Consider the following 230686-nt stretch of genomic DNA (forward strand, 5'->3'; position numbering starts at 1 on the left):
GCGTGCGTTTACTGGCGCAGGAATAAATTAAAAATGCAGCAATTAGCAGTAGGGAATAGGTGTGTAGTTTCTGTTTCATTTTGGGGTGATTAATGCGTATTTGAGCAAAATTATTAAATCTGCTCTACGCTTAAAGTTTTTGTGTAATTGTTAACGTTATTCACTAGTACCTTAATAGTTTACAGTTGGGCATTTAAAATCAACAATTGAGTAAGACAGATTTATTGAATACTGATCTTATTAGAATCTTTGAGGTGTCTAATCAAAAATTTGAACAGTTATGATTAAATTATTTATCTGGCTAGTGCATGCAGTTGCTTTATCAACAATGCCACAATCTACATTAGTAACTACTCGTGAGGGCTATGCGCAAAACGTTTTAAATGAATTAGTGACTGAAGTAGTCTACGAGAGTTCTGGAGATTGTAATAACTTTAAAACGGGGGAAATATCATTAAGATTACCCTAACAAAATTTAAGTATGACCAATTTTTTAAAGGAATTAGGAAAAGCTGTTATAGTAGGAATCGCTATCTATATTGTCTTTTTAATCATTCATCTAGGAGGCGGAAATGCCTTGTTATTTAATAGAACACTAGCTGAAGATTTTGCACAAAGTATGGTGTATTCAGTGGTGTTGTATCTACTTAATATGAGTGTTTTTAAATATTACTATGGTAAAAATTTAAACAATTTGTACTCGTATAAGCATCAAATTAAAGCCATCGCGGCAAGTCTTGTAGTTACTGTTTTTGGTATTTTTTTAATACGTATGTTTCTTAAGTCTGTAACACAGGAAATAGATCTTATAAAATTTGTGCAGGAAGAGTCTTATTCAGGATATTGGATGCCTCTTTTTATCGCGCTTGTCTGTAATTTAATTTTTTACTTTTTCTTTTACTACCGGTATAAAAAAGACCGGCAGGTAAAGGAGCAGAAAATTATTGCCGGTACTGCATCGGCACAGTTTGATGCGTTGAAGAATCAATTAGATCCACATTTTTTGTTTAATAGTCTTAATGTTCTCACCAGTTTAATTGAAGAAAATCCGCAGCAGGCACAAAAGTTTACCACCTCGCTTTCTAAAGTATATCGTTATGTATTAGAACAAAAGAATAAGGAGCTTATTTCGCTTGAAGAAGAACTTGCATTTGCTAAAACCTATATGACCTTGCTTAAGATGCGATACGAAGATAGTATTGTGTTTACTATGCCACAACACGTTATAAATCCTGATGCTAAAGTAGTGCCACTGGCTTTACAGCTGCTACTAGAAAACGCCGTTAAACACAATGTTGTTAGTGACCAGCATAAACTACATATTACTATTAAAGAAGTAGGTAACTATCTCATAGTAAAAAATAATCTTCAGCCTAAAAAAATAATGTCAAAGAGCAGTGGTGTAGGACTTATAAATATTAAACAGCGCTATGCGTTATTGACATCACGAACTGTTCAAATTAACACTACTGAAACAGCGTTTATAATTGAAATACCCACACTCACTCACCAATTAAAACAACCGGTTATGAATACAGAATATTACCTCTCAGAAAAGAAATACGCGATGGCTAAAGAACACGTAGAAAAGTTAAAGGGCTTCTATATAAACTTTGGTCTGTACTGTTTAATTATACCCATATTAATAGTGTTAAACCTATACAGTGGCTCATTTCCCTGGGCTATTTTCCCGGCATTGGGCTGGGGGTTAGGGGTATTCTTTCATGGTGCAGATGTTTTTAACTGGAATTTTCTATTAGGTAAAAGCTGGGAAGACCGAAAAATTAAACAGTTGATGGATCAACAAAAAAGAAAGTAATTACAGTTGAGTCACTTAAAATGACAATCGGGTAATTTGAAATTGAATTGAACCTGAAATCGCAGCAAATTTGTTTCAGTATAAACAATAAAACAAAATAAAATGGAAAATTTTGACAAAGAAAACAGATACTTGCAAGCTAAAGAACAAGTAGCAGAAATCAAGAAATTTTACGGTAGCCTTATGAGTTATGTGCTTGTAATAGGGGCTTTAGCAGCACTTAATTATTATACAAACAATCTTAGGTACCCCTGGTTTCTTTGGGCAGCTTTAGGATGGGGAGTAGGTTTATTGTTTCAAGCAGCTAAAGCATTTAACTGGAACCCTATTGTAAATAAAGATTGGGAAAACCGAAAGATAAGGGAGTTTATGGAGCGTGAAGAAAAGTCACAATCTAATATGGGCCGTTGGGAATAACTGAAAATTAGTATATTATGAAAGATCAAGACAAAACCTATAAAGAAGTTGTAAACCGTGTGAAACAGCTTAAAAATTTATACAATCATATTCCTGTTTATATTATCATATCTGTACTTTATGTTGCTTTTTGTCTGGGTGCTTTTGATGGAGGTAGATTTAGTCAATACATTCCATTTTGGTCACCTGTGTGTATGGTAGTTGGTTATGGTTTAAGTCTTGTAGGCTATTCCATTTACCTCAAACACGGAAGATTCTTTGAATCGTATTATAAACAATGGGAAAATCGTAAAATAGAAGAGTATTTAAAACGTGAAGAAGAGCGTGTTTCTTCTTTAGATCGTTGGGAATAAAGATACAAAACAATTTAAATTATAGAACCATTTTTTAAACTATGAATGTACTCGTCATCGAAGATGAAAAACCCGCAGCACGCCGACTCACGCGAATGCTTGAAGCTTTAGCGTTAAATGTACAGGCACAATTAAATTCTGTAGAGGAAGCAGTAAATTGGTTCTCTTCAAATAAACATCCAGATCTCATTTTTCTAGATATTCAATTAAGTGACGGGTTGTCTTTTGAGATTTTTGATGCTGTAGAAGTTACAAGTGCAATCATATTTACCACGGCTTATGATGAGTATGCTTTACAGGCATTTAAACTCAATAGTATAGATTATCTATTAAAACCTATAGATGATGACGAGCTTGAAGCGGCGGTAACTAAATTCAGAAAACAGAATAAACCAACTCAAGATGTTAAACTTAACTTTGACGATATACGCAAATTATTAGGTGTAAACCCGGTTGAGCGCGAGTATAAAAAACGTTTTACCGTTAAGATAGGGCAACACCTTAAAATGATTACTATTGAAGATGTGGTGTGTTTTTACAGTGAAAATAAAGGTACGTATGCGCGTACGTTCGATAAACGCGATTATCTTCTAGATACTACACTAGAACTCTTAGAAAATGAGCTTGCTCCAGATGTTTTTTTTAGAGTAAGCCGAAAGTATTTTGTAAACGTACAGGCAATACAAGATATCATTAGCTATACCAATTCGCGTTTGCAAATAAAACTTAAATCTGGTGATGATTTAGAAATTATTGTAAGTAGGGAGCGCGTCAAGGATTTTAAACTGTGGATTTCTTAATCTAAGCTGAGAACAGCTACATCTGTGTTATTTACAGCCTGTATTTTTTTGGCGATGGCAAATATACCTTCTAAATCTGTGCGGTTGTCAATGGCTTTTTTTGCATCTTCCAGAATAAGGTTAGCTTCCCTGATGAGGGTTTGATCTACATTTTTAATTACGCTTTCTACCTGCAGTAGAAAGTATAGCGCTGTTAACATTTTATGCAGCATTATCACATCATGTTTACAATATACGCGCAGGGGCACAAAAACAAAATAGATGAGTTCCTCAAAATTTAAAGTACGTAGACTTATAACTGCCTCGTCATTTTCATTACGTATAAAACTATAATCTTCTTTTTTTAAGCGTAATGCAAAGAGTTCCGAAAGGTAATCAACACAGGTAATAGCCGTGCCGGGGTCGTTAATACCAGGGCTCATTGCCTTAATTGCGATTTCTGTTAATTGTTTAAAACCTAAAACATAATTATGAGTTACAATTTCGCTACGTGAAAAACCAAAACAGGACAATACCTGCTCTTTAAAATCATCATTTAGATCTATAGAACAGCGTGCAATTGGGATGTTTTTAAGTATAAATGTCCCCTTAGGTTGCATAATATGTATTTTGCAATCTTTCTCTTTACAAATGTCAAGTAGCGTATCAATGGCTATTGTCTGTAGGTAGCCGGTTTTGTCTATACGTATTTCTTGCCAGTCACTAGTATCAGGAAAATCAGGGTGATTTGATTTATTTGTAGTGTTTTCTATAATCTGATCAAGTCGTGTTTTTGCCTTACTGTAAATATTTTCAACAATACGGTTTACCTGTATGGCTTCAGAAATTGAATGAATAAAATAGATAAACAACGCAAGTGTAAGCATGCTAAGACCAATACCTACCAGTACAGAAAATCCCGGAAGTTGGTATTTATTTTCTGTAGGTTCAATACTTAATAAAATGAGGATACAATAAATAAGCGTGGCTATATAGTACCCTAAAACGTATTGATGTTTTTTATTAGAAATAAGTCCGGGTAAAATACGTGGGGAATAATTGCTCGATGCCTGATTTAAAAGAATCATAACCATAGAGAAACTAAAAACCATAAGAGAGATAATTCCTCCAATGAAGGTACTTAGTAAAGTTCTTGCGGTATCTGCATCATTAATAACGAGGTTAGGAGCATGCTCTATAAGAAATCCTGAAATCCCACGGCTTTCTGCATAAAGCATGATAAAACCGGCAATTAGACCTATAAAAGCGATTACAGAAGGGTAAAACCCTATTTTTCCGGTGAGATTTACAATAAAGAGTTTGATTTTTGTAACAAGTTGACGCATTGAACGAATTTCTAATTTAATTATTTAACCTACAGTCTTATTTGTATTCTCTTAACACCTACAGACACTAAATGTTAGTTTTCATCAGAATCTGAGTCTATTCTATTTTCGTTAAAGGCGCTGGGTAATAACTCAGGAATAAATTTAACAAGCAGTGGTAATAAGATACCACCTCCGGGAAGTATAAAAATTGCCAGAGATGGTAAGCTTTTGCAGATACTTAAGAGTTGTGATTTAACTCTTTTCTTTTCAGCTTTGCTTAAATCTCTAAAAGTTGATTGGCTGAGTAACATAACTAAATCTTTACTTTCTGAAAGCTCCTGTATTAAACGTTTTTTATTTCTAAGAATTAGAATTTTAACGGTTTGACTGGTTTGATTGTAAAAGTGTTTTACGGGATTACTATAGTTGAGGTATGATATTTTCTTTCGGTTTTTAACAATAAATTCATGTATATAGGTTGCCGAAGTATTAATAGTTTCTGTAGGCAGCTCCAGTAATTTACCAAAATTCTTAAGAAAGAGATATTCTGTATAATCTAATTTGGCATCATCCCAAATGGCAAGCGCTGCAAGGTCTAACAAATATCTTCGTTGTGTAAGTTTTGGGAAGTGAACTAAGGGTAAATCTTCAATACTTTGTACTTCTCGCATTAAATTACGCGTGTACCGCAGTGATTTCTCAAATAACTTTAGGAGCAGTTTGTCGTAATGCTCTTTCTCTTCTTTTTGTATTAGCGCGAGCCAAATTGTATTCATAAGCGTTGCCTCTAATTCCTGAGCAAATGCTATGCTGTTCTCTCCTTGATCCAAAAAATAATCAAATGCGATAACGTCAAGAAATAGTAGTGCATTAGTAATTACATTGCTAAAGTTTTTCTGAAGAATAGGCTCATTGGTTTGTATACGCTCTTGTATGATTTTTTCTAATGAAGCGGCATTGGGTTTAGGGTTTATAAAACTGCTGAAATACTGATATTCCTTAGGGTTTATCTGCGAGTAAAAGTCTATCACAGCCGCATAAAAATGGGTATCGTCTCTATTGTGTTTAAAATAGATATAGTATAAACAGTCAAAGAAGTTGAGTTTAGCACGCTCAATTTCCGTCCACTGTAAAGGTTCATTAGTACCATAACTCAGTGTTGTTACAGAAACGCCATAAATAAAGCCGGTTTGTAAAAGTTGACTGTAAAGAACATCAGAATTAGGTTCTGTTGCGTGCAGCAATTTTTTAATTACAGATTGATGTTTTGTAATCCATCCGGGAGATGAGGGATTCATACAATTCTATTTATAAAGTTCAATTTGATTTTGTTTATCTTAAAGTTTTGATAATAAACCACTTAATCATTTTTAATAAGGATGCTTATCCAGGATTTATACCTAGAGCGACTCAACTAAAAAACTTTAACAGTATTATTAGCAGAAAGTTTAGATTCTACAAAACCATACGCTTTTCTTTTACGTAAATGTAGTGAATAAGTTAAGTTGGGCATTTAACTTTTTACTATGTAAAAATCCAGTTTCTCGATTTATCGGGGGTAATATGAAAAAGGAAAGGAAATCAATTGGTTAGTTGATTAGTTTTTTTGGATTTTTTGTTAGTTGGAGAACCACCATGTTTTGGAGAAGGCAGGTGGTTCTTTTTTTATGCCCTGTTTTGAAAGTTTTAAACATAAAAAAATGCCTCTAGTTGTCTAGAGGCATTTTTATTGAATTAACGATGTTTTAAGCATTTGTGCTAACAACCCCTAATGTATAGAGTTGTTCCATCGTAGGTGATTCACTACCACCTGCAGGTTCTAATGTTATCCCAAAGGCCTGTGACTCATTTGGATTATCAAATGTAAACACCTTGTTTTCATTTGCGCTAAAGTCATCTAATAGTCCCATACTCGTAGGAGTTAACGGATCAAGTTTTAAGGACCACACCTGGTAAACCATACCTTCTGGAGGTTCTGGTAATCCCATTGCATCTATATATGCTTTATTCTGAGCTTTATCCCAAAATACATTTACGTAAGCATCTGGGGCAACTTGTTGACCTGCCAAAGGAACCTTAGTCACTTTAGGATCTCTTACTACAGCTAAAATAGTTTTAGTCTGTTGTAATGAATTTTCAGCATCTTGCATCTTAGTCTCCATTATCGCTTTTTGAGCTTCAGCAACTCTCAACTCCTGGCGTAAGTTGTTTGTTCTGTTTAACAGAACAAATATTCCTATTAAGAAGATTAGCGAAGCCGCGACACTTATAAATGAGATAAGCTTAGTACGTTTGCTTGCTGCTGTAGGCTGAAGTTGTATAACTCCACTATGATTTCGCAGTTTTGCTTTTATAGCAGTTAACATTTCTTCAGGATTGTAAGGTGCAGCTGCCGTTGCGAGGCTTTGCAAAGCTCCTTCAATTTCTGAAACTTCACTTTCAACCTCAGGATATTGCATAAGTACCTTTGATACTTCTTCACTTTCTTGTGAAGTCAAAGCCCCGTATACATATAATTCGAGGATTCCAGAATCTATATATTCTTGTATATTCATCTTACTCTACTAATATTTCTCTTAATTTGTTAATGCAAAGTCTGTTACGGGTTTTAATAGTACCTAAAGGCATGTTAAGCTCTTCTGAAGCTTCTTTCTGGGTATAACCTTTAAAAAATAATAGATTAATAACCTTTTTACATTCTTCACCTAATGTCTTAATGTACTTGCTAATTCCTATAGCATCCATCTTGTTTGAAAAGCTATTCTTGCTTTCAATTATATCTACGAAATATTCTTGTGTGAGGTTTTTCTTTTGATTCTTAAATGACTTAGAACGTGTCTTATCTATAGCCGCATTGCGAGCTATGTTGAGAAGCCAGGTAAAAAAACGCCCTTTTTTTGAAGAATAGGAGTCACAATTGTCCCATACTTTAATAAAAACATCTTGTAAAACTTCTTCAGAAGCTTCTGTATCGTGTAAAACACTATTAATTACTCCAAAAATGCTTTGAGAGTAGAGACTATACAAACGCTCAAACGCTTTTTCATCTCTTTGTTGTAATCTCAGTATTAAATCGTCTGGCTGCATAGCTAAATTTAGTTGGTTTAAATGTATTAAATAAAACCTAAAAAAGCAGCCATTTGGCTGCTTTTAGTATTATATATTAAGGCTTGTATTATTCAATGATACCACCGCAGCTCACACGAGCTCCTGCGTCACCACTAGGCTGACTTTTAAAATCATCTGCACCCTGGTGTACAATTAAACCTTTACCTACGATATTTTTCATATTATCTTCACAACCTATGCACCACTCATCTGTAGTCATTGTAATTGTACCGTTTCCATTCTCATCTGCCTGAAAATTACCTATATCTCCTTTGTGATAACCTGCAGCATCACCCCATTTACCGTGTTGCTCTTTAGTAGGGTTCCAGTGACCACCTGCTGAGGTACCATCGTCTGCAGAACAGTCTGCATTTTCGTGAATATGTATTGCGTGCATTCCCGGTTCTAGACCTTCAAAAACAGCTGTCATCGTAACTTTACCATCTTCTTCTTTAAATACAGCAGACCCCTCTGCAGTACTACCACTTTTTGAATCTAATTTTACTGTAATTTTTTTAACTGCTGGTGCTTCTTGTACAGCCTCAGTAGTTTCAGTTGTAGTTACTTCTTCTGTTTCTTTGTCTTTATTGTCGTTCTTACAGGAAGTAAAACCTAAAGCTAAAGCAAGTGAAAAAAGTATTGCGTAATTTTTCATAATGATAATTTTGATTGTTTAGTAGAGTACTAAAGTAAAGGATTGCATAACGCCTACCAAAGAATTATATATAGCTTAACAAAAGTATTAAGAAGATGTTAATTGTTAAGGAATCGCAATACATAAATGATGCGGAGTCATAACCGCCTTGACTGAAGTTTTTTCACCTATAAATTCGCCATCAATTTGAAAAGCTATTGGCTTTTTACACGTTATCTCAGCTTCTTTACACGAGATTACAGTTACAAAATCTGGATTGAGCGCCGCGTCATCATAAAAGGTTTCAATAATTCCTTTGACGCTTAAATTTTTAAAAATTAAAACTTCAAAAATACCGTCATCCATTTTGCCTTTTGGATTAATATTTGCCCCGGTACCAAATTTATTAGCATTGGCGATCGCAACTAAAACACCTTGTTCTTTATAATGTTTACCATTAGCGTAAATTTCAACATCAAAAGGATAATCTGAATTTAAAAGGGTAGGTATAGCTTGTAAAAAATAGCCTAGTTTTCCACGTATTTCAGACTTTTCATAATTTTCTATCAATTTTGCATTAACACCTAAGTCAGCGATGTGCAAACAGGTAATTTTATCAATCTCTATAATATCAAGATTTATATACGTATTACCGAGCGCGATTCTGAGCTGATCTTGTAATTTTTCAGGAATATTAAAATTAGAAGCTAATCCGTTTGCAGAGCCCGAAGGCAGTAAACCTATTTTTAAATCTTTTGTTTTTAAAATTTCGGCCACTTCGCGTATAGTACCGTCACCGCCTGAAATGATTACCCTATCAATTTGATGTAATTCAATAAGTCTATTTATAGCCTCATTATCATCATCACCAGTGGTCTCATAGACTACAGGAGTATTCCCGTTATCGTTAACGTGATTTTTAAAAGCCTCAATTATGGGCTTTTTGTCTGTACCTCCCGCAATGGGATTAATGACAAGGAGAATGGTCTTTTGTGCTTTCATTAAGTAAATTTCGATTTAAAATTAGGTATTTTGAACACCTGAAAACGTTAACAAACTACCAATAGTGAAACTAGATTTACAATTATATAGAGGTTATGTAAATGAAGGTGAACTCATTGTTTTTGGACATGTGTTTAAATCCTGGGCTCCAGATAAATATCAGGTAGATCGTAAAGGTTTTAAACATGCCTTTTCTGTACTTCATATGTTTATAATTTCACCCTTAAAAGATGTTGAAGTACGACTTAAGTTTAAAAACCTTGACATTACAACGTTGACTATGCAGGACGGGTATTTTCGATTTACGGTTCCGTTTACCGATAGTCTGGAAAGTGGCTGGCACAAGTATGAAGTGAGTTGCAAACCCGAAGAAGCAACGTACGGAATTGTAGAGAAAGCAGATTTGCTAAAGCCTTTTGAAAGCGAACTAAGTATTATCTCAGATATAGACGATACTTTTTTGATTTCGCATAGCGGAAACCTATTTAAAAAACTCTATGTGATGCTGGCGCGTAATGTGAATAAAAGAAAAACTTTTGAAGACGTTGTTAAACATTATGACGCTTTAAGTAACAGCGGGCATAAGGCAGAGGGGCAAAGCAATTCTTTTTTTTATGTATCAAGTAGCGAATGGAATTTGTATGATTTTATCGTACAGTTTACAAAATTACAGCGGTTACCTAAAGCTGTAATAAAATTGAAAGATATCAAAACCGGGATCTCAGATTTCTTAACGACCGGAGGCGGAGATCACGATCACAAATTTGTAAAAATAAAGGATATAATTTCGTTTTATCCAAAACAGCAATACGTGCTTTTGGGTGACGACTCACAACAAGATGCATTTATATATGAGCGTATCTGTAAAACCTTTCCTAAGAATATTAAGGCTGTTTATTTAAGACAGACCAGACGCTCTAAAAAAGTAAAAGTACAAGAGGCACTCTCTAAAATGGAACGCCTGCAAGTAGCTACCTGTTATTTTAAAAAAAGTAACCAGGCTATTTCACATTCTAAAGAAGTGGGCATTATCAAAACTTGAAACTCACCAGGTTGTAAAAAAAAAGCCCGGAAGTAACGTGCTTCCGGGCTTTTATATAAATTAATAATCAGGTTAGTTAAACTCAAACGTTTCAATTTCTTTAAAAGGATCAAGTTCTAGCTTTTGCATTTCTGCTTTATAAGTTTTCCAGTCTTCATTAAAAAAGGTATTAACAGCAGCTAAAGCCTGAGTCAATTCTTCTTTTGCCTGAGTAACTAGAATATTTTCAGTCTTAGTTAAGCCGTTAGGCCTGCTTCCTACATAGCCACGAGCCGAATATATACGGTTGAGCACCGTGACTTCTTTATTTCTGGTAATTCCTTGTCTATCATCTTCCTTACCTAAAAATAATGCGATTTGAGCATCTATTTTTTTAGTAATAGCTTTAGAACTGTCAATCTGAACTTTGTATTTGGTTTTATCGAGTTTCTTTAAATCTGATATATAGTTATCTGCTATATTTTTACTTTCAACAAGTTGTTTTACAGCGTCTGCTGAAACCTGAATCATTTCTTCCAGATTCTTTTCAGCAGCATATATTTCATTTATTGCATTCGCCGAAATATCTAAACGAGGGTCACTTTTTACCGTGATGGTTTGACTATTTTCTAAGTCACCATAATTAAGCACCACTTTATAAGTTCCCGGTTTTACCGAAACTCCGCCAGATTCTGATGTACGCTTACGTAGTGTACGCGAAGGTCTGTCGCTGCCTTTCTCATCCATATACCAGCGCATGCTATACGTACCTGCACTATCTGGAGTTTTTGTTTTTAAAGTTCTAATAAGACGCTCACCATCGTAGATAGTTAGTGTGATGCTATCCCACTTTACAGCAGATTCAGAAATCTCTTCATCTTCAATATTCTCTTTTATATCTTCTTTTTTCTTTGCTTCGTCTTTTTTGGGTTTAAAAAAGTATTTTATCTGAGCGCCGCTGCTGCGGTTTTCTCCATTAAAGGTAGCATCTGCACCAAATCTACTTCCCATAGGTTGCTGTGAAGCGTTTTGATAGGCAACAGCAGGAGGGAAGATCTCAAGAGTAGGGGTTTCTGAGCTACTCATTTTAGCGATTAAGTCTTTATTGCTCGCCAGTGCGCGTAAGGGTTTAAGATCATCTAAAACCCAGATAGATCTACCAAAAGTTGCAATGGCAAGATCATCTTCACGCTCCTGAACTACCATATCTTTTACAGGAACAGTAGGGAAGCCGTTTGTCCATTTTTGCCAGTCTGTACCGGCATTCAAACTGATATACAAGCCATCATCTGTACCTAAAAACATTAGATTAGGTTCTTTTTTATCTTCTAATATAGAAAGTGTATAGCTACCTACATCGTCAACATCTACAATACTTTTCCAGGTTTTACCGTAGTCTGTAGTACGATACGCATACGGTTTGTAATCAAATCTTCGGTAATTATTTGCAACGAGCAGCGCCTCACCCTTTTTTGTAGCTGAAGCTTTAATCTGTGCAATCCAGCTGCCTTCTGGCAAGCCTTTTATATTTTTTGAAACATCGGTCCAGTTCTTACCACCATTTGTAGTAAAGAATACCTTACCATCGTCAGAACCGGTCCAGAGCATATCTTTTTCAACAGGAGAAGGCTCAATAACTAGAATTGTTGTGTGATTTTCGGCTCCTGTAGCATCCATAGTTAATCCGCCACTTTCGCTTTGTTTTTGTTTTTCGGGATTATTAGTGGTGAGATCTGGCGATATAACCTCCCAGGTTAATCCTTTATCTGTTGATTTATGTACAAATTGACTGCCAAAGTAAAGTGTGCTGTTGTCAAACGGATCGATATTAATTGCTGCATTCCAGTTAAAGCGTAGTTCTACTTCAGGATTCGGGTGTGTAGGTCGTACTGAATAATTGTTACCTGTAACCCAGTCGTATCTGCTCACAAAACCTTGCTGACTCATAGACCACCCGTATTGTGAATTGTCTCTATCGGGAACTACATCGAAGCCATCACCAAAAGAGATTTCCTGCCAGTAAGCGTTCCGTATTCCCTGATCTTTCCAAACATATGAGGGACCTCTCCAGCTTCCGTTATCCTGCATACCGCCATAAACGTTATAGGGGTATTCATTATCTACAGCAATATGGTAAAATTGACCCACTGGAATATTTTCAGCAAAGCGCCACGTTTTACCACCATCTCGTGTAATATTGAGTCCGCCGTCATTCCCGTCTATCATAAAATCAGGGTTTGTAGGATGTATATACCACGCATGATGATCTGGGTGAACACCATTTTCAACCCCATAGGCAGGCATAAGTTCTTTAAAGCTGGCACCACCATCTTCAGATACATTTATGTAGGTAAAAACGGTATACACTCTATTCTCATTATTAGGGGCGACGTAAATTTCTGCATAATAAAAAGGGCGATCTCCTATTTCATCTGTATTATCATTTACTTTTTTCCAGTTTTCACCACCATCTTCAGAACGGTATAAGGCATTCTTTTTAGATTCAATATATGCATAGACGATATTGGGTTTATTTGCGGCAATTGCAAGTCCCATACGACCTAGATCACCTTCCGGCAGCCCGTTTTTAGAAGTAATCTCTTTCCACGTATCACCACCGTCATAGGTAATATACAGGCCAGACCCGGGACCACCACTATTAAAAAACCAGGGGTCGCGCTTGTGTTGCCACATTGCAGCAATTAATTTATTTGGGTTTGTAGGATCCATTATAAGTTCACCAGCTCCAGTTTTAGAATCTACATAAAGAATTTTCTCCCAGCTTTTACCTCCGTCTTGCGTGCGGTACACACCGCGTTCTTCGTGTTCACCCCAAGGCGATCCTATTGCAGCGGCATAAACCACATCAGGATTTGTTGGGTTGATACGTACTCTATATATATGACGGGTATTTTCTAGCCCCATACATTTCCAGGTTTTACCACCGTCAAGTGTTTTGTAAACTCCAAAACCACCATTTAAACTATTACGGGGATTTCCTTCTCCTGTACCGGCCCAAACTACAGATGGATTAGATTGTTGAATTGCAACAGCGCCGATGGAAGCGGTTGCTTCGTTTTCAAAAACCGGTTTCCAGGTTACGCCGCCCGAGGTTGATTTCCAGATACCACCACTCGCAGCTCCTGCATAAATTATATCTGGGTTTGCAGTAACCGCATCTATTGATGTAATACGGCCACTCATTCCGGCAGGTCCTACGCTACGTAGTTTTATATTTTTGAGTAAATCGAGATTTACTTTTTGGGCAGATATTCCTAGTGACAATGCTAAAAAGGAGAGTAGTAGTGTTTTTTTCATAATTTAAAATAAGATGAATTTTTTTCTAAGTTAAGGAAAACTTAAAAATATTGATCTGATTTGCATTTTTAGGTCATCTTAACATAAAAAAAATACAATTAACAGAAGCTTATAAACCTGAACGTAAAAACTTGAGAAATTCATTATACTTTTGAGCAACTAAAATTTAAAACAACACTTATGAAAAAGATATTTTTAAGTATGGCAGTACTTGCTACTTTAGCTTTTACTTCTTGCAAAGACAATGAAAACAAAGAAGCTGATGAAGCTATGACCGAAGAGCAAATGGCTATGGAGGCTGAGGCAACTACTGAAGAAGAAATGCCAGAGCAACAAACTATCGCTACTATAGCAATGGGCAATGAGAACTTTACAACTCTTGTAACTGCTATACAAGCTGCAGAATTAGGAGAGACTCTAAATGGTGCTGGTCCTTTTACTGTTTTTGCTCCTACTAATGCTGCATTTGATAAATTACCTGCAGGTACATTAGAAGGTTTAACAAAACCTGAAAATAAAGAGAAATTAGCTGGTCTTTTAAAATACCACGTTGTTTCTGGGGAGTATATGGCTGCAGATGTAGTTAAAGCAATTAATGACAATAACGGAAGTTTTGTAATCAAAACTGTACAAGGTGGTGAGTTAACTGCTACTTTAGATGGTGAAAATGTTATTATTACTGACGCTAACGGAAACAAATCAAAAGTAGTTATGGCAGACGTAGATGCTTCAAATGGTGTGATACATGCTATTGATGCAGTTGTGATGCCAAAAATGTAAGACTTTTTATAAGTTCTTTATAAAACCCTTCAGCAATGAAGGGTTTTTTTGTTTTTAGTGTAATCTCGTTTAGTTTTAAACGTCTAAGCTTATTCTAAAATTGGCTAATTTTTAAGTCTAGCTTTTCTATTCTGGGCGTGGTCAAAAGTCTAAAATTCCGTAATTTTAAGTCGCTATGAAAAAACAAAATATACGTAAGGGATTTGTCTTTAAAACTTACGAAGCCCCCGAACAGTCGTTGTTTGATCAACTTTTTGAAATTTTTAAAGAGCTGATAACGCATACCTCGGGAGACTTTGATGAGGCAATGGACTGGCTTAAGGAATTGGATAAGGAATATAAATTAACTAATGAGGACTATACATTAGATGATTTTGTGCAGGAACTTAAAGATAAAGGCTATCTCAAAGAAGAACTAGAACCTGACGGGAAGGGTTCTTTATCAATTACTGCTAAAACAGAGCAGGCAATACGACAACGTGCTTTAGATCAAATTTTCGGTAAGCTTAAACGTGGTGGTTTAGGAAACCATAAAACCAATAGAGTAGGTAGTGGCGATGAGCATACTGGTGAAACCCGGGAATATCGTTTTGGTGATGGTCTTGAACGTGTCTCGATGACCGAAAGTCTCAAAAATGCTCAGATCAATAATGGTATGGGTAATTTTGATTTAACCGAAAGAGATCTTATTGTTGAAGAAACTCAGCATAAAGCGCAAATGAGTACAGTGCTTATGATAGATATCAGTCACAGTATGATTTTGTATGGCGAAGATCGCATTACACCTGCTAAAAAAGTAGCGATGGCTCTCGCCGAATTGATAACAACCCGTTATCCTAAAGATACCATAGATATCATTGTATTTGGTAATGACTCCTGGCCTATTAAAATTAAAGATCTACCGTATTTGCAGGTAGGGCCATACCACACCAATACCGTTGCCGGCTTGCAACTTGCTATGGATATTTTGCGTCGTAAACGTAATACCAATAAGCAGATTTTCATGATAACAGATGGTAAGCCTAGTTGTATACGAGAAGCAGACGGTCGTTATTATAAGAACAGTGTGGGCTTAGATGAATATATAGTAAATAAGTGTTACAGCCAGGCCAGTCAGGCGCGTAAACTTAAAATACCTATAACCACATTTATGATTGCACAAGACCCGTATCTGATGCATTTTGTACGCCAGTTTACTGAAGCTAATCAAGGAAAAGCATTTTACACAGGCCTCAAAGGACTGGGAGAAATGATTTTTGAAGATTATGAAACTAATAGAAAAAAGAAAATACGCTAGAAAAAGAAAATAAAGAAAAGACTATGAGCAAACCAGCTATTAAAACATTAGGTGAGTTAAAAAAAGCAAACTATGCCAGTCGTGGTATTAAAGATGAGCTTCGTCAAAATTTACTTAAAAATATTAAGGAAGGAAAAAACTCTTTTGAAGGTATACATGGTTATGAATATACGGTAATACCAGAATTAGAGCGCGCAATTCTTTCCAAGCACAATATTAATTTATTGGGTTTAAGAGGGCAGGCAAAAACACGTCTTGCACGTTTAATGGTTCAACTGTTGGATGAGTGGGTACCTGTTGTTGAAGGTTCAGAATTAAATGATGATCCGTTTAATCCCTTATCGCGTTATGCTAAAGAATTAATTAGTGAAAAAGGAGACGATACACCAGTAGACTGGCTTCATAGAGATGATCGTTTTGCTGAAAAATTAGCAACTCCAGATGTTACCGTAGCAGATTTAATTGGGGATGTAGATCCTATTAAAGCTGCTAATTTAAAACTGAGTTATGCAGATGACCGCGTGATTCACTTTGGGATGATCCCTCGTGCAAACCGCTGCATTTTTGTTATTAATGAGTTACCAGATTTACAGGCTCGTATTCAGGTAGCCTTGTTTAATATTTTACAGGAAGGAGATATACAGATTCGTGGTTTTAAATTGCGTTTGCCTTTAGATCTTCAGTTTGTATTTACTGCAAATCCTGAAGATTATACAAATAGAGGAAGTATTGTAACCCCTTTAAAAGATCGAATAGGTTCTCAAATTCTTACACATTATCCTGAAACAATAGAAATAGCGCGCACCATAACGCAGCAAGAAGCACGCAGAGATGGTCGTAATGAGGAGCAGATTTATGTGCCTTCACTAGCAAAAGATCTTTTAGAGCAAATAAGCTTTGAGGCTCGTGATAGTGAATATATAGATGTTAAAAGTGGTGTAAGTGCACGCATGAGTATTACCGCTTATGAAAATCTTCTAAGTACTGCAGAACGCAGAGCGTTACTGGCAGGCGAGGAGAACACTACTGTACGTCTGGGAGATTTTATGGGAATGATACCTGCAATCACCGGTAAGGTAGAGTTAGTTTACGAAGGAGAGCAGGAGGGAGCAGCTTCTGTTGCACATACCTTAATAGGAGATGCGATAAAGACTTTATTTATTAGTTATTTCCCCGAAATTAAAAAGCTCGAAAAACAGAATGAAAATAATCCTTATGACCCTATTATAGCGTGGTTTTTTGACCAAACCGATTTTGAATTGCTTGACGATTTAAATGAAGCGGAATATAAAAAGATGCTAGATGATGTTGCGCCTTTGCAAACCCTTATCAATACGTATCAGGCAGATCTTGATAAAAAAGATCAGTACTTTATGAAAGAGTTTATTCTTTGGGCACTGGTAGAGTTTAAGAAATTAAGCAAATACCGTATGTCTGAAGGGATGCGTTTTAAAGATTTATATGGTAGTTATATAAACGGTCTTTAGACTTATGAAAACTTAAAATTAAAAACCCCGCTAAATTTATTTAGCGGGGTTTTTTTATGAGATAATAGAAGTACTTCTGAAATCGAAGACTCAAATGGATTTGTGTATTACTTTAAGATGGTAAACTCACTTCTTCGGTTTACATCCTGTTGAGCATCTGTACAATTCATAGAATTACAATCGTTTATCAAATCGGTTTCTCCATAACCTTTAGCGGTCAAACGACTTTCATTAATACCCTGAGAAATTAAATAGGCTACTGTAGCCTGTGCTCGACGCTCAGACAACTGTAAGTTATAACCATCAGAACCCTTGCTATCTGTATGCGATGCAACTTCAATATTCATATTAGGATATTTTTGCATTACCTCAACGAGTTTATTTAAGATTTTAGCAGCATCAGGACGAATAGTTGCCTTGTCAAAATCAAAAAATATTTTCTCAAGATTTATCTGTGTTGTTTGATTACGTTTATTAAAAACAATTAAACTGTCTGAGTCTGCATATGCAAGCATCTCTAATTTAATAACCGTTTTAGTAAGTGGCGAATATTCAATTTTTACTTCCTTTTCGGTAGGAACATAAAGTTCTTTATTGGCTTTAAATTTATATGAACTGTTAGGGCGAACATCAAATTTGAAGCTTCCATCTTCAGCAGAACGGGTTTTAGTAATGGTACCGGTTTTAGTATTAAACATCGTTACCTCTGCGCTTGGAATAGGCTTTAAGGTAGTCTTATCATCTACATTTCCTAAGACCACATAATCTACGTTAGGATAGATTTCTAAGGCATATAATTTGTCTTTTCCGGTTCGATTAGAAGAGAAAAATCCAGAGCCATAGCCCTCTTTTAAAATAAGAGCAAAATCATCTGCATTTGAATTTATGGATGAGCCCAGATTGAATGCTTCTTGAAAATCACCAGACTCCCAGTCGCTTCGGTAAACATCTAGACCACCCAGACCTTCTACGCGATTACTGGCAAAATACAGGTTGCCCGATTCTGATACAAATGGAAACTGCTCTAATTTATCTGTATTTATCTGAGGCCCTAAATTTACAGGATTGCTTATACTGCCATCGGGATTTATTTCTGCCTTATATATATCAAAATTACCAAAACCACCAGGCATATCACTAGCAAAATATAGTGTGCTGCCATCTGAGCTAAGTGCAGGATGGGTTATTGAATATAACGGGTTATTTATTTCAATAGGTTTTACATTAGACCACTGTGTACCTACCAGCTCTGCACTATAAATTTGTAAAACACCCACTTTACTTTTGTCTATTCTACTTAATTGTGAGCTGGTACGTGTAAAATACATACGTTTACCATCTGCCGTAAATACTGCATTACTCTCGTGCGTATCTGTATTTATTGCTCCCGGAAACAAACCTTCATCAGTTATCGTACTTCCCGAAACTTTAGCATAATACAAATCTAGAAAGGGTTTTCCGGTCCAGGCATAAAGCGGTCGTTCTGCATTACGATTTGAAGCAAATACGATTTGTCTGTCAAAATAAGCGGCTCCAAAATCGTCATAAGCAGAAGCAGCATCTAAAACCGTAGGCATAAAATACTGTGGAAGTTTAAGATCGTTAGCTTCAGTGGTTTCTAATATAGAAATTGCTTCACCTGTATAAGTAGATAACAATTCATTTGCCTTGTCATAATCTTTGTTGCGTTTTGCGGCATCTGCATATCTAAAATAGGTACTTAGGCTTTGATTAGGATTTAGCATCCACGCTTTTTCATAAGTGGCAGAAGCGTTTTGAGCATCTGCAGTGTAATAATAAGCGTCAGCTAATTTTAAGGTAGCTGTAGAATCTAAAGTTTCTTCTGTCTCATAAGCTTGTATTGCTTCGGCGTATGCCTGATTAGCAAAAAGCTTATTGGCCTCTTTTAATGTTTTGCTTTGTGAAAATCCCACTTGAAAAACAATCAGCAGAATACATAGAATGGTATAAGTTTTCATAGTTATAATACTGTAAATTAAAAGAAGCGAGGAGATTTAAGATAAGATGGTAATTTGCTTAACAGGTCAAAATCAAAGAGAACCATAACTTCGTGGCTTCCGTTATTGTACGCTCCTAAATTTGATGTGGTATAATCATAGGCATAGCCTACGCGAACACCTGGTGTTACCTCAAAATTTAGCATTCCGGTTACGGCATCATCAATGCGGTAGCCTATACCTGCCTCAAAACGTTGATAAAAACGCACATTGGCATTAACATCAATACTTACCGGAGCGCCATTTACCCATCTCGCCATAAATGAAGGTTTAATCTGAAAGTCTGAAGACGGTTCAAATACATAACCACCGGTAAAAAAGAAATGTGTGTTTTCACTTCCCAGACGCTGAACGCCATTTTGATCTTCAAGATGTTGAGAAGCTACAAGATTAGGTGCAGAAAGTCCTAAATAATATTTTTCTGAAAAATAATAAGCTCCAATTCCTATTGTAGGATATGTGCGGTTTATATTCTGATCAAAAGAAGGGTCTGTTGCAGGACCACCGCTGCCTAGTTGAAGTCTGCTAAAGTCTGTACTAAAAAACGAAGCTCCGGCTTTAATACCTAAGGCAAGTGTAGCATTTTCCTGTACGGGTAATTTATAAGCAAAATCTGCATTTAAATTAGTTTCCTGTACTACATCGCCTATTTCATCGTGAACAATATTTAAACCCAGCTCTACTTTATCAGAGACGGGTAAATGGCCAAAAAAGCTGGCAGTTGTGGGAGCACCATCTATACTTACCCACTGTGCTCTGTAAATGCCACCTATTTTAGCTTTATTTACAGATGAATAAGCCGGGTTAATCACGCTCATATTATACATATACTGCGTGTATTCTGGGTCTTGTTGTGCAAACATACTTGTGCAAAAAAGGACAAGCACTGCAAAAAACGTGAATTTTGAAGTTGAAGTTTTCATTGAGATCATCCTTTTATCTGTTTAGGTAAACTTTACCTTGTTTAGAATTTGTTTGGCCATTGTTGTAATTGATAATGTAGAAATAGGTACCGTTAGGAAGTGTGTTTCCTCCTAAGCGGTTTTGATTTGCCTGTCCGTTCCAGAAGCCTGAAGAGGCATTACCTTTAAACACGACATTACCGTTACGGTTAAATATCTCAATAGTATAATTTGGGTAAATAATATCTATATTTTTCATTTCAAACAGATCATTTATTCCATCGCCGTTAGGAGAGAAACCATCTGGTATAAATACCGAATCACAACCTGTTAAATCTGCTGTTACAGCTAATCGTTGTGAACTTTCACAACCTGAAGAACTGTTTTGAGCAGCAAGATAGTAGGTTGTATTTGCAGATAAAGCGGTAGTTGAACTTACAAGAGAGCCGCCGGTTGCAGCATCGTAAACTAAGACGTCAAAACTTGAGCTCGCATTCGCTAAAAGATCAGCTACGGTAGGATCGTCGTTTACGCAAAACACATTTCCTGATGCAGTAAGTGATGGGGTAGTAGGATCTTCAAGGGCTATTACAGCAGGATTAGCAGTTACATTTGAAGCACTACACAATGTTGTAAAATTTTGAATATCTATAATTTCTATGGTAGTAACGCCTGCACTTATCAGTACTGAAGAATCTATAGACAAGGTCGCAGCGCCTGCTGTGAAAGGCAATGTAGCAGTTACAGACTGTACTGTGTTAGCTCCACTAAGCGCATAGGTAACTAAATAATCTGCATCTACTAATGCTGAAGCACCGCTTATTAATACAGATACCGGTTCTCCAAAACATACATCAGTACCGGTTACTACAACACCGGTAGCGTCTGGTAAATCGTATATTTCAAAATCATCACTCACAGCTAAAGTACCAGAAGCACAATTTGATGCGCTTGTAACCTGTGTAATATCTATGGTTGTAATCCCTGTTTGTGTTAAAGCAGTAGCTGGTATTTCAAATAATCCGGTTCCGTTAGTTACAGTTACGGTTGCCGAAAGACCTGAGGCTGTGTTCGTGCCAGACAAATCATAAGTTACTGTATACGTGCCATCAGTAAGATCTGCTGCATTTGCAATACTAACTAATCCTGGTTCATTTACACATATATCTGAAGCTGTCACGCTTTCATCAGCAAGTTCTGGAATAGGATTCACCTCAAAAGATGTAGTTAAACTTGTATCGTTAATACAGGTGGACGCTGTGCTTGTAATTGACTTAATAGTCAAAGTAGTTGTTCCTGCATTAGCTAAGGTTAGAGCATCAAGAGATAAAGATGCACTTCCTCCTAGGAATGTGATTGTAGCCGTTTGAGAGAACATATTTGCTCCGGTTAACTCATATTCAATTTCATAAGTACCATCTGTAAGATCTGAATTTGTAAAAAGAATATCTGAGCCTTCTCCTAAACATACCGAAGCTACACTAACTGTTGTATTTGTAAGTGTAGGAACGGGTAAGGTTTCAAAATTTTGAGAAATCGGTAAACCTGTTGCTGCACAGTTTAAAGTAGCAGTAGCTAAACTTAAAATTGTGATTGTATTAGTTCCTGCGTTAGTAAGTGATGTTTCGGCAATTGCTAAGATTGCCACACCAGCAGTAAAGGTCACATTAGCATTGGTCTGTGCCAGCGTATTAGCACCGCTAATTGTATAGCTTAACGTATAACTACCATCCTGAACAGCAGTTGGAGCAACATTTATCGTAAGAGTAGCTTCCTTGTCTTCACAAACATCAACTACCGTAAGTACTGCATTGGTTAGATCTGGTATAGGAGTAATATTAAAGTCGGCTGCTGGCATTGTTAAGTTATCTGCTTCACACGCCGTTAATGAATTTGCAATTGAAGTCAGCGTGAGGTTAGAGTTCCCATTTGCTAAAATTGTTGCAGGTAGTATAAATGATCCTTTACCGTTTGTTACAACAACGCCAGTAGCAGATTGATTTGTAAGTGTAATAGCTCCTGTTAGGTCATATGTGAAATCGTAAGTGCCATCTGTAAGATTTGCAGTCGTAGCTGTGTCTGTAATAGTGACAGTTACTGTTTCGTTTTCGCAGGCATCAGTAACACTAACGCTTAAAGTTTGAGCGTCTGGTTTAGGACTTACTGTAAATGTGGATGTTATTGTAACATCAGAGCTACATCCTGCATAGTTAGTAGCATTTGTTAATGTAATAGTATAGTCATCTGCCGTTAAGAGTGCTGTTGCCGGTAATGTAATTGTAGCTGTACCTCCTAAAACATCTGCTGTCTGTGTATAATTCATCGAGGTTGTAGAATTTGCCAGCGTATAGGTAAAGCTATAGTTTCCATCTATTAATTCGAGTTCTGAAGTACTTCCTGCATCACTTATGGTGAACGTACCATTTTCTTCAAGACATAAAGGTTGATCTACTTCAAGAAGCGCATCAGATAGATCAGGTAATCCCACTATAGTAAGTGTATCTCGAAGATCTCCTAAATACGTGATACATTCTCCAAATGTATTAGGGTCTTTGATAGACTCAATAACGAGTTCAGCAACTCCTACACCTGTGAAAAAACCTGTATTTGCATTAAAAGTACCCACACCATCGGTCATTGTAACAACTACCGTTTCTGTACCCGCATTTGGTGACGGACTTACGCTGTATGTCATTTCGTAATTTCCATTAGGTATATCAGCTATAGCTCCTGTAATGGTAACAATTGGAGTAATAGGTAACGTATCTACGCAAATAACGTCCTCATCTTCCGCAGGAAAACTAAACTCTAATATAGCATTTCTAAAATCTGCTACCTGCTCAATCACGATATTTACAGTAATTTCACTTTCATTACAAATTTGATTTACAGGTTCTACAGTGTAGGTAAAAGAATAGGTGCCTACCCCATAGGTATCGCGTATTCTTTCGATATTTATAAAACTATCTGTAGCACTGGTAATCTCACCGGTTTTATTTTCCGTCCAGAAACCGCCATCATCTTCGTTTATGATTGCAGTTCTTAAATTATAATTTCTGAAACCAGATAGATCATCAGTTTCACAAAATATAGTTTTTACGTTAGGATCTAAATTACCAGAGTCTGGGGCAGGAGATACTTCAAGTCTTACCATACTTGAAATAGGAGAAGGATTAGCAGAACTAGTCTGGCAATCTATTGCTGGTTGATCTGTAATGGTATATCTAAACGTGTAGGTACCTTTCCCAGCTTGTGAAGCATCAAAATTACGTCCTGATAGTGAGTTGCTGGCTGAGGCGACATCATCACCTCTTTCATTACTTACTGCTATAAGAGTCCAGTTTCCTGGCGTAGTTGCTGCAGGGCTACCTCCTGTAAATTGGAACAAGTTGACGCTACTATTGTCATCACAAGCCACAGCATTCATATTGCTTTGTCCCGGAAAGCCCGCTAATGTAAGTGTTACTGTAGCGCTTTCTGAACAATTGGGGTTGGTATAGGTATAAGTAAAAGAACCGCCGCTACTTATTTGCCAGGTATTTAGCTCACCCGTCATTTCGTTTAGACCACCTGTATTGTCGTTATCAGTCCAGGTACCACCCGGAGTTGGTGAACCACCTAGAGCTGCAAATAGGTCTAAAAATTGATTTGTTTCTTTGTTACACGAACTGAGTGTCGCATCCTCACCGGCGCACTGAGCATAGGTTGATGTAGAAAATCCGAAACTAATAAATAGAAAAGACAGCATAATTGCCTTTCCTAAAAAAGTAATTTTTTTATGCATAGAAGTTGGGATAAGTTTTAATAATACAATATTAATCGTTTAATTGCAAATAATCACGATTAAGGTAAAATTATATTAGTAAAACTTTCACACTTAAACTTCTAATTCTGACGGATCTTCTTTATTACCGTTAGGATATAAGGCAAAGCGTTTCATTTTCGCGTCGTGGGTATGCTCAGGTGAAGGCCACGGCCATCCACCAAATTCTGTTTCCTGAAAATTTCTGAAAGCATTTTCGATATCACTTCTTGAATTGCCTACAAAGGGTCCGTGTTTTACGACGTGCTCGTTTATGGGCATTCCTTCAAGTAGTAAAAGTGATGCAGGAACATTTGTATTAGTAAGTGTTAAATCTTGTGAGGCTTCTGCCTGTATCTCGTGCATAACCGGTATGGTAAATTCTTCAGAAATAAGTGTATTACCCTCATAAAAATATAATGAACGGTTAGCGCCTTCTTTTCCCTTAGGAAGTGTAAATGTCGCTTCAGCATCTAATGTTATCAGCCAAATGTTTATTCCGTTTTTAGGATTTGCTGCCCAGGAGTCTGGCGCAGGGTCTAATGCTCTTTGATTCTTATAAGTACCCGCAATAAGGGTTATGCTAATGTTATTGTTATGTTTATCCTTAAGATTAATAACCGGAATATTCTCGTGCCACATCATCCCAAAATAAGGAGCTACACCTTTACTTTTTGCAGGTAAATTCAACCATATTTGAAAAAGCAGCAGGGGATTTTTGTCTTCGGTATTGAGTAGTGGAAACATTTCACTGTGTTGTACACCTTTTCCGGCTGTCATCCACTGTACATCACCATTTCCAAATCTACCGGCAGCGCCTAGCGAATCTGAGTGATCTACAAATCCCTGTTGTGCTATAGTAACTGTTTCAAAACCTACGTGCGGGTGTGCCGGAAATCCCGGTATTTTAGAGCCGTGGTACATCGCCCAGCCATCTTTCTGAACAAAATCCTGACCCAAATTACGACCTGCTAAAGATGCTTCAGGTCCTAAATTACCATTGCCTTTAGGGTAACTATCGTGGTGAAAAGCACAAAAAAGAAATGGATCTTGAGTTTCCCACTGGTTCTGAAGTTGTTTTATTTTAATAATAGCAGCCATAGATTTAATTTCTAAAAGAGTACACTAAGTTAGGTGACCCAACCCGTAACTGAAACATTAAATGTAAGCACTTATTCACAGTCATCTATTAAAGACCAATTCAAAATTTGTAATTTTCAACAATACACAATTTAAAATCTTAAGGGCAGTGAAATTTTTTCAGAAGGAAATACAGTTAAAGCGACGAGCTAGAGGTTTTCATTTAATCACAAATGAGATTACAACTCATTTAGAAGAGTTGAGAACAATAAAAATAGGGCAATTACAGGTATTTATTAAACATACGTCTGCCAGCCTTACTATAAATGAAAATGCAGATCCTACAGTACGGGAAGATTTTGAAAGTCATATGAATAAAATGGTTCCCGAAAATGCACCTTATTATATACACACCTACGAAGGGCCAGATGATATGCCGGCGCACATCAAAGCATCGCTGATGGGAGCTTCGGTGACAATACCCATTACAAACGGAAAATTAAATCTGGGAATCTGGCAGGGTATTTATCTTTGTGAACACCGTAATCACGGTGGCTCACGAAGTGTTGTACTAACATTATTTGGTGACTAGCTGCTCTTTAGCTTCAATTAGCTGGCTTAAAATGTATTCTACGCCACCCTCGTTGTTGCTTTTAGTACTATAATTAGCTGCCTTGGTAATATTAGGATGTGCATTCTGCATAGCATAGCTAAAGTGAGCCAACTCCATCATTTCGATGTCATTATTGTAGTCACCAAAGACCATAGTCTCATCTTTAGAAATATTTAATTTATTCTGAAGGATTTTAAGTGCGCGACCTTTATCTGTATTGAGATGACTTAAATCTAGCCAGTTTTCTCCAGAAACTTTTGCCTTAATTTTATCTTCTAAGTGTCGTACTTCGGGATACGTAGTTGTTTCTGAACCACCAAAACTGTAAACAGCTATCTTAAAGAAATCATCGTCTTCGATTTGCGTTAGGTCCTCTACACGGTCATATTTAAAATAATACTCGTTAAAGATATTTAGGAATTTGTCGTGCTCAGATTCTACATACGCCTGTTTTTTTCCGCATAGAACAATATGTGCATCATCTATTTTACGCATACGACGTATTAAATCGTGAACCGTTTGCGTGTCTATAGTACAAGTATCTGTTACTTCTTCTGCGATTACGGTCATTCCGCCATTTTCTGCGATTATGGTAATCTCATCTTTAATAGGCTCTAACTTGTGAATCATACTGTAGTATTGTCTTCCGCTTGCGGCTACAAATTGTACATTATGCTTTTTAAGTTGTTCAAACTGCTCAAAAAATAAAGAACTCACAGCTCCTTGATCATTAAGGAGTGTACCGTCCATATCTGAGACTACTAATTTTACATGTGATAAATCCATAAGCGCGAAAATAACCCATACTCGCAACCTGACCGAATTTCTAACATTAAGAGTATCTTAAATTCTTAATATGTCTGTTTTTATAGATTGAGAACACGATTAATACTTAGCGCCCTGCGCTATATTTTTACTTGCTTTTTCAATAAAAACACGTAAATCTTCATTTGCATTTTTCAAATCTTCGTTGCGCAAATACATCATATGACCACTGCGATAGCCTTTAAAATCTATACGGTTTGTAAACTTACCATTGAGGTTTATCTGGCTCATAATATACTTGGCGTTAAAATAGGTACAGGCACCGTCATAATAACCTGATTGAACCAAAAGATGCAGATTTGAGTTCATAGCCATTGCTTCGCGTAAATCTGAACCAGAGTGGTTGTTACTACGATCCCAGGGTCTAACGTCGCCAAACATATCATATGTTAGATCTGTTTTAAAATTGAGTTCCTGAGTCATATAATAATTGATTGCCGGCGTAAAACTATGTAGCCAGGAAGTAAGTTCGCTGTTGTAATCTGGAGATGAGCCAGCATCAGCGATATCCAGACCTTTGTATCTGGAGTCAAGACGTCCTATGGTAAATCCTTCCTGATCGCGCAATAAATCTTTCCAGAAATAGTCAAACGGTACAGCAAGATTGTTTTGTTTTACGGTTTTTTGCGATAAACCAGAGTAGAAGGCTGTTTTTTCTATAGCGGTACTGCGTTCTGCTTCGGTAGCATAACCGCCTTTAGCCAGTACCGGAAGCAATTCATTTACAGCATAGGCTTCAACTTCAGGAAGCACTTCTAGTAAATCCTTATTTTGAAGGGCAGGAGGTAGGGCTTTGTGATACCAAGCAGCGGCTGCAAAATAAGGCAGACGGTTTGCAATTTCTACAGGACCTTCAAATTCAAAGCCTATTTCTGTAGGTGATACTAGAATCACACCGTTTAAATACATCCATTTGTTTTGCTGCAATTCCATAGCCAAACCCGAAACACGTGTTGTACCATAACTTTCACCAATTAAAAACTTTGGAGATCTCCAGCGGTTGTGGCGGGTAACAAAAGTATTGACCCAGGTGGCCAAATAACTTATGTCTGCATTTACTCCAAAGAATTGTTTGCGATCTGGCATTTCTCCCTTTTTATTGGGAAGCATTCTGCTGTAACCTGTATTTACCGGGTTTATAAAAACAATATCTGCTACGTCTAAAATCGAATTGGGATTGTCTTTAATTCCATAAGGTTGTACCGGGAATCCTTCATCGGTTATTTTAAGGATTCTTGGGCCGGTATAGGCAATATGCATCCATACCGAAGCAGAACCGGGACCACCATTAAAGCTTATAACCAGTGGGCGTGTCTGGTCATCTTTAATATCTGTTCGTGTGTAGTAGGTATAGTTTAAAGTAGCTACAGGATTTCCTGACTCATCCCAAACCGGCTGAAAACCCAACTCCGCTTTATACGGAATACTTTTACCTTTAATGGTAACATTGTGATTAGATATTATAGTAGTATCTACAGGGACTTTCATTTTTTGGGCAACTGCCGAAAAGCATATGGTTAATGATAAAAGAAGCGTAATTTTTAATTTCATGATACTGTAGTTGTTTGATATGTGAACATTCAGGATTGTATAAATTTAATATTTTGATGCTTTTAGCAAACTGTCTAATTCCCGCCTGTTAAATGATTTTCCGGCTTTTATAACCTCAAAAATATCCTGAGTACTTTTAATATCTTTTAAAGGATTTGCATTTAATAAAAGTAAATCTGCTTGTGCTCCGCTTTGTATTTTCGGAATCGTCTTATTTAAGAATTGAGCTCCGTTTTGAGAAGAAGTTTTAAGTGCTTCAAGCGGACTCAAACCTGCATTTACTAAAGCTTCGAGTTCTTGGTGTAAAGATATACCGGGATAGATATAAGAATTGTAAGCCCCACAGTCTGAACCTGCAAGAAGGCCTACCTTATTTTTATTCAATTCGCCGGTTAGCTTAACAAATGTAGAATCTAATTTTTTCCGCATTCGTACAAATTCTGGTGAGGCGCCTAGTGCACTGTTAATACGACCTTCGTAAGTTTTTTGAACTCCGGAACCTATATAACTTAAATAATCGTCAGACGTATGATCTTGCTCATCAAGGTAACTTAAGGTATGGCCAATATGTAGTGTAGGCACAACGTATACATTACGCTCATTCAGGCTATTAAAAGTTTTAAGAGCAGCAGCATCAGAATAGGTCTTCATAACCTGATCTAAGGAGGTCCAGAAACCTGTTTCACCTTTTTTTACAGCTTCCGTTATGGCTACCTCTTCTCGTGAACACCCTTTTAAAATGTAATACAAGTGTTCTATTGCGTCTATTCCTGCCTCGGTAGTTTCTTCTAGTGTAACCGAATAGGGCATATGCCCACTTGTGATTATGTTTCGACTTTCGGCCTCTTTAATGGTTTGTAAGTAATTTTCCGCGGAAATTTTACTGTCGTAAATTTTTACAAAATCTACATTTAAAGCTTGAAGCGAATCGAGCGCACGGTTAATTTCTTCAAGATTTGAAACTTCTAAAGATCCTGCCCAGGTTGCGCCGGGACCATCTATTTTAGGACCCGAAGTATATATTGTAGGTCCGTTTAAAGAACCGGCAGCCATTGCATTTTGCCACTCGTGTACCGCAGTGGTTAAATCTCCACCGGCATCGCGTACTGTGGTAATTCCGTTTGCCAGGTAGAGGTTTAAAAACTTTTTATTTTCTTCTATTAGACTATCTCCACCGCGAAAATGTACATGATTGTCCCACAAACCCGGCATTAGATATTTACCTGTTCCGTCAATTTGGGTTTTAGCAGCGCTGGTTAGCAAATCTTTAGTGCGTACAATAGAGTGAATGGTATCTGCATTTATAAATACCGATTGTTCATTAAGAATTTCACCGCTTTCTAAATTGAGAATATTCACATTATGAATTACCAAATCAAAAACAGGAGCTTTAGAGGTACAGGAAATTAGAAATAAAGAAGCAGTGAATAGAAGTAGCGATTTATTCATAAATCATATTTTAATTTAAAGCATTCAAAATACGGAGATTCTCTAAATAAATTGGGGTAAACTAAAAAAGAGCCCAAAAGGGCTCTTTTAAATTATATTTTATGGTGTTTTATTTTCCCCACTCTGTGTGAAAAATACCTTCGCGATCTATACGCTCATAGGTGTGCGAACCAAAGTTATCACGCTGCGCCTGAATAAGGTTAAGTGGCAATAAACTTGATGTGTACGCTTCAAAATAATTTAAAGAAGCAGACAATCCCGGAACCGGAATACCACTTAATGCAGCATAAGAAACCGTTGCTCTCACAGAAGTCATAGTCTCTTGTACCTTGGGTACAAATGAAGGTGCTAATAATAAGTTAGGTAATGATTTATCTGAAATATATGCTTCAGAAATCGAGTCTAATAAACCAGATCTAATGATACAACCGGCTCTCCATATTTTTGCGATAACAGACATGTCAAGATCGTACTCATATTCTTTAGATGCATCTGCAAGCTGGTGTAAACCCTGTGCATAAGCAACTATAAAGGAGAAGTACAAAGACTCTTCTGCCATTGCGATTAATTTGTCTTTGTCTATAGCCTGTGGTTCTGGTCTACTGTATAATTTATCGGCAACAATACGTTCTTCTTTTAATGCCGAAATCTCCCTCATACTCACCGCAACATCTATCGTAGGTACAGGTATTCCCAGATCCATCGCGTTTTGTGAGGTCCATTTACCGGTTCCCTTTTGTTTGGCTTTATCAAGAATCATATCTACCAGAGCACCATCACCTAAATCGTCTTTTTGAGCAAAAATTTCGGCAGTAATCTCAACTAAAAACGATTGTAAACGGCCATTATTCCATTTATCAAAAATTTGGTGCAATTCATCATTGCTCAAATTCAAAGCTTTTTTCAGCAGATCATAAATTTCTGAAGTAAGTTGCATCATTCCGTATTCGATACCATTGTGAACCATTTTCACATAATTTCCGGCAGATTTTGGTCCTAAATGCGCAACACAAGGTTCTCCTTTAAATTTTGCTGCAACCGCTTCAAAAATAGGTTTGATGTGGGTATATGCTTCTGCATCACCACCCGGCATTATACTAGGGCCTTTACGAGCTCCTTCTGCGCCACCACTTACACCGGCTCCAAAGAAATTAATGCCCTTTTCTTTTAAATACGCTTCACGACGATCTGTATCTGTAAAAAATGAGTTACCGCCATCTATAATGATATCACCTTTATCTAAGTGAGGAAGTAAGGTTTCTATTACCTGATCTACAATTTTACCTGCAGGAACCAGCAACATAATTTTTCGCGGAGCGGAAAGCGCATTTACAAAAGTGGTAATGTCTGAAGAGGCATCTACCTTAGCCAGATCACCACCTTCTTTTTTGAGTGCATCTACTTTTTCTTGATCTAGATCATAACCGTAAGCCTTAAAATTGTTGTCTGCGACGTTTAAAATAAAGTTACGTCCCATTACACCGAGACCTACAAGGCCAAAATCATAATTTTTATGCTCCATAATAATTAGTTATTGTTCTTTTTAATTTGCACTATAATGTTTTTATAAAGCCTCTTGTGTGCAGATAAGATGCCTTATTTTTGTATTGGTTATTGCCAAAATTAAATGATAACATTGACTTATTACTGCTTTATTCTATAAACTCATGTTATAATTACAGATAACCAATTAAGACTACAAAAATCAATAAAAAACCAATATTCTTTATGAATTCTACATCAAATCAACTGCTGGTCATTTTTGGAGCTTCGGGAGACCTCACAGCTCGTAAATTAATACCTGCATTATATCATTTATATGAAGGCGGGCACTTTCCTGAAAATTTTGTCGTTTTAGGTGCAAGCCGCAGTGATATGAGTGACGAAGAATTTCGTAAAAAAGTTGTTTATGAAAGTCCGTATTTAAAAGAAGAAGTTAAAAAGAAAGATAAGGAGTTCATTAAGAAATTTGCAGACCTGTTGTATTATCAGGATTTAGGCGATGATTATGACTCAGATTATACAGATCTTAAAAAACGTATAGAATCACTTGACAAAGAGTGTGGTACAGACGGCAGTTTTATGTTTTACCTCTCTACACCACCAAGTTTATATGAGCCTATTGCAAAAAATCTTACCGATCAGGGATTAACTAAAGGATCTGGCTCTGATAAAGGCTTTAGACGTATAATAGTAGAAAAACCATTTGGGTATAGCCTAGCAACTGCTCAGGAATTAAATAAAGGTCTTCAGAAGTATTTTAAAGAAAATCAAATTTATCGCATAGATCATTATTTAGGTAAAGAAACAGTACAAAACCTACTGGTAACTCGTTTTTCAAACTCAATATTTGAGCCGTTATGGAACCGTAACTACATTCATCACGTAGAAATTACCAATGCAGAAACGGTAGGAGTAGAGAAGCGTGGTGGTTATTATGACAAATCGGGTGCGCTACGAGATATGTTTCAAAGTCACTTGCTGCAGATTGTTTCATTAATTGTAATGGAGCCGCCTATAAATTCAAATGCTGAAGAAATACGTAATGAGAAAGTAAAGGCTTTAAAGTCTTTACGTATTATGAAGACCGAAAAAGAGCTTTTTGATAACACCATGCGTGGTCAATATGTGGCTTCTAGTATAGATGGTAAACGCGTAAAAGGCTATAGAGAAGAAGAAGGTGTTGATCCTGAATCTAAAACGGAAACCTACGCAGCGATCAAGTTTTTTGTAGATAACTGGAGATGGAAGGATACACCATTTTACGTGCGTACCGCTAAGCAAATGCCTACAAAGGTAACGGAGGTAGTAATTCACTTTAAAACGCCGCATCATCAGGTTTTTAAAGATCAGGATATTAATAATAAAGACAATAAACTCATCATACGCATACAACCAGATGAAGGTATTCTTATCAAATTTGGTGTAAAAGTACCAGGACAGGGCTTTCAGGTAGAGCGTGCAAATATGGATTTTTATTACAGCAGTCTTGCAGATTCTAATATTATGGAAGCCTATGAACGTTTACTACTTGATGCAATGCAAGGTGATGCAACACTATATGCACGTGCAGATGAGGTTGAGGCAGCCTGGGCTTTTGTAGATCCTATTTTAGACTATTGGGCAAATGGCAATGATGTAAATACCTATGGGTACCCTGCAGGAACCTGGGGTCCAAAAAACTCAGATGATCTTATAGAAGATGCTAATGGGTGGCGCAATCCCGGCGAACTGCTTACAGACGAGACCGGATTCTGTCTTATATAAACCGAATTTTAATTAAATATTTCCATACTTATGGACTTACGTATACAAGAAAACAAGCAACGTGTTGCTGAAGATTTTTCAGAATTTTTTAAAGAATTGTGTTCAACCGGGGAAGAGGTGCATATTGCCCTTTCGGGCGGAAGCACTCCCAAAATAGTTTTTGATCAACTAGCATCAGAATTTGGTGCAGATATAGACTGGTCAAAAGTAAATTTATACTGGGGCGATGAACGCTGTGTGCCACCTTCAGATGACGAGAGCAATTATAAAATGACGGTAGAACATCTACTTTCTAAAATCACGATTCCTGAAGCTAATATTTTTAGGATACTAGGGGAAGATGACCCCGAAAAAGAAGCTAAACGCTACACAAATGTATTACGTGATAATTTACCCACTCTAAATGGAATCCCATGTTTTGATCTCGTTATCTTAGGAATGGGTGATGATGGGCACACCGCATCTATTTTTCCGCATCAAATTGAATTGTGGGAAATGCCCGAAAGCTGTAAAGTGGCGACGCATCCCGAGAGTGGACAAAAACGTATTACCATTACCGGAAAAGTCATCAATGCGGCTAAAACTGTTGCTTTTTTAGTAACCGGAGCGAGCAAAAAAGAAAAAGTATCTGCTATTATTAATGAGCGCGAAGATTACAAGAAGTTTCCTGCGAGTCTAGTTGCTCCTAAAAACGGTGAATTGATCTGGTTTTTAGATCAGGACGCGGCAGCAGGTTTGTAACTGTTATGTAAATAGAAAATGCTTCGGAAACTAATCTGTTTCTGTAGTTTGAAATTTTAAAGGATTCCCGGGCTCAATATGTATTAGTACAAAGTTGAGGTTGGGAATTTCTTCTTTTAAATGGTCTTGTAATTTGTGTGCAATAATATGACCGGCGGTTACGCTTATCGTACCATCTACGATAGCGTGTAAATCAAGATGATAATTCATCCCTGCTTTACGTATGTAGGCTTTTTCGGTTTCTAAAACTCCGGGTACCTCGAGCGATTTTACGCGTACCAGTTCTATGACATCATCATATCTGTTTTCATCCATTATTTCGCCCAGGGCGGGTCTAAAGATCAGATATGCGTTGTATAAGATAATGCCAGATGCCAGTAATGCTGCCCAATCGTCTGCAGCTTCAAATCCTTCTCCAAAAATAAGTGCAATACTTATTCCTAAAAATGCCATTACCGAAGTTATTGCATCACTACGGTGATGCCAGGCATCTGCTTTGAGCGACGAACTATTAGTCTCTATACTACGTTTTAAAACAAGCCGAAAAGAGGCTTCTTTCCAAATAATAATAGCTCCTAAAACATAAAGTGTCCAGGATTTTGGAGCGAGGTGCGGAGTTTGAATATTTTCTATGCTTTCGTACGCAATCACTGTGGCAGAAGTCACTAAAAATGCCACTACGAGAAAGGTAATTAAGGGTTCTATTTTACCGTGACCATAAGGATGATTATCATCTGGCGGACGGTCTGCATATTTTAAACCAAAAAGCACTAAAAAAGAAGCAAAAATATCTGCTGTAGATTCGATGGCATCGGCTATTAGTGCATATGAATTACCAAAAATACCGGCAATACCTTTTAATATTGCAAGTATAGTATTTCCTATAATGCTAAAGTAGGTTGCGCTAATAGCTGTTTTTACTTTACTCATAATTTAAGCGCGGTAGGGTTGTGGTTTTAATTTTAAGGAATGCAAAGTTCCCCTTTTTAAAGGTTTTAAAAGAGTTTAGAAGTGTTAAGATTTAGATTAAAAGGCAATAAACTTCTAATGATAGCCAGAAGAACTAAGGTTATTTTTTTAATAGAAAAAGTCTGAAAATACAACGTAGGATGCATTTTCAGACTTCTTGAATTGAGTAGGTTTATCTTTAAATAGTTTCTATAATCTGATCTAAAGCAATTCTAGATTTTGGTTTTTTGCTAGGTTGGTTGGCATCTTCAGGATCTCTATAACCTATTGCAACTGCTACCAGTGTGGTATAATCTGATTGACCTATGATTTTATCGTAGTTCTCAGGTTCTATACCTTCCATAGGAGTCGCATCTATACCCATTTCTGCGCAGGCACTTAATAAAACACCTAATGCTAAATATACCTGCTTTTCAAACCAGGCTTTGGTTTGCGCTTCGGGTTGTGGTTTTATAAATTCTTTATAATAATTAACAGCGCCCTCGGGTAATTCACGTTCAATTTGAGATTCAAAGGCAGCTAAACTATCTATTCTACTTAGTACAATTACCGTATCGCTATCTGTAACTTTGCTAGTATTTATCCAGGATACTTTAGAAAGTTTCTCTTTAGTAGCACGATCAGAAACGAAGGTAAATTTCCAGGGTTGGCTATTAATAGAAGAAGGTGATAAACGTAAAATTTCTTTTAACTCTTCGATCTTCTGACTGTCTATTTTTTTTGATGCATCATATTTTTTTGTAGTGTATCTATGCTGCATCGCTTGTAAAAAACTCATATTTTAAATTTAAAGTGAATCATCTTTAAAGTCGTAAAAGTAGTCATTGCCTTTCCTGAAAGGTTGTTAAGCTTATCTCAAAATCTTTATGACCTTAGCGTATTGATGAGGTTAAATTAAAAATCCCAATATAAAATTGGGATTTTTAAAAATTGGATCGCTTGTTAATTTCTTTGTGGTGGGGTCCAGCGGTTTATAGATTCTTTTTGTAATCCGTCCGGGTATGTGATCAATTCAATAAGACTACCCCAAGGAGCTCTACCATAAACCCCGGCATTATCAGGTCCTTTTTCTATACCACCTAAACCGTGCGGTTGCGATAGTAATTCGCCACCGGCAGTTTTAAAACGTTCTGCAGCATACGTTATATCATCTACGTAAACTGCAAAATGCGTAATGCCAAAATCATTTAACGCAACAGGTTTTTTCTGACTTGTATTTTCAAATTCAAAAAGCTCTAAAGTGGCGCTTTTACCCAGTTGCATGAGTTTCATATGTACCACTTTTGCACCTTGAGGAATACCTAATTGTTTTTCAGTTTCCTCACCTTCCATAGGTTCTTCATCTTTTTGTACCAAGTCATACAATGTTTTAGCATCAAAAGCCTGTTCTAAAAATAGTGAAGCTTCGGTTACATTAGGTACGGTGATTCCAATGTGGTCTATACCGCGTATGCGTGATTTAGTGCTCATAATTTAGGAATTAGTATTCGTTATAATTTCTACTTGATCGCCAATGGTTACCTGTGTATTCTCGTGATCTAAAAAAGTTTTTTCATCAGGAAATACATGATTTTTATAAAAATCTGAATTGAGTGTGTTTTCCAGACCTTCTAAACTATCAAACCAAAGTTCTGCAGTGCCGTCATAATCTTCGACTTCAACAGCACTCGTTTTTTGTTTTATAGGATGGGTTTGTATATAACGGATGCAATGTTTATCTGCTTCCGGGATTTTTCTAAATAATGGGCCGTGTATCTCAATATGGTGTTTTACAAATTCTTCGTGAGTGAGTTTTGGATTTCGTTTCAACAACATGGTCATTTTTATCATGGCTTAATTTTTAAGGTTAAACATTACCCTAAAATTACAAGTGACGCGGCTTGTACTTAATTTATTTAGCTGCTTTAAAAAAAGTTTAACGGGATTGAGATCGCCTGTTAATAAGTCAAAATATCTAGACAAATGAATTTAAAGGAACTAGCTCATTACCTATATTTCTCAGCAGAATATTATAAATGGAGATTGCGTTAATTTTTTAAGAAGCAGATGATTTAAAATTATATTCTATTAGTTAGGAACTGAAATATATCGCTTCATATCCTTATAATTTGACTCTAAATAGGCATTGAAAATAAAAAGTTAGTAACTTTTTGAGTTGAAGTAACTTCTATAATTCCGTTATGTGCTTTTGCTATTTCTGAAGAAATATAAAGACCTAAGCCTAAACCCGATTTGTTGTTAGCAGAATTTGTTGTAAAAAAAGGTTTAAATAAGTTGAGCATTTTAGCTTCAGGAATCTCATCACCCGAATTTGAAACGCGTATAGAAAAGCTGTTATTTATGGCTAGGACATCTACTATAATAGGCTCTTCTGCAGCACCATGTTTAACTGCGTTTCCGAGTAGATTAGAATACAATTGCCCCACGCGATTAATATCACAATTTACATCTTGCTTTAAATCTATATTTAAGGTGATTTTGTGATGTGTATCTATCGTTTTAAGTTCTTTAGTAACCTGATTTAGTGATTTTTTAAGCGCCTGATTATTTGTTATACGATCTAGTCGTATGCCTTCACCCAGATGCCCTTTAGCGAAATCTAATAAATTATCAATGAGACCTTGCATACGATAGGAGGTACTTTTTATAGTACTCGCCTGTCTGTTTGCCATTTCGGGCAGATCCATCTGTAATAAAATATCTGCACACATTCGGGTTGTACCTACAGGATTGCGTAGATCGTGACCTAAAATTGCTATAAATGTTTCCCGTAATTCACCTATATGTTTTTCTTCTTTAAGCTTAATATTTAAGTCATTAATTTCTTCAACCGCATCTAGATGAAAGGAAATAAGCTGTGCATAAAGAGCGAATAAATCTTTAGTTTCTTGATTGTCTATTTTTGCAGGTTCAGGGTCTATGGCGCAGAGCGTACCAAAAAAGCTTCCATTTTTTCTGTAAATGGGATAGGAGATATAGCTTTGAAACCCGTATTTCGCTGGAGTAGGATGATTACAATAGGTGGCATTGCTAACCACTTCATCAATAATAACCGGGTTGTGATGCTGTTTAATCTCGTTGCAAATTGTGGTTTCTAAAACCAACTCATCTCCCGTTTTTAAGCCAAAGTTACATTCGTCTTGTGACACACACGTAATCCATTTCTCATCTGTAACACGTGCTACGGCAGAAAATTTCATTCCTGTAGTACGACAAATGACATTTAATATTGAAGGAATCGCACTAATTTGTGTGATATTAAAAATGTCATTTTGCAAATCTGTACTTAGGTTAGTGTTGATCATAGTTAGCTATAAGTAATAAATATAACGATTAATTTATTTTAAGTCTGTGCTGTATCACCAACCTATCTCTTAAGGAATTACGCATTACGTTTAATACCCTAATTGATTTTTGTGCTTTGTTTCTGCATGTTAATTTTTATAATCGTAACTAAAATAATAAGAATACCTACAGCCTGTAAAATTCCTATGCGTTCATTCAGCATAAAATAGGCACTCAATATAGAAACCGGTATTTCTAATGTTGCCAGTATTCCTGCTAAACCTGCACCTATTTTAGGCACTCCATTATTAAAAAGAATAGGAGGTAAGACAGTACCAAAAAGACCTAATACAACACCCCATTTTATAAGTGCCACAGTATTTAATTCTTCGATAATCTGAATATTCCAAAACAGGAGAATGGCTATAAAACCGCCCAAAACCAGATATTTACTTCGGGTGATATTAGGCAATTCTACCGAAACTTTATTTGTAGCATACATCGTGACAGTATACGAAAGGGCGGCAAGAAAACCGTATCCAAAGCCAACAGCGCTAAAGTTAAAATCACTTTCAAAAATACGTGATGCGAGAACCGTCCCCAGTAATACCACAACTGCTCCTATAAGTTTGGTCCGGTTTACGAGCTGGCGATCTATAAAATACTCAAGTATTATGCTCATCCATACGGTTTGCATAAGAAGAATGATACCTATAGAAACCGGTACATATTGTATCGCTAAATAGTAAAAACAACTGGTTAAACCTAAAGGGGCACCAAAAAGAATTAATTTCAGTTTGGGATATTTAGCCGAATATTTTTGAGATTTCTGCTCTTGGTTTTCTTGTTTTTTAGATAGAAAGAAAGAGATAATGCTCAAAACCACCACTCCAAAAACAAACTGTAGAAAGGTAAGGGCAGCGGTACCAAAACCTGCATTGTTAGCCAGTTTTACTATAGTTGCCAGAACGCCATAGCTTGCTGCTCCTATAGATACAAAGGCTATTCCTTTTAATTTATCCATAAAATGTATTACTGATTATTTCCCGGTAATAGGGGTTAACTTTTTCGAAACGTATTTTGATACGAAATTTTGAGAGGTGATTAAGATTAATCGATATAACTAGTCGTAATTTTTTTTAAACCTTATAAAATAAACAGGATTATTTTAAGCCTTCGGTATAGCTTAAAATTCAATTGTATATCTGAATAATTTAAGAGGGTAAATTTAGAACGAAAATTATAATACCTGTACAGGGATGAGCATTTATTAGCGTGTATTTATAAAAAGAGATAATACCACTTTAGCGATTTGTACTTAAGTATTAAAATATTTAAGGTGCCTATTGCCAAGGTATGGTACAATATTTAGCTTAATAAAATATTATTTAAAAAAATAGTAAACTTAAAAAAATTACATTTGATTCAAATAAATCTATACATGAACTCCATATATAAAAACAGATTACTTATCGCTTTTATGGCTATTATTCCATTTTATTCTATTGCACAGACAATGCAATTTGAACCCTTAAATGCCTATTGGAATTTAGTTGATACGCTTAAGAAAGGAGACTCACTTTCCAAAGAAAAGTGGGATGATTTTTTAGCAATAGAGGCTAACAGAACATATGTAGATAATCAGGGGTTTGATGCAAACTATTTAGAACGGTTTAGAAAGAATTTAGAACTCGTTTATATGCCTAAAAATGATAGTTTATTACAAACATATATTCCGGCTATTGAAAAAGATCCTTCCTCGTATTGGTTTATTTACAAAGTATATGTTTATAAAAAGTATGAGAACGAGTTGAAAGCATTTCAAAAGCAGCTTGAAGATCCTAAGTATATAAATAGAATCTACGAGCAAGCCTTTGAGTGGCTTCCCAGAGATTTACAACGCAAAGAAACTGGCGTAAATTTTTATTTAATAGGAATTGAAAATGATGCAATTGCTGGGGGTGAAGTGGTAATAGCGACGCTGTGGAATTTATACAATCAAGACAAAATAAACCAGGGAAGTACAGCAGGACACGAGATGCACCACATTTTAAGAAATCCTGTAAATTTTGAAAACGTGGCAGAAGCAGATTTGGGGTTACTCTATTTTTTAAATGGAGTGCTTAATGAAGGTTCTGCAGATATGATAGATAAGCCAAAGAATATTCAGTTTGAAGATGAAATACCTGGAGAACTTCAATTTAAAGAATTTGTGCTTTACCAGGCAGATAGTATTATAAAGGTCGTAAACACTAATATTATTGAATTACAAAACTCTAAGGGAGCCTCTTTTAAAACGGAAAGGGACTACCGCAATCTGGTAAAATGGACGAGTGGTCATTGCCCGGGCTATTATATGGCTGATATTATAGTGCGCAACGGTTACAAAAAACAGCTTTTAAAAAATATACAGAACCCGTTTTATTTTATGTATCTCTATAATAAAGCAGCAAAAAAAGATAAATCCAGTCCTGCGTTATTTTCTGAATCATCTATAAAATATATAAAATCTTTAGAAACTAAATACTGGGTAGAACCTCGTGGTAAAGCTTAATCTGAAATAAAAAAAAAACGTTGCAATCTCTTCAATTTGAGAATGCAACGTATTTAAGATAACACTACTTAAAAATTAAAGCTTTTGGTTTGTTAAGTATTAGTTTGAGTAGCTTCAGTAAGAACCTGTTTAAAAACATCTACCGGCTGTGCGCCTGTTAATGCACTTTTACGATCAAAAACAAATGTAGGTACAGAGTTTACACCCAGATTTTTCCAGTAGGCTTGTTTAGTACGCACTTCATATCGCGCTTCTTCACTATCTAATTTGCTTAGCGCATCTTCGGCATTTAAGCCCACGTCAAGTAGTGCTTGTTTTAGAATATCTCGTTTAGAAACATCTTTACGCTCGCTAAAAAATGCTTTAGTCAATTGCATTTTTAACTGCGTTTGCTTACCAAATTCGTGAGCATATTCTAATAAGATATGCGCTTCAAATGTATTTGCCATACGCATCTCTTCAAAATAATCAAAGGTAAAGCCTAACTCTGCACCGGCATCTGCCATACGTTGTTGTGATTCTTCTTGCTGTTCTAAAGTAGAACCGTATTTTTCTGAAATGTGTTCCCTTAGATTTTGCCCTTCTACAGGCATATTAGGATTCAACTCAAAAGGTTGCCATTCTATCTCAATCTGGTCTTCTATTCCCAGTTCTGCAATTGCTTTCTCCAGTCGTTTATAACCTATAGTACACCACGGGCAAACTACATCTGAAACAATATCAATTTTTAATTTATTAGACATATTAAATTTTTAGTACGTACCGTATTAGTCGTTCGAAATTCTAAATATTCAAACAAAGTTTAGCAATTCTATTTTTTAAACAATTCTGGCTTTAAGTCGTTGTTAAATTTAATATTGGTCCAGGTTACGGTAATCCAGGGATCGTTATTAAGTGCAGAATCCCAGGTTGATTTCTTGTATTTGCGATTAACAGGAATTAAAATCCCATCTATATTCTCATACTCAAGTAACATTAGATAGGGTGTTTCAATCACACCAAAATCAACTACAGTAAATAAAAACTGATCTATTAATCCCGTTTCTTTATTGATATAAACCTGGTAAATATCGGTAGGCTTACTTTTAGCAAAGTCGAAACTAATTTTGACAATATCATAAGCTTTATTATTTACTGTCTTTTCGCCCAAATACTCATAGGTTATACCATCATCGAGTAATTTTTGCATCATGGTAAACCAATAAAAATTAGTAGGTCTATTAAATTTTACCCGTTGCAGTTGATCTTCACTCTCTACATATTCGCCATTATGCCTAAGCCAGAAATTAGAGCCATCATAACCTTGTTCAATTAATCCCTCTAATTCGGGTAGCGTTCTCTCGTGTTGCATATACGCTCCATAAGAATACTCTCCATCAAAAACATATTTTTCAGTAGAAATATCTGCTTTGCCGTCTGGTGTTTGATATGTATACGTATATACAACATCTTTTTTGGTTTTTAGCAAATCGTAACTACCAACTTTTTGAACCATATTATATACCAACTCGTGACCATTATTTTGAAATTTTGGTACCGAAGCTGTTTCTTCTTTTTCTTTTCCGTTAAAGCCACAAGAGATAAAGAGCAGCGTTAGAATCCCTGATAGAAATTTAATTTTCATATACTAACTGGTTATGATTAGGGTTATAATTATGCAATTTCACTTAGTTGCACTTGTGGTTTAGCATTAGTAAAATTTGGAAGATCTGCTAAAATTGTTTCAGCATTGGCGCCAAATGAATGCTGAAAACTTTCCATAGATTCAAAAGTAACATTTGCGATTAGTACATATGGCGCTGGTAAATCTGGAGTCGCACCGGCAATACCAAAATTTACATCTGAAGCAACTATTGCTTCACCTATTAGTTCTGCTATTAATTTACTGTGCTGATTTATGTAATAATCTTTATCAAACTTCAAATCTGCACTATTAGGATACATTACAGTTAATTTTATCATTTTTTAAGTTTTAGGTTAATCAGCGGTAATCGTTTTATATATCACTATACGATCACCGTATTTATTTTTAATTTTTTTTAACTATTGAAATCACTCAGACCAGAGATCTATTCTAGTTCTTACAAGCAGTTTTAAACCCTTAAATTTTGAATTATCGTATTTTAAGAAAAATACTAATGACTTTCTACACTAAAACAGAAAGTCATTAGCATCTAAAAAATAGGGCTTAGTGATACGCTTTATTTTTTCCAGGCAAATTTTTCAAAAGGAGCATCTACCGGAGTATTTGCAATGTGATTTGTATAATTACTTATCACCTTTTGAGATAGACCCAGGATTACTTCAAGTACCTGTCGTTCACCATAACCCGCGTCGTAAAATGCTTGAAGTTCTTGTTGTGAAACATTACCCCGATTACGTACCATAGATAATGTAAACGTACGTAATGCTTCTAATTTTGAATTTTCTAACGGAGTCTCATTACGCAAAGATTCTGTAATGCTATCATCTACTTTCATCATATTAGCAATCGCTGTATGCGCAGGAACGCAGTAGTGGCACTCGTGCTCCACATTAATGGTCTGCCATACGACTGTTAGTTCGTCTTTATCAAAAGAAGAATCCATAAATAATTTATGTAGGTTCTGATATCCTTCTAATAATCCCGGAGCACCGGCTAAAACCCCATGTAAACCGGGAATCATACCATTGGTTTTTTGTGATTTTTCTAAAAAAGGTTTGCTGGCTTCGGGAGCAGTTTCTAAATCGTGAATTTTTAAAGTTGTCATTATATTCAATTTTTTATTATTTATTTAATAGCTAAACGTTCGTTTAGTTTTAGTGTAAAAAAAACGTTTAGATGTTTTTAAACGTCATTTCTATATAATCTTTAATTTCTTTATCTGTATTTACTCGCGAAGCGGCAGCAAGCCCGTGTTTTGCAAGAACCAGAAAATTTGCCAATTTGAGCAGTTCATCTTCATTTGTGTAACCACTTATTTTCAATTTTTCAATGAAAAGATCTTTAAGTGAATTCATAAACGTACTCATTAATTCATTTACTATTGGGTCATCACTTTCTGAGAATTCATTATAGGTATTAGTAAGTAAACAACCTTTTTCAGCTTCCTTCTCAGAGCTTATTTCAACAGAATCATAAAAAAACTGTTTGATATCATCAACACCTTGTGTGGCATTTTTAAACTTCTCAAACATCGCTGCCACTCTAGATTTGTAACATTTTAAACTTTCTAAAAAAAGACCGTGTTTGCTTCCAAAGCTTGAATAAATAGAAAATTTATTAATGCCCATTTCTTTCTCAAGCATTTGCATAGACGTATTTTCATAGCCCTTACGCCAAAACAAATTCATTGCCTTGGTAAGCACTTCTTCTTCTATATATTGTTTTTTACGAGCCATTTATTTTAAATCCGATGTAAAACTAACCATTCGTTTAGTTTCGACAAGAATCTTTAACAACAAATTAATTTTTTTGAATTTAAATATAGGAATGAACTTAATTCTCTTTCATTGAGAAAAGATTTAGATTAACAGATTTCCCCAGTAAGACATACCCTTCAATATTGGGGTGTAACCAGTCTTCAGTATAGTTTTTTAATATCTTTTCAGGGTCAGCGGGGTCTCTTAGGATTTTGTCAAAATCTATATAAGCATCAAAATTACCAGGAGTTCTAATCCACTTATTTACATTTTTTCTAACAATTTCGTGAGCTTTAGAATAATGTCCACTGCCTTTAAATGGGGTAATCGTTGCACCATAAATTTTTATGTTTTGAGCACGTGCATCGGTTATAATTTTGTGATACGCTTTTATAATTTCGTCTGCTGAAGCGTTGGAATAAATGTCATTGGTGCCATAAAATACAATTATATATTTTATACCTGTCTGTGCCAGTAAATCGTCTTTATATCTGTCTATGCCAGAGCCTATAAGTGTAGAACCGCCAATACCTAAATTTAATACTCCAATTTTTTTTGTTCGGGAATCATTCAGCAATTGCTGCGAAAAAATATCAGGCCATCTGTTTTGTAAACCTCCCGAAAGTCCATAACCATCTGTAATTGAGTCTCCCAAAATACCAATACAGGCCGAAGGTTCTTGAGTTAAAACATCTATAGCGCTTATATGAAACCAATGCGCAGTTATTGTAGGACTATTAAATGTTCTTAATGAAGTCTGATCACCCGGAAGAATATAAGAGTCTGTACGTGAGGCAACGTGGCTGGTAATACTAGATGATTCATCTAAATTACCATAAAAAGTAGTGATAGCGATATGCATACCCGGCTTTAATGCAAAAGCTACAGGGTCTGAAACTTGAGTGTCAAAAGGAGCTATAGTAATTGCAGTGTTTCCATTAAATTTTAAAGAAGTTAATGTGGTTGAATCAATAGCACTTCCCCCTTGTGAAACAGCAATGCTAACTGCTTGAAGAGTAAGTGATTCAGGACTGGTTTTGTTTGAAAACTTTAAACGTAATGTATCACCACCTATAGATACACGTACCACCTGGCGCAGCGTATTATTAGTTAAATAGGGAGGAGGAGGGGTGTTTGTTGATCCGGCTGCATAAGGTGCACAACTCCAGGTTGCTACCCAATTACCATTTTGACCTAAACCAGAGAAAGTAGTTAATATAGAGACTAATAAAACAAATAGTACTTGTTTACTATATTTTTTGAAATTTAAATAACTTGTCATATTTAATTCTATAATATACTGTCTAAATTATACCAACTACTAATATCGGTTTTTTAATAGTTAGATTTTAATCTTCTAGCATTGAATTATATACATCCTAAGTATTACTCTCCGTAACTATTAGGATTATTCTTTTATTTCCAAACCTATATTAAATACTATTTTACAACCGTAACTTCTAATTCTACTTTTAATGTCTCAAAAAGACTTTTTACTTCTAATACAGTACTTGCCTGTTTAATGTTATGTTCAGTTATCCAATTTTGGAAAACATCAAAACACGTGAATAGCTCTTCAGATGAAGTTGTATAAATATTTAATCTTACAATGTTTTCACACGCATATCCCGCTTCCTTTATAACTCTTTCTAAATTTTCTATGGAGTGAATTAATTGAGCTTTCATGTTAGAAGTGCTTGATTTGCCATTATCATCTATTGCTGTTTGCCCAGAAATATAGAGTGTACCTTCTGGCTTTGTAACTTCGACGGCTTGTGCATAACTTCTTTCGTTTTGCCATTTCCACGGATTGATGATTCGTTTTTCCATTTTTTCTTCTTTTTTCTTTTGTATTAATGTTGAACTAGGAGTTGATACTCTAATTGCAAATATTTGAATACTCGTATTACTTGGGCGTGACCTATGTCACAATAATAAAGAAGTGCAGATATTAAGAAGAAAGTCGGCTAAGTGTCTCACGCGAAACTCCTAAATATGAAGCTAAAAGAGTTTTAGGAACTCGCTGAAATAATAAAGGATATTGGTTGAGAAGTTGTTCATAGCGTTCTTTAGCACTTGATGTTAAAAAAGATAAAATTCTATTTTGTGAAGCTATATGTCCTGAATTAGATTTTTCAAGAAAGAACTGTTTCATTTTGGGTGATTCTGCTGCTAATTTTTGATAATTAGCAAAGCTCAATGAAAATACGGTAGTGTCTTCTATGCACTGTAAGGACATTTTAGCATTAGTTTGCGAGAAATAAGCTGAGAAATCACTTTCCCACCAGTCTTCCATCGCAAAGGAAACAATATGTTGTTTTCCATTTTTGTCATCGTAAACTAATTTCAAAAGCCCGGTAACAATTAAATAACAAAACTTTACCTGATCTCCTTCGTGAATAAGAAAATCATTTTTTTTAAATGTTTCAAATGAGAAATGTGATAGAATATGTGCGAACTCATCATCTCTAAGCAGTATTATATTTTCAATATGTGCTCTTAATTTTTCTTTCATCAAACTAGAATTCTAATTTTTTATCCCACTTGTCAAAGAGATTCCCAATGGTCTAATATAAGAATAGTTGCAGATCAAAAAGTATTAAGGCTTTAGTTATGCACAGACTATTGTTACATTCATTTAATTTAGATTAAGCACTTAAACCGCTATTGTTTTTATCAATTATTGAGTACTGGCTTACTATATTTCGTTTTTCTAATTAAATTCAATTGAAGCTTTTTCTAAATTCTAAGGGCGTCATTGCTGTTTTTTGCTTGAATAATTTGCCAAATGATTGTGGATGTTCAAAACCTAATTTGTAAGCTATTTCATTAACGGAAAGTCCGGTAGTTGATAGTTTTTCCTTTGCCAGTTTTATTATTTTTTCGTGTATAAACGATTGTGTGCTTTTTCCAGTGATTGTTTTTAAAAGTCTTGTCAAATAATTGGGAGACACATTGAGTCTATTAGCTATTCTTTCAACTGTAGGTAAGCCATTACGTTTCAACATTTCATCTCTAAGCAAATCATTTAAAATAAATTCAAATTGATCTAAAATTGTGTGGTTAGCCTTTTTGCGTGTAATAAATTGACGTTGATAAAACCGTTTTGTATATGTTAATAAAAGCTCTAAATGTGAAATAATTACATCTTGACTAAAATTATCAATATTTGAGTTATACTCTTGATAAATATCTTCCATAATCCGAATAAGCATTTTTTCTTCTTTTTCAGAAAGATGCAATGCCTCGTTCAACTGGTAGTCAAAAAAGTCATAGTTTTTAATTTTGTTAGCCAAAGCTGTATTCCATAAAAAATCTGGATGAAAGAGAAGTAACCATCCAGAATGATTCAGTTCGTTGTTTTCAACTTCAATAGCCATTACTTGATTGGGTGCTACAAATGCTAGAACACCTTCATCAAAATCATACTCTTGCTGGCCATATCTCATTTTTCCTTCGTATAAGCGTTTTAATGCGATGCAATAAAAGCCGTGCGTTACATGTATAGAAGTACCAGTTTTATGTTTGATATCCTCAAAATTAATGACGCTCACTAGGGGATGTTGTGGGCTTGCGAGATTATTAATTTTATGGTACTCGTTAATACTATGAATATGAACAATGTGTTTTGACATTTATCATTCTATTTATTGTACAATGTAGCAAATTCATTTGCGAAGTCTAAAAGACTCTCACGACCCATCTCTGAGGGTTTATTGTTTTCATAATTTTCAGTCAGCCTACCATTCTTTAAACTGTGATACATTTCAGTAAATAGACTGGCTATGTGGGTAGGTATTCCATTTTGTTCCATTCCTTTTTTTATGTCTTCGTCTGATACTATTGTCCACTTCAAATCTGGTTTACCCATTGCTTGACCCAATGCCGTTGCAATTTCCTGTCCGGTATGTTCTGAACTTGCAATATATCTAAACAAACTACTTTGATTGTTTTCTAATTCATAAGTTGCTACCTCTGCTATGTCTTTTGGCGAAACAAGTGGAAATTTAGTTGTACCGTAATTGGCTAAAATTTGACCGGTATATTTTATCATATCAATGTAATTATTGAGATTGTAGTAAAAGTAGGTTGGTCTTAATATGGTCAGACTTATTTTCGGTAGTTGTTTGATGATTTCTTCTGAAAAATGCGAACCCAATATTGGTCCTGTTCCATAATTGAGGTGCCCTCCAAAACTACTTAAAAGTACAACTCGGTAAACTCCTGTTGTTTCAATTGCTTTTGCAAAATTTGTACTTGTTTGTCTGTAATATTCTCTGATATCAGGTTGTGTGTAATCCGGTGGATTCATTAAGAAAACAGCATCTGCACCAGAAAAAGCAGCAATTAAAAAATCTAAATCCTGTAAAGAGCCAATTTGGGGTTTACAGTTGATGTTTTCAATTTCCGCCTTTCGTTCTACTGAGTGACTTATAATTGTTACTTCGTGACCTTTTTTAATAAGGTTTTCAGCAAGTGTTTTCCCGATGTTTCCTAATGAACTTGTAAGTGTTATTTTCATTTTATTATATTCATTTGTGAGCAACAAAATTCTAATAACGCTTATGTATTGATGTAGTCAAATTAGGCTTTTCTCAAGCCAAATTTGATAATTTCATTATGTCAAGGAGTTAAACACATCTTTTTTAAATGTCTAGTCAAAAAATACGGCTACAGGTTTAAATTAAGTTACGCCTGATTTTAAGTACCCTATCTGGCTTTAAGATACCCTAAAATTCAGCTCTCCGCCATTGCCTACAACTTCAAAAAATACCTGCAGTTTATTGAAAAACGCGTAAAAGTGGGGCAGGGATGCTCGGCTTGTTTTTAAAGTTCACAATAACGCCAAATCAAGAGTATAAGTCCATTTTAAAGAGACTTCATTCTGCTAATTTACAAACGATATAAAACTAGAAAACCGCTTAAAAGCGGTTTAAATACGTGATATTTTCTAAGAATTAAAGGCTTGTGCAACGGTTAACGGGTTTAGGCACAGTTATTTTAGTTTAAATATTTCTTCTCCAATTTCTTTTTCAATCAATTCATTCGCCAAATAAGTTATTTTAAATTCCTCCGTTTTGATTGAAAATTTTAGATAAGGTCTTTTGGCAAGCCCATAATATTCATTCAAATAGAAATCGTTGTGGTCAGAATATAATTCGGGATTGATTTTCGGACTTTCGGAATTGTAGCAATAATTCAAAGTCACATTTTGATTGTATATGCTAATAGCTTTGAATTCATAACACTCACAATCTAAATTCATTATTTTCTGATTTTTGATTTTCCCTTTACTCAATAATTTAAGAGAGTTTTCTCTTGTGTCCAAAGAGTCAACTTGAGAATTGTTTTTGTTCGTAAAATAGAGTTTAGCTTTTTTCGCAAAATAATATTGTGAATCAGCTCCAAATTCAGCACTATTCAGATGAACTCTACGGAAGTTTCCATTTACAGAGTAATACATTAATAAACTGTCTCCATATTTGTCATTCAATTGTTTTTGAAATCCTTCTGGGGCTAATTCAGTTGTTGTGATTTCGGTTGAGAACTTTATAACCCTCAAAGTTGTTTTGTCCGTTTGAACTACAACTTGTTAAAATCAAAAAAGCTAATATTATTAATCTGTTCATTTGTCTTGTACTGAAATAGGTTGACCAGTTACCGGTTTACTATTTTATTTTTATTGAGTTACTAATATCGGTATTTTTCTGTATTGTCTGTAATTATGATTTTGATTTGAGTGAGTGAGGTTTGGAGTTTTAAATTCCAGGCTGTAGTGCATTCGTTTGGAGTTGTATATTTTAACTGCTTTTTTAACCATTTTCTGAGCTAGTTTAAGATTCACAATTGTTTTACCCAATCCAAATACCTGTTTTAATATTCCGTTTATTCGTTCGGCTACGGCATTCTCATATGAGTCGTATTGCTGAGTCATACTTATGTTAATCTGGTTTAATTCAGCAAAAGAGGTATAAGTAGGATTACAGTATTGCAACCCGCAGTCTGAATGGTGAATGAGCTTTTGATGTGGGTAGTTGCGTTGTGTTAATGCCATTTGCAGGGCATCTATGCAGAGGCTTGTTTTTAAAGTTCACGATGACGTTAAATCAGGAATATAAGTACATTTTAAAGAGACTTCATTCTGCTAATTTACAAACGATATAAAACTAGAAAACCGCCTAAAAGCGGTTTAAATAAGTGATATTTTCTAAGAATTAAAGGCTTGTGCAAGGGTTACCGGTGTTGGGCATTAATACTTTTTTCAGTCCACAAAGGTTTCTTTTATTACTTCTTTGCATTTTTCAATTTCCGATTTTGTTAGACTTTCAAAAACTCGAATTATTCTGGTTTTATCAACTGTGCGAATTTGGTCGATTACAATCATTCCCTTTTTTCCGTTGTGTTTTACTGAAACTCTAGTCGGATATTGTTTCAAGCTAGTTGTCATTGGCGCAAGTACGATTGTATTCAAATATCTATTCATTTCATTTGGCGAAACGATAACACAAGGTCTTGTCTTTTTAATTTCACTTCCAGTTGTTGGGTCAAGGTTTACAAGAACAATTGAATATTGTTTTAAATCCATTCTTCGAGGTTTTCATCATCAAACACATCGTTCATAAGTAACTTGTCGTCTCCGTTTTCATTCATTTTTTTAAATTCTTTTTCCCAATTTTTTCTTGGTGAAGCAACTGGTTTAAGAATAATTTGTCCTTTTTCTAGAATAAGTTCAACTTTGTCCTTGATGTTATACTTTTCCAAAATGGTCTTGCTCAAACGAAGCCCTTTTGAATTTCCGATTTTTATTATTGATGTTTCCATAATTTACTAAATGTTATTACAAAGTAACTACATTTTATTGATATATTAATTGTAGTTCTCAGTTTTTAATGTTTGTCAACGGTCTTGGCTATGATTTCGTTGCTGGAAAATCCGCAGAATTCTTATCGCCATACTTGAAAGATAGTAAACTAGTCTGGAATTTTCGGTAGTAAATTCCGCCGCAATGAATTATAGTCGGTGTTACAAGCTGGCTTTTTTCGGTTCCTTATTTTTTTTTAGTCAGTTTAATGTTCATTTTATTTTGGGATATATCCTTTATAATATAAAAAGTCAAAAAAATTGATGAAATCAGAAACGGTGTACTTGTCCAAAATGCAATTTCGTAAAGCAAGTAATAATTCCAATTTCCAGAAGATAATAAGTAAACTGAAGTCCATAAGAGTATTAATCCAAATAATCAGTTAGATTTTTTGTCCGAATATTTTTAAGAAACAAGCTTATTATTAAAGTGAATTTACCTAAAATTGATAATATTATCACCAAAGATAATCTATCTTCAAATCCACCATTTAAATTAAATTCTATTCCGTTTTTTAGCATTAAAGGAACTGAAATAATTCCGATGACATCAATCATTCCCATAACCCCAATTCCGTGTCCAGCTCCTATTACGATGAAACAATGAATAAGTAAGGTGAAAATGATTAGTTTTTTTATATTCATACAGTTTTTATCAGCTTGCTTGTAACGGTCTAGTATAACCGTCAGTTACGGGTTAATATGCGTTAATTTTCGGTTTAGCACTGACTTTAGCAATTCCGAGTGGATTCGGACGTAGTCGAATCCGCCGTAATTGCGGTTATACATCTTAAGTTTGATTCTCTTTAAATTGATAGTATAAATCAGAAAGAACAAAGAGAAGATTAAGGTTATGTTATACGCTGAAGCGTTAGACTTCGTCAACATTGATAATCCCCTCTCTTTTACTACTTCAACCACGTTCAGTTCTGTGAGGCTCGACCTCGTTTTCAAGTTGTTGTGATTAAGGTAGTATGCTCTTTCATAAAATCAGTTCTTATGAATAAATATAAAGAAACTTTTGGAGTTGATATCAGTAAGGATGTCTTTGATGTTTATGGTAGTGAAAGCAGTCATTCTCAATATAAGAATGATGAGCAGGGTTTTAAATTATTTGTCAAAACACTAGCCTCAGATTCTTTGGTAGTTATGGAAGCTACCGGCTATTACCATTATCGGCTTGCACATTTTCTTTACAAAAAAGATTTTACAGTATCTGTAGTAAACCCATTGTCAGTCAAGCGCTTTATTCAGATGAAACTTTCAAAGATAAAGACAGATAAGAGCGATGCCAAAGCTATTTGTGAGTATGCTTTATTCAACGAGGTTACTGTTTACAATGCCCTTAGTGATGTACAGGCAGAATGCCTACAGCTCTTTAGGTTAATGGATAGTTATTTAAAGAAGCGTACGGCAACTAAAAACAAACTTCACGGGGAAGAAGTGCTGGGCACGCCATCTAAATATGTTTACAGGTCTTTAAAGCGTGATCTTAAACATTTAAATAAAGAAGTGAAAGGTATCGAAGATCGTTTGTTAGAGCTTGTTAAACAAGATCAACAGCAACAACTAACTTTATTAACTAGTATACCTGGTATCGGTATTAAAACGGCCTTATTTTTAGTTGTGATAACAGATGGCTTCTCTAAGTTTGAGAAGGCCTCTCAACTGTGCAGTTATGTAGGGGTCACCCCGACAATACGGGAATCTGGGAGTAGTGTAAGAGGTAGAAGCAGGATCAGTAAGATGGGAAACAAAAAGCTAAGGAACCTATTGTTTTTATGCGCGTTCAATGCATGTAAATACAACCAAGGTAGCAAGGAAATTTATGATCGAATCGTAGCTAAGGGTAAGAGTAAAAAACTGGCATTGATTGCAGTGGCTAATAAATTTTTAAAGCAGGCTTTTGCTATCGCTAAATCAGGATTACCCTACGATGAAAATTATGTTTCTGTTATACATAAAGGATAGCTCCAAGATGAAATAAGTGAAACAGTTAAGATCTGTAGTTACAGATTTTAGCAAAGGATACTTATGTCTCAAATTTAATATAGAAAAGAGTTGTTTTTTACCTCAGTTCTTTGTTACCTGCAGGCTTTTAGTTTTCCCAAGTTTTATTTCCATCTGTTGTTAACGTTCTTTTGTAATTGGTTAAGTTAGCAATGTTGTGAAAATTTTCTTGATTTATTTTAAGTCCATTCAAAAATGTTGAATTATCAATTTCTTGTTTAAAAATATTAGGATTTGGATAGAATTCTTTGGATTCAATTAATTCTAAACCAGAAATGAAATGTGGTAAAATGCCACCTAATATTGAATATTCTCTTTGATATTGATAAGGGTGAATAGAATACGTTGGTAAACCATATTTTAATAAAACATTTTTGTTTGCTCTTATTGGAAACCAACAATGCAATATAATTCTATAATTTTCTCGTTTACCATTAGCAAACATTTCTGCAATTTTATAATCTTTCGTTGTTGATACGAAATGAGATTTTTTTTTATAATTAATTGCAGCAAGTTGATGTAGCATTATTAAATAATAATTTCGAATATTTATTCTTTCTTGATGGTCAGCATTTTCAATTTGTTGAATAAAAATCTTCTTGTTTGCTTTATTCATAAAAAACTCAGTGAATTTTTTATTTCTCTCAAAGAAGAATATAGTATTCTTGTTTTTGCTTTTTAAAGAATCATTATAGTACTTGACTATTTTATTAAAAACATAATCATCAGCTTCTTCAATTCGGAAATTTTCATTATCCGTGTAATATCTTTGAGCTTTCTCACCAACCATAAACAGTCTATCCAATAGAGTCTCAATGTTAGTGTTCATTTCATTAAATTCAACATTTAATCTGTAGCATAGATTTCTGAGAGAATCACCTCGATAAATTGGTTGAATAATTCTTTTTCTAGTTAATTCAATTTGCTTTAATAAAAAATCATTATGTCTTTCTAATTCTATATTTGTCATTATGAGTGGTACAGCTTGCAGGTAACGTTATGTGTATGGGCTGTGGCGTGGACTCGTTACGGAACATTCCAAACCGATATATGCCCGAGGAAAATCCGCAGGATTTTCCAAGTAGGCAAGAACTAGCCATAGCTTATACACGGTGTTACCACCAGTTTTTATTCAGTTTTTCTTCAATCAAATAGTTTTCCGTTGCGGAAATTTCTTTTTTGAATGATAATTTTTCAATTCCGTTACTTTCTTTCATAAACCTTAAAGTTGCATAAAAATCAGAAACTTCCAAGTTAGAATCCAGTTTGATGTCTATAAAATAACTCGCCAATTTTCCTAAACTATCATTTTCTATTTGGTATTCAGCTAATGGTCCATCAGTTATTTTAAATGATTCAGGAATAGGTGTAATCCTCACACTATTTCCGCGAATTTTTATATTATCAATCTTGTGATTTATGTTATATTCTCTAATCGGACGAATCATTGATGAATCGCACAGAAAATGATAATTCTTAACCACTGAACTTTGATTATTTTCTAAAAAGTCAGTTATATTGGTCAATATTATGCTGTCTTTTGTTTTTTCCTTTTCAGATGAAGTGAGTTCTATCTTTACGGACTTAACATCATTTTTACAAGCAACCAATGAAATAAGAAATATTCCAATCATTGAAATCCGTATATTTATTTTAATCCTCAAGAGTTTGTCTTATACTGAAATAGGTTGACCAGTTGTCGGTTTACTATTTTGTTTTTATTGAGTTACTAATATCGGTATTTTTCTGTATTGTCTGTAATTATGATTTTGATTACTGTGAGCAAATTCCGGAGTTCTAAACTCCAGGCTGTAATGCATTCGTTTTGAGTTATAGATTTTGACTGCTTTTTTAACCATTTTCTGAGCTAATTTCAGACTCACAATTGTTTTACCCAATCCAAATTCCTGTTTTAATATTCCGTTTATTCGTTCGGCTACGGCATTCTCATAAGGGTCGTATTGCTGAGTCATACTGATGTTGATTCCGTTTCTCTCTGCGAAGTTAGTATAGGTAGGGTTACAGTATTGCAAACCGCGGTCGGAGTGATGAATTAGCTTTTGGTCTGGATATTCTCGTTGTGCTAAGGCCATTCGTAATGCATCGATGCAAAGACTTGTTTTCATATGATCATCAATTTTATAACCCATTATTTTTTTAGAATAGGCATCTGTTACCAGTGCCAGATATGCATTACCACCATCTGTTTTGATATAGGTGATATCACTTACCCACAGCTGCTCTGCAGCTTGGGGAATGAAGTCTTTAACTAAATTAGGATATTTATAAAAGTGATGTTTAGAGTTTGTTGTGATATGTGCTCTTTTGGTTCTGGGTATGAGCAGTCGATGTCTTCTAAGAAGTGAATAGAAGCGATCTCTGCCCATTTTAATATTCTTTTCAACAAGAGCCGGTTTGATTGATTTATATAGTTTTAAACCGCCTGTTTTGGGCATTTCTTTTCTGACCTGTTCAATAAGATCAAGAATTGCCAGTTCTTGCTTGTTGGACTTTTGATGTGTTGCCAGACGCTTGTAAAAAGCTTGTTTAGATATCCCGAAACATTGATAAACCCATTTCATTTTAAAAGGTCTCTTTTGCGTTTTTCTATCTCTTTGGCCAATGCTTCGGGCAAATGCTTTTTTGCTAGATCAAGTCCTGATAAGTTCTCGAGATTAGCGATGTAATCCCTTTGAAACTCTTTTACAAACTCCAGTTCTTTAATTTTATCTTTTAGCTTTTTGATTTCATCTTGTTTACTCATACCACGTTTCTTTTGTTCTAAGGTACTGTATTTTTTTAGCCAATAGTCAATAGAAGATCTTGAAACGTTGTAGGATTTAGCAGCATAATTAACGGAGATCTGACCATTTTGGATTTGGTCAATGATCATTAGTTTGAGTTCAAAGCTTACTTTTTGATACTGTTTTTTTGGGCAGGGAGGTTTGTTGTCTTTCATCTTGATCCTGAATTAAATGATTGATTTTTAGTCAACCTATTTCAGGAAATGACGGTTTTTCAAATTGGTGGTAACGTTGTTGTATATGGTTTGTTGCGTGGTTTAGTACGTAATTTAGCAAATAAAAACCGAATAGAAAATCCGCGAGGATTTTCGTAAGTAGGCAAGAACTAGCAATTTTTTATATACTGTGTTGGCAACAGTATTTTATTTAAGATATTTTACTTTTTCTCCTTTGGAAATAAATATTAATGCATCAAAATGCTTGAACCAATTGGTTTTATTTTCCTCAAGATTAAACATCCCTTCAAATTCTTTTTCCGAATATGCTGGATTTTCACTAATTAGTTGTTTTGAGTCAACAAAATAATTCTTTTCAGTTGTCGGTAATAAGTGAAGTAAGTTTCCAGTGTCTTTGCTAGATTTCTCTATCCAATTCTCTTTTCTATAAGGCATATGGATTGATGAAATAGCAATATGATATGAAATATTAGGGTTTATATTTACGAATTGTCCTCCCATAGTTTGACTTTTCATAAAATCATATTCGTATTTTGTCATATGTGCATTGGCTAACCAAACAATAAATTTTCTTTCAGGCATTGAATTAACCAAGAAATCCAGGTTTTTTGCCATTTGACTGTCTCTAACTGGTATTCCTTTTTTATTGCTTTTATGAGTTGAATTTATAATAATGTCGCTTTTGTAACTTTGCAAAAATTGAGACCAAAGTTTATCTTTTATTACTGTATCATTTTTTATTAGGTTATCAACCTCATTAATTAGGTATTCTAAATTTGATTTACCAACAATTTCGTTTGCCTTCTTTCTGTTTTTGATATAATTTTCAGTTGTTTCCGTGAATTTTTCATCAAAACTAATAGAATTATTTTTTAGAAATTCAGTCAGTTTATTTTTGAAATTATTCCAAGTATAACCAGAACCCATTTGATTATCAAAACCCCAAATGGTTACATTATGCTCTTTTAAAAATTTAAATAATTCTTTGCATTGAACTGAACGAGACCAGAACGAATATAAATTTGTTTTATCGTGGTCAAAATAAAGTCCGAAAAAATCCGCCTCAAATGCAATGTCTTTATATCCTTTCTCTAATACTAAATATTTTACATATTCAGTTTTCGCTAAAAAATCTGAACCAATATGATGTTCAGATTCTCCCAAAAACACAACTTTTTTATCAGCTAAATTTGCCTTTAAAATGTTTTTAACATCATCGGTTAAAAGATTTTCCATTGAGTTCAATTCGTGAATATTTTCATCGATTTGAGCCAAAATGGGATTTAGACCAAAGACCATTAAAAGTATTACTGTCGTTTTTTTCATATTGTTGCCAACGGTTTGTGTATGTTTAGTTGCGTGGTTAAGCACTTAATTTAGCAAATAAATCACAGATAGAATATTCCGCAGGAATGTTCGTAAGTCGGCAGTGACCAAGCAATTAATTATACACGGTGTTACCACACGTTTTTATTATTCATTTCAGAAAATCAGTCTTTCAATTTAACTTCTGATTGAGAATAGAAAAATCAAAATCAAAAGTGTAATTAAATTCGTTTTGAATTTCACATATTCTTGTTTTCTATTTTTTTTATTATTATTTAAATTAAAAATCCACCAACAATTAAAATCGGCAAATAATTTAAAATTATGTCAACATGCCATAATTCCGAAATTCGACTCGCAGTTGCTCCTTCTCCATAAATTCCCCAAAAAGCAAATATCTCAATCAAAATAAGAAGTAATAGAATTCCGAAAAACAGAACTGACCTAATTCCAATTCAGATATAATTGGTTTTAATTTTAAAAAATTCAGACGTATTCATCCAGAAAAAGTTTCAGTTGTTAAGTTCAAACAGACAATTGCTAAAATTATATGAATTCCAATTAAGTAAAATTTCCATTTCGGTTTTTTAGTCAGAATTAGAGCATAGATTGGAATTTGTACAATCGCAATTATGGTCGGCAAAATTCCAATTCCGTTTTTTGTTAAAATAGCAATCATCATTGTAATTGGATAAACAACTTTTGCAAGCAAATAAGTTCCGTGTCCACCACCCATTGAAAATACGACAATGACTAATAAAATTAATGTTATAAAAATGGTAGTTCCGATTTTCATCAAATGTGTGGTAACGGTCTAGTATAACCGTCAGTTACGGATTAATATGCGTTAATTTTCGGTTTAGCACAGACGTTAGCAATTCCGAGTGGATTCGGACGTAGTCGAATCCGCCGTAATTGCGGTTATACATTGTTGTAGTGCGTTTTTATTTTCCAATTCCGCTGTTATTTATATGTTCCAACAGAGCATTTTCCAGTTCGTCTGATACTTTCCAAAATTTATTGTCCATTTCCTCAATGTAGTCCTCGAATTCGTCTTCATCAAATTTTTCGAATTCCTCTTGTCGAGCATCTGGTCCTTCTGGAATTCCATTTGGCAAATAGGTTTTGTTAAATTCACGTAATTGGTTAGCCACCGAATTAAAATTCAGATATTCCAAATCCTCAATCGTATCGGCATTTTTGTCAGCTCCGTAATTCATATAATGGTCCCATAATCCGCCAGTTGTCAAAGGTTCAACATTAAACCAAACTCGTTGTTCACGAGTAAGTTTTTCATAATTGGAAAATCCAATTTCAACTATTTTTTCCCACGCGTCTTGGGCTTCGTCTCTTGTCATATTTTCGGTTTTCTCAAATGCACTACAACGGTCTAGTATAAGAAAAGTAGGGCAGGTGTATGCGATATTTTTCGGATTAAGCTAAAGCCAAATTTTTAAATTTTGTTAATTATCTTTTCTTGTTTCAATTATACCAAATTTAAAAATTTGGCGACTTTACAAATACACACAAACCTTTCGGTTAAGCACTTTTTGCCCTATTTTTTTTATACATTGTTAGCAACTGGGCTTTATCAGTTGTTTAATAAATATCCGAATTTTTCATTAATCAGCTTTTCACTGACATTTTCTTCTAATATGTTTCCTTTCGTATCAGTTGATATGTACTTCCCGTTCCTTTTTAAGTATACAGTATCTAACTCTTTATTAGTTAAATATGGCCATTCCCATAAAATTTGTTTGTATTGAATCGGATGAATTATTTCGTTTTTCCAATTAATTGTTCCAAAAACACCATTATTCGCTACTTTAATAAGTTTGGAATTATCAACTGAAATTTCATCATATTCTGTCGGTATAACTATTTTTCCATCTCTGCTTATCAACCCTTTTTTTCCATTCTTAGTTACGAAATGTTCATCAGGACCATACTCTACCCAATTGGATATTTCCTCATATTCAATAGGTATAATCACATTTTCTTCAATATCTATTTTCCCAATTAATCCATTTTTTTTAACCAAGAAACCATTATAAGTAGGGTCTATATGTTCATATGAAAAAGAAACTATTTGTTTTCCATTAAAATCAATTATACCATACTTATCTGATTTTTTCGCTATGAAATAATCATCAGAACTAACAGAAATAATTTCTTCAAATTCGAAAGGATATTGAACTTCTCCTTTATGGTCAATTAATCCAAACTTTCCATTTCGCTTAGCGAATGTAATTGGCTTTCCGTCAAATGGTTCAATTTTTTCGTATTCAAAAGGTATTTCCCTTATTCCTTTGTCCGAAACAGTTCCTACCATTCCAGAACTGTTAGTTAAAACGAAATATCTATGGTATGATTCTTTGCCTTTATAACTATCCCATTCAAATTCTTTGATGTCAAAATCGGTTATTGGATTTCCTCTGTTATCTAAAAGCTGTATATTTTTGCCTTTTTTGATTGCGAAAAGGTCAGATTCGTTTGAGTATTCAGTTGGATGTTCGATAAAGTCGTATTTGATTGGTAAAACGACATTCCCAAGTGTATCAATAATTCCATATTTGCCCTTTTTTGATACAATTCCTAAATAATTTCGATAAGGTTCTGCAATATCATAAGTTCCAAAATTCACTACTTCTTTGAAGTCTTTATTTAGATAAGCTACTTTGCCATTTTTTTCTACTCGGCAAAGTCCTCTCTCAAAATAGGTGTAATTTCTATCATCAAAGTAAGATTCAGTTATTTTGTCGTATTCAAATTCGGTCAATTGTTTGCCAGAACAAGAAAAAAATGCCCACTTTCCGTCTTTCATTGCACACACCAATGAGTCGATTTTGTTACTTCTTACTTTTTCAAATTGAATGGGAACAATCTCATTACCACTTTGGTCTATAAAACCATATTTGCCATTTAATTTAGCACGTGCCAATCTACATTTGTAAAAATGGCTTTCGTTTTCGTATTTAAATGGTATTACTACTTTACCTTTTCTATCAATAAAACCGTATTTATCATTTTTCTTCGCAGGCGCAAGTCCGTGAGAGAAAACACTTAAATCGTCATAAATGAAGGGTATTAGGGTATCCTGTTTTATGTTTATGTAACCACTTTTTCCATTTGATTGAGCTAAAATCATACCTTCTTCATCTATCGGATTCAGAAATTTATATTTATTTAGAGGTATAACTGCTTCTCCATTTTGATTTACAAAGCCCCAAGAATTTTCGCCCATCACTCGTTCGAAAGTTTCAAATTCTGAAGTTTTCAATTCGTTCTTATTTGGCTTGCAAGAAATCACAAGCAAAAGAATAATCAATATGTTTATAAATGTTCTCAATGTTTGTCTTGCCTTGTTGCTAACGGTTAGTATATGGCTCGTAGCGTGTAAATTAGCGATAACTATACGGTTAAGCACGAGCCGAATTTTTTAATTTTCTTATTACCTTTTTTCTCAATAAGCCAAATTAAAAAAATTGGCGGACTTCCAAATATGCTCTAACTTCGGTTAAGCAACTAATTAGCTATGAGCTATATACGTTGTTGTAAGCCGTTTTTTCTACGGTTCTTTTTAGAAACTTCTTGTATTCTTTTAGCGTTTCTGCGATTTTTATAGCGTCTATTTTATCATCTTTTTTACCAAGCCAATTATGTTTTTTGACAATTGCCGCAGTCATATATTTCCCGTGTCCAAATCGGTCAGGTCTTTTAACCTTGTCTAAACCTTCTTTCTTTGCGTTCTCTGTAATTAAGTGATAAATTTTGTTCCGTATTTGACTTCTTGTAATGTTTTTGGGCATTTCTAATTCTTCAGGGTCTGTTGATATTTTAAAACATAAATTACCCTGTTCAATTTGTAAATAGACAGGAAATATATCCCAATAGTCCCAATTTAAAACCGCGTTCCAAAATCCGCCGTTTTGATTATTTACATAATGCCAATTAACCAAACCGATTTCTGTTTCTAAAAATTGATAGAAACCTTGCCAATCTGCACCATTCCAATCGCCAATAATCTTATTGGAATATTGATTGTTGGAATGCTCTAATTTTGTAAGCCTTTCTTTAAAATCAGTAAAAATATCATTTTCGATTTCTGTATATTTTTCTAAAATCTTTAAAAAATCTTGTCTTTGAAATATCGAAAAACCTTGTTTTATTACAAAATCCAAATTCCGCATTGATTCGTTTCCAGTTTTTAGATAAACACAAATTGGTTCAATGTATTTTTTTTCTAAACACCAATCAACTGCAATTTGTTTGTAACGTTCTAATTGATTGGAATGAAAAGAACTGAAAGTTTTGTCTTCAATTATTATCAAATATTTCTCGTTTATGGCTGCCCAAACATCAATGTTTTGCCATTGTCTTCCAGCCTCAACATTTACTATTTCTTCATCGAAATTTGGTATTTGAGTTTGTATTAAACTTGTAATAAATTCTTTACCACACTTGTTTAAAGGCGTGTTTGTGTTTTTACATCCAATATCTGAATATTGAAGAAGCCAAGTTAAAAAAGCATCTTGATTTAATTCTTTGGTTGCAATATTGAAAATATTTGGTTTCATAGGATTTATAAGATTTCTACGTCAACACTATCACGTTTAAATAACATTTTTATTCCAGAATGAAAGCGAGGTTCAATATTGTATTTTCTTGCAAATTCTTCAACGAATTTTTTTTCTACAATATTGTTAAATGGTGAGCCACCTGAACCCAAACCTGTAACAGCAACTTCCACATTCATACCATCTGCATATTTCACTCCACCAGCTGAACCATTTCCCTTTATTCTAAATCTGTAAACAGCACTATTACCAGATTGTCTTCGTCTTTCTTTTTGTGGTGTTGAAGTTGTCCTATTCGTTGTATTTGAAGATTTACCACCAAACAATCCAGAAAAAAAGTTTTTCACTTTAATTATGATATAACCTAAAATTCCAAGACCAATTAACCAACCAATTATAGAACTATCTTCTTCTTTTTTTTCTGATTCTTCATTTATAGTACTTATGTATTTGGATGAAACAAAGCCTTGAAAATTCTCTGTCTTAACTTCTGACCAATTTCCAGATTTAGAAATTTCTATAACTTTTTCGTTGAGTTTAACTTGTCCTACAACATCATATTCAGTTCCCGCTCCACTTCTTACATTTAGAAGTTCAGTATTTACGAAAAATTCGGTTTGTGAAAAAGTCTGAAAAGAAATTAATAGAAGAGCAAAAGTAAAAATGTATTTCATAGGTTTCTTGGTTTGGTCAAAATGGCTTACAACGTTTTTGTATATGAGCTGTGGCGCGTCTCGGCACAGACCTCTCCAAATATAAACTATCTTTGGAAAATCCGCAGGATTTTCCAACTGAGGACTGACCAAGCCATAGCTTATATACGGTGTTGTAACACGTTTTTTTTATTTTCTTTTAAGGTATCAGATTTTCTCTCCATTGAGATTATTCGACCATTTTTAATCTCGGTTCTAATTCCGATATTTTTTTTAAAAATTCCGAAATATTTATATTCCTTTTCACAAATTATAACAGTATCAAATTCTTGATTGTAATCTGAAATCTCAACTACACTTAAACTCAATTTTATTTTATTAAGTTCATCCGTTTTCTTTTTTTCAGAGTTTGAGTAAGTCGATTTAATGTATTCACTAATTTTAGTCAAATATCCATTCAAGTTTTCAATTAGGTCATTATATGTTTTTGTATGATTTTCTGAAATTCCTTTTGTTCCAAAAGTTAAATACAAATCAAAAAATCTCCGATTTTCGTCATAAATAATCTCATAAAAATATGCTGAATTAATTAGCATAAAATTCCGCTTTATTTTTTCGGTTGTCAGAGTTTCCAATTTATGATTTTTGTTCAATTATGATTGGTTTTAAATGTGTTACAACGGTTTAGCTAAGCGTAGTGCGGTTGTAAGGAAACTTTTCGTTTCCGTCTTCGCACGAAGCTAAAGCTTTTGGTTTTGCTTTTTCTTTTTTTTGTCCAAAGCTAAATCCCAAAGATTTAGCGACTTAGTAAATATACACAGACCTTAGCTTTAAGCCCTAAAGTCCGCATTACGTTTAGGTTTTGTTGTGGTGTCGTTTTTTTATCCAGTATGTTTTTCGTTTTCCATTGCGGGCGGTGGTGGCAGAAAAGGTACGACCTCCCAAAATGAAATATTTAATTCCACATCAGCCTTTAACTTATCAAACTCCTGAGTTAGTTTACTTAAAAAATCTTCAATTCCGTCCACATTATCTTGCCGTTCCGATTCTATTATTACTAAGTAGCTTTCAGGATTTTTTACAGGATTTGAGTTTCGATAATATGAAAAATCATCTTTTAATTTTGACCTTAGAGAGTCGGTGTCAATTTCTATTGTTGTACTTGCTTTATATGGTTTTCCTCCACGAAATGTAACGTAATGTTTTCCTTCGGGGTCATAAATTAAAGGTTTGCAATTTTCAATTGGATAAATGTTCCTTATCACTTTATTTTTTTTGAAAACCATTTTTGGAAAACTGTCATTACAAGTTATTTCTCTAATCCTGTCAACGAGTAAGCCATAATTTTCAAACTCCGATAATTTTAAAGACACTTTTAAACTATCATTTTCCTTTTTCGGAAATCCATAATCTTTAATCTCATATTTTTGATTACTGCAACTTGCCGATAGAAATAAGATTATGGAATATATGGCAATGTTTAATTTCATTTCTAAAGTTTGTCAAAATGCACCACAACGTGTTTGTGTATGATTTCGTTGCTTGTTTAAGTAACTAAATTAGTAAACTAAAACGAACCAGAGGAAATTCCGAAGGAATTTCCAAGTAGGCAAGAACTAGCAATGAATTATACACGGTGTTGTAGCCAGTTTTTATTCTTTTATTATTTCAACTTTTGGTTTTTTGATTTTTATCTCAGAAATGTCTTTAATTTTATCAATAGTTTCATTTCCATTTTCATCTATTGTTTTTTTTATAAAATTTCCATTTCTATCCTTTTCGATAATCTCTTTTGAACCATTCTTAAAAGTTGTTTCTTTTCTTTTTAAACTACCATCATTTTCAAAAGAGACTGATTCTGAAGTTGGTAAAGAGTTGTTGAATTTCTCAAGCTCTTCAATAGTTTTGAAGTTTAAAGTGTTTTCTGGTTTAAGGGTTTCATCAAAATTCCAATTATCACCTAATAATGAGGTCAATTCTAGTGCAATTCGAGTTTTTTTAATGTCATATTCTTTGTTTTTAGTTTTTGAGAATATTCCTTCAATTTGCTCTTTCGTTAGTTTTTCTCTCGTTTTATCAAATGTAATTTTTAAACTATCATTTTCTTTCAATAAAGTTTTGACAAACTCGGTTGGAATATATTTGACACTATCAAGCACTTTTTGTTGAGAAAAAGAAAAGTCTGAAAATCCTAAAGAAAGAATTATGATAAAAATTATTTTGTTCATTCGTACTTTGTTTTAATTGGCTACAACGGTTGAGCTATGAACAGTACGGGAGCAAACGAGCGATTGCTTTCCGCCACGCATATAGCTAAATCTTATTGTTTTGATTTATCTTTTCTTTTCCAGAGCAAAATCCATAAGATTTTGCGGTCTTCATAAAAATACACAAACCCAGCGAATACCCCCAAAGCCCGTATTGTTTATAGGTTTTGTTGTGCGTAGACTTTTTTCAGTATCCTATTTCAACATTGATGGATGCTCCTCCATTTAATTTTGTCCAGCTACCTAAGCTATTTTCTCTATAATAACCTTTTCCTTTTGTTAATATACCTCCCAAATCCACTATTGTTGGTTTTTTGAAATTTGGTATAAATTCAATTCCTACGAAGAAGTCTTTTGAGATATAAATATCATTTTCATTAAGGTCGATTCGTATCCAATCCGAGTCCGTTTGAGCTGGTAAATCCGCTACAATGTTTTTAAGCACTATCTTTTCGTCAGGCGTATCATCCAAATTTTTATAAAAGTTGATTCTAACTTTTACTCCTTCCACTTCTGACCATTTTCTAATAGCGAAATTTACCGCTTTGACCTTGATTTCTTCATTTGGTATATTAATTCTTTGTGCGGCCTCTACAATATCATTGTTCTTGGAAATAACACGCATTGATAAAAGTCTGCTGTATGATTTAACTCCGATTTTTTTATTTTTCCTTTTTTTACTTGAAACGACAACCTCTGTAAGTTCCCTGGTTTTAGGTTGTAAAGCGATTATCCGATTTGAGAAGTTTTCGGCCAAGATATTTACAGAATAATAGTTTATGTGGCTAATTGTAATACTATCCGACGTAAATTTTTTGGGAATGGTCAGAATGAACTTTCCATTTGGGTCTGTTATTGTTCCTTGATTTTTATTCAAGATTCCAATATTCACAAATTCTATTGGTTTTTGGTTTTCGGCATTAATTATAGTTCCGTTCATTACGATTTCTTGCGAAAATGATTGAAAACTAAATAATTGAATTAAAAGTAAGATGTAAAAATTTAGTTTCATTTTTCAGTTTACGCACAACGGTTCGGTGTATAGTTAGTTGCGTGGTTAGGCAACTAATTTAGCAAATAAATCACAGATAGAATATTCCGCAGGAATGTTCGTAAGTAGGCTTAAAACAAGCAATTAATTATACACGGTGTTGCCATTTCGTTGTTTTTTCAGTTCAAATTATTTCGCTAAATTCCATTTTCCGATTTTCGGCGTTTGAGTAAATTCAGTCAGCTTTTAATTCCGCCAACTTCTTCAATTCAAATTTCGAGTGAGCAATTCCGCAACTTGCTAAATTCCAAATTCAGTTTGGGTTTCAGTTCAGTTTCCGATTCCGAAAATTAGCTAAAAGGCAGACCTTATTTTAAATCACTCTTTTTTTCTTCTATCCCAAATAATTAATAGCATTGAAATTATTACGAGAATACTTGATATCGAATTTTTAAATGGTTCATTTTCATATATATTGTAAGCAATCAAAAGACTTGAAGCTATTATTAAGAAATAGGCTATTTTTTTTGTCATAAATTTCGTTTTTTTCCGTTCAGAGTGCGTTCCGCAATGAATGGCAACGGTCTCGGCTATGAGTAGTTGCGTGGGTTAGCGCTTAACTTTGCAAGTATGCACCAAACTGAAAATCCGCGAGGATTTTCAGAAGTAGGTAATAACATGCAATTACTTATAGCCATTGTTGTAGCACGTTTTTTTAATTCAGAATTTCAGTTAAACTTCTGAAGTTGTCAATTATATAGTTTGGTTTTTGTTTTTCTAATTTTTCCCTTGTGTTGTTGCCATAAGTTACTCCGCACGTATCGACATAAGCCCTTTGTCCCATTTCAATGTCAAAAATTGTATCGCCAACAACTAAGCATTCATTCAATTGATAGTTGTATTTATCGATTATGAGATTTACGATGTCAGGTGATGGTTTTTTATTTTTTGCATCCTCTTCTCCACCTACAAATGAAAAAATATCATAGATGTTTTGCTTTTTGAGAATCTTAATTAATGCAGCTTTTCCTTTACTTGATGCAACAGTTAAATTTATTCCTTTAGAATATAAATCCAACAAGGTTTCTTTTACACCATCAAAAAGAGAAATTGTGTCGATCACAATTTCATTATAATGTTTACGATAAATCAAAGTCGCCTCCTCAATCAATTTTTCGTCAAGTAAAAAGGCTTTTTCGAAGGTAGTTTTCAGAGGTAACCCTATCAAACTTTCTATTAGATTTTCATCAACGTTTTGGAGATTAAAACTATGGGCAACAAATTTCATAGTTTGTATAATGCTTTCTTTTGTGTCGGCTAATGTGCCATCAAAATCTAGAATAAGAGTTTTATATTTCATTCTGGTTTACATTCTTTTCAAATGTGCTACAACGGTTTAGCTAAGCGTAGTGCGGTTGTAAGGAAACTTTTCGTTTCCGTCTTCGCACGAAGCTAAAGCTTTTGGTTTTGCTTTTTCTTTTTTTTGTCCAAAGCTAAATCCCAAAGATTTAGCGACTTAGTAAATATACACAGACCTTAGCTTTAAGCCCTAAAGTCCGCATTAAGTTTAGGTTTTGTTGTGGTGTCGTTTTTTTATCCAGTATGTTTTTCGTTTTCCATTGCGGGCGGTGGTGGCAGAAAAGGTACGACCTCCCAAAATGAAATATTTAATTCCACATCAGCCTTTAACTTATCAAACTCCTGAGTTAGTTTACTTAAAAAATCTTCAATTCCGTCCACATTATCTTGCCGTTCCGATTCTATTATTACTAAGTAGCTTTCAGGATTTTTTACAGGATTTGAGTTTCGATAATATGAAAAATCATCTTTTAATTTTGACCTTAGAGAGTCGGTGTCAATTTCTATTGTTGTACTTGCTTTATATGGTTTTCCTCCACGAAATGTAACGTAATGTTTTCCTTCGGGGTCATAAATTAAAGGTTTGCAATTTTCAATTGGATAAATGTTCCTTATCACTTTATTTTTTTTGAAAACCATTTTTGGAAAACTGTCATTACAAGTTATTTCTCTAATCCTGTCAACGAGTAAGCCATAATTTTCAAACTCCGATAATTTTAAAGACACTTTTAAACTATCATTTTCCTTTTTCGGAAATCCATAATCTTTAATCTCATATTTTTGATTACTGCAACTTGCCGATAGAAATAAGATTATGGAATATATGGCAATGTTTAATTTCATTTCTAAAGTTTGTCAAAATGCACCACAACGTGATTGTATAAGATTAGTGGCGTGTTTATACACTTAATTTAGCAAATAAACACCAAATAGAAAATCCGCAAGGATTTTCGTAAGTAGGCTAGGACTAGCCATTAATTTTATACATTGTTGCCACACGTTTTTTTACGCTAACTCTTTGGAAACTATTTCCGTTTTAATTCCACTTTTATTAATCGACCAAATTTGCAAAGAATCAAATCCGTTTCGTTTTACAATATTGAATTCCTCGTTTAATCCATTAATGAGCTCAATATTTCCGTTTTCGTCAACTTCGTTTCTGAATTCATCTTCGTAATCTATTCCGTAATACGTAGAAATTACTATTTCAAATTGGTCATTTCCTGTTTCATCGGTATAAATTTTTTCAGCTATTCTATTATTAATTTGGTCATTAGAATATTTGTCGCAGAACATTGAATTATATCCGTGATTACAACCATCAAATAATAAAATTTCATTTCCGTTCGTAACGTCAACAGCGAAAATTTTTGGAGGTGCAAAATCAGTACCCATAATTAAATTCTTATAATCTTGATGAAGTTGTCCGTAATATTTTATCTGAAATTTATTTTGACCAAGTTTTGTTTTTAGCTTTCTTCTCCATTCAATAGATTTCAACTTCACAGGATTTGCTATCTGCTCAGTAATGCCCTCAAGATATGTTGGTCCTAAAATTCCGTTATCCGTAGTTGATGAGGAATCTTTTTTTCCTTTATCAAAAATGTCAAATAATCCCATATTTTTTAATTGAGCACGATTTTCTTAAATGTGTGGCAACGGTCTCGGCTATGAGTAGTTGCGTGGGTTAGCGGTTAACTTTGCAAGTACACACCAAACTGAAAATCCGCGAGGATTTTCAGAAGTAGGCGAGAACAAGCAATTACTTATAGCCATTGTTAGGGTGCGTTTTTATATTCAGTTTATTTATTCCAGTTCGATATTTTTCCGATAAATAAATTTCGGTTGTATCATTTCCATTACTCGAACTACTTCCCGAAATGTTTATATGATTTTTTCTTAAAACTAATTCAAGACTATCTGAATTTGTTGTTTTTATTATAATATCTCTTTTTGGGTCAAATTCTAAAGTTCCGTTTCCTTGATAAAATTCAAATTCGTTTCTGAAAGTTTTGAGATATTCTTTATTGCTTTCAGTTAGCCAATCCAAGTCTAAAGTTTCATTTAGTCTACTTACGGCTTGCTCTTTTTTTCCAGCTAAGGTTTCGAGCATTGCGTAGTTGACCAAAGGACTTAAATCCATTTCATCTTTAACTTTTGGATTATCCGTTAATTCAAGAGCTTTTTTATAGTTTTCAATTGCTTGTTCTTTTTGTCCATTAAATTCATAAAGTCCGCCTTTTACTTGGTAGTAATATTCGGTTTCTTTTTGTTCAGCTGGTATTTTTTCTAAAAGTTCGAATGCTTTTTCCAGACTATCTTGCTCAACATAAACTCCAATTAGTTCATATCGGATAAAAGTATTGGATTGGTCAATTTCGATAGCTTTTGAATAATTTCTTTTTGCGTTTTCCAAATCTCCATTCATTCTGTATTCAACTGCTTTTTCGTTTAATTCAGTCACACGTTTTTTGTCCGCTTCCGAAATCGAATTTTTGCAACTACTTACAATGAAAAGCAATAATATGATGTATGTGATTTTTTTCATTTCAAATGCACCCTAACGGTCCCGTATAAAAGCTTTAACGAGTTTCCGGCTTTTTTTGTGTTTTGGTTTTATTAGCGTTGGCAGAAAAAAGCCGAGTTACTTACTTTTCACCAACAGCACTAAAATACTATAATCCTTTAATAAACGAACAACAAAAGCGCCGTTATTGCTTTTATGCATTGTTGTTAAATGTATTATCGGTCTTAGATCGACTAAAACAGAAAAATGATTTTTTTTTTTAGGGTAGCTTTTGCGAACGGCTTAGATACAGTTTTGAAAATCATTTTTTTCATCCGTGACCTTCGCAAAAAAGCGACACTAGGGAAGGAGTAAGACTTGTAAGTTTAATAGAAAGTGAGGTATGAAACTCAATATATTTCGTTCATTAGAGATCTGAACAAATTTTATATTTTACAACGGTCTCGTATAACCGTCAGTTACGGGTTAATATGCGTTAATTTTCGGTTTGGAACAGACGTTAGCAATTCCGAGTGGATTCGGACGTAGTCGAATCCGCCGTAATTGCGGTTATACATTGTTGTGTGCAGTGTTTTTTGTTTTTTCAATAGTTTCACTTTTCCAATTTACAGTTTTTGGATTATGCTTTTCTTTCCATTTGGTTATATAAAAATCAATATTCCGCATATCTTTATGTATGAGTTCAGATAACTTTTTCAGTCTTTTATTAAATCCATTTTTCGTAAAATACTGTCCAATTTTATGTTCAGGTAAAAACAACATATAAAATAAAGGCATACAATTATAAGTATCCGAACGTAATCTCATTTCAGTTTGACTATTAGGCGGCAAATGGAATTTTAACCCGTCAGAGTTTATCAAATCCTCAAGAGAATTAATTTCAGGTGTTAGATTGAAAATGTTTAATCTAATTTGAATCCAATTTTCATTTCTCAGAATATGAGTTTCTATTTCTAATCTGTTCAATGTGTATGAGAAATCATTATGATTTGTTCTTCCATACCAATCTGATTTGAACGGACTTTTTTCAAATCCCTGTTCTTTTAGGGAAAGTATTCCTGTTTCGAGAAATAATTTATTTCTTAAATCCAGATTTTCTTTCGGTTTAGGTTTGTAGAACATATTTTATTTTAATCTCGATTTTTGTTTTTCCACGGTTGCTCCGACATTGCACACAACGGTCTCGGTTAACACAAGTTGCGGGAGTAGGGATGCGAACTTGTCGGTTTAATTATTTTCTTACTTAGGATACTAAAATACACTTTTTAGATAAAACCCGTTATTTGTGATAACCGTTGTTGTGTGTAGCCATCTCAAATTAATTTTCTTACTAAAATTTAATTATAATAAGGAAGTTAAATGATTTCTAATCTATAGTTTTAATAACTTTTGCAGGAGTTCCACCAACAATGCAATTTTCAGGAACATCTTTAGAAACAACGGACCCTGCAGCAACTATTGAATTTTCACCAATTGTTACTCCCGGAAGAATTGTTACGTTCGTTCCTATCCAAGCATTTTGTTTAATATGAATATGTCCAGTTGTTAGGGTTTGTCTATTCTCAATTTGAACTGGGTGACTTTCAGATGTTAGATTAACTCGTGGAGCAATCATTACATTATCATCAATTGTTATTCCTCCTAAATCTAAAAATGAACAAGCGTGATTAATGAAAACATTTTTTCCGATTTTAATATTCTTACCATAATTGGTATAAAATGGAGTGAAAACTGTTGTACTTTCATCAATGAATTTTCCAGTTATTTGACCTAATAATTCTCTGATTTCATTTGAGCTTGATGCGCTATTCAATTTTACTGTGATTTTTTTGGTTTCTTCCACAGCAATTGGAATTTTAGAGTATTCAGGATCGCTAAAAGGAACTTGTTCTCCACATTTTAATCTTTCAAATATATCTTTCTTCAAGGTCATTTTCTTAGTTTGAATTTTTTCTGGTTACACACAACGGTCTTGGTTAACGCAAGAAGCGGGTTTATATACGTCATAAAGTCAGCTAAACTATTTCTTGCTTGAAGACTAAAATAATACTTTTAACTAAATACCAGCTTTTTGTAGGTTAACCGATGTTGTAAACTTTAGCTAATTTCGAATTTGTTCTTTTATTTTTTTAGATTCAAACCAATTTTTTCCGTCAATGTTCAATTGAACCGTATTGAGAAGATATCTTTGAGTTTGCAATTTGTCAGAATTAGCATTATTCATTTGTCGATTCACATCACTTATAAATCCCATTTCTAAATTTTCATCTGCAAAAAGTCGAAAGATAATTTGTTCATCAATCTTAAACTGATGCTTATCAATAATTCCTTTAATTTCATTTGTCACTTTTGAAAAGTCAGTTTTGTCAGATTCCACGAAGATCTGTTTGTCGGAATTTATAAAAACATTAATGTAGAAAGTTGAAATGTCATTAGTACGAGTCTGCGCAAAACTTAGAGTCGTAAGAAACATTGTCAGTGAAATAAGTAATAAGTTCTTTATCATATTTAGATTTTTATTGTTTTTTTTCTTTAACGAATTTTCAGTGCTATTGTTTACAACGTGTTTGTGTATGATTTCGTTGCGTGTTTCAGCAACTAATTTAGCAAATACAAACCGAATAGATAATCCGCAAGGATTTTCGTAAGTAGGCGAGTACTAGCAATGAATTATACACGGTGTTACCTGCTGGCTTTTATTCCGATTTAGATTTTCAGCCACCATTTTATCGTTTTCAATTTGTCCGATTCTATTTCGGTCAGATTTTGAGTTTCAAATTCAGTCAATTTATTTTTTACAGATTCAATTCCGTAATTTTCTTTTATCCAAAAAGGGAATTCCTCAACGCTTTTATTCCAATTTCCAATTGTTGATTTTAAAATCACAAGTAAATCTAAATCAGATTTCGGTTTTAATTTCTCTAATATTTTTCCAGCGTATTTTTGGTCGGTATACTCCGTTTCAGTTCTCTTTTCATATTCAAACACTTTAACAATTCCATCTACTATTATTTCATCAGAAACTTTATTCAGTCCGTCCATAAATTGTCGAATTCTTAAATCTCCAATTTTATCTATTAAGTCAATAGACGAATAAAATTCATTTTGAAAATCATCTGATGTTTTTGGAATGTTCATCGGTTTTTCAGCTTGCAGGTAACTGTCCCGTATAAAAGCTTTAACGGGTTTTCGGCTTTTTATGTGTTTTGGCTTTATTAGCGTTGGCAGAAAAAAGCCGAGTTACTTAACTTTTCACCAACAGCACTAAAATACTAAAATACCTTAATAAACGAACAACAAAAGCGCCGTTATTGCTTTTATGCATTGTTGTTAAATGTATTATCGGTCTTAGATCGACTAAAACAGAAAAATGATTTTTTCCTTTAGGGTTGCTTTTGCGAACTGCTTAGATACAGTTTTGATAATCATTTTTTTCATCCGTGACCTTAGCAAAAATGCAACACTAGGGAAGGAGTAAGACTGGTAAGTTTAATAGAAAGTGAGGTATGAAACTCAATATATTTCGTTCATTATAGATCTGAACAAATTTTATATTTTACAACGGTCCCGTATAAAAGCTTTAACGGGTTTCCGGCTTTTTATGTGTTTTGGCTTTATTAGCGTTGGTAGAAAAAAGCCGAGTTACTTACTTTTCACCAACAGCACTAAAATACTAAAATACCTTAATAAACAAACAACAAAAGCGCCGTTATTGCTTTTATGCATTGTTGTTAAATGTATTATCGGTCTTAGATCGACTAAAACAGAAAAATGATTTTTTCCTTTAGGGTTGCTTTTGCGAACTGCTTAGATACAGTTTTGAAAATCATTTTTTTCATCCGTGACCTTAGCAAAAATGTGACACTTGGGAAGGAGTAAGACTTGTAAGTTTAGTAGAAAGTGAGGTATGAAACTCAATATATTTCGTTCATTATAGATCTAAACAAAATTTATATTTTACAACGGTTTTGTGTATGATTAGTGGCGTGTTTAAGTACCTAATTTAGCAAATAAAAACTGAATAGAAAATCCGCGAGGATTTTCGTAAGTAAGCGAGAACTAGCCATTAATTATACACGGTGTTGCCATACGTTTTTTATCCTTTTTTCATTATCAGCATACTGTACGAATAACGTCCATTCGGCAGTCTGTTTAAAAAGTTCTGAAATTGTTCTTTCAAATCAAATTCTTTGTTGATAATCAAAATCAGTTTTCTTGCTTTTATAACTTCAGCTGGTAATTTTACTTTATTTTGATTGTAATAATAGTCAGATTCTAATTCCCAATAAGATGAAGTATTTATTTCTCCATCTTTAATTGCTTTAAAAAAAGTGGTTGTTCCATCTAATCCGCTAATACAGTTTTCTACTTCGTTGCAGTCTTTTAGATTTCCAAATCCGTTGTTATTTAGTTCCGAAATCAGTTTTTCCACCATAGAATTCGGAATCGCAATTTTTTGAATTATGCTATCTTTTCTAATTTCCTTTCTATTCGTAGTCCAAACCGAATGAGTAAGAGTTCCTTTAAATTCCCCATTTTTGAAATCAATCAATTCTACATTTTGATAATCCTCAATTTCAACACGATAAATTCGGTCGTGTTTTTTTGAGTCAAATTCTGTTAAACCAAATAGTTTTTCAGATTCAGTTTGAGAGAAGCAGAAATTAATTCCAATTCCTAAAAATATTAATATGTAAATCGTTTTTCTCAAATGGATGGCAACGGTCCCGTATAAAAGCTTTAACGGGTTTTCTGCTTTTTGTGTGTTTTGGCTTTATTAGCGTTGGCAGAAAAAAGCCGAGTTACTTACTTTTCACCAACAGCACTAAAATACTAAAATACCTTAATAAACGAACAATAAAAGCGCCGTTATTGCTTTTATGCATTGTTGTTAAATGTATTGTCGGTTTTAGATCGACTAAAACAGAAAAATGATTTTTTCCTTTAGGATAGCTTTTGCGAACTGCTTAGATACAGTTTTGAAAATCATTTTTTTCATCCGTGACCTTAGCAAAAAAGCGACACTAGGGAAGGAGTAAGACTGGTAAGTTAAGTAGAGAATGAGGTATGAAACTCAATATATTTCGTTCATAATAGATCTGAACAAATTTTATATTTTACAACGGTTATGTATAAGAATAGTGCGGTTTTGTATGCGAGGATTTTCCGCAGGAAAATCAGATGTAACAAAAGCGCACGAACTCTCGATTAAGCACTAAACTTCGCATTATTTTTATACGATGTTAGCTGCTGGACTTTATTCCGTTTTCTTTAGTTTAATTATTACAACTCCATCATATTCGTCAGTCGTATATTTTGCTATTTCTTTTTTGTCTTTTATCACATCCAGAGATTCAATTGTGTCAGGATTTATTTTTTCGAGTTCTGCTTGAGTTATTTGTTTATCATTTATTAAGAATAATACTTTACTGTCCGAAATACTTTTCGCAGCTTTCTCTTGAAACGGTTTTGTTTCAATCAATAAAACTCCGTTTAAGCTTTGTTCTCCGTAAATGTCAACCATTTGAGTATTATCCATTGCTACTAAACTAAATTCTAAAATATCAGACTTATAGAAATTTAATTTATCCAATTCGTTGTCTTTTAAAACTCTTTCGTTTACTACAATAACAGGATTTTTTTTCAGTTTTTTTTCTGCGATAGATTTTTCAATAAAATCGGCTATCATAGTTTTATCGGAATTTTCGTCGGCAAGTAAATAATCTTGAGAAAATCCGCTAAATGTTAATAGTCCGATTATGATTAAAAATAAGTTCTTCATTTTGTTTTTATTGCGATTTTTTTTGTCTTGCAGCTAACGGCTCGTATATGAAAAGTAGCGCTGAAAACAAGCTGTTACTTTTCGGATTATACACAAGCCGAATTTCCAATAATGCCCAAGCCATAGTGTTAGCAATGACTTGCGCTATTTTTTATATACATTGTTAGCATTTCGGCTTTATCCCACTTCATTTTCTGTCAGCTTTAATCCAAGTCCATTCGCTAATTCTTTTACATATTCTTTATGTCCTTTATGCAATTCAATATTGTTATAATATTCTTGAATTAATCGACCGCCTTTTTTCTTATCCGTTTGAAAGATTATTAGAGCCACATCAAGTTTAGAAGTCTTGGAAGATCCTTTAATATTTCCCCAATTCACACAAATTTTTTCTCTGGTCTCAAACATATCAAACCAAGATATACCTTTTTCGTTCAGTCCTTCAATTATTTGGTCAGATATAATTTCACTCTCATTGGTGATATCCCACCAATAATCGTCTTCCGAAATCAAGTGTGAAAGTCGTGTTCTAATTTGACAATCATAATCTTGATAAAAGGCTTTTTGTTTTCCTTTCATTTGTATTTCATAAAGCTCTTTTATAATCACGCCCATATTGACAGTGAATTTTCCGTAAAGGCTTTCTCGAATTCCTGGAATCACATAATTCTCTCCAACGGGGAATTGCCCGCTTTGAAAGTTTATTAATTGCCAAACTCCGTTTTCAGTTTGTCTATTAAAAGTTCGACCTCTCTTTTTGAATCCTAAAGGTTTGAGATATTGATGAACTTCTTTTTGAATCTGATTTAAGTATTGAACATTTTTACTTTTTTCCCCCACAGATTTTTCTTCCATCTTTTTTTCAATCGGTTCAGATTTGTTTTTTAAGAAGTCAAATAATCCCATTTTCATTTAAGTTTATGTGTTTTTTCAGCTGAATGCTAACGGTGTTGTGTATGATTAGTTGCGCGGTTAAGCAACTAATTTAGCAAATAAAAATCGAATAGAAAATCCTTGAGGATTTTCATAAGTAGGCTAGAACCTAGCAATTAATTATACACGTTGTTGGCTGTAGTTTTTTTATATTCAGTAAATTTGTATTTTAGAAACGTGGAAGAACAAGGTTACATAGAGTTAAGAGTGACGAATAAGGATAAAACCTTAAGTCCTAAAGACATTGATATTAATGAAGTAAAGGACTTTATATCAGATGTAGAATCGTTCTTGTATCCAAATCGAAAAGAGAAACAAAATCGACCACATATGTCTTATGACATTGAAGAAGGGTCTGCCAAACATAAATTCTTTTTACCAATAACTGCGGTAATATTATTTAATGGATTGACGAGTGAAATCAAAAGCAGGAATAATTTAGATTTTTTAGATTATAAAAGGCAATCTATAATTGATAAATTCCAAAAAAAGGCTGTTAAAGATGGTTATGTAATTGAGTTTAATAATTCGATTGCAAAAGAATCATCTTTAGTTATAGACTATACCACAAATTTCGTAATGATTGCTCCAACTTTTTATGAAAGTGAATTTTATCTTTATGGTGAAATCTATCAAGAAGGTGGGAAAAATCCAAATTTACATATAACTACTAACAAATATGGTAATCTCACAATTGCTGCTACTAAAGAACAGATAATGAATGGTGAGAAAAAAACTTATAAGCCTTACGGAATTAAAGTACGTGGTAAAAAGAGTTTTGAAGATGATAAACTATCTGATTTAGAATTAATTGAATTTATTCAATACAAACCAGTTTTTAATAAATCTCTTTTAGAAAAAGTAATTGAAAAAGCATCTGTTAATTTAAGTAAAATCACAAATGTTGATGCTTGGATTGATGACTTAAAAACAGATGGAATATGAAAGGAATAAGTAGTGTTCTTTTAGATAATTCTTTTTGTATTCGGTTATTGAAATCGGATGATGAGTTCCACCAAAATGCAAAAGATTATTTTGAATATTTTCTGGAAAATGGAATAGAAATGTATCTCTCCACTATTGTAGTTAGTGAATATGCTGTTGGTGATGACCCGGATAATTTACTTTCACTTAATGCATTTAGATTATTAGAATTTGATTATGCAGATGCTAAAACTGCAGGTGGCTTTTTTTTAGAACTCAAAGGAAATGAAACTTTAAGGGAATCCGAGCAAAGAAAAGTTATAATCAACGATATTAAGTTATTCTCTCAAATTCATAACAGGAAAATTGATGCTTATATCACAAAGGATAGGAAATCGTTAGGGAAAATGATTGAGCCTTTGAGAAAATCACATAATTTAAAATTTGAGTTTATTGATTTAACCATTCCTCTTAATGATAAATTAGGAAGATTGTTTTAATCTTATTTAAATTTTATTCTGGTAGTTTTTAGTAAAAAAAAAGCCCTTCGAATGAAGAGCCTTTATATAATTGAATGCCTAACAGGTGGATTAGATTTGTTCATTGTCTTACTTTCTAAATTTTCAATATTTTTTTTCATCATAATTTCCTCCTTTTCTTTTTTTATATTCTCGTTATTAAATATTTCAATATTGTAGCTCGTTACAAGCTGTTTGGTACTTTCGTACGAATGTAGAGTATACATTCCAGTTAATATTAAGTAAAACACTATGACAAAGAACAATTTTATTCTGTTCCAAACCTGCGACCAGAAGTCTGCGAATTTTATAGTTTATAATATACTAAATTAATCTGAATTAAACAAGTTTTTGTTCAGTTATTTTTAAATTAAGTCTTGATTGGAATAATCTACTTTGTTACGAAGTGCGAATCTCAAATTACAGCCAACGTGTTATATCAAAACTAAATATACGCTATATCAGTATAAGTTGCGTGATAACAGTATATTTTCATTGCTTTTAGCAGTTTGCTGTTATGCCTAAAATTATACTTTTTTAATAAATTATTCTTCTGCAGCATAAAAGGTATAAACAATATTGCAAATTCTAGGTTTTAAGGTAGTGATTACTGGAGCACCCTGTTTAATAACAACTATCTTTGCCACAAATTCAGGAAGCACACCTATGTCATTTAAAAAATTAATTGAGCCTTTAAAAGAAACACTTGCACACAAAGGGTTTCAAGAACCTTTGCCCTTGCAAAAAAAAATACTTTCAAAAATTAAAGGAGGTGCCAGTATGTTTGTCATTGCGCCTAAAGGTTCTGGTAAAACAACAAGTATTATTTTAAGTGTCATACAAAACCTAAAGGAGGCTGTCGCAGATGCACCTCGAGCGCTAATTTTTGTAAAAAATAAGCAGGCGGCTCTCGATCTTGAGACAGAATTTTACGCTTACAGACAACAGACAGATTTGCGTGTGTATTGTGCTTATGACGAGAAAAACATAGACGACCAGCGCGATGAGATTTATATGGGTACAGATATCGTTATTGCAACACCTAAGCGATTAAATAAGATATTTTTTCTTAATGGTATAAACCTTAACGAACTTCAAATGTGCATCGTTGATGATGCGCAGTTTTTACTGGGTAAGAGTAGCTTTTCTGATGTTGTACGCACACCCGAAAGTATAGGTAAATGCCAGTACCTTATTTTTTCTGAAAACTTTGACAAACGTTTTGAAAGTTGGCAAGATACTTTTATGGCTAATTCGTTATATATTAAGCAGTAAGAAGTCTTTAATTACTAGACATAGCTATTCCTAAATATCTTTTTTCGGGTATTCTGCTTTACGTATTCCCGGTTTATTTCAGTAAATTTCAGTAAACAGAATTTTATCTTTGCACTATGCAGTCTACAATTCTTTTTATAACCCCACCGTTTACGCAGTTGAATACTGCTTATCCCGCAACGGCCTATCTTAAAGGCTTTTTAGAAGAGCACGGGGTTTCAGTAACGCATTTTGATTTAAGTATAGAGCTCTTTACCTCAATTTTTACCGGTGACTTTCTGCGCGCTATATTTAAGGAAGCTCAAGAATTAGAAAATTTTCAATATCCACAGGTACGTAAATTGATAGACCGCTATATAGCCTGTGTAGATGTGGTTATTGGGTTTCTACAAAAACAGGATCTTGAGACTGCACATAAAATTCTTGATCCTTATTTTTTACCGAAAGGACATCGCTTAATAAACGTAAATACAGCCATAGATTGGGCTCCCGGTGAATTAGGAATTATAGATAAAGCAAAACACTACGGAACGCTTTTTATTGAAGAAATAGGCGATTTTATACAGGCAAACGTAGATGAGTTTTTTGCCTTTACAAAATATGCCGAGCAAATTGCTACTTCAGCCAGTAGTTTTGATCAGCTTGATGAGTTTTTGAGCTACCAGCCTACGCTTATAGAGGAGCAAATGCTAGACCTTTTAGTAGCGCAAATAGAAATTTGTAATCCACTGCTGGTGTGTTTTACCATTCCGTTTCCCGGAAATTTATTTGCCGCACTACGCTGTTCTCAATTTATAAAACAACTCTTTCCGCAAATTAAAGTTGCCTTTGGTGGCGGCTATTGTAATACCGAACTGCGATCTCTTGAAGATCCCAGAATATTTGAATTTATAGATTTTATCGCTTTGGATGATGGCGAAGGGCCACTACTTAAACTTGTAAGGTATCTTGAAGGTACAATAGATACAGATCAGCTTGAGCGTACCTATATTCTTGAAGGGAACACGGTCGTGTATAAGAATAAATTACCCAATACCATTTACCACCATCGCAATTTGCCGGCTCCTGATTATTCGGGATTACCTTTTGAGAAGTATGTTTCTTTTCTAGATGTGGTAAACCCGATGCACCGTATGTGGACAGATGCACGATGGAATAAATTGACAATTTCTCACGGGTGCTACTGGAAACAATGTTCGTTTTGTGATGTGACTTTAGATTATATAGGCAATTACCAGAATACAACTGCTACCAGTTTAGTAGATAAAATCCAAAAAATAGTAAGCGATACCGACATTTCGGGTTTTCACTTTGTAGATGAGGCAGCTCCGCCAAAAATGCTAAGAGCTTTATCTCAAGAACTTATCGCTAGAGGGATTAACATCACCTGGTGGACAAATATCAGGTTTGAAAAAACCTTCGATTATGAGTTGTGCGCATTAATGGCGCAAGCCGGTTGTATAGCAGTAACAGGAGGTCTTGAAGTAGCTTCAGACCGCTTGTTGGCCAAGATGAAAAAAGGTGTTGACATTGCTCAGGTTACCCGGGTAACGCACTATTTTTCGCTAAATAAGATTATGGTGCATGCGTATCTTATGTACGGCTTCCCCACACAAACCGAACAGGAAACCATAGATTCACTTGAGGTAGTACGCCAACTTTTTGAAAGCAATTGTATTCAGTCTGCATTTTGGCATCAGTTTACGACAACGGTACACAGTCCTATAGGTAAAAATCCGCAGGATTTTGGTATAAAGATCACAGGTCCTGTTTTTGAAGGTTTTGCTCAAAATGATTTATATCATGAAGATGTGCAGGGAGCAGATCACCCTAAATACACGACCGGTTTAAACCGTGCCTTAAACAGTTATTTAAACAATACCGGCTTTGATGCAGAATTACAAAGTTGGTTTGATTTTCCGGTGGTCAAAAAGAGTCATCCGGGAGATTTAATTACCGGGTTTTTAAGTGTCGAAGCAGCTTCGTAAACGTTAAGTTTAAAACCGAATTGTTCCGCATAAAATAAAAAACCTAATAGTGCGATACGGCTTTGAGGCCTATTATAGAACCTATAAGCGTGGTGATAAAAAAGATGCGCAGAAAGGTGGCGGGTTCTTTAAAAATGAATATTCCAACCAGTACAGTTCCTACCGCGCCAATACCCGTCCACACCGCATAAGCGGTACCTATAGGCAGTGTTTGAGTAGCTTTTATAAGAAGACCCATACTCAGACAAAGCGCTACTAAAAAGCCTGCATACCAGAAATACATTTCGTTGCCCGAAGTTTCCTTTGCTTTACCTAAACAAAACGCGAAAGCTACTTCAAACAGGCCCGCAATAATTACTAAAATCCAATTCATAAACGTGATGTATAGATTGCAAAGGTCGAGATTGCAAAGTGATTAATTGGGCTATACTAAAAAAAATGCTTTCAAATTTCGCAAGGCGGAAACACAAAAACTTCTCTCTTACGAGCCGGTAAAATAATCATACGTACATTTTGCAATCTCTGCAATGATCTGTTGGTTGGTTTCAGGATCTTCGGAAGAATTACTCACAAATACACTCAGGTAGAAGTAGGTGTTATCGGGTAAGAAAACAATGCCGATATCATTTAAAGCAGCCGTCAAACCGGCTTCCGTTTGCCCACTGCTTCCAGTTTTATGAGCCACTGCAGTAGTTGCGGGCAACAAACCTTTAATACTGCTTTTTCCGGTGGTAGTTTCTTTTAAGGTTTCTAATAAAAACAAATAGCTTTCGGTACTTAATAGGTTTTCGTTTTCGTAAAAGCGTTTTAAAAGTTGGGTTGAAGCTCTAGCAGTCGTCCAGTTCTCAAACTGATTCTCAAATTGAGACTGCATAGTCATTTCGGTATGTATAACGGCGATATCATCTATACCAAGTTGCTGTAAATAGTGCTGAAGAACAGCGGGACCGCCCAGTAGGTCAAACAGTACATCGCAGCCCATATTATCACTCCACGCAACGGTATATTTTAAAATTTCTTGCAACTCCAAAGTCGCCCCATTAGGATATTTTTCACGCAGCGGGCTCCACAAATGTTGATAGTTTTCTATCAGCTCTTTACGTATTTCAATTGGGGTGTTCAATGCAAGTGTTCCGTTATCAACTTCATTTAAGATTGCCAGTGCAAGGTGAAATTTAAACACACTTTGCATCGGCAGATGTTTTTCGCCATTTATAGAAAGGGTGTCTGCTTCACGCATTCCGTGTATAGCCACGCCCACAGTTGCAGATTTGTTAATGATAACAGCTTTCAGTTCATTGCGTAAGTTTTCAATAGATTGCGCTTGGATTGTTGTAGCTATAAAAATGAATAGCATTGATAGTGCCGTTTTGTTACTCATAACATACGCATTAAATAGATTTTCCCGGCTAAATTAAGGAATATAAGTGCATAGTTTAGAACACTTTTTTAATACAAATAGAACTTAATCAATACGTTTTATGAGTTCTCTGGGAACATCTAAAAATTCCTGATAACACCAGCTGTTAGGGCAATCTTCATTTCGTTTTGTATGCTCAGCAATTCTAATGCGTATGGTGGGACCACCGTCATCAATTCCACTAAAAACAGCTCCTTTTTCAAATGTTTTTTCCGTAGTACCTACCACACCGCCTACGGTTACCGTATCTGAATAGCTAGTAATAAAGGCGTAATTGAGTTGCTCATTTTTATCTTCAAGAGCACTACAGGAAATTAGGACGATTCCTAAGACTAAAGTATAAATAAGTTGTTTCATAATCTGATTTACTTATTAGATACCACCAGCGGTAATTAGTTGCGTGCGTCAGGTTAATTTAGGAGATAAGGTAAAATGTAATGATCTAAAATTGATTCGGGTTGTTGCGTTTTTCCGTTTCTGTAATTTCCGGAAGTAATTACAACAACTACTTCAAGCTTCGGAAGTATAAAAATATATTGTCCGCCCGCACCTCTGGCCTCGTAAGTATCTATTTTAGTGGTATTAACGGTGTAGGTATGATGCCACCAGAAGTAGCCATAGCCGTTTTTATCTTCTGTATTTTCTAATACCCGGTAGTTCTGTAACGAGTTTTCTATCCATTTTTTTGAGATGATTTGTGTTCCATTACACCTTCCTTTATTTAGATACAGTTCGCCAAATTTTAGCATATCAAGCGGTGTCAAATACATTCCTCCGCCAAAATAGGGTCTTCCTTTTAAATCGGTTTGTATGATATAGTTTGAGATTCCTAAGGGCTGAAATAAATACCGGTCTATAAACAGTTCAAGAGGTTGAGATACCCTAGAATCAATAGCAACTCCCAGAAGATACGGGTTTGCAGACCCGTAGTTTGCGTGTGTATTGGGAGCGTAAATCATTTGGGCTTCCAGAATACTTTTCGTCCAGTCTGGTGTAGGTTGATACTTATCTTCTACAGCAAGAGATTCTGGGTTGGCATTTAAACCGTAATCTATCGCGTCTAACCCAGAACTCATCGTGAGTAAACTTTGGAGATCTATTTGTGCCTTTAAGGCGTCTTTATAGCTTTGATAGGTTTCTGGTAGAAAATCAAAAATAGATTGGTTTACACTTTTAAATAGTGATTGGTCTTTTGCAATCCCCACAATAGCCGAAGAAATACTTTTAGATGCAGAGCGCATATCGTGCGGAATGCTTGCTGTATAACCTTTAAAATAGGTTTCGTATATACGCTTCCCCTTTTTCGAAATAACTACAGAATGGGTGTTGGGTAAAGAGTCTTTAGCAATCAAAGTTTCCAGTTGCGTAAGCTGAAGCGTATTGGGTAAATCTCCGAAATGTATATCTTTAAAATCGCCAGTTTTCCAGTCTTGTTGAGATTTTGATAACGTCATTACAGTGATTAAATGATCGCCCAGATACATTTCCAATTCGATTTTTTCTGGTAGAAGGGTTCCTTTAAATACCATACCGGTTTTAAAATCAGTAAAAAAAATACGATTGTTTTCTTTGCTGAAGTTAGCACACCAGGTCCCTGTAAATCGATCATCAGCTAAAATGGGGTAGGCTTCATAAGAGTCACCAGAACCGTTTTCTACGCTTAAATAAAAGTCCTGTGCCTTTAGAGAATCTACCATAAGTAGATTCCAGATTCCGGTATAAAAATTAGCATTTGTTTTAATAAGATCAAGATGATAGAGCAGGAGTCCTGATTGTATAAACCCTGAAATCGTCTTTTTATCTTTAGATATATTACCGGTAAACGATAGATTTTCAGCAAGAGGTATGTTTAGAGCTTCGCCGGCTTTAAATTGAAACGATTGCTCTAGAATTCTATGATCATTTACAATTTTAAAAAGCGCTTCTGAAATTGTTTTGTTTTCTATAGAAATAGTTAAGCTGAACGTTTTTGGGTTTGCTATTTTACCTTCCCAGTTACCGGTGTACTGCGCCATATCCTGTGCAAAGAGGTTAACACTAAGTAGTATAAAAAACAAAAAACTAATCTGTTTAAGTCTCATTTTTGATTGATTTAGATGAACGGTAAAAATGAGCTTTTTAAAACTGAAGAAATTGTATAAAATTAGCGTCGGTGCCTATTTTTTAAAAGTTTTGAAGGTGTGGTGTGGTAGATGCGTTTAAAATTTGCAATAAAATGACTTTGATCGTAAAAACCGCAGGTATAGCAAATTTCAGTCATCGATAATTTATTTAATAAAATAAGATTAAACGCCTGATTCACTTTAATTAACCGGATGTAATTGCCCAGACTCGTGCCAAAATATTTACTGAATTCGCGTGATAAGTGCGTAGGATGTATTTGTAATTTATGACTTAAATTCTCTAGAGAATAGATAATTTCTTCCTCAAAAATCAGTTCTTTTAATTGATTTACCCAAACTGGCGTTTTCTGAATTTTAGTATTGGGCTTATACATCAAATCGAATATCGCATGCAGCGTACTTTCAATACCCAATTGAGTATAGCGGTCATTCCATTTTGCTTCTAAATAGATAGCATTCATAGCCATTTTAATCATCGGGTTTTGAATGGCTAAACTTCCTTCAAAATCAGTAGATTCAAACGCCTGATTAGAAAACCAATTTCTATTTAATTCTATATGAAAACCTCTTGTAATATCTTTGGGCTTGATGTTGTAATGCGCATCATCCCAGTTATGAAACAAGAGATGACCTGGTTTTAAGTAGTAGAATTCTTTCTTATTTGCTTCCAATAACTTTCCCTGTAGTAAGTAGGTAAAATACGGATTCTCGTGATAGTGCCAATCAACTTTGTCGTGAATGTATTCGGTATCTGTAACGGTAAATGCATCAAAAATTAATTTTTGATTGTGTTTGCCATAAAATTCTCCCGTTTCTAATTTGCGCACTGTTTTATGGGGTTTTAACGGATTAATTTAAGAGGTAATAACCCGATCAATTTAAATATATAAGCGCAGTCTTGTTCTTATCCAACTAGTTTATACTTTGCAATGCTAAAACCTGTTCAATATGCGTCCAGTGATCTTTTCTCATAGTATATAAAACCCGATTGTAAAATCTCATTTTCCATCTAAAAAAAGGGTTTAAACGCTTACTATAGGCAGCGGTACAGGCGTTATTTAGCCAGGCTTCATCAAAACCCTCCCATACTCCTGTGGGGCTAATCAGGTTTTCTTTTAAAACCGGAAATACCTCATACAGATCAATTTTTTTTAGTGTTGAAATTGATAAATTAGATTCTTTGAAAATTTGAGCTATAGCTTCGTAATCGTAAACTGTCAACTCAGTATCAAGGTAAAATGAAGCAATAGCCCGCCAAAGTTGCTTTCTAATTTCAAGTTTTCGATTAATATTAATTGAATGTATTCTTGAAGATGTCTCTTCCTCTTTTTGAAGAACCGCGTTTTCAAAATCATTTTCTTTAGTTTTCATGCTATTGATGTACTAAAAAACACATTTGGGGTTACGCGTTGTTTATGAGGTATCTAAATTAGTCATTACTATTTAATTATAACCTGTTTAACGATTTAAAAACTAGAGTTAACCTTTATTTTTCTTCTTTTTCAATACACGTCCTCGGGGTTCATTTGCTTCATGCAAAACCACTTCTGAATGTAAAAACTTTGCAGCTTCGGCAGAATCTTTCACCTTAGTAGCACTGCGTTTGAGCATTTCAGATTCAAAATCATTAAGTACCTGATTACGTATCCCGTTTTCCTTCCAGTTTGAAAAAGGACCACATCCTTTATAAATAGCTCTGGCAAGTGCTAAGGCATCTAATAAGGCTTGATTGGCACCTTGCCCTTTAAACGGACTCATAGGATGCGCTGCATCTCCTATAAGCGTGATTTGAGTCTCTTTTTCTAAATCTGTAGGCTTTAGTAATGCCCTATCGTAAACCGGGTAGCCCGAAATTAATGAGGTTTGTGTTGCTTTAATAATCTGCGGAATAGGAGCGTGCCACTGCAATCTGCGACAAGCTTCCTCTTTTAATGCCTGAGGTCCTTTTGCACTTAATAGTTTAGCTTCCTGTTCAGGCAATGGGAAACTGAGTTGCCACATAATCGAGTCTGTGGCATACGGCATCATATAAACGCGTTCGTTTCCGTTTGCGGTTTGAAAAACGGTAGCTGCGTCTAACAAGGGACTTTCAAGATCTCCCAAATCTGCTAAAGGGCAAATTCCTAAAATTACGAGACAGTCCAGATAACGTAAAGGAGTATGTTTTTCACCCAGGAGTAGTTTGCGCACCGAACTGTGTATGCCATCTGCACCCACAATAAGATCTGCTTTATACTTTTTTACTTCGTTATTAAAACTAAAATTTAGGGTTGGTGTATCGCCATCTGTATAATTAATAAACTGATGATTCCACCGTACACAATCTGTACCTTCAAGTTGATTTAGAAGTTGCTCGCGCAGGGCTTGTCTTGCAATGTGAATGTTTGTGCGCTTTGAGAATGTAGGCGCTTCGGTATCTAGCCATTTACGCATTCCCCATTCGCCGATTATAGTACCATCTGTTGTGTGAACGACGTGTCGTGTAGAGACCACGCCTTCTTTTAAATTAAAAAGGCCTAATCCTGCGACTGCTTTACTTGCTTGCTGAAGGGTAAGTGCATAGCCCTGAGAACGCGCATCAAAACCTGTATCACGCTCAAATAAGGTAAAAGGAATACCGCGATGCAAACAGGCCACAGCTAGAGCAACACCGCCTATGCCACCTCCTACAATTGCAATGTGCGGATAGTTATAAGATTCAGGAACGAGTTTTTCTGATACAGTAACTAAACCAGAGCCGGCACAAGATTCACAGGTGTACAGGTGACCTTTAGGAGGAGTAGGAGCAGGACCTTCTCCTTTATTGAATTTATCAAGTGCCTGTGCATAATTAAGACGTACTTTTTTACGAAGTCTGCGCCTTTTTTTGCCTTGTCCTTTGCATTCCTGACAAACTGCATGGTATTTTTTATCCTTTTCTGTGTTCTTCAATTCTTATTGATTAATTCTCATTAGAAGCAATTTAAAAACTAAACTTCGGTTTAAAAATTACATTTTAAAGAGCTAACGAATTTAGCAATTAGAAGTGGAATGGCAGTATCAGGAATTTTATTGAATTTTAGAAAAATTACTTTCTCAATAAATCTGAAGGCTCTGGTTCTGAAACCGATTTTTCTGATTTTGGGGTAGCTTTTAAATCCTGCATTTCTACACGGGTACGCGGTAAACTATGCGGATAATTTTCCTGTATAAAAAGTACTAGTTTTTCACGTACTAACACCCGCAAATCCCAGGAAGTAGGAGAATCTTTTGAGCTCATTAACGCTCTGGTTTCTACCACCTCATTTTTTGTATCGGTTACTTGTAAGACATTAACCTCACCATCCCAGAGGTCTGTATTTTCAAGAATTCTGGTCAATTCATTTCGTAAAGCATCAAACGGTACATTATAATCGGTATAGATAAAAACAGTACCTAAGATGTCTGATGAATTACGCGTCCAGTTTTGAAAAGGTTTTTCAATAAAATAAGTGGTAGGCAATACCAGACGGCGTTTATCCCAGATTTTAACTACAACATAGGTTAAATAAATTTCTTCAATACGCCCCCCTTTCGCCTTCAACGACTACCACATCATCTATACGTATGGGTTGTGTAAATGCAATTTGAATCCCCGCCATTAAGGTACCCAGCGCTTTTTGTGCAGCAAAACCGATGATAATTCCGGCGATTCCCGCTGAGGTTAGAATACTTACACCTATAGCTCTAATGCTGTCAAAACTCATAAGTGCAATACTCACGGCAAACAGTATGATTAGAAAAATAAAAACCCGCTCCAGTACGGTAAACTGCGTATATATTTTACGGGCGTGTACATTATCTGCCACACTCATATCATACTTCGTCAAAATATTCCTTTTAAATGCTTTGATGATAAGAATCAACGCCCAGGTTAGACTTATAATAAAAAGTAGGGTACTGGTGTGAGATAGAATACTGGCTTGAATATATGAGGTAATTTCTTCCCTTACGAGTATAATTCTAAGAATTAAAGCAAGCAGAAATAAGGCTAGCGGAATACGTATGCGTACCGCAAAATTTACGGGTAAAATCGTTCTGGGACTTTTACCAAATTTTTTTAAGATGTAGAAAAGTATACCGAAAGCCACAATTCCCGAAATCAGAATTATAACAAGAAAAAGGGATGTTTTTGAATCTATAAAACTAATCATATAATTTTGTTTAGTGCTCTATCTTTAAATCTAACTGCTTGAATTCAATTTACTTGTTAAGAATTTTAAAAACTTTTAAAGCTTGTAAACTATAACGTTAGTAAATAAGCAGCTAGTTATTGAGTATAGGTAAATCCTAAAAAAAAGCCTGTGATTTTTTAATCACAGGCTTTTGTAAATAAATAAAAAGGTTAAGATTTAATTTGTTGAATATCCCGGATTTTGCTCCAGAACGGCATCTTTATTCAGTTGTATTTCGCGTAGCGGAATAGGTAAAAGTTCGTGAAATTCCTGTAAGCCTTCTATGCGCATAGTCTGGGGCAAAGGTATACTTGGGTCCTGAACATTAAGACGAGTTGCACGTTCCACAAGTGTTTTGGTACGCATCAACGTCATTCTTCTATTTTCTTCGGCAAGTAATTCACGCACACGTTCATCAAGAATAAAATCTAAAGACATATCTCCCGCAACTACCTGTGGGGCGTTTGCACGTGTTCTAAGTATGTTTATCGTTGTAGCAGCGCCTGTTGTGTTATTTTGCATTACTTGTGCTTCAGCCTTTAATAAATACGTTTCACCTAATCGCATTAAGATAAAATCTTTCCACATTCCAAAACCAAATACATCTGCTGGGTCAAAATGTCCCCATTTTAATGTGTAGGGTTGAATTCTTGCAAGGGTATCAATCCCGGTATACGGTACTAATTCTCCGTAAATATCTGCGAAATTAGAGTCAGGATTGTTGTATCTAAAGCGTTTGTGAATACTATATTTTGAATTACGCATATCGCCGTCATCATATAAATCATAGATTACCCAATTATTTAGACGTATACGTGCAACACCTCGACCTCCTAAAGAATCTGCAGGGATCATCCCGTTTACGTTATGATAACCGGCTCCCCAAATACGTCTTTGTTGAGGGTTACCACTAGAACCACCGCGTACATCAGAGGGGTTCTCATTTTCTAACACCCATAAAGCTTCGGTATTGCCTTGCGAACGTCGCTGATTTCCTTTAAAAAACATATCAGAAAATGGATCTCCTTCTTCTGAGGCTTTAACTCCATAACGTTGCGTTACCAGTTGAAAAGCCTGGCTGTTGATGATAATATCTGCCTGATCTTCGGCAAGGTCTGGTTTTCCTGCACGCAGGTAAAATTCTGCAAATAATTGATTGGCGACATACTTGTTTACACGAGCTTCAAATTGAGGAGCATTTGTAGGTGCGCCCAGATTTTGAGTTGCAAACTGTAAATCTGTCTCAATTTGAGTATTAATTTCGGCTAACGTATTCCGTGTATAATCAAAGCGAGCTTCAGTAATAGGCTCAGTAATTAAAGGCACTCCACCAAAAAGTGTAGCCAAATTATTATAAGCATAGGCTCTAAAAAATCGAGCTTCGGCATTAATAGCATCTTTTTGTTCTTGCGTCAATTCTGCAGAAGTAGAACTTTCAACACTTGCTATTATACTATTTGCATTTTCAACCATATTGTACCACAGTTCCCAGCTTTGAAAAGCAGCGTTGTCATCTGTAGTTAACTGGTTGTATTTGTAATAAGGCACTTCAATACCCTGAGGAGCTGTTGGCCAGGTAATGTCTGTTCCTGCTTGCCATACAGACAACCAGCCTTGATCACTACTGCGGGTATAAAAAGTACTCAGCATCTGGTACAAGCCTAATAATTGTGCTTGATAACCCAGTTCATCATTCAAGGTTTCTGGTGTATAGTCAGAACGTATTTCTTCTACCAGAAAATCATCACTACACGAGCTTAACATAAAAATGTTTAAGCTCAAAAGTGCTATAATTATCTTCGATTTATTTTTCATAAAAGGTATCATTTATTTTTATGGAGTATTATAATGAGACGTTAAGTCCCAGTGAAAAGGTGCGTACTACCGGGTAGTTATTTATCCAATCGTCAGATCCTCTGGAGTATTGCGTACTTTCTGGATCCCAACCTTTCCAATCTGTCCAGGTATACAGGTTTCGTCCCGTTGCGTAGATCATTAAGTCACTAAGTCCTAATTTTTCTATTTTTTCTATAGGAAATCTGTAACTAAAGCGGATGTCTTTTAACCTTACAAAACTTGCGTCTTTAGGGTAGCCATAGCGTAATGTATTGCGATAGGTTAGCGAAGGGAACTCATTACTTTGATTTTCTGGAGTCCAGTAACCTACTTCTGTTGGGGTATTTCTACGTGCCAGCTCATCACCATAATTAAGATCTGTATTTCTTTTTAAAACTCCTTGTACGGTTTGTAAGAAAATTGATAAATCAAAGTTCTTATACGAGAATGTATTCGTAAGACCTCCCGTCCATTCAGGAAGAGAAGAGCCTAAATAGGTACGGTCATTTTCTGGATCTATAACACCGTCACCGTTGAGGTCTTCAAATTTAAGATCACCGGGATTTGCATTAAAAGTACCCGTATCTTCACCTTCTTGCCAAACACCTGCTAATTTATAATCGTAAATGGCACCTAATGATTTACCTATAAACCAGCGGCTAGGTATGTCATCTTTACCATCACCATACAGATCTAAGATTTCATTTTTATAGGTTGAAAAGTTTACGTTTGTTTCCCATTTAAAATCACCGGTATTGATATTAGTAGAATTAATACTGAATTCAAATCCTCTGTTTTCTACTGCACCAATGTTTTCAATAATGTTACGGGTACCCGTTAAAGCAGGAATACTTCGGTTAAGTAGTAAATCTTTAGTTTTAGATTTATATACTTCAACAGAACCATTAATGCGGTTGTTCCATAAACCGAAATCTGCACCTAAATTGCCAGAAGTGGTTGTTTCCCATTGTAGGTTAGGATTTCCTAAACCGTCTATAAAAGTACCGGTGTAAGCTTGCCCGCCAAAAGGATAAACCGTTGTTCCTGTTCTGGTTTGTGTTTGATTTATATCCACACCTCGGTTTCCGGTTTTACCGTAGGAGAATCGAAGTTTTAAATTATCTATGGCATCTGCATTTTCCATAAACGATTCTTTGTGAATGTTCCACCCTAAAGCAGCAGATGGGAATACACCATATTTACTCGTATTTGCTCCAAAAGCAGAATACCCGTCACGACGTACCGTGGCAGTAACTAAGTATTTACTGTCATAATTATAGTTTACACGACCCATTTGAGAAACCAGGGTTGAAAGTGTGCTGTAGTTACGATTAGGATCTGCAGATAAAACTTCGGCAGCAGAGATGCGGTTAAATGATAATTGATCATTTACAAAACCTACGCCGGTTAATTCTTCTCTAAAGAAGTCATTAGACTGTGCGCTGTAAAGGGCAGTAAAATCTAGATTGTGTTTACCAAAACTTTTAGCATACTTTAGAATATTTTCTACAATCCATACTTTTTCTTCATCACCACCTATTACAGCAGTCCCACGGTTATCATTTGCCGCTCTACCTTTATAGGTTTTGTATGAATACGGATTGATGGTGTATGATGCATTTACGCGATACGATAAACCTTCTAAAAAGGCAGGAGTAATTTCGGCAAAAACATTCCCAGAAAGGGTGCGCTCGCGTACTTCACGATCTGTGGTTAAACCTAATAATGGGTTTTCATATAACAACTCAGGTAACATAGGGTTTATAATAAGTTGACCATTCTCGTCATAAGGTACAGAGTAGGGGCTCATAGCTGTTGCAAGCAATAAATTTGCACGGCCGCCGTCAAAGTTATTATTAGCAAAAAATGTGTTTAAACCTACTTTTAAATAATCTGTGATTTCAACATCCAGATTAGAACGTAGTGTAAGTTTTTCATAATCATAACCTTTTATAACACCTTGCTGATCTAGGTAGCCACCAGATACAAAATACTTTACTTTCTCACTACCACCGCGTATACTTAAATTGTGTTCCTGAATAATTCCTGATTGTGTTACTTCTTTAAACCAGTCTGTAGTTCTGCCTGCGTCATAGTTTTCTATTTCGCTCTGATTCTCTAAAACTCGATCTTGTGTAGCACCGGGATTGTTCTGACTAAAGAAGTCTGCATACTTTTGTACATATGCATCTGGACCTAAAGGTTTAAGAACGTTAGCAAATTCTTCTACGGCTACATAAGTGCTGTAATTAATAATAGGTTCACCACTCACCCCTCTTTTGGTTTGTATAAGTATTACACCATTTGACCCACGGGTACCATAAATCGCAACAGCAGATGCATCTTTTAAAATCTGAATAGACTTAATATCTCGTGTATTGATGTCATTTAACGTTCCTGTAAAGGGAATCCCGTCAAGAACAATAAACGGACTTGTACTTCCTGTGATAGAATTTACGCCACGTACTTGTATTTCACCACTAGATCCCGGCACAGATGAATTCTGACTAATATTTAAACCGGCAGTAGTACCTTGAATCGCTTGTGTGACGTTAGTTACCGGTAAATTTTCCAGTCGGTCTTCTGGTACAGAAGAAACAGATCCTGTCACATCAGAACGTTTTTGGCTACCATAACCTACGACAACGATTTCGTCTAGAGCGCCAATATTTTCTTCAAGAGCGACATTAATTTCTGATTTTCCATTTACAGGAATTTCCAAAGTTTTCATTCCTACATACGAGAATACTAAAACTGCATTTTCTGAAGAGGTATTCAGCTCATACTTACCGTCAAAATCTGTTGTCGTTCCCGTTGAAGTACCTTTTACTAGAACAGTAACTCCGGGAAGGGGCATACCATCTGCTGCAATAGTAACCGTACCTGTAATTTTTTGCTGTAAACCTTCAGACCCTGTTGTTAAAGCCATCGCGGGATAGCTTAAAACCAACAGCAGACAGAAAATCATTGAAGATTTAAAGCGCGTTAATTTTTGTTTCATAAAGTGAAAAATTAAAAATGAATACTATTAAATTGAAGGTTAAATGTATAAATAACATTTAATATGTGATTCATTTTTTCAGTTTATTTTTTTTACGTTCCTATTTAAGATGACGCCAACAGGTATAACAGATGCGAGGTTTTTATACCGAAATGCTAAAACGTTTTATCTTATTAATTAATTGAGTGATTGATTTGCAGACTAATAGAACTTTCACAAAAAATTTACTATCAAAAGAGAAAATTGAAACTGGATAAATAATATTTTTTCAATATAAATGTAAAAAACACATTTATATTTGTTTATTTTGTTACTTTCCCATTTACTGAAAAATGTAGAATGATTTGAAAAGGTCAAATTTTGAGTCGTGTATACACAGTAATCGATACTAAGTAGTTTTTAGCTTGCTTTAAAATTAAAAGTTGTTTCATTTTATGCCTCATGATTTATTTCTAAGGCCATTTACTAATTAATTTCTTAATATGTTATCATTAAAAATTTCGTTTATCGCACTGGCCAGTTTGGTATTTTCGTGCTCAAACCCTACGGTGCCTGCACAGAAAACAGCGTATTTATTTACTTATTTTACCGGTAATGCAGAAGGTGAGGAGGCCGTGCATTATGGGCTTAGTAGAGATGGTTATAATTTTTATGCCTTAAATGATGACCAACCCATTGTAAGTACACAACGTATTAGCGAGACTGGCGGTGTACGCGACCCTCATATTTTAAGAGGCACAAATGATGCTAACTTCTATATGGTACTTACCGATTTAAAGACCGATAATGGATGGAGCAATACAGGAATCATTCTGGCAAAGTCACCAGATTTAGTAAGCTGGGAAACAACGGTTATCGATCTTGCAAAAACATTTCCCGAGTTTTCAGATATAACCCGCGCCTGGGCTCCACAAACCATTTATGATGAGGCTGCCGGTAAGTATATGATCTATTTTTCAATGCTTCAGCCGGGAAGCTATGACAAGATTTATTATGCCTACATCAATAAAGAGTTCACCGCTTTAGAAGAAGCACCAAAACAGCTTTTTTATAGCCCCGATGAGAAATCGTGTATAGATGGAGATATCATAAGTAAAGATGGTAAGTTCTATTTGTTTTATAAAACGGAAGGGACTGCGACAAAAGGTATCCGCGTTGCGGTATCAGACCGTCTTACCGGCGACTATATCCCTAAAGAAGGCTATGTAGATCAAACCGATAGAGCAGTAGAAGGCTCTAGCGTATTTAAGATGATAAATAGTGACACGTATATATTGTTATATGATATGTATATAGATGGTAAATATCAATTTGCCGAAAGTACAGATTTACTCAACTTTAAGGCGTTGGGAGCAGATAAAATCTCTATGAATTTTCATCCGCGTCACGGGACGATTATTCCCATAACTGAAGAAGAATCTACGCGCTTATTAAAAGCATTTCCTTCTAAAGACTTACCCTTAATTTTAGGAAGCCAGGCAACTGCTGTAAGACAGCAAAATATAGTTGTTGACCCGGTTCAAAAATCTGTATACCTTCCTATACGGGTAGATAGCAGTTTACAAAATTTAGATGCGCAGTTGATTACGTTTCCGGGAGTGACATTAGAAGAAACAGGTGCTCAGGATTTCTCAAAAGGAGCTGTGCCGTATACTGTGTTATTGCCTGATGGCGAAAAAGTAACCTATACCGTTGAAGCGGCTGTTGCTAAAAACCCGGCATTAGATGGCTTTTACGCAGACCCCGAAATTATCTATTCAAATACAGATAAAAAATTTTATCTCTATCCTACCAGTGATGGTTTTGATGGCTGGTCTGGCACCTACTTTAAAACTTTTTCCTCTGAAGATTTAGTACACTGGCAGGATGAAGGTGTTATTCTTGATTTAAAGAAAGATGTATCCTGGGCAGATCGCAATGCTTGGGCACCGTGTATTGCAGAAAAAGAAATCGACGGTAAGCTGAAGTATTTTTATTACTTCTCAGCAGCACAAAACATAGGAGTTGCTGTATCAGATAATCCTGCAGGTCCTTTTACAGATAAGGGTACTGCTTTTATTAGTGAGAAACCGGCGGCAATAAAACGTGGTGGCGGCCAAATTATAGATCCAGATGTTTTTACAGATCCTGTGAGTGGTAAGTGTTATTTTTATTGGGGTAATGGGTATATGGGAGCTGCAGAACTCAATGAGGATATGCTCTCCTTAAAAGAAGAAACAATTGTAGAATTAACTCCAGACGGCACTTATAGAGAAGGTACAGAAGTGTTTTACAGAAACGGAATTTATTACTTCCTGTGGTCAGAAGATGACACTCGTAGTCCAGACTATCGCGTGCGGTATGCAACAGCTAAATCGCCTTTAGGACCTTTAACCATACCAGAATCTAATATGGTGATTAAAAAAGATGAAGCAAACCAAATTTATGGCACAGGGCATAACTCGGTAATCAATGTTCCGGGTACTGATGACTGGTATATTGTTTATCATAGATTTACGCGACCACGCGGCCTGGCAATGGGTGGTGCTGCAGGATTTCACAGAGAGGTTGCAATAGACAAACTTACATTTGCAGAAGACGGCTCTATACTTGAAGTTACCCCAACATTAGAAGGTATTAACCCGGTAAGTGTAGTTAAATAAGTAGTTTATCATTATTCTCAACTGAATTAAAAAAAGCCCTTTACTTCACGTAAAGGGCTTTTTTTATTTAAGTGTAGACGGGGTTTTGCCGTATTTCTCCTTAAAAATTTTTCTAAAATATTTTGCGTCTGCAAAGCCTACTTCAAAAGCAGCCTGAGATACGGTAAAATTCTCTTTTTCGATAAGATGTGCGGCGCGTTCTATTTTTAAATTACGTATGTATTCATTAATATTCTGACCCGTTATAGCTTTTATTTTACGGAATAAAGACGACCTACTCATACCTATTTCTTCAGATACAACTTCTACAGTTTTTATGCCCTGCTGCATATTGTCGTAAACCGCAGTATGAAATTCTTCCAGAAACTTTTTCTCTATCTGTAGAAGTTTTCGGTCTGCATCATCCTGATTTGAGTCTTCATTAGCGTTTTTTGAAAATCCTTCTAATAGTTTTTTACGGGTTGCGATTAAATTTTCAATACGGGCTCTTAAAACCTGCACATTGAAGGGTTTAACCATATAATCATCTGCGCCTTCAGTATAACCCGTTTCAATCATTTCAAAATTACTTTTAGCAGAAAGTAAAATTATAGGTATGTGAGAAGTTTCTTTATTGTTTTTAAGGAAATGACACAAATCAATGCCTGTTTTTACAGGCATCATAATATCGCTTATAATCAAATCTGGTATGTATTTAGTAGCCTGTTGAATTCCTTCCTCGCCATTCTCTGCATGAATTAAATCGTATTTAAAAGCTAATGCACTATCTAGAAACTCAAGTATATCTGGATTGTCATCTATAAGCAGTATGAGTTTACGTGCATTTTCAGTTTGTACCAGCAGATTATTTACGGTAGTTTTTTCAATAGATATATCTGCATCTTTAATGCGTTGCTCAACCGCTTTTTTATTAAATAAGGCATTGGGACTGTTTTCTAAAAAGGCATCAATTAAACGGTCATCTTTAGGTAGGGTGAGTGTAAATGTGCTTCCTATACCTGGATTGCTCGTCACATCCAATTTACCGTTGTGTAACTCTGCAAAACGTTTTGAAAGCGCAAGACCAATGCCGGTACCATCTTTTTTTACAGATGTGTTAGATTGATAATACCATTCAAAAATATGATTTAGATCGTCTGCCCTAATTCCACTTCCAGAATCACTTATACTTAAATATATAGACGTATCATCTTGCGTAAAACTTACCTTGATTTGACCGTCTTTAGTTGTATACTTTATGGCGTTTGAAAGTAAATTATTTATGATGATATGCAATTTTTCGAGATCACAATAAAATTTAATAGGGTTTTGTGGCATCGTGACCGTCAAATTTATGTTCTTCTTCTTCAATAGTGGTTTATACGTAGCGAGCCATTTAGTTATATGTTTTGAAAGATTATACTCATTAAGATTAAGTTTACTCAGACCTTCTTCACTTTTTCTAAACTCAAGCAACTTGTTGATGAATTGTAATAAATTATTTGCATTACGCTTAATCAACTTTAAACTATTGCGCTGTTCTTTCTGTTTGATTTCCTCAAGTAAAGTTTCTAAGGGTGCAAGTATGAGGGTGAGTGGTGTTTTGAGTTCGTGCGAAAAACCCGTATAAAACCGTATGCGTTCTTCGTTTAAGTCCTGTTCTAGCTGGCGTTGCTTTTTTTCAAAGAGCAAGGAGTTTTTGAGTTTGATACGTTCTGAATAATATCTAAGACCTGCAGTAATTAAAATAATAGATGTGATTATATAGAAGATATAGGCAGGTAAAGTTTTCCAAAAGGGTGGGAGAATGGTGATTTTAAATTCTTTATAGTAAGGGGATTCAACATCAGACTCTGCAACTATTTTTAACGTATAATCACCAGGAGGGATGTTGCTGAAATTTATGCGGTTAGAATTTTTTAAACTGGTCCAGAATTCATTATATCCTTCTAGATTGTAGGAGTAATTTACATTGTCTGCAAAAGGAAATTTTAAACTCGTAAAATCTAATGAAAAATTATTTTGATTATGTTTGAGTATCAATTGGTCGCTATATGCAATTGACTCTTTTAAAATTGCGTTCTCATCTTGTGACTCAACAGCTATATCTGTATTGAATATAGACAGGTTTTTTATAATAATGCTATTAGTTGTGCGCTGCACATTTAGTTCTTCAGGTTTAAAAATAGTAAGACCTTTATTACCGCCAAAATACATAAAACCAGAACTGCTTTTTAATGCGGCTCCTATATTATATTCACTCTTCTGTATATTATTAAACGAATTAATATTTTCTAATGTATGATCAATATAATTGTATTTGCTAATTCCTTTATAAGTACCTAACCATAGACTGCTGTCGTCATACATCGCCATGCTGTTGACTGTATTGTTACTTAGACCATCTTTTTCGGTAAGATTTAAAGCTTCAGTATCATCTCTATTAAAATGTATAATACCTCCGTATTTTAATCCTGCAACAATACTGTCATCATGTAATACCCAAATACAGAAAACAACATTATTGGTCATTCCGCCAAGACTTCCATTAAAATAAGAATATGCCTCTTTGGTTTTAGGATTGTATCTCAAAACCCCATTTCCGTATGAAGCCATCCACAGGATTCCATGACGATCCATTTTAATGTCTCGTATATCCATTTTTGGGTAGATTACATCTAATGCTGATACATAGTCAAAGGTATCTTTAGTTGTATTGTATTTATAAAGACCACCGCGGTTTGTACCAGCCCAAATATCATTGTTGAAATCCTGATAAACCACACGTACGTCATTACCGTCCTGAGTGTCTCCCTGCAAATAATAGCTCCATTTTTGTGTAGCTAGATTGTACATATTGAGACCATCTCTGTAAGTTCCTATCCACAGGCGTTGTGCATTATCTCTAAGTGTAGCTTGTACCTGATTTGATTTTAAGCCATTAGCGGTACTATAGACTGAATAGTTAAAATTACCGGTAACAGGATCATAAATATCTATACCTCCACCATCAGTACCTAAATAAATTTTACCGGTAGCGCATTCTGAAATAGCACTTATACGATCATGAGCTAACTTTTGCGAACCTATAAGATCATTTTTAAGCAATTTTACAGGTTCGCCATCAGGATCAACAAAATTTAAACCCGCATTGGTGCCTATCCACATATAGCCTCTATGATCTTTAAAAATGGTATTTATGGTAGCATTGTAAATACTGCTTCCATCTTCTTTAGGCAAATATTTGCGTACAGAAAATCGCAAATCATCCTTAAGTAACAAATTTGGATTTATGATGTTAAGACCACCAGCATACGTACCTATCCAAATTTGACCGTAATTATCTTCTGCCACAGCATGTACCTGATTATTACTAAGCCCGTATTTTGTATTTGTTTCATTAAGACTTACCAAGCGTCCATTAGGCGTTCTTACAGTCAAGCCATTATTAGTACCTATCCATAAATTATTATTGCTATCTACAAAAAGGCAATTGATCCAGTTAGATTTTGTTGTTTCAGTTTCAATAGCAATATGTTCTACCTTGAGGGTATTTAAATTGAGTTTATCTACACCCTTATCAAATGTACCTATCCAGATTATTGAATCTTGTTGGTTAGCAAGACTAGATATTTTTAAGGATGTTAAATGGTGCTCTCCTAGATATACTTCTTTATTAGTTTTATTAAAAATGTGTAAACCTTGATTATAAGCACCTATCACTAAACGAGAGTCTTTTAACTCTACCAGCGAATTTATACTCAGACTTAAGGTAGGGTCTACTTCATTAAATAGTGTTAATTGCTCTTTACGTGGATTATAATTATTTACACCACCATCTGTAGCTATTTTTATAGCGCCAGATTTACTAAGAATCAAATTTTGTATGTAGTTATTGCTTAAGGCAGAATTTTCTTTTCTAAAAATTTTAAACTCATTACCGTCATATTTATTTAAACCATCAGATGTGCCAATCCATAAAAAGCCGAGTGAATCTTCAACGATAGATTTTACAGTATTATTTGACAGGCCTTTTTCGGTATCCAGATTATAAAAGCTAAGACGTCGCTCTAAAGGAAATTGATTCTTCAGATTCTCGGTTTGACCATAGAATGACCAGGAGAGAATGCATGAAAAAAACAGTAAGTATATTTTGTTTATCATAAAAAAGTAAGCAAAATTTGATTTTTCGAATATCTTAATTTTTTCTTAAACTAAAATGTTCTTTATAGTATCAGATCATAAAAAACTATTGATTCTAAAGGGTTTGAACGATTAACCCCCCTAAATTTAGCGATTAACCCCCTATTGTAATGCTTCGATTTATAGAAAATTGTATAAGTAATTAACATTACTTTTTGATTTGACAATTTACGCTCAAATTAAGTGTGTAAATAACACAAAAATCATAATTCTTTAAGATGAAATTAATCGGCTTTTTTCTTTTTCTTATAATGTTCACACAATCGTGTGTATCTCAAAACGCAACTAATAAGCATTTTGAGCCTGGTAAAATTTGGAAAGACACAGACGGTAAACATATAAATGCACATGGCGGTGGTATTTATTTTGAAGATGGTACTTACTACTGGTATGGGGAGCATAAAGACCGAAGCAGCATAGCTCAGGTAGGAGTGCGAGTTTACTCTTCAACAGATCTTTTTAACTGGAAGAATGAAGGGGTAGCTCTTGCGGTAAGTACAGATTTAGATTCAGAAATCACTAAAGGATCTGTAATTGAAAGGCCTAAGGTAGTATATAATAAAAAGACCGGTAAGTATGTAATGTGGTTTCACCTTGAGCTTAAAGATCAAGGATATCATGCGGCACGTACCGGTGTTGCAATTAGTGATTTGCCTACAGGTCCATTTCACTACTTAAAGTCGTATAGACCCAATGCGGGAGTATGGCCATTAAATTTTCCTTTAAAAAACCAAGAGACACAGAAAAATGATGCCAGCCTTGAATGGTGGACACCAGAATGGAGTGCTGCCTTAGTTGAAGGTCTATATGTACGCAGAGATTTTGAAGAAGGGCAAATGTCTCGGGATATGACCATTTTTGTTGATGATGATGATAAGGCTTACCATATTCACTCTTCTGAAGAAAACCAGACGCTTCATATTTCAGAATTAACAGACGATTACCTTGATTTTACTTCTAGATGGGTGCGTATGCAGCCCGGAGGTCAAAATGAAGCACCGGCAGTTTTTAAACAGGATGACACCTATTATATGATTACATCAGGCCTAACCGGTTGGGCACCCAATCCTGCAAGATCCTTTAGCGCAAAATCTATATGGGGGCCTTGGGAATCTCTGGGCAACCCGGCAAAGGGTAAGCGCGCTGAGGTAACCTTTAATTCACAAAGCACTCATGTATTACCGGTTGAAGGTAAAGAGAATACATTTTTATATATGGGTGATCGCTGGAATCCTAAAAATCATATTGACGGCAGATACATCTGGTTACCTATACTAATCAAAGATGAGAAACCCCAAATAAAGTGGATGGATACGTGGAATTTTGCAGACTATAATGCTACGCAACCCTAGATTTAAAAGTAAAATGATTAAAAACTCCTCAATCGATATAGTAAAAGGAGGTTTTCAAATAGAAACAGCTAAACAATTTAAAAACAACAAACTATGATTAAACAAATGAAGGTGCCCATTTTCTTATCAATCAATCTGAATTAAATAAATGAGAGTATTGAACAAAATTACTTTGACGATAATATAAAATTATGATACATACTATTAATAAATTAAAACACCGGTTTTGCTTGCTTCTCGTGGTTTTAGGTAGTCTCACTTCCGGCAGTTTATTTGCTGCAAATACAGAAATTTTAGGAGCTCCTCAAAATGTGGTTACAGGAACCATTTATGACGGTAACGATAAGCAACCTTTAATTGGTGTTACCGTACAGGAGAAAGGTACTAATAATGGTACGGCTACAGATTTTGACGGAAAGTATAGTATACGGGTTGCTAAAGGGGCTACGTTAGTATACTCATTTGTAGGTTTTGTCACAAAAGAAGTTGTGGTGGGTGACCAGCAAACTATAGATATGACTCTTAATTTGAGTCAGGAATCTCTTGAAGAAACCGTTGTTATCGCCTTTAGCGGAAAGCAGAAAAAAACAAATATGGTGACTTCGGTTGTTTCGGTTAATCCAGAACAATTAAAAGGACCTACAAACAACCTTACTAATATGCTTGCCGGTCGTGTTCCCGGTATGATTTCTTATCAACGTTCTGGAGAGCCGGGTGCAGATAATTCAGACTTTTTTATACGTGGTTTGAGTACGTTTGGTTCGGGTAAACGGGACCCTTTAATACTTATAGATGGTATAGAATCTACTTCTACAGATTTAGCGCGTCTTCAACCTGATGATATTGATTCATTTTCAGTCTTAAAAGATGCTGCAGCTGCTTCGGTCTATGGTGCACGAGGAGCAAACGGGGTGGTTTTAATTACTACCAAACGTGGTAAATCTGGTAAGACAAATTTTAGTTTTAGATCACAAACACGGGTTTCTTCAAATACTAAGAACTTTAATTTCGCAGATAATATCACGTATATGAATATGGCTAATGAAGCTGCTCTTACCCGAGATCGCCAGGCCATATTACCATATACACAAACAAAAATAGATAGAACTGCTGCGGGAGATAATCCCCTTTTATATCCTAGTAATAACTGGATAGATCAGATGGTTAAAGATTATACGGTAAATGAAAGTATAAATATTAGTGCAAGCGGTGGTTCTGAAAAGGCACGATACTATGTGGCAGGTACTTATAATATAGATAACGGAATCTTAGATGTAGAGCCTATTAATAACTTTAATAGTAACATTAAACTACGTAACTATTCCATTAGAAGTAACTTAGATATAGAACTTACAGAGACTACAGACTTATCACTTAATGTGTATGGTCAGTTTGATGATTATAATGGTCCGGTAGGTGGTAGAGATCGTTATAATGGTAATCCTGTATCTGGAGGTACTTATGTATTTAATACAGCAGTATGGTCAAACCCGGTTGCGTTTCCTGCAATTTATCCGCAGGAATTAAAGCCGCTTATTGAGCATCCACTATTTGGAGGTGCTCCTTCACAATTAGGGGGAAATACATTGTTATTTAATCCGTATGCAGAGATGGTTAAAGGATATCAAACCAGTAAGGCATCTACGATACAGGCACAAATTCAAATTAAACAAGATCTTGGTTTTATTACTGAAGGATTGAGTTTTAGATCTATGGGCTATATACGACGCTATGCTTTTTATGAAATTCAACGTCAATATAATCCCTTTTACTACTCATCTTCACTTAACCCCATTGATAATTCTATAGATTTAAGTGTACTTAATGATGGTAGTGAAGGCTCTATAGGTCAGACAGGAACCGAGTTTATTGATGTAATAGGTGGTTCTAACCGTCAAAACATCAATTCTAGAATCTATAATGAATCGCAATTAAACTACAACCGCACATTTGCAGAAAAACATACAATTTCTGCCATGCTCCTTAACTTAATTTATAGTACAGAAAATGGAGTAGTAGGTAACGACTTACAAGGTTCATTACCATTTCGTAATCACGGGGTTTCCGGTAGTCTATCTTATTCATTTGATGATAGGTACTTAACATCATTCAGCTTTGGATATAATGGTTCAGAACGATTTGCAAAAGGGCATCGTTATGGCTTTTTCCCATCGGTAGGTTTAGGATGGAGAATATCTAAGGAGAAATTCTTTGAACCTATAAGTGATGCAGTAACAAATTTAAAATTACGCTTAACATATGGTAAAGCTGGTAATGATCAAATAGGTGAAGACCGGGACCGTTTTTTCTATTTATCTAATGTTGATTCAAATAATCCTTTTTATGGGGCAACCTTCGGTCAGGATTTTAACTATGGAAGACCTGGAGTATTAATATCTAGATATCCTAATGAGGAAATAGGTTGGGAAGAATCTGAGCAATATAACCTGGGAATAGATTTAGAACTCTATAAATCCTTAAATCTAACCTTTGATATATTTAAGCAGAAGCGAAGCAATATACTACAAACACGTTCTGAAATAGGATCTGTAATAGGGTTAACGGCTCAACCACAAGCAAATTTTGCAGAGCTTGAAAGTCACGGTTTTGAGGTGGCTTTAGATTATAATAAACAATTTAACAACAACTGGTGGACACAGTTACGTGCCACAATGACTTATGCGACTAATGAGATTACCCAATATGACGAATTAAACTATCCCGATAATTTGAGCTATTTGTCGCGTGTGGGGCAGCACTCAAGTCAAACCTATGGTTATATAGCAGAGCGACTTTTTGTAGATCAAGAAGAGGTAAATAATTCACCTACTCAGTTTGGTGATGTAAATGGCGGTGATATTAAATACCGTGATGTAAACGGTGATGGTCAAATCACACCCCTTGATAAAGTTCCTATTGGTTTACCTACTGTGCCAGAATTTATTTATGGTTTTGGGGGTAGTGTAGGCTATAAGAATTTTGATTTAAGCATGTTTTTTCAGGGTTCTGCACGATCGTCATTTTTCATAAATCCTCAGCGCATAGCTCCATTTGTGGTAGAGGGTCGCTATCAGAACGGATTATTAAATGTAATCGCAGAAGATTATTGGTCTGAAGACAACCGTAACGCCTATGCATTTTGGCCACGTTTGAGTCAAACTCAGGAAACAAATAATATTCAAGAATCTACCTGGTGGTTACGCAACGGGGATTTTTTAAGATTAAAAAATGTTGAATTTGGGTACAAGGCACCAGAAAGCGTTTTAAATGCTTTAAATATAAAATCAATGCGTGTTTATGTTAGTGCATTAAACCTTGCGGTGTGGAGCAGTTTTGATCTTTGGGATCCAGAAATGGGAGGTAATGGTTTAGGTTATCCTATACAATCTGTTTACAATTTTGGTTTACAATTTGACTTTTAAAAAAATAGTTATGAATATGATATTTAATACTAAAAAAAGCAAAAAACGTTTGCATTCGTTAGTGCTTTCGGTAATTGCCTTAATGCTACTGAGCTCTTGTGAAGAGGAGTTTCTGGATGTAGTACCAGATAATGTGAATACTGTAGATAAAGTTTTTAATCTGCGAAATGAAGCCGAAAAATACCTATTTACATGTTATTCATATATGCCGGCAAATGGCAATTTACAGGGTAATCCGGCATTTTTAGCAGGAGACGAACTATGGATTCCTGATGAATTTCAGGCAATTACAGTTAACTCACTTAACATAGCTCTAGGTTTACAGCGCACAGGAGATCCGTATAATAATTATTGGGATGGAAGATTTCAGGCAAAACCCATGTTTCAGGGAATTAGACACTGCAATATTTTTATTGAGAATTTAGAGGATCCCTTACAAGTACCAGATATTGACGCTAGTGAACGAGAGCGATGGATAGCCGAAGCAAAATTTTTAAAGGCTTATTACCATTTTTATTTAATGCGTATGTATGGTGCATCACCTATAATTCGTGAAAATGTAAGTATAGACGCAGATGCGTCTGAGTTTGATATCCCGCGTTCTCCTTATGATGAAGGCATAGATTACGTTGTTGAATTGCTTGATGAAGCTGCAGCTATATTGCCTCCTTCTATAGCAGATCAAAATACTGAATATGGCCGTATTACGTCAGTCATTGCAAAGGGTCTAAAAGCTCGTGTATTGTTAACAGCCGCCAGTCCCTTATTTAACGGAAACGAAGATTTATCTGGTGTAATAAATCCTGATGGGACGGCATTGTACAATACTACTTACGAGCTATCTAAATGGCAGGAAGCAGCAGATGCTGCTCTTGAAGCTATAGAAACAGCAGAAAATGCAGGTCATGCTTTGTATGAATTTGCAGGTAATACCTTTAATCTTTCAGATACAACTGCTACTAAATTAAGTATACGTAACGCGGTTACCTTACGTAGAAGTCAGGAAGTGTTATGGCCCAATACCCAGAGCATTGTAACAGATTTACAGCGTCAAACTATGGCACCTCTTTCTATAGACGACAATCACAGGTCTGCTGAGAAAATTGTTTCGCCAACGCTTGATATGGCAAAGCTTTTTTACTCTAAAAATGGAGTGCCTATAAATGAAGATAAAAATTTAAACTTCAACAATATCTTAGAAATTAGAGAAGCAAATGCTTCGGAAGGAAATAATATTCTTCAGGGATATAGAACTTCCCGTTTAAACTTTGACAGAGAACATCGGTTTTATGCAAATTTAGGTTTTGACGGTTCGATATGGTATCGTAACGCAGATCAGGATGTTGAGAACGAGTCGCATATTGAAGGTAAATACGCAGACTACGCCGGAAGCAATCACGCGTTTTTCTTCAACGTAACAGGTTATTACTTAAAAAAGTTAGTTAATAACGATCAAAGCTTTGGTGCGAATGGTTCTTCATTTAGATCTTACGCCTGGCCAGAATTGAGATTAGCAGACTTGTATTTAATGTATGCTGAAGCTTTAAATGAAATAAATGGTCCTAGTGGTGAAGTTCTTCAGTATCTAGATTTAATTAGAGACCGTGCGGGACTAGAGGGTGTTGAGACTTCCTGGACTCAATTTTCTAACAACCCTAATAAACCAAATTCTCAAAATGGTTTACGAGAAATCATACATCAAGAGCGTTTGATTGAGCTTGCTTTTGAAGGTCAACGTTATTGGGATTTATTACGATGGAAAAAAGCCGTACGTGAATTTAATCAACCTATACAGGGATGGAATGTTTATGGTGAAGATGAGGCTGCTTATTACCAGATTAGAACATTACATCAACAACGTTTTGTAGCGCCTAGAGATTATTTCTGGCCTATTTGGGAATATGCACTTCTACAGAATTCGAATCTGGTACAGAATCCGGGGTGGAATTAATAAAAAAAAGAAAAATTATGAAAACAAAATTTTTAAATTATTTAGCAGTTTTGGGGTTGATCATTGGGATATCTTGTTCTGATGAAGATTTACAAACCCCTTTAGAAAATAACGCTAATGCTCCTTCGCAAGTTACAGATGTTAGCGTAGAAAACTTACGAGGTAAAGCAAGGGTTTCGTACAAACTACCCAAAGACCAGGACTTGCTCTATGTAAAAGCAAGTTATACACTCGCTAATGGCCGAGAAATGGAAGTAAAAACTTCATTCTACAATTCAAGTATGTTGTTAGAAGGATTTTCTGGAGCACAAGCTAATGAGGTTAAGATTACTACTGTTAATCGTAGTGAAAAAGAATCTGCTCCCGTGTTAGTAACAGTAAACCCATTAAGAGCTCCCATATTTGATGTATATGAGAGCATAGAGTCTGGTGCGGCATTTGGTGGGGTTTATCTAAAGGCAGATAATCCTGATCGAGAAGATATAGCCTTATTACTTATGGAAAAAGATGATCTGGGCGATTGGGTAATTAACCCCAATAGTATTTATACTTCTACAGATGAGATTACAAGTACCATTCGCGGTTTTGATACCCTATCACAGGAGTTTGCTATAACCGTTAGAGATCGCTGGTTAAATTATACAGATACATTATTTACCACAATTAAACCGCTTTTTGAAGAAGCTATTCCTAAATCTGGATACAGAGGGTTGGCATTACCTAACGATGCACCGCGTCATAATTCTACACCGCTTAGTGGTCTATGGGACGGTAATTTAATGAACTGGTCTGGAGTGTATTTAACACAGGGTACTTACACAGAAAATTTGCACATGTTTACTATAGATATGGGGGTAGAGGCAAAACTGAGCCGGGTAGTTATTTGGGATTATCCTGAGTATTTTAATGGGCGTACGTATTACTATAAAGGTTGTATGAAGCGCTTTGAAATTTATGGAAGTGATGAATTAGATACTTCCGGAGATTTAGCAAGCTGGACACTTTTAGGAACTTATGAAGAAGTTAAGCCTTCCGGGCTTCCTTACGGTCAACAAAACAATGAGGACTATGAGACTGCTGTAGCTGGTTTTAGTTGGGAGATCCCTGCAGATGTACCTAAAATGAGATACCTGCGTATACGTAATCTAGAAAACTGGGAAGGTGGCAAAAGTTTAGCCATAGGTGAAATTCAGATTTACGGTAATACTAATTTTTAATTTTAGAAATCATAATGATTATGAAAATACATAAATTAACCAAAATAGTTCTTCTCGTACTGTTAACGGTGCTCGGCTCCTGTGCAGATGTTGCAGAAATGGATGATTTTAAAGATTTTACCGCAGACGGTGAGATTAATTATTCTGAGAAGGTAGATTCTTTAAAGATTTTTTCGGGAAAAAATCGTGCTAAAATACAGGGTATTGTAGATGCAGATCCTAAAATTACTGAGTTTAGAGTTTATTGGGATAGTAAAAAAGATTCTGTAGTAGTGCCTATTACGCGTTCGATAGGAATAGATACACTAGAGGTAATAATTTCAGACTTACCAGAGAACATTTATAATTTTGAAATACGCACATTTGATAGTCAGGGCAATAGTTCTATACCTGTATCTGCAACGGGAGAGGTCTATGGAGAGCGCTACCAGGCAACCTTGTTTAATAGACCTGTGATAGCAAATAATCTCATAGAAGATAGTTTAGTTATTAACTATGCAGGAATGGATCTTACTTCAGGTGTTTTAGGAACCGAGATTGTATATACCAACACAAGTGATGAAGAAATAGAATTGTATGTACCTATAGCTGAACCATCGGTAACGATACTTGACTTTAAAAATTCTTCAACATATAAATATCGTACATTATTTAAACCAGAAGAAACGGCGATTGATACATTTTATACGGCGTACAATAATTTAAAGCCTATTCCTAAGCCATTAATGGTTAATGCTAAAATGCCTTTTGCTACTAGTGCAAGATCTGGTAGATGGGGAACAGTTGCAGAGTGGACAACAAATGATAATGCAAAAACGCACGGGAATCCACCAGTAGGAGGGTTTGACAATAATGGTGGGCGTGATGCAATGGGATTAGAAAGTTGGGGATCACCCCTAATACGCAATGGTAAAATTCACCAGATGGTAGATGTGCAGCCTGCTTCATACTCGTTAAATGTAAATTTATCAAACGGGAATAAACTGAGTGAAGCCGGAACCCGCGTGTTTATAGTAGTTGCGAAAGGTGAAGGTCTTCCTGATATTGATGACGTAACGACTTCTACTGATGTATTGGGCTTCAAAAAAATTACAGCTACAGGAAATATTATAGTAGATTTTATTTCAGAAGAAAATGCTCCGGTATCAGTAGGTATTGTGACAGATTTTACTGTAGATCAGAGTTACTGGAAAATACTTGAGTGGGATATAGTAGTAAAATAATAAAGAGCAGACGTACTAATTAATTAATAAATCAATAAGGCTCTTTCTGCACAAAAAAACTTGTGCGGAAGGAGTTGTATTGTTTAAAGAGCTTAATTATAAAGCAAATTTCTATGCTGTATTCAGCTATTTACAACCAAAGTAATTATTAAATATACCTATCATAGCTTTTAAAGTTTACTTGATAAATCTATAAATTCCTAATATTTAAGTTTTATGAAAATTAAATATACAATGCCTTTATTTTTATTGATAAGTGTACTCTTTTTAAATTCTGGATGTTCTGGCGAATCAAGTTCTGAAGTTACGGCACAGCCCGAAGAACCTGTAAAAGAAATTAATTTGGCCACCTTGATAACAAAAGAGCCAGAAAATTTAGCACCATATTCTGCAACTATTTGGGGACAAGTAACAGATGATGGCGGTACCTCTATTATTGAAAGAGGGGTTTGTTTTGGTTTAGAAACAAAACCAGATTATGATGGAAACAAAACCATAGCAAGCACGGTAAAAGGATCAGGAGAATTTGAGGTAAATCTTTCTAATCTCGCAGAAGGCAATGAATATTACGCACGGTCGTATGCAAAAAATGCAAAAGGCATCGCCTATGGCAACGAAATACAGTTTACTACAACATTTGCAGATCCACCAATATTTAGTATAGGAGAAAAGCGGGTTTCAGGAGCTCACGATATTTTTATAGCCATACGTTTAGATGAACCTGGAGATACCGAATTAAAAGAAATAGGAGTTGTGTATGGGTTTGAACAAAGCCCAACACTTGAAGATAAGGTTATAAAGAGGGAAAATCTTGACGCTTCTTTTACGGAACGTATTAGAGATTTAAAGGAAAATACCTTTTATTTTATTAGACCTTATACCAAAACAAGTAAACGTGTAGTATATGGAGAAGAAGTTTTAGTTAAAACAATCACTGAAGGAAAATTTACATATTCATTTAATGGTTTTGATGCAGCAAATGAAAATCACGTTCGTATTAAAGATGCCTTTGATACGGCGACACAGTATTACAATAATTTCACTTCTATTACTAAGCACGTCGTTGTTAATTATTCTCCGGGTACACCTACGGCAGATGCAAATTTTGCGGGCAATATTAGAGTAGGTTCTAATGCAGGATATCAGCGCACAGGAACCGCAATGCATGAGATGGCGCACACAGTAGGAGTAGGGCAACACTGGAAATGGAATGAGCTAATTAAGGCAGGAATTTATCAGGGAGCAGAAGCCAATGCTATCTTAAAAATGATGACAAATGACCCTAATGCTACCGTAAAAGGAGACGGAGTTCACTTTTGGCCTTACGGTGTTAATGGTGCTCACGAAGATAATGGTAAGGAAATGACGTATATCATTCACGCACTTATTATACAGGGGATGAAAGCAGACGGTTTGCCTTCAAACTAATTATTAGTTATTAAATCGATAAAGTATTATAATCGTAAAATACAGGTATTACATTTAAATTACGTACTTTTAAACGTATGTCATACATTTAATTGTTTTTGATGGGGATAGAGTTGTCTAAAATTTACGTTTTCTGCCTTTTAGGTTGTGTTTTAGTGTCGTGCGGCGTACATCAAAAAAATATAACTCCTGAGGTTTCAACTGTGGGTTTGGGTTGGTCATCCAATTCGGTGAATACAGTAATCTTTCGTCAAAATGCCCTAACAACTTATAAAAACACCCAGTTTACAGCTTTTTACGATGCAGATTCGAATCTCATTTTAGCAAAAAGAGAATTGCCTAATGGAGCCTGGGTAACTGCTAAAACCCAATATACCGGCAATACAGCAGATGCTCATAATACGATTAGTATTGCAGTTGATGGCGAAGGTTTTTTGCACGTTAGTTGGGATCACCATGATAATGAATTGCGCTATGCAATAAGTAAAACACCGTTAGGCTTAGTGCTAGGCGACAAAATAAGTATGACAGGTATAGATGAGCAAAAGGTATCATATCCTCAATTTTATAATCTTACTAATACTGGAGGTTTATTATTTATGTATCGCTCAGGGCAGTCTGGCAGAGGTGTTTTAGTTCTCAATAGTTATGATGTGTTAACTAAAAAATGGACGCAGCTTCACCAAAATTTAATAGATGGTGAAAATCTAAGGAATGCCTACTGGCAAGCTTATGTAGATTTAAAAGGAACTATACATTTATCCTGGGTTTGGCGCGAGACCTATGATGTAGCTACAAATCACGATATCGCCTATGCTAGGTCTTTAGACGGTGGCGTAACCTGGCAAAAATCTACAGGTGAGCAATATACGTTACCTATCACTGAAGCAAGCGCCGAATACGCCTGGAAGATTCCGCAGAATAGCAGTCTTATTAATCAAACCGCAATGACTACAGATTCAAACGGCAATCCCTATATCGCTAATTATTGGAATGAAGATCATAAAACGCAATATCAAATAGTTTATTTAGATAACGGCAACTGGAAAAAAGAAAACACGGCTTTTCGCACTACAGAATTCAAACTGGGTGGTGGCGGAACTAAAAAGATTCCCATCTCAAGACCAGAGATTTTTATAGATAAGCAATCGGGTAAAAAGATTACCTATTTACTATTTAGAGATGATACCAAAGGAAGTAAAATTTCATTAGCTTATAAAAATTTACAGGATGTGAGTAACTGGCAATTACTAGATCTAACTGAGCAAAGCGTTGGAGATTGGGAGCCTAATTTTGATAAAGAACTTTTTAAAAAAACAGGAAAGCTGCATATTTTTCAGCAAGAAGTAATACAGGTAGATGGTGAAGGTCTTAAAGCTAAAATGGCAACACCTGTACAAGTAATAGAACTAAATAAATTACCCTATAAAAACCTATTGTAAAATTCCAATTAACTAAATAAATGAGAAAAACTATTGTAAACCTTTTGAGCATGTTATGCATTTGTAGCGCAATTGCCCAAAACCAACAGAATGAGTGGGAAAACCCTACAATTTTAGATAGAAATAAAGAAGAAGGTCGCAGCGCATTTGTTTTATACGATAAAGCGAAAAATGCCCAAACGCGTACTCCTGAAAAGTCATCTCTTTATAAAAGTCTAAATGGAAGCTGGAAATTTAATCTAGCAAAAAACCCGCAACAACTTCCGCAGAATTTTTATAAAACCGATTTAGACGACAGCGGTTGGGATGCTATAAACGTTCCCTCTAACTGGGAGACCGAAGGTTTTGATATTCCTATTTATACAAACGTAGCCTATCCTTTTCCTAAAAACCCGCCCTTTATAAACGGGGATTACAATCCTGTAGGCAGTTACCGTACCACATTTACTGTACCTGAGGGGTGGAGTGATAAAGAAATTATTTTGAGTTTTGGCTCAATCTCAGGTTATGCGCGCATATTTGTAAATGGCAAAGAAGTAGGTATGACCAAGGCTTCTAAAACACCTGCAGAATTTGATATAACCAGTTTTCTGCAAAAAGGAGAAAATTTACTGGCAGTACAGGTTACTCGCTGGCACGACGGAAGCTATCTAGAAGATCAGGATTTCTGGAGATTAAGTGGTATAGAGCGTACTGTTTTTCTACAGGCAATGCCAAAAACAACAATTTGGGATTATCGAGTTACCAGTGATTTAGATGCTAATTATAACAATGGAAAATTTACCGCTGAGGTAGACATACGTTATTTTGCAAAAAGTAAAATAAAAAATCCACGAGTACAGGTTGCTCTTTTTGATAAAGATGGAAATCTGGTTCTAGCCGAAAAGAAAAATGTACCTGTGGCAGGTGGTAATTTATCATTTAATTTGACAATCCCTGATGTATTGAAGTGGAGCGGAGAAACTCCATATCTATATAATTACATCATAAAGCTAGAAGATAAAAATGGGCACACAGTTGCAGTTACTTCTGGGCGCACCGGTTTTAGAAAAGTAGAGCTTAAAAATGCACAGCTATTAGTTAACGGTAAGGCTGTGACAGTACGTGGGGTAAACCTGCACGAGCATCACCCAGATAAAGGTCATGTACCAGATCTTGAGATGACACGTAAAGATTTTGAATTGATGGCGCGTAACAACATCAACGCTGTACGTATGAGCCACTACCCACATGGGCAGGACGTTTATGATCTTGCAGATGAATTTGGTTTTTACATTGTAGATGAGGCAAATATAGAAACCCATGCAATGGGCGCAGAATTTCAGGGGGCTATAGATAAATCTAAACATCCTGCCTATCTAGAAGAATGGGCTCCTGCACATTTAGACCGTATAAAGCGTATGTATGAGATGGATAAAAATCATACTTCAGTAATTCTTTGGTCTATGGGAAATGAGTGTGGTAATGGTCCGGTTTTTTATGAAGCTTATGACTGGTTAAAGAAGACTGATGCTTCGCGTTTGGTAACTTTTGAGCAGGCAGGGCAAAATCCCAATACAGATGTTGTAGCACCTATGTATCCGCGGCTTAAGGATATGAAAGAATATGCAGAACGTACAGATGTTACACGACCTTTTATAATGTGTGAGTATTCTCACGCAATGGGGAACAGCAGCGGTAATTTTAGAGAGTATTGGGATATTATAGACAGCAGCCCACATATGCAAGGTGGTTTTATTTGGGATTGGGTAGATCAGGGATTGAGAGCAAAAACAGATGATGGACGTGAATTTTTTGCTTACGGTGGTGATCTTGGAGGTGAAAATTTGCAAAATGATGAGAACTTTAATGCAAATGGTTTAGTTACTGCAGATCGCATTGCTCATCCTTCTTTAGCCGAAGTGAAAAAAGTATATCAGCCTATAGAATTTTCGATCATAGGTAATACCTTGAATGTTACAAATGAATACAACTATACAAATCTTGATCAATTCAGTTTTAAATGGAATTTACTGAAGGATGGTGTTTCGGTAAAAACAGGAGAATTTAATGTTTCGGCAGAACCTAACACACAAGAATCTGTACAACTTGATTTACCTGAAATGTTACAAGGTGAATATTTCTTAGATGTTTATGCATATACAACTAAAGCTTCAGCATTAATTCCGGCTGGTTTTGAGATGGCGCTTGAGCAATTTGATATGAACAAGAGCAACTACTTTACTTCTAAAAAAGACATTACTTCAGAAAGTAAACTTGTTTTTAAAACTACAAATGACACCTTACAGTTCAGTTCTGATAAAGTAGTGGGAGCTATAAACCTAAAAACAGGTCAGATTGAAATATACCAACTTAAGAATGCAGGTGCTGTAGTAAGTGAGTTTCCGCAGCCCTATTTTTGGAGAGCTCCTACCGATAATGATTTTGGTAATGGTATGCCGAAGAAATTACAAGCCTGGAAAACGGCTTCTAAAGACGCACAATTAATATCTGCAGAGGTAGGAAAGCTTACTGATAATGGCTTGCCGGTTACCGTAATGTATCAACTTGAAGGGGTAGATGTGCCATATACGATTAGTTACTTAATTGCGAATACAGGAGAAATCACCGTAACAGCTAGTATAGATATAAGCGGTAAAGAATTACCTGAAATGCCTCGTTTTGGGATGCGTATGATTCTAGATGGGGATTTTGATAATTTAAAGTATTACGGCCGCGGACCATGGGAAAATTATTCAGACCGTAAAGAGTCTGCATTTTTAGGCACTTATAGTGATAAAGTAGAAAATCAATTTACGTATACCTACATACGCCCGCAGGAATCAGGATATCATACAGATGCACGTTGGTTAACATTAACCAATGCTGCTGGTACAGGATTGAAGATTTCTGGAGCTCAACCACTAGGGTTTAGTGCACTCAATATTTCTACTGAAGATCTTGACCCCGGTTTAACTAAAGATCAAAGACACCCAACAGATTTAACGGTACAGGATAAGGTTTTTCTTCATTTAGATTTAAAACAACGTGGTTTAGGAGGTCTCAACAGTTGGGGTGAATATCCTTTAGAAAAATACAGATTAGAAGATAATTCATACACCTATAGCTATACAATCTCATTGTTAGAATAAACAAGCAGATGCTAAAAAACCTTGTATGTATAAGTTGCATTCTTCTGGCTCCGTTTTTATGGGGCCAGACGGCTGCAATAGTTACAAGTCCGGATAATAATCTTAAAGTAACTGTTGCACTTATAGATAGTAAGCCTGTTTATACTGTAAAACTTAATGGGGAAATTTTTTTAGAAGAATCGTCCCTAGGTTTACAAACCTCGATAGGTGATTTTAGTACGGGATTGACTTTTGAACATTCAGAAGTGAAGGCTGTTTCTAAATCGTATGCGTTACCAAAAGCCAAAGTTAGTCACGTCGATTATTTGGCAAATGAGCTTATAACAAACTATACAAATCTCAACCGGGATACCTTATCCATACACATTAGAGTAAGCAACAGAGATGTTGCTTTTTCGTATAAACTAACTGCTAAAGACCGCAATACTAAGGTTAAAATTTTAGCGGAAGCGACAGGGTTTAATTTACCGGATGACGCTACTTCATTTATTACTCCACAGGCATTACCGATGTCTGGTTGGGAGCAAACCAAACCTTCTTATGAAGAAGAGTATACTTTTAATGAAACATTAGGAACCCCTTCACAATACGGTGTAGGTTATACGTTTCCGGCATTATTTAAAAATGCTGAAAATGGCTGGATTTTAATTTCTGAAACCGGTGTTGATGGGAGTTATCCGGGAGCACGCTTGGGAGAGTCTGATAACGCCGGTCTGTTTCCTTTGGTATTTCCACAAGAAGGCGAAAATAACAGTATTGGCGAAACCTATGCGGCGATGGCAATGCCGGCTCAAACGCCTTGGCGTACAATTACTCTTGGTAAAAGTTTAAAACCTATAGTAGAATCTACAGTAACATTTGATCTTGTAGAACAAAAGTATGCTCCTTCTCAAGATTATAAAATGGGTAAAGCAACCTGGAGTTGGATTGTCTGGCAGGACAGCAGTATGAATTATCAGGATCAGGTCACTTTTATTGACCTGGCAGCAGACCTGAATTTTGAATACATACTTATTGATGCTAATTGGGATACCTCAATAGGACGTAAAAGGTTTGAAGAGCTTGTTACCTACGCACAATCTAAAAATGTAGAAGTTTTGTTATGGTACAACTCAAATGGTTTTTGGAACAACGCACCTCAAACGCCACAAGACCTTATGAATACGGCCTACAAACGTCAACAAGAAATGGCGTGGCTGCAAAAAATAGGAGTAAAAGGATTAAAGATTGATTTCTTTGGAGGCGATAAGCAGGTCACGATGCAGTTGTATGAAGACATTCTTACCGATGCTAATAATTACGGACTGGCAGTAACTTTTCACGGGTGTACCTTACCACGTGGGTGGGAAAAAATGTATCCCAATTACATAACTTCGGAAGCCGTTCTGGCATCAGAAAATTTGGTTTTTAGACAAGATGCATTAGATAAACACGCCTATTATAGCACGATCTTACCTTTTAGCCGAAACACAGTAGGTGCTATGGATTTTGGGCCGGTATTTCTTAATAAGCGACTTTCAAAAGATCAAAAACGAGGTACGTTGCGAAGTACTTCAGATGTATTTGAGTTAGCTACAGCAGTTCTTTATTTTTCCCCTATTCAGCATTTTGGACTTACGCCAAATAATCTGGAAGAGCAACCTAAGTTTGTAATAGACTTCTTAAAAAAGGTGCCAACGGTTTGGGATGAGACCATTTATATAGGAGGTGAGCCAGGTGATTACGCAGCCTTAGCAAGACGCAAAGGAGCTGTCTGGTATCTCGCGGTTACTAACGGAGAGAAAAAAAACAAAACTTTAGAGCTCAATTTGCCGATGTTTAAAGGAGCTAAAGCAACTTTAATTTATGATACTAAAGATCATACAGCAGCAACAAAACCAGTTACAATTAATAAAAACGGAACGTTTACAATAAAACTATATGGTGAAGGCGGGGCATTGCTAATTACTCAATAAACCTAATTCATCAAGTTTAAGAATGCGATTACAATACATTTATGAATTTTAGAAATACTCAATTATTAGCACTTGCGGTACTACTTTTTACTTGTTGTAAAGAGGAAGCGACCACACTTTTCACAGAAATGAGTGCAGAAGATACAGGTCTTGTTTTTGAAAATACTTTGGTAGAAACCGAAGATTATAATGTAATGACTTATGAGTATATCTATAATGGTGGTGGCGTAGCTGTAGGTGATTTAAATAATGACGGCCTTGCAGATGTGTATCTTTCGGGCAACCAGGTAAACAATAAACTCTTCTTAAATAAAGGAGATTTTAAATTTGAAGACATTACTGCAAAAGCAAAAATTGAAGAAAAAGAAGGTTGGAAAACCGGAGTCTCGATGGCTGATGTCAATGGTGATGGATTGCTGGATATTTATTTATGTTACTCGGGCAATGCTCCTTCAGAAGGATTTACACAACCCGTGGTTAAAGAATATGCGGGACGTGCAAATCAGCTATTTATTAATCAGGGTAATGATGCTAATGGCATACCCGTATTCTTAGAACTAGCAAAAGAATTTGGTGTTGATGCGCTAGGAACATTTACAACACAAGCCTATTTCTTAGACTACGATCTAGATGGCGATCTTGATTTATTTCTACTCAATCACGCCAATAAATTTTACAATACACTTTTTAATGTTAAGCACCTTAGGAACTTACGTCACCCGTATTACGGCAATAAATTATATCAAAATCAAGACGGAAAATTTGTAGAAGTTTCTGAAGAAGCAGGTATTTATGGTACAGGAATCAACTTTGGATTAAGCGCAGCAATAAGCGATTTAAATAAAGATGGCTTGCCAGACATTTTTGTAACCAACGACTATTCTGAGCAAGATTTTTGCTATATAAATAAAGGAGACGGTACATTTAAAGAAATATCAAAAGCATCTTTTGGACACTTTTCCAAATACGCAATGGGATCTGACATTGCTGATATAAACAATGATTTAGAACCCGATCTTTTTGTAGTAGATATGCTGCCAGAAGATAATTACAGGCAAAAAGCACTAAAAGGGGCAGATAATTATAACCGTGCGCAAACACTCATAGATAGTGGTTATCACCATCAGTATATGCGTAATAATCTTCAGATAAACCGCGGGCACGACCCGGAAGGAAATCTGCAATTTTCAGAAATTGCGCAGTTGTCGGGTATTTCAAATACAGATTGGAGTTGGGCACCTTTAATTGCAGACTATGACAACGACGGGTTAAAAGATATATTTGTTACTAATGGTTATTTAAGAGATTACAGCAATCTGGACTTTAATAATTATACTGTAAATGAGGCAGTGCAAAGCGCACAGGAAAAAGGTGTTCCGCTAGATGTAGGATTATTGATAAGTAAAATTCCGGCAACTAAAATTTCAAATTATGCATTTAAGAATAAAGACGGATTAGCGTTTGAAAATGCTACTCAGGATTGGGGACTAACTATTAAAACTGTTTCCAATGCTGCTGCTTATGCAGATTTTGATAATGATGGAGACCTTGATTTAATTGTAAATAATCTCAACCAGCCGTTACTTATTTATAAAAATAACGAAGAAAAACGGGAGAAAAATAATTACATCACGCTGCAATTACAGGGTACTAACAAAAATACAAATGCGCTTGGTGCAAAAGTAATTTTGACGCTAGCCAGCGGAAAAACTATTTATCAGGAGGCGTATTATGTAAGGGGGTATCAATCTTCGGTACACCCTCAAATGACCATAGGATTAGGTAAGGAAGATAAAGTAAGCACATTGCAGGTTATTTGGCCTTCACAAAAGCAAACAACCCTTAACGAAGTTGCGTACAATCAAAAATTGGTTTTAAATGAGACCGATGCAACTGCAACCTATACTTATAAAGTCGAAACCAGTAAAAATTTACTTACCAACATTACAGAACAGGCACAGCTAGATTTTACGCATACAGAGAATGATTATGTAGATTTTAATTACGAGAGTTTAATACCCTATCAGTTATCAAGATTGGGCGGTAAAGCAGCGGTAGGAGATGTAAATAATGATGGTAATGATGATGTATATATAGCAGGAGCTAAAGGGCAAGCCTCCCAACTGTATCTGGGTAATGATGATGGTACATTAAAACAATATAATGATAATCAAGCCTGGACCTTACCGGAAGAACAAAATTATGAAGATAGTGATGCTTTGTTTTTTGATGCAGATGCAGATGGCGACCTGGATTTATATGTTGTAAGTGGAGGAAATGAAGAATTTAATGGTGATGCGTATTATCAGGATCGTTTGTATTTAAATGATGGTTCAGGGATGTTTACTAAAGCAGTAGGAGCATTGCCCGATATGAAGTTTAGTGGTGGTGTGGTAAAAGCCAGTGATTATGATAAAGATGGAGATCTAGATCTATTTGTAGGAGGAAGACTCTCTGCCGGTAATTACCCGATGATTCCGCGTAGTGTTTTATTGCGTAACGATAGCAGTAACGGAAAAGTGATCTTTTCATCGGTACGTAGTTACGATATAGAACAAGTGGGGATGGTCACAGATGCGGTATGGGAAGATATCGATAATGACAGCTGGCCAGATTTGATACTTTCCGGAGAATGGATGCCAATTACTGTTTTAAAAAACACAGAAGGACAGCTTAAAAACGAAACCGAACTCTTTGGACTAAATAATACAAACGGATGGTGGTTTAGTCTTACCGCAGGAGATTTTGACGGAGATGGTGATATTGATTTTCTTGCAGGAAACCTAGGTGACAATATGCAATTTTCAGCAAGTGAGACAGAGCCTATGCGTTATTACATACAAGATATAGATAATAATGGCCGTATAGATCCTATTTTAACGTATTACATCAATGGGGTAAGTTATCCATTACCTACACGCGATGAACTGCTGGGACAGGTGCCAACGCTCAAAAAGAAGTACGGTTCTTATGAAGCTTATGCTCAGGTAAACACTGAAAGTTTCTTAACTGAAAATGCTATAAAACCCCGCTTTACTTTAGAAATTTCTCATTTAAAATCTTCATTTATAGAAAATTTGGGCAATGGTAAATTTGAACTTAAAGCCTTACCATTTCTTGCGCAAAATTCAGCAATACAAGACTTTGTGTTTGAAGATTTTGATGGCGATGGTAAACAAGAAATTTTAGCAGCAGGTAATTTATTTCCGTTGCGTGTGGGAATAGGGCGTATGGATGCTTCTTTTGGAACGCTTATGAAATTTGAAAATAATGCGTTTAAGATTTCAGAAAAACAAAATCAATTGTGGCTATCGGGAGATATTAAAGGTTTAAATATAATGAAGTTTAATTCGGGTAAAAAAGAGCTTTTGGTAACTCGCAACAATGATAAAGCCCAGTTATACGCAATTCAATAAATGATGAATACAATCAAACACCTTTTTATTTTACTCTTTTTAATACAGGTTTCTTGTAAGTCTACAGACGCACTGACTAATACTAAAAAGCTTGAAGTTCCTAAAGGATATACGCTTGTTTGGAATGACGAATTTAATAAAGGATCAAAACCTAATTCTGAGTTTTGGTCGTATGAACATGGCTTTGTACGTAATAATGAGATGCAATGGTATCAAGAAGAAAATGCCACTATTGAACGTGGTAATCTCATACTTACCGGAAAGCGAGAAATGGTTAACAATCCCAATTATGAAGCGCAAAGTAACAATTGGAAAAAGAATAGAAAAGTAGCAAACTATACATCTTCCAGTATCAATACGCGTGGTAAGTATGCGTTTAAATACGGTATTGTAGAAGTACGTGCAAAAATTGATACTGCAAGCGGAATGTGGCCTGCAATCTGGACATTGGGAATCGAAAAAGGATGGCCTTCAAATGGCGAGATAGACATTATGGAATATTACCAAATTGATGGTGTTCCTCACATTTTGGCGAATGCCGCATGGAAAGGAAAAGAACGAGGGGTTTCCTGGGATAGTGAGGCAATTCCTTTTACAGCCTTTTTAGAAAAAGATTCAGACTGGCCCAATAAATTTCATATCTGGAAAATGGACTGGACCGAAGATTATATAAAACTCTATCTGGATGATGAGTTATTAAATACAATAGATTTAAGTAAAACTAAAAATGTAGACGAATTTAATGGGTTTCAACAGCCGCATTATCTATTGCTTAATCTGGCATTAGGTTCTAATGGAGGTGAACTAAAAGACACAAGCTTCCCAAGATCCTATAAGGTTGATTACGTGCGAATATTTCAAAAATTATAAGATAATAAGACGATGAATAAACAACAGTTAACTTTTGTTTTAGCGCTATGTATTGGTGTAATCACGGGAACACAAGCTTTGCAAGCACAAGAAAAGCGGGAGTATATGGTACATACCATGATAAAAATTGCCGATCCCCTTTTAGAGGCATTAAGTAAAGACCAGTTAAAAGAAAAAATGCCAGTAGAGCGCTCTCCGGGAGCCTGGGATGATCGTAAACACGTAACCTATTTAGAAGGTTTTGGGCGTTTATTTTCTGGAATGGCACCGTGGCTGGAGTTAGGCCCTGATGATACTAAAGAAGGGAAATTGCGAGAAAAATATATCAAACTCGTTTTAAAAGGTTTAGAAAACGGTACCAATCCCGAGGCTGATGATTTTATGAATTTTAGCACAGACCGTCAGCCACTGGTTGATGCTGCTTTTTTAGCACAAGGTTTATTAAGAGCGCCTACACAAACCTGGGATCGTTTAGATAAGAAAACGCAAGAAAACGTAATCAATGCTTTAAAATCATCACGTAAAATAGAACCTTATTACAGCAATTGGTTACTCTTTACCGCTATGGTAGAAGCCGCCTTGCTCAAGTTTGATACTAGTGGAGATTTAATACGTATAGACTATGCATTAAATAAGCACAAAGAATGGTATCTGGGAGATGGAATGTATGGCGATGGACCCGATTTTCACTGGGATTACTACAACAGTTTTGTAATTCAGCCAATGCTGCTTGATATTTATAAAACACTTGAAGAAACCGGTCACGCAAAAGATAGAGATTATAAAAGAGCGAAAGAACGTGCAACCCGTTATGCCGCTATTCAAGAACGTTTAATTGGTCCACAAGGTACATATCCTCCTATCGGGAGATCTCTGGCTTATCGTTTTGGAGCATTCCAATTGCTGTCGCAAGTTGCACTAAGAGATGAGTTGCCTAAGGATGTAGCACCCGCTCAAGTACGAGATGCGCTATATACCATGGTGAAAAATCAAATTGAGGCTCCGGGAACTTTTGATGATAAAGGCTGGCTTACGGTAGGACTTTATGGGCATCAAAACAATATAGGTGAAGGCTACATCTCAACAGGAAGTTTATACCTCTGTTCTGAAGTGTTTTTAATACTGGGGCTGCCTGCAGACGCTCCGTTATGGAGTAATGCTGAGACAGACTGGACTCAAAAGAAACTATGGAGTGGTCAGAATATTAATATAGACCACCATTACTAACTTATAAATTAAATCTTACAACCTAATAATAATGAAATTAATAAAGTATACAAGCCAGATGGCATTGGGAATAACCTTGGGCCTACTTGTAGTAAGCTGCAAGAGTACCACAGATAAAAGTACAGATGCAGTAGTAGGAACCGTTGAAATTTCGGCTTTGCCACAAGATAAAAATGAAGTCGTTGCGATTATAAATAAGGTAAATACGCACTGGCAGGAGACACATCTAGAACACGCGAGAGCTTTTTGGCATCCTGCTGCATATCACACCGGAAATATAGAAGCCTATAAGGTTACTAAGAATCAGGATTTTTTAGATTATTCTACGGCCTGGGCAGAGAAAAATGAATGGAAAGGCGCCAAATCTGATGATAAATCAAACTGGAAGTATTCTTATGGCGAAAGCGATGATTATGTGTTATTTGGTGACTGGCAAATTGCGTTTCAAACCTATATAGATTTATATACGATTGAAGGTTCTACAGATGATTCAAAAATAGCACGCGCCCGTGAAGTGATGGAATACCAGATGTCTACCGAAGCTAATGATTACTGGTGGTGGGCAGATGGTTTGTATATGGTTATGCCGGTTATGACCAAGTTATATAAGGTTACAGGCAATGAACTATACTTAGAAAAGTTGCATGAATATCTGGCATATGCAGACCGTATTATGTTTGATGAAGAAGCAGGGTTGTATTTCCGAGATGCAAAATATGTATATCCAAAACACAAAAGTGCTAATGGAAAGAAAGATTTCTGGGCTCGTGGTGACGGTTGGGTATTTGCTGGCCTGGCAAAAGTTATTCAGGATTTACCGGAAGATGCAAAATATCGTAATGAGTATGTATTGCGTTTTAAAACGATGGCAGCTGCATTAAAAAATGCACAACAACCCGAAGGCTACTGGACGCGTAGTATTCTTGATCCTGCGCACGCTCCAGGACCAGAAACCAGTGGTACAGCATTTTTTACTTACGGGTATTTATGGGGAATTAATAATGGTATTCTAGATACAGATACGTATGTGCCGGTTATTGAAAAAAGCTGGGCGTACTTAAGTGAAGTAGCATTACAGGATGATGGCAGTGTAGGATATGTACAGCCTATCGGCGAAAAAGCAATTCCCGGGCAAGTAGTTGATGTAAAATCTACTGCAGATTTTGGAGTGGGAGCATATTTACTAGCTGCTTCAGAAATGTATCGTTTTGTAGAAAAACAATAGGTTATAAATGGTATAGTTTCTTCAAATATGGGGGAAACTATGCGAAATTTTGCAAATGTGTTTATTACATTTATATAAAAAATTATGAGAATATTAAATGTACTTTGTCTGTTGTTGCTTACCGGCATTGCATTCGCTCAAGAAATAAAACCGGCGAAACAAGTAGATGGCGAAATGCCACTTTTTAAGGTCGAGAATCCAGATTTTATAACGAGTCCGTTAACGGGGATGACTAGAAAACACTGGGAAGATGCGGCACGTTATATTCTTGAAGGTGCCTTTAGCTACATTGATAATTTAGACGATCCTATGAAGTTTCCTAAACTTCCGGGTAAGAGTTATCCACATAGTGTAGATCGGGTTCCTACCGAGAAATTAGAAGGTTTGGTACGTACGCTGTTTGTAGCAGCACCACTGCTTAAAAAAGAACCCAATCTTACCTTAAACGGAATAAAAGTAGCAGAATATTACCAGCACCAAATTCCTAAGTTAATAGACCCTAATGATCCTGCTTTTATAAAGCCGAGAGGCAATGGCGGTCCTAGTCAGAACTTAGTCGAATATGGAGCATTGGCGATTTCATTATTTATATCACCCGAAACTTTATGGGAACCATTAAGTCAGGAGGTAAAAGATGGTCTTGCAGCTTCTATGTTGAGTTATGGAGATGGTCCTACAGTAGATTCTAACTGGAAATTCTTCAACATATTTGTATTAAGCTTTTTCGAGTCTCAAGGCTATGAAATTAATAAACCTTTGCTTGAAGAATATTTACAAAAATCATTAGACGACTACCGGGGTCAGGGTTGGTATAATGACAATCCCGCTTATGATTATTACAGTATGTGGGCATTTCAGGTATACGGTCCTATGTGGGCAACGGTTTATGGTGATACGCATTACCCGGAATTTGCAAAAGGGTTTAAAACTAATTTTCAGGATCTGGTATATCACTACCCCTATATGTTTGCAGAAGATGGTGAGATGATTATGTGGGGAAGAAGCATCAGTTACCGTATTGCTTCAATTAGTCCGTTTCCCTTTTCGGGAACATTAAATGACGATACGATTAATTTTGGCTGGTTGCGTCACATCTCATCCAGCACATTACTTCAGTTTTTAGAAAACCCCGAATTTTTAAAAGATAGAATTCCTACGTTGGGGTTTTATGATCATTTTGAACCTGCAGTGCAAAACTACAGTACACGCGGAAGCGTGTTTTGGATGGGTAAAGCCTTTCTAGGATTGCTATTGCCAGAGGATAATCCGTTTTGGACAGCTACCGAAAACGAAGGTCCGTGGGAATCAACTTTTGAAAAAAATAAGGTTTATAATAAATTTCAAGCTGCATCAAATATTTTAATTACAGATTATGCAAATATCGGTGCTGCTGAGGTTAGAGCCTGGTGTCACGAGAAAAAAGCAGACGATTGGCAAGGATTTCGCTCTAGCGAAAATTACAATAAGCTATCGTATAACTCGGCGTTTCCGTGGCAAGCAGATGGTGAAGATGGTACCATCTCTATGAACTATGTGTTTTTAAATGCAAATAAAGAATGGGAGCCGTGGAGGTTGTATACCTTTAAAAATTATGAAAATGGCGTGTATTACAGAGATGCAGTTTTAGAAACAAACGATCAGGTTAAAATGCAGCTCGCAGAAATGCCACTACCTAACGGAATTTTACGCGTAGATAAACAGTTGAGTACGGTGCCTGTAAAAATGCGTTTAGGACATTACGCTTTACCTAAACTAGAAGGTAAGACAATTACAGAATCTAAAATTAAAGTGGGTAACACCGAAGCGACACTTATTGATAATGGCGAGTATGTATTGGCACTTGTACCCTTAAGCGGCTGGAGTAACATCGAAATAAAAGAATCTGAAGGTTTACATCCTGTAGGAGATATTAGCAAAGTTATCAATGTGACTGCTGATTTTTCACCAAAGGCTACAAATAAAGTGTTTGCCACATTAATGCTTTGGAAAAAATCTGGAGAATCGTTTAGTGATGAGGAATTGATGCCCCTTACCTTAGAGGTTATAAACGATAAAGCAGAAGTAACATTTACTACTGGAAAGACACAAACCATTAAATTTTAATGTCGACTGAGCATTAGAGCTACTTAATACTGAAATTATGAAACCTAAAAACAACTTATTATTATTATATCAGAAACTGTTTTTAGGTTTTATGCTTCTTTTTACTTCTGTATTATTTATTTCCTGTAGTGAGGATATCAAAAAAGAAATAATTTTTGAAGCAGGAGTTGTTGATACGATCCACTTTAATTATTCTAATCAAGCTCACATCGCTGTGCCCTTAAAGATAGATAGTACAGTTTATGATTTTATATTTGATACAGGCGCACACACCACAATTTTTGATGATGAAATTGCAATGGAATCAATTAGTAATCATACCTCTATATTTATGGATTATTATGGAGAGAAGCGGACTGATAAATGGGTATTTCCAGAGAAAGTACATGTGGGAAACGTTTCTTTTTTAAATTTCAATGATTTTAAGCAAACTAGTCTAACTATAAGTGGAATTTTAGGAAACAATATACTACGGGAACTCTGTTGGGTGATTGATTTTATAAATGGTAAAATATACGTCACTAATGACATAAAAAATCTAAAGCTACAATTAGGAGAAGGTTTACCTTTTACGCTGAGAAATAATATTGTTCATGTGAATTCTCAAATAGGAGGCAACACCGTACCACTAATAATTGATACAGGTGACCCAACAGCGGCAATAAGGATGAACAACCGTTATCTGGGTGAGGATCGTAAAGTTGATATGATTAAATGGAAATATTATAGAGATCCCCTGAACATATACAATGAGTCGAAGCCTGTGGTAGAAGACTCATCTTATGAAACAATTTTACCACTTAAGTTAGGCGATAGGATTTATGGAGATGAACTAGTTAAATACGTCAATTATAGAGAACACGCTGGTGTGGGATTGGGTTTTTTATCTCGATTTGAGAAAGTGATATTTGATTATCCCAATCGTAAATTATATTTTTTGGGAGAAGGTCACAAAACGGTAGCGTATCATATTGAAGCTAACGAAGCTTTAAATGGTTCAGGTGTTTATGTAGGATTAAAGGATAGTTTGGTAATCGTAAAGGGCCTTTCAAATCAAGTACAAAAAGAAGGATTAAAATTGGGTGATACTATTATCGGAGTCGATGAAGTAGTTTTTCCTAAAAGTTTAAGGGACGATTTTTTTCAAGAACAAAAAGAAATGATGTATTATATCAATAAAACGGATAATGATTCAACAGTACAATCTTTTGAGGAAATAAAGAATTCAAAATTTATGCAGTTAACTACTAAATTACGGAATTTAGATACAGTTGCTGTTCTGCACGTCAAGAGGAAAAAAGAGTTTGTTAATTTGGCTGTAAAGCCTAAGGTGAATTTTGATAAATTTCCTGATACATTCCAAACTTATACGCAGTTTAATTTAGATTATTTACCAATTTTATATACAAAAGGTCATATGTATAAGAAGCCACACATTTATTTTAAAAAGGAGTAATGTGTTAGTTATTATAGCCCCTACAGAATAATTATACAAATTTTAAAATCTGTAATCCTATATTAATATGAATTTAAACCGATCACTTTCTGTAAAATCCTTTTTAAGACTAGTGCTTTGCACTTTTCTATTTTTTACAACTTTTAGTCGTGCTCAGGAACAAATCGCACAGGAGGCCTTTGCAGAAAAGGTGTATTTGCAACTCGATAAAAGCGTCTATCAAAAAGGAGAAACCTTATGGTTTAAGGCGATTGTAACTCAGGCAAAAGATCATCAGCCATCTCCATTAAGTAAGACGTTGCACGTAGAACTCATAGATGCCAATGATAAAATAATAGATAGTAAGCAGATTCCGTTAGAGCAGGGAATGGGTTCAAATTCTTTTGAATTAGCTTATTACTATTTAGCAGGTGCTTATCAACTCAGAGGGTATACAGAGTGGAATCGTAATTTTGGAGATGAATTTACTTTTGAAACTCATATTCAAATTTTAGAAGATAAAGCCTCACAAACTACAGAGGTTTTTAAAATTCTAAATACAGGTACAGCCGTTGCCGGAAATCAGCTTGAAGTTTTAATTAAACCTGAGTTTATAGATTCTACTGCTGGAGCTACTATTGACGTACATTTTGAGGTAGCCGGGAATACTAAAACATACCCTGTAGCAAAAAATGAAGCTGGAGATTTTATATTTAAAAAGGATATTCCTCAAGATGCTCAATGGAGCGAGTTAGCGGTAGAAACACCTAATGGCGCGCGGCATACTGAATTTTATAATTTAGCAAAGCCAGATATTGATTTACAATTTTTTCCTGAAGGCGGAAATTTTGTTGCAGGTGTTACCAATTTGGTTGGTTTTAAGGCACTAGATCATACCGGTAAGGGCGTTTTGGTCGAAGGTGAAGTTGTTGATGGGAGTGGAGTTGTTATAGGTAAATTTAGAAGTAATAGTCTGGGAATGGGGCAACTTTTTTTGGTTCCGAAGAAAGCTACAAAATATCAGGCCAGACTTACAAAGACTGATGCTTTATATGAATCTAAAACCACGACATTCTTTGATTTACCCGAAGTTTCTGACCAGGGAACTTTATTAAATGTAAAGCTCCTTCGCGATAAATTACTGCTCTCAATTACTTCTACAGAATTTATAAATGATTCTATTGCAATACAGGTTGCAAGTCGCGGGATTTCTAACGGTAAAATATATCAAAAACTGAATGCGGGAAAACTTACCCTACCGGTTGATAAAAGTAGTTTGCCTGCCGGTATTATTGTCTTTACATTATTTGATGTTAATGATAAACCACTTGCAGAACGTCTTTATTATAATGATTTAGAAACGCAATTTTTAGACCTTAATATCAGCACAGATAAGTTGAGTTATCGCTCAGGAGAAGAAGTAACCGCCAAATTAAATATTTCTAATTTTTCTAAAGAAACGGCACTTCCTACGGTTTCTGCAGTTGTTGTAGACTCTGTATTTTCTTCAGCACAAATGGGTAAATCTATTCAAACCTATATGCTGCTGAGTTCTGAGTTGAGAGGAACTATAGAGAATGCGACTTCTTATTTTGATAAAACTAATACACACAGACAACGAGACCTGGATGCTCTTATGCTAACACAAGGCTACCGAAACTATAAATTTATTTCAGAATTAAATGATAATTTTGATTTTGAGCCGGAACTGGGTTTGTATGTAAAAGGGGATGTTGCCGCATTGCTTGCCGAAAATAAAAAGAAAGAAAATGTCGAGGTTAGTCTTATGGTTTTTGGGGAGCAGCAAAGTTTTTATGAACAACAAACAGATAGTTTGGGAAGATTTTATTTTCCGCTTCCACCATTTACGGGAAATCGTTTACGCGCCGTGCTTCAGACTAAAAATGATGCCGGTAGACAACGAGATTATACCCTTAATCTAAACAAATTTGAAAGACCTCAGGTCGATTTTAAAACACAGGATAAGGTGAATAATACGTTAGCCTCGAATTCGGAATTTTCAGATAAAATAGCTAAAAATCCTACAGATTCATTTTTTGATTTTGATTCTAGCATAAACCAGTTAGATGAGGTTGTTTTAGATACTTATGAGATGACTCCACAACGCAAAAAGGTTCAGGATTTATACGGTAAACCAGATGTTATTTTTGACGGAGATAAAATACGCGATAAGCAAGAAAGTTGGTCGTTTGGGTTGTTTAGTGTACTTCGGGCCGCTTTTGGCAATGAGATTACCTTTTTACCGGTAACAGACAGTACCGGGACGTACTTAAAACCGCGTATACAGGCGGGAGATGAGACCTTAATTCTGGTAGATGGGATTACTGTGCGTAATTATGAATATCAATTACTGCAAAATTTGTCAACGGCAGATATTAAGAGTGTTGAAATAATTAAAGAGACTTCCTCAAATTATCAGGATTTGTTTAGAGAAGCAAATCCGTTTTCAGACTTTAATACAGTGCCTGCCTGGGGAAGTATTTTAGCGATTTATACTTATAGCGGTAACGGAATTTTTACAGCGTATAAATCTAAAGGAATATTAAAAACAACCATACCGGTCTATGCTACTTCAAAAGAATTCTATGTTCCGAAATATCAAGATAGGGAGAATTCTACAGCAACAAATCAACTAGAAACTACACTTTATTGGAATCCCGATGTTATAGTAGATGACGCAGGTACCACGCATTTTTCATTTTATACTAATGACCTTCCGGGAACAAAAACCATACTCATAGAAGCGCTGTCACCTTCAGGAAAAATAGGATATTCCCGTTATGAATATACCGTTTTAGAAAATTAGTTTTTAGAATAAAAAAATGTCGGTTGTAATTTAACTTTAATAGCAACCGACATTTTAAAATTTAAGGTAAGTCTTCTCCCTTAGAAGCGATATAAATTTTATACCACTGCTCGAGGCTTAATTCTATTTTAAGGGCATCTACGGCACTTTTAATACGGTTGATGTGTTGAGAGCCAACAATAGGCATTATGCCCACAGGATGCTTCAATAACCAGGCGTACATCACCTGATCTATCGTCTCTACATTTAATTCTGATGCAATTCCTTTTAAAACGGAATGTAAGCGGTGTTCCTGTTCGGTTTCAGGTTTAAATAAACCACCACCGGCTAGTGGAGACCACGCCATGGGCTTGATTTTATGCTTTTGAAAAAACTCGATATTTTCATTATCAAAATGCTCTAGACATCCTACCGAAATTTCAACCTGATTGGTCGCCAGTGGCATATCTAAATACGCTTGTAAACTATCAAATTGCATAGGAGAGAAATTTGAAACCCCAAAATTAAGCACCTTCCCGCTTTGCTTTAATTCATCAAATGCTTTGGCAACTTCTTCCGGGTTAAAAAACGGAGCCGGTCTGTGTAATAACAATAAATCTAGACGGTCTGTACCTAAGTTTTTTAAGGATGCCTCAGCTTGCTGAATGATATAAGCCGCACTATAATCGTAAATTTTTACATCTAGTTGCGGATTAAAATCTGTATTCAAACGAATGCCGCACTTGCTTATAAGCTGCATTTTAGATCTCAACTCAGGTTTTAATGCGAGCGCTCGCCCAAAGAATTCTTCGCAGGTATAATTTCCGTAAATATCTGCGTGATCAAAAGAGGTTATACCCAATTCTAGAACCTGCTCAATGCGTGTTAAAAGTTCCTGGTCACTAAGATTCCAATCTCTTAAACGCCAATAACCGTGTATGATTCTTGATAGGCTTAGGTTATTGTTGAGTGCTATTTTATTTTCCATAGTATTGTATCGGTTTTTGCAAAAGCGAAAAAATTAGTCGTTTTTAAACTTAGGTAATTTGATTTTATAAATCTCAAATTCCATATCACTAATATCACCTGTAGCTTCGTTAATTCTAGAATTTGTATAGTAAAAATAGCCATCATAAATACTGAAGGTATCTGCCCAATTTACTTTTTTTCCTTGTGCTAAGGTTTTTGTTTTATTGCGGTCTGGTGATAAATATTCAATTTTATTTTCCTCCAGATTTGCGAGAAAAAGTCTGTTGTGCGCATCTAGAAGCATACCATCTGGAGCTCCTGTTGTATAACTCTTAATGTTTGAGGTGTCATTGTTGAGAAGATCTTCAATATTTATTTCGTATAAAGTGTATCCTGAAAGTGCGTGAAAATATAAAATGTCTTGTTCTTCATTCAGCGCTATACCATCAGAGTTTACCGTACCCTTCCAGATTCCGTTATCAAACGTCAAAGTTTCTACTTCAGCTTTTGTCGTTTTAGAGTCGGTTAAATATCCTTTAGAAATACCGGTTTTTAAATCTATAGTTATGATGCCACCTGCGCCTGAATCTGTAAGAAAAATTAGATCGCGTTTATGATCTATGCGCATATCATTAATGTAGGTGTTATTTGTAAAACTGCCGTCAGTAAGCGTGTAGGTTTTTAAATGAGAATTTGTTTTTAAATCAAAAACCTGAACTTTAGGAGTGGTTATGATCCCTTTAAACTGCGGGTTTGCTGTTTCTATAACATACAGTTTATCTGCATCGGCCCACATAGCCTGCACACTTATAAATTGATTATCCTGCGGTTTTTGATCTAAAGACCAGATATTCCAGGCACTATTAGGGTAGGGTTTTATGCTGCCGTCATCCATCACTTCAACTACAGAGTAAGGAATATCTTTTCTCCATCTGGGAAAATTGGCAAATAATCTTCCGGTTTCAGAAATGGTAATTCCGGTTACTTGAGCACCTTTAAAAGAAACGACTTTTTTCTGACTCAAAACAGGTGAATATATCAGGAAAAGCAGGCTCAATAACAAGCTTATTTTGAATGTATTTGAATGCATGATTTTAAATTAAAAATTGACTGCAAAGATACAGTTGCTAAGCGCTACAGGAGGTTGACTTACGTTAAGACTTTCTTATTTTAAGCGGTACAGACAAACCTGATTCGTCTCTTTAATATAGGTTGAAAGAAAATTAATTGCTTAATAAAATTGTACCAAAAAGTCCTGAATCGGTGGCTATTCTATTTTCATAATCTTCAGGAATAGGCATAGAACCTATGATCGTATTTGTTGTTTTTGTCTTTTCTAGAGAGTCAACACTAACATAAGCGAGGGCAAAACCTAATTTTTTATCTACGGAAAGTTTAACGGCCTCATTAGGCTGATTGTCACAATAACTTTCTTTAAAAACAGTAACCTTAATTTCCCAATACAATTTAGAGTCAGTTTTTGAAAGTTCGCTGTCTATATGATTGTTGTAAATAGTGGGTTTATTTTCTGCATTATAATCAATTATAAAACCATCAGAAAGTATCTGATACGCAAATGCACTATGATTAGCGGCGTGATCGCCGCCGCTATTATTTTCGTCAAGATAGACTATGACACGGTTCTGATCTTTAAACGTACTCAGCGGATTATTAAATGTACGTTTGAGTTGTTCATTTTCAATAGCGAGCAAAATAAAAAGAGCATCAGGCGTCCACGTAAGTTTGTATTGCGCAGCATATGTTATGTTATCACCCTGCCAAGTATTATCAAGTGGAATCCAGGCAATCTTTTTCCAGGCAGGATCAGTTGGTTTTCCGTCAATGTAGGGTGAGATTTCTGATCGGGATACCGCCTGAAAAGTTTCTTGAGACTTTTCAAAAAGTGGAGGAGGGGTTTTATCTTTTTCGCAAGAACTGAATGTCACTGTGAGTATAACGAAAACTAAAAAATATTTCATAAACTAACGTAATATCTACAATCTCAGAATCTACTACAGAAACAGCGACTTTTATTTGGATTTATTCTTGTGGCTCCTTGTTCTCAATAAACTAAAAATGCCAAATATAGGACCTACAGCTAATACCAAAAAAAGATACTGCATATCAAATTGAACTGCAAAATAACCTACCAATTGAATACTGATAATGGTTATTGCAAAACCTACACAATTTACTAACGTGAGAGCTGTACCGCGATACGCTGCAATTGCATTGCTAGCAACTAATGTCGAAAACTGCGGACTGTCTGCAATCACCATCGCTCCCCAGAATAATAGAAACGATATAAAAAGCCAAAACGGAAGATATATACTAAAGGGCGAGAGCAAACAGCATAATCCTGATGCGATGAGAGAAAACCGAGCGACGCGCTCACTCCCTCTTTTTGCACTTATATGTCCTCCTAATGCACACGCTATAGCACCAATAGCCAAAGTTGAAAAAGCAATTAGCGGAACATTAATCAGCAAATTTTGGGTGTTTGCGTAATAGGCAATAAAGAGTGGTATAAAGCCCCAAAAGGCGTACAATTCCCACATATGACCCCAGTAACCAAAAGCAGCCGACCGAAAAGCCGCTCCTTTAAAAAGTTGCGGAATTGCATTTAAATTCAGGCGTTGTTGTACTTTTCTAAAAGGGCCATCAGGAACGCCAATGCCTATGAGTAAACCTCCTAACAATGCTAGGCCACTGGTAAGCATAGTAATAGTTTTGTAATTTATAGAAACTCCTAAACTATTTAAAAAATGTGGTAAAGCGGTTCCTAAGACAAGTGCTCCCACTAGATATCCCAATGCTTTACCCAGGCCTTTTTCAAAATAATCTGAAGCTATTTTCATTCCTACAGGATAAATACCGGCTAAGAAAAAACCCGTTGTGAAGCGGGATGCTAAAATCGTATTCAAAGAAACCTCAGGAATGATTAAGGTAAGATTAGTAAGTGCTCCCAAAAATGAACATAGCATAAAAACCTTTGAAGGGGAGTAGCGGTCTGCAAAAGCAAGTATGGCAAATACTAAAGTGCCGCTTATAAACCCAAATTGTACAGCGGCTAGAATATCACCAATGCTGTTTGTCTCGTTCAATTGAGAAAACGGCAATTGAGGTACAACAATATTCCCCACAAACCACAATGAGGTTCCCAGAAATTGAGCGAGAACAATAAATAGAATTATTCGGGAATTATGTGGCACAAATACAACTTAAATTAATTGACAGGTTCTGCTGCTAGAGCGAGGTGTTTACCATCGGGGCTAATAGAAATTCGAGTTATACCTGTAAGCTTATAGCTGTTTAAACTGGCAGCAAATTTCCAGGCAGGTTCACCAAAAAGGTCATAAATAAAAAGACTGTCACCGCTGCCTAAAATGATTCGGTTTTCATCTAGCCACGCATAATCCTGTCTGCCTATAGGCAACTCACAAACAAAATAACTCGTAGGTTCTTCGCCTGAAAGATCAAGTATATATAAATCCATATTCTGATCATCATTTTCAACGGTGTAACTCATAGAATGGCTGTTAGGGACTTTATGAAGCGATCTCCCGGCATTGCCTATAATTTTTTGAAGACTGTCTTTATTTGAATTTTTAAAGAATAAATCCATTTTATTAGGAACTAAAACAGAGGCTATAAAGGTGTCTTTATCGTAAAACGAAAAATAACCTACCTGACTGCTGTCTAGCAGCTTTTGAAAAGCTTTGGTTTTAAAATCATATACAGCAAGTCGTTGTTTACCTTCTGAATCTTGACGCACCGCCACGACGCGATCGGTTTCTGGAAGGCGTTGCGGTGAGAAGAATCCGCTGTTGGGTTCGTCAGTTAAAACAGAAGTTTTCTGTGTGCTGATTTCATAAATACCTATTGCCGTCAGGCTGTCTGCAGTATGGCTGTAGATTAAGGTAGTATCATCATAAAAAGAAGGTTGACTATCGTATCCTTTATTTTTAGATATATTCTCACCACCGGTGACTTCAAAAGTAGTAGGAGTTGTTTTGATATTAAACAGGTAAACTTCAGGATCTGATTGAGCATATGTTGCAAAGCACAGAAAACCCAGAAGTCCTAATAAAGATAATTTTAGCATAGTGGTTCAATAAAGTTTTAAAGATACAGATGTTTGTGCAAAGACAAATGCAAGGATTGAGCCGTTTTGATAAAATTAAAAATGCAAAACCTGGAATTTAAAAATATAGAATTTAAAACCGCGTGAGGGATTGTAGTGTAAATCCTTTAAGAGCATTAAAGCGATTAAAGATTGTAACGAAAAGCCCGGCCCAAAGGGCACGCCCAACGTTTAAAAACAAAAAAACCTGTAACTCGTGTTACAGGTTTAATTTTTTTAATCTTAAAATTTAGGAGTGAAAGACTAAAACGGATATGTATTTTCTGAAGTTACTTTTTCAGCAATCAGGTTACGCAATGCAACGACGTTAGGCTGATTTTGATATTTTGTAAAGCGCTTAAGACCCATAAGCATCATGCGTTGCTCATCACCTTCTGCAAAAGAAACGATACCTTCTTTTGCTTTTAAATTAATGGTGTCAACTGCGTGATACAGGTACAATTGAGCCATAGCGATTTGTTCTTTTTGAGTGTCTTCGCCAAAACGTTTTACATTCTTTTCGGTACGTAAAATGGTGCTTTCTGCCATATAAACCTCAATTAAAATATCTGAAGCAGCCATTAACAACTGCTGATGAGATTCTAAATCGGGTCCATATTTTTGAATTGCACTACCTGCGACCATTAAGAATACTTTCTTAAGTTTTGCAACCATAGCTTTTTCTTCTGATAGCACTTCAGAATAATCTGGGGTGTCAAAAGAAGGAATTCCTGTAAGCTCTTCACCAACAGCCATTGCCGGATTTAGAAGATCTACATGACCTTTCATAGCTTTTTTAACAAGCATTCCTACCGCGAGCATACGGTTAATCTCATTAGTACCTTCGTAAATACGTGAGATACGTGCATCTCTCCAGGCAGCTTCCATAGGAGCATCTGCGCTAAAGCCCATACCCCCATAAATCTGTATCCCTTCATCTGCGCAGCTTTGCATATCTTCTGAAGCAGCTACTTTAAGAATAGAACATTCTATCGCGTATTCTTCAACACCTTTAAGTTCGGCTTCAGAATGGCTTGCGCCTGCTTCAGTACGCATGGCTATGCGATCTTCAATATTTTTTGCAGCACGATAGGAGGCGCTTTCACACGCATAGGCATTAGTAGCCATCTCAGCCAGTTTAGATTTAATAGCACCAAATTTTGCAATAGGAGTATTAAACTGAACGCGCTCATTTGCATATTTTACACCCATATCAATCACGCGACGTTGTGCATCAAGACAAGCTGCAGCAAGCTTTATACGACCTACGTTAAGGGCATTCATTGCGATTTTAAAACCTTCGCCACGACCTGCAAGCATATTTTCTACAGGAACAACAGTATCGTTAAAAAATACCTGACGGGTAGAAGAGGAGTGAATACCCAATTTCTTTTCTTCCTCACCTAGAGAAATACCATTTGAAGGATCATTTTCTACGATAAACCCGGTAATATTTTTATCGTCTTCAATACGAGCGAAAACAATGAATACATTACAGAAACCTGCGTTTGAAATCCACATTTTCTGACCGTTAATCTTGTATGATTTTCCATCTGCAGAAAGTTCTGCTTTAGTCTTACCACTATTAGCATCAGAGCCTGCACCCGGTTCTGTAAGGCAATATGCGCCAAACCATTCGCCGGTAGCTAATTTAGGAACGTATTGTTTCTTTTGTTCTTCGGTACCGTAAAGTGTGATAGGCATTGTACCAATACCGGTATGTGCACCAAAAGCGGTAGCGATAGAACCGGTTGCTCCAGAAATGTAATCGCAAACAAGCATTGTAGAAACAAAGCCCATCCCAAGACCATCATATTCTTCAGGAACAGCTATACCTAAAAGACCAAGTTCACCGGCTTTACGCATTACCTCTTCAGTAAGTGCATAATCTTTGTGCTCAAAACGTTCTTTATGAGGAACAATCTCACGGTCTACAAACTCGATAACCGTTTCTTTCATCATTTTTTGCTCCTCAGAAAAATCTTCGGGAGTAAATACATCTTCACACGCGGTTTCTTTTACTAAGAACTGACCACCGCGTAAAATTTCTTTTTTGTCTGCTGTTTCTGCCATTTTTTTATTTTTAAGAATAAAGAAAAGAGAAAAAAGAGAATGGATTAGTGGCTATAAACCATTTTGAAAACCCATCGTCATTTTTTGCCATTCCTGTATTTTAGTTTCTAATTCGTTTAATGTTTTATCGTTGATGTAATTTTTATGTCGAGCTATAAGTAACTGGGTTCCCAATTCAAAAGATGATCCAAGCGCATAATCTATAAACGTGCTAAAAGCTTTATCCGTTCTGGATGATCCTTCAGAAATATTACTTGGGATTGAAGTTGCACATCGGCTTATTTGTGAGGTTAGGTCAAATCTTTCATGCTTTGGAAACTTTTCAACTAAATCTGAAATATCACAAGCTATTTCTAAACCTAAAGACCAAATTTTCAAATTTTTATAATTATGTCTTTTTCTCATCATTATAAAACTCTTTAGTCTTTTCTCTTTCTTCTAAATATCTATAGTCTAGTTGAGAAACTCATAAACCCCTGCTGCTCCCTGGCCGGTACCTACGCACATGGTAACAACGCCGTATTTACCTTTCATATCGCGTTTGCGCATTTCATCAAATAATTGAACTGAAAGTTTAGCACCGGTACATCCTAGTGGGTGACCCAGTGCAATGGCACCACCATTTACATTAACGATATCTGGATTTAAACCCAGTTCTCTAATAACTGCAAGGGATTGCGAAGCGAAAGCTTCATTAAGTTCCATAAGGCTGATATCATTTTGAGTTAGGCCTGCTTGTTTTAAAGCTTTAGGAATAGCTTTTACAGGACCTATTCCCATAATACGAGGCTCAACACCTACGGCTGCAAAGTTTACCATACGAGCAATAGGTTCTAGATTTAATTCTTTAACCATCTCTTCGCTCATAACCAGTACAAAAGCTGCACCATCACTCATTTGAGAAGAGTTACCTGCGGTTACGCTTCCGCCTTCGGCGAAAACAGGACGTAATTTTGCAAGAATCTCTAGTTTAGTATCTGCACGCGGACCTTCATCTTTTTTTACCGTATAGGTTTTAGTTTCTTTTTTGCCTGAAGCATTTACGAAGGTATGCTCTACATCAATAGGTACAATCTGATCGTCAAATCGTCCTTCAGCCTGTGCTTTTAAAGCTTTCTGGTGAGAATTAAAGGCAAACTCATCCTGATCTTCACGAGAAACATTAAACTGATTTGCAACTGCTTCTGCAGTTAATCCCATTCCCCAGTAATAATCTTCATTTCCCGCTTTTGCTACTTTATAATCTGGTACCGGTTTGTAACCACCCATAGGTATGTAGCTCATACTTTCTGCACCACCGGCGATAATACAACTTGCCATACCCGCCTGTATTTTTGCTGATGCCATAGCGATTGTCTCAACCCCAGATGCGCAATAACGGTTAACGGTCACACCAGGAACGTCTTCAACCTTTAAACCCATTAAAGAGATTAAACGTGCTACGTTAAGACCTTGTTCGGCCTCGGGCATTGCATTACCTACCATAACATCGTCAATACGTGTCTTGTCGAAATTAGGTAGCTCATTCATCATATACTCGATGGTTTCTGCTGCAAGTTCATCTGGTCTTTTAAAACGGAACAATCCGCGGGGAGCTTTCCCCACAGCTGTTCTGTATGCTTTTACTATATATGCTGTTTTCATTGTTTAGATTTTAGATTCTAGACATGAGATTTGAGATCTTTAGTCTATTGTGAAAATTTCTTTATTAGCGTATAATTCATTTTTTGAACCTCTTCTAATTGTTGTAGGATATTTAAAAGTTGTTCATTTTCAGATATAAGGCCTAAGCGTTGCGACAAAACAAGCTGTGTATATAGCTCATTAGAAGAGCCGCTTGCAATTCCTAAAAAATTTTTAAACTCACCATTTGTATTTCTCCCAGCTCCTTCTGCAATATTGGAAGGTATACTCACGGCACTTCTTCTAATTTGACTTGTTAAACCAAACTTCTCTTCCTTTGGAAAGTAAGCAGAAATTAAATAGGTGCTTTCAGCGATATCCATCGATTTCTGCCAAATCTTGAGTTCTTGAAAATTGTGCATAGGTTTTATTTTAGTCTATGGTCTTATATCTAATGTCTCTAGTCTAATTTCTTAGCGGTTTCCCTTTTTGGATCATATGCTGTAAACGCTCTAAAGTTTTGCGTTCTCCACAAAGACTTAAAAATGCTTCACGCTCGAGGTCTAACAGGTATTGCTCACTTACATAAGAAGCTTCAGATAAATCGCCACCTGCCATTACATAAGCAAGCTTGTTTGCGATTTTCTTATCGTGGTCACTTATATATTTACCGGCATTCATCTGGTCTGTTCCTACGTAAAAAGCACCCAGAGCTTGTTTACCCAGTACTTTAATATCTGTGCGTGGTATCGGTTTTGTGTATCCCTGATCTGCCATAAATTTAGCAACCTCTTTAGCCGCTGCGATCTGGCGATTTTTGTTAACCACGACAATATCTTTACCGTGTTTAAGAATGCCTAGATCATACGCCTCATATGCAGAAGTAGAAACCTTAGCCATACCTATAGCTAGGAAATACTCACGTAGTCTATTAAGTTCTACATCATCTTTATGAAATGTTTCTGAAGCTCTTAATGCCATTTCTTTAGAACCACCACCGCCGGGAATCACCCCAACGCCAAATTCTACTAACCCTATATAGCTCTCTGCAGCTGCTACTACACGATCTGCGTGTAAAGTCATTTCACAACCGCCACCTAAAGTCATTGCGTGTGGTGCAACTACAGTAGGAATAGAAGAGTAACGCAAGCGCATACAACTATCTTGAAAATATTTTACAGCTGCGTTAAGTTCATCATATTCTTGTTCTGCAGCCATCATAAAAATCATTCCAATGTTTGCACCTACTGAAAAGTTTTTACCCTGATTGGAAACTACTAATCCTGCGAAGTCTTTTTCGGCCATATCAATCGCTCTATTTAAACCGGCAAGTACATCGCCTCCAATAGAGTTCATTTTTGAACGGAATTCCAGATTTAAAATACCATCACCAAGATCTTCAACAACAACACCACTGTTTTTAAAGACTTGTTTTGATTCACGAATGTTATCTAAAATGATAAAGCCGTCCTGACCTGGTTTTTTGATGTATTCTTTCTTCGGAATGTCGTAGTAAAAAGTACTTCCTTCTTTAACAGAATAGAATGAATTTTTGCCGGAAGAAACCAGTTCTGAAACCCAGGCAGCTACTTCATAACCTTCTGCTTTCATCAGCTCAATTCCTTTCTCAACACCTACAGCATCCCAAATTTGAAAGGGGCCGTGTTCCCAGCCGTATCCGGCGCGCATTGCATCATCTATTTTATAAAGTTCGTCTGTGATTTCCGGAATACGATTTTGTACATAGGCAAATAATCCTGCAAAATTCTTACGGAAAAATTCACCTGCTTTATCTTTTCCTTTAATTAAAACAGGAAAACGATCTATAACATTGTCAATAGATTTTGTAAGTTCTAACGTGGTAAATGAAGCGCGTTTGTTTGCACGATATTCCATCGTACCTAAATCTAGCGTTTGAATCTCACTAGAACCATCTTCATTTCTTATCTTTTTATAAAACCCTTGTCCGGTTTTGCTACCCAGCCATTTTTTATCGTGCATTAAGTCGATGTAGTTAGGCAACGTAAAAAGTTCTTTACGCTCATCGTCTTTTACATTCTCACGTATACCGTTAGCAACGTGAACTAAAGTGTCAAGACCTACGACATCTACTGTACGGAATGTAGCTGATTTAGGGCGACCTATTACAGGACCGGTTAATTTATCAACTTCTTCAACGGTCATTCCTAATTCTTCAACCGTATGAAATAAGCTCATAATACTGAATGTACCCACGCGGTTTCCAATAAACGCCGGAGTATCTTTTGCAACTACCGAAGTTTTACCTAAGAATTTTTCGCCGTAGGCATTTAAAAATTCAAGAACTTCAGGATCTGTTTTAGGTCCCGGAATTATTTCAAAGAGATCTAAGTAACGAGCCGGGTTGAAAAAATGCGTTCCGCAAAAATGCTTCTGAAAATCTTCACTACGACCTTCACTCATAAATTGTATAGGAATACCTGATGTGTTTGAAGTAATCAAGGTTCCCGGAGTTCGGTGTTTATCTAAATTTTCGAAAACCTGTTTCTTGATATCAAGGCGTTCGATTACCACTTCAATAATCCAATCTACGTGCTTTACCTTTGCAATATCATCTTCCATATTACCGGTGGTAATGCGTTTAGCAAAATCTGGATGGTAAATAGGAGAGGGTTTTGATTTTAAAGAATTAGTAAGGTGATCGTTTACTAATCTATTACGAACTACTTTATCTTCTAAAGTAAGTCCTTTTGCTTGTTCTTTATCGGTAAGTTCTCTGGGAACTATATCGAGCAGTAGTACTTCGACTCCTATATTAGCAAAATGACAAGCGATACCGCTTCCCATAATACCAGAGCCTATAACTGCAACTTTGTTTATACGTCTTTTACTCATTGTTTTATAGTAGTTTCAGATGTGTTATAAATTTTTTTATTCTGTATCAAATCATTGATGACGTGAATGACTTCAAAAAAATGTTCGATTTTTTGACTGTCTATATTATTTCTAACAGCATCATTAAACCGAAGGACTCTATTTTTACTAAAATCTCTATTTTCTTTACCAAATTCGGTTAAGAAAATAAGAACTCCACGACCATCAGCAGGATTGGGTTTGCGTACGATTAAACCGCGCTCTTCCATAGACTTTAACGTTCTTGAAAGGCTTGTAGCTTCCATCCCCATTTTAGGTCCCAATGCTGTAGAAGGCGTACCTTCTTCAGGATCTATACTTAATAAAGCAAATCCTGTAGCCATCGTACTATCTAACTGAGCAGCCTGCTCGTTATACATTTTTGTAATAGCCTGCCAAGTTGCTCTCAGCGCGTGATCTATTGTGATATCTTTTTTACTCATACGTTTGCGTAAAGTTAAAAAAATAATACTATGCGTGCATAATAAATGTAATAAATTTTACGAGATTAACATTTCATATGTTAGGAGAGCGGTATATTCATAAAAAAACTCCTTATTTCTAAGGAGTTTTTCAATTAATTATGTTCGTAAATTTTGTTGTATTGCTCAATATACATTTGTTTCACAATACGTCTTTTAAGTTTCATCGTAGGAGTAAGGTGGCCTGAGTCTATGCTCCATTCATCTGGAGTAAGTTCAATTTTCTTAATACGTTCCCATTTACCAAACTTCTCGTTATATAAGTCTACATCTTCTTGAATACGTTTAATTACTTCAGGATTTGTAGCCAGGTCCTTTCTAGTAGTACCTATATCAATACCTTTCTTTTTAGCCCATTCGGTCACAAATTCAAAGTTAGGCTGTATAAATGCAGCAGGCATTTTCTCGCCTTCACCTACAACCATAATATGCTCGATAAAGCGAGATTGCTTCATTGCATTTTCTATAAGTTGTGGTGCTACATATTTACCGCCGCTTGTTTTAAACATTTCTTTTTTACGATCTGTAATTTTCAAGAAACCCTGTGTGTCAATTTCTCCTATATCACCGGTATGAAAATAACCGTTTATCAAAACTTCATCTGTTTTCTCAGTGTCTTTATAATAGCCTATCATTACCTGCGGACCTTTGATTAGAATCTCACCATCCTCGGCGATTTTCACTTCAGTCTGCGGAATAGGTTTCCCTACGGTTCCTATTTTAAATCCTTCATTACGCATATCGTTTACAGAAATTACCGGAGAAGTTTCGGTTAGACCGTAACCTTCCATAACTGCAATGTCTGCCGCATTAAATACACGCGCCAGTCTAGGTTGTAAAGCAGCACTACCTGAAGCAATTACTTTTAAGTTTCCACCTAATGCTTCCTGCCATTTGCTAAAAATTAATTTACGGGCAAGGGCAAGCTTCTGCTCATACCACCAGCCGTTTTGACCGTAAGGTTCATATTCTAGACCAAGTTCTACAGCCCAGAAAAATAGCTTTTTCTTTACGCCTGTTAAATCGGCTCCCTTTGCAATAATTTTATCATATACCTTTTCTAAAAGGCGTGGTACAGCAGTCATTACTTCTGGCTTAACCTCTTTTAAGTTTTCACTTATTGTTTCTAAGCTTTCTGCAAAATAGATACTTACACCGCTATACTGGTAAAGGTACATTAGCATACGCTCATAAATATGACATACCGGAAGAAAGCTCAATGCCTGACTTTTACCAGGAATTATAGGGAAGCGGCTTGCACTGTTTAGCGCATTTGAAGCAACGTTTTTATGACTCAACATAACCCCTTTTGGCTTACCCGTGGTTCCTGAAGTATATATTAAAGTAGCAAGATCATCTTCACTAACAGCTTCTTTCAATTTTTCTACCTCCGGTTGCAATTGGGTATCTGCCTCCTTAACTTCTTCCCAGTTTGGACATCCCTCAATGGTATCAAAACAATAAATACCCTTTAAAGAGGGAACATTATCTTTTATGGCATTAAGTTTATCTAAAACTTCTTTATCTGAAACAAAACAATAGCTCGATTCACTGTGATTGAGTACATACTCATACTCTTCTTCTGAAATAGTAGGATATACCGGTACATTTTGAGCACCTAATTGCAGGATACCAATGTCCATAATATTCCATTCAGTACGGTTTGAAGAAGAGATTACGGCAATTTTATCGTTAGGTTTTACGCCTAGTTTTAAAAGACCACGGCTTATCGCATTTGCCTGATCTATATAGGATTGTGTAGTTGTAGCTACCCACTCCCCATTGTATTTAGTTACTAGAGCTTTTTCTAGTTTATACTTCTCAAGCTGGTAGTATGGGAAGTCAAAGAGACGTTTAGGTTCCATAGGTTGTCTTATAGGGTTTATCTTGCAAAATAGGAAATTTGACCACTATATTCTACGTTTTTAAAAAAAATTACAACGTTGTAATACGAATATCAAAATAGCATAGATTTTTAGACTAAGCTCTTCATAGGATTATATTATGCATCTATGTACCCTGCATTTATTGATTCAATACATTTAAAAATACTAACAGCTTTTCAAGATTAATACAATTCTCTTACGTTCGAGAGTACCCATATTCCATCAATTTTTTCAAAAATATGAATACCTGTATGACCATCACCTATAAAGTATGTGCTATACCAAATCAGCGCAAGTTTCCCATCCATCGAAATGACTGGTTTTGTAATTTTTATTTGTTTTCTTGATTTATATTCAAAATTCCTATTCTGATTATTCTCACCATCATCATACTTAAAAAGTAAATTTATTTTTTGTTTAGGAAAATATTTTTCTAAAGAACCATCTGACTGATTGAGTTGATTTATTAGATAAGTACCATTTGATCCTTTGAACATAGCTATAGCTTGACTTTTGGAATAAAATGGATTTGGATAAGATAATTTCGGTTCCTTCTCAAACATATAATCTTTCAAATAGCTTTTAAATGCTTTAGAATTAGAAAAAGTATCAATAAATCTAATATTGTCAGCCTCATGAAAATTAACCTCAAGAGCTATTAATGATTTAATATTGAAGTTGTTACTTTTTGAGTTTTTTATAGAGCCACAAGAAGTCTGGATCAATATAAGAAATACACTAATTACAAGGAAATACCGATAAAACAGATTTGCCTTTTGATGTTGCTGTGAATAAGGTGCCATTATTATAAATATAATTACAAGTTGAATAACTAAGTTTTATTATTACCAAAAGATCTCGTTTTTCAACTAAAACAAATGATGTTTTGTGCGCAATTATCGAATCACCCTGTTTTTTTACAAGACATATATGACTTCTACCTAGAGTTCTAACTAATTCATATCTATCAAAAGAATATTTTGTCAGAATTTTTTTTAATTCTAAATCTAGTTTTAACTTAATTAAATTATTAGAATTCTCTAGCGAGCAGTGATTGTTAATTTTTAATACTTTAAAATAAATTCCCGGGTATATTCCTGTTTCTGATTCTTAAATAGAATTGATTTTGACCATAAAGTTTTTTCAGAATTACACTTTCATCATCGATTATGAATATCTTATTATTAATAGTATCTTCTTGAGTATAAATTAGGGAAAGACTAAAAAGCGTTATCAATATGAAAAATATAGCTTTATTCATGTTTAATTTTGAGGACAGGACTTGGTTGTTTTATGGTAATAATTTAATAAGCATTTTCTTTAACAGAAAGATCGAATTTTTTTAGATTTAAATATTTAAGACTTAAATTTTAAATTAATATAATTTCAAGTCTATGATTTAGAAATTTTACTTCTCAAACAAGTTGCTAATGATTGATATACGTTTTCAATAAAAAAAAAGCTCAGATTCAAAGAATCTGAGCTTTTTTTATCAAAATATTTTCAGCTAATTATTGTTTCTCAACCCATAAACGGGCATTAACAAATGCTTCAACCCAGGGGCTTACTTCGTCTTTACGTCCTTTTGGATAATTTGCCCAGTTCCATTGAAAGATAGAACGTTCTATGTGTGGCATCGTTACCAAGTGACGACCGGTTTTATCAGTCATCATTGCCGTGTTGTAGCTACTTCCGTTAGGGTTTGCAGGATATGCATCGTACCCGTATTTACCTACTATTTTATAGTTATCTTCATCAAGTGGTAAATTAAATTTTCCTTCACCATGAGAAATCCATACGCCCAATGTAGCTCCAGAAAGCGTAGATAACATCACCGAATCATTTTCTGCTATAGTGACACTGGTAAAACCGCTTTCATGCTTATTAGAGTCGTTATGCTGCATAACTGGTTTTTGCACATGTTCTGGATTTAATAAATCGAGCTCTACAAAAAGTTGGCAACCATTACAAATACCTACAGAAAGCGTATCTGGTCGCGCAAAGAAATTCTTAAGAGCCGTATTGGCTTTTTCATTGTATAAGAAAGCACCCGCCCAGCCTTTAGCAGAACCTAAAACATCTGAATTTGAAAAACCACCCACTGCACCTATAAATTGAATATCTTCAAGCGTTTCACGACCGGTAATCAAATCGGTCATATGCACGTCTTTTACATCAAAACCAGCGAGGTACATTGCATTTGCCATTTCGCGTTCAGAATTCGATCCTTTCTCACGCAAAATTGCTGCTTTGGGGCGCGGTCTTGCAGCATCGATTACAGGTTTTTTACCTGTGAATTGTTTTGGGAATGTATATTTTAAATCCTGTCTGTCAAAATTTGCAAAGCGCGCTCCTGCAAGTCCTTTAGCAGTTTGTTGCTGATCTAATAGATATGAAGTTTGAAACCATCTTCTACGTAAAGAAGGGATATTCAGTCCTATTTCTATAGTATCTTTTTTAAGTTCTAAATCTGCAGTTTCAGTAGTAGTACCTATATTGAAAAAAGCAATATTATTTTCAGTCAAAATAGATTCAACATCTGCATCTTTAGCTGCCTGAAATACAATACCTGCATTTTCAGCAAAAAGTATTTTTATTAAATCTTTCTCTTCAAAAGCAGTCAGGTCTATAGATGCACCTAAGTTATTTTCAGCAAAACACAATTCTAAAAGTGTGGTTATAAGTCCGCCAGATGCAACATCGTGCCCGGCAACGATCTGATCCTTTTTAATCAAATCCTGAATAACATCAAATGTTTTCGCGAACGCTAAATTGTCTTGAATAGATGGCGCCTGAGTACCAACTTTATTCTGAATTTGAGCAAAACTAGATCCTCCTAATTTAAAATCATCCTGAGATAAATTTATGTAATAGATAGCTCCTTCACCGTGTTGTAAAACAGGTTCAATAACCTTATTTATATCGCTACAAGTCCCGGCTGCAGATATTATAACTGTCCCGGGAGCAATCACATCACCATCAGGATATTTCTGCTTCATAGAAAGCGAATCTTTACCGGTAGGAATATTTATTCCCAGGTCTATGGCAAATTCAGAAACAGCTTGTACCGCTTCATATAAACGCGCATCTTCTCCTTCATTATTACACGGCCACATCCAGTTTGCAGATAGTGAAACCGATTTTAGTCCTTTTTCAAGAGGAGCCCAGATAATATTTGTAAGTGCTTCTGCAATACTGTTTTTACTTCCTGCAACAGGATTTATTAAACCACTTACTGGTGAGTGACCTATTGAAGTTGCTACACCATTTTTAGAATTAAAATCTAGGGCCATTACACCCACATTATTTAGTGGAATTTGTAAGCTCCCCACACATTGCTGTTTTGCAACTCTACCACCCACACAACGATCAACTTTATTCGTTAACCAGTCTTTGCTGGCAACAGCTTCCAGCTGCAATACATTTTCTAAATAGTCGTGAAAATGCTCTAGCGAGTAGGAAACATCATCATAAACCCGACTAATTTTAGTGTCATTCATTATGGTTTTTGGCGAACTTCCAAACATATCATTCATTTCTAAATCCATAGGTTTTTCACCTGTAGTTTTAGATTTAAACGTAAAGCGATGATCACCGGTCACATCTCCTACTTCATACATAGGAGAACGTTCGCGATCTGCGATGCGTTTTAATGTTTCAGCATTTTGAGCACCTATAACAAGACCCATACGTTCTTGCGACTCATTACCTATAATTTCTTTAGCAGAAAGGGTAGGGTCACCCACGGGAAGTTTATCTAGATCAATTAAACCACCGGTTTCTTCAACCAGTTCAGAAAGACAGTTTAAGTGACCACCGGCACCGTGATCGTGAATAGAAACAATGGTATTTTCATCACTTTCTACCATGCCACGAATAGCATTTGCAGCTCGTTTTTGCATTTCTGGATTAGAGCGCTGAATAGCATTCAATTCGATACCTGAACTAAAGGCGCCGGTATCTGCAGAAGAAACTGCGGCACCGCCCATCCCTATGCGGTAGTTATCACCACCTAGAATTACAATTTTGTCTCCGGTTTGCGGTTTTTCTTTTAAAGCTTGATTTTTCTTGCCATAACCTATTCCGCCGGCTTGCATAATCACTTTATCATAACCAAGTTTGCGACCACCTTCTTCGTGCTCAAAAGTTAAAACAGAACCTGCAATAAGGGGTTGACCAAATTTGTTTCCGAAGTCTGAAGCTCCGTTAGAAGCTTTTATCAGTATATCAATAGGTGTTTGATACAACCATTTTCGGGCTGGCATACCATCTTCCCAATCGCGTGGAGATTCTGCCTTTAATCGGGAATATGCAGTCATATAAACTGCAGTTCCTGCCAGCGGTAATGATCCCTGACCACCTGCCAGACGATCCCGAATTTCTCCACCGGCACCGGTTGCAGCACCATTAAATGGCTCTACAGTAGTAGGGAAGTTGTGGGTTTCTGCTTTTAGTGACAGTACACTATCAAATTCTTTTTCGGTATAATAATCGGGTTTATCTGCGGTATTAGGAGCAAATTGGGTTGCTTTGGGACCATTAATAAAAGCGACATTATCTTTGTAAGCAGAAACAATTTCGTTAGGGTTTTCTGCGGAAGTCTTGCGTATCATCTTAAAAAGTGAAGTAGGCATCTCCTCACCATCTATCACAAACGTACCATTAAAAATTTTATGACGGCAATGCTCAGAATTTACCTGGCTAAAACCAAAAACTTCAGAATCTGTAAGCGGGCGACCTATGCGCTTTGCCACACCTTCAAGATAAGCTACTTCTTCCTCATTTAAGGAAAGACCCTCTTGCTGATTGAATGCTGCAATATCTTCAATATGCAAAATAGATTCGGGTTCAATATTTATTGTAAATACATCCTGACCCAGACTTGCATATTCCTGAGAAAGCATGGGGTCAAAATCTGCTTTGCCGGCAACAAACTCTTCAATACGTATGATGCCTTCTATACCCATATTTTGAGTAATCTCAACTGCATTTGTACTCCAGGGCGTTATCATTGTAGCCCGCGGACCAATAAAAAAAGCGTCTAAAGTAGACGCTTGTATTTTAGGCTGGTTGCCAAAAAGCCAGTTAAGCTTGTTTATATCTTCTTGAGAAAGTTCATTATTAGTTTGAACTGCGAAAATTTTGGTTTCTTGTGAACCGAAAAAATGAATCATAGTGCTTTTGCTAAAGAAGCGACAAATTTAGTGATTTTTGACCTTTAGACTAGCCTAAGATTTTAAAGAAATTCAACAGAATTTAATTGATTATTGTTGATAACCTACAAGTATTCTATTTAATTAAAAATCAAAAAGCCTCTTAGATTTTTCCAAGAGGCTTTTCAAGTTTAAGCATTGCTTAAAATTAAGCTTTATCTTTCTTTACCATTAAGCACATATAAAATCCGTCATAACCGCTTTCGCTAGATAGGATTGTTTTTTGCTTTTCAATTTTAAATTCTCTTCCTTCCTCAGTTTTCAAGAATTTTTTTACTTGTTCTTGATTCTCAGAAGGTAAAATTGAGCAGGTTGCATAAACCATTTTCCCACCCGGTTTTACTATTCTTGAATAATCTACTAGAAGTGCCTGTTGTGTTTCCTGAATTTTTGCAACAAAATCTGGTTGCAATTTCCATTTTGCATCAGGGTTACGACTTAAAACACCAAGACCTGTGCAAGGTGCATCTATAAGTAAACGATCTGCAGAGTTGTATAATTTTTTAATAACCTTAGTACTGTCTATAGTACGGGTTTCTATATTATGAGCACCGGCACGACGTGCTCGGCGCTTTAATTCTTTTAATTTATTAGCGTAAATATCTAAAGCAATTAATTGACCTTTATTATCCATTTGAGCAGCTAGATGTAGTGTTTTACCACCTGCACCCGCGCACGCGTCTACTACACGCATACCCGGTTCTACCCCTAAATAGGGTCCTACCAGTTGAGAAGATGCATCCTGCACTTCAAAAAGGCCATTTTTAAAAGCTTCTGTAGCAAATACATTTCCGCGCTCCTGCAGTTGTAAAGCATCAGGATAGGCTTTAAGAGTTTCGGTCTCGTGACCTTCTTCAACTAAAGCAGCTCTAAGTGTGTCTATATCTCCTTTAAGACGATTAGCGCGAAGCACAACAGGAGCTTGCTTATTTAAAGAAGCGATCTCAACATCCCATTTATCGCCTAATTCTTTCTCACCTAATTCATCTAACCAATCTGGGATAGATTCACGCAGTTTTCTAATTTTAGAAAGTTCATCAAATCTACCTTTTATACGACGGGTAGGTGTGTCTTCAAACTGCGGCCACTCTGGTAATTTAATACCTTTTAGGGTACACCATACGGCAAACATGCGCCAGATATCCTTGCGGTCTATGGGTTCTTTAACTTCTGCAATTTCTGCGTAGAGACGTTTCCATCTTACGATATCATAAGTTGTTTCTGCTACAAAACTACGATCGCGAGACCCCCAGCGTTTATCACGCTTAAGTTGTTTTGATATAACTTTATCGGCATAGCTGCCTTCGTTAAAAATTTCGATAAGACCATCAACGACGGCGAAAACCAGATTGCGGTGTAAACGCATAAAAAGTGTATTTAAAAATGTGGGCAAAGGTACAGGTTTAAAGGCGAATAGTTTTAAATTTCCCTAAATTTTAGAATATGAGACTTTATATTACAATTCTTACTTTGATTATTCTTTCGAGTTGTAAGAATTCCGAAGAAAAAACGGAAAAATTGAGCCCTATTAAACGTGTTGAAATTGAGACTATTTATAGTGACTCTGTAAGTATACGCGCAATAGATATACTTAATGATGGCAGTCTTGCATTTGCAGGCTCTAACGGCAAATACGGGTTATATGATTTTAGTACCCAAACCTGGAATACCGGAGTTTTAAAACAAGATAGTTTAATACCTAATTTTAGAGCTGTAGCACATACGGCGGAAGACTTTTTTATGTTGAGTATTGAAAGTCCTGCATTGCTTTTTAAAACTGGTGATACGGGTATGGAAGTCGTATATAGGGAAGATGATCCCAAAGCTTTCTACGATTCTATGATCTTCTGGAACGATAAAGAGGGGATTGCAATGGGTGACCCTACTCAAAATTGTATTTCTATACTAGTAACCCGAGATGGTGGCAACAGCTGGACAAAAGTTGACTGCTCAGAGCTTCCCAGTGTCGCAGAAGGAGAAGCTGCTTTTGCAGCTAGTAATAGCAATATTGCCGTTTATAAGGATCACGCCTGGATAATTACGGGAGGTACTGAATCTAATGTAATACATACTGCAGATAAAGGTAAAACCTGGGAGGTATTTAAAACTCCCATTGTGCAGGGTATTGCAACTACGGGAGGATATTCAATAGATTTTTATGATGAAAATACGGGTATTATAATGGGAGGTGATTATACCAATCCTAAGGGTAATACTGCAAATAAAGCACTAACAACAGATGGTGGTAAAACCTGGAAGTTAATCGCAGATTCAAAGAATCCCGGTTATAGAAGCTGCGTGCAATTTGTACCCAATACAAACGGGCAGGAGATTCTTGCTATAGGTTTTGAGGGTATAGATTATACCAGCGATCAAGGATTGACCTGGCATAATTTGAGTACTGAAGGATTTTTTACCCTACGTTTTGTTAATGATAGCACTGCTTTTGCAGCCGGTACAAATAGAGTTGCCAAGTTGAAATTTAAGCGCTAAAAAAAAAAAGCCTGTTTACTTCAAGTAAACAGGCTTTTTTAAACTTAGATTCTAATCTTACTTTTTCCTTTTACGATATTCTTCCCAGAGTTTTTTACCGAATTTATGTTCAACTTCAGGTAGAAATACCATTTTTGACGCAGGTAGCTTTTTGGTTAAATCAGACATTAACCTGCTATCTAGCTCGTAACGCTTTTCTATAATATCATTATATTCTATAATTAACTTATTTGCTTCAGCTTCAGAAAAATTGTTTTTTGCGCCTGCAGAACCATATTTTTGTTTGAACAATGCACGCTCTCTATTGCGCAAATCATCCATCTTCTTGTCGTAAATATTGTAAATAGGCCAGAATTTTTCTGCTTCAGCTGGAGTAAGTTCTAATTCTTCTGTTAAAAAAGAGACTTTTAAGGCTTTTATACGATCATGGCGATCGTTTTGAGCAAAGGTTGCAAAGCCTATAAATAATCCTATTATTATAATTAAATTCTTCATAGTTATTGGTTTTTGTTTACTGATCTGCATTCCAGGAATTTGCAATAATATCCTGATCTACATAATCATAAATCACTTCATCATTTTCAATCTGTGTGTCAAAAATTGAAGTGTTATCTTCGATATTGGTTAATTCTTCATCAGAAAAGTAATAGGGTAATTGATCCTGATCTATTAGATAACTTTCAATACTTGAAACAGAAAGTGAATCAAAATCTTCGTTAGTTGTTATAGGGTTTATCACATAAAAGATTAAGGCAACAACGGCTGCAAGTGCTACAAAAGCTTTTGTAACGGTTTGGAAATCGTAATTGATTAGTTTTCCCTGAGGCTTATTTTTATTTATAATGGTTGATTCTACAGCTTCAAAGTAACCCTGAGGTACCGTGTACGGATTTACTTTAATTGGGAAAAGCTGTTGAAATTTAAGTTCTGTAAATAGACGATCATCAAACGATTTGAAGTATTCGTCTGGGACTTTAAATTGCTCGTTATGTTTACTCTTGCTTTTCATTGTTTTTTAGACTTTAATTGAATTAAAAGGTTTAAATACCAGTTACATAATCTGTGATTTTTTTAACAGCATGATGATAACTGGCTTTTAATGCACCTTCAGAAGTGCCTAAAATTTCTGAAATCTCATTGTATTGTAATTCGTCATAATATTTCATTATAAATACCTGTTTTTGCTTAGCAGGTAAGGTATCTATAGCTTGTTGTAATTTTAATTGAGCTTCATCACCATTAAAATAAGGATCACTCGTAAGATTTGATATAAGACTTTCCTGAAAATCTTCACTACTTAAATGTGTAGTACGCTTTCGTTTATTTATAAATGTCAAACTCTCATTTGTAGCAATGCGGTAAAGCCAGGTATAAACCTGACTATCACCATTAAATGTGTCTAAGTTTTTATATACTTTGATAAATGTATTCTGCAAAACATCATCTGCATCTTCGTGAGATACAACCATACGTCTTATGTGCCAATACAAACGCTCTTTGTATTCGCTGACCAGATCTTCAAATTTGATCGAAACTTGATTTAATGTTTTGGTACTCAATTTCTCTTAAGCTTTGTTTCGCAAACTAAACTTAGTATTTGCTCTTATTAAGACTTTACTTTATTTAAAAGGTTTAACGCTTTAATTTAAATTAAGATAAAATTATAAGTCAAGGTTGTTTAATATGTTTTTTGTTATGCGTAATTCTTTATTTGTTAATGAATTAGAATACGTAAGAAGTGTTAGTGAATTTAATAATTGATAAATTGTGATAATTAAAACACGTTAAAATGCATTTATTTGAGGTTAAAATGCAATTTAATATTGTTTTGTATATAAATTGATCTTATATTTGAGAAAGAAAGTAAGTAGTTTTAGAATGTTAATTTAAATTAATGTAATTAGTTAAACCGTTTAAAATCCCTTTTTTGCCCCAAGTATAAAAGTTGATTTAATTGTTTCTGTTATTTTTCCCGACTAGATTAATTACATTATAAAAAAAAGCCATATTTAATTAAAAATATGGCTTTTTTATTACTGAAAATTTGGTGTCGATTAGCTATATAACTATAGTAATACAAAAGCTTTTTTTGTCTCGTTGAGAATTTTTATTTAATTCCAATAGCTTTTTTAACTTCAGGCATTAAGTCTTTACCTTTTGCCATAATGAGTCCGTTTGAGGCTGCTGAATCTAAAACATATAAGAAGCCTTGATTGTCTGCAAGTTTTGTTACTAGTTCTTTTGCTTTTTCACGAATAGGTGCAAACAATAGTTCTCGTTTTTCAGCAAGTTGTTTATCTATGTTTTGTTGAGATTGTGCAAGGTTACGTTCAATAAGTTCAAGATCTCCTTTACGCTTTGCTGTTTCGGTAGGAGAAAGGGTGGAGGCCTCATCTTCAAATTTTACATATTTTGCCTGATATTCTCTATATGAGGTTTCAAAATCTGCGCGATAAGCCTGGTTGAGGCGATTAAGTTCTGCCTCGGCTTGTTTACTTTCGGGCATAATTTTTATGAGCTCTTCCATATTAATATGGGCAACGGTGCCCTGAGCACAAATACTGCCGGTTAGGCCTGTAAATACTAAAAGTATTAAAAACGCGTGTTTCATAAGGGGAACTTGATTATGTAGTAAAAATACAGATATTAAAAGTATTTCTTCTGAAGTGATTGCTTATATAGACATTTAATTAATCACAAGTTGTACCACAAAGACGTTATTAGAATTCTATTGTTTCAATCTCTATCTTAAAATTTCATTTAATGCAATAAAAATTGGGTTAGAGGTTCTAATAAGACTCATTTACTTTTGATCAGTCTGTTAATTAATTTTATATTTCCCCATCTAAAATCCCTAAACTAGAAATCATGAATTTTTATTTCCGCTTGAGCGTGCTTATTGTATTTATAAGCTGTTGCAGTACACAAACTAATTACGCACAAAATACTAAAGAGCGAAGTGGTTTTAAAGATTACTTTCCTATATCTGAACGCCCGTTTTTAGCTGCGGGAAGTGGCGATAATCCATATGAAACAATTTTACTTGAGGCACAACCTGTTGTTTATTATAGTATTTATAATGACATACGTGAAGCTTTAAACAGAGATACTATTGTCGCAGGTGATGCCATTTATTTAAGCATACAGCCGCATTTAAGAATTTATGATGAGAATTCTAAACCCGTTAAAACGCCTTCTTATAAAGCATTTATAGGATGGCAATCTATAATTAAGACACAACGAAATAATTTTTTAACGGCAGCTATTGAGTCTGGTCATTATTCTAACGGGCAGAGTAAATCTGCATTTAGTACAGAATTTGAAGATAATAGTCCACAAAGTGCATTATTGTACGATAATATTGATGACGATACAGATCTGGCAGCGCTATTAAACCGATCATCGGGTAATTTCTCAACAAATCTAACCCGACTTTCTTTAAACTACCGTATAAATACATTTGATCAAAATAATTACCCCTCAAAATCTCATTCCTTAACTGTAGCCTACCAATTATATCATAACCGCTTTTTAGGTATGTTTCAGTTTGGAGGTTATAATCCTGAAGATATTAAAATTTATGGGCGTCATCAAATAGAAGCCGAATATGAGTTTACAGATCATTTTAAAGGGATGCGTTATAGTCTGGGACAAAAGATACTGCTACACCCAGATGTGCATCCTTCCGCAGATATTTATCGCTCAGAGACAAGTGCTATTTTATATCCGTGGGATAAAGATTTGGGAATTATGGCTCGCTTTAGTTTTGGTTATGATGATTATAATTACCGCTTTGTAGATAGTTATTCTAGAATTTCTATAGGACTTACCTGGGATTTTTTCACGCCATTTGTAGTTAAACCTATAAAAGAACAAAAAGTAGCAGAGTAGTGACTTATTGAAAAAAGAATATAACGAAGTGTTTCCGGTAATTTTTTACTACTAGAGCCGGGTTTTTCTAAATTACCAAAGAATATTTTTGACACTAACCGGTAATTCTAAGACTCATTTAGTATTATTTCAAAAAAACCTATCATACCCTGTAATAGGTGATACTTCTGATTTCTAATTATAGCCTTGCAGAAATTAAAATCTATGTATATTAAATTACATGCACAAGATGCATTATAACATAGCTAAAATTTATGCCTGGATCTAGATTTAAAACTTCAGAGCGTACTTATAGCTTTGTAATAACCTTGCTTTACATCCTAGGATAAAGGTTTGAGCATTGTGGCTTATTATAACCTTGAATATTGAAAGTGCAATTTTACTAAAGCAATTAATTCTTGCTAGAACTCTACAAGGTTTCTTTACTTGATTAGTATGCTAAGTATAGTTTAATTAAAGAAGAAGAAGAAGGCTGCATTGTAATTGAGGTCATTAAAAAAAAAGCCCTGTCGATAGACAGAGCTTTAAACAACTTAACTAATTGTGATTTGGGGAAATCATTTATTCGTTAGAAGCAATACTATAATTTGTAGTCGAGCCTCCATTAGTATCATAAGCTAAAGCATCTGTGTTTAAGTCAAAGTTATTTTGAGCTAATGCGATAGAAGTAAGATTTTTCATTTTAGATAATTCTTTAGGAACAGCGCCGTATAAACTATTATTAGAAAGATTCAGTTCTTTAAGGTTATTTAATTTTAAAACTGCAACTGGAAATTGACCATTAATGTTATTATCAAAAAGATTTAAAACTTGAAGATTAGTAAGGTTAGATAAATTTTTGTTTATAGAACCACTTAAATTATTGCTGGTTAACATCAATTGCTCAAGTTTAGTCAGGTTATATAAAGAATCTGGTAAAGATCCATTAAGCATATTGCCGTTAAGAACTAATACTTTAAGATTTTTAAGGTTACCTATAGAGTTAGGTATTGAACCTTCAATTTTATTGAAGAATAATTCTAGAGTAACTAGTGATTCAAGATTACCTATAGATTCTGGTAATTGACCGTTAAGGTTATTCATACTTAGGTTAAGACCTACCACATTATTATTTATTACACGTACACCATACCAGGTAGAAACATCTGCATTTAAATCCCAGGTAGTGTTCCATTGAGAACCGTTTGTAGCATTATACAAATCAACCAAAGCTTCTTTTTGCGTTGTAGCTACTTCAGCTACAGCATTTAAACTTAAAAAAGCAACCGCAATAAAAGTGATAAGTGATTTCATATATTTGGTTTTTTGTGTTCTACAGCGTAAATATACTACACTTAATCTTTTAAATACACAATAATTCGATGAAATACACAAAAATAATTTATGCAATGATATTTATGTATAATATACTTGTATAAAACCACTAAAGTGTGACGATTTATTCAAATTCTAAATATATTATACCAGATGAAAAGCATTAAATGAAATATATCTGGATTAAATAATAAGTATTTTCCTACTTTGTTATGAGCTTTGAGTCTTTAATTATTTTTTTTCGTATTACATTAAGGATAAGTGCAGTAGTGTAGGTTCGTGAACTTCGTGCTTACCTTTAAAATGTATTATGTTGAGTTTATTGTTAAATATCGATTTTAGATAGTTCAATTCAGCTATCATTTTAGATTCTGATAAATACATATCGTCTGTACCATAAATAACGGAAACTTTAGTGTGATTAAGGTGTTTGAAGGTTTCTGAATGAAATTCTCTAGGAGTAGAGCCTGAGTGTAATAGAAGGTTATCACAGTAAACCTTAGCGTGAGCTAACCATCTGGTTACAGCAGAAACTCCTTGAGAATATCCAAGAATGGTAAGTTTAACAGGGCCTTGTAACTTAGCGCTAATCTCCTGCTCGTAAACCTGATCAAGATAATTTGTAACATTCTGAATTTCTAGTTGCGTATTTACACGAGTAAACCAGGATGCACCCACATATTTATACTTTTTATCCTGATAGTATTTACTAGGTGCTTGCGGGGCAATTATATAATTCTCATCTGGATCAAGATGTTTAAAATGATCTAAAAAATAGGTGCTTAGATAGCCAATTCCGTGACAGACAAGCCATATTTTTTTAGTTTTTACTGTAAATGTATTTAACGTGTAATAGGTGTTTTGGGTAGTATAGCTTACAGTTTTTTCTTCGTGCATCCTTGAGGTTTAAGTATCTTTACAAAGTAAATCAATCTAAATCTAAAAAACGATTTTAGAGCGCCAGACACTAGTAAATAGAACAGGTTCATGAATTTAAATGATAAGACTGAAGCACTTGCTAAATGCAATGCTATCTGTAAAAACACGCTAATGGAAACTATGGATATCAAATTCATAGACATTGGAGAGAATTTTCTTACTGCGTCAATGCCAGTAACCTCTAAGGTTCATCAGCCCGATGGTGTTTTACACGGCGGTGCTTCGGTAGCACTGGCCGAAAGCGTAGGAAGCGCGGCGAGTTTTATGTTTCTAGATGCCAAGAATTTTTTTGTGAGGGGAATCGAAATTTCTGCGAATCATGTTAAGAGTATTGCTGAGGGTATGGTATATGCTAAAGCTACCTTTTTACATAAGGGTCGTACCACTCAATTATGGGAAATACGTATTACTAATGAAGCAGATCAGCTGATTTCTATTGTTAAACTTACAACCATTGCGCTGCCTAAAAAGTAAGTATGACTGCAAATGAACTTATAAAATTAGTAGAAAACCAGTACACTGCTAACCTTCCTTTTGTTATATATAAAAAATCGAACGCTAATAATATAGGAGTTCTCTTACAAAATGATGATACACTGCATACCGTTACTAATTTTGAAGAGCAGGGTTTTGTTTTTGCTCCTTTTGATTCAAGTAGAACAACTGTTTTAATACCTGGAGAACCTATTTATGTTGCTGATTTTGATTTTGGTCATATGAGTTCAAAAGCTTCAATTAAGGAAACAGCTTCAGAATTTGAAAAAAATGAACATATCGCTTTAGTTTCAGCTGCAATTAGATATATAAAAGAAACCGAACTTCAGAAAGTTGTGGTTTCGCGTAAGCAAAAAATAGAAACTCCAGATTTAGAACCGTTAACTTTATTCAAAAAATTAGGTGCAGCGTATAAGAACGCTTTCGTTTATTTATGGCATCATCCTAAAGTAGGAACCTGGTTAGGGGCTACGCCAGAAACGCTAGTTTCTGTAAACGGAAGATCTTTTGAAACTATGGCTCTTGCAGGAACACAGCCTTACATAGACGACACTAGAGAAGTAGAATGGGGCACTAAAGAACAGGAAGAACAACAATTAGTAACCGATGAAATTGTGTCTAAATTACAACCTTTTAATCTGGTGAAATTTAAAGTACACGAGCGGGAGAATCATCGTGCAGGCAATTTACTGCATTTACGTACACGTATTACAGGTAGCTTTAGCATAACAAACACTTCAATAAAAGATATTGTTGCTGCATTGCATCCTACACCGGCAGTTTGTGGTTTTCCTAGAGATTTAGCCAAAGAATTTATTAAAGAGCAAGAGTCTTACGATAGGGAGTTTTATACCGGTTATTTAGGCGAATTAAATATTTTGAAAGATCAATCAAAACGCAGAAATCCTCGAAATGTCGAAAACCTGGTGTATAAAACGCTTACTAAATCTACACAACTGTATGTGAATTTACGCTGTATGCAGTTTAAAAATACTACCGCGGAAATTTATATAGGTGGTGGTATTACAAAAGATTCTGATGCAGTTAATGAATGGGAAGAAACGGTAAATAAAGCACAAACCATTGCAAGTATTCTTTAAGGCTTGAGCCTTTATTGTATTTTTGATATAATGAATTATTCTACTATACCCGTCGCACAATCTGTGGTTTTGCTTTGTTTAGAAAAAGGCGTGAATCATATTGTAATATCACCCGGTTCGCGTAACGCGCCTCTAACAATAGGCTTTACACAGCATCCTCAAATGCATACCTATAGTGTAGTTGATGAGCGTTCTGCGGCCTTCTTTGCATTGGGATTAGCGCAGCAGTTGCAACAGCCTGTAGCAGTTGTTTGTTCGTCTGGTAGTGCTGTTCTTAATTATTACCCGGCAATTTCTGAAGCCTATTATAGTGACATTCCTTTAGTGGTGATATCTGCAGATCGTCCTATAGAGCGTATAGATATAGGAGATGGTCAAACCATACGTCAGCGCAATGTTTTTGAGAATCATATATTATATTCGGCAAATTTATATTCTGAATATGTTCCTGATGAGGCAGTTACAGATCCAAAGCTTATTCAGAAACAACGTGAAGTCACAAAGCATAACCAGCAGGAAATAAATAAAGCACTTAATGAAGCGTTGGTAAATCAAGGTCCGGTACATATAAATGTTCCGTTTTATGAACCACTGTATAATACCACAACTCAAAAACTGGTAGATCCTATTATTGTAGCACCAGAGTCTAAATCTGATGTACTCAGCCAGGATCAACTAGCTCCTTTTATTACCAAGTGGAATGCCGCAAAGCGAAAAATAATACTAATAGGTGTTTTACAACCTAATACGATAGAACAACAGTTTCTAGACAAGCTGGGTACAGACCCTAGCGTACTTGTATTTACAGAAACAACTTCAAATACGCATCATCCTAACTTTTTTACGCGTACAGATAATATTATAGGATCTTTAGATGATGAGGGTTTCAGAGATCTTCAGCCTGAGATATTAATCACGCTGGGCGGAATGATCATTTCTAAAAAGATTAAGGCATTTCTTAGAAATTATCAACCTAAAGAACACTGGCACGTAGATCCTAAAAAAGCATACGACACCTATTTCTGTTTAAATAAACATTTTAAGGTACCTGTAAATTATTTCTGGGCTAATTTTTTAGATAAGACCCAAGTTGTCAAAAGTAACTATCAAAGTGACTGGTTGCAAGTACGATCACGCCGCGATGTATTGCATCAGGATTATATTAAAGAAATGAGCTGGTGTGATTTTAAAGCTTTTGATCTACTTCTGGCAAAATTGAGACCAGATAGCTTATTACAGTTGGGCAACAGCTCTACCGTGCGCTATGTTCAATTATTTGATATAGATAAATCACTAAAAGTGTATTGCAATAGAGGAACCAGTGGTATAGATGGAAGCACATCAACAGCTGTAGGAGCTGCAGTAGGGAGCCAGCTACCTACCACTTTAATTACAGGAGACCTCAGTTTTTTTTATGATAGCAATGGGTTGTGGAATGCTTATCTGCCAAAGGATTTTAAAATTATTGTTATCAATAACAGTGGTGGCGGTATTTTTAGAATATTACCGGGAGATAAAACTTCAGCTATATTTGAAACGTATTTTGAAACCATACACAATCTTGATGCATCGCATCTATGTGCGATGTATGGTATACATTATTTTTCAGCGACTTCAGAAGAAGAGCTGCAATGTGCTCAGGAAGAATTTTATAGCATAGCTGATGCTCCGTGTTTGCTTGAGATTAAAACGCCTCGCACGTTAAATGATCAGATTCTACTGGGTTATTTTAGTTACATACGTTAGAGGCTAATTTTAGTTTTTATTTTTATGTATATTTAAAGAACTTAATTAAAAATAACTAAACACATTAGTATCTTATGAGTAAAAGAGATGAAATGATCGCTAAGTATGCAGCAGATTTAAAAGAAAAACTAAACCACGAGGCAGATATGGATTTGTTGACCAAAGTTACAATAGGTTGCGGTCCGTCTATATATAATAAAGACTCATCAACGGTTTCTGCAGGTAGTGAATCAGAACTTGAGACCGTTAAAAACAACTTTCTCATTAAAAAATTAGGCTTATCTGATGGTCCCGAGTTGATGGAAGGACTTCATAAAGTTATGGAAGATTACGGTAAATCTAATCGTAATAAATACCGCGCAGTTGTTTATTATTTACTTACTAAGCATTTTGGCAAAGAAGAGGTATACAGTTAAAAATATCTTTCTTAAAAATGTAAAAGTCTGCTAATAATTGCGTTAGCAGACTTTCTTGTTTAACAGAGATTCTATAAATAGGAGCTGTAATTTCAAATTACTATTCTTTACTATTAGTGAAGTATAATCCCTATTACTTTCCTAATTTTGAAGACACAAAAAAAATATTATGCTCGCACTCGGGGAATTCCATAAAATGATAATAGATCGTGATACAGCACCCGGCTTGTATCTGCGTGATGAAGAAGAAAATGAGGTGTTATTACCTGGTAAATATGCTCCCGAAGGTTTTCAGTTAGAAGATGAAATTGAAGTATTTGTATATCTAGATAATGAGGAGCGACCAGTCGCCACTACACTTAAACCTTATATATTAAAAAATGGTTTTGCCTATCTAAAATGTACATCTGTTTCAAAAATAGGTGCTTTTGTAGATTGGGGAATAGACAAAGAACTATTTGTGCCATTTTCAAATCAGGTTACAGATATGCGTGAAGGCAGCTCTTACCTAATTTACATGTATCTCGATGAGAAGACAAACCGTCTTGTAGGATCTTCAAAATTTAATACATTCTTAAAAAATGAGGATATTGATGTTGAAAAATTTGATAAGGTAGATTTATTAGTGTCTCATTTTTCAGAATTTGGAGCGCACGTAATTATCAATGAAAAGTTTCAGGGATTAGTACATAAAGACGTGATTTTTGAAGATATACGCGTAGGAGACCGCCTTCCGGGATATATAAAACGCGTACGAGAAGATAAAAAAATAGACGTTTTGCTTCAGCCTGAAGGGTATAGAAGTGTTGAGCCTAATGCAGAATTTATCTATGAAGAATTAAAGCGTAACGGCGGAAGCTTACCGGTACACGATAAAAGTTCGCCAGAAGATATTAATGCCTATTTTGGTATAAGTAAAAAACTTTTTAAAAAAGCAATAGGTGCTCTTTATAAAGACCGAATGATTACCATTTCTGATAAGGGAATCACTCTAAAAAATCAAGAAGAATAAACACGTATTAGTTCGCCCAGGCGGAAAAATAAAAGAATAGCAATGCAAGAACCAGATTGGATAACCGTAAAAGAATACCAGGATATAACCTATAAAAAAGCAGATGGGGTTGCGCGAATTGCGTTTAACAGACCTAATGTGCGTAATGCTTTTAGACCTAAAACTACTGCAGAATTATTAGATGCTTTTCACAATGCACAAGAAGATACTTCTATAGGAGTAGTGCTTTTATCTGCTGAAGGGCCATCTTCAAAAGATGGTGTTTATAGTTTTTGTAGTGGAGGAGATCAGAAAGCTCGTGGTGATCAAGGTTATGTGGGTGATGATGGGTATCATCGTTTAAATATATTAGATGTTCAACGTTTAATACGTTTTATGCCTAAAGCGGTAATCGCCGTTGTACCCGGCTGGGCTGTAGGTGGTGGTCATAGTTTGCACGTAGTTTGCGATCTTACCTTAGCATCTAAAGAACACGCGATTTTTAAACAAACTGATGCAGATGTGACCAGTTTTGATGGTGGGTATGGTTCTGCCTATTTAGCAAAAATGGTAGGTCAAAAAAGAGCTCGTGAGATTTTCTTTCTAGGTCGAAATTACTCTGCTCAGGAGGCTTATGAAATGGGTATGGTGAATGCCGTAATTCCTCATGAAGAGTTAGAAGCAACAGCTTTTGAATGGGCTCAGGAAATTTTAGCAAAATCACCTACATCTATAAAAATGCTCAAATTTGCCATGAACCTTACCGATGACGGTATGGTAGGACAACAAGTTTTTGCAGGGGAGGCAACCCGATTGGCATATATGACCGAAGAAGCCAAAGAGGGTAGAAATGCATTTTTAGAAAAAAGAAAGCCCAATTTTGAGAAAAAATGGATTCCATAGGTCATATATTGGTTAGGTTCTAGTATTTTTAAAACACGCACCAAAACCTATATTATGGAACAAAAGTTTACAAACGCCCCGGTAGACATTGACTCCTTACCAGATTATCAAGAATTAACCTATACACAAGTCTCTGTAAAGAGATTGTATAAGGTTTTTCTTGTTTTAGGACTATTCGTTCTTGCTTTTGCAATAGGTCTTTACTTCTTGCGAGAAGTGACAGAAGTCCCCGGTTTAATTTGGGGACTTATGATTACAGGACTGGTAATTTTTGGACTATTATTCTTCTTTCAGATAATGTTTCAGAAACGTATAGGCTATGCTTTGCGCGAGCACGATATTGCCTATAAGCGCGGTTTTTTATTTGAAAAGATAACCATAATACCTTTTAACCGCATTCAGCATATTTCAACTTCAGAAAGTATGCTCGACAAAATTTTTAAAATCTCAAACCTTAATATATTTACCGCCGGTGGTTCTGGGAGCGATATAGATATTCCCGGTTTAACTCCAGAAATCGCGGCTAGATTAAAGAATAAAATAGCTAATCACTTAATCGATATAGATGAGTAAGCTTTATTCTATACCTCAAACGCAATCAAAACTAGGTGTAATTCTCATTTTTTTATCTCAGTTTTATAAATTTTTGAGAGCTTTTGGGGCTGCTTTAATTTACTTTTTTGTTAAAGGGATCAATTCTGAAATTTTAAACAACGTATTATTAGGTACTGGTTTTTTTATAATACTATTGCTTATTTATAGCGTAATTGCTTTTTTGCGTTTTAAATTTCATATTAATTATGCAAATTCTGAATTTGTATTAGAGAAAGGAGTTTTTAATACTGAAAAGGTAAACGTGCCATTTAATAAAATTCAGCAGGTTTATTTTAAAAGATCTTTATTGCAGCGTGCTATTGGCGTGTATAGTCTGGTGCTTGATACAGCGGGAAGTAGTGGTAAGGAAATAAGTATAAAAGCACTTCGAGAGGCAGATGCTAAAAAACTTCAGCAGGTTTTAATTGATGTTGCAAAAGTGGAGGAAGACGCTCCAGCTACAAATGATGTACTTATAAAGGAATTTGTATCAAACCCATCAAATGCGTGGGAGCACAAACTTTCTCCGGCAACTTTGATAAAACTAGGTCTTACGAGTAACTATTTTAGAGGCGTTTGGTTAATTCTAATTTTTGTAGTTACTATCTATCAACAATTAGGTGATTTTGAATTTATACAGAGTGATATGTATACAGATAGTGTACAAGGTTATTTAGAGGCATATAGTAGGCCTATTGAGCTCTTTATACTTACAGCTATTGTATTTACTGTTATTTTTCTTTTAGGACTTTTAATCTCGTGTATAGAAATATTTATTAAATATTTTGATCTCAAACTGCAACAAACTAATGACAGTCTTGAGTTAGAAATGGGTCTGAAAACCAATACCAAAACCAGTTTAAAACCCAGAAGAGTACAATTGCTTAGGGTAATTACAAACCCCATTCAAAAAAGGCTAAATCTTCACGAGGTTCAAATCGCCATTGCCAGTAGTCAAAATGATTTAACAAAAACAAAAATTCAAATTCCAGGATTAGAACGTATTCAAGTAGAAAAAGTAAAGAAATTTCTATTTACCTATAAAGTTAAACCAGGTAATCTTTTTAAGCCGGCGGTATATCTTTATTTCAGATTAATAATATTAGCAGCATTGCCATTATTACTAACCGGTGTAGTGGCATCGTTTTTAGTCCCTAATTATTTGATTGAAGTAACCAGTATTTTATCTATTATTTATGTTGGTATAGTAATACCCTATCAATATTTCTGGTATCGCGCCTTGTCGTTAGAAATTACTCCTGAATTTGTAATTATAAAAAAGGGAGTCTGGAATCAAAAAGTTGAAATAATTGAGCTGTTTAAATTACAGGCAATTACTGTAAACCAGCCCTTATGGTATAAAAAGCGAAAGCTTTATAATTATATTTTTCACACTGCGGGTGGCGATTTAAGCTTTCCGCTTACTTCAGAATTAGTTCAGAAACAGATAAATTATGCTCTATTCAGGGTTGAGATAGATCATCAACCCTGGATGTAGCAGTAAAAATTTATCGTATTGAAGGATATTTTTTAGGATTTACCTCGTGCATAATTGCATAGATTTTTTCAAATATATCTTCAGCAGAAGGCTTTGAAAAGTAATCTCCATCTGTACCGTATGCAGGTCTGTGTGGTTTTGCAGTTAAGGTTTGTGGTGTACCGTCTAAGTATTTAAATGCCTTTTGCTCATCTAAAATATGATTCATCAAATATGCTGAAGCACCACCTGGCATATCTTCATCAACTACTAAAATGCGATTAGTTTTTGCAATACTTTTAACGGTATCGTGATTTAAATCAAAGGGTAAAAGCGACTGTGCATCAATAACTTCAATGTTTATTCCTGAAGCCTGCAATTCCTGACCGGCCTGCATTACCAGTCTAAGGGTACTTCCGTAAGATAAAACGGTTATATCTGTACCTTCTTTTACGACTTCAACTTTACCAATAGGCGTAGTAAATTCTCCTAAGTTGAGCGGTAATTGCTCTTTTAAACGGTAACCGTTAAGGCACTCAATTACGATTGCAGGTTCATCACTCTTTAAAAGCGTGTTGTAGAATCCTGCTGCTTTGGTCATATTACGTGGTGTAAGGATATAAATTCCTCGTAAAAGTCCTAAAAGTGCACCCATTTGAGAACCGCTATGCCAGATACCTTCAAGTCTGTGTCCTCGTGTTCTAACAATTACAGGAGCTGTTTGTTTACCGTGGGTTCGGTAACGTAATGTGGCAAGATCATCACTTAGCGTACTAATCGCATAAAGTACATAATCAAGATACTGAATTTCTGCAATAGGGCGCAGGCCGCGTAATGCAAGACCTATTCCCTGACCTATAATTGTAGTCTCTCGTATACCTACATCAGCAACGCGCAGTTCGCCATATTTCTCTTGTAAACCTTCAAGGCCTTGGTTCACATCACCTATGGTACCTGCATCTTCACCGAAAACTAAGCTGTTAGGATATTTGCTGAATATAGCATCAAAATTATCACGTAAAACTACTCGTGCATCAACATCTTTTGCCTTGTCGTCATATTCAGGTAGAATTTCAGCTACGTTTATAGCCTTAGACTCGTTAGCGCTGTATAAATGTTTACTGTAATTAGGTTGCTCATTCTCGATATATGAAGTAACCCAATTTCTTAACGATGTTATCGCTTTGCTTTCTTCCTGAGCAACAAATCGAAGTGCTTTGCGAGATGCCGTAAGTAAATCTGATTTTAAAGCATCTTTTTCATTAACTAGTGCTTTAAGAATAGGCTTTATAAATTGACCATTACTGCTTTCTGAAACAAGCGTCTCGAGTAGACTAACTACCTTTTTCTTTTCGTCCCTAATAGGATTTAAAAATGCATCCCATGCTTTACGTTTTCCTTCGCGAACGTTGCGTTTAATATCTTTTTCAATATCAATTAGTTCTTCTTCAGTAGCGATTTGGTTATTAAGCATCCACTCTCGCATTTTTGCAATACAATCATGGTCTTTTTCCCATTGTAGGCGATCACTATTTTTATAACGCTCGTGAGAACCTGATGTTGAATGCCCTTGCGGTTGTGTCAATTCAGTCACGTGCAGTATTACGGGAACATGTTCTGTACGGGCAATATTTCCTGCTTTCTCAAAAGTTTCTATAAGGGCGGGATAATCCCAACCTTTAACTTTTAGTATTTCAAAACCTTTTTCGGTTTCAGTACGTTGAAAACCGCTTAAGATTTCAGATATACTTTCTTTTGTTGTTTGATGTCTTGCATGTACTGAAATACCGTAATCATCATCCCAAACACTAATAACCATGGGTACCTGTAATACACCGGCAGCGTTTATAGTTTCAAAAAACATTCCTTCAGAAGTGCTGGCATTACCTATGGTACCCCAGGCTACTTCATTACCCTTATCAGATAATCCATTGGTTTCTGTTTCAGTAACATTTCTAAAGATTTTTGAAGCCTGAGCAAGACCTAATAGTCTTGGCATTTGGCCTGCAGTAGGAGAGATGTCTGCACTGCTATTGTATTGCTCCAATAGATTTTTTAATACTCCGTGTTCATCAAGACTGTGTGTACCAAAATGACCGCCCATTTGTTTACCGGCACTCATAGGGTCATTTTCTATACTTGTATGCGCATAGAGACCCGCAAAGAAATTTGCTATAGTAAACTCGCCTATAGCCATCATAAAGGTCTGATCACGATAATATCCTGACCGCCAATCACCTTTTTTAAAGGCTTTTGCCATTGCCAGCTGGGGTACTTCTTTTCCGTCGCCAAAAATACCAAACTTAGCCTTACCTGTTAAAACTTCTCGACGTCCTAATAAACTACATTCTCTACTGGTAACAGCTATTTTGTAATCTTCTAGAACGGTTAATTTAAAATCTTGAAAAGATATTTCAGAAGTAGGCTCAGATTGCGTGTGCATATGTATAATGAGTTTTCACAAAAATAAGTAAAAAACCCGTTAAACACAATTCAATAATTATCTAATAAAATGATAATTTTTTAATAAAAACCTATTTAATTGCGGGTTATTCAATAAATGGAAATTTAAAGGGGTATTTAATGAATTTATTTAAATTTATTGATGATCAAATAATTAAAATAAACTCAATACCATTTGCGGGTAAAGAGGCTTAACATTGTTCCTATATCTAAGGTAACGATAAAGCGTATTTTCTGATCGTAATTTTGTTGACCTACTTCCCAGCCGTTAGAAGAATATACCGGGAAAAACAGCTCAAAATAATCTTCAACTAATACGGTGCGTATCCCGCTATCGTATAAAAAACGTGCAGGATCTCCCTGGTTTTTTATAAGCCCTACATCTACGTAGCCGTGAATAAAGTTCCAAAGGGTTGTACTTGTATTAATAGAGGTGAGCCATTGATTTCCGAAGGGAGTATCAAGTTGTGATTTAAAACCACCTTCAGCCAGTATAAGTTGTTGACTAAACAAACCACTGCTTTCTGAACGACCGTAGTAATTGTAATTAAATAAATAATCTGTAGGTCGGTCTGTAGCAAAGCTAAAATAGTCACCATCAGAACGGGTATCGTTGTATAAAAACGTACCACCAAAGAAACGTAAATCAAATTGCCTGTTGTTAAGAAAAACTTTTCGGTATTTAGCGGTTACTGATAGTTTACTAAATTTTTGAGCGAGTTGAAAATCGGTATTCCAGCTTAATGAGTTTATTACTCCGGGATCATTATTTGAATACTGAACATTAAAGACACTGTAATTAGGATCATCATTGCTTATAAAATTAGACTCATCGCGGTAAACATTAATGTTGCGTATACTTAGATATTCGCGTTTGTCTGATCTAAAATCATCTGGTCTAAAAGCAAATGTTATAAACGGAGAGTATTTTTTATAAAGTGCGTCTGGCGCATAAGAAGATAAGGAGCCGCCTATACCATAGCGTATTGCAAAAAGATTTCCCTCATCAAGATTTTGAGTATAGGTAAACCCCGCGCTTCCGGTAATTTTATTTGATTTAAAACCATATTGTGGTTCAATCTTATAATTGAAGGGTTTAGAGAGTAAAGTCTTATTATACATTTTAGCTCCTAATCTAAAACCGTCGTAAAAGTTATATTCTGCAACAGGCATAAAAAACACCTGATTTTTTGAAGGATCTTCTAAATCCTGAAAGAGCTTAAACTGAAAGGGTTTATTAACACCTAAAAAAGGATTTAATTTTTTGTAATTATTACGTCTATTGAATTCAGGAACAAATCCTTCCGCATTAATAACTACCCGATCTATATTTTTATTTGAAATAGAGATTTGCTTTTCTTTTTTAAAACCCTCAACCCAGGTTTTAGAAACTATAGAATCTCCTTTCATCCCATAAACTGGAACCGGGACTAAGATTCCTGTTTTATTACGTAGTTCTATATTTATAGAATCTCCTCTTTTCTTTACTTCGTTAAATTTAAAATCTATGTTTTTTCGGGTAGTTACAAAATCATTAAAAAACCAGTCTAGGTTTTTATTGGTTTTAGAGCGTACAATTTGTTCAAAATCTTTAGGAGAGGTAAGCTTTAATTGATTTTCGCTGTAGAATTGTTTAATGCTATTTTGAATTAGCGTGTCTGATAAATATTCTGAAAGATAATTTACACCACTAGCAGCTTTGTAAGAATTTGAAATGTTTACATTAAACTTAATTAAGGAGTCTTTAGGGGTCGCTAAAGATTGATCAAGATTCAACCGAGCCATGTGCAAATACAACAAATTGTACTGCTCATTAAATTCTAAGTTTGAAATATTAAACTGTCTGGCGACCCAGTAACGGTTTAAAGTTCCCAGTACTTTTAAATTGGGATAATAGGTATCCATATACCGCATCATCATATTCATCTTCACAACATCTGCAACCCATTTATGTTCTCGTGGGTTTATAAAAAGTGTGCGATCTACATAATTATTAATTGCAGTTTTTAATATTTTAAGCTCGTACTTAAAATCTTCTGGGAAGGGACTAAAGAAGTTGGGTAATTGATTTAAGCCATAAACAGGATTTTCCTTATAATCAATATTAGAAATTACCAGTTTCTCAAAAGGATAATCTCCTAACTCTTTATCAAGATAGTTTGTAATTTTATCAATGATAAGCGCTTCACGTTCTGGAATTACCTTAGTGTCACTGATATTTGTTATAACCGTTACAGGATCTGTTTCAGTAATTAAAAAATCTGAATTCTGCCGAAAGTAAATAGTGGTATTGTTTCTGTTTTTTCCTTCGAGTTGTATGGTTCGGTATAAAGATTCTTCATCTAATGAACTTTTAGTTTGAACCAACTCATTTATAAGAAGATAATTTTTCTTAAACGAGAAGTCTATTTTAAAATCTGTAGGAACCATGTACAGATCGTCCAGGTCTTTATTGCTGTAATAATGCCATTCACCATCATAAACAGCGGGAGCAATAAACCAATATTTTAAATTGAAATCTCCATTATTTAAAGCACCATAACCTGTAAAGCGAGAATCGGGTATATGTATTTCATAATTAAGCCTGAGCATTTGTGTTTCTCCCGGAGCTAATGGATGATTGAGTTTAACTTCTAGAATATCTTCAGCTTTAGGAATACGTTTAAAGTCTAACATCTTAAACGTGTCGTCTATAATTGAATTGACTTGGGTATAACCTCTTTCTTCTGTTGAAGCTAAATGAAATCTTCGGTCATAATTTTCTGCAAAGCGTCTACCTAATTTTGATTGCTTAGACGCAAAACTATTTGCCCAATCATTAAAATATAATGATGTTAATGTGTCTTTAGCGGTATTTACAAAAAAAACTTTCTGTTGAATTACAAGTGTTTTTGAGTCTTCATACAATCGTGCAGATATATTAATACGATTCTGCGCTTCGCCGGTTGCGGGAAGTATAAAAATCACTAGTAGAAGCGCTTTTAAAAACGTCTTCATAAATTTATGTGTAAATGCAAATTGACCAAAATGGGAAATAGCACAGGGGTTTTTAATGATTAGCGTTAAGTATTGTCACTATACTTAACGCAATTACACTGGTACTGGTTTTACAACTTTAAAAGTTAGGACTTAATTCATACTCATTATAAAAATTATTAAGTACTTCAAGAACTTCGTCTGCAGTATCAACTAAATAAATAAGATCTACATCTGCATCACTTATATTTTTAAAACTGTCTAGCAGCGTATTTCTAATCCACGTCATAAGGTCTTTCCAGAAATCTGTACCTACCAGTATGATAGGAAATTTATCAATCTTATGTGTTTGAATTAGTGTAATTGCCTCAAACAATTCGTCTAACGTGCCAAAACCACCGGGAAGTACTACAAATCCCTGAGAATATTTAACAAACATAACCTTGCGCACAAAAAAGTAATCAAAATCTATACTCTTATCGCCATCTATATACGGATTATCGTGTTGTTCAAAAGGTAAATCTATATTAAGACCTACCGAGGTACCGCCTGCAAGGTGTGCACCTTTATTACCAGCTTCCATAATACCGGGACCTCCACCTGTAATTACGCCATAACCGTTATCTACGATTTTCTCTGCGATTTCGACTGCTAGCTTGTAATATTTTTGATCTGGTTTTGTACGCGCACTTCCGAAGATAGAAACACAAGGTCCTATTCTGCTAAGTTTCTCAAAACCACTTACAAATTCGCCCATAATTTTAAATAGGGCCCAAGAATCATTTGTTTTTATTTCATTCCAGCCCTTAGGCTTATTTTCATTTCTCATATTAAGAGTTTGATTTTAATGTTTAGGAGAGCGTTCTAATTTAGCTCTTTTTGTAAGAATTGAGCTGTATAACTCTTCTTATCTTTTGCTACTTCTTCTGGTGTTCCTTTAGCAACAAGTTGTCCGCCGTTCTTGCCACCTTCATAACCAATGTCTATAATGTGGTCTGCCAGTTTGATAACATCCATATTATGCTCTATGATTAGCATTGTATTTCCTTTATCTGTCAAACGATTTAAAACATCCATCAGGATACGTACATCTTCAAAGTGCAAACCGGTTGTAGGCTCGTCGAGTATGTAAAATGTGTTACCGGTATCTCTTTTAGAAAGCTCGGTTGCCAGTTTAATACGCTGTGCTTCCCCACCAGATAGGGTAGTAGACTGTTGACCCAGCGAAATATAACCCAGACCTACATCCTGTATTGTTTTTACTTTTCGGTAAATCTTCGGAATGTGTTCAAAGAAGGGTACCGCCTCATCAATGGTCATTTCTAGAACATCGGCGATACTTTTTCCCTTATATCTAATTTCTAAAGTTTCTCTATTGAAACGTTTACCCTGGCAAGTCTCACATTCTACATACACATCTGGTAAGAAATTCATTTCTATAACACGTAAGCCACCACCTTTACAGGTCTCACAACGACCACCTGCAACATTAAAGCTGAAACGCCCTGGTTTATAACCACGTATTAACGATTCTGGCATCTTAGCAAATAAACTGCGTATTTCGCCAAAAACTCCCGTGTACGTTGCCGGGTTTGAACGCGGAGTACGACCTATGGGAGATTGATTAATGTCTATTACTTTATCACACTCATCAAGACCTTTTATACTTTTATAAGGTGCCGGTTTTTTAACTCCGTTGAAATAATGTGCATTCATAATAGGGTAGAGGGTCTCATTAATAAGCGTAGATTTTCCGCTACCGGAAACACCCGTTACCACAATCATTTTTCCTAACGGAAACGTAACATTCACGTTCTTAAGGTTATTACCTGTTGCACCTTTTAAAATTATCTTTTTGCCATTACCTTTTCTACGTTTTTCAGGTACAGCAATTTCTTTTTCCCCATTAATATACTGTGCAGTTAGGGTATGTTGCTTTAAAAGTTCTTTAGGGGTTCCCTCGCTAATGATCTCCCCGCCGTGCTTACCAGCAAACGGCCCGATATCAATAACATAATCTGCACGCTCAATCATATCTTTATCGTGCTCAACCACTAAAACTGAATTGCCCAAATCGCGCAAAGCGACCAGCGAATTAATTAGTTTTTCATTGTCACGCTGATGCAAACCAATACTAGGTTCATCAAGAATATAAAGAACTCCTACAAGCTGAGACCCTATTTGAGTTGCTAAGCGTATACGTTGCGCTTCCCCACCAGATAAGGATTTTGAGCTTCGGTTTAAGCTTAAATAGGTAAGACCTACATCAACTAAAAACTGAAGACGGGCATTAATTTCTTTTAAAATTTCGGTCGCAATTGCTTTTTGTTTTTCACTTAAATGCTGAGGCACCTCTTTAAACCATGCGGCGAGTTCCAGAATATCCATATTAGATAGTTCTGCAATGTTTTTTTCATTTACTCGAAAGTATAAAGACTCTTTGCGTAAGCGTGAACCTTCACAAACAGGGCACTCTACCTTTTCCATGTATTCTTTTGCCCATCTTTTTAGGGAAGCAGAATCATTATTCTCGTAGGTGCTTTCAATAAATTTAGCGACACCTTCAAAATCTATTTTGTAGCTTCTGCTAACTCCTAAAGTTTTAGAATCTACTGTAAATTTCTCATTGCCACCATACATAATCATATCTATAGCCTCTTTCGGAATGTCTTTAATAGGATCTGTCAATTTAAAATTAAAGCGTTGTGCGATAATTTCTAATTGCTTAAATATCCAATTGTTTTTCTGAGTTCCGTGAGGTGCGAGACCTCCAGCTTTGATAGAAAGTTTAGGGTCAGGAATTATTTTATCTAAATTAACCACGCGCAATTCGCCAATACCGTTACAATTAGGACAGGCTCCTTTAGGCGAGTTAAATGAAAAGTTATTAGGTTCTGGGTTAGGATACGAGATTCCTGAAGTAGGACACATTAAACTACGGCTAAAATAACGCGCCTCGTTCGTGTCGTGATCTAAAATCATCATCACGTCTTCACCGTGATACATCGCGGTGTTAATAGTTTCCATTAAGCGCTTATCTAAATCCTGCTCATCATCAATTTTTAACCGGTCGATTACGATTTCTATATCGTGAACCTTGTACCGGTCAATTTTCATCCCTTTTTCGATGTCTTTTATTTCGCCATCAATTCTAACTTTTAAAAATCCTTGTTTTGCAATTTGTTCAAAAAGTTCGCGGTAGTGCCCTTTTCGACTTCTAATTACTGGGGCTAAAACATTAACTCGTTTTCCGTGGTACTCAGATTTTATTAGATCTTTAATTTGATCATCGCTATAGCTCACCATTTTTTCACCCGTCTCATAGCTGTACGCATCACTAGCGCGTGCAAAAAGAAGACGTAAAAAATCATAAATCTCTGTAATCGTACCCACGGTAGAACGCGGACTTTTACTAGTAGTTTTTTGCTCAATAGCGATTACGGGAGAGAGTCCTTGTATTTGATCAACATCAGGGCGCTCTAAACCTCCTAAAAACTGGCGGGCATATGCCGAAAAAGTTTCAATATAACGTCGCTGCCCTTCTGCGTAGATTGTGTCAAAAGCTAAAGAGCTCTTACCGCTACCCGAAAGGCCCGTAATTACAACTAGTTTTTCTCTGGGAATTTGAACATCTATATTCTTTAGATTATGGGCTCTTGCGCCATAAACTTCAATGTATTCTTGTGTTTCTGCCATTTTCTTTTTCAAGTGTGCAAAGGTACTGTAATTGAGTGAAAAATTGAAGAAAGTGCCGTTGTAGAAGACTTAAATAAAACACAATACCGTGCTCAATTTGGTTACTTAAATGACTTTTAAAAATAATTGTGAATAACGCTAAATTCTTATTAAGCCATTAAAGGGTTTAATTAAATTAAATTGTAATCTCATAATTACCCAGCATCTGGGTAATAACGGTTTCAGTTTTTGAAATAAAAGAGTTGGGCTTTAATTTAACCTGATCAACTTTATCAAAATATGCTGTGATACTGCCATCTGCATATGCTTCAGGTATTACGGGATGTACATAATAACTTTTGCAAACGCTCCTGGTATTACCCAGACCTTTTGCCGCGGCGTCATATGCGGTCAAAATGTTTTTAGCATTCTGTTTTTCTTCTTCAACATAACCGGAGTCACGCAATGACTCAAAGAATATTTTTGTAGCTCCCCAGGTTCTAAAATCTTTAGCCGAGAATAAATTGCCACTCAGTTCGTGAATGTAGTCATTCACCATACCGCTGTCAATATGATGTTTGGTTCCGTCAGCATCGTAGAACTGAAATAGATCCCAACCAGGTATTTCTTCACACTGATTTACAAGATCAATTAGTTCTGGATCTGTGATTTTAATTTTATGTTCTTTGCCTTTTTTTCCTATAAATTCAAACCGAATATCGCTTTCTGTTGTTTTAACGTGACGCGTGCGTAAGGTAGATAGCCCATAAGTTTGATTGCGCTTTGCATAACATGCATTTCCTACGCGTATATGGGTTTCTTCCATAAGGCGCAGTACCAATGCAAGCACTTTGCGTCGGGTCATTTTTTCTTCGTCAAGATCTGCATCAACTTGCTTTCGCAATTGCGGAAGCACATTTGCAAACGAAGCTAATTTTAGAAATTTGGTCTCATTGCGCAGTTTATTCCACGTGTCGTGATAGAGATATACTTTACGGTCTTTGTCATCGCGACCCACAGCTTGCAAATGCCCATTCTCTGGTTCTGCGATTAAAACGTCTTCCCAGGCCGGTGGTATGACCAGTTTTTTTATACGGTTGAGAATAGGTTTTGATTTTATGGTTTTATCACCTTTACAATAGGTAAACCCCTTACCGTGTTTTTTACGGCAAATTGTAAGGTGTTGTTCTTTCACATAGATAAGATCTGCTATGCGAGCGGCCTCTTCGGGGCTCTTTAAAAGAGTTTCTAGTTTAGTTTCGGTGATGGTCATGCTATCAAATTTAAAAGCAATTTTGTATGATTTGTACTAATAAAGTGTGAAATGTCTATTCAAAAAAAATGAAAGCAAAAAAAATGTCCGAAAGCAGCAGTGCTTCCGGACATTTAAATTCAGATATTATAATTAACTAGTCAAAATAACTGAAGCTTTGACCATCTTTAATTTTTAATACGCTTTCGTAAATCATTTTAATAACATTCTCAACATCATCACGATGTACCATTTCTACAGTAGTATGCATATATCTAAGCGGTAAGCTTATTAATGCAGAAGGTACGCCACCATTGCTGTAAGCAAAAGCATCTGTATCTGTACCTGTAGCACGACTGCAGGCAGATCGTTGAAAAGGTATATTTTTCTCTTCTGCTGTTTCTATAATTAAATCACGTAATTTTTGTTGAATTGCCGGTGCATATGAGATTACAGGACCATCACCTATAGCGGCGCGACCGTTTGTTTTCATCTCAATCATTGGGGTGGTTGTATCGTGGGTCACATCGGTTACGATAGCCACGTTAGGTTGAATGGTATGCGTGATCATTTCGGCGCCACGTAATCCTATTTCTTCCTGTACCGAGTTTACGATATACAGACCAAAATCTAATTTCTTACTATTTTCTTTAAGCAAACGAGCAACTTCAGCAATCATAAAACCACCCATACGATTATCTAATGCACGACACACAAATTTATCGCCATTAAGAATCGTGAATGTATCAGGATAGGTTATAACACAACCTACGTGTACACCAAGTTTCTCTACCTCTTCTTTGTTTTTGCAACCGGTGTCAATAAAAATATTATCAAGTTTTGGAGCTTTTTCATCACTCTTATCCCGCGTATGTATTGCCGGCCATCCAAAGACACCCTTTACGATACCATTTTTAGTGTGTATGTTAACCAGTTTAGAGGGTGCTATTTGATGGTCACTTCCGCCGTTGCGTATTACATAAATTAAACCATCGTCTGTAATAAAGTTTACATACCAGGAAATCTCGTCTGCGTGACCTTCAATTACTACTTTGTATTTAGCGTCAGGATTTATTACACCTACTGCTGTACCGTAATTATCTGTGATAAAGGTATCGACATAAGGTTTTAGATAATTCATCCAGATTTTTTGACCTTCCCACTCATAACCTGTAGGAGCGGCGTTATTTAGGTAAGATTCTAGAAAATCAAGAGATTCTTTATTTAAAATGCTTTTTGACATAATTTCAATTTTCTACGAAAGTAAGAATATTAATAGCAATTTCGCAACGCAATCTGAACGATTGCGTACTTTTGGAACAGTTTTCGCTCTATAAAATGAAAAATAAAATTTGAATAAATTAGTCATCCTACTTACACTCATTTTGAGTGGTACGTTATTAGCACAAACTACAGAAGAACCAACTACCGAGACAGATACCTCAAATGTTGAATTCTATATTGTAGAAGGCGACAGTATTGCCCGAAAAGCTATTTTTTTAGATGATGTAATTGTTTTAGGTAAGGTAAAATTTAGTGATAATGAAGCACGACGCCGATATCTTATTTTACGCAGAAAAACCCGTAAAGTATGGCCGTATGCAAAATTGGCAGGAGAGCGTCTTGTTGAATTAAATCAACGGCTCGATTCTATGAAATCTAAGCGGGCTAAGAAAAAATACACAAAAATCATACAGCGCTATGTAGAAGACGAATTTGGTGCACAGCTCAAAAAACTTACCAGAACCGAAGGTCAGATCTTAGTAAAACTGATGTATCGTCAAACGGGTTCAACCACTTTTGAATTAATTAAAGATTACCGCAGTGGATTAAAGGCTTTTTTCTTAAATACTACGGCTAGTTTTTTTGATATTTCTCTCAAAGAAATTTATGATCCTAAGAGTGTGCAGGAAGATTATCTAATTGAAGATATTCTACAGCGTTCTTTTCAGGCAAAAGTGCTGGAGCCTCAAGATCCTGCCATTGATATAAATTTTCTTGAACTTAAAAATAAATGGATTAAACCGAAACCTACTCAAGGAATAAAGTAGTCATTATGAAATTCAAAAATTACAATTGGATTTATGTGATCGCTGCGCTTATTACACTCATAGGTTTAATAACTGGTAAATATTTCTTTCTGTTTTTTGCTATTCCTTTCGGTTTTTCAATATTCAAAAGAAATAAGAACAAGTAAAAGTGTATTTTGAAATATTCTGTTTAAAAAAATAGATACCTTTGCTAACCAAAACAAGCGCAACTCCCACTATGAGTCAGAAAGTCTTACTTAATGCAAAAGAAGTAAATATTATATTGAATAGACTGGCTTGTCAACTCATTGAAAATCACAGAGACTTTAAAAATACGGTTCTTATAGGCATACAGCCTAGAGGGGTTTATGTTGCAGAACGTATTAAAAAACTGTTGGAAGAAGACTATAAGATTGAAAACATAAAAATGGGATATCTTGATATCACCTTTTTTAGAGATGATTTTAGACGCGGAGACAAACCACTCGAAGCAAATAAGACAAAAATTGGGTTTGTTGTAGAAGACAAGAATGTTGTTTTTATAGACGATGTTTTATACACCGGCCGAAGCATAAATGCTGCTCTCACAGCGGTTCAAAGCTTTGGGAGACCACGTGAAGTAGAATTGCTTACCCTTATAGACCGCCGTTTTAGCAGACATTTACCTATACAACCTAATTATAGAGGTAGGCAGGTAGATGCAATTAATGCTGAAAAAGTAAAAGTGAGCTGGGTAGAAAATGGTGGTGAAGACAGTGTTTATTTAATTGAAGAATAAAGTTAACGGGAATAACAATCGCACAAATTAAAGTAGCAAATGAGCGAGTTAAGTGTAGATCACTTATTGGGGATTAAGTATATAACAAAAAAGGATATCAATCTTATTTTTGAAACGGCTGATCATTTTAAAGAAATCATTAACCGTCCTATTAAAAAAGTTCCTTCCCTTCGAGATATTACCATTGCCAATTTATTTTTTGAAAACAGTACCCGTACAAAACTTTCTTTTGAACTGGCGGAGAAGCGTTTAAGTGCAGATGTTATCAATTTTTCTGCAGGTGCATCTTCAGTAAAAAAGGGAGAAACACTTATAGATACGGTTAATAACATTTTATCTATGAAAGTAGATATGGTTGTTATGCGTCATCCCAATCCCGGTGCCGGCGTTTTTCTTTCAAAAAATATTAAAGCAAGTATTGTGAACGCCGGTGACGGTGCTCACGAGCATCCTACACAAGCATTATTAGATAGTTATTCTATTCTTAAAAAATTAGGAGATGTAGGTGGTAAGAAAGTTGTTATCGTAGGAGATATACTGCACAGTAGAGTAGCGCTTTCAAACATATTTGCATTAAAACTCTTAGGTGCCGAAGTAAAAGTTTGTGGCCCTAAAACTTTAATGCCAAAATATATTGAATCTTTAGGTGTGGGGGTAGAGCTTAATCTTAGAAAAGCTTTAGAATGGTGCGATGTTGCTAATATGTTACGCGTGCAAAATGAACGTATGGATATTAGTTATTTCCCGTCTACACGAGAATATACACAACAATATGGGCTTGATAAAGAACTCTTAGATTCTTTAAATAAAGAAATAGTGATTATGCACCCTGGACCTATAAATAGAGGTGTAGAAATAACAAGTGATGTGGCAGACAGTGGCCAGTCTATAATTTTAAATCAGGTTGAAAACGGTGTAGCAATACGTATGGCTGTGATTTATCTTTTGGCTTCAAAAATTAAAAAGCAATGATTATAACACAAAATGACACTTTTACCATACTCGAGGATGAAGAAGATGGTGTAAAGGATTTTGCTTCCTTTTTAGAATTTATCATTCCTAAAGCGTATTCAGATGTAAATCTTGTTATAGATCTACTTAAATATGAGAATATTACCTTAGATGAGCTTTTGAGTTTTCTACATATTTCAAATACCCAGCGTGCTGCTCACAAGTCATTTGTGTTAGTTAATAAAGTTCCGCAGATAGATAGAGTACCCGAAGAATTAATGGTTGTGCCTACACTAGAAGAGGCAAAAGACGTGATAGATCTTGAAGAAATTCAACGCGATCTGGGGTTCTAAATCATAAGCTTATTTTAGGTAAAGCATTCTTTTTTTGCTTAATTAAGCTTAACTTAACGACTTTATGCGTTAAGATGTTTTATCTACGCATTTAATCTTTTTGTTATGCAGTATAAAGTTGATTTCTAACCGATTTTAAACTGTTTACGTTTAAATAATTTGTTAGCAAAATTTAATGAAGCTTACTATACTCGGTTGCTATGCAGCCACGCCACGTACATTTACAAATCCTACTTCTCAAGTATTACAAATAAAAAACCACCTTTTTCTTATTGACTGCGGAGAAGGAACTCAGGTTGAGCTTAGAAGAAATAAAGTTAAGTTTTCAAAAATCAAGCATATTTTTATTTCGCATTTGCATGGGGATCATTTCTTTGGTCTAGTAGGGTTAATATCTACCTTTCGATTGCTTAATAGAGAAGGAGAACTGCACGTTTACGGTCCCAAAGGGATCAAACAAGCAATTACGCTTCAGTTAAAATTGTCTAATAGCTGGACAAATTATCCGCTATACTTTCACGAGTTAGAATCTAAAGAACCGCAAATCCTGTTTGAAGACGATAAAGTTTCCGTAGAAACCATTCCTTTAAAACATCGCATTTATACTAATGGATTTTTATTTAAAGAGAAAGAAGGAGAGCGTAAACTGAATATGAGCGCTGTTCTTAAAAAAGAGATTGACGTATTATATTATAAAAAAATTAAGTCTGGTAAAGACATGTTGCTCGATGATGGTACGCTCATACCTAACGAAGAATTAACGTTTGATCCAGACCCGCCAAGAAGTTATGCATTTTGCAGTGATACGGTTTATAAACCAGATAATTTACCACAATTACAGGGAGTCACGTATATGTATCATGAATCTACGTTTCTAGAGGCTCATGCCAAGTTAGCGGAACCTACCGGCCATTCTACAGCTCGACAAGCAGGCCTTATGGCTAAACAGGCAAATGTTGAATTTCTTATTCTAGGACATTACAGTACTCGTTACCCAGATCTTACACTTTTTGCAAACGAAGCTAAACTTGAGTTCGAGAATGTACTTACGGCAGATGATGGTAAAGTGTTTGACTTTGATGAATTATCAAGTGCAAATTAGTTTTGACTTTAATTTAAATAAATGTAAAAGATAGTAATGGGCTTTTTACAGTATTAATCATTAGCGTAAATTGCTCTAAAATCTCAATATGGCACACGATTTAAGTGATTATAGAAAATCTTACGATAAGAATGCATTAACGATTGAACAAAGTGATGCTAATCCTTTCAGTCAATTTAAAATGTGGTTTGAAGAAGTAGAAGATGCTGCTGGTGTTGATGAAGTTAATGCAATGACAGTAGCAACTGTAGGAAGCGATGGCTTTCCTAAAAGTCGTATTGTTCTTTTAAAAAGCTATGATGAAAATGGCTTTGTATTTTATACAAATTATGAGAGTGAAAAGGGTAGGGCTTTAGCTGATAATCCGCACGTATGTATATCTTTTTTCTGGCCTAATCTAGAGCGACAGGTTATCATTAAGGGTATTGCAGAGCGTGTTTCAGAAGAAGTTTCTACGACTTATTTTCATTCAAGACCACGTGGTAGTCAACTTGGTGCGTGGACATCACCACAAAGCGATGTAATTGCAGACCGCAATTTTTTAGAAAATAGACTTGCCGATCTTGAGCAGAAATTTGAAAATAAAGAAATACCGAAACCAGATTATTGGGGAGGTTACTGTATTAAACCAGTATCATTTGAATTCTGGCAAGGCAGACCTAATCGTTTACACGATAGGTTGTTGTATACTCCGGGAAGGGTTCATTGGAAACTAGAACGACTTGCTCCTTAATTTTACAGTTTATGAAAACACTTTACCTGGTACGACACGCTAAATCATCCTGGGAGTTTAATCTTGAAGATCATTTACGTCCTTTAAATCAGCGTGGAATAGAAGATGCCACTAAGATGGGTGTTTTTATACGCGAGAAAATATCAATTCCTCAGCGCATTGTTAGTAGTGATGCGGTACGTGCAAAAAGTACGGCTATTTTATATCTTAAAGAATTAGGAATTCCTGAGGAGCGACTGGAGCTTGATGCTCGTTTATATGATTTTACGGGTAATAAACTAGATACAGTAATCAAATCGTGTGATAATCGTATTGATCGTCTTATGATTTTTGGCCATAACAACGCCTTAACCTTTTGGGTAAATCAATATGGAAGTAAAAGCATAGATAATGTTTCAACCGCTGCATTTACAGCAATTACATTTGATGTTAATGACTGGAGTGCTATTAATAAAGGTGAAACTATTCTATATGTTAAACCTAAGCAACTTAATTAATGGATAATAAATTGAATACAACAACTTTAGTAGCAGACGAATCACGTTATATAAATAGGGAAATAAGTTGGTTGTCATTTAATGCTAGGGTATTGCAAGAGTCAGCAGATGAGACAGTGCCACTTATTGAGCGCCTGCGCTTTGTAGGGATTTTTTCTAACAATCTGGATGAGTTTTTTAAAGTACGATATGCTACAGTTAAGCGAATTGTAGAAGCCGGTAAACGTGGCCGTAAAGCTTTAGGAGTATATGCTGCAGATGAACTTTTAGAAAAGATAACGCGTATTGTAATTGAGCAGCAGGAAGAAAGTTTAAGTATAATAGATACCATACATTCTCGTCTTAAAGATCAGGGTATTTATATAATTAAAGAAAATGAGGTTCACTATCCAGAGCATAGTGAATTTATTAAAACCTTTTTTATGGAAAAGGTAAGTCCTGCGCTAGTAACAATAATGCTTAATGAAGATATTGATTTACCGCGTATTCAGGATTTAGAGGCATATCTCACGGTAACGATGAAAAATTCGGTTACCAAGAAAATACTCCATGCTTTAGTTGAAATACCAAGTGAATTAGACCGCTTTGTTGTGTTGCCCCAGGTAGATGGTATAGATTATATAATGATTTTAGATGATCTTATTCGGTACAACTTAGAATCTGTATTTAGCATTTTTGAATATGATGAAATTTCTGCTCATATGATTAAAATTACTCGCGATGCAGAACTTGATTTAGAGTCAGACTTAGGTAAGAGTTTTATAGAGAAATTATCTAAAAGTGTAAAAGGAAGAGAAGATGCAGAACCCGTGCGTTTTGTGCACGATCAGGCGATTAATAAAGACACGTTAAATTTTCTGCTTGAAAAGTTAGGTATAGAAAATACAGATAGTATTATTCCCGGTGGTCGTTACCATAATCGCAAAGATTATATGGGTTTTCCAAGTCTTGGACGTACAGATTTATTATACGCCACTCAAAAGCCACTACCTATAACAAATATTAGCCTTAATGACAGTATGTTTAAAAAGGTTGCCGAAAAAGATTTTCTGCAATACACACCTTATCATACGTTTGCTTATGTAATTAAATTTTTGCGTGAAGCTGCTTTAGACCCTAAAGTTAAAACCATAAAAATAACAATTTACCGTTTGGCTAAATTGAGTCACATTGCCAGTGCGTTAATAAATGCAGCAAAAAATGGTAAAGATGTAACGGTACAAATAGAATTGCGAGCACGTTTTGATGAAGAAAGTAATATGCGCTATGCAAATCAAATGCAGGATGAAGGTATTAAGCTCATTTTTGGCGTTCCGGGATTAAAAGTACACAGTAAAGTATGTGTGATTGAGCGTCTTGAGGCAGGTAGACTGAAACGTTATGGCTTTATAAGCACGGGTAACTTTAACGGCAAAACGGCTAAGATATATACAGATTATACACTATTTACTGCAAACAAACAGATTTTAAAAGATCTCATAAAACTGTTTAATTTCTTCGATACAAATTACATTGTAAATACCTATCAGCATTTAATAATTTCTCCGCATTACGCAAAAAATACATTTTTTAGATTAATTGATAACGAAATCAAGAAAGTAAAAAGTGGTAAAAAGGGATATATAAGACTTAAATTAAATAGTATTTCTAACTATTCCATCATAGATAAATTATACGCTGCAAGTGAGGCAGGAGTAAAGATAGATATGATTATAAGAGGTGTTTGCTGCTTAATTCCCGGAGTTAAGGGAATGAGTGAAAACATTAATCTTATTAGCATTGTAGATAAATTTTTAGAACATCCTCGAGTATTAATTTTTGGGGAAGAAGGTGAAGAAAAAGTTTATATATCATCTTCAGACTGGATGACGCGTAATCTTGATAATAGGGTAGAAGTCACCTGTCCTATTTACGATGCAGATGTGAAGAAAGAGATTATAGAGACCTATTCAATTTGTTGGAATGATAATGTAAAAGCTCGAGAGATTACAGCATTACAAAATAATGCGTATCGCAAAAATGATGAAGCTCCCTTACGGTCTCAATTTGCTACATACGATTACTACTTAAATAAATTAAACTAATTATGATTCAGTTTAAAAAATATGGGGCTATAGATATTGGGTCTAATGCTATTCGTTTATTAGTAGCAAATGTGATTGAAATAGAAGGCCGTGAACCCCTGTTTCGCAAAAGTTCATTGGTGCGCGTACCTATTCGTTTGGGTGCAGATGTATTTAAAACCAAGCGCATTTCTGAAGAAAACATCGAGCGTATGTCTGATACGATGCAAGCTTTTAAACTTTTAATGCGTTCTCATAAAGTAGTTGATTATAAAGCCTGTGCTACCTCTGCAATGCGTGAAGCTGAAAATGGAGAAGATGTTGTTAAGCAAATATTTAAAAAAACCGGCGTAAAAATTAATATTATAGATGGCAATGATGAAGCTGCAATTATCGCAAATACAGACTTACAATCATTAATCTCTACAGATAGGTCATATCTGTATGTAGACGTGGGTGGTGGTAGTACCGAGTTTACATTATACAGCAATAAAGAAGTAGTTGCCTCAAAATCATTTAAATTAGGTACTGTACGGCTGTTAGAAGGATTAGTAGGGCATACTGTTTGGGAAGATGTAGAAACCTGGATTAAAGAAGTTACAAAAGGATACACCAAAATAGATTTAATAGGTTCTGGCGGAAATATTAATAAAATCTTTAAACTAAGTGGTAAGAAAGATGGTAAGCCTTTAACCTATTTCTACATGGTGAGTTTTTACGAATTTTTACAATCCTATAACTATGAAGAACGCATTACTGAATTAGGGTTGAATATAGATAGAGCCGATGTTATTATACCGGCCACCCGTATTTATTTATCAGCAATGAAGTGGAGTAGGTCAAAAAATATACACGTTCCTAAAATAGGGCTGTCAGATGGCATCATAAAATCACTGTATAACGATAAAAATCAAGTTGTTTAGACTATCAAATAAAAATTATAGTAATATTGCAGAGCCCAATTTATCGATGAAACCAATTAAAATATTTATTATGAAGAAATTATTACTCGTTTTATTAATTACAGCTTCTGCAACTTCTTTTGCGCAAAATGTGAGATATGGTGCAAAATTAGGATTAAATGTTTCAGAATTGAGTGGTGACTATGATGATGCTTTGAGCCGTTATGGTTTTGTTGCCGGTGTCTTTGCAGATATTCCATTAAGTGGCTCTTTAGGTTTTCAGCCAGAATTATTATACTCTGCGCAGGGAAACAAACCTAACTCTGTACCGGGTAGTGCTAATGCAGAACGTGCAGAACTTGATTATCTTCAATTGCCATTATTGCTTAGATACAGCAAACAACGTTTTAATGTGCACGTGGGGCCTCAGGTAGGTCTTGCTATCTGGAATTCTTTTAACAGATATGAATATAAAAATTATGATGTTGCTGCCGTAGGTGGCATAGGTTATCAAATTATTGATGGTCTTACCTTAGAAGCTCGCTATAACTTTGGTTTTATAGATGTTGTGAATTCAGCTAAAGAAGGAAAAAATAGATACTTTACTCTATCAGCTGCATATAGATTATAAGTATCAATAGAAATGAAAAATAATAAAAAAACCAGTTCAATTGAACTGGTTTTTTTATTGTCATAAATTTTCTAGCCGTGTATGCTTTGTTGTATACTTAGATTTTTCATTATTTCAGCTTCAAATTCTAGCAAATGCTGCCATTTTGAATTTACCTCGTCTTCATTACCATATTTACGTGCAAACCCTAAAAACATAGTGTAGTGGTTTGCCTCGCTTACCATTAAATTGTGATAAAAAGTTCTAAGCTCTGCATCTTTTAATTCTTGAGATAATAACCTAAAGCGTTCGCAACTGCGTGCTTCAATTAGTGCAGCATACAGTAGTCTGTGAACAAGTTGCGTAGTACGACTACCTCCTTTAGGAAAAAATTTAAGCAGTTTATTTACATACTCATCTTTCCGATCATAACCCAAAGCATTACCGCGAGCAATTATCTTATCGTGAACCAGTTTAAAATGACTAATTTCTTCTTTAACTAAAGCAATCATTTCTTGTACTAGCTCGGTGTATTCGGGAAATGAGACGATAAGGGATATGGCTGTTGATGCTGCTTTTTGCTCACAAAACGCGTGATCAGACAGAATATCATCAATATTCATTTCTACTATATTAACCCATCTTGGGTCTGTGGGAAGTTTAAGGCCTAACATTATATATCAAGATCAAAGGTGGTTCGTAAAATTTCTAAATCTGGGTTCTTTTCTTTTAGTTTCTCATATTTTTCACGTGGCGAATACGCATATTTGCGTTCTGCAGCCTCATTAACCGTAATCTCTATGGTAATATCGTAATTGTTGAGTTTACGCTTTAAATATTCTAATAAGCTATGCTGAGCTCGTTCTAGTTCAACCCGCATCGTTTCATTAGGAAATTCTAAATGGATAACAGTTCCTTTTAACGTGGGCGTATCTGTCTCAAGATTTGAGGCCAAAATTTTCTCTCCTTTCTTTTGAAGTCGGCTTACATATTCTTTCCAGGTAGCGAGTAATGCATTCTCAGTAAAAGGATCTTTTGGCAATTGACTAACGTCAACTTCTTTTACCGTCTTTTTTTCAAGAATTTCTTTCTTACGCCTAAGCCCTTTTAATGAAAGACTTGATATATGACCCGGGTTTACCGAGGTTTGTGGCCTTATTTCGGGTTTGACCGTAGGTGTAGGTGTTGTCTGTACAGTTTCTTGAGTATTTTGTACTGGTGCTACTGTTGATTTAGATACGCTTTCAATTACAGAAGCTTCAGTTTGTTTTGCTGTTTGAGGATTAGTTAATCCTTGTTGAGCATTTTGAAAATACGAAGCAGGAATTATAAAGTTAGAAGCTTTTTTTTTTCTCCATCAAAAGTGATAGAGGCCATTTGCATTAGGCAAAGTTCTACAAGAAGCCTGGGGTTGCGACTTGTACGGTATTTTAAATCACATTCATTAGCGATTTCTAAAGCCTGCAATAAAAAATCAAAGTCTGCTTTTTTTGCCTGCTCGTGATATCTAGCCTTAGTTTGATCACCTACTTCTAGAAGGGTAATTGTCGCTGCATTTTTACAAACCATCAAATCTCTGTAGTGAGATGCAAGACCTGCTATAAAATGGTGCCCGTCAAAGCCTCTTGATAAAATCTCATTAAAGTTTAATAACAATTGTGGAATGTTATTTTCTAGAATAAGATCTGTAGATTCAAAATAGGTGTCGTAGTCAAGTACATTTAGATTCTCGGTAACCGCGGCTCTGGTCAAATCATTTCCGCAGAAACTTACAACCCTGTCAAAGGTAGATAAAGCATCTCTTAACGCTCCATCTGCTTTTTGAGCGATAATGTGCAATGCTTCTTCATCTGCAGTAATACCTTCTAGTTTAGCGATATCTGCAAGATGCTCGCGAATATCTTTTACTGTAATTCTTTTAAAATCAAATATTTGACATCTAGAAAGAATAGTGGGTATTATTTTATGTTTTTCAGTAGTTGCTAAAATAAATATAGCGTGCTTAGGCGGCTCTTCTAAGGTCTTTAGAAATGCATTAAATGCTGCGGAAGAGAGCATATGAACCTCGTCAATAATATATACTTTGTATTGACCTACCTGTGGTGCAATACGTACCTGATCAATGAGGTTACGTATATCATCTACAGAGTTATTAGAAGCAGCATCTAATTCAAATATATTAAATGCGTAATCTTCGTGCTCATCTATAACTTCATCTGCTTGCTGATTAATTTTTTTAGCTAAAATACGGGCGCACGTGGTTTTTCCTACACCTCGGGGACCCGTAAAAAGTAAGGCCTGTGCAAGATGATTATTAGCAATGGCATTTTCTAACGTATTAGTAATAGCCTGTTGTCCCACAACATCTTTAAACGTCGCAGGTCTGTATTTTCGGGCTGATACGATGAATTGCTCCACAGATTTAAAATATAGGTTTTAAACCGAAAAGAGATTCGGTTAATAGATGCTCAAAGATAAAAATAGCTAGGTCAATATGCAGTACAGATTTGTATTTTTTGCGATTTTCTTATTAACAATGGGTCTTCGGTGAAATTTATTTAAAACAACTATCATAGGTTTTAAAAGTGTATTTTTGCGCAAAGCAGACCGCCTTATCGCTCTAATTATTTAGGGAGGAAAGTCCGGACACCATAGGGAAGCATAGCGGCTAACGGCCGTCTAAGTTAGTAAGTAATTATTAACTTAAGGACAAGTGCAACAGAAAGTATGTACAGGTAATGCTGTAGTGAAACCAGGTAAACTCTATGCGGTGCAATGCCATGTAAACCGGCAATTAAGTGCGTCTCGTGCGATGCCGGAGGGTAGGCAGATAGAACAAATAAGTAATTATTTGTCTAGATAAATGATAAGGTATTATTGCTTTGCAATAAGAACAGAATCCGGCTTATAGGTCTGCTTTTTTTATAAATTCTCGATATTATTCTTTACCCAATCAATCGCATCTTCTAGCGTATTAAAAATCTCGTAAGGTTTAGGGAAAAACGCCTTTTCAAAAGTTGCAGTACTGCGCTTAGCTTCGGTGTTAGTTACAATAGCAACGGCCAGCATATTAGGGTAGTCTGAGCAATTAATATAATCTACGGGATTAACATTGTAATCTGCTCTTCTATAAGCGATATACACATAGTTTTGATCATCTTTAAAGTGATCAAATAAAACAGAGCCTGCTTCCTTAAAAAGCTCTTTGTTAAGAACAACTCCCTGATTTATTTCAGAAATTACATAGTTTTCTGCGAAAGTAAGTTTGCAAAAACTTAGATCAATTGTTTTTAGACTTTGGGTCATTCTAATTTTCTTAAATAGTTATTTTTTGTATTAAGTTAACTAAAAACTACTTAGAAAAAAAACTAAAAGCACTACCACCGTATTTACGTATTTCAAAAAATGAAGGGTGATCTTGTAGATCTGTATTTTTACTATGCTCAATTATTAGACTGCCTTCTGGTAATAGCAAATCATTATCTATTACATATTCAACGATTTTTGAAAATTGCTCCTTTTCAAAATCATAAGGAGGATCTGCAAAAATGATATCGTATTGATTAGTTTCCCGTGATAAGTATGTATAAACATCAGACTTGATCACTTTAATATTCATTTCAAACGAAGCTGCGGTTTCTTCTATAAATTTTGTGCAACCGGCATTGCCATCGACAGCGGTAACTGCTTCTGCTCCTCTTGAAGCAAACTCATAGCTAATGTTACCTGTCCCTGAGAAAAGATCTAGGACATTTACACGGGTAAGACTGTATCTATTACGTAAAATATTAAAGAGCGATTCTTTAGACATATCTGTAGTAGGTCGTACCGGTAATTTTTTTGGAGCCGTTATACGTCTGCCTTTAAAGCTGCCGCTGATAATTCTCATAAATTTAGATTGTATTTTAAAAAAGAATAATTCAATTGATCCTGTTCTACAGATTCTGCTATTTGTACATTACGTACGTAATCATAAAGTATTAAATACTTAGAATCTTCTGCATTTATATTACCGCTGATTTTTAACGTAGTTTCTTCAGGATTTAAACCTAACTGTTCAAAACAAAAGAGAATATAATACACAAAATCTATATCTGTATCAAATCTAAAATGATTACTTAGCAGTAATTTTTTACCCTCATATACCAGCACATCAATTGTTTTTAAACCTACCTGAACAAAAAATGTTGCTGAATCGAGGTTCGTTGCGCGCTCTAATATATTTTTTATTAAAACAGTCTGACTGTGATAATAAGTAAATGTACCGAAATGATCAAAAAAGAAATTATTTATGTTTGTGTAAGGTACGTATACATTTATAAGGCCCAACGTTTCTAGTTCATCATAAACAATAAAATCTGTCTTTAAAATTTTAGTATTAAACTTTAAATAATCAGTTAAGTTTTTAGAGTCAAATAGATGTTTGGGAACTATTGTAAAAAGTTCATTTGCATAGATCACAACAACTTTTTTAAAGTTATTGTGAAGAATTTGCGTATGATCAAATATTTTTTGGATTTCTATTAACGCATGCTCAGCAGTATGAACATTTTTAAAGGGAAATTGTTTGCTAAGAGGACTGTTTGCAGAACTATCATCGTGTATATAAAACGAAAATCCATCCAGGCTAACCTGGATGGATAATATATTAAGTTCTGGATTTACCAGAGAATTAGTCTTCACTGTCACCGTAACTTTGAGGCCAGTTACCAGCTGTACTTATTTCGGTCATAGAACCTACAGATAGATAAGCACCATTTACACCTTCAACAGAAACGGTCTGTTTTTCTTTAGCAACGTAATCCTTTGGTTGATCAAATAATATTACGTCTTTAGAAACTTTAGCTTCAAAAACAGGAATTTGAACATCATTCTTAAGAACTGTTCCTGCTTCCATTTCAAATTTCTTATCTGTTCCAGGAACATTCATCATCGTTTTGTAACGATCTGTCCCCTGATATAAAGAGTCTTTTACAGAGGCTGTACCTAATGTATCGATAATAGTAATTTCTTTACGTGTATCTACACGGTAACGTTTTGTTGCTTCTTCATCAAGAACTAACGTATCGCGACGTTCAGTAAGTGTAAACTCTGCGGTATCAAGAAATTTAATTAGTTCATCAAAGCTACCGGCAAATTTGCCATTAAGTTGTTTAAACGCTAATTGTCCTTTTTGAATGTCTTTAAGTTTGTTAACTGATTTTTGATAACGTACAACTTTAAGATCATTAAATTTAACTTCGCCGTAAACAGAGTTAAAAAGAAGGTATCCTAATACTCCGATAACAACCCAAAGTACTAACTGAAATACTAATTTCATTCGATGTGTGGTTTTAGATTTAATAATGGTTATCGACAAATCTACAATTTTTTTTTAATCGTTAAAGGATATCCCGAAAAATTCATTACTATCTTTACCCGAATCAATAAATATCTATGGAGCTGGATTATCAAGCATTTTACAAACTACTTCTCAAGGATTTCCCATTCGCCCCAACTTTAAAGCAAGACATTCTTTTACAACAACTTAGTAAGTTTTTATTAGATCCTAAAAATGATACAATTTACCTTCTAAAAGGGTATGCAGGTACCGGTAAAACGACTGCAATAGGGACTATTGTTAAAAACTTGTCGAAAATAAAAATGTCTTTTATACAATTAGCACCTACAGGAAGGGCCGCAAAAGTCATTTCTAATTACAGTGATGAACCCGCTCAAACTATACATAGAAAAATATATTATCCTAAAAAAGAGAGTGGTGGTGGAGTGTCTTTTACATTACAAAAAAACAAACACCGCAATGCATTATTTATAGTTGATGAGGCATCAATGATTTCTGATTCTGCATCAGAGTCTAAGTTATTTGAAAATGGCTCTTTATTAGATGATCTCATGTCTTACGTTTATAGTGGACATCAGTGCAAGCTTCTTTTAATAGGTGATAATGCACAGTTACCACCCGTTAAGATGGATTTGAGTCCGGCTTTAGATGCCCGTCATTTAGAGCTTCAGTTTAATAAAAAGGTACTTAGTATCGAACTTGATGAAGTGATGCGCCAGGCAGAAACGAGCGGTATTCTCAAAAATGCCACACGCATGCGTGAGTTTCTTAATGAGGGCTTGTATGAAGATTTTAGATTTGACCTTAGTGATCAATGCGATGTGGTACGTCTTATAGATGGTCACGAGATTATGGACTCTCTAGGTGATTCTTACCAAGAATATGGTAATGAAGGTACAGCAATAATTGTTAGATCTAATAAACGTGCCAATTTGTATAATCAGCAAATACGCTCTCGCATTCTCTTTAAAGAAGAAGAGGTAAGCCCGGGAGATTATTTTATGGTGGTCAAGAATAATTATTTTTGGCTCGATATTAAAAGTGATGCTGGTTTTATAGCAAATGGCGACATTATTGAAATTCTGGAGATTTTCAGTATAAAAGAGATTTATGGATTCCGCTTTGCGGAAGTAAAAATACAAATGACAGATTACCCAAATCTTGCTCCTTTTGAAACAGTTTTACTATTAGATACCCTTACTTCAGAAACACCTTCCTTATCTTATGAAGAGGGAAATCAACTATATCAAGAGGTGATGAAAGATTATGCAGATGAAAAATCTAAGTATAAGAAGTTTCTTAAAGTGAAAAACAACAAGTTTTTTAATGCACTACAGGTAAAATTCTCATATGCCATTACGTGTCATAAATCACAGGGTGGGCAATGGGAAACTATTATGGTCGAACAACCGTACCTTCCTAATGGTATGGATAAAGATTATTTAAGATGGCTCTATACAGCGGTAACCAGAGCTCGAAAAAAACTTTATCTTATAGGTTTTAAAGATGATATGTTTATAGAAAATTAGGAGAATGGATTTTTTAATAAGTATTTGCCTGGGAATAGGGCTGGCAGCTGCAGCCGGTTTTCGTATTTTTTTACCCCTTTTAGCATTGAGCATTGCCGCTTATTTTGATGTACTCAATTTAAATGAAGGCTGGGTTTGGCTGGGCTCATTACAGACATTAATTTTATTAGGAGTTGCTACTTTATTAGAATTGTTAGCCTACTATATACCTTGGTTTGATACTATTTTAGACACTGTGGCGGTACCTCTTGCCGGCATTGCAGGTACTATATTATTTTTTGTCACTTTAGGAGATTTTGAGCCTTGGGTATCGTGGTCTCTTGCGATTATTGGAGGTGGTGGTACAGCAGGATTAATTGCCGGTTCTACTGCCGCTGTTAGAGCTGTATCCTCAACATCAACATTGGGTATGGCTAATCCTTTATTTGCAACATTTGAAAATATAGTTTCCATCTTCCTTTCTATACTAGCCATTTTTATTCCGCTGTTTGCAGGGATACTCGTGGTTTATTTAATTTATAAATGCATAAAATGGTTTTCTAACCGAAAAACTAAAGTCAATATATAACGTTTACAATGACTGAAAAATTAAAAGTAATAGCAATGATACCTGCACGCTATGAGGCCTCTCGTTTCCCGGGTAAACTTATGCAAGACCTTGAGGGTAAACCTGTAATTATACGTACTTATGAAGCTGCTGTTAAGACAGGCCTATTTGACGATGTATATGTTGTTACAGACAGTGACTTAATCTACAAAACCATCTTACAAAATGGTGGTAAAGTTGTTATGAGTCAAAAAGAACATAACTGCGGCAGTGATCGTATTGCAGAAGCTGTAGAGAATCTAGATGTTGATATAGTTGTTAATGTACAAGGTGATGAGCCATTTACAAATGAAGCAGATATGCGTAATGTACTTCAGGTTTTTTATGAGCAGGGAGCAGAACAAATAGATCTGGCATCTTTAATGACTCCAATTACAGTTGCAGCAGAAATTGAGAATCCTAATAATGTAAAAGTTATTGTAGACAATGAGAACTTTGCGTTGTATTTTTCAAGAGCGCCTATACCTTATCCCAGAGATAGGGATATTGAAGTTACTTATTATAAACATAAAGGTATTTATGCGTTTAGAAAGCAGGCAGTTCTTGATTTCTATACATTACCTATGCGTAATCTTGAGGCTGCAGAAAAGATTGAAGCAATACGTTATTTAGAATATGGCAAGAGAATAAAAATGGTTTTTTCAGAAACGCCGGCTATAGGTATTGATACCCCCCAGGATTTAGAAGAGGCGAGACTTATATTAAAATCTCAACACGGGAACTAATGGGATGGTTATCTAAGAAAATATACAAAGCATTAGGTTGGCACATACGAGGTAGATTTCCTTCTGAAGTCAATAAAATGGTGGTTATCGCCGTACCTCATACGAGCTGGCATGATTTTTATATGGGAATTTTATTTAGAGGAACATTAGGCGAACGTATAAATTTTCTTGGTAAGAAAGAACTTTTTAAATGGCCTTTCGGGTTGTTTTTTAGAAGCCTGGGAGGAACTCCATTAAATCGTATAAAAGGTCAAAATCAAGTAGAGCAAATTGCAGCACTCTTTGATACCGAAGAAATATTTAGATTAGCGCTTTCGCCTGAAGGTACACGCAAAAAGGTAGAAACCTGGAAAACCGGATTTTATTATATCGCCTTAAAAGCACAGGTTCCTATTTTACCAATCACCATGAATTTTAAAGATAAAGAGCACCACATAGGTTCACTATTTTACCCTACAGGTGATATTTCTAAAGATATGTTAGAATTGCGCCTTTTTTTTAAAAATATACAGGGTAAAATACCTGAGAAAAGTTAGTATTTTTCTAATTAAAACTGCTTTTACGCTCGAGAATAGCGTTAAACAATCTTAAGTATAGCATAAAAAATAGTTAAAGAAAATTATAGTTGTAATTACAAATAATTGATAGCTAATAACTTGAAATTTAGGGTCTAAAAGATTTAAGGTTTCACTTAAATTCAATTGAAACCATATTTAATAATTCTGCGTTTATTAAATGAACAAAAAAATATTTTAAACTAAAATTCAATTTATGAAAATTTCAAAACTTATTTATCTGGGAGCACTTGGTGCTTTTGCATTTACTTCATGTAGTGATGATGATGATAATACTACAGATATGAATACGGGTACAGCAGATTTATATGCTACAAGTCACACTGATGGGAACGTTACAAAATATAATCTACTAACTAACGAAACTACTTTATATACTACAACTGCTACAGATGCAGAAGGTATTTATTACGCGCCAGAAGATGATAGTTTTACAATTGCATCTAGAGGAGCCACTCAAACATCTTTACAAACTTATATTAGTATTAGTGACATTGTTTCTGCAACTGGGTCACTTAACGTTGATATTACCGGTCCTGCTGCCTTACAGAGTCCAAGAGATTTAGCAGTAAGCGGTAATTTTTATGTAGTTGCAGATAATACAACAAACAATAATAGATTATTTGTTTTTGAACGTACTAATAGTGGTTTTACTTTAAGTAGAACACTTAACGTTGATTTCCCACTTTGGGGTATTGAGTTTGTAAACAATGATTTGTACGCGGTAGTTGATAATAAAAGTGAATTAGCAGTTTTTAGCAACTTTCTGTCAAGTAATACTTCAGATGCGGCTATCACTGCTTCTAAAAGAGTAGTTATAGAAGGTATAGTACGTACGCACGGTCTTGATTTTGATGGTGATACTATGGTAATGACAGATATTGCACAAGCAGCTAATACAGCAGCAGGTTTTGATACTGATGGTGCAATACACGTAATAACTAACTTTAGCTCTAAGTTTAATGCGGTAGCTAATGGTGGTACATTAGCACTTACAGATCAAATACGTATATCTGGTGCTTCTACATTACTGGGTAATCCTGTAAATGTTGTTTACGATGCAGATGCAGATGCAGTTTATGTTGCAGAACTAGCTAATGGTGGAGGTAGAGTATTAGCTTTTACTTCAGTATCTAGCAATACGTCTGGTACTGCTACTCCGGTAGTGAATAACATGCTTTCTGGAGTATCGTCTTTATACCTTTATAAAAATTAAATTATTAGCAGTTTAATAAATTTTAAAGCGCGGTCGTTGACCGCGGTTTTTTTTATGCTTTAAACACAAAATATTCTTTAAATATGTTGAGTTCTTTAAACCCAAATTTGTCTTTTATAAACTGTAATGCCTTTTCAGTATAGAAAAAAGTATGGGTAAAATCATTTTTGTACCACCAGTTTTCAAAATTAATAGAATCAGATAGCAAATTAGTTTTACAATATAATTTAGCGTCAGGTTTTAAGAGCGTACGCAGCTTAGTGAATTCTAAATTGGGGTTATGAAAATGTTCTATTACCTCGCAACAAATTATATAATCATAGGTTTTATCTAAAAGTGAAGCGTCGTTTGAATAAAACGGATCGTAAGGCTTTACAATATAGCTCTGTTCTTGCAAATAGGAGGTAAGTACAGGATTAGGCCCCGAACCATAATCTAAGCCAATATTTTCTGGATTTTGATCTTTAAAAACGGCATCGAGAAGTGGCTTTAGGAAATTTAAATATCCACTATTATCTGAAGTGTTCTCGTGCTTATCATACCGCTCTTTTTCCTTGGTATAGGTTGGAAAATCTGAGGTGTCTAAAAAAACAGATGCACAATTCGTGCATCTGTTATAATTTCTATTTTGAAAGCTACCCAAGAAATCAGCACTGTGATTACATAGTAGACATTGCATAGCTTGGGTTTAAATTAGTAAAGTGTTTTTAGCTTTTTTAATTTTGCTTTCCAGATTTCTAATGTTTTTTTGTGCTCAGCAATATTTTTATGTACTTCTTTAACTAAAGGATTGTCGTCTGCCACGTGTTGAAAGAAACCAAGATTATTTTCTAATTGATTTATTTCAGCTTTGCTTTCTTCAATTTTCTTAGTTATAAAAAAGCGCTCTTTATTTAAAGCGTGATCTCCATCTTGATCTGCTAGTGATGCTACACGGTTATCATATTTAATAAGTTCTGCATCTTTTCTGCTGAGATCTAAAGTTTTAAATAAGCCATCTAGCACTTTATTAAAATCCTGATCTATACTTTTCTTAGAATGGGGTACACGACCGGTATCTTTCCATTCTTTAATAATGGCTTTAATCTCTTTAAGGTTTTCTTCAGGAGTACCTTCAAGTTTAATACCTTTTGTTTTTTCTAATAGGGTGATTTTCTTTTCAAGATTAACTTTCTCTTCTTCAAGAATTTCATTCTTTTCAGCGTGGAGGCGATCAAAGAAATGGTTGCATGCTTTTTTAAAGCGTTTCCATATTTTATCGCTGTCTTTTCTAGGTACGTGTCCTATTTTTTTCCAATCTGCCTGAATACGTTTCATTAAGTCAATGGTTGTTTGCACATCTTCATTGTCTTTATTGTCTTCAGCTAATTGTATTAGATCAATTTTCTTCTGAAGGTTGTCGTATTGCTCTTTCTTTTGATCTTTGTAGAATCCGTTCTTTTTATGATTAAATTCTCTGGTGGCCTTTTTAAATGACCTCCAGGTAGGTTCATTATCTTTTTTAGGAACTTTACCTATTTCAAAAAAGGATTCTCTCAATAAATTTACTTCCTTCATCTGCTTTTGCCAACCGCCGTGTGAAGTAGGTGGTTTTGCAGCAATTGCTTCAATCTTAGAAATAACTTCTTCTTTCTTTTCTAAATTCTCTTCAAAAACTTTATCAATATTCCTAAAATACTCCTGACGTGCATCATGAATTTTCTTAGTAGCATTGCTAAATTTCTCCCAGATTTCTTCTCTATATTCTTTAGAAACAGGTCCTATTTCTTCTTTCCAGATTTTATGAAGCATCTGTAACTCTTTGAAGGCTCTATTTACGTCAGACTCTTTAGTAAGTTCTTCTGCCTGCTCTATGAGTTTTAATTTTTTATCTAAGTTATCCTTAAAATCTTTATCTCTAAACTCTCTATTAAGATGTAAAAAATCATAGAAATTCTCTACGTGATGGTGGTAATTATTCCAAACGAGATTGTAGCGGTCACGCGGGATGTTACCTGCATTACGCCAGCGGTCTTGTATGTCTTTAAATTTATCAAACGTGGTGTTAATGCTATCTTCACCACCTAATTCATTTTTTAAATCTTTTAACTCTTCAATAAGTGCCGTACGCGTCTCTAAATTTGCATTAAGGTCTTTCTTTAGATTTTGATAATAATGGTTGCGTTTATCACGGTATTCGTAATACAGGGAATTGAAGTCTTTTTTTAACGGATTATAATATCTGAAATCAATTATATTCCCACCTTCTTCAAGAAACTTGTCTTTAGCCTCGTCCTGCTCTTCTTCAAATTTTGCGATGAAAGAGGCTCTTAAGTCATTTACGTGCTCTTTAATTGCCTGAACGTTGTATTTATTGAGGAGATTTTTAAATTCTTTTATAAGCTCTTCTTTACTTAAGCTATCATAATCTTTATGCGGAATAGTATCACGTTCTGAAATGCTCTCGTCTTCTACATCTTTGCTAAGTGCAGTTTCGAGATCTTCATTTTCTTCATCTTCATCCTCATCTTCAACTACAAAGTCTTCATCATCTTCTGTGCTTTTTGCAGCTTGTATTACAGCTATAGACTCCGTAGTGAGTGCATCATCTTGATTTTCAGTAGCGTGGTCTTGTTGATCATCATTTGTGGGAACAGCGTTCTCAGAAGACTCTGGTTTCAAAGCTTTATCTTTAATCTCTTCGGTTTGCTTTTCGGTCTTAGATGCTTTGTTTTCTTCAGACATTTCTTTCAATGTTAAGGTGCTTAATTTATTGAGTTAAAGATACTATTAACTGTTCAAATAGCAAGAGCCCCTTATTTGATAGCGATTAATTCCAGATTTCCCAGGCAGCTTCAGCTTGTAATTTCAACATTTCTAGTCCGTTGGCTGTTTTTGCACCTTGCTCTCTACCATTTTTTAAAAATTGCGTTTCAGCAGGATTATACACCAAATCGTAAAGTAAATGATCTTTTGTAAGTACACGATAAGGAAGTTTAGGACATTCTAAAATATTAGGATGTGTTCCCACCGGAGTAGTATTTATTAAAAGTGTGTATTTTGATAAAATGGCACCGTTAAGTTCGTTGTATGAAAATTGTCCTTTTTTAGGCGTACGTGATACAAATTTATAGGAGATGTCTTCTAATTCTAAGGCGTAAGCAATTGCTTTAGACGCGCCTCCTGTGCCTAATATTAATGCGTGATTGTGACTTTTTTGATTTAAAAATGGTTGTAGTGATTTTCTAAATCCAATATAATCTGTATTAAAGCCTTTTAATTTTCCATTTTGCTGCCGCTTAATCGTATTTACAGCACCTATTGCACTAGCATGCTTATTCATCTCATCAAGAAATGGAACCACAGTTTGTTTATAGGGTATCGTCACGTTAAACCCAATACAATCTTTTCTTTTCTGAAAAAGTTCTTTTATTTCCTCAGGAGACTTACAATCAAAATTAGAATAAGTTCCCTCAATAGTTTCTTTTTTGAATTTTTCATTAAAGTAAACTCTTGAAAAAGAATAATCAATATTCTTACCTATTAGCCCCAATTTAATCATATGCATTACTAGAATTACACCTTGTTTTTTACAAGTAATTAATTACAATATTAAATGTCAAAGATACCCTTTTTATTTGGTTAGGCGCGGGTGTTTTCCCCGTATTTACCTAGCGCCATAACACTTACTATACCAATAAATATAAAAATTGTCGCGATTATATTTTCAGTAGAAAACTGTGTGGGTATAAACCGATCATAATTGGTAAGAATGGGATCGCCTACGCGATCATAATTAATTTCGCCTAGAGTATTTGTTTCAAAGATGGGCCTTTTCCAGGGCCAAACAACTCCTAAAGAACCGGTAATAAAACCTATAATAGCAGCATTTGTCTGATTTTTAAATCTTTTTAAAAGAAAAGCCAGAAAATTAGATAAGGTTACTAAACCTGTAGCAGAACCTAAAGTGAATATTGCCAATACTTTTAATAAGCGTATTCTGAAGGGATTGTTAATAAATGAAAAGTCACCGCGTATAAGATCTGAAATGGTATCAAATAAAGCATTTACAGAGTCTACGAGTAATAGGACATAATTGCCTAGTAAAATTAATATAAATGATCCCGAAAGGCCGGGCAAGGTCATCCCTGAGACACCTATTATTCCACAAAAGAACACAAAAATTAAATTATCATTCTGTGTAGCGGGTTTTAATAAACTTATACCTATACCCGCTACAATACCTAAACATAAAATAATAAGATTAGCACGCGACCACTCATTAAAGTCTTTAGCTATTATATAAACACTACCTATAATCATCCCAAAAAAAGCACTCCATACATAGAGCGGATAGTGCTCAATTGCGATATCTAAGATTTTTGAAACACTAAAATAACTAATAATCATGCCGAAAATCAGCAAGAATAGAAACCTGCCATTAACATAACGTGCAAAACTTCTAATACGACCTCCCAGAAGTAATTTAAAAGCTGTTTTGTTTACTTTTTGAAGCGAGTAAATAAATTCTTCATAAAAACCAGCTACATAAGCGACCACACCTCCAGATACGCCCGGCACTTTATTAGCCGCGCCCATGGCGAGACCTTTTAGAACCAGCCAGATTTTATCTGATAGGGTACGGTGTTTAGATTCCATTCTTTTGTTTAGAATTGGCAAAACGTTCTAATAAGAAAATAGTCAAAAAGCCTATTACAGCCAGTATAATTACAGCAATAATTTGTGGGTTGCCTTCAAAATTCTGAGGTAAAATGCTTTTCTCTAATAACGCAACTTCTTTACCGTGAGAATTTGTACGGTAAGAGAGTACTTCTTTCCAGGGCCAAACTTTATTAAGCGCACCTATCATAAATCCTGTTAGTAGGGCAAGGGTTAAATTCTGATGATTTTTAAATAAATAGGTAAGTACCTTTGAAAATGCTTTTAAACCAATTATACATCCCAACATAAAGAGAAGTAATTTTAATGCTGCGTCTTTGATCATGGCAAAGTCCATTGCTATTAAGCCATCTACAAAATTGCGAACGGTACCTAAAACAATGCTATATGATCCTAATAGAAGAAGAATAAAAGATCCTGATATACCCGGTAAAATCATGGCAATAATTGCGATGAATCCACTTAAAAAAATAAACCAGTTACTGGCTCCTGCGCTTAACGGTTCTGCAATTGTGATGTAATATGAGAACGCAATACCTATGATGCCAGTTATAAAAACACCTATAGAATAGCTTTGTATTTGTTTTCCTATATAAACAATACTGGCTACAATTAATCCAAAAAAGAAGCCCCACAGCAAAAGTGGTTGTTCTTCTAGTAAATAGGTTATGAGTTTTGCAAGCGATAAGATACTTATAGCTACGCCAAGAAAGAGTGCACCTAAGAATTTAAGGTTATATTCTTCAGCCGCATTAGAAAAACCGTGTTTCTTCCAATATTTAAAGAAAGAAATATCAAGTTTATCTATCGTGGCAATAAGTTCTTCATAAATGCCGGCAATAAATGCTATAGTACCTCCAGAAACCCCGGGAACTACATCTGCAGCACCCATAGCTAAGCCTTTTAAAGTAACTACCGCATAGTTAAGTAGTGATCTGTTTTGAGACATTGGTTGTATTGGTTATGCCTCAAATGTAAGAAAACAATTAAGAATTCTTGGCGCGCTTTATTTTTTCTAATACAGATCTTTTAGCATAGGCAAAGGGAAACAACTCTTCAAGAATAATATCAAACTCGGTATCTATTTTTAAAGCATTTTCTAGGTGAAAATGGCCTTTGTCGTCTTCTCCTAAAGTAAAATATAGGCCAGAAAGTCTATATTCAATCTCTGGAGATTCGGCATAAAAAGCTTGTGCTTCAATAAGATTTTGCACGGCTGTATCTAACTCTCCTAAATTGATTAAAATGTCACAACGTGTTAACCAGGTATCCAGTTCATAATTACCCAGTTCTAATGTTTTGCTGTAACCGCGTTCTGCTTCTTCATAAAACTTAAGGCGATTATTTATTTTAGCATATCGTTTCCAATACAATACATTATCCTCATCTATATTAATGGCTTTGTTGATGTAATACAGCGCATTTTGATAGTCCATCTTTTTAGTATAGAAATCAGTAATAGCTATCCATCCTTTATCTAAAAGTGGATCTTCCTTTACAGTTTTTAAAAAGTAGGTTATAGCAAGATCGTCTGCGTGTAACTTCTGGTAACATTTACCCATGCGTAAGTAGGCAAAAGAAGTAGGATCGTCTAGCCCTAGCGTAATTTGGTAATTTTCAATCGCTTCATTGTATTTACCTAATTTCTCAAGTACTTTACCTTTTTCAAAATAAGCGCCAATAAATGTATCGTCACTAATAATTGCAAAGTCAAAAGCGGCAAGCGCTTTTTGATAATTTTTTAAATCAAAATATTGCTTGCCTACTTGATGCCAGGCCACTTCACAATAGGGATTATTGTCCAAAAACATATTGAGGTAGTCTATTGCCTCTTGATGCTGCTCAAGAAAATCAAAGCAATAAATAACATTATAAAGCGCAGAATAATCGTCTTCATCAACTTCAATGCATTTCATAAAGTTGAGTTTAGCATTTTGATAATCATCCATAAACAGATATTCCATACCTATTAAAGAATAAATATCTGCATCGTCATCGGTAAGTTCTAGCGCAATTTCTAAAAGCTCAATTGCTTTTAGGTGATCATCCTGTTTAGAATATATATTTGCTTTCTGAATATAAACCTCTTCATTCTGTGGTTCTAATTCATATAATTCTGCCAATAATCGATCTGCATCTTCAAGCTTATCCTCAAAAATTAAAATTTCTATTTTAAATAATTTAAGGTTTGAAGATGAGGGGTGCTGGTCAAGACCAAGCTTAACTGCTTTTTTTGCCAAAGCAATTTTACCATTTTCGAGGTAATGGTTTACAATATTTTCAAAATCATCCGAATCGAAGAAAAGAACATCATTTGTCTTTAACATAGATTCAAAACGGGTGAGTGGGAAATTATCTTCTTCGTGTTCTTGATTAAACTTCATACACGGTTTTTTTAAAAATTTCTGCCAACATAAAAGTAAAAAGGAACAGCAACAGCCCTAATCAATTTTAGTATTGTTGTTAACAAAATAATCAACAATTGAGCCTAAACTTAAAATTAGGCTTCTTTAGTCGCTATTTTGTCTAAGACCTTAAGTAATATATGACATCCTTTTTCAATTTCCTGATTTGAGATTGTTAAAGGTGGCGTAATGCGTATTGCTTTTCCTTCAAAAAGGAGCCAAAATAAAATTAGGCCTTCATCCTGAGCCATAAGCACGGCGTCATTTGTAACGGCCTCAGAGGTTGTAATAGCTGCAAGCATTAATCCTTTACCACGTACTTCAGTAATGAGTTTGTGTTTTAATAAAGATCGAAACAGCTTCTCTTTTTCCAGGGCTTCCTTCATTAAAGATGTTTCAAGTATTAATTTTAGAGTTGCTAATGCTGCTGCCGCAATGACAGGATGACCGCCAAAGGTTGTTATATGACCCATTTTAGGATTGTCTGATAACAATTGCATATGTTTTTTTGAGGCTGTAAAAGCACCTATAGGCATTCCGCCTCCCATACCTTTACCCATTACCACAACATCAGGAATTACCTCAAAATTCTCAAAACCAAATAATTTACCGGTGCGACCAAAGCCCGGTTGTATTTCATCTAAAATTAGCAATGCGCCTACTTGCTCACAACGATTTTTGACGGCTTTAAGCCAGCCGCTTTCTGGTTGAATAAAACCGGCACCACCTTGTATGGTTTCTAAAACCACGCCGGCAGTTCGCTCGGTTATGAGGTTTAAATCTTTAAAACTATTGAAGTTAAGAAACGAAATATCGCCTATGACCGGCCTAAAGGGAGCAACGCGCTCTTCATAGTCCATTAAGCTAAGTGCGCCAAAAGTATTACCGTGATACGCCTTTTTAGCTGCTATAATTTCAGTTCTGCCCGTTACCCGACGCGCAAGTTTTATGGCACCATCTATAGCTTCAGTCCCGCTATTTACAAGATAGGTTTGTTCTAAAGGTTCTGGTAAATGCTCTGCTAGAAGTCGCGTTAGTTTTACAGCAGGATCCTGTGCATATTCCCCATAAACCATTACGTGTAAATACTTATCACATTGCTCTTTTATAGCATTAATAACTTGGGGGTTAGAATGGCCAACACTTACAGCGGAAACACCTGCGACAAAATCAAGATAAGCTTTGCCGGATGTATCGTATATGTAAGAGCCTGTCGCGTGAGAAACTTCTAGAGCAAGTGGGTGCGGACTCGTTTGAGCCTGATATTTAAGAAAATCAGCTTTCATTTAATTTTCTGTTTGAGTAGAGTCTTTTGCCTTAACCGGTGGTTGTTCTTTTAAGATATTTGCCGGGTTTTTAGGAGCCAGAGAGTCTTGTTTTATTGTCGCTTTATCATTTACAGGTAGCCCAATTGAAGGTGAATCTTCATCACGATTTTTAAAATCTGAGGGGTCTAACTGAGACGCGCTGGGAATACCTAATTTATTATCTGGTATTGTATTATCAAAAAAATCTTCTTCAATCTCGGGTAGAGGTATACCCTCAATTTTGGTTAGTGTAAATGGTGCTTCGCCTTTAAAAATATCTTCTTTGGTCAATAAACGTTCGTCACCCCTCCAATTCAAACCGGGGAATTCACGAGCTTCTTTTTCAAATTTTGAAAGTGGAAACACATCACCATCAACCTGTCGCCATTTTGTAATCTCTACCAGTTCATTATTTTCAAGTATTGCAGTAATTGATGCCGATTTACTTTTATCAATTCCTTGTAAAATGCCATCGTCAGAACGCATGTAATTGATGCTTTCGGCATTTTTAATGATATCTAACTGATGCAATTTATTATCTAAAAAAGTACCATATAAATCATCTCCCTTAACCTGATTGTAACCTCTTTTAGAAGGGGTGTCAGATAGCGGTATCATATCTTGTTTGGCCAAAAACGCATTTTTAAAGACGCGCAGTGAATCTAATTTTTCTGTAACAGTATTGCTTTTTAAGTGAATGGTGTCACCGGTCATTTGGCTTAAACCACTCCATAAAATAGGCTTGCCTATCATTTGAGTAAGACCGCTTTGCTGGTTGATGTGTATAGAGTCAGATTTTCCACTTAAATCACTTTTAAAGAGGCGTACATTGTAATAACCACGTACGATTCGTTTTTCTGGGATGCCGGTAACCACTAGCCGGTCACCGTGTACATAAACAGAATCCTGATCTTGAACAGTAATTGCTACCGCCCGTTTAGTTATAAATACAGAATCTTTGGCTTTATAGACTTCGGCATAATGCCCTTTTATAATGCTTTTGTTTGCGGTATCTATTACCCGAATATTATTAGTCGCAGATGCAAAATTAGTAGGTCTGTCAAAATATAAACTATCCCCATAAACCGTACGATTATCGTAATCTATACGCGAGTTTTTTACAAAATAACCATTATCATTACGCGTGTCGTAATAACCCCGTTCACAATAAACTACGCTCGCATCACTGGTGATTGTTGACGGCCCATACAAGTATGCGATACCAGATTCTGAATAGAAATCGAGTTGATCGCTATTAATTACATATTCAGGATTTGTAACTACCACATTTTGAACAAAGGAATACTTATCCTGGTCTAAAAAATACCTGCCTATTTTGCTATTTATAACACTTGCAGTATCTCTAAGGGTACCCGAATTTCGATAATATGCCTGTTGTTTTATTCGGTCAAAGTACAATGTGTCTGTATCTAAGGTGGCAGTAGGTGTTCTAAGATTTACACCGCCAGAAGCCCATGCAAATTGAGTGTTACCATTGTATTCTGCGTAGTTACTGCGCATGGTAATAGTATCGCCTTGATTCATACGCACATTACCAATAGCTCTTACAAAGTTTTCATCTTTATAATTAAAAGCAAGATCACACCACATTTCAATACCCTCATGTTGAATATAAACTTGTTTAGTACTTTTGTACATGACAATGGCTCCGGGGTATTTTGCTTCGTCAATTTGCTCAACATCAGATTGAATATTCAATTCTTTTCCCTCTTGGGCAAAAGCACTAATCGTAATAAAAAATACGATTATTAATATGGTGTTTTTAAAAAAATTGGGCATAGCTAATTTTGATGCAAATATAACGGAAAAACTACTGTAGATCGTATCACAGGTATTATAATTGAATAACAGATTACACGCTACTTTACTTATCAGCTTTAAAGAATTATAAACTGTGTTTTAAATCAAGCTGTGTTTTCAGTTTCGTTAACAAGATCAACATAATACGATGTTGTTAGTTGGTCTTTTTTAATTTTTATGCCTTCTAAAAAATCGTAGAGTATTTTAAAAAGAGCGTCAGTTTTCTCCTGATAAGGTGTTAGGGTTTCAATTTCTAAAAAAGTGTCTTTTAGCTTATCAAGCTTCACTAGTGCAACTTCCAATTGTGAATCTTTATATGTAAACTTGAAAATTTCACAATGCTTAGTATAAGATAATGTTTTAGTATACCCCAATTGGTTTAGAATAGTTTCTGTAGCTTCAGGGTCTAAGACTTCAGTTTCAAATTCTGGTTTTGATTTACTTTCTACATCAAAAGGGCTTTCTTTAAAGGTCAGAAAGTATCTGGGTTCTGCAGTATCAATAGTTGTTTTTGTACGTAGTCTAAGTTCTTTTTCGGTACTATTTAATGCGTTATTTAAATCATAATACCGATCATAATAATCTACAGGGTAGGTTGAAATGGGTTTTTGCTTTAAGAGTTCAGCTTTTGTAAACTCATAATTATTTAGCTTAGCCTTTAATTCAACTTCGTACATAAGCGTTATTTAATTTTTACGATTTACCACTTTATGAATGAATGTAAGTTTTTGAATTACCGGTTCTGAAAGTATAAAAGGGTAGGCATCTGCATGTCCCATACTTCTGTTTAGCGAATTTAAAACATAAGTAAGTGGCAGATAATGCTTAATTATTTTATCCATTTTGGCTCCATCATAGGGATCAAAATCACAACTCACATCTAAGCTAGACACTTTTTTAAGTTCAGGATCTATTTCTAGTCCAAAATTATATGAAGTCTCCAGCATATCCATCATATGCATGTAATGAGACCAGGTTTCTGCCCAGTCTTCCCAGGCGTGCATAGTAGCGTATGAACTTATGTAGTGTTCTCTCCAGTTTGATGGTGCACCATTTTTGTAATGCTCTTGTAATGCTTCTCCATAATCTTGAGTGTCGTCACCAAAAAGAGTTCTAAACTCTTTTAGAATCTCTTCATTAGGCTTAATTAAAACATCCCAGTAAAAATGCCCTACCTCGTGTCTAAAATGCCCCAGAAGTGTGCGATAACGCTCTTGCAACTGTTCTTTTACATACTCTCTATGTGCAGCATTTGCTTCTTGTATGTTAAGGGTGATTAAACCATTGCTGTGACCTGTTTTTACAGCGTCAGGATCATTGGCTAAGGGCGCTAAAAAGTCGAAAGTCAATTTTAAAGGCTCTCCTTCAATTACAAATTGAGTAGGTAAATTTAATTTATGCAAACTGTAAAAAAGACGACGTTTTGCTGCCTCAATTTTTTGCCAGTCGAGTTTGTTTTCAGGAATACTAATATTAGGAATCATGTGATTTGTAGCACAAGCTTCGCAATATTCACTTTCTGAATCAATGCCAACTAGCCAGTTACAAGCATCATTATTAAAATTTGCGCAATATGTTAGTTCTGTATCATTTAAATGAGCTTTCTTTTCGTCATTAAAAGAAAGCATCTCTTCAGATTCATTTAAGTAGCCTAGACTGTTTCCGCATTTTTCGCAAGAGGTATTCTCAAAGTAAATGGGATTATTGCAATTAGAACACTGAAAAATTTTCATAGGCTGGAGTTTCTGTAGTTGACTGAATGGTATATAAATTCAGCAACAAATGTAAAGTAATGTAAATTGCCTTACTGTGAAGGTTTTCAGAAAATTAGAGCAAAAAAAATCCGAAGTTTAACTTCGGATTTTTTAAATTTATCTGTGAATTGTTTGTGTTCTGTCTGGTCCTACAGACACAATTTTAATAGGTACTCGTAATTCTTTTTCTAAATATTCAATATATGCGGTAAGCTCTTTAGGGAGTTGCTCATCACCTTTCATTTTAGTAAGATCTTCTGCCCAACCTTTCATCTCAAAATAAATAGGCTCAACATTCTCAGGCTCGATATTGTAAGGTAGGTGATCAATTACTTCACCTTTATATTTATACTGCGTACATATTTTAAGAGTATCAAAACCACTCAAAACGTCACCTTTCATCATCATTAATTGGGTAACTCCATTTACACGCACTGCATATTTTAGAGCTACAAGATCTAACCATCCGCAGCGTCTGGGTCTACCTGTTGTAGCGCCAAATTCATTACCTACGCGACCCATAGTCTCTCCTGCCTCGTCAAAAAGTTCGGTAGGGAAGGGGCCAGATCCTACACGTGTAGTATATGCCTTAAAAATACCAAAGACTTCTGCTATTTGACCTGGAGCTACACCTAGACCGGTACAAGCACCTGCTGCAGTTGTATTAGATGACGTAACATAAGGATAGGTTCCAAAATCTATGTCAAGTAATGAACCCTGAGCACCTTCAGCAAGAATAGATTTTCCTGCTTCCTGAGCTTGATATAAATATTCTTCAGAATCTATGAATGTAAGTGATTTTAAAACTTCTACCGCTTTAAAAAATTCTGATTCTAATTCTTTTAAATCGTATTCAATTTTAGCATCATAGAAATCAATCATATCTATATGCTTATCGCGAAGCGTTGCATAACGATCTTTCCAGTCTGCTAACTCTAAATCTCCTACACGTATACCGTTTCTACCGGTTTTATCCATATACGTAGGGCCTATACCTTTAAGAGTAGAACCTATTTTTGCTTTACCTTTTGAAGCTTCAGAAGCGGCATCAAGTAAGCGGTGGGTAGGAAGTATTAAGTGCGCTTTACGCGATATTAATAACTTCTCTTTAATATTTAGCTTAAACTGAGCTAAATTATCAAGTTCTTTCTTGAAAATAACTGGGTCAATCACAACGCCATTACCTACAAGGTTTATGGCATTTTCGTGAAAGATACCAGATGGTATTGTATGTAAGACATGTTTTATACCGTCAAATTCAAGGGTGTGTCCCGCATTAGGACCGCCTTGAAAGCGTGCTATAATATCGTAATCTTTTGTAAGAACATCTACAATTTTGCCCTTGCCTTCATCTCCCCATTGGAGACCTAGAAGTAAATCTACTGCCATCTATGCGTTGTTGTCTTCGGTTGTGTTATCTGTTGAAATTTCTTTTTTACGGGTACCGTAAAAATAGAGTGAGTGTTTATTGATATCTATATTAAAAACCTCTTCTATTGTTTTTTTAATAGACTGAATACGGGGGTCACAAAATTCTATAACCTCACCGGTATCTGTAAGTATTACGTGATCGTGTTGCTTGTCAAAATATGATTTCTCGTATTGCGATTGATTTTGACCAAACTGATGTTTACGCACTAAACCACAAGCGAGTAATAATTCTATCGTATTGTAAAGCGTAGCTCTACTTACCCGATATTTTTTATTCTTCATACTTATGTATAGCGTCTCGATGTCAAAATGATCTTTATAATTGTAAATCTCCTGCAGAATCGCATAGCGCTCTGGAGTTTTACGATGACCGTTGTCTTCGAGAAACTTAGTAAAGACGTTTTTAACGACTTCCTGATCTTTATTTATTATTGCTTTAGGTCCCATAATTGAAGGTGCAAAGTTACGTATTTACAGGCGTATGACTTTGTCGATACCGTTTATTTTTTTTAGGTTTTCTATGAGCTTGCGCAAATGCTCTTTATTCTTAACAATTACAGTGATATTTCCTTTAAAAATACCGTCGTGTGTGGTAAAATTTAAGTTACGCATATTCACGTGCATATGTTCTGATATCTCACGCGTAACGCCATTTACCAGTCCCAATGTATCTATTCCTGATAGTTCTAAATCTGCCTGAAATTCTTGAGCAGAAGAGTCTATCCACTTTGCAGGTATGATTCGGTAGGCATAATTACTTTGCAAAGCGATTGCATTAGGACAATTTTGCTTGTGTACTTTAATACCTTCAGAAACCGTAGTGAAACCAAAAACTTTATCACCCGGTATAGGATTACAACATTTAGCTAAAGAATAATCAAGTTTTTGCTCATCTTTTCCAAAAACGAGCATGTCGTACTTATCTGTAATTTCATCTTTATCTACGTGCTCGGCTACAGGAGCTTTACGTATTTTATTTTTAATGTAACTCACAAAGGCATTACTGCGGGAAGCAGCATATTCTTTGATCATTTTATTATCTATAGTTCCTATACCTACTCTGTAAAACAAATCAAGACTCGTCTTGAGCTTAAAGTGTATTACCATCTCATTGATGATATTTTCATCTAAAGTAATTTTTTGCGATCTTAATTTTCTACTCAAAATTACTTTACCATCTTCGGCAATAACTTTTTTCTCATCTTTTAAAGATGATTTTATTTTTGCACGGGCTCTTGCTGTGGTTGCGTAATCAAGCCAGTTATTATTAGGTCTGGCATGTTCAGAGGTAATAATCTCTACTTGATCTCCACTTTTAAGTTCGTGACTTAAGGGTACTAACTTACCATTTACACGAGCTCCACGGGTATGCATTCCTATTTCGGTATGTATACTAAAAGCAAAGTCTAATGGAGTAGCCGCTTTAGGGAGTGATTTTAGCTCACCTTGAGGGGTAAAAACAAATATCTCTTTGTTGTATAAATTCAGTTTAAACTGTTCAACAAATTCTACTGCATTAGTCTCATTACTTTCTAAAGCTTCCTGCAAACGGTTTAACCACTGGTCTAATGTCTGATCTTCTTCAGTTTCTGTAGTAGGACCTTGTTTGTATTTGTAATGTGCAGCATAACCCTTTTCAGCAATCTCATTCATACGATCAGATCGTATTTGAACTTCTACCCAACGCCCCTTTAAACCCATTACGGTGATGTGTAGCGCTTCATAACCGGTTGATTTTGGAGAAGAAATCCAGTCGCGTAGTCGCGTGGGGTTTGGTCTAAAATGATCTGTAACGATTGAATAAATTTTCCACGCTAAAAACTTCTCGCTATCAGGAGTACCTTTATAGATAATACGAATTGCAAACTTATCATATACCTCATCAAACGGGATATTCTGTTTCAGCATTTTTCGACGTATGCTGTAAATAGATTTGGGTCTACCTTTTATTTCGTAATCTAATACTTCTTTATCTAGAGAATTTTGAACGGCCTGAGTAAACTCTTCAATATATTGATCCTGTTGCTCTTTAGTCTCTTTCATCTTCCGCGAAATGCTTCTAAACATTTCGGGTTCTGTATATTTAAGACCCAGATCTTCAAGCTCGGTTTTAATATTATAAAGACCTATACGATGGGCAAGTGGAGCATAAATGTAAAGCGTCTCGCTTGCAATTTTGACTTGTTTGTCTGGTCGCATAGAGTCCATAGTTTGCATATTATGCAAACGGTCTGCTATTTTAATAATGATAACGCGTACATCATCATTTATCGTAAGCAGCATTTTTCTGAAATTCTCTGCCTGCAGGGAAGCATCGTGATGCTTTTTTAAATTTGATATTTTTGTAAGACCATCTACTATACGGGCTACGGTAGGGCCAAAAAGTTCTTCTAAATCTTCTACCGTATAAGACGTATCTTCTACGACGTCGTGTAGTAAGGCAGCAGCAATAGAAGTAGCATCCATACCTATCTCACTGGCAACGATACGTGCAACTGCAAGCGGGTGAAATACATAAGCCTCTCCAGACTTACGGCGTTGATCTTTATGTGCATCAACAGCAACCTCAAACGCCTTCCTGATCATTTTTTTATCGTCGTCAGATAGGGTGCGATAGCTAATGCGCAATAATTCTTTATAGCGTCTGGTAAGTTCTTTATTTTCTTTTTCTATATCCTCAGGAGTCATATTCTAAAAGTACAATTATATAACAGAAATGCAAACGCAAAAACATTACCAAAGATGCTGAAAACGCTTTTAAAAGAGTGCTTTTCTTAAATGAGTTTTTGTAATTATTTAGAGAGATTACGATAGCGTTGCAATAGGGTAGGATGCGAGTATTGAAACTTAACGTATAAAGGATGCGGTGTCAAATTGCTTAAGCTATTGCGCGATAATTTTTTTAAAGAACTAATAAGTGGCGCTGCCGAAAATGTATCTTTTGCAAAATCATCTGCCTGATATTCAAATTTTCTCGATAGCAAGCTCATTAAAAATCCCGTAACTCCAGAAATAGGGGTGTATAAAATTCCGAAGGCTATTAAACTTACGTGAAAACTGGGTTTTGATACGCCCAATGCTTCTGAAAATATAGGCTGACTTATAAAAACTCCTAAGAGCCATAATGTAAAGCCTGTGAGTAGGATTGAAGTAACTAAGTTTATGATGATGTGATTTTTTTTGTAGTGACCCACCTCGTGTGCTAAAACAGCAACAATTTCTTCTTCTTCAAGGTCATTTACTAAAGTATCATATAGTGTTATTCTTTTTTCTGAACCAAAACCTGAAAAGTAAGCATTGGCTTTTGTACTGCGTTTAGAACCGTCTATTATAAAGATGTTATCTAATTTAAAACCTACAGTTGCAGAGTAGGCTTCTATTTGATTTCTTAAAGAACCTTGCTCTAAAGGTCTCTGTTTATTAAAAAGCGGTACGATAAGTTTTGCATAGAACATATTCATAACCAATGCAAAAAGAGCAAAGACAATCCAGGCATAAAGCCAGAAATTGCTACCGCTTATTTGATAAAACCAAATTATAAGTGCTAATAACCCACCACCCACGAGAATAGTCATTATCCAGCCTTTTAATTTATCTGCGAAAAATAGTGCCGGAGTAGATTTGTTAAAACCGAAGCGTTCTTCAATGATAAATGTTTTATAATAACTGAAAGGGGTGGTAAGCAGGTCTGAGCCTAGCATAATTATTCCGAAGAAAATAAGACCTACTACAATTTCATTATCACTAAATGATCTGGCAATCTTGTCTATATGAGCAAAGCCATCTATTACAAAAAAAGCTAAGGTTATAAGAAGCATAAAACCAGACGTAAGCGCTGAGAATCTTGCATTTGCTTTTTTATAGGATTGTGATTTTCTATAGGTTTCTAAGTCATAAACATCAGCTAATTCTGCAGGAACTGGATCATCAAAATGCCTGGCATTTAACCAGTCTAAACCCTGATCAATTAGAAAACTAATTATAATAAATGCAATGATTATATAAAATACGAGCGTAGGAGTCATCAAAAAAAAATAAAAATATTAATTGAAACCACGCTGTCTGCGTGCTTCAAAAACTAAAATTGCAGCAGCTACAGAAACATTCATAGAATCGAGACTGCCTTGCATAGGTATAATAATATTTTGAGTAGTTTGCTCGCGCCATAATTCAGAAAGGCCATCTGCTTCGGTACCTACTACGAGGGCAGTGGGTTGTGTATAATTTTGAGTTTCGTAAGAGACTGCTTCCTGTAGAATTGCGGTGTATCGGTTGATATTATGTTCAATCAAAAAGTCAATAACCTCTTGTGTCGTTCCTGTAGCGATATTTACTGTAAACACGCCGCCCACGCTAGAACGTATAATATTAGGATTGTATAAATCTGTTTTAGGATTTGCAAGTATAAAAGCATCTACTCCTGCAGCATCTGCCGTGCGTAATAAGGCGCCAATATTGCCTGGCTTTTCGGGGGCTTCAGCTACTAATATTAATGGATTTTCGGGAAGTTGTAAATCACTTAAACTATTTGATTTAGATCGAGCGCAGGCGATTAAACCTTCGGTACCAGAACGGTATGCAATTTTTTTATAAACTTCTTCAGTAACAGCGATTTGTTCAACATGGTGATTGAGTTGTATTTGTAAGACTTTTAAATCTTCAGAATAAATAATTTTTTCACAGAAAATAATACGAGTCAACTCAAAGCCGGCTTGTATAGCCAGATTAACTTCGCGTACACCTTCAATTAAAAATTCTCCCGTTTTACGACGTTCTTTAGCCTTTTCCTGTAAGGTTACCAGTTGTTTAATCGTGGGATTGTGAATGCTGCTAATTTCTTTAACCATAATACAAAGTTACTACAGGTTTTAGCGTGTATGGGTAGAATCTTTAGTTTTCTTAAAGGTGTAATGTTCTTTTAGAACTTTAAGGAATTCCTCTTTAGCATAGCCTTCTGAAGTTTTACTAATTAAGTGGAAATCTACCTGATCATTATCTCTAATTTTTAGAGAGTCTGAAGGATATAGTATGTCTACCACCTTTTGTAAACTACAATTTTGAGCTTCTAGACATAAAATATTTCCGTCATTAAGGGTGTCAAAAGTCAAAGTTGATGCGCGCTCAACAGTAAAGGCTATGCCGGTAGCTTTAAAATTTACATTTTCATTGTCAACCAGTACGCGTTCGACGTTATGAAAAAATAAAAAGGCAAGCATTATCAAGATAAAATTATGAAAGAAATGTCCTAATACAGCCCATAAAAAACCGAGTTTCAGTCTTAAAAAACTGAATATAATACCGGCAAATAGTTGAGCACCTACGATTATGGGAGCGAGTAGGAAAAAAGTTAGATCAACATTAGTATAGTTACTTAGATGGATAAAGCCAAAAACAGCAGAAAATAAGTAAACAATAACCCGTAAATTACGTTTCCAGAATCCTGAAAAGTCTTTTTTGAGCAAATACCCTAAAGCTCTTAATGGGTAATTGCGTTTGTATTTTAATGAAAATCGAAATATACCTTCTTCAAGCAGCGGTGTGAGTATGCAGATTATTAATATGGAAGTCCAAATCGTATAGCTTTCTGAATTTAAAAGATTTTCATAAGGCTCTAGCACGGGACTTAGCGCACCCATTAAAATTACAAATATGAAAGCAATCCCAAAATCATAAATTACAGCCGAAAGTAACAACTTTATTTTTTCCCAAACAGATACAGGTAGTACGAGATCATCTGGGTTTTTAATAAATGAGTTGATGACCGTAATACGTGAACCTAATCCCATCGTCTACAAGTATCTATTACTTTTTGAAAATAGGTATAAAGTAAGAAAGAGAATAGCCGTAGCCCGCGCCATAAACATTATCTGTCGTTACTTTATTAAATCCTGGCGCAAATAAATTAGCAAAATCATCTGGTGCCTTCTGGGTTAATGCTCGTTTTAATTGAACATTTACACCAAGATAGAGGTTATTAAATAATTCTACTTGCATTCCTAATTGGAGTTCAACCCAGATTAGATTAAGATTATTATACGTACGTGAATCTGTACGTAAGTCGGGTTCAAAAAAAGTGTTTGTAGTATAAATGGTGTAACTGTTTAGATCCTGGCTAAATGTTGAAAATCCGCCGCGTACCCCCACATAAATAAGATTAGACATCCCAACCCAGTTGTTGTAAATGTTGTAGTTAAAACCAGCCTTTATATAACTTCCTTGAGTTTTAGCATTAAAGTTAGCTTCATTGTGTTCTTTAGTTTCAGTACCTAATTCTGCAGCGAGATAATAACGCTCACGTATTCTAAAATCTCCTACAATTTCAAATCCCTGATAGGTGTCATCTAATAAAGTTCTAAGAGGTTTGCTAAGATCTATACCTACGCGTAAACCATATTTATCTGTCTTAACTCTGGGAGTTAATGTGTCTGACTCTATTTTTTCTAGAGGCTCTTTTACTTCAATCCCTTGTTGCTGAGCATTCATTGCAGAAAGCCCAAACAGCACAAAACTAATGACGAATAAAAACTTGTGTTGTGTCTTCATTTGCGATAGTTCTGTTGTTTATAATTAGATCATCTATCCAGCGGCCATCAGTACCGGGATTAGTTTGTATAGTAAGATTGTTAAATACTACTCTATAACCACAAGCTCTACTAATAAAAGTTTCTTCGGGTACGTAGGTAAATGTAACGGTATCTGCATTATTAGGATCTTCTGCGGCAACTAGGTTATTTGGGTTTTTAATAAAAACCAGTACCGTTGCAGTAGTATCTGTTCTCAACGGAATTTGAATGGTAGAAGCTCCAGTATATACGATGCTGTCTGAACGATCTTGCTTATAAATTGTAATATTTAAAGGCTTAGCTTCATTCACGTTATCAGAATCAAAAAAGCCAATCGTTAATTGCGGTGTAGTAGGGGTGCTGGTAGCACAAATATCATCACGTTCACAAGATAGTGACAATAACAAAACGCAAATCATTAAAAGGAACCATTTCTTTATCATTAAATCCCTATTGTTTCAGTTTAAGTAACACTACATTTTCTACGTGGTGGGTCTGTGGAAACATATCTACAGGTTGTACGCGTTCTACCTTGTAATAAGGATCTAGCAAAGCAAGATCACGGGCTTGTGTAGCACTGTTACAACTTACATAAACAATACGATCTGCTTTTATTTTTATAAGCTGTTCAACAACATCTTTATGCATACCGTCACGAGGAGGATCTGTGATAATCACATCTGGCTGACCGTGCATTTTAAGAAACGCGTCGTTAAATACGTTTTTCATATCTCCCACATAGAACTCAACGTTTTCTATACCGTTTAATTGCGCATTAGCTTTTGCAGCAGTAATGGCATCTGGCACAGCCTCAACACCTATAACTTTCTTAGCATTACGCGCTACAAATTGAGCAATCGTACCGGTACCGGTATATAAATCATATACATTTTCGGTTCCGGTTAATCCCGCAAAATCACGTGTAATTTTATAAAGTTCGTAAGCCTGTTCAGAGTTAGTTTGATAAAAAGACTTTGCATTAATTTTAAATTTGAGTCCTTCCATCTCTTCAAAAATGTGATCACGTCCTGCAAAGCAGATAACCTCCTGATCATATATAGTATCATTGCCTTTCTCATTAATAACATATAGCAAGGAAGTGATTTCAGGAAAGGTATTTTTGAGATAATTCATCACGAGTTCGCGTGGCGCTTCTTCATCATGAAAAAACTGTACTAGAACCATAAGCTCACCTATACTGCTGGTGCGTATCATTAACGTACGCAGTAAGCCCTCTTGATTACGGGTGTTAAAAAACGGAATATCATTTGCGTTAGCAAATTCTTTAACGCCGTTGCGTATCGCATTACTAGGATCACGCTGTAACCAGCATTTGTCTATATCTAGAATCTTATCCCACATTCCAGGTATATGAAAACCTAAAGCATTTCGGTCTTCTATAATTTCGTCACTTTGAATTTGTTTTAACGTAAGCCATTTGCTGTCGCTAAAAGAAAACTCCATTTTATTACGGTAAAAGTATTGTTCTTTACTACCGGCAATAGGAGTTACTTCAGGAAGTTCAATTTTACCCAGACGTTGTAAATTATTTACAACCTCACGCTGTTTATATTCTAGCTGGTAGTCGTAATGCATATTCTGCCACTTACAACCGCCACACGTACCAAAATGCTTACAGGCAGGTTCTGTACGCTTAGGAGAAAATTCATGAATTTTAATGGCAGTACCTTCAAAATACGCTTTGCGTTGTTTTGTGGTTTGCACATCTATAACATCTCCCGGTACGGCATTATTTATAAATATAACACGCCCGTCTGGAGCTTTAGCTATTGCTTTACCCTTTGCACCGGCATCTGTCACGAGTACATTAGGGAAAATTTTTCTGGAGTTCTTTTTTCTTGACACGGGGCAAAAATAGCATAAATAAGAAGATTTACCATCTGTATTGCTAATAGTCTCAATCTATAAAATTTATAAACTTAAAATGAGAATTTTATAAATCATAGCTTGAATGAATATACTGCTATGGATGCGATACTATTTAGAGGAGTCTTAATTTTTTAGTATTTTGCAACAACTTAAAGAGGATGATTTCTCTCCTTTTAAGGGTGTTCTAGACTTAAGACATCATAAGCAGGAATCGTAAAGAGATTACCATAAAATTAGTACACAATGACTACTGCACAAAAACTTACATCACAAGAGACAATTGCTCTTGAGGAAAAACACGGCGCGCACAATTATCATCCACTTCCTGTGGTTTTAAAACGTGGTGAAGGTGTTTATGTTTGGGATATAGAAGATAAACGCTATTATGATTTTTTATCTGCCTACTCTGCGGTTAATCAGGGCCATTGTCATCCTGCAATTGTAGGAGCAATGAATAAGCAAGCCGAAACTTTAACGCTTACTTCGCGAGCATTTCACAATGATATGCTGGGTAAATATGAAGCATACGCTACAGATTATTTTCAGTTTGATAAATTGTTACCGATGAACACCGGTGCAGAGGCTGTTGAAACCGCAATTAAAATTGCACGTAAATGGGCTTATGAGAAAAAAGGAGTTGCGGAGCATGAGGCACAAATTATTGTATGTGAAAATAACTTTCACGGAAGAACTACCACAATAATCTCATTTTCTAATGATGAGGGAGCACGCAAAAACTTTGGTCCGTACACACCCGGATTTATAAAAATACCGTATGATGATCCTAAGGCATTAGAGCGCGCTTTAATAGAAAATAAAAATATAGCCGGTTTTCTGGTAGAGCCTATACAAGGTGAAGCCGGAGTTTTTACTCCGTCTGATGATTTTCTTAAACAAGCACAGGCCCTGTGTAAATCGCATAATGTATTATTTATTGCAGACGAGATTCAAACCGGTATCGCCCGTACGGGAGCACTATTGGCAGTTTGCGGTAACTGTACGTGTGAAGGACACTGCGAGCGCCAGGAAACCTATGTACGGCCAGATATTTTAATACTGGGTAAAGCACTTTCTGGTGGGGCATATCCTGTTTCTGCAGTTCTTGCAGATGATGCGGTAATGAATGTTATTAAGCCGGGACAGCACGGTTCTACCTTTGGCGGAAATCCTGTTGCTGCAGCTGTAGCAATGGCTGCCCTTGATGTGGTTAAAGATGAAAAATTAGCACAAAACGCACGTGTTTTAGGAGATCTTTTCCGTTCTAAGTTAAATGAATATATAGCTGAAAGTTCTATCGTAAATCTGGTACGTGGACGCGGCTTGCTGAATGCGATTTTAATTAACGATACCGAAGAGAGCAGCACAGCCTGGGATATTTGTATGGCTTTAAAAGAAAACGGATTGTTAGCAAAGCCCACGCACGGTAACATTATACGTTTTGCTCCACCGCTTGTAATGAATGAGGAGCAATTACTAGATTGCGTTTCAATTATTGTTAAAACACTAAAAGAGTTTGAGAAGTAGATTCTCAATCAATATGTAATAAAAAACGGCGACTCATTTAGAGTCGCCGTTTTTTTGTTTTAGTAACTGCATTACAAGTTCTAAAAACTTAAAATATAAAGTATTTAAAGCACTTCTATTAACGTAACATCAAACAGAATTACCGTATTTCCCGGAATACTAGATCCCGCTCCGTTAGCACCATAGCCGATGCGTGCAGGAAGTAAGAATGTTGACTCACCGCCTTCTTTCATAAGTAATAAACCTTCCGTAAAACCGGGAATCAATCCGCCGGCATTAAACTCAGCTACAGGTTTTGATTGGTCAAAAGTTCTTCCATCCAGAAAATACCCTTTATAAATAACTTTTACTTTAGAATTAAGCGTTGGTGACGCACCGGTACCTTCGGTTTTGGTAATGTATCTAAGTCCAGAGTTTGTACGTGTAGCGGTTAACTCATTTGTTTCAAGATATGCAGTGATTTCGGCTTCATTGCGAGCAAAAGCTTCAGCTTGAGATTCACCATCATCACTAGAACAGCCTACGTAAAGTGTTAAGACGCAAATAAGGGATATAAAGGTTTTCATAAAATAAAATGATTTAGGGAAGCGAAACTAAGTCTTAAATCTGTTCTGAACAATAAAAATGTAGGCGTCTACAGTAAGCTTGAGTGGTCATTATTTTTCTAAAATTTAACTTTTTTCTAGGCGTTAATCAATTCACAAACAAAATATGAGATTTGATTAATCGGGTACTTTTGAAAAAAACTAACACATATGAAATCGACTATACAAAAATCTCCTGGCATGGGAGCTGTCCTTGTTGATGGCGTTACCACATTTAGAGTTTGGGCTCCTAACGCAGATAAATTATTTGTTACCGGCGACTTTAATGATTGGAGCGATACCGCTCTGGAAATGGAGTTTGAAGAAAATGGATATTGGGCAGCAACAACAGATAAAGCTAAAGAACGTGATGAATATAAATTTTTAATTCATAACGGCGATCAAAAACTTTATCGCAATGATCCTTATGCTTTTGAATTGACAAATAGTAATGGGAACTCTATAATACGTACGCTCGATTTTGACTGGGAAGATGATGAGTTTATTATACCTTCCTGGAATAGTCTGGTAATATACGAATTGCATGTAGGCACGTTCAATAGAAAAAATCCTGACGCTGTAGGCACATTTGAAGATGTAATAGAGAAGCTTCCATATTTAAAAGGTTTAGGAATTAACTGTTTAGAGTTGCTTCCTGTTGCAGAATTTGCGGGAGGTATTTCCTGGGGATATAACCCGGCTCATCCTTTTGCAATTGAGCAGGACTATGGCGGTCCAGACGGTTTAGCAAAATTAGTAAAAGAGGCTCATAAAGTAGGTATCGCCATTATAATGGACGTAGTTTATAATCATTTTGGTCCTTCAGATGTTGATTTGTGGCAGTTTGACGGGTGGAGTGCAAATGACAAGGGAGGGATCTATTTTTATAATGATCACAGAAGTGAGACCCCGTGGGGAGACACAAGACCCGATTACGGTAGAGAAGAAGTACGACAATATTTGAGAGATAATGCTTTAATGTGGATTGAGAAATACCATTGTGACGGTCTTAGACTTGATGCGACATCTTATATACGTTATGAAGGTGGAGGTCTGGGTGATGATGTGGTTATTGAAGAAGGAAACCAGATGATGCGTGAAATTAATCAACAACTACAAGATAAGTATCCTCACATCATTACGATTGCCGAAGATTTAAAAGGACAGGAGATTGTAACCAATTTACTAGCAGATGGCGGTATTGGCTACGGGTCACAGTGGGATATGAATTTTGTACATCCAGTACGTAAAGTACTTACAGATATTAATGACGATACGCGCGATTTACAAGCCGTTGTAGATGCATTAGAATATACCTATAGTGGAGATGTATTTAAACGCATTATTTATACCGAATCGCACGATGAGGTTGCAAATGGTAAAGCACGCGTTCCGGAAGAGATTCAACCGGGAGATGCAGAAAGTGGTTTTGCTAAAAAACGTGCTCTATTAGGGATCGTATTAACATTGACCGCTCCGGGAATCCCAATGCTTTTTCAGGGTCAGGAATTTATTGAAGATGAGTATTTTCAGGATACTGAAGGTCTTGACTGGGAAAAGCAAGAACGACTTAAAGGTATATCAAGATTAGTAGGAGATGTAATTAAACTTCGTACCGGATCTTATGAAGGTACAGACGGGTTACGTGGGCAAAATCTAACGATTGTGCATTTTAATCTAGAAACAAAAATACTGGCTTATATACGTGGTGGTGAAGGGGAGCAACCTGTACTTGTAATACTCAATTTTAGCAATACAGAATATGGTGACTACGGAATAGGTATTGACGATGGTATCAACTGGAAATTGAGGATCAATAGTGTTTGGAAAGGCTATGACAATGACTTCTCTGATACAGATGTTGAGAACATTAGAAAAGAAGAAGGAGAGACAGATAATCGCGATTGGACGGGTAAACTCGATATTCCGGGTTATGCTGCATTAATCTATTCGCTATAGATTAGGCCTTAGGGCATTAGTACATTTTAACGCTTTCGAGTTAAAATATATTAATATTATTAATAATGTGGTTTGAGTAAATTAATTTTATTAAAAATATTAATTATGAGAAAGCTATTAAGACTTATTACGCTAGCCCAGGTAGGATATTACGCTTACGACTGGATCAAGAATAAACGATCATTTAAAGAAGAGTTTGTTCCGAATCTTAAAAAAGTGAAGCGGAAATTTCTTTAAATTTTCTTATGATATAATTATTAACTATAAATCCAAAAAATTATGAAAACGACAATAGAAGAAGCACGCGAAAAATCTCACGAAAATTTAGTATCTAGTTTACAAGGTTTGCTAGAAAAGAATTACGATGCAGAACACGGTTACAAAGAAGCGATGGTTAAAGCAGAAAATGGCCATTTAAAAGAATATCTAAAGGTTAGAGCTGCTTTAAGAAATCGTTTTGCAACAGAGCTAAGTGATGCAATTATTAATTTAAATGAGAAGCCTATTGAATCTGGAAGCGCAACAGGAGCTGTTCACAGAACTTGGATGAATATAAAAGATGCTTTTAGTTCAGATACTGATGAATCTATATTAGAAGAGTGCATACGTGGTGAAAAAGCAAGTATAGAAGAATACAAAAATGTACTTAAAGAAAATGAAAATCACTTTACTCCCGAAATTACATCAATGATAACAAATCAAATGTTAGAAGTGGAGAAGTCATTAGATACTATTGCAAAGCTAGAAAACTTAATGTAAAACATTTTTAGAAATATAAAATTAAAGACCGCCTTTTCGGCGGTCTTTTTTATTTTTTATTCGATTTAATCACAATATTCAAGAGCTCTTAGTCTCATAAAATCGAGCATAGCTGTGTTTACTTCACCATTCATATTAGTATTAATTTTTTCAAATTTTAAGCAAATAACATTTTCTCCTTTATAGAGATTAACAACCCTTGAATTAGAAAATCCCCAGTCTGACCACTCTTCTGTACCGCGTTGCGGAAAGACCATCACACCCTTAAACTTTTTATTTACCTTAAGACTTCGTATTGCACATTTATTATCAGTATTCCAAGGGCCGCTGCCGTTACTGTATCTAAAATCGAGTAAATAGCTACCCGCTTTTTGCATAAAGACTGAAACTTTTATCTTTCGGTTTGTAGTATGGTTTAGTTCTACAAAGCCTTCACCGCTATAATTGGTATAGGCCAATTCAGATTTTTCTGCAAAATTCTCAAGTTGAATGATTTTTTCCGCTTTAGCGAAAACAATAGGTTCACTTGCAAAACCTTCGTTTTTCAATTTATCATACGCGCTTACCTGGTAATTAGCATACAACTCTTCAGGTACATCAAACTTAGTTTTCTTAGTACTTTTAAGAAATACTCCATTTTTGTAGATGAGGTAATGAGAGCAGTCGTTTACAGGATTCCATTGCAAACCCGTAGTAGTTCTATGGGTTTGAACCGTAGGAGGGCAGAAGTGGTTTTCAACTTTATTGATGTGTTGATTGCTTAACGCAATGTTTGCCAATTCAATATTTAAATGCTGCTCTCCGGTAGCGTGAGCAGGTATAAAAGCTTTAGTTATTTTTTTACCGTTAAGTGATATCTTTTTAATTTTTGAGCCAAAACCCGAAACTGTGACGTTTAAGATGGCTTTGCGATAATTGAAATTTGAAAGCTTCCGGGTTCCTCGATATGCTTCTGTCACCACCGGATTAAAATGAATACCATCAAGCTCAAAGCGAATTCCCAGAAAAACACGGTAAACCATTGCCAGATTTCCTGCTATACTCCAGAGCATACGTTCAGAATTGATTTCAGTACCGGTAAAATCACCATTTTCAGCAACCATATTTTCATAATTGCTTAAAAATAAAGCCGAAGCTCTATATATACTTGCCAGACCATGATTGAGAACCGATTCATTTTTTGTTTTTGCGGCAGCTAAATTCCAATATGCCTGTACAAAAGGCCAAATCCCATTATTGTGATACGGCGGTATACCCGGTAATTGTGGATAAATGCAAGTAGTGCCAAAGGGAGTTAATGGTGATTTCGCGATAATAGATTTGGCTTTTTTCTGATCTGCAATTTCAAATAATACCGATAGGGATTCTCCCAGGGCTTCAAAAAACGGAGCAGGCATCAGTTCATTTTTGCCATACAGGCAATGCGCATAATAGCCTTTAAATTTAAGCCACAGATGTGTGTTTATTCCTTTTTTAATGCCTTGAGCGCGCCGTTCGTAAACCTCAAAATCCTTGTTTTTTAATTTTGCAATTTCTATAAGAATGCAATGTGCTCTGTAATGAACTGCATTAGTTCCTAAATTGTGAGAGGCATAAATATCTGCGTTAGACATCCATTTAGGATAGGTTTGCTCGCGCCAGTCTAAAAAAGAAGATTCTCCAGAATATAAACCTGTTTCTGCATTATAAAGTGTTTTATAATCATCATCAAGTGTATTTTTAATAACCGGGTAAATCTCATTGAGCCATTTTTTATCACCGGTAACTTTATATATTTCCCAGGCCGCAAGAACCCAGGTGGTGCGATCTGAAGAAACGGGCCAGGCACCACCAGAACCAGTATCCTGAACGATGCGTTTATTTTTTATTTTTTTCCGAAGACTTATTTTAGAGATTTCAGGTTCGTGAAAGGCAAACGCCAGAAGTATGCTGTAACTCACATCCCGCGTCCAGACTCCGCTCCATTTTGCACCGGTACGTAATGTTTTATCGAGCTCTATAGCTTTAAGTGCTTCTTCTAATGATAGGTTATAAAGAGTGTCTACAAGAATCTGATCTGACTCGTACTGTGGCTTTTGGTCAATATCAAGTTTCAGGTGCCAGTCTTTACGTTCATATTTTGAAGCATTAAATGGGTTGAGCAGCACCGTAATTGAATATATGGCAGGATCTGAAGTGGGCTGCATTTGTAAACCTCTGTTTTCAAGATTCACAAAATCCCAGGTTAATGGTTTTGAGTCTCCTGCTAAATAAAAGCCGTTAAAATCTGATTTAGCAATGCGGGAGCCATCAAATGCCTCATAATATCCTTTCTTTTTAAACTGGTCAAATACAGGAGAAACATCGAGCTTAAAGGTAAACTCGTAATTAGCAGGTAAATAATTAGTGCAATGTTTAGGTTTAGCCGGTGAAGGCTCACCAAAGGTAACTACAGGTAATTCTTTTTCAGAATTTATAATAAACCAGTGATCTTCACCTATAGGTAACTCATTGTCTTTTTGGTTAATACTGAATTTAAATACAAGTAAACGCGAGTACGTCTCGTTTGCTTTAGAATTATAATTAGAAGTTAAGTGTTTGCGTGATTCTGCAACAGCTATATTTTGACCCTGTATGACCCTGTCACTATAAATACTGAAAGCATCGCATTCATAAATTTTTTGTTCACTTTTTTTGGAGAAAGAGTTGGTGGACATGGGTTACGTTTTAAAATACAGGTAGTTATTATTTCAACTTATATATTTTTAATAGTGATATGAAATTAACCCAATTACTAGTATTCAAATATGCACTTAACATATAATTGAGATACACTTATTATTACTGAATTGCTTTTCTATTCTAACTGTACTTTAAATTTTAAAAACTAATTGGTTATAGATGCTAATACTAATTTTCCCATTTTTTCAAGTTCTTCATCAGAGCCCGCACAAAAGTTTTTGTTTGATTCAATAACTATAGAAATGTTATTAAGTCTAATACTTAACCTTTTTAAATCTGGATCATTTAAATAAGCTTCATTAAGAATCGCGTAATCACCTAAATTTTTTATTGATTTGGCATTTTTAAATTCCATCTTATTCATCTGCATGAATGCCTGTTTTTCTGCTTCATTTCTCATTTGAATTTCTTCGGAATTTAATCCTGAATAATCTTTAAATAAGATACCTAATTCAAGAGCTCCATCTGCCAGTGTAATTTGGCACCTATTATTCATAGAAGACATGTCACCCGTCGTATAGGGTGGGTTTTTCTCATCTGTAAAGCATAATGTTGAAAAATCTATTGCATTTATCATATCTGGGCAACTTGTAGTTAAGCTATAGAGCTTAGAATCTTTAGCAGAACTCGTCTGCTCAACATCTTTATATTCTATGACTTCGTCAATTTTGGCTTTGTCTTCAGTATTATTTTTACAATAGGTTAGTGAAGCACTTACAGCCCCTAATAAAAAAAGAAGTTTTGAAAATTTAAAGGTTCGCCGGTACATAGTTGCCTTTATATTTTAAGTTAGAAAAAGTTTAATTTTTATAAATATAATATTATCAGATTTATTGAACAGACGCCATATGGTTTTTATTCTGATAATTTGAATATTAAACAAGCAAATAAATAAATGCTTACAGCTTTCTGCCATAGTCTACAACCTCAAAAAATACCTGAAGTTTATTGAAAAACGCACCAAAAGTGGGGCAGAGATGCTCGGCTTGTTTTTAAAGTTCACAATGACGTTAAATCAAGAGTATAAGTCCATTTTAAAGAGACTTCATTCTGCTAATTTACAAACGATATAAAACTAGAAAACCGCCTAAAAGCGGTTTAAATAAGTGATATTTTCCCAGAATTAAAGGCTTGTGCAATAGTTACCGATGTTGGCAACTGGGCTTTTTATTAGTCAAAACTTCTGTTTAATTCTTTTTCAACCTTTGTCAAAGGAACTTCTTCAATGCTTTTCAAGTCTTCGTTATTTAATTGGCCAGCTTGCTTAGCTCGGCTGTTAGACCATTTTCGTAAAAAATCAATTTGGTCTTTCATTGTCTTGGAAAGCGGAACTGTGTCTTTGATTGCATTTAATAAATGAACAATTTGTAATTTCGGTTCATTAGGATTTTCAGTATAAGCCGTGAACATTGCTTCTTTAACACATTCTTCAATTTCTGCTCCGTTAAACCCTTTGGATTCTTTTGCTAATTTGTCTAATCCGAAATTATCGGGCTTTTGGTTGTTTTTGGCCAAGTGAATAGAGAATATACTTTTCCTATCTTCTTCGGAAGGAAGGTCAACAAAAAACATTTCATCAAAACGACCTTTGCGTAAAAGTTCAGGGGGAAGTTGTGAAATGTCGTTGGCTGTTGCAACCACAAAAACAGGTTGTGTTTTTTCTTGCATCCAAGTCAAGATTGTTGAGAAGATTCGTGATGTAGTTCCTCCGTCTGTAGCACCACTGCTTTGAACGCCTGAAAGTCCTTTTTCAATTTCGTCAATCCACAAAACACAAGGTGCAACGGCTTCTGCTGTTGCAATCGCTCTACGAATATTGTTTTCACTACTTCCAACTTCTCCCTGAAAAACTTTTCCGATGTCAAGTCGTAACAAAGGCATATTCCACAAAGAAGCTATACATTTTGCTGTCAAACTTTTTCCGCACCCAGGGACACCCAAAAGCAAAAGCCCTTTTGGTTCTGCAAGGCCCCAAGTTTGTGCTTTAAAATCAAACGCTTGTCTGCGTTTTTCCAACCAATCTTTGAGATTGTCCATTCCGCCTACGCTTCTCAAACTTTCATTCACTTGAAAGTAATCAAGCAGACCACTTTTTTTAATGATTTGCTCTTTTTCAAAGGCAACCGTCCTTGGCGAATTAATACCTAAATCATCTCTTACAGCTGCAAGGCAGTAAGCCAAATCGGCTTCCATTACTGTCATTCCCAAAGCTGCATCAATCAATTTCTTTTTAAGGTCATTGTCAATTTCCTTTTTTGCGTTTTTAGTAACTGAATTTAAAACAACTTCCAAATCAACTCTGCCCGGCAATGGCATTTCAAGGACTGTAATGTATTTTTCTAACTCAATAGGCAAACTCAGAACTGAAGAAACAATTATTATGTGCTTTCTGTAAAATCTCAATTTCTCCGCTAATTGGCGAAGTTGAATTTTAATATTTCTTTCAGTAATAAAATCGTGAAAATCCTCTAAAACATAAATTTCGTTATCGTCTTTTTCTGTTTGATTAGAAATGTGTTTTAATAGTTGTTCTGGTTCCTCAACGTTTTCAATAAGTTTTAGACCTCCTTCATTTAAATCTCTTTTCCCCAAACCATCGACAGAATTCCATTCATAGAATTGAAAATTCTTATTGAGATTTTTGGCTACGCCTCTCAATTTTTGTTTTGTTCTGTCATACTCAAATGTAGTCAAGTATAAAATCGGGTAATATGCTTTCAGCATATCCTGAATTTGTCCGAATGTGTCGGTCTTATTCTTTGTAATCTGTGCCATTATTTCTTAGTAATTGAGATTGTTTTTTTGTTTTCACAAAATGTTTTATGTTTATACTTTAATGGAATTTCTTTTCCGTTTACTTCTCGTTTACTTCCGAATACGCCTTCTAATGATTCCATTGCTTTGTCTGCAAGTTCGTGAATGTCTTTAGGTATGTAGTCGCTATCGGTTTTTACTGATCCGTCTTTAAGTATTGTAAATTTAATTTGTGAAACTGGTTCGGTTTCTTCTTTTAGTTTACTGCGACCAACCATATAAAAACTCACTTTTTCATTTTCGTTTGCTTTGAATTTATCATTGCTCTTAAAAGTCCAGCCCTGTATTTTAAATTCACGAATTATTGATTCTTCCGCATATTTTACATTTAATTCGTAGAAAGTATTTTGCAATTCTTGCACTTTGCGTTGGGCGTTCTGTAGATAGTATGTGTTGTATGTAACTTTATTACCGACAATCTTCATTGCGTATTCACCTCTTAAATTTCCATTTGAGTTTAATTGAAAAACTGTTAGTTCGTTTCCTGTAACAGTATATTTCCACCTCAGCTTTTCACAAGCTGAAATCAAAAGCTCCTGATTCATAATGTCAGGGTTTTTCAAAAATGTTGATGATTCAAAACAGGACATAACTATCTTCTCTTTTTGTTTTTATTGTGGTTGTGTTGTTTTTGGTGTTTCGGGATAAATACTTTCAAATTGTTTATCATATCCGTCACCTCTGTGCCTTTGCTTATTTGTAGGTCAAGAAAATCTAAAAATTCCTCTCGAAGTTTCTCAAACTCATTTTGCAGACTTTTCTTTCTGTCTGGTGATAAAGGTTTATGAAATAGTTCAATTACTTGCTTCTTATATCGCTCAATTTCTGACTCGAAGAAAATTTTGCGATAGTGATTTAGGTTTTCTGTTTTCGTTTCTTCAAGTGTTCCTAATGCACTATCAAATTCCGCAACTCCAATTCCTTTGAATGGCGATAGTTTAGTGTTTTCAACTTTTCTTAACTTCTGTAAATATTCTCTATTAATTTTCGCTGGCGGATTTTGGCAAAGAGTATTAAAGTCTTCAATAGCAGAATTAATGTATTTCAATCCGAACTTTTTAAAAACTTCAAGGTATTGCTCTTCTAATTCGCTATCCCAACCCATTCTCGTCATTTTTTCCTGACGAACATTCTTCATGTTCTGATGAACGAAAAATGAAAGAATATTATAACTTCCTGAATAATAGCTATTTTCTTTGTTCTTTCTCATTAGCCAAACATTTTTGTAATGGAACGCTGGCAATTCGCAACAATAAAAATTTAAGTTCTTATCTAATTCAGCAAGTAGCTTCTTTGATTCTTCCTGAACCATATCTTCTCCACCAAAACTTTCATTTTCGGAATAAGCAATGTAAACTCTACCACCTTTACGCAGATATTCTTTGATGAATGGAACTCTGTTTTTGAAAGCAAAATTACGAACCCAAGGACTTTGAATTAGAATTGTGTCAGAAGTTGTGTCAAACAACTTTTTCAATTCAACTTCAAATTCCAAAGAGTTGAAATGACGTTTGATCGCTTCAACTTCTTTTTCAATCTCTTTAATTTTGACTGTATCTTGTCTTTTTATTGCTTCCTCAATTTCTTCTTGCTTGTTAATTAACGCTAGTTCAATCTCAACTTGTTCTTTTTGTTTTTCTTCATTTGTAAATTCAATTTCATCATCAACTTTTACCAATCTTTCAAGCAATTCAGATTTTAATTCATCTTGTTTATCCAATGCTTCGGATAAAGTGTCAATCACTTTGTTTTGCTTTTCGTCATAGACGATTGCACGTAATGTGTTATCTCTGAAATTTTCTAATAATACAACCCAAACTTTCGCTTTAAAGCCTTCAGCGGCTGTTGGCTTGCATTCCTGCAATAAAAAATTCTTTTTCGGAAAATGAATTTCGGGGGCTTGTAATTCTGCTATTGGCTTTACTTCTTCAATGTTTTTGGGCAGAAAATCTTTATTGAAATTCGGTGTTTTTTCGCTTTTGAGATTGCTGAAAATTTCTTTTACTTTTTCTTTTGATACACCAATGCTGTCTATATATAAATCAAAATCCCGTGTGAAAGTCGAGAATTTCACACCATTCTTAGCATATTCAATTCCTACATTAGTAAGCCATAAAATACTTTC

194 protein-coding genes, 1 other RNA gene and 3 pseudogenes (2 of these 198 only partly in view) are annotated in these 230686 nt (G+C 35.3%); 66 read left to right on the forward strand and 132 right to left on the reverse strand.

Annotated features, from left to right (window positions below; genetic code table 11):
- Positions 1–79, reverse strand: partial view of a hypothetical protein gene (locus tag P164_RS02440; protein WP_028374891.1) — the 5' end (the start) only. 3587 nt of this gene lie to the left of the window's left edge; only the first 79 of its 3666 coding nucleotides appear in the window; it begins with the start codon at positions 77–79; the stop codon falls past the left edge of the window.
- 201 nt (positions 80–280) lie between these two features.
- Here P164_RS02440 and P164_RS02445 point away from each other — a divergent pair, with 201 nt between their 5' ends.
- From P164_RS02445 to P164_RS02465, 5 genes are all read left to right on the forward strand, one after another.
- A complete protein-coding gene (locus P164_RS02445) occupies positions 281–469 on the forward strand; it encodes a hypothetical protein (RefSeq protein WP_028374892.1) in 189 nt (62 codons plus the stop codon).
- Positions 470–481: 12 nt separating this feature from the next.
- Positions 482–1819 carry a 2TM domain-containing protein gene (locus P164_RS02450; protein WP_028374893.1) on the forward strand — a complete coding sequence of 446 codons (1338 nt, stop codon included), beginning with the start codon at positions 482–484 and terminating at the stop codon, positions 1817–1819.
- Positions 1820–1921: 102 nt separating this feature from the next.
- Positions 1922–2236: a 2TM domain-containing protein gene (locus tag P164_RS02455; protein ID WP_028374894.1), complete on the forward strand. Its 315-nt coding sequence runs from the start codon at positions 1922–1924 to the stop codon at positions 2234–2236.
- A gap of 17 nt (positions 2237–2253) precedes the next feature.
- The gene (locus tag P164_RS02460; RefSeq protein WP_028374895.1) at positions 2254–2589 is read left to right on the forward strand and encodes a 2TM domain-containing protein; all 336 of its coding nucleotides are present in this window, start codon (positions 2254–2256) and stop codon (positions 2587–2589) included.
- 41 nt (positions 2590–2630) lie between these two features.
- Entirely contained in the window at positions 2631–3389 is a 759-nt protein-coding gene (locus tag P164_RS02465) for a LytR/AlgR family response regulator transcription factor (protein ID WP_028374896.1), read from the forward strand.
- Here P164_RS02465 and P164_RS02470 read toward each other — a convergent pair.
- The 6 genes from P164_RS02470 to P164_RS02495 all read right to left on the reverse strand — a co-directional run bounded on the left by P164_RS02470 (position 3386) and on the right by P164_RS02495 (position 9440).
- Complete coding sequence (locus P164_RS02470) at positions 3386–4714, reverse strand: DUF2254 domain-containing protein (protein WP_028374897.1); 1329 nt, start codon at positions 4712–4714, stop codon at positions 3386–3388. The two genes, P164_RS02465 and P164_RS02470, sit on opposite strands and share 4 nt — an antisense overlap.
- A gap of 74 nt (positions 4715–4788) precedes the next feature.
- Positions 4789–5994 (reverse strand): LETM1-related biofilm-associated protein, encoded by a 1206-nt coding sequence (locus P164_RS02475; RefSeq protein WP_028374898.1) that lies wholly within the window; start codon positions 5992–5994, stop codon positions 4789–4791.
- A gap of 447 nt (positions 5995–6441) precedes the next feature.
- Positions 6442–7251 carry an anti-sigma factor domain-containing protein gene (locus P164_RS02480; RefSeq protein ID WP_028374899.1) on the reverse strand — a complete coding sequence of 270 codons (810 nt, stop codon included), beginning with the start codon at positions 7249–7251 and terminating at the stop codon, positions 6442–6444.
- A 1-nt stretch (position 7252) separates the two neighbouring features.
- Complete coding sequence (locus tag P164_RS02485) at positions 7253–7783, reverse strand: RNA polymerase sigma factor (protein ID WP_028374900.1); 531 nt, start codon at positions 7781–7783, stop codon at positions 7253–7255.
- Between the two features lie 88 nt (positions 7784–7871).
- Positions 7872–8459, reverse strand: coding sequence for a superoxide dismutase family protein (locus P164_RS02490; RefSeq protein WP_028374901.1), 588 nt, complete (start codon positions 8457–8459; stop codon positions 7872–7874).
- A gap of 105 nt (positions 8460–8564) precedes the next feature.
- Complete coding sequence (locus P164_RS02495; protein ID WP_028374902.1) at positions 8565–9440, reverse strand: diacylglycerol/lipid kinase family protein; 876 nt, start codon at positions 9438–9440, stop codon at positions 8565–8567.
- 64 nt (positions 9441–9504) lie between these two features.
- On the opposite strand from P164_RS02495, the gene P164_RS02500 reads away from it, so the two are divergent.
- Positions 9505–10482 (forward strand): App1 family protein, encoded by a 978-nt coding sequence (locus tag P164_RS02500; protein WP_028374903.1) that lies wholly within the window; start codon positions 9505–9507, stop codon positions 10480–10482.
- 72 nt (positions 10483–10554) lie between these two features.
- Here P164_RS02500 and P164_RS02505 read toward each other — a convergent pair whose 3' ends face one another.
- On the reverse strand, positions 10555–13779 hold the full coding sequence (locus tag P164_RS02505) for a WD40/YVTN/BNR-like repeat-containing protein (RefSeq protein WP_028374904.1): 3225 nt from the start codon (positions 13777–13779) through the stop codon (positions 10555–10557).
- Positions 13780–13959: 180 nt separating this feature from the next.
- Between P164_RS02505 and P164_RS02510 the strand changes: the two genes are divergently transcribed.
- From P164_RS02510 to P164_RS02520, 3 genes are all read left to right on the forward strand, one after another.
- A complete protein-coding gene (locus P164_RS02510) occupies positions 13960–14559 on the forward strand; it encodes a fasciclin domain-containing protein (RefSeq protein ID WP_028374905.1) in 600 nt (199 codons plus the stop codon).
- A gap of 175 nt (positions 14560–14734) precedes the next feature.
- Positions 14735–15856, forward strand: a complete 1122-nt coding sequence (locus tag P164_RS02515) for a vWA domain-containing protein (protein ID WP_028374906.1) — start codon at positions 14735–14737, stop codon at positions 15854–15856.
- A 23-nt stretch (positions 15857–15879) separates the two neighbouring features.
- Entirely contained in the window at positions 15880–17343 is a 1464-nt protein-coding gene (locus P164_RS02520; protein ID WP_028374907.1) for a hypothetical protein, read from the forward strand.
- A gap of 107 nt (positions 17344–17450) precedes the next feature.
- Here the strand turns inward: P164_RS02520 and P164_RS02525 are convergent, their stop codons facing one another.
- The 4 genes from P164_RS02525 to P164_RS02540 all read right to left on the reverse strand — a co-directional run bounded on the left by P164_RS02525 (position 17451) and on the right by P164_RS02540 (position 25166).
- The gene (locus tag P164_RS02525; RefSeq protein WP_028374908.1) at positions 17451–19322 is read right to left on the reverse strand and encodes an OmpA family protein; all 1872 of its coding nucleotides are present in this window, start codon (positions 19320–19322) and stop codon (positions 17451–17453) included.
- A 17-nt stretch (positions 19323–19339) separates the two neighbouring features.
- A complete protein-coding gene (locus tag P164_RS02530; RefSeq protein WP_028374909.1) occupies positions 19340–20284 on the reverse strand; it encodes a type IX secretion system membrane protein PorP/SprF in 945 nt (314 codons plus the stop codon).
- A gap of 13 nt (positions 20285–20297) precedes the next feature.
- A complete protein-coding gene (locus tag P164_RS02535; protein WP_028374910.1) occupies positions 20298–24047 on the reverse strand; it encodes a gliding motility-associated C-terminal domain-containing protein in 3750 nt (1249 codons plus the stop codon).
- Between the two features lie 93 nt (positions 24048–24140).
- Positions 24141–25166: a pirin family protein gene (locus P164_RS02540; protein ID WP_028374911.1), complete on the reverse strand. Its 1026-nt coding sequence runs from the start codon at positions 25164–25166 to the stop codon at positions 24141–24143.
- A gap of 148 nt (positions 25167–25314) precedes the next feature.
- Between P164_RS02540 and P164_RS02545 the strand changes: the two genes are divergently transcribed.
- A complete protein-coding gene (locus tag P164_RS02545; RefSeq protein ID WP_028374912.1) occupies positions 25315–25737 on the forward strand; it encodes a secondary thiamine-phosphate synthase enzyme YjbQ in 423 nt (140 codons plus the stop codon).
- Here P164_RS02545 and P164_RS02550 read toward each other — a convergent pair.
- The 4 genes from P164_RS02550 to gndA form a co-directional block, all read right to left on the reverse strand.
- Positions 25723–26544: a Cof-type HAD-IIB family hydrolase gene (locus tag P164_RS02550; RefSeq protein WP_028374913.1), complete on the reverse strand. Its 822-nt coding sequence runs from the start codon at positions 26542–26544 to the stop codon at positions 25723–25725. The two genes, P164_RS02545 and P164_RS02550, sit on opposite strands and share 15 nt — an antisense overlap.
- 99 nt (positions 26545–26643) lie before the next feature.
- Positions 26644–28134 (reverse strand): S10 family peptidase, encoded by a 1491-nt coding sequence (locus tag P164_RS02555; RefSeq protein WP_028374914.1) that lies wholly within the window; start codon positions 28132–28134, stop codon positions 26644–26646.
- 45 nt (positions 28135–28179) lie between these two features.
- Entirely contained in the window at positions 28180–29583 is a 1404-nt protein-coding gene (locus tag P164_RS02560) for an amidohydrolase family protein (protein WP_028374915.1), read from the reverse strand.
- A 109-nt stretch (positions 29584–29692) separates the two neighbouring features.
- Positions 29693–31105: an NADP-dependent phosphogluconate dehydrogenase gene (gndA, locus tag P164_RS02565; protein ID WP_028374916.1), complete on the reverse strand. Its 1413-nt coding sequence runs from the start codon at positions 31103–31105 to the stop codon at positions 29693–29695.
- A gap of 206 nt (positions 31106–31311) precedes the next feature.
- Here gndA and zwf point away from each other — a divergent pair, with 206 nt between their 5' ends.
- Both zwf and pgl read left to right on the forward strand, forming a co-directional pair.
- Positions 31312–32850, forward strand: a complete 1539-nt coding sequence (gene zwf / locus P164_RS02570; RefSeq protein ID WP_028374917.1) for a glucose-6-phosphate dehydrogenase — start codon at positions 31312–31314, stop codon at positions 32848–32850.
- A 30-nt stretch (positions 32851–32880) separates the two neighbouring features.
- Positions 32881–33591, forward strand: a complete 711-nt coding sequence (gene pgl, locus P164_RS02575; protein ID WP_028374918.1) for a 6-phosphogluconolactonase — start codon at positions 32881–32883, stop codon at positions 33589–33591.
- Positions 33592–33621: 30 nt separating this feature from the next.
- Here the strand turns inward: pgl and P164_RS02580 are convergent, their stop codons facing one another.
- The 6 genes from P164_RS02580 to P164_RS02605 form a co-directional block, all read right to left on the reverse strand.
- On the reverse strand, positions 33622–34521 hold the full coding sequence (locus tag P164_RS02580; protein ID WP_028374919.1) for a cation diffusion facilitator family transporter: 900 nt from the start codon (positions 34519–34521) through the stop codon (positions 33622–33624).
- A gap of 217 nt (positions 34522–34738) precedes the next feature.
- A complete protein-coding gene (locus P164_RS02585; RefSeq protein WP_028374920.1) occupies positions 34739–35338 on the reverse strand; it encodes a nitroreductase family protein in 600 nt (199 codons plus the stop codon).
- A 164-nt stretch (positions 35339–35502) separates the two neighbouring features.
- Positions 35503–36030, reverse strand: coding sequence for a VOC family protein (locus P164_RS02590; protein ID WP_028374921.1), 528 nt, complete (start codon positions 36028–36030; stop codon positions 35503–35505).
- Between the two features lie 3 nt (positions 36031–36033).
- Positions 36034–36390 (reverse strand): EthD domain-containing protein, encoded by a 357-nt coding sequence (locus tag P164_RS02595; protein ID WP_028374922.1) that lies wholly within the window; start codon positions 36388–36390, stop codon positions 36034–36036.
- 284 nt (positions 36391–36674) lie between these two features.
- Positions 36675–37865: an ATP-binding protein gene (locus P164_RS02600; protein WP_028374923.1), complete on the reverse strand. Its 1191-nt coding sequence runs from the start codon at positions 37863–37865 to the stop codon at positions 36675–36677.
- Between the two features lie 98 nt (positions 37866–37963).
- Positions 37964–38869, reverse strand: coding sequence for an EamA family transporter (locus P164_RS02605; protein WP_028374924.1), 906 nt, complete (start codon positions 38867–38869; stop codon positions 37964–37966).
- 417 nt (positions 38870–39286) lie between these two features.
- On the opposite strand from P164_RS02605, the gene P164_RS02610 reads away from it, so the two are divergent.
- Positions 39287–40399, forward strand: a complete 1113-nt coding sequence (locus P164_RS02610; RefSeq protein ID WP_028374925.1) for a DUF5700 domain-containing putative Zn-dependent protease — start codon at positions 39287–39289, stop codon at positions 40397–40399.
- A gap of 92 nt (positions 40400–40491) precedes the next feature.
- Here the strand turns inward: P164_RS02610 and P164_RS02615 are convergent, their stop codons facing one another.
- The 15 genes from P164_RS02615 to P164_RS02685 all read right to left on the reverse strand — a co-directional run bounded on the left by P164_RS02615 (position 40492) and on the right by P164_RS02685 (position 51307).
- A complete protein-coding gene (locus P164_RS02615) occupies positions 40492–41142 on the reverse strand; it encodes a DsbA family protein (RefSeq protein ID WP_028374926.1) in 651 nt (216 codons plus the stop codon).
- A 68-nt stretch (positions 41143–41210) separates the two neighbouring features.
- On the reverse strand, positions 41211–42023 hold the full coding sequence (locus tag P164_RS02620; RefSeq protein WP_028374927.1) for a DUF6503 family protein: 813 nt from the start codon (positions 42021–42023) through the stop codon (positions 41211–41213).
- A gap of 29 nt (positions 42024–42052) precedes the next feature.
- The gene (locus tag P164_RS02625) at positions 42053–42361 is read right to left on the reverse strand and encodes an EthD family reductase (protein WP_028374928.1); all 309 of its coding nucleotides are present in this window, start codon (positions 42359–42361) and stop codon (positions 42053–42055) included.
- A gap of 239 nt (positions 42362–42600) precedes the next feature.
- Positions 42601–43149, reverse strand: coding sequence for a carboxymuconolactone decarboxylase family protein (locus P164_RS02630; protein WP_028374929.1), 549 nt, complete (start codon positions 43147–43149; stop codon positions 42601–42603).
- Between the two features lie 67 nt (positions 43150–43216).
- Entirely contained in the window at positions 43217–43780 is a 564-nt protein-coding gene (locus P164_RS02635) for a TetR/AcrR family transcriptional regulator (protein WP_028374930.1), read from the reverse strand.
- 97 nt (positions 43781–43877) lie between these two features.
- Positions 43878–45083: an SGNH/GDSL hydrolase family protein gene (locus P164_RS02640; RefSeq protein WP_035899310.1), complete on the reverse strand. Its 1206-nt coding sequence runs from the start codon at positions 45081–45083 to the stop codon at positions 43878–43880.
- Positions 45084–45241: 158 nt separating this feature from the next.
- Entirely contained in the window at positions 45242–45631 is a 390-nt protein-coding gene (locus P164_RS02645; RefSeq protein WP_028374932.1) for a RidA family protein, read from the reverse strand.
- Positions 45632–45752: 121 nt separating this feature from the next.
- Positions 45753–46316 (reverse strand): Crp/Fnr family transcriptional regulator, encoded by a 564-nt coding sequence (locus P164_RS02650; RefSeq protein ID WP_028374933.1) that lies wholly within the window; start codon positions 46314–46316, stop codon positions 45753–45755.
- Between the two features lie 208 nt (positions 46317–46524).
- Positions 46525–47436 (reverse strand): helix-turn-helix domain-containing protein, encoded by a 912-nt coding sequence (locus P164_RS02655; RefSeq protein WP_028374934.1) that lies wholly within the window; start codon positions 47434–47436, stop codon positions 46525–46527.
- 8 nt (positions 47437–47444) lie between these two features.
- Positions 47445–48323, reverse strand: coding sequence for an NAD(P)H-binding protein (locus P164_RS02660; protein WP_028374935.1), 879 nt, complete (start codon positions 48321–48323; stop codon positions 47445–47447).
- A gap of 474 nt (positions 48324–48797) precedes the next feature.
- Positions 48798–49364, reverse strand: coding sequence for a hypothetical protein (locus P164_RS02665; protein WP_028374936.1), 567 nt, complete (start codon positions 49362–49364; stop codon positions 48798–48800).
- Between the two features lie 117 nt (positions 49365–49481).
- Positions 49482–49856, reverse strand: coding sequence for an integrase core domain-containing protein (locus P164_RS02670; RefSeq protein ID WP_051621156.1), 375 nt, complete (start codon positions 49854–49856; stop codon positions 49482–49484).
- Positions 49857–50063: 207 nt separating this feature from the next.
- Positions 50064–50387, reverse strand: coding sequence for a type II toxin-antitoxin system PemK/MazF family toxin (locus P164_RS02675; RefSeq protein WP_028374937.1), 324 nt, complete (start codon positions 50385–50387; stop codon positions 50064–50066).
- Positions 50378–50623 carry an AbrB/MazE/SpoVT family DNA-binding domain-containing protein gene (locus tag P164_RS02680; protein ID WP_028374938.1) on the reverse strand — a complete coding sequence of 82 codons (246 nt, stop codon included), beginning with the start codon at positions 50621–50623 and terminating at the stop codon, positions 50378–50380. The genes P164_RS02675 and P164_RS02680 overlap by 10 nt, the downstream gene beginning before the upstream one ends.
- A gap of 405 nt (positions 50624–51028) precedes the next feature.
- Positions 51029–51307: a hypothetical protein gene (locus P164_RS02685; protein ID WP_028374939.1), complete on the reverse strand. Its 279-nt coding sequence runs from the start codon at positions 51305–51307 to the stop codon at positions 51029–51031.
- Between the two features lie 354 nt (positions 51308–51661).
- Between P164_RS02685 and P164_RS02690 the strand changes: the two genes are divergently transcribed.
- The gene (locus P164_RS02690) at positions 51662–52633 is read left to right on the forward strand and encodes an IS110 family transposase (protein ID WP_028374940.1); all 972 of its coding nucleotides are present in this window, start codon (positions 51662–51664) and stop codon (positions 52631–52633) included.
- 127 nt (positions 52634–52760) lie between these two features.
- Here P164_RS02690 and P164_RS02695 read toward each other — a convergent pair whose 3' ends face one another.
- From P164_RS02695 to P164_RS02815, 25 genes are all read right to left on the reverse strand, one after another.
- Positions 52761–53642 carry a hypothetical protein gene (locus tag P164_RS02695; RefSeq protein ID WP_028374941.1) on the reverse strand — a complete coding sequence of 294 codons (882 nt, stop codon included), beginning with the start codon at positions 53640–53642 and terminating at the stop codon, positions 52761–52763.
- A 145-nt stretch (positions 53643–53787) separates the two neighbouring features.
- Entirely contained in the window at positions 53788–54306 is a 519-nt protein-coding gene (locus P164_RS02700) for a hypothetical protein (RefSeq protein ID WP_028374942.1), read from the reverse strand.
- An 84-nt stretch (positions 54307–54390) separates the two neighbouring features.
- Positions 54391–55254, reverse strand: a complete 864-nt coding sequence (locus P164_RS02705; protein ID WP_028375394.1) for an IS3 family transposase — start codon at positions 55252–55254, stop codon at positions 54391–54393.
- Positions 55251–55631 (reverse strand): helix-turn-helix domain-containing protein, encoded by a 381-nt coding sequence (locus P164_RS02710; RefSeq protein WP_028375393.1) that lies wholly within the window; start codon positions 55629–55631, stop codon positions 55251–55253. The genes P164_RS02705 and P164_RS02710 overlap by 4 nt, the downstream gene beginning before the upstream one ends.
- A 207-nt stretch (positions 55632–55838) precedes the next feature.
- Complete coding sequence (locus P164_RS02715) at positions 55839–56978, reverse strand: erythromycin esterase family protein (RefSeq protein WP_028374944.1); 1140 nt, start codon at positions 56976–56978, stop codon at positions 55839–55841.
- A gap of 496 nt (positions 56979–57474) precedes the next feature.
- Entirely contained in the window at positions 57475–57774 is a 300-nt protein-coding gene (locus tag P164_RS02720; RefSeq protein ID WP_028374945.1) for a hypothetical protein, read from the reverse strand.
- Positions 57775–57922: 148 nt separating this feature from the next.
- Positions 57923–58336, reverse strand: a complete 414-nt coding sequence (locus P164_RS02725) for a DUF4375 domain-containing protein (protein WP_028374946.1) — start codon at positions 58334–58336, stop codon at positions 57923–57925.
- A 233-nt stretch (positions 58337–58569) separates the two neighbouring features.
- Positions 58570–60258, reverse strand: a complete 1689-nt coding sequence (locus tag P164_RS02730; protein ID WP_125411736.1) for a WG repeat-containing protein — start codon at positions 60256–60258, stop codon at positions 58570–58572.
- Between the two features lie 253 nt (positions 60259–60511).
- The gene (locus tag P164_RS02735; protein ID WP_028374948.1) at positions 60512–61555 is read right to left on the reverse strand and encodes a PD-(D/E)XK nuclease family protein; all 1044 of its coding nucleotides are present in this window, start codon (positions 61553–61555) and stop codon (positions 60512–60514) included.
- A gap of 5 nt (positions 61556–61560) precedes the next feature.
- Positions 61561–62229, reverse strand: a complete 669-nt coding sequence (locus P164_RS02740) for an SH3 domain-containing protein (protein WP_028374949.1) — start codon at positions 62227–62229, stop codon at positions 61561–61563.
- Between the two features lie 140 nt (positions 62230–62369).
- Positions 62370–62843: a hypothetical protein gene (locus tag P164_RS02745; protein WP_125411737.1), complete on the reverse strand. Its 474-nt coding sequence runs from the start codon at positions 62841–62843 to the stop codon at positions 62370–62372.
- Positions 62844–63089: 246 nt separating this feature from the next.
- Positions 63090–63698 carry a hypothetical protein gene (locus tag P164_RS02750; RefSeq protein ID WP_028374951.1) on the reverse strand — a complete coding sequence of 203 codons (609 nt, stop codon included), beginning with the start codon at positions 63696–63698 and terminating at the stop codon, positions 63090–63092.
- Between the two features lie 162 nt (positions 63699–63860).
- Positions 63861–64436, reverse strand: coding sequence for a hypothetical protein (locus P164_RS02755; RefSeq protein WP_028374952.1), 576 nt, complete (start codon positions 64434–64436; stop codon positions 63861–63863).
- Positions 64437–64662: 226 nt separating this feature from the next.
- Positions 64663–65415, reverse strand: a complete 753-nt coding sequence (locus P164_RS02760; RefSeq protein ID WP_159106000.1) for a carboxypeptidase-like regulatory domain-containing protein — start codon at positions 65413–65415, stop codon at positions 64663–64665.
- A 766-nt stretch (positions 65416–66181) separates the two neighbouring features.
- Positions 66182–66826 (reverse strand): HAD family hydrolase, encoded by a 645-nt coding sequence (locus P164_RS02765; RefSeq protein ID WP_028374954.1) that lies wholly within the window; start codon positions 66824–66826, stop codon positions 66182–66184.
- Between the two features lie 233 nt (positions 66827–67059).
- Positions 67060–67668 carry a hypothetical protein gene (locus P164_RS02770; RefSeq protein ID WP_028374951.1) on the reverse strand — a complete coding sequence of 203 codons (609 nt, stop codon included), beginning with the start codon at positions 67666–67668 and terminating at the stop codon, positions 67060–67062.
- 162 nt (positions 67669–67830) lie between these two features.
- Positions 67831–68445: a hypothetical protein gene (locus tag P164_RS02775; protein ID WP_051621158.1), complete on the reverse strand. Its 615-nt coding sequence runs from the start codon at positions 68443–68445 to the stop codon at positions 67831–67833.
- Positions 68446–68587: 142 nt separating this feature from the next.
- Positions 68588–69373: a tetratricopeptide repeat protein gene (locus P164_RS02780; RefSeq protein ID WP_028374956.1), complete on the reverse strand. Its 786-nt coding sequence runs from the start codon at positions 69371–69373 to the stop codon at positions 68588–68590.
- Positions 69374–69901: 528 nt separating this feature from the next.
- Positions 69902–70474, reverse strand: coding sequence for a hypothetical protein (locus P164_RS02785; RefSeq protein WP_028374957.1), 573 nt, complete (start codon positions 70472–70474; stop codon positions 69902–69904).
- 244 nt (positions 70475–70718) lie between these two features.
- Positions 70719–71285, reverse strand: a complete 567-nt coding sequence (locus tag P164_RS02790) for a sugar O-acetyltransferase (protein ID WP_028374958.1) — start codon at positions 71283–71285, stop codon at positions 70719–70721.
- Positions 71286–71453: 168 nt separating this feature from the next.
- A complete protein-coding gene (locus P164_RS02795) occupies positions 71454–71729 on the reverse strand; it encodes a hypothetical protein (RefSeq protein ID WP_125411738.1) in 276 nt (91 codons plus the stop codon).
- A 329-nt stretch (positions 71730–72058) separates the two neighbouring features.
- A complete protein-coding gene (locus tag P164_RS02800) occupies positions 72059–72490 on the reverse strand; it encodes a hypothetical protein (protein ID WP_028374960.1) in 432 nt (143 codons plus the stop codon).
- A 958-nt stretch (positions 72491–73448) separates the two neighbouring features.
- Positions 73449–74063, reverse strand: coding sequence for a hypothetical protein (locus P164_RS02805; protein ID WP_028374961.1), 615 nt, complete (start codon positions 74061–74063; stop codon positions 73449–73451).
- Between the two features lie 546 nt (positions 74064–74609).
- The gene (locus tag P164_RS02810) at positions 74610–75134 is read right to left on the reverse strand and encodes a hypothetical protein (RefSeq protein ID WP_035899312.1); all 525 of its coding nucleotides are present in this window, start codon (positions 75132–75134) and stop codon (positions 74610–74612) included.
- A gap of 177 nt (positions 75135–75311) precedes the next feature.
- Entirely contained in the window at positions 75312–76040 is a 729-nt protein-coding gene (locus P164_RS02815) for a DUF4304 domain-containing protein (protein ID WP_028374962.1), read from the reverse strand.
- A 204-nt stretch (positions 76041–76244) separates the two neighbouring features.
- Here P164_RS02815 and P164_RS02820 point away from each other — a divergent pair, with 204 nt between their 5' ends.
- The 4 genes from P164_RS02820 (at position 76245) to P164_RS02840 (ending at position 80772) form a co-directional block, all read left to right on the forward strand.
- Complete coding sequence (locus P164_RS02820; protein WP_028374963.1) at positions 76245–77012, forward strand: hypothetical protein; 768 nt, start codon at positions 76245–76247, stop codon at positions 77010–77012.
- Positions 77009–77491, forward strand: a complete 483-nt coding sequence (locus tag P164_RS02825) for a hypothetical protein (protein WP_028374964.1) — start codon at positions 77009–77011, stop codon at positions 77489–77491. Before P164_RS02820 ends, P164_RS02825 begins: the two co-directional genes overlap by 4 nt.
- A gap of 684 nt (positions 77492–78175) precedes the next feature.
- Positions 78176–78784 (forward strand): DEAD/DEAH box helicase, encoded by a 609-nt coding sequence (locus tag P164_RS02835; RefSeq protein WP_028374966.1) that lies wholly within the window; start codon positions 78176–78178, stop codon positions 78782–78784.
- 116 nt (positions 78785–78900) lie between these two features.
- Positions 78901–80772, forward strand: coding sequence for a B12-binding domain-containing radical SAM protein (locus P164_RS02840; protein WP_035899313.1), 1872 nt, complete (start codon positions 78901–78903; stop codon positions 80770–80772).
- A gap of 43 nt (positions 80773–80815) precedes the next feature.
- Here the strand turns inward: P164_RS02840 and P164_RS02845 are convergent, their stop codons facing one another.
- The 11 genes from P164_RS02845 to P164_RS02890 form a co-directional block, all read right to left on the reverse strand.
- Complete coding sequence (locus P164_RS02845; RefSeq protein ID WP_028374967.1) at positions 80816–81145, reverse strand: DMT family transporter; 330 nt, start codon at positions 81143–81145, stop codon at positions 80816–80818.
- Positions 81146–81253: 108 nt separating this feature from the next.
- Entirely contained in the window at positions 81254–82153 is a 900-nt protein-coding gene (bla, locus tag P164_RS02850) for a class A beta-lactamase, subclass A2 (RefSeq protein ID WP_028374968.1), read from the reverse strand.
- 84 nt (positions 82154–82237) lie between these two features.
- On the reverse strand, positions 82238–82549 hold the full coding sequence (locus tag P164_RS02855) for a hypothetical protein (RefSeq protein ID WP_028374969.1): 312 nt from the start codon (positions 82547–82549) through the stop codon (positions 82238–82240).
- Between the two features lie 53 nt (positions 82550–82602).
- The gene (locus P164_RS02860) at positions 82603–84273 is read right to left on the reverse strand and encodes a serine hydrolase domain-containing protein (RefSeq protein ID WP_028374970.1); all 1671 of its coding nucleotides are present in this window, start codon (positions 84271–84273) and stop codon (positions 82603–82605) included.
- A 62-nt stretch (positions 84274–84335) separates the two neighbouring features.
- The gene (locus P164_RS02865; RefSeq protein ID WP_028374971.1) at positions 84336–85142 is read right to left on the reverse strand and encodes a helix-turn-helix domain-containing protein; all 807 of its coding nucleotides are present in this window, start codon (positions 85140–85142) and stop codon (positions 84336–84338) included.
- An 85-nt stretch (positions 85143–85227) separates the two neighbouring features.
- A complete protein-coding gene (locus P164_RS02870; protein ID WP_199907765.1) occupies positions 85228–85686 on the reverse strand; it encodes a hypothetical protein in 459 nt (152 codons plus the stop codon).
- Between the two features lie 108 nt (positions 85687–85794).
- Complete coding sequence (locus P164_RS02875) at positions 85795–87246, reverse strand: FAD-dependent oxidoreductase (RefSeq protein ID WP_028374973.1); 1452 nt, start codon at positions 87244–87246, stop codon at positions 85795–85797.
- A gap of 136 nt (positions 87247–87382) precedes the next feature.
- On the reverse strand, positions 87383–87877 hold the full coding sequence (locus P164_RS19120; protein ID WP_316930178.1) for a mechanosensitive ion channel domain-containing protein: 495 nt from the start codon (positions 87875–87877) through the stop codon (positions 87383–87385).
- Entirely contained in the window at positions 87852–88487 is a 636-nt protein-coding gene (locus P164_RS19125; protein WP_316930179.1) for a mechanosensitive ion channel domain-containing protein, read from the reverse strand. Before P164_RS19125 ends, P164_RS19120 begins: the two co-directional genes overlap by 26 nt.
- 198 nt (positions 88488–88685) lie before the next feature.
- Positions 88686–90323: a RagB/SusD family nutrient uptake outer membrane protein gene (locus P164_RS02885; RefSeq protein ID WP_028374974.1), complete on the reverse strand. Its 1638-nt coding sequence runs from the start codon at positions 90321–90323 to the stop codon at positions 88686–88688.
- A 28-nt stretch (positions 90324–90351) separates the two neighbouring features.
- Positions 90352–93345, reverse strand: coding sequence for a SusC/RagA family TonB-linked outer membrane protein (locus P164_RS02890; protein WP_028374975.1), 2994 nt, complete (start codon positions 93343–93345; stop codon positions 90352–90354).
- A 482-nt stretch (positions 93346–93827) separates the two neighbouring features.
- Here P164_RS02890 and P164_RS02895 point away from each other — a divergent pair, with 482 nt between their 5' ends.
- Positions 93828–95987 (forward strand): family 43 glycosylhydrolase, encoded by a 2160-nt coding sequence (locus P164_RS02895; protein WP_035899314.1) that lies wholly within the window; start codon positions 93828–93830, stop codon positions 95985–95987.
- Between the two features lie 63 nt (positions 95988–96050).
- Here the strand turns inward: P164_RS02895 and P164_RS02900 are convergent, their stop codons facing one another.
- Entirely contained in the window at positions 96051–100130 is a 4080-nt protein-coding gene (locus P164_RS02900; protein ID WP_028374977.1) for a hybrid sensor histidine kinase/response regulator transcription factor, read from the reverse strand.
- 257 nt (positions 100131–100387) lie between these two features.
- Here P164_RS02900 and P164_RS02905 point away from each other — a divergent pair, with 257 nt between their 5' ends.
- The 17 genes and pseudogenes from P164_RS02905 (at position 100388) to P164_RS02980 (ending at position 130393) form a co-directional block, all read left to right on the forward strand.
- Complete coding sequence (locus P164_RS02905; RefSeq protein ID WP_028374978.1) at positions 100388–101521, forward strand: glycoside hydrolase family 43 protein; 1134 nt, start codon at positions 100388–100390, stop codon at positions 101519–101521.
- A gap of 191 nt (positions 101522–101712) precedes the next feature.
- Positions 101713–104943: a SusC/RagA family TonB-linked outer membrane protein gene (locus P164_RS02910; RefSeq protein WP_028374979.1), complete on the forward strand. Its 3231-nt coding sequence runs from the start codon at positions 101713–101715 to the stop codon at positions 104941–104943.
- Between the two features lie 10 nt (positions 104944–104953).
- Positions 104954–106894, forward strand: a complete 1941-nt coding sequence (locus P164_RS02915) for a RagB/SusD family nutrient uptake outer membrane protein (RefSeq protein WP_028374980.1) — start codon at positions 104954–104956, stop codon at positions 106892–106894.
- Between the two features lie 17 nt (positions 106895–106911).
- Positions 106912–108111 (forward strand): DUF4959 domain-containing protein, encoded by a 1200-nt coding sequence (locus P164_RS02920; protein WP_028374981.1) that lies wholly within the window; start codon positions 106912–106914, stop codon positions 108109–108111.
- Between the two features lie 20 nt (positions 108112–108131).
- The gene (locus tag P164_RS02925; RefSeq protein ID WP_051621160.1) at positions 108132–109334 is read left to right on the forward strand and encodes a DUF4998 domain-containing protein; all 1203 of its coding nucleotides are present in this window, start codon (positions 108132–108134) and stop codon (positions 109332–109334) included.
- A gap of 216 nt (positions 109335–109550) precedes the next feature.
- Entirely contained in the window at positions 109551–110762 is a 1212-nt protein-coding gene (locus tag P164_RS02930; RefSeq protein WP_051621162.1) for a hypothetical protein, read from the forward strand.
- Positions 110763–110992: 230 nt separating this feature from the next.
- On the forward strand, positions 110993–112204 hold the full coding sequence (locus P164_RS02935) for a BNR repeat-containing protein (protein WP_234405811.1): 1212 nt from the start codon (positions 110993–110995) through the stop codon (positions 112202–112204).
- Between the two features lie 20 nt (positions 112205–112224).
- Complete coding sequence (locus P164_RS02940; RefSeq protein ID WP_028374983.1) at positions 112225–115335, forward strand: glycoside hydrolase family 2 TIM barrel-domain containing protein; 3111 nt, start codon at positions 112225–112227, stop codon at positions 115333–115335.
- An 8-nt stretch (positions 115336–115343) separates the two neighbouring features.
- Positions 115344–117290 (forward strand): glycoside hydrolase family 97 protein, encoded by a 1947-nt coding sequence (locus P164_RS02945; protein ID WP_028374984.1) that lies wholly within the window; start codon positions 115344–115346, stop codon positions 117288–117290.
- A gap of 194 nt (positions 117291–117484) precedes the next feature.
- A pseudogene (locus P164_RS19160) lies at positions 117485–118303 on the forward strand (FG-GAP repeat domain-containing protein); the annotation flags it as partial.
- Between the two features lie 666 nt (positions 118304–118969).
- Positions 118970–120706, forward strand: a pseudogene (locus tag P164_RS19165) (FG-GAP-like repeat-containing protein); the annotation flags it as partial.
- Positions 120707–121576, forward strand: coding sequence for a family 16 glycosylhydrolase (locus P164_RS02955; RefSeq protein ID WP_081817306.1), 870 nt, complete (start codon positions 120707–120709; stop codon positions 121574–121576). It abuts the pseudogene before it with no gap.
- A gap of 12 nt (positions 121577–121588) precedes the next feature.
- Positions 121589–122803 (forward strand): DUF2264 domain-containing protein, encoded by a 1215-nt coding sequence (locus P164_RS02960; protein WP_028374987.1) that lies wholly within the window; start codon positions 121589–121591, stop codon positions 122801–122803.
- Positions 122804–122834: 31 nt separating this feature from the next.
- Positions 122835–124028: a glycoside hydrolase family 88 protein gene (locus tag P164_RS02965; RefSeq protein ID WP_035899316.1), complete on the forward strand. Its 1194-nt coding sequence runs from the start codon at positions 122835–122837 to the stop codon at positions 124026–124028.
- A gap of 84 nt (positions 124029–124112) precedes the next feature.
- Positions 124113–126131 carry a DUF2264 domain-containing protein gene (locus tag P164_RS02970; RefSeq protein WP_028374989.1) on the forward strand — a complete coding sequence of 673 codons (2019 nt, stop codon included), beginning with the start codon at positions 124113–124115 and terminating at the stop codon, positions 126129–126131.
- Positions 126132–126168: 37 nt separating this feature from the next.
- Positions 126169–127587: a hypothetical protein gene (locus P164_RS02975; RefSeq protein ID WP_028374990.1), complete on the forward strand. Its 1419-nt coding sequence runs from the start codon at positions 126169–126171 to the stop codon at positions 127585–127587.
- Between the two features lie 67 nt (positions 127588–127654).
- Positions 127655–130393, forward strand: coding sequence for a hypothetical protein (locus tag P164_RS02980; protein WP_028374991.1), 2739 nt, complete (start codon positions 127655–127657; stop codon positions 130391–130393).
- Positions 130394–130454: 61 nt separating this feature from the next.
- Here P164_RS02980 and P164_RS02985 read toward each other — a convergent pair whose 3' ends face one another.
- The 15 genes from P164_RS02985 to P164_RS03060 all read right to left on the reverse strand — a co-directional run bounded on the left by P164_RS02985 (position 130455) and on the right by P164_RS03060 (position 150999).
- Positions 130455–131360, reverse strand: coding sequence for an aldo/keto reductase family oxidoreductase (locus tag P164_RS02985; RefSeq protein ID WP_028374992.1), 906 nt, complete (start codon positions 131358–131360; stop codon positions 130455–130457).
- A gap of 33 nt (positions 131361–131393) precedes the next feature.
- On the reverse strand, positions 131394–132365 hold the full coding sequence (locus P164_RS02990; RefSeq protein WP_159106001.1) for an L-dopachrome tautomerase-related protein: 972 nt from the start codon (positions 132363–132365) through the stop codon (positions 131394–131396).
- Positions 132366–132564: 199 nt separating this feature from the next.
- Positions 132565–133320, reverse strand: a complete 756-nt coding sequence (locus tag P164_RS02995; RefSeq protein ID WP_028374993.1) for a sugar-binding protein — start codon at positions 133318–133320, stop codon at positions 132565–132567.
- A gap of 51 nt (positions 133321–133371) precedes the next feature.
- Positions 133372–134553, reverse strand: coding sequence for an MFS transporter (locus tag P164_RS03000; RefSeq protein ID WP_028374994.1), 1182 nt, complete (start codon positions 134551–134553; stop codon positions 133372–133374).
- A 14-nt stretch (positions 134554–134567) separates the two neighbouring features.
- On the reverse strand, positions 134568–135446 hold the full coding sequence (locus P164_RS03005) for a TolB family protein (RefSeq protein WP_028374995.1): 879 nt from the start codon (positions 135444–135446) through the stop codon (positions 134568–134570).
- A 282-nt stretch (positions 135447–135728) separates the two neighbouring features.
- Positions 135729–137537 (reverse strand): acyl-CoA dehydrogenase family protein, encoded by a 1809-nt coding sequence (locus P164_RS03010; protein ID WP_028374996.1) that lies wholly within the window; start codon positions 137535–137537, stop codon positions 135729–135731.
- A 51-nt stretch (positions 137538–137588) separates the two neighbouring features.
- Entirely contained in the window at positions 137589–137942 is a 354-nt protein-coding gene (locus P164_RS03015) for a four helix bundle protein (protein ID WP_028374997.1), read from the reverse strand.
- Between the two features lie 48 nt (positions 137943–137990).
- Positions 137991–139181: an acetyl-CoA C-acyltransferase gene (locus P164_RS03020; protein WP_028374998.1), complete on the reverse strand. Its 1191-nt coding sequence runs from the start codon at positions 139179–139181 to the stop codon at positions 137991–137993.
- A 44-nt stretch (positions 139182–139225) separates the two neighbouring features.
- Positions 139226–139582, reverse strand: coding sequence for a four helix bundle protein (locus tag P164_RS03025; protein ID WP_028374999.1), 357 nt, complete (start codon positions 139580–139582; stop codon positions 139226–139228).
- Positions 139583–139625: 43 nt separating this feature from the next.
- Positions 139626–142034, reverse strand: coding sequence for a 3-hydroxyacyl-CoA dehydrogenase/enoyl-CoA hydratase family protein (locus P164_RS03030; protein ID WP_028375000.1), 2409 nt, complete (start codon positions 142032–142034; stop codon positions 139626–139628).
- Positions 142031–142495, reverse strand: coding sequence for a MarR family winged helix-turn-helix transcriptional regulator (locus tag P164_RS03035; protein WP_028375001.1), 465 nt, complete (start codon positions 142493–142495; stop codon positions 142031–142033). The genes P164_RS03030 and P164_RS03035 overlap by 4 nt, the downstream gene beginning before the upstream one ends.
- Positions 142496–142629: 134 nt before the next feature.
- Positions 142630–144399 (reverse strand): AMP-dependent synthetase/ligase, encoded by a 1770-nt coding sequence (locus tag P164_RS03040; protein ID WP_028375002.1) that lies wholly within the window; start codon positions 144397–144399, stop codon positions 142630–142632.
- A gap of 203 nt (positions 144400–144602) precedes the next feature.
- Positions 144603–145223: a hypothetical protein gene (locus tag P164_RS03045; RefSeq protein ID WP_028375003.1), complete on the reverse strand. Its 621-nt coding sequence runs from the start codon at positions 145221–145223 to the stop codon at positions 144603–144605.
- A gap of 708 nt (positions 145224–145931) precedes the next feature.
- Positions 145932–149594, reverse strand: a complete 3663-nt coding sequence (purL, locus tag P164_RS03055) for a phosphoribosylformylglycinamidine synthase (protein ID WP_028375005.1) — start codon at positions 149592–149594, stop codon at positions 145932–145934.
- A 187-nt stretch (positions 149595–149781) separates the two neighbouring features.
- Positions 149782–150999, reverse strand: coding sequence for an RsmB/NOP family class I SAM-dependent RNA methyltransferase (locus tag P164_RS03060; protein WP_028375006.1), 1218 nt, complete (start codon positions 150997–150999; stop codon positions 149782–149784).
- 77 nt (positions 151000–151076) lie between these two features.
- Between P164_RS03060 and P164_RS03065 the strand changes: the two genes are divergently transcribed.
- Entirely contained in the window at positions 151077–152126 is a 1050-nt protein-coding gene (locus P164_RS03065) for a WD40/YVTN/BNR-like repeat-containing protein (RefSeq protein WP_028375007.1), read from the forward strand.
- Between the two features lie 57 nt (positions 152127–152183).
- Here the strand turns inward: P164_RS03065 and P164_RS03070 are convergent, their stop codons facing one another.
- The 4 genes from P164_RS03070 to P164_RS03085 form a co-directional block, all read right to left on the reverse strand.
- The gene (locus tag P164_RS03070; protein ID WP_028375008.1) at positions 152184–152621 is read right to left on the reverse strand and encodes a hypothetical protein; all 438 of its coding nucleotides are present in this window, start codon (positions 152619–152621) and stop codon (positions 152184–152186) included.
- Between the two features lie 16 nt (positions 152622–152637).
- Positions 152638–153135: a hypothetical protein gene (locus tag P164_RS03075; RefSeq protein ID WP_028375009.1), complete on the reverse strand. Its 498-nt coding sequence runs from the start codon at positions 153133–153135 to the stop codon at positions 152638–152640.
- Between the two features lie 31 nt (positions 153136–153166).
- On the reverse strand, positions 153167–153685 hold the full coding sequence (locus P164_RS03080; RefSeq protein ID WP_028375010.1) for an RNA polymerase sigma factor: 519 nt from the start codon (positions 153683–153685) through the stop codon (positions 153167–153169).
- 548 nt (positions 153686–154233) lie between these two features.
- Positions 154234–154737 carry an OmpH family outer membrane protein gene (locus P164_RS03085; RefSeq protein ID WP_028375011.1) on the reverse strand — a complete coding sequence of 168 codons (504 nt, stop codon included), beginning with the start codon at positions 154735–154737 and terminating at the stop codon, positions 154234–154236.
- Positions 154738–154994: 257 nt separating this feature from the next.
- On the opposite strand from P164_RS03085, the gene P164_RS03090 reads away from it, so the two are divergent.
- The gene (locus P164_RS03090; RefSeq protein ID WP_234405812.1) at positions 154995–156017 is read left to right on the forward strand and encodes a hypothetical protein; all 1023 of its coding nucleotides are present in this window, start codon (positions 154995–154997) and stop codon (positions 156015–156017) included.
- Between the two features lie 561 nt (positions 156018–156578).
- On the opposite strand, the gene P164_RS03095 is transcribed toward P164_RS03090, so the two are convergent.
- The gene (locus P164_RS03095) at positions 156579–157310 is read right to left on the reverse strand and encodes a hypothetical protein (RefSeq protein ID WP_051621165.1); all 732 of its coding nucleotides are present in this window, start codon (positions 157308–157310) and stop codon (positions 156579–156581) included.
- A gap of 267 nt (positions 157311–157577) precedes the next feature.
- Positions 157578–158228 carry an alpha/beta hydrolase gene (locus P164_RS03100; protein WP_028375013.1) on the reverse strand — a complete coding sequence of 217 codons (651 nt, stop codon included), beginning with the start codon at positions 158226–158228 and terminating at the stop codon, positions 157578–157580.
- Positions 158229–158318: 90 nt separating this feature from the next.
- Here P164_RS03100 and P164_RS03105 point away from each other — a divergent pair, with 90 nt between their 5' ends.
- The 8 genes from P164_RS03105 (at position 158319) to P164_RS03140 (ending at position 166013) form a co-directional block, all read left to right on the forward strand.
- On the forward strand, positions 158319–158744 hold the full coding sequence (locus P164_RS03105) for a PaaI family thioesterase (RefSeq protein ID WP_028375014.1): 426 nt from the start codon (positions 158319–158321) through the stop codon (positions 158742–158744).
- A gap of 2 nt (positions 158745–158746) precedes the next feature.
- Positions 158747–159865: a chorismate-binding protein gene (locus P164_RS03110; protein ID WP_028375015.1), complete on the forward strand. Its 1119-nt coding sequence runs from the start codon at positions 158747–158749 to the stop codon at positions 159863–159865.
- 30 nt (positions 159866–159895) lie between these two features.
- The gene (gene menD, locus P164_RS03115) at positions 159896–161611 is read left to right on the forward strand and encodes a 2-succinyl-5-enolpyruvyl-6-hydroxy-3-cyclohexene-1-carboxylic-acid synthase (RefSeq protein ID WP_028375016.1); all 1716 of its coding nucleotides are present in this window, start codon (positions 159896–159898) and stop codon (positions 161609–161611) included.
- Between the two features lie 74 nt (positions 161612–161685).
- Positions 161686–162027: a DUF2853 family protein gene (locus tag P164_RS03120; RefSeq protein WP_028375017.1), complete on the forward strand. Its 342-nt coding sequence runs from the start codon at positions 161686–161688 to the stop codon at positions 162025–162027.
- A gap of 169 nt (positions 162028–162196) precedes the next feature.
- Positions 162197–163039 carry a S1 RNA-binding domain-containing protein gene (locus P164_RS03125; protein WP_028375018.1) on the forward strand — a complete coding sequence of 281 codons (843 nt, stop codon included), beginning with the start codon at positions 162197–162199 and terminating at the stop codon, positions 163037–163039.
- A gap of 42 nt (positions 163040–163081) precedes the next feature.
- Entirely contained in the window at positions 163082–163921 is an 840-nt protein-coding gene (locus tag P164_RS03130; protein ID WP_028375019.1) for a 1,4-dihydroxy-2-naphthoyl-CoA synthase, read from the forward strand.
- Between the two features lie 54 nt (positions 163922–163975).
- Complete coding sequence (locus P164_RS03135) at positions 163976–164494, forward strand: PH domain-containing protein (protein WP_051621167.1); 519 nt, start codon at positions 163976–163978, stop codon at positions 164492–164494.
- Entirely contained in the window at positions 164487–166013 is a 1527-nt protein-coding gene (locus tag P164_RS03140; protein WP_028375020.1) for a PH domain-containing protein, read from the forward strand. Before P164_RS03135 ends, P164_RS03140 begins: the two co-directional genes overlap by 8 nt.
- A gap of 10 nt (positions 166014–166023) precedes the next feature.
- Here P164_RS03140 and P164_RS03145 read toward each other — a convergent pair whose 3' ends face one another.
- The 6 genes from P164_RS03145 to P164_RS03170 form a co-directional block, all read right to left on the reverse strand.
- Complete coding sequence (locus P164_RS03145) at positions 166024–168435, reverse strand: thiamine pyrophosphate-dependent enzyme (protein ID WP_028375021.1); 2412 nt, start codon at positions 168433–168435, stop codon at positions 166024–166026.
- A gap of 185 nt (positions 168436–168620) precedes the next feature.
- Positions 168621–171452, reverse strand: coding sequence for a metalloprotease (locus tag P164_RS03150; protein ID WP_028375022.1), 2832 nt, complete (start codon positions 171450–171452; stop codon positions 168621–168623).
- 118 nt (positions 171453–171570) lie between these two features.
- On the reverse strand, positions 171571–172260 hold the full coding sequence (locus P164_RS03155) for a TIGR00730 family Rossman fold protein (RefSeq protein ID WP_028375023.1): 690 nt from the start codon (positions 172258–172260) through the stop codon (positions 171571–171573).
- A 35-nt stretch (positions 172261–172295) separates the two neighbouring features.
- Entirely contained in the window at positions 172296–175127 is a 2832-nt protein-coding gene (uvrA, locus tag P164_RS03160; protein ID WP_028375024.1) for an excinuclease ABC subunit UvrA, read from the reverse strand.
- A 175-nt stretch (positions 175128–175302) separates the two neighbouring features.
- The gene (locus P164_RS03165; RefSeq protein WP_028375025.1) at positions 175303–176379 is read right to left on the reverse strand and encodes a DNA topoisomerase IB; all 1077 of its coding nucleotides are present in this window, start codon (positions 176377–176379) and stop codon (positions 175303–175305) included.
- A 136-nt stretch (positions 176380–176515) separates the two neighbouring features.
- Positions 176516–177601, reverse strand: coding sequence for a M42 family metallopeptidase (locus tag P164_RS03170; RefSeq protein WP_028375026.1), 1086 nt, complete (start codon positions 177599–177601; stop codon positions 176516–176518).
- 109 nt (positions 177602–177710) lie between these two features.
- On the opposite strand from P164_RS03170, the gene P164_RS03175 reads away from it, so the two are divergent.
- From P164_RS03175 to P164_RS03220, 10 genes are all read left to right on the forward strand, one after another.
- Entirely contained in the window at positions 177711–178409 is a 699-nt protein-coding gene (locus tag P164_RS03175; protein ID WP_028375027.1) for a DUF4294 domain-containing protein, read from the forward strand.
- A 217-nt stretch (positions 178410–178626) separates the two neighbouring features.
- A complete protein-coding gene (gene pyrR, locus P164_RS03180) occupies positions 178627–179166 on the forward strand; it encodes a bifunctional pyr operon transcriptional regulator/uracil phosphoribosyltransferase PyrR (RefSeq protein WP_028375028.1) in 540 nt (179 codons plus the stop codon).
- 39 nt (positions 179167–179205) lie between these two features.
- A complete protein-coding gene (locus P164_RS03185; RefSeq protein ID WP_028375029.1) occupies positions 179206–180138 on the forward strand; it encodes an aspartate carbamoyltransferase catalytic subunit in 933 nt (310 codons plus the stop codon).
- On the forward strand, positions 180135–180470 hold the full coding sequence (locus P164_RS03190) for a hypothetical protein (protein ID WP_028375030.1): 336 nt from the start codon (positions 180135–180137) through the stop codon (positions 180468–180470). The genes P164_RS03185 and P164_RS03190 overlap by 4 nt, the downstream gene beginning before the upstream one ends.
- A 175-nt stretch (positions 180471–180645) precedes the next feature.
- Complete coding sequence (locus P164_RS03195; RefSeq protein WP_028375031.1) at positions 180646–181572, forward strand: ribonuclease Z; 927 nt, start codon at positions 180646–180648, stop codon at positions 181570–181572.
- Positions 181573–181660: 88 nt separating this feature from the next.
- Positions 181661–182305, forward strand: a complete 645-nt coding sequence (gene pdxH, locus P164_RS03200) for a pyridoxamine 5'-phosphate oxidase (protein WP_028375032.1) — start codon at positions 181661–181663, stop codon at positions 182303–182305.
- 11 nt (positions 182306–182316) lie between these two features.
- On the forward strand, positions 182317–182802 hold the full coding sequence (locus P164_RS03205) for a SixA phosphatase family protein (protein WP_028375033.1): 486 nt from the start codon (positions 182317–182319) through the stop codon (positions 182800–182802).
- Positions 182802–184886, forward strand: a complete 2085-nt coding sequence (gene ppk1 / locus P164_RS03210) for a polyphosphate kinase 1 (RefSeq protein WP_051621169.1) — start codon at positions 182802–182804, stop codon at positions 184884–184886. The genes P164_RS03205 and ppk1 overlap by 1 nt, the downstream gene beginning before the upstream one ends.
- A gap of 2 nt (positions 184887–184888) precedes the next feature.
- Positions 184889–185788, forward strand: a complete 900-nt coding sequence (locus P164_RS03215) for a Ppx/GppA phosphatase family protein (protein WP_028375035.1) — start codon at positions 184889–184891, stop codon at positions 185786–185788.
- A 70-nt stretch (positions 185789–185858) separates the two neighbouring features.
- On the forward strand, positions 185859–186398 hold the full coding sequence (locus P164_RS03220) for a porin family protein (RefSeq protein ID WP_028375036.1): 540 nt from the start codon (positions 185859–185861) through the stop codon (positions 186396–186398).
- 71 nt (positions 186399–186469) lie between these two features.
- Here the strand turns inward: P164_RS03220 and P164_RS03225 are convergent, their stop codons facing one another.
- Entirely contained in the window at positions 186470–187051 is a 582-nt protein-coding gene (locus tag P164_RS03225) for a tRNA-(ms[2]io[6]A)-hydroxylase (RefSeq protein ID WP_028375037.1), read from the reverse strand.
- Positions 187051–188795, reverse strand: a pseudogene (locus P164_RS18775) (DNA polymerase III subunit gamma/tau). The gene P164_RS03225 and the pseudogene P164_RS18775 overlap by 1 nt, the downstream one beginning before the upstream one ends.
- A 181-nt stretch (positions 188796–188976) precedes the next feature.
- On the opposite strand from P164_RS18775, the gene rnpB reads away from it, so the two are divergent.
- Positions 188977–189301: RNase P RNA component class A (gene rnpB, locus P164_RS03240), an RNA gene on the forward strand.
- On the opposite strand, the gene P164_RS03245 is transcribed toward rnpB, so the two are convergent.
- Genes P164_RS03245 through P164_RS03260 form a run of 4 tightly spaced genes read right to left on the reverse strand, consistent with a single transcriptional unit; the run spans position 189300 to position 191697 of the window.
- Positions 189300–189683 carry an STAS/SEC14 domain-containing protein gene (locus P164_RS03245; RefSeq protein WP_028375040.1) on the reverse strand — a complete coding sequence of 128 codons (384 nt, stop codon included), beginning with the start codon at positions 189681–189683 and terminating at the stop codon, positions 189300–189302. The genes rnpB and P164_RS03245 overlap by 2 nt on opposite strands.
- 46 nt (positions 189684–189729) lie before the next feature.
- Positions 189730–190266, reverse strand: a complete 537-nt coding sequence (gene rsmD / locus P164_RS03250) for a 16S rRNA (guanine(966)-N(2))-methyltransferase RsmD (RefSeq protein WP_028375041.1) — start codon at positions 190264–190266, stop codon at positions 189730–189732.
- Positions 190263–191060 (reverse strand): DUF3822 family protein, encoded by a 798-nt coding sequence (locus P164_RS03255; protein ID WP_051621171.1) that lies wholly within the window; start codon positions 191058–191060, stop codon positions 190263–190265. The genes rsmD and P164_RS03255 overlap by 4 nt, the downstream gene beginning before the upstream one ends.
- On the reverse strand, positions 191050–191697 hold the full coding sequence (locus P164_RS03260; protein WP_028375042.1) for a hypothetical protein: 648 nt from the start codon (positions 191695–191697) through the stop codon (positions 191050–191052). The genes P164_RS03255 and P164_RS03260 overlap by 11 nt, the downstream gene beginning before the upstream one ends.
- A gap of 116 nt (positions 191698–191813) precedes the next feature.
- On the opposite strand from P164_RS03260, the gene P164_RS03265 reads away from it, so the two are divergent.
- The 5 genes from P164_RS03265 to P164_RS03285 all read left to right on the forward strand — a co-directional run bounded on the left by P164_RS03265 (position 191814) and on the right by P164_RS03285 (position 196370).
- Positions 191814–193247 (forward strand): ATP-dependent RecD-like DNA helicase, encoded by a 1434-nt coding sequence (locus tag P164_RS03265; RefSeq protein WP_028375043.1) that lies wholly within the window; start codon positions 191814–191816, stop codon positions 193245–193247.
- Between the two features lie 4 nt (positions 193248–193251).
- Entirely contained in the window at positions 193252–193815 is a 564-nt protein-coding gene (locus P164_RS03270) for a DUF4126 domain-containing protein (protein ID WP_028375044.1), read from the forward strand.
- An 8-nt stretch (positions 193816–193823) separates the two neighbouring features.
- On the forward strand, positions 193824–194579 hold the full coding sequence (kdsB, locus tag P164_RS03275) for a 3-deoxy-manno-octulosonate cytidylyltransferase (RefSeq protein WP_028375045.1): 756 nt from the start codon (positions 193824–193826) through the stop codon (positions 194577–194579).
- Positions 194579–195115, forward strand: coding sequence for a 1-acyl-sn-glycerol-3-phosphate acyltransferase (locus P164_RS03280; RefSeq protein WP_028375046.1), 537 nt, complete (start codon positions 194579–194581; stop codon positions 195113–195115). Before kdsB ends, P164_RS03280 begins: the two co-directional genes overlap by 1 nt.
- Positions 195116–195374: 259 nt before the next feature.
- A complete protein-coding gene (locus P164_RS03285) occupies positions 195375–196370 on the forward strand; it encodes a hypothetical protein (protein ID WP_410503385.1) in 996 nt (331 codons plus the stop codon).
- Positions 196371–196422: 52 nt separating this feature from the next.
- Here the strand turns inward: P164_RS03285 and P164_RS03290 are convergent, their stop codons facing one another.
- From P164_RS03290 to rlmD, 19 genes are all read right to left on the reverse strand, one after another.
- Positions 196423–197049: a methyltransferase domain-containing protein gene (locus P164_RS03290; protein ID WP_035899319.1), complete on the reverse strand. Its 627-nt coding sequence runs from the start codon at positions 197047–197049 to the stop codon at positions 196423–196425.
- Positions 197050–197063: 14 nt separating this feature from the next.
- Entirely contained in the window at positions 197064–199094 is a 2031-nt protein-coding gene (locus tag P164_RS03295; RefSeq protein WP_028375048.1) for a DUF349 domain-containing protein, read from the reverse strand.
- Positions 199095–199179: 85 nt separating this feature from the next.
- The gene (locus P164_RS03300) at positions 199180–199911 is read right to left on the reverse strand and encodes a shikimate dehydrogenase family protein (RefSeq protein ID WP_028375049.1); all 732 of its coding nucleotides are present in this window, start codon (positions 199909–199911) and stop codon (positions 199180–199182) included.
- Between the two features lie 80 nt (positions 199912–199991).
- The gene (locus P164_RS03305; RefSeq protein WP_028375050.1) at positions 199992–201008 is read right to left on the reverse strand and encodes a DUF368 domain-containing protein; all 1017 of its coding nucleotides are present in this window, start codon (positions 201006–201008) and stop codon (positions 199992–199994) included.
- Positions 200998–201978 (reverse strand): DUF368 domain-containing protein, encoded by a 981-nt coding sequence (locus tag P164_RS03310; RefSeq protein WP_028375051.1) that lies wholly within the window; start codon positions 201976–201978, stop codon positions 200998–201000. Before P164_RS03310 ends, P164_RS03305 begins: the two co-directional genes overlap by 11 nt.
- A gap of 37 nt (positions 201979–202015) precedes the next feature.
- Positions 202016–203413 carry a tetratricopeptide repeat protein gene (locus tag P164_RS03315; RefSeq protein WP_028375052.1) on the reverse strand — a complete coding sequence of 466 codons (1398 nt, stop codon included), beginning with the start codon at positions 203411–203413 and terminating at the stop codon, positions 202016–202018.
- Between the two features lie 116 nt (positions 203414–203529).
- Positions 203530–204720, reverse strand: a complete 1191-nt coding sequence (locus tag P164_RS03320) for an aspartate aminotransferase family protein (RefSeq protein ID WP_028375053.1) — start codon at positions 204718–204720, stop codon at positions 203530–203532.
- Positions 204721–206541 carry an OstA-like protein gene (locus tag P164_RS03325; protein ID WP_028375054.1) on the reverse strand — a complete coding sequence of 607 codons (1821 nt, stop codon included), beginning with the start codon at positions 206539–206541 and terminating at the stop codon, positions 204721–204723.
- A 125-nt stretch (positions 206542–206666) separates the two neighbouring features.
- Complete coding sequence (cyaB, locus tag P164_RS03330; protein WP_051621172.1) at positions 206667–207239, reverse strand: class IV adenylate cyclase; 573 nt, start codon at positions 207237–207239, stop codon at positions 206667–206669.
- A gap of 9 nt (positions 207240–207248) precedes the next feature.
- Complete coding sequence (locus tag P164_RS03335) at positions 207249–208295, reverse strand: putative zinc-binding metallopeptidase (protein WP_028375055.1); 1047 nt, start codon at positions 208293–208295, stop codon at positions 207249–207251.
- Positions 208296–208433: 138 nt separating this feature from the next.
- Positions 208434–209705 carry an adenylosuccinate synthase gene (locus P164_RS03340; RefSeq protein WP_028375056.1) on the reverse strand — a complete coding sequence of 424 codons (1272 nt, stop codon included), beginning with the start codon at positions 209703–209705 and terminating at the stop codon, positions 208434–208436.
- Entirely contained in the window at positions 209706–210194 is a 489-nt protein-coding gene (locus P164_RS03345) for a Fur family transcriptional regulator (protein ID WP_028375057.1), read from the reverse strand.
- A gap of 24 nt (positions 210195–210218) precedes the next feature.
- Positions 210219–212435: a RelA/SpoT family protein gene (locus P164_RS03350; RefSeq protein WP_028375058.1), complete on the reverse strand. Its 2217-nt coding sequence runs from the start codon at positions 212433–212435 to the stop codon at positions 210219–210221.
- 104 nt (positions 212436–212539) lie between these two features.
- A complete protein-coding gene (locus P164_RS03355) occupies positions 212540–213772 on the reverse strand; it encodes a M48 family metallopeptidase (protein ID WP_028375059.1) in 1233 nt (410 codons plus the stop codon).
- A gap of 18 nt (positions 213773–213790) precedes the next feature.
- A complete protein-coding gene (locus P164_RS03360; RefSeq protein WP_028375060.1) occupies positions 213791–214594 on the reverse strand; it encodes a TrmH family RNA methyltransferase in 804 nt (267 codons plus the stop codon).
- Positions 214595–214615: 21 nt separating this feature from the next.
- Entirely contained in the window at positions 214616–215533 is a 918-nt protein-coding gene (locus tag P164_RS03365) for a CPBP family intramembrane glutamic endopeptidase (protein WP_028375061.1), read from the reverse strand.
- A gap of 16 nt (positions 215534–215549) precedes the next feature.
- Positions 215550–216290, reverse strand: coding sequence for a DUF6048 family protein (locus P164_RS03370; RefSeq protein WP_028375062.1), 741 nt, complete (start codon positions 216288–216290; stop codon positions 215550–215552).
- Positions 216256–216753 (reverse strand): DUF6452 family protein, encoded by a 498-nt coding sequence (locus P164_RS03375; RefSeq protein ID WP_028375063.1) that lies wholly within the window; start codon positions 216751–216753, stop codon positions 216256–216258. Before P164_RS03375 ends, P164_RS03370 begins: the two co-directional genes overlap by 35 nt.
- Before the next feature lie 7 nt (positions 216754–216760).
- Positions 216761–218176, reverse strand: coding sequence for a 23S rRNA (uracil(1939)-C(5))-methyltransferase RlmD (rlmD, locus tag P164_RS03380; protein ID WP_028375064.1), 1416 nt, complete (start codon positions 218174–218176; stop codon positions 216761–216763).
- Positions 218177–218443: 267 nt separating this feature from the next.
- On the opposite strand from rlmD, the gene rocD reads away from it, so the two are divergent.
- A complete protein-coding gene (gene rocD / locus P164_RS03385; RefSeq protein ID WP_028375065.1) occupies positions 218444–219724 on the forward strand; it encodes an ornithine--oxo-acid transaminase in 1281 nt (426 codons plus the stop codon).
- A 104-nt stretch (positions 219725–219828) separates the two neighbouring features.
- On the opposite strand, the gene P164_RS03390 is transcribed toward rocD, so the two are convergent.
- A complete protein-coding gene (locus tag P164_RS03390) occupies positions 219829–220290 on the reverse strand; it encodes an FKBP-type peptidyl-prolyl cis-trans isomerase (protein WP_028375066.1) in 462 nt (153 codons plus the stop codon).
- A 189-nt stretch (positions 220291–220479) separates the two neighbouring features.
- On the opposite strand from P164_RS03390, the gene P164_RS03395 reads away from it, so the two are divergent.
- From P164_RS03395 to P164_RS03400, 3 genes are all read left to right on the forward strand, one after another.
- Positions 220480–222267, forward strand: coding sequence for an alpha-amylase family glycosyl hydrolase (locus P164_RS03395; RefSeq protein ID WP_028375067.1), 1788 nt, complete (start codon positions 220480–220482; stop codon positions 222265–222267).
- Positions 222268–222372: 105 nt separating this feature from the next.
- Positions 222373–222504 (forward strand): hypothetical protein, encoded by a 132-nt coding sequence (locus P164_RS19080; RefSeq protein WP_262490351.1) that lies wholly within the window; start codon positions 222373–222375, stop codon positions 222502–222504.
- 42 nt (positions 222505–222546) lie between these two features.
- Positions 222547–223026, forward strand: a complete 480-nt coding sequence (locus P164_RS03400) for a ferritin-like domain-containing protein (RefSeq protein WP_028375068.1) — start codon at positions 222547–222549, stop codon at positions 223024–223026.
- Positions 223027–223091: 65 nt separating this feature from the next.
- Here P164_RS03400 and P164_RS03405 read toward each other — a convergent pair whose 3' ends face one another.
- From P164_RS03405 to P164_RS03425, 5 genes are all read right to left on the reverse strand, one after another.
- The gene (locus tag P164_RS03405) at positions 223092–225722 is read right to left on the reverse strand and encodes a family 78 glycoside hydrolase catalytic domain (protein ID WP_035899320.1); all 2631 of its coding nucleotides are present in this window, start codon (positions 225720–225722) and stop codon (positions 223092–223094) included.
- A gap of 170 nt (positions 225723–225892) precedes the next feature.
- Positions 225893–226516 (reverse strand): hypothetical protein, encoded by a 624-nt coding sequence (locus P164_RS03410; RefSeq protein WP_028375069.1) that lies wholly within the window; start codon positions 226514–226516, stop codon positions 225893–225895.
- Between the two features lie 401 nt (positions 226517–226917).
- On the reverse strand, positions 226918–228522 hold the full coding sequence (locus tag P164_RS03415) for an AAA family ATPase (protein ID WP_051621174.1): 1605 nt from the start codon (positions 228520–228522) through the stop codon (positions 226918–226920).
- Positions 228522–229106 carry a hypothetical protein gene (locus P164_RS03420; protein ID WP_199907766.1) on the reverse strand — a complete coding sequence of 195 codons (585 nt, stop codon included), beginning with the start codon at positions 229104–229106 and terminating at the stop codon, positions 228522–228524. The genes P164_RS03415 and P164_RS03420 overlap by 1 nt, the downstream gene beginning before the upstream one ends.
- Positions 229107–229153: 47 nt before the next feature.
- Positions 229154–230686, reverse strand: partial view of a hypothetical protein gene (locus P164_RS03425; RefSeq protein ID WP_028375072.1) — the 3' portion only. 543 nt of this gene lie beyond the right edge of the window; the window shows 1533 of its 2076 coding nt (coding positions 544–2076); its start codon lies beyond the right edge, outside the window; the stop codon is at positions 229154–229156.

Origin of the sequence: Leeuwenhoekiella sp. MAR_2009_132, from assembly GCF_000687915.1 — a bacterium.
In the GTDB taxonomy this organism is placed as follows: Bacteria; Bacteroidota; Bacteroidia; order Flavobacteriales; family Flavobacteriaceae; genus Leeuwenhoekiella.

Bases quoted from the DNA above. Each gene is read 5' to 3' on its own strand.
- P164_RS02445 (WP_028374892.1), top strand. From the start codon at position 281: ATGATTAAATTATTTATCTGGCTAGTGCATGCAGTTGCTTTATCAACA.
- P164_RS02450 (WP_028374893.1), top strand. From the start codon at position 482: ATGACCAATTTTTTAAAGGAATTAGGAAAAGCTGTTATAGTAGGAATC.
- P164_RS02455 (WP_028374894.1), top strand. From the start codon at position 1,922: ATGGAAAATTTTGACAAAGAAAACAGATACTTGCAAGCTAAAGAACAA.
- P164_RS02460 (WP_028374895.1), top strand. From the start codon at position 2,254: ATGAAAGATCAAGACAAAACCTATAAAGAAGTTGTAAACCGTGTGAAA.
- P164_RS02465 (WP_028374896.1), top strand. From the start codon at position 2,631: ATGAATGTACTCGTCATCGAAGATGAAAAACCCGCAGCACGCCGACTC.
- P164_RS02470 (WP_028374897.1), bottom strand. From the start codon at position 4,714: ATGCGTCAACTTGTTACAAAAATCAAACTCTTTATTGTAAATCTCACC.
- P164_RS02475 (WP_028374898.1), bottom strand. From the start codon at position 5,994: ATGAATCCCTCATCTCCCGGATGGATTACAAAACATCAATCTGTAATT.
- P164_RS02480 (WP_028374899.1), bottom strand. From the start codon at position 7,251: ATGAATATACAAGAATATATAGATTCTGGAATCCTCGAATTATATGTA.
- P164_RS02485 (WP_028374900.1), bottom strand. From the start codon at position 7,783: ATGCAGCCAGACGATTTAATACTGAGATTACAACAAAGAGATGAAAAA.
- P164_RS02490 (WP_028374901.1), bottom strand. From the start codon at position 8,459: ATGAAAAATTACGCAATACTTTTTTCACTTGCTTTAGCTTTAGGTTTT.
- P164_RS02495 (WP_028374902.1), bottom strand. From the start codon at position 9,440: ATGAAAGCACAAAAGACCATTCTCCTTGTCATTAATCCCATTGCGGGA.
- P164_RS02505 (WP_028374904.1), bottom strand. From the start codon at position 13,779: ATGAAAAAAACACTACTACTCTCCTTTTTAGCATTGTCACTAGGAATA.
- P164_RS02510 (WP_028374905.1), top strand. From the start codon at position 13,960: ATGAAAAAGATATTTTTAAGTATGGCAGTACTTGCTACTTTAGCTTTT.
- P164_RS02515 (WP_028374906.1), top strand. From the start codon at position 14,735: ATGAAAAAACAAAATATACGTAAGGGATTTGTCTTTAAAACTTACGAA.
- P164_RS02520 (WP_028374907.1), top strand. From the start codon at position 15,880: ATGAGCAAACCAGCTATTAAAACATTAGGTGAGTTAAAAAAAGCAAAC.
- P164_RS02525 (WP_028374908.1), bottom strand. From the start codon at position 19,322: ATGAAAACTTATACCATTCTATGTATTCTGCTGATTGTTTTTCAAGTG.
- P164_RS02530 (WP_028374909.1), bottom strand. From the start codon at position 20,284: ATGAAAACTTCAACTTCAAAATTCACGTTTTTTGCAGTGCTTGTCCTT.
- P164_RS02535 (WP_028374910.1), bottom strand. From the start codon at position 24,047: ATGCATAAAAAAATTACTTTTTTAGGAAAGGCAATTATGCTGTCTTTT.
- P164_RS02540 (WP_028374911.1), bottom strand. From the start codon at position 25,166: ATGGCTGCTATTATTAAAATAAAACAACTTCAGAACCAGTGGGAAACT.
- P164_RS02550 (WP_028374913.1), bottom strand. From the start codon at position 26,544: ATGGATTTATCACATGTAAAATTAGTAGTCTCAGATATGGACGGTACA.
- P164_RS02555 (WP_028374914.1), bottom strand. From the start codon at position 28,134: ATGAAATTAAAAATTACGCTTCTTTTATCATTAACCATATGCTTTTCG.
- P164_RS02560 (WP_028374915.1), bottom strand. From the start codon at position 29,583: ATGAATAAATCGCTACTTCTATTCACTGCTTCTTTATTTCTAATTTCC.
- gndA (WP_028374916.1), bottom strand. From the start codon at position 31,105: ATGGAGCATAAAAATTATGATTTTGGCCTTGTAGGTCTCGGTGTAATG.
- zwf (WP_028374917.1), top strand. From the start codon at position 31,312: ATGAATTCTACATCAAATCAACTGCTGGTCATTTTTGGAGCTTCGGGA.
- pgl (WP_028374918.1), top strand. From the start codon at position 32,881: ATGGACTTACGTATACAAGAAAACAAGCAACGTGTTGCTGAAGATTTT.
- P164_RS02580 (WP_028374919.1), bottom strand. From the start codon at position 34,521: ATGAGTAAAGTAAAAACAGCTATTAGCGCAACCTACTTTAGCATTATA.
- P164_RS02585 (WP_028374920.1), bottom strand. From the start codon at position 35,338: ATGAGTTTTTTACAAGCGATGCAGCATAGATACACTACAAAAAAATAT.
- P164_RS02590 (WP_028374921.1), bottom strand. From the start codon at position 36,030: ATGAGCACTAAATCACGCATACGCGGTATAGACCACATTGGAATCACC.
- P164_RS02595 (WP_028374922.1), bottom strand. From the start codon at position 36,390: ATGATAAAAATGACCATGTTGTTGAAACGAAATCCAAAACTCACTCAC.
- P164_RS02600 (WP_028374923.1), bottom strand. From the start codon at position 37,865: ATGATCAACACTAACCTAAGTACAGATTTGCAAAATGACATTTTTAAT.
- P164_RS02605 (WP_028374924.1), bottom strand. From the start codon at position 38,869: ATGGATAAATTAAAAGGAATAGCCTTTGTATCTATAGGAGCAGCAAGC.
- P164_RS02610 (WP_028374925.1), top strand. From the start codon at position 39,287: ATGAACTCCATATATAAAAACAGATTACTTATCGCTTTTATGGCTATT.
- P164_RS02615 (WP_028374926.1), bottom strand. From the start codon at position 41,142: ATGTCTAATAAATTAAAAATTGATATTGTTTCAGATGTAGTTTGCCCG.
- P164_RS02620 (WP_028374927.1), bottom strand. From the start codon at position 42,023: ATGAAAATTAAATTTCTATCAGGGATTCTAACGCTGCTCTTTATCTCT.
- P164_RS02625 (WP_028374928.1), bottom strand. From the start codon at position 42,361: ATGATAAAATTAACTGTAATGTATCCTAATAGTGCAGATTTGAAGTTT.
- P164_RS02630 (WP_028374929.1), bottom strand. From the start codon at position 43,149: ATGACAACTTTAAAAATTCACGATTTAGAAACTGCTCCCGAAGCCAGC.
- P164_RS02635 (WP_028374930.1), bottom strand. From the start codon at position 43,780: ATGGCTCGTAAAAAACAATATATAGAAGAAGAAGTGCTTACCAAGGCA.
- P164_RS02640 (WP_035899310.1), bottom strand. From the start codon at position 45,083: ATGACAAGTTATTTAAATTTCAAAAAATATAGTAAACAAGTACTATTT.
- P164_RS02645 (WP_028374932.1), bottom strand. From the start codon at position 45,631: ATGGAAAAACGAATCATCAATCCGTGGAAATGGCAAAACGAAAGAAGT.
- P164_RS02650 (WP_028374933.1), bottom strand. From the start codon at position 46,316: ATGAAAGAAAAATTAAGAGCACATATTGAAAATATAATACTGCTTAGA.
- P164_RS02655 (WP_028374934.1), bottom strand. From the start codon at position 47,436: ATGTCAAAACACATTGTTCATATTCATAGTATTAACGAGTACCATAAA.
- P164_RS02660 (WP_028374935.1), bottom strand. From the start codon at position 48,323: ATGAAAATAACACTTACAAGTTCATTAGGAAACATCGGGAAAACACTT.
- P164_RS02670 (WP_051621156.1), bottom strand. From the start codon at position 49,856: ATGGCATTAACACAACGCAACTACCCACATCAAAAGCTCATTCACCAT.
- P164_RS02675 (WP_028374937.1), bottom strand. From the start codon at position 50,387: ATGGATTTAAAACAATATTCAATTGTTCTTGTAAACCTTGACCCAACA.
- P164_RS02680 (WP_028374938.1), bottom strand. From the start codon at position 50,623: ATGGAAACATCAATAATAAAAATCGGAAATTCAAAAGGGCTTCGTTTG.
- P164_RS02685 (WP_028374939.1), bottom strand. From the start codon at position 51,307: ATGAATATAAAAAAACTAATCATTTTCACCTTACTTATTCATTGTTTC.
- P164_RS02690 (WP_028374940.1), top strand. From the start codon at position 51,662: ATGAATAAATATAAAGAAACTTTTGGAGTTGATATCAGTAAGGATGTC.
- P164_RS02695 (WP_028374941.1), bottom strand. From the start codon at position 53,642: ATGACAAATATAGAATTAGAAAGACATAATGATTTTTTATTAAAGCAA.
- P164_RS02700 (WP_028374942.1), bottom strand. From the start codon at position 54,306: ATGATTGGAATATTTCTTATTTCATTGGTTGCTTGTAAAAATGATGTT.
- P164_RS02705 (WP_028375394.1), bottom strand. From the start codon at position 55,254: ATGAAATGGGTTTATCAATGTTTCGGGATATCTAAACAAGCTTTTTAC.
- P164_RS02710 (WP_028375393.1), bottom strand. From the start codon at position 55,631: ATGAAAGACAACAAACCTCCCTGCCCAAAAAAACAGTATCAAAAAGTA.
- P164_RS02715 (WP_028374944.1), bottom strand. From the start codon at position 56,978: ATGAAAAAAACGACAGTAATACTTTTAATGGTCTTTGGTCTAAATCCC.
- P164_RS02720 (WP_028374945.1), bottom strand. From the start codon at position 57,774: ATGAAAATCGGAACTACCATTTTTATAACATTAATTTTATTAGTCATT.
- P164_RS02725 (WP_028374946.1), bottom strand. From the start codon at position 58,336: ATGACAAGAGACGAAGCCCAAGACGCGTGGGAAAAAATAGTTGAAATT.
- P164_RS02735 (WP_028374948.1), bottom strand. From the start codon at position 61,555: ATGAAACCAAATATTTTCAATATTGCAACCAAAGAATTAAATCAAGAT.
- P164_RS02740 (WP_028374949.1), bottom strand. From the start codon at position 62,229: ATGAAATACATTTTTACTTTTGCTCTTCTATTAATTTCTTTTCAGACT.
- P164_RS02750 (WP_028374951.1), bottom strand. From the start codon at position 63,698: ATGAAATTAAACATTGCCATATATTCCATAATCTTATTTCTATCGGCA.
- P164_RS02755 (WP_028374952.1), bottom strand. From the start codon at position 64,436: ATGAACAAAATAATTTTTATCATAATTCTTTCTTTAGGATTTTCAGAC.
- P164_RS02760 (WP_159106000.1), bottom strand. From the start codon at position 65,415: ATGAACGGAACTATAATTAATGCCGAAAACCAAAAACCAATAGAATTT.
- P164_RS02765 (WP_028374954.1), bottom strand. From the start codon at position 66,826: ATGAAATATAAAACTCTTATTCTAGATTTTGATGGCACATTAGCCGAC.
- P164_RS02770 (WP_028374951.1), bottom strand. From the start codon at position 67,668: ATGAAATTAAACATTGCCATATATTCCATAATCTTATTTCTATCGGCA.
- P164_RS02775 (WP_051621158.1), bottom strand. From the start codon at position 68,445: ATGGGATTATTTGACATTTTTGATAAAGGAAAAAAAGATTCCTCATCA.
- P164_RS02780 (WP_028374956.1), bottom strand. From the start codon at position 69,373: ATGAAAAAAATCACATACATCATATTATTGCTTTTCATTGTAAGTAGT.
- P164_RS02785 (WP_028374957.1), bottom strand. From the start codon at position 70,474: ATGTTCTACAAACCTAAACCGAAAGAAAATCTGGATTTAAGAAATAAA.
- P164_RS02790 (WP_028374958.1), bottom strand. From the start codon at position 71,285: ATGACCTTGAAGAAAGATATATTTGAAAGATTAAAATGTGGAGAACAA.
- P164_RS02800 (WP_028374960.1), bottom strand. From the start codon at position 72,490: ATGAACATTCCAAAAACATCAGATGATTTTCAAAATGAATTTTATTCG.
- P164_RS02810 (WP_035899312.1), bottom strand. From the start codon at position 75,134: ATGAAGAACTTATTTTTAATCATAATCGGACTATTAACATTTAGCGGA.
- P164_RS02815 (WP_028374962.1), bottom strand. From the start codon at position 76,040: ATGGGATTATTTGACTTCTTAAAAAACAAATCTGAACCGATTGAAAAA.
- P164_RS02825 (WP_028374964.1), top strand. From the start codon at position 77,009: ATGAAAGGAATAAGTAGTGTTCTTTTAGATAATTCTTTTTGTATTCGG.
- P164_RS02835 (WP_028374966.1), top strand. From the start codon at position 78,176: ATGTCATTTAAAAAATTAATTGAGCCTTTAAAAGAAACACTTGCACAC.
- P164_RS02840 (WP_035899313.1), top strand. From the start codon at position 78,901: ATGCAGTCTACAATTCTTTTTATAACCCCACCGTTTACGCAGTTGAAT.
- P164_RS02845 (WP_028374967.1), bottom strand. From the start codon at position 81,145: ATGAATTGGATTTTAGTAATTATTGCGGGCCTGTTTGAAGTAGCTTTC.
- bla (WP_028374968.1), bottom strand. From the start codon at position 82,153: ATGAGTAACAAAACGGCACTATCAATGCTATTCATTTTTATAGCTACA.
- P164_RS02855 (WP_028374969.1), bottom strand. From the start codon at position 82,549: ATGAAACAACTTATTTATACTTTAGTCTTAGGAATCGTCCTAATTTCC.
- P164_RS02860 (WP_028374970.1), bottom strand. From the start codon at position 84,273: ATGAGACTTAAACAGATTAGTTTTTTGTTTTTTATACTACTTAGTGTT.
- P164_RS02870 (WP_199907765.1), bottom strand. From the start codon at position 85,686: ATGAAAACTAAAGAAAATGATTTTGAAAACGCGGTTCTTCAAAAAGAG.
- P164_RS19125 (WP_316930179.1), bottom strand. From the start codon at position 88,487: ATGATTAGTTTTATAGATTCAAAAACATCCCTTTTTCTTGTTATAATT.
- P164_RS02885 (WP_028374974.1), bottom strand. From the start codon at position 90,323: ATGAAAAATAAATCGAAGATAATTATAGCACTTTTGAGCTTAAACATT.
- P164_RS02890 (WP_028374975.1), bottom strand. From the start codon at position 93,345: ATGAAACAAAAATTAACGCGCTTTAAATCTTCAATGATTTTCTGTCTG.
- P164_RS02895 (WP_035899314.1), top strand. From the start codon at position 93,828: ATGTTATCATTAAAAATTTCGTTTATCGCACTGGCCAGTTTGGTATTT.
- P164_RS02900 (WP_028374977.1), bottom strand. From the start codon at position 100,130: ATGATAAACAAAATATACTTACTGTTTTTTTCATGCATTCTCTCCTGG.
- P164_RS02905 (WP_028374978.1), top strand. From the start codon at position 100,388: ATGAAATTAATCGGCTTTTTTCTTTTTCTTATAATGTTCACACAATCG.
- P164_RS02910 (WP_028374979.1), top strand. From the start codon at position 101,713: ATGATACATACTATTAATAAATTAAAACACCGGTTTTGCTTGCTTCTC.
- P164_RS02915 (WP_028374980.1), top strand. From the start codon at position 104,954: ATGAATATGATATTTAATACTAAAAAAAGCAAAAAACGTTTGCATTCG.
- P164_RS02920 (WP_028374981.1), top strand. From the start codon at position 106,912: ATGAAAACAAAATTTTTAAATTATTTAGCAGTTTTGGGGTTGATCATT.
- P164_RS02925 (WP_051621160.1), top strand. From the start codon at position 108,132: ATGAAAATACATAAATTAACCAAAATAGTTCTTCTCGTACTGTTAACG.
- P164_RS02930 (WP_051621162.1), top strand. From the start codon at position 109,551: ATGAAAATTAAATATACAATGCCTTTATTTTTATTGATAAGTGTACTC.
- P164_RS02940 (WP_028374983.1), top strand. From the start codon at position 112,225: ATGAGAAAAACTATTGTAAACCTTTTGAGCATGTTATGCATTTGTAGC.
- P164_RS02945 (WP_028374984.1), top strand. From the start codon at position 115,344: ATGCTAAAAAACCTTGTATGTATAAGTTGCATTCTTCTGGCTCCGTTT.
- P164_RS02955 (WP_081817306.1), top strand. From the start codon at position 120,707: ATGATGAATACAATCAAACACCTTTTTATTTTACTCTTTTTAATACAG.
- P164_RS02960 (WP_028374987.1), top strand. From the start codon at position 121,589: ATGAATAAACAACAGTTAACTTTTGTTTTAGCGCTATGTATTGGTGTA.
- P164_RS02965 (WP_035899316.1), top strand. From the start codon at position 122,835: ATGAAATTAATAAAGTATACAAGCCAGATGGCATTGGGAATAACCTTG.
- P164_RS02970 (WP_028374989.1), top strand. From the start codon at position 124,113: ATGAGAATATTAAATGTACTTTGTCTGTTGTTGCTTACCGGCATTGCA.
- P164_RS02975 (WP_028374990.1), top strand. From the start codon at position 126,169: ATGAAACCTAAAAACAACTTATTATTATTATATCAGAAACTGTTTTTA.
- P164_RS02980 (WP_028374991.1), top strand. From the start codon at position 127,655: ATGAATTTAAACCGATCACTTTCTGTAAAATCCTTTTTAAGACTAGTG.
- P164_RS02985 (WP_028374992.1), bottom strand. From the start codon at position 131,360: ATGGAAAATAAAATAGCACTCAACAATAACCTAAGCCTATCAAGAATC.
- P164_RS02995 (WP_028374993.1), bottom strand. From the start codon at position 133,320: ATGAAATATTTTTTAGTTTTCGTTATACTCACAGTGACATTCAGTTCT.
- P164_RS03005 (WP_028374995.1), bottom strand. From the start codon at position 135,446: ATGCTAAAATTATCTTTATTAGGACTTCTGGGTTTTCTGTGCTTTGCA.
- P164_RS03010 (WP_028374996.1), bottom strand. From the start codon at position 137,537: ATGGCAGAAACAGCAGACAAAAAAGAAATTTTACGCGGTGGTCAGTTC.
- P164_RS03015 (WP_028374997.1), bottom strand. From the start codon at position 137,942: ATGAGAAAAAGACATAATTATAAAAATTTGAAAATTTGGTCTTTAGGT.
- P164_RS03020 (WP_028374998.1), bottom strand. From the start codon at position 139,181: ATGAAAACAGCATATATAGTAAAAGCATACAGAACAGCTGTGGGGAAA.
- P164_RS03025 (WP_028374999.1), bottom strand. From the start codon at position 139,582: ATGCACAATTTTCAAGAACTCAAGATTTGGCAGAAATCGATGGATATC.
- P164_RS03030 (WP_028375000.1), bottom strand. From the start codon at position 142,034: ATGAGTAAAAGACGTATAAACAAAGTTGCAGTTATAGGCTCTGGTATT.
- P164_RS03035 (WP_028375001.1), bottom strand. From the start codon at position 142,495: ATGAGTAAAAAAGATATCACAATAGATCACGCGCTGAGAGCAACTTGG.
- P164_RS03040 (WP_028375002.1), bottom strand. From the start codon at position 144,399: ATGGAACCTAAACGTCTCTTTGACTTCCCATACTACCAGCTTGAGAAG.
- P164_RS03045 (WP_028375003.1), bottom strand. From the start codon at position 145,223: ATGGCACCTTATTCACAGCAACATCAAAAGGCAAATCTGTTTTATCGG.
- purL (WP_028375005.1), bottom strand. From the start codon at position 149,594: ATGATTCATTTTTTCGGTTCACAAGAAACCAAAATTTTCGCAGTTCAA.
- P164_RS03060 (WP_028375006.1), bottom strand. From the start codon at position 150,999: ATGCGTTTACACCGCAATCTGGTTTTCGCCGTCGTTGATGGTCTTATC.
- P164_RS03065 (WP_028375007.1), top strand. From the start codon at position 151,077: ATGAGACTTTATATTACAATTCTTACTTTGATTATTCTTTCGAGTTGT.
- P164_RS03070 (WP_028375008.1), bottom strand. From the start codon at position 152,621: ATGAAGAATTTAATTATAATAATAGGATTATTTATAGGCTTTGCAACC.
- P164_RS03075 (WP_028375009.1), bottom strand. From the start codon at position 153,135: ATGAAAAGCAAGAGTAAACATAACGAGCAATTTAAAGTCCCAGACGAA.
- P164_RS03085 (WP_028375011.1), bottom strand. From the start codon at position 154,737: ATGAAACACGCGTTTTTAATACTTTTAGTATTTACAGGCCTAACCGGC.
- P164_RS03090 (WP_234405812.1), top strand. From the start codon at position 154,995: ATGAATTTTTATTTCCGCTTGAGCGTGCTTATTGTATTTATAAGCTGT.
- P164_RS03095 (WP_051621165.1), bottom strand. From the start codon at position 157,310: ATGAAATCACTTATCACTTTTATTGCGGTTGCTTTTTTAAGTTTAAAT.
- P164_RS03100 (WP_028375013.1), bottom strand. From the start codon at position 158,228: ATGCACGAAGAAAAAACTGTAAGCTATACTACCCAAAACACCTATTAC.
- P164_RS03105 (WP_028375014.1), top strand. From the start codon at position 158,319: ATGAATTTAAATGATAAGACTGAAGCACTTGCTAAATGCAATGCTATC.
- P164_RS03110 (WP_028375015.1), top strand. From the start codon at position 158,747: ATGACTGCAAATGAACTTATAAAATTAGTAGAAAACCAGTACACTGCT.
- menD (WP_028375016.1), top strand. From the start codon at position 159,896: ATGAATTATTCTACTATACCCGTCGCACAATCTGTGGTTTTGCTTTGT.
- P164_RS03120 (WP_028375017.1), top strand. From the start codon at position 161,686: ATGAGTAAAAGAGATGAAATGATCGCTAAGTATGCAGCAGATTTAAAA.
- P164_RS03125 (WP_028375018.1), top strand. From the start codon at position 162,197: ATGCTCGCACTCGGGGAATTCCATAAAATGATAATAGATCGTGATACA.
- P164_RS03130 (WP_028375019.1), top strand. From the start codon at position 163,082: ATGCAAGAACCAGATTGGATAACCGTAAAAGAATACCAGGATATAACC.
- P164_RS03135 (WP_051621167.1), top strand. From the start codon at position 163,976: ATGGAACAAAAGTTTACAAACGCCCCGGTAGACATTGACTCCTTACCA.
- P164_RS03140 (WP_028375020.1), top strand. From the start codon at position 164,487: ATGAGTAAGCTTTATTCTATACCTCAAACGCAATCAAAACTAGGTGTA.
- P164_RS03145 (WP_028375021.1), bottom strand. From the start codon at position 168,435: ATGCACACGCAATCTGAGCCTACTTCTGAAATATCTTTTCAAGATTTT.
- P164_RS03150 (WP_028375022.1), bottom strand. From the start codon at position 171,452: ATGAAGACGTTTTTAAAAGCGCTTCTACTAGTGATTTTTATACTTCCC.
- P164_RS03155 (WP_028375023.1), bottom strand. From the start codon at position 172,260: ATGAGAAATGAAAATAAGCCTAAGGGCTGGAATGAAATAAAAACAAAT.
- uvrA (WP_028375024.1), bottom strand. From the start codon at position 175,127: ATGGCAGAAACACAAGAATACATTGAAGTTTATGGCGCAAGAGCCCAT.
- P164_RS03165 (WP_028375025.1), bottom strand. From the start codon at position 176,379: ATGACCATCACCGAAACTAAACTAGAAACTCTTTTAAAGAGCCCCGAA.
- P164_RS03170 (WP_028375026.1), bottom strand. From the start codon at position 177,601: ATGTCAAAAAGCATTTTAAATAAAGAATCTCTTGATTTTCTAGAATCT.
- pyrR (WP_028375028.1), top strand. From the start codon at position 178,627: ATGAGTCAGAAAGTCTTACTTAATGCAAAAGAAGTAAATATTATATTG.
- P164_RS03185 (WP_028375029.1), top strand. From the start codon at position 179,206: ATGAGCGAGTTAAGTGTAGATCACTTATTGGGGATTAAGTATATAACA.
- P164_RS03190 (WP_028375030.1), top strand. From the start codon at position 180,135: ATGATTATAACACAAAATGACACTTTTACCATACTCGAGGATGAAGAA.
- P164_RS03195 (WP_028375031.1), top strand. From the start codon at position 180,646: ATGAAGCTTACTATACTCGGTTGCTATGCAGCCACGCCACGTACATTT.
- pdxH (WP_028375032.1), top strand. From the start codon at position 181,661: ATGGCACACGATTTAAGTGATTATAGAAAATCTTACGATAAGAATGCA.
- P164_RS03205 (WP_028375033.1), top strand. From the start codon at position 182,317: ATGAAAACACTTTACCTGGTACGACACGCTAAATCATCCTGGGAGTTT.
- ppk1 (WP_051621169.1), top strand. From the start codon at position 182,802: ATGGATAATAAATTGAATACAACAACTTTAGTAGCAGACGAATCACGT.
- P164_RS03215 (WP_028375035.1), top strand. From the start codon at position 184,889: ATGATTCAGTTTAAAAAATATGGGGCTATAGATATTGGGTCTAATGCT.
- P164_RS03220 (WP_028375036.1), top strand. From the start codon at position 185,859: ATGAAGAAATTATTACTCGTTTTATTAATTACAGCTTCTGCAACTTCT.
- P164_RS03225 (WP_028375037.1), bottom strand. From the start codon at position 187,051: ATGTTAGGCCTTAAACTTCCCACAGACCCAAGATGGGTTAATATAGTA.
- P164_RS03245 (WP_028375040.1), bottom strand. From the start codon at position 189,683: ATGACCCAAAGTCTAAAAACAATTGATCTAAGTTTTTGCAAACTTACT.
- rsmD (WP_028375041.1), bottom strand. From the start codon at position 190,266: ATGAGAATTATCAGCGGCAGCTTTAAAGGCAGACGTATAACGGCTCCA.
- P164_RS03260 (WP_028375042.1), bottom strand. From the start codon at position 191,697: ATGAAATTAGTATTTCAGTTAGTACTTTGGGTTGTTATCGGAGTATTA.
- P164_RS03265 (WP_028375043.1), top strand. From the start codon at position 191,814: ATGGAGCTGGATTATCAAGCATTTTACAAACTACTTCTCAAGGATTTC.
- P164_RS03270 (WP_028375044.1), top strand. From the start codon at position 193,252: ATGGATTTTTTAATAAGTATTTGCCTGGGAATAGGGCTGGCAGCTGCA.
- kdsB (WP_028375045.1), top strand. From the start codon at position 193,824: ATGACTGAAAAATTAAAAGTAATAGCAATGATACCTGCACGCTATGAG.
- P164_RS03280 (WP_028375046.1), top strand. From the start codon at position 194,579: ATGGGATGGTTATCTAAGAAAATATACAAAGCATTAGGTTGGCACATA.
- P164_RS03290 (WP_035899319.1), bottom strand. From the start codon at position 197,049: ATGCAATGTCTACTATGTAATCACAGTGCTGATTTCTTGGGTAGCTTT.
- P164_RS03295 (WP_028375048.1), bottom strand. From the start codon at position 199,094: ATGTCTGAAGAAAACAAAGCATCTAAGACCGAAAAGCAAACCGAAGAG.
- P164_RS03300 (WP_028375049.1), bottom strand. From the start codon at position 199,911: ATGATTAAATTGGGGCTAATAGGTAAGAATATTGATTATTCTTTTTCA.
- P164_RS03305 (WP_028375050.1), bottom strand. From the start codon at position 201,008: ATGGAATCTAAACACCGTACCCTATCAGATAAAATCTGGCTGGTTCTA.
- P164_RS03310 (WP_028375051.1), bottom strand. From the start codon at position 201,978: ATGTCTCAAAACAGATCACTACTTAACTATGCGGTAGTTACTTTAAAA.
- P164_RS03315 (WP_028375052.1), bottom strand. From the start codon at position 203,413: ATGAAGTTTAATCAAGAACACGAAGAAGATAATTTCCCACTCACCCGT.
- P164_RS03320 (WP_028375053.1), bottom strand. From the start codon at position 204,720: ATGAAAGCTGATTTTCTTAAATATCAGGCTCAAACGAGTCCGCACCCA.
- P164_RS03325 (WP_028375054.1), bottom strand. From the start codon at position 206,541: ATGCCCAATTTTTTTAAAAACACCATATTAATAATCGTATTTTTTATT.
- cyaB (WP_051621172.1), bottom strand. From the start codon at position 207,239: ATGTACGAAGTTGAATTAAAGGCTAAGCTAAATAATTATGAGTTTACA.
- P164_RS03335 (WP_028375055.1), bottom strand. From the start codon at position 208,295: ATGAAAATTTTTCAGTGTTCTAATTGCAATAATCCCATTTACTTTGAG.
- P164_RS03340 (WP_028375056.1), bottom strand. From the start codon at position 209,705: ATGGCAGTAGATTTACTTCTAGGTCTCCAATGGGGAGATGAAGGCAAG.
- P164_RS03345 (WP_028375057.1), bottom strand. From the start codon at position 210,194: ATGGGACCTAAAGCAATAATAAATAAAGATCAGGAAGTCGTTAAAAAC.
- P164_RS03350 (WP_028375058.1), bottom strand. From the start codon at position 212,435: ATGACTCCTGAGGATATAGAAAAAGAAAATAAAGAACTTACCAGACGC.
- P164_RS03355 (WP_028375059.1), bottom strand. From the start codon at position 213,772: ATGACTCCTACGCTCGTATTTTATATAATCATTGCATTTATTATAATT.
- P164_RS03360 (WP_028375060.1), bottom strand. From the start codon at position 214,594: ATGGTTAAAGAAATTAGCAGCATTCACAATCCCACGATTAAACAACTG.
- P164_RS03365 (WP_028375061.1), bottom strand. From the start codon at position 215,533: ATGGGATTAGGTTCACGTATTACGGTCATCAACTCATTTATTAAAAAC.
- P164_RS03370 (WP_028375062.1), bottom strand. From the start codon at position 216,290: ATGAAGACACAACACAAGTTTTTATTCGTCATTAGTTTTGTGCTGTTT.
- P164_RS03375 (WP_028375063.1), bottom strand. From the start codon at position 216,753: ATGATAAAGAAATGGTTCCTTTTAATGATTTGCGTTTTGTTATTGTCA.
- rocD (WP_028375065.1), top strand. From the start codon at position 218,444: ATGACTACTGCACAAAAACTTACATCACAAGAGACAATTGCTCTTGAG.
- P164_RS03390 (WP_028375066.1), bottom strand. From the start codon at position 220,290: ATGAAAACCTTTATATCCCTTATTTGCGTCTTAACACTTTACGTAGGC.
- P164_RS03395 (WP_028375067.1), top strand. From the start codon at position 220,480: ATGAAATCGACTATACAAAAATCTCCTGGCATGGGAGCTGTCCTTGTT.
- P164_RS19080 (WP_262490351.1), top strand. From the start codon at position 222,373: ATGAGAAAGCTATTAAGACTTATTACGCTAGCCCAGGTAGGATATTAC.
- P164_RS03400 (WP_028375068.1), top strand. From the start codon at position 222,547: ATGAAAACGACAATAGAAGAAGCACGCGAAAAATCTCACGAAAATTTA.
- P164_RS03405 (WP_035899320.1), bottom strand. From the start codon at position 225,722: ATGTCCACCAACTCTTTCTCCAAAAAAAGTGAACAAAAAATTTATGAA.
- P164_RS03410 (WP_028375069.1), bottom strand. From the start codon at position 226,516: ATGTACCGGCGAACCTTTAAATTTTCAAAACTTCTTTTTTTATTAGGG.
- P164_RS03415 (WP_051621174.1), bottom strand. From the start codon at position 228,522: ATGGCACAGATTACAAAGAATAAGACCGACACATTCGGACAAATTCAG.
- P164_RS03420 (WP_199907766.1), bottom strand. From the start codon at position 229,106: ATGAATCAGGAGCTTTTGATTTCAGCTTGTGAAAAGCTGAGGTGGAAA.